The organism is Streptomyces sp. NPDC031418, assembly GCF_055581605.1.
Genome location: NZ_JBVIJC010000002.1, coordinates 29,750 through 197,167 on the forward strand (window position 1 = coordinate 29,750; position 167,418 = coordinate 197,167).

General features: G+C 72.2%; 158 protein-coding genes and 1 tRNA gene. 98 read left to right on the forward strand and 61 right to left on the reverse strand.

What is annotated here, in order from left to right:
- Positions 1-94 precede the first annotated feature (94 nt).
- From ACZ5CZ_RS02185 to ACZ5CZ_RS02205, 5 genes are read left to right on the forward strand one after another with little or no spacing between them, the layout of a single operon-like run.
- Positions 95-1,360 carry a segregation and condensation protein A gene (locus tag ACZ5CZ_RS02185; protein WP_468938429.1) on the forward strand — a complete coding sequence of 422 codons (1,266 nt, stop codon included), beginning with the start codon at positions 95-97 and terminating at the stop codon, positions 1,358-1,360.
- Positions 1,357-2,007, forward strand: a complete 651-nt coding sequence (gene scpB / locus ACZ5CZ_RS02190; protein ID WP_468938432.1) for an SMC-Scp complex subunit ScpB — start codon at positions 1,357-1,359, stop codon at positions 2,005-2,007. The genes ACZ5CZ_RS02185 and scpB overlap by 4 nt, the downstream gene beginning before the upstream one ends.
- Positions 2,007-3,128 carry a pseudouridine synthase gene (locus tag ACZ5CZ_RS02195; protein WP_385846511.1) on the forward strand — a complete coding sequence of 374 codons (1,122 nt, stop codon included), beginning with the start codon at positions 2,007-2,009 and terminating at the stop codon, positions 3,126-3,128. Before scpB ends, ACZ5CZ_RS02195 begins: the two co-directional genes overlap by 1 nt.
- A 54-nt stretch (positions 3,129-3,182) precedes the next feature.
- Complete coding sequence (locus ACZ5CZ_RS02200; protein ID WP_468938435.1) at positions 3,183-4,202, forward strand: ADP-ribosylglycohydrolase family protein; 1,020 nt, start codon at positions 3,183-3,185, stop codon at positions 4,200-4,202.
- A 4-nt stretch (positions 4,203-4,206) separates the two neighbouring features.
- Positions 4,207-4,956: a nucleotidyltransferase domain-containing protein gene (locus tag ACZ5CZ_RS02205; protein WP_385846513.1), complete on the forward strand. Its 750-nt coding sequence runs from the start codon at positions 4,207-4,209 to the stop codon at positions 4,954-4,956.
- Here the strand turns inward: ACZ5CZ_RS02205 and ACZ5CZ_RS02210 are convergent.
- On the reverse strand, positions 4,882-5,634 hold the full coding sequence (locus ACZ5CZ_RS02210) for a nucleotidyltransferase domain-containing protein (RefSeq protein WP_468938439.1): 753 nt from the start codon (positions 5,632-5,634) through the stop codon (positions 4,882-4,884). The genes ACZ5CZ_RS02205 and ACZ5CZ_RS02210 overlap by 75 nt on opposite strands.
- Before the next feature lie 22 nt (positions 5,635-5,656).
- Positions 5,657-6,076 (reverse strand): Rieske (2Fe-2S) protein, encoded by a 420-nt coding sequence (locus tag ACZ5CZ_RS02215; RefSeq protein WP_385846515.1) that lies wholly within the window; start codon positions 6,074-6,076, stop codon positions 5,657-5,659.
- Positions 6,077-6,222: 146 nt separating this feature from the next.
- Here ACZ5CZ_RS02215 and aroH point away from each other — a divergent pair, with 146 nt between their 5' ends.
- The 5 genes from aroH to der all read left to right on the forward strand — a co-directional run bounded on the left by aroH (position 6,223) and on the right by der (position 10,671).
- The gene (gene aroH / locus ACZ5CZ_RS02220; protein WP_385846517.1) at positions 6,223-6,585 is read left to right on the forward strand and encodes a chorismate mutase; all 363 of its coding nucleotides are present in this window, start codon (positions 6,223-6,225) and stop codon (positions 6,583-6,585) included.
- Positions 6,582-7,667, forward strand: a complete 1,086-nt coding sequence (locus ACZ5CZ_RS02225; RefSeq protein ID WP_385846518.1) for a prephenate dehydrogenase — start codon at positions 6,582-6,584, stop codon at positions 7,665-7,667. The genes aroH and ACZ5CZ_RS02225 overlap by 4 nt, the downstream gene beginning before the upstream one ends.
- A gap of 118 nt (positions 7,668-7,785) precedes the next feature.
- On the forward strand, positions 7,786-8,481 hold the full coding sequence (gene cmk, locus ACZ5CZ_RS02230) for a (d)CMP kinase (protein WP_385846519.1): 696 nt from the start codon (positions 7,786-7,788) through the stop codon (positions 8,479-8,481).
- Positions 8,439-9,122, forward strand: a complete 684-nt coding sequence (locus tag ACZ5CZ_RS02235; RefSeq protein ID WP_468938444.1) for a lysophospholipid acyltransferase family protein — start codon at positions 8,439-8,441, stop codon at positions 9,120-9,122. The genes cmk and ACZ5CZ_RS02235 overlap by 43 nt, the downstream gene beginning before the upstream one ends.
- Positions 9,123-9,195: 73 nt before the next feature.
- Positions 9,196-10,671: a ribosome biogenesis GTPase Der gene (gene der / locus ACZ5CZ_RS02240; RefSeq protein ID WP_385846522.1), complete on the forward strand. Its 1,476-nt coding sequence runs from the start codon at positions 9,196-9,198 to the stop codon at positions 10,669-10,671.
- Positions 10,672-10,731: 60 nt separating this feature from the next.
- On the opposite strand, the gene ACZ5CZ_RS02245 is transcribed toward der, so the two are convergent.
- Positions 10,732-11,139, reverse strand: a complete 408-nt coding sequence (locus tag ACZ5CZ_RS02245) for a hypothetical protein (protein WP_385846523.1) — start codon at positions 11,137-11,139, stop codon at positions 10,732-10,734.
- A gap of 55 nt (positions 11,140-11,194) precedes the next feature.
- The gene (locus ACZ5CZ_RS02250; RefSeq protein ID WP_385846524.1) at positions 11,195-11,977 is read right to left on the reverse strand and encodes a hypothetical protein; all 783 of its coding nucleotides are present in this window, start codon (positions 11,975-11,977) and stop codon (positions 11,195-11,197) included.
- 542 nt (positions 11,978-12,519) lie between these two features.
- Between ACZ5CZ_RS02250 and ACZ5CZ_RS02255 the strand changes: the two genes are divergently transcribed.
- Positions 12,520-13,215, forward strand: coding sequence for a LysM peptidoglycan-binding domain-containing protein (locus tag ACZ5CZ_RS02255; protein ID WP_385846526.1), 696 nt, complete (start codon positions 12,520-12,522; stop codon positions 13,213-13,215).
- 403 nt (positions 13,216-13,618) lie between these two features.
- The gene (locus ACZ5CZ_RS02260; protein ID WP_385846527.1) at positions 13,619-13,834 is read left to right on the forward strand and encodes an I78 family peptidase inhibitor; all 216 of its coding nucleotides are present in this window, start codon (positions 13,619-13,621) and stop codon (positions 13,832-13,834) included.
- A 92-nt stretch (positions 13,835-13,926) separates the two neighbouring features.
- On the opposite strand, the gene ACZ5CZ_RS02265 is transcribed toward ACZ5CZ_RS02260, so the two are convergent.
- Positions 13,927-14,952: a phosphatase PAP2 family protein gene (locus ACZ5CZ_RS02265; protein WP_385846529.1), complete on the reverse strand. Its 1,026-nt coding sequence runs from the start codon at positions 14,950-14,952 to the stop codon at positions 13,927-13,929.
- Between the two features lie 238 nt (positions 14,953-15,190).
- Complete coding sequence (locus tag ACZ5CZ_RS02270; RefSeq protein WP_468938451.1) at positions 15,191-16,375, reverse strand: glycosyltransferase family 39 protein; 1,185 nt, start codon at positions 16,373-16,375, stop codon at positions 15,191-15,193.
- A gap of 265 nt (positions 16,376-16,640) precedes the next feature.
- Here ACZ5CZ_RS02270 and ACZ5CZ_RS02275 point away from each other — a divergent pair, with 265 nt between their 5' ends.
- A complete protein-coding gene (locus ACZ5CZ_RS02275; RefSeq protein WP_385846532.1) occupies positions 16,641-18,287 on the forward strand; it encodes an MFS transporter in 1,647 nt (548 codons plus the stop codon).
- Positions 18,288-18,380: 93 nt separating this feature from the next.
- Positions 18,381-19,571 (forward strand): acyl-CoA dehydrogenase family protein, encoded by a 1,191-nt coding sequence (locus ACZ5CZ_RS02280; protein ID WP_468938453.1) that lies wholly within the window; start codon positions 18,381-18,383, stop codon positions 19,569-19,571.
- Between the two features lie 37 nt (positions 19,572-19,608).
- On the opposite strand, the gene ACZ5CZ_RS02285 is transcribed toward ACZ5CZ_RS02280, so the two are convergent.
- Complete coding sequence (locus tag ACZ5CZ_RS02285) at positions 19,609-20,052, reverse strand: cell division protein SepF (protein WP_385846534.1); 444 nt, start codon at positions 20,050-20,052, stop codon at positions 19,609-19,611.
- A gap of 266 nt (positions 20,053-20,318) precedes the next feature.
- Here ACZ5CZ_RS02285 and ACZ5CZ_RS02290 point away from each other — a divergent pair, with 266 nt between their 5' ends.
- A complete protein-coding gene (locus tag ACZ5CZ_RS02290; RefSeq protein ID WP_468938457.1) occupies positions 20,319-21,407 on the forward strand; it encodes a DUF5685 family protein in 1,089 nt (362 codons plus the stop codon).
- 29 nt (positions 21,408-21,436) lie between these two features.
- On the opposite strand, the gene ACZ5CZ_RS02295 is transcribed toward ACZ5CZ_RS02290, so the two are convergent.
- Complete coding sequence (locus ACZ5CZ_RS02295; protein ID WP_385846536.1) at positions 21,437-21,685, reverse strand: hypothetical protein; 249 nt, start codon at positions 21,683-21,685, stop codon at positions 21,437-21,439.
- Between ACZ5CZ_RS02295 and ACZ5CZ_RS02300 the strand changes: the two genes are divergently transcribed.
- Both ACZ5CZ_RS02300 and ACZ5CZ_RS02305 read left to right on the forward strand, forming a co-directional pair.
- Positions 21,686-22,363 (forward strand): teichoic acid biosynthesis protein C, encoded by a 678-nt coding sequence (locus ACZ5CZ_RS02300; RefSeq protein ID WP_468938460.1) that lies wholly within the window; start codon positions 21,686-21,688, stop codon positions 22,361-22,363.
- Positions 22,364-22,656: 293 nt separating this feature from the next.
- Positions 22,657-23,556: a S1 family peptidase gene (locus ACZ5CZ_RS02305; RefSeq protein ID WP_385846538.1), complete on the forward strand. Its 900-nt coding sequence runs from the start codon at positions 22,657-22,659 to the stop codon at positions 23,554-23,556.
- On the opposite strand, the gene ACZ5CZ_RS02310 is transcribed toward ACZ5CZ_RS02305, so the two are convergent.
- Positions 23,535-24,677 (reverse strand): ABC-2 transporter permease, encoded by a 1,143-nt coding sequence (locus ACZ5CZ_RS02310; RefSeq protein WP_468938463.1) that lies wholly within the window; start codon positions 24,675-24,677, stop codon positions 23,535-23,537. The genes ACZ5CZ_RS02305 and ACZ5CZ_RS02310 overlap by 22 nt on opposite strands.
- A 130-nt stretch (positions 24,678-24,807) precedes the next feature.
- On the opposite strand from ACZ5CZ_RS02310, the gene ACZ5CZ_RS02315 reads away from it, so the two are divergent.
- From ACZ5CZ_RS02315 to ACZ5CZ_RS02330, 4 genes are all read left to right on the forward strand, one after another.
- Positions 24,808-28,224, forward strand: a complete 3,417-nt coding sequence (locus tag ACZ5CZ_RS02315; protein WP_468938466.1) for a DNA polymerase III subunit alpha — start codon at positions 24,808-24,810, stop codon at positions 28,222-28,224.
- Positions 28,221-29,195, forward strand: coding sequence for a DNA polymerase Y family protein (locus ACZ5CZ_RS02320; protein WP_468938469.1), 975 nt, complete (start codon positions 28,221-28,223; stop codon positions 29,193-29,195). Before ACZ5CZ_RS02315 ends, ACZ5CZ_RS02320 begins: the two co-directional genes overlap by 4 nt.
- Positions 29,196-29,476: 281 nt before the next feature.
- Positions 29,477-30,337 (forward strand): esterase/lipase family protein, encoded by an 861-nt coding sequence (locus tag ACZ5CZ_RS02325; RefSeq protein WP_385846543.1) that lies wholly within the window; start codon positions 29,477-29,479, stop codon positions 30,335-30,337.
- Between the two features lie 153 nt (positions 30,338-30,490).
- The gene (locus tag ACZ5CZ_RS02330) at positions 30,491-30,949 is read left to right on the forward strand and encodes a GNAT family N-acetyltransferase (protein ID WP_385846545.1); all 459 of its coding nucleotides are present in this window, start codon (positions 30,491-30,493) and stop codon (positions 30,947-30,949) included.
- 21 nt (positions 30,950-30,970) lie between these two features.
- On the opposite strand, the gene ACZ5CZ_RS02335 is transcribed toward ACZ5CZ_RS02330, so the two are convergent.
- Positions 30,971-31,105: a hypothetical protein gene (locus ACZ5CZ_RS02335; RefSeq protein ID WP_385846546.1), complete on the reverse strand. Its 135-nt coding sequence runs from the start codon at positions 31,103-31,105 to the stop codon at positions 30,971-30,973.
- A 111-nt stretch (positions 31,106-31,216) separates the two neighbouring features.
- On the opposite strand from ACZ5CZ_RS02335, the gene ACZ5CZ_RS02340 reads away from it, so the two are divergent.
- Positions 31,217-31,837: a class I SAM-dependent methyltransferase gene (locus ACZ5CZ_RS02340; RefSeq protein ID WP_385846547.1), complete on the forward strand. Its 621-nt coding sequence runs from the start codon at positions 31,217-31,219 to the stop codon at positions 31,835-31,837.
- A 35-nt stretch (positions 31,838-31,872) separates the two neighbouring features.
- Here the strand turns inward: ACZ5CZ_RS02340 and ACZ5CZ_RS02345 are convergent, their stop codons facing one another.
- Positions 31,873-32,373 carry a ribonuclease FAU-1 family protein gene (locus tag ACZ5CZ_RS02345; protein WP_468938475.1) on the reverse strand — a complete coding sequence of 167 codons (501 nt, stop codon included), beginning with the start codon at positions 32,371-32,373 and terminating at the stop codon, positions 31,873-31,875.
- Positions 32,354-33,283, reverse strand: coding sequence for a GNAT family N-acetyltransferase (locus ACZ5CZ_RS02350; protein WP_468938478.1), 930 nt, complete (start codon positions 33,281-33,283; stop codon positions 32,354-32,356). Before ACZ5CZ_RS02350 ends, ACZ5CZ_RS02345 begins: the two co-directional genes overlap by 20 nt.
- A gap of 71 nt (positions 33,284-33,354) precedes the next feature.
- On the opposite strand from ACZ5CZ_RS02350, the gene ACZ5CZ_RS02355 reads away from it, so the two are divergent.
- Positions 33,355-33,723: a GntR family transcriptional regulator gene (locus ACZ5CZ_RS02355; protein ID WP_385846550.1), complete on the forward strand. Its 369-nt coding sequence runs from the start codon at positions 33,355-33,357 to the stop codon at positions 33,721-33,723.
- Positions 33,724-33,895: 172 nt separating this feature from the next.
- Here the strand turns inward: ACZ5CZ_RS02355 and ACZ5CZ_RS02360 are convergent, their stop codons facing one another.
- Positions 33,896-34,666: a DUF72 domain-containing protein gene (locus ACZ5CZ_RS02360; RefSeq protein ID WP_385846551.1), complete on the reverse strand. Its 771-nt coding sequence runs from the start codon at positions 34,664-34,666 to the stop codon at positions 33,896-33,898.
- A gap of 15 nt (positions 34,667-34,681) precedes the next feature.
- Positions 34,682-35,776, reverse strand: coding sequence for a DUF5925 domain-containing protein (locus ACZ5CZ_RS02365; protein WP_385846553.1), 1,095 nt, complete (start codon positions 35,774-35,776; stop codon positions 34,682-34,684).
- 117 nt (positions 35,777-35,893) lie between these two features.
- Between ACZ5CZ_RS02365 and ACZ5CZ_RS02370 the strand changes: the two genes are divergently transcribed.
- Entirely contained in the window at positions 35,894-37,264 is a 1,371-nt protein-coding gene (locus ACZ5CZ_RS02370; protein WP_468938483.1) for a xylan 1,4-beta-xylosidase, read from the forward strand.
- Positions 37,265-37,283: 19 nt separating this feature from the next.
- On the opposite strand, the gene ACZ5CZ_RS02375 is transcribed toward ACZ5CZ_RS02370, so the two are convergent.
- From ACZ5CZ_RS02375 to ACZ5CZ_RS02395, 5 genes are all read right to left on the reverse strand, one after another.
- Positions 37,284-40,883: a lipopolysaccharide biosynthesis protein gene (locus ACZ5CZ_RS02375; protein ID WP_468938486.1), complete on the reverse strand. Its 3,600-nt coding sequence runs from the start codon at positions 40,881-40,883 to the stop codon at positions 37,284-37,286.
- A complete protein-coding gene (locus ACZ5CZ_RS02380; RefSeq protein WP_468938489.1) occupies positions 40,876-41,676 on the reverse strand; it encodes a polysaccharide deacetylase family protein in 801 nt (266 codons plus the stop codon). Before ACZ5CZ_RS02380 ends, ACZ5CZ_RS02375 begins: the two co-directional genes overlap by 8 nt.
- Positions 41,673-42,761 (reverse strand): glycosyltransferase family 2 protein, encoded by a 1,089-nt coding sequence (locus tag ACZ5CZ_RS02385; protein WP_468938492.1) that lies wholly within the window; start codon positions 42,759-42,761, stop codon positions 41,673-41,675. The genes ACZ5CZ_RS02380 and ACZ5CZ_RS02385 overlap by 4 nt, the downstream gene beginning before the upstream one ends.
- Positions 42,758-43,579, reverse strand: coding sequence for a glycosyltransferase family 2 protein (locus tag ACZ5CZ_RS02390; protein WP_385846559.1), 822 nt, complete (start codon positions 43,577-43,579; stop codon positions 42,758-42,760). The genes ACZ5CZ_RS02385 and ACZ5CZ_RS02390 overlap by 4 nt, the downstream gene beginning before the upstream one ends.
- A 390-nt stretch (positions 43,580-43,969) precedes the next feature.
- Complete coding sequence (locus tag ACZ5CZ_RS02395; RefSeq protein ID WP_468938496.1) at positions 43,970-44,314, reverse strand: hypothetical protein; 345 nt, start codon at positions 44,312-44,314, stop codon at positions 43,970-43,972.
- 363 nt (positions 44,315-44,677) lie between these two features.
- On the opposite strand from ACZ5CZ_RS02395, the gene ACZ5CZ_RS02400 reads away from it, so the two are divergent.
- The 4 genes from ACZ5CZ_RS02400 to ACZ5CZ_RS02415 all read left to right on the forward strand — a co-directional run bounded on the left by ACZ5CZ_RS02400 (position 44,678) and on the right by ACZ5CZ_RS02415 (position 47,553).
- Positions 44,678-45,484: an SGNH/GDSL hydrolase family protein gene (locus ACZ5CZ_RS02400; RefSeq protein ID WP_385846562.1), complete on the forward strand. Its 807-nt coding sequence runs from the start codon at positions 44,678-44,680 to the stop codon at positions 45,482-45,484.
- Positions 45,485-45,712: 228 nt separating this feature from the next.
- Positions 45,713-46,306: a sigma-70 family RNA polymerase sigma factor gene (locus tag ACZ5CZ_RS02405; protein ID WP_385846563.1), complete on the forward strand. Its 594-nt coding sequence runs from the start codon at positions 45,713-45,715 to the stop codon at positions 46,304-46,306.
- A complete protein-coding gene (locus tag ACZ5CZ_RS02410) occupies positions 46,303-47,151 on the forward strand; it encodes an anti-sigma factor (RefSeq protein WP_385846565.1) in 849 nt (282 codons plus the stop codon). The genes ACZ5CZ_RS02405 and ACZ5CZ_RS02410 overlap by 4 nt, the downstream gene beginning before the upstream one ends.
- Before the next feature lie 126 nt (positions 47,152-47,277).
- On the forward strand, positions 47,278-47,553 hold the full coding sequence (locus ACZ5CZ_RS02415; RefSeq protein WP_385846566.1) for a hypothetical protein: 276 nt from the start codon (positions 47,278-47,280) through the stop codon (positions 47,551-47,553).
- Between the two features lie 22 nt (positions 47,554-47,575).
- Here the strand turns inward: ACZ5CZ_RS02415 and ACZ5CZ_RS02420 are convergent, their stop codons facing one another.
- From ACZ5CZ_RS02420 to ACZ5CZ_RS02430, 3 genes are read right to left on the reverse strand one after another with little or no spacing between them, the layout of a single operon-like run.
- Positions 47,576-48,772: a CaiB/BaiF CoA transferase family protein gene (locus ACZ5CZ_RS02420; protein ID WP_385846568.1), complete on the reverse strand. Its 1,197-nt coding sequence runs from the start codon at positions 48,770-48,772 to the stop codon at positions 47,576-47,578.
- Between the two features lie 58 nt (positions 48,773-48,830).
- A complete protein-coding gene (locus ACZ5CZ_RS02425; RefSeq protein ID WP_450784772.1) occupies positions 48,831-49,610 on the reverse strand; it encodes an ABC transporter permease in 780 nt (259 codons plus the stop codon).
- Entirely contained in the window at positions 49,607-50,563 is a 957-nt protein-coding gene (locus ACZ5CZ_RS02430; protein ID WP_385846571.1) for an ATP-binding cassette domain-containing protein, read from the reverse strand. Before ACZ5CZ_RS02430 ends, ACZ5CZ_RS02425 begins: the two co-directional genes overlap by 4 nt.
- Positions 50,564-50,626: 63 nt before the next feature.
- Between ACZ5CZ_RS02430 and ACZ5CZ_RS02435 the strand changes: the two genes are divergently transcribed.
- On the forward strand, positions 50,627-51,352 hold the full coding sequence (locus ACZ5CZ_RS02435) for a TetR/AcrR family transcriptional regulator C-terminal domain-containing protein (protein ID WP_468938503.1): 726 nt from the start codon (positions 50,627-50,629) through the stop codon (positions 51,350-51,352).
- A gap of 38 nt (positions 51,353-51,390) precedes the next feature.
- Here the strand turns inward: ACZ5CZ_RS02435 and ACZ5CZ_RS02440 are convergent, their stop codons facing one another.
- The 3 genes from ACZ5CZ_RS02440 to hmgA are packed head-to-tail and all read right to left on the reverse strand — an operon-like array spanning position 51,391 to position 54,698.
- Positions 51,391-52,530 carry a type ISP restriction/modification enzyme gene (locus ACZ5CZ_RS02440; protein WP_468938506.1) on the reverse strand — a complete coding sequence of 380 codons (1,140 nt, stop codon included), beginning with the start codon at positions 52,528-52,530 and terminating at the stop codon, positions 51,391-51,393.
- Between the two features lie 26 nt (positions 52,531-52,556).
- Positions 52,557-53,306 carry a GntR family transcriptional regulator gene (locus tag ACZ5CZ_RS02445; RefSeq protein ID WP_385846574.1) on the reverse strand — a complete coding sequence of 250 codons (750 nt, stop codon included), beginning with the start codon at positions 53,304-53,306 and terminating at the stop codon, positions 52,557-52,559.
- 39 nt (positions 53,307-53,345) lie between these two features.
- Positions 53,346-54,698: a homogentisate 1,2-dioxygenase gene (gene hmgA, locus ACZ5CZ_RS02450; protein ID WP_385846575.1), complete on the reverse strand. Its 1,353-nt coding sequence runs from the start codon at positions 54,696-54,698 to the stop codon at positions 53,346-53,348.
- A gap of 174 nt (positions 54,699-54,872) precedes the next feature.
- Between hmgA and ACZ5CZ_RS02455 the strand changes: the two genes are divergently transcribed.
- The 7 genes from ACZ5CZ_RS02455 (at position 54,873) to ACZ5CZ_RS02485 (ending at position 62,772) form a co-directional block, all read left to right on the forward strand.
- The gene (locus ACZ5CZ_RS02455) at positions 54,873-55,415 is read left to right on the forward strand and encodes a hypothetical protein (RefSeq protein ID WP_468938510.1); all 543 of its coding nucleotides are present in this window, start codon (positions 54,873-54,875) and stop codon (positions 55,413-55,415) included.
- A gap of 63 nt (positions 55,416-55,478) precedes the next feature.
- Positions 55,479-56,096, forward strand: coding sequence for a TetR/AcrR family transcriptional regulator (locus ACZ5CZ_RS02460; RefSeq protein WP_385846577.1), 618 nt, complete (start codon positions 55,479-55,481; stop codon positions 56,094-56,096).
- A gap of 203 nt (positions 56,097-56,299) precedes the next feature.
- Positions 56,300-58,531: a molybdopterin oxidoreductase family protein gene (locus ACZ5CZ_RS02465; protein ID WP_468938514.1), complete on the forward strand. Its 2,232-nt coding sequence runs from the start codon at positions 56,300-56,302 to the stop codon at positions 58,529-58,531.
- 162 nt (positions 58,532-58,693) lie between these two features.
- The gene (locus ACZ5CZ_RS02470) at positions 58,694-59,368 is read left to right on the forward strand and encodes a hypothetical protein (RefSeq protein ID WP_387056508.1); all 675 of its coding nucleotides are present in this window, start codon (positions 58,694-58,696) and stop codon (positions 59,366-59,368) included.
- Positions 59,355-60,065, forward strand: coding sequence for a class F sortase (locus ACZ5CZ_RS02475; RefSeq protein WP_385846579.1), 711 nt, complete (start codon positions 59,355-59,357; stop codon positions 60,063-60,065). Before ACZ5CZ_RS02470 ends, ACZ5CZ_RS02475 begins: the two co-directional genes overlap by 14 nt.
- A gap of 220 nt (positions 60,066-60,285) precedes the next feature.
- Positions 60,286-61,674 carry an aldehyde dehydrogenase family protein gene (locus tag ACZ5CZ_RS02480; RefSeq protein ID WP_385846580.1) on the forward strand — a complete coding sequence of 463 codons (1,389 nt, stop codon included), beginning with the start codon at positions 60,286-60,288 and terminating at the stop codon, positions 61,672-61,674.
- Between the two features lie 15 nt (positions 61,675-61,689).
- Complete coding sequence (locus tag ACZ5CZ_RS02485) at positions 61,690-62,772, forward strand: Zn-dependent alcohol dehydrogenase (RefSeq protein ID WP_468938519.1); 1,083 nt, start codon at positions 61,690-61,692, stop codon at positions 62,770-62,772.
- A gap of 14 nt (positions 62,773-62,786) precedes the next feature.
- On the opposite strand, the gene ACZ5CZ_RS02490 is transcribed toward ACZ5CZ_RS02485, so the two are convergent.
- The gene (locus ACZ5CZ_RS02490; RefSeq protein WP_385846582.1) at positions 62,787-63,434 is read right to left on the reverse strand and encodes a TetR/AcrR family transcriptional regulator; all 648 of its coding nucleotides are present in this window, start codon (positions 63,432-63,434) and stop codon (positions 62,787-62,789) included.
- Positions 63,435-63,529: 95 nt separating this feature from the next.
- On the opposite strand from ACZ5CZ_RS02490, the gene ACZ5CZ_RS02495 reads away from it, so the two are divergent.
- From ACZ5CZ_RS02495 to ACZ5CZ_RS02505, 3 genes are all read left to right on the forward strand, one after another.
- Positions 63,530-64,681: an acyl-CoA dehydrogenase family protein gene (locus ACZ5CZ_RS02495; protein ID WP_385846610.1), complete on the forward strand. Its 1,152-nt coding sequence runs from the start codon at positions 63,530-63,532 to the stop codon at positions 64,679-64,681.
- 61 nt (positions 64,682-64,742) lie between these two features.
- Entirely contained in the window at positions 64,743-65,030 is a 288-nt protein-coding gene (locus ACZ5CZ_RS02500; RefSeq protein ID WP_385846583.1) for a YiaA/YiaB family inner membrane protein, read from the forward strand.
- 94 nt (positions 65,031-65,124) lie between these two features.
- A complete protein-coding gene (locus ACZ5CZ_RS02505; RefSeq protein WP_385846584.1) occupies positions 65,125-65,748 on the forward strand; it encodes a TetR/AcrR family transcriptional regulator in 624 nt (207 codons plus the stop codon).
- A gap of 4 nt (positions 65,749-65,752) precedes the next feature.
- Here the strand turns inward: ACZ5CZ_RS02505 and ACZ5CZ_RS02510 are convergent, their stop codons facing one another.
- Positions 65,753-66,214: a MaoC family dehydratase gene (locus tag ACZ5CZ_RS02510; protein ID WP_385846585.1), complete on the reverse strand. Its 462-nt coding sequence runs from the start codon at positions 66,212-66,214 to the stop codon at positions 65,753-65,755.
- Between the two features lie 128 nt (positions 66,215-66,342).
- Here ACZ5CZ_RS02510 and soxR point away from each other — a divergent pair, with 128 nt between their 5' ends.
- Entirely contained in the window at positions 66,343-66,801 is a 459-nt protein-coding gene (gene soxR / locus ACZ5CZ_RS02515; RefSeq protein WP_385846586.1) for a redox-sensitive transcriptional activator SoxR, read from the forward strand.
- A 49-nt stretch (positions 66,802-66,850) separates the two neighbouring features.
- Here soxR and ACZ5CZ_RS02520 read toward each other — a convergent pair whose 3' ends face one another.
- Positions 66,851-67,918, reverse strand: a complete 1,068-nt coding sequence (locus ACZ5CZ_RS02520; protein WP_385846587.1) for an RNA ligase (ATP) — start codon at positions 67,916-67,918, stop codon at positions 66,851-66,853.
- Positions 67,919-68,103: 185 nt separating this feature from the next.
- A complete protein-coding gene (locus ACZ5CZ_RS02525) occupies positions 68,104-68,706 on the reverse strand; it encodes a hypothetical protein (protein WP_385846588.1) in 603 nt (200 codons plus the stop codon).
- 239 nt (positions 68,707-68,945) lie between these two features.
- Between ACZ5CZ_RS02525 and ACZ5CZ_RS02530 the strand changes: the two genes are divergently transcribed.
- The gene (locus tag ACZ5CZ_RS02530) at positions 68,946-71,735 is read left to right on the forward strand and encodes a penicillin acylase family protein (protein ID WP_468938527.1); all 2,790 of its coding nucleotides are present in this window, start codon (positions 68,946-68,948) and stop codon (positions 71,733-71,735) included.
- Between the two features lie 18 nt (positions 71,736-71,753).
- Here ACZ5CZ_RS02530 and ACZ5CZ_RS02535 read toward each other — a convergent pair whose 3' ends face one another.
- Both ACZ5CZ_RS02535 and ACZ5CZ_RS02540 read right to left on the reverse strand, forming a co-directional pair.
- A complete protein-coding gene (locus ACZ5CZ_RS02535) occupies positions 71,754-73,055 on the reverse strand; it encodes a serine-threonine protein kinase (protein WP_468938530.1) in 1,302 nt (433 codons plus the stop codon).
- A gap of 83 nt (positions 73,056-73,138) precedes the next feature.
- Positions 73,139-74,362, reverse strand: coding sequence for an exo-beta-N-acetylmuramidase NamZ family protein (locus ACZ5CZ_RS02540; RefSeq protein WP_468938533.1), 1,224 nt, complete (start codon positions 74,360-74,362; stop codon positions 73,139-73,141).
- A gap of 161 nt (positions 74,363-74,523) precedes the next feature.
- On the opposite strand from ACZ5CZ_RS02540, the gene ACZ5CZ_RS02545 reads away from it, so the two are divergent.
- From ACZ5CZ_RS02545 to ACZ5CZ_RS02555, 3 genes are read left to right on the forward strand one after another with little or no spacing between them, the layout of a single operon-like run.
- Positions 74,524-75,297: an SDR family oxidoreductase gene (locus tag ACZ5CZ_RS02545; RefSeq protein WP_385846592.1), complete on the forward strand. Its 774-nt coding sequence runs from the start codon at positions 74,524-74,526 to the stop codon at positions 75,295-75,297.
- Complete coding sequence (locus ACZ5CZ_RS02550) at positions 75,294-76,961, forward strand: class I adenylate-forming enzyme family protein (RefSeq protein WP_468938537.1); 1,668 nt, start codon at positions 75,294-75,296, stop codon at positions 76,959-76,961. The genes ACZ5CZ_RS02545 and ACZ5CZ_RS02550 overlap by 4 nt, the downstream gene beginning before the upstream one ends.
- A gap of 26 nt (positions 76,962-76,987) precedes the next feature.
- Positions 76,988-77,581 (forward strand): TetR/AcrR family transcriptional regulator, encoded by a 594-nt coding sequence (locus ACZ5CZ_RS02555; protein ID WP_385846594.1) that lies wholly within the window; start codon positions 76,988-76,990, stop codon positions 77,579-77,581.
- Positions 77,582-77,657: 76 nt separating this feature from the next.
- Here the strand turns inward: ACZ5CZ_RS02555 and ACZ5CZ_RS02560 are convergent, their stop codons facing one another.
- The 3 genes from ACZ5CZ_RS02560 to ACZ5CZ_RS02570 form a co-directional block, all read right to left on the reverse strand.
- Positions 77,658-78,872, reverse strand: a complete 1,215-nt coding sequence (locus ACZ5CZ_RS02560; protein ID WP_385846595.1) for an acyl-CoA dehydrogenase family protein — start codon at positions 78,870-78,872, stop codon at positions 77,658-77,660.
- Positions 78,873-78,878: 6 nt separating this feature from the next.
- Positions 78,879-79,901 carry a phosphotransferase family protein gene (locus ACZ5CZ_RS02565; RefSeq protein WP_468938541.1) on the reverse strand — a complete coding sequence of 341 codons (1,023 nt, stop codon included), beginning with the start codon at positions 79,899-79,901 and terminating at the stop codon, positions 78,879-78,881.
- A gap of 169 nt (positions 79,902-80,070) precedes the next feature.
- Complete coding sequence (locus ACZ5CZ_RS02570) at positions 80,071-80,370, reverse strand: hypothetical protein (RefSeq protein WP_468938544.1); 300 nt, start codon at positions 80,368-80,370, stop codon at positions 80,071-80,073.
- Between the two features lie 114 nt (positions 80,371-80,484).
- On the opposite strand from ACZ5CZ_RS02570, the gene ACZ5CZ_RS02575 reads away from it, so the two are divergent.
- Entirely contained in the window at positions 80,485-81,426 is a 942-nt protein-coding gene (locus tag ACZ5CZ_RS02575; protein WP_385846598.1) for an NADP-dependent oxidoreductase, read from the forward strand.
- Between the two features lie 18 nt (positions 81,427-81,444).
- On the opposite strand, the gene ACZ5CZ_RS02580 is transcribed toward ACZ5CZ_RS02575, so the two are convergent.
- Together ACZ5CZ_RS02580 and ACZ5CZ_RS02585 are read right to left on the reverse strand one after the other, a co-directional pair.
- Positions 81,445-81,960, reverse strand: coding sequence for an NUDIX domain-containing protein (locus ACZ5CZ_RS02580; protein ID WP_450784802.1), 516 nt, complete (start codon positions 81,958-81,960; stop codon positions 81,445-81,447).
- Between the two features lie 39 nt (positions 81,961-81,999).
- Positions 82,000-82,896 (reverse strand): DMT family transporter, encoded by an 897-nt coding sequence (locus ACZ5CZ_RS02585; RefSeq protein ID WP_385846600.1) that lies wholly within the window; start codon positions 82,894-82,896, stop codon positions 82,000-82,002.
- Between the two features lie 295 nt (positions 82,897-83,191).
- Between ACZ5CZ_RS02585 and ACZ5CZ_RS02590 the strand changes: the two genes are divergently transcribed.
- The 3 genes from ACZ5CZ_RS02590 (at position 83,192) to ACZ5CZ_RS02600 (ending at position 85,623) form a co-directional block, all read left to right on the forward strand.
- Positions 83,192-84,166 carry a hypothetical protein gene (locus ACZ5CZ_RS02590; RefSeq protein WP_468938548.1) on the forward strand — a complete coding sequence of 325 codons (975 nt, stop codon included), beginning with the start codon at positions 83,192-83,194 and terminating at the stop codon, positions 84,164-84,166.
- Positions 84,167-84,284: 118 nt separating this feature from the next.
- Positions 84,285-85,013: a molybdopterin-dependent oxidoreductase gene (locus ACZ5CZ_RS02595; RefSeq protein WP_385846602.1), complete on the forward strand. Its 729-nt coding sequence runs from the start codon at positions 84,285-84,287 to the stop codon at positions 85,011-85,013.
- Positions 84,997-85,623 (forward strand): cytochrome b/b6 domain-containing protein, encoded by a 627-nt coding sequence (locus ACZ5CZ_RS02600; protein ID WP_385846603.1) that lies wholly within the window; start codon positions 84,997-84,999, stop codon positions 85,621-85,623. The genes ACZ5CZ_RS02595 and ACZ5CZ_RS02600 overlap by 17 nt, the downstream gene beginning before the upstream one ends.
- 327 nt (positions 85,624-85,950) lie before the next feature.
- On the opposite strand, the gene ACZ5CZ_RS02605 is transcribed toward ACZ5CZ_RS02600, so the two are convergent.
- Both ACZ5CZ_RS02605 and ACZ5CZ_RS02610 read right to left on the reverse strand, forming a co-directional pair.
- Positions 85,951-87,348 (reverse strand): GntP family permease, encoded by a 1,398-nt coding sequence (locus ACZ5CZ_RS02605; protein ID WP_385844577.1) that lies wholly within the window; start codon positions 87,346-87,348, stop codon positions 85,951-85,953.
- A gap of 38 nt (positions 87,349-87,386) precedes the next feature.
- Complete coding sequence (locus tag ACZ5CZ_RS02610) at positions 87,387-87,905, reverse strand: gluconokinase (RefSeq protein WP_385844576.1); 519 nt, start codon at positions 87,903-87,905, stop codon at positions 87,387-87,389.
- Between the two features lie 140 nt (positions 87,906-88,045).
- Here ACZ5CZ_RS02610 and ACZ5CZ_RS02615 point away from each other — a divergent pair, with 140 nt between their 5' ends.
- On the forward strand, positions 88,046-88,747 hold the full coding sequence (locus ACZ5CZ_RS02615; protein WP_385844575.1) for a FadR/GntR family transcriptional regulator: 702 nt from the start codon (positions 88,046-88,048) through the stop codon (positions 88,745-88,747).
- A gap of 11 nt (positions 88,748-88,758) precedes the next feature.
- Here the strand turns inward: ACZ5CZ_RS02615 and ACZ5CZ_RS02620 are convergent, their stop codons facing one another.
- Positions 88,759-89,133, reverse strand: coding sequence for a YchJ family protein (locus ACZ5CZ_RS02620; protein ID WP_385844573.1), 375 nt, complete (start codon positions 89,131-89,133; stop codon positions 88,759-88,761).
- Positions 89,134-89,268: 135 nt separating this feature from the next.
- On the opposite strand from ACZ5CZ_RS02620, the gene ACZ5CZ_RS02625 reads away from it, so the two are divergent.
- Positions 89,269-89,580: a dsRBD fold-containing protein gene (locus tag ACZ5CZ_RS02625; RefSeq protein ID WP_385844572.1), complete on the forward strand. Its 312-nt coding sequence runs from the start codon at positions 89,269-89,271 to the stop codon at positions 89,578-89,580.
- Positions 89,581-89,605: 25 nt separating this feature from the next.
- Here ACZ5CZ_RS02625 and polX read toward each other — a convergent pair whose 3' ends face one another.
- Complete coding sequence (gene polX / locus ACZ5CZ_RS02630) at positions 89,606-91,330, reverse strand: DNA polymerase/3'-5' exonuclease PolX (protein WP_468938554.1); 1,725 nt, start codon at positions 91,328-91,330, stop codon at positions 89,606-89,608.
- Between the two features lie 67 nt (positions 91,331-91,397).
- Positions 91,398-91,485, reverse strand: a tRNA-Leu gene (locus ACZ5CZ_RS02635).
- Positions 91,486-91,699: 214 nt separating this feature from the next.
- On the opposite strand from ACZ5CZ_RS02635, the gene ACZ5CZ_RS02640 reads away from it, so the two are divergent.
- The 3 genes from ACZ5CZ_RS02640 (at position 91,700) to ACZ5CZ_RS02650 (ending at position 94,410) form a co-directional block, all read left to right on the forward strand.
- Positions 91,700-93,025 carry a M20/M25/M40 family metallo-hydrolase gene (locus tag ACZ5CZ_RS02640; RefSeq protein ID WP_468938556.1) on the forward strand — a complete coding sequence of 442 codons (1,326 nt, stop codon included), beginning with the start codon at positions 91,700-91,702 and terminating at the stop codon, positions 93,023-93,025.
- 149 nt (positions 93,026-93,174) lie between these two features.
- Positions 93,175-93,408, forward strand: coding sequence for a chaplin ChpH (gene chpH / locus ACZ5CZ_RS02645; RefSeq protein ID WP_158919457.1), 234 nt, complete (start codon positions 93,175-93,177; stop codon positions 93,406-93,408).
- Between the two features lie 132 nt (positions 93,409-93,540).
- Positions 93,541-94,410, forward strand: coding sequence for a chaplin (locus ACZ5CZ_RS02650; protein ID WP_468938560.1), 870 nt, complete (start codon positions 93,541-93,543; stop codon positions 94,408-94,410).
- 83 nt (positions 94,411-94,493) lie between these two features.
- Here the strand turns inward: ACZ5CZ_RS02650 and ACZ5CZ_RS02655 are convergent, their stop codons facing one another.
- Positions 94,494-94,682: a DUF5703 family protein gene (locus ACZ5CZ_RS02655; RefSeq protein WP_030053310.1), complete on the reverse strand. Its 189-nt coding sequence runs from the start codon at positions 94,680-94,682 to the stop codon at positions 94,494-94,496.
- 47 nt (positions 94,683-94,729) lie between these two features.
- On the opposite strand from ACZ5CZ_RS02655, the gene ACZ5CZ_RS02660 reads away from it, so the two are divergent.
- The gene (locus ACZ5CZ_RS02660) at positions 94,730-95,440 is read left to right on the forward strand and encodes a hypothetical protein (RefSeq protein ID WP_385844568.1); all 711 of its coding nucleotides are present in this window, start codon (positions 94,730-94,732) and stop codon (positions 95,438-95,440) included.
- Positions 95,441-95,497: 57 nt separating this feature from the next.
- On the opposite strand, the gene ACZ5CZ_RS02665 is transcribed toward ACZ5CZ_RS02660, so the two are convergent.
- Positions 95,498-97,822, reverse strand: coding sequence for a helix-hairpin-helix domain-containing protein (locus ACZ5CZ_RS02665; protein WP_468938562.1), 2,325 nt, complete (start codon positions 97,820-97,822; stop codon positions 95,498-95,500).
- The gene (locus ACZ5CZ_RS02670; protein ID WP_385844566.1) at positions 97,819-98,802 is read right to left on the reverse strand and encodes an aldo/keto reductase; all 984 of its coding nucleotides are present in this window, start codon (positions 98,800-98,802) and stop codon (positions 97,819-97,821) included. The genes ACZ5CZ_RS02665 and ACZ5CZ_RS02670 overlap by 4 nt, the downstream gene beginning before the upstream one ends.
- Positions 98,803-98,967: 165 nt before the next feature.
- Here ACZ5CZ_RS02670 and ACZ5CZ_RS02675 point away from each other — a divergent pair, with 165 nt between their 5' ends.
- On the forward strand, positions 98,968-100,023 hold the full coding sequence (locus ACZ5CZ_RS02675) for an LLM class F420-dependent oxidoreductase (RefSeq protein ID WP_385844565.1): 1,056 nt from the start codon (positions 98,968-98,970) through the stop codon (positions 100,021-100,023).
- A gap of 173 nt (positions 100,024-100,196) precedes the next feature.
- Positions 100,197-100,985, forward strand: a complete 789-nt coding sequence (locus ACZ5CZ_RS02680) for a ferritin-like domain-containing protein (protein WP_468938567.1) — start codon at positions 100,197-100,199, stop codon at positions 100,983-100,985.
- A 7-nt stretch (positions 100,986-100,992) separates the two neighbouring features.
- Here the strand turns inward: ACZ5CZ_RS02680 and corA are convergent, their stop codons facing one another.
- Entirely contained in the window at positions 100,993-101,988 is a 996-nt protein-coding gene (gene corA / locus ACZ5CZ_RS02685; RefSeq protein WP_385844563.1) for a magnesium/cobalt transporter CorA, read from the reverse strand.
- A 62-nt stretch (positions 101,989-102,050) separates the two neighbouring features.
- On the opposite strand from corA, the gene ACZ5CZ_RS02690 reads away from it, so the two are divergent.
- The 4 genes from ACZ5CZ_RS02690 (at position 102,051) to mshC (ending at position 105,537) form a co-directional block, all read left to right on the forward strand.
- Positions 102,051-102,737 (forward strand): histidine phosphatase family protein, encoded by a 687-nt coding sequence (locus ACZ5CZ_RS02690; protein ID WP_385844562.1) that lies wholly within the window; start codon positions 102,051-102,053, stop codon positions 102,735-102,737.
- A gap of 83 nt (positions 102,738-102,820) precedes the next feature.
- Positions 102,821-103,411, forward strand: a complete 591-nt coding sequence (locus tag ACZ5CZ_RS02695; RefSeq protein ID WP_385844561.1) for a DUF3090 domain-containing protein — start codon at positions 102,821-102,823, stop codon at positions 103,409-103,411.
- The gene (locus ACZ5CZ_RS02700; RefSeq protein WP_385844559.1) at positions 103,375-104,214 is read left to right on the forward strand and encodes an SCO1664 family protein; all 840 of its coding nucleotides are present in this window, start codon (positions 103,375-103,377) and stop codon (positions 104,212-104,214) included. The genes ACZ5CZ_RS02695 and ACZ5CZ_RS02700 overlap by 37 nt, the downstream gene beginning before the upstream one ends.
- 93 nt (positions 104,215-104,307) lie before the next feature.
- The gene (gene mshC, locus ACZ5CZ_RS02705) at positions 104,308-105,537 is read left to right on the forward strand and encodes a cysteine--1-D-myo-inosityl 2-amino-2-deoxy-alpha-D-glucopyranoside ligase (protein WP_468938572.1); all 1,230 of its coding nucleotides are present in this window, start codon (positions 104,308-104,310) and stop codon (positions 105,535-105,537) included.
- Positions 105,538-105,682: 145 nt separating this feature from the next.
- Here the strand turns inward: mshC and ACZ5CZ_RS02710 are convergent, their stop codons facing one another.
- The 5 genes from ACZ5CZ_RS02710 to ACZ5CZ_RS02730 all read right to left on the reverse strand — a co-directional run bounded on the left by ACZ5CZ_RS02710 (position 105,683) and on the right by ACZ5CZ_RS02730 (position 112,041).
- Positions 105,683-106,606, reverse strand: a complete 924-nt coding sequence (locus tag ACZ5CZ_RS02710) for a PAC2 family protein (RefSeq protein ID WP_385844557.1) — start codon at positions 106,604-106,606, stop codon at positions 105,683-105,685.
- A gap of 211 nt (positions 106,607-106,817) precedes the next feature.
- Complete coding sequence (locus tag ACZ5CZ_RS02715) at positions 106,818-108,431, reverse strand: glycerol-3-phosphate dehydrogenase/oxidase (RefSeq protein ID WP_385844555.1); 1,614 nt, start codon at positions 108,429-108,431, stop codon at positions 106,818-106,820.
- A gap of 47 nt (positions 108,432-108,478) precedes the next feature.
- A complete protein-coding gene (glpK, locus tag ACZ5CZ_RS02720) occupies positions 108,479-110,017 on the reverse strand; it encodes a glycerol kinase GlpK (RefSeq protein WP_385844553.1) in 1,539 nt (512 codons plus the stop codon).
- A gap of 117 nt (positions 110,018-110,134) precedes the next feature.
- Positions 110,135-110,929: an MIP/aquaporin family protein gene (locus ACZ5CZ_RS02725; protein ID WP_385844552.1), complete on the reverse strand. Its 795-nt coding sequence runs from the start codon at positions 110,927-110,929 to the stop codon at positions 110,135-110,137.
- 347 nt (positions 110,930-111,276) lie between these two features.
- Positions 111,277-112,041, reverse strand: coding sequence for an IclR family transcriptional regulator (locus ACZ5CZ_RS02730; protein ID WP_385844551.1), 765 nt, complete (start codon positions 112,039-112,041; stop codon positions 111,277-111,279).
- A gap of 279 nt (positions 112,042-112,320) precedes the next feature.
- On the opposite strand from ACZ5CZ_RS02730, the gene metH reads away from it, so the two are divergent.
- From metH to ACZ5CZ_RS02750, 4 genes are all read left to right on the forward strand, one after another.
- Positions 112,321-115,839 carry a methionine synthase gene (gene metH / locus ACZ5CZ_RS02735; RefSeq protein ID WP_468938578.1) on the forward strand — a complete coding sequence of 1,173 codons (3,519 nt, stop codon included), beginning with the start codon at positions 112,321-112,323 and terminating at the stop codon, positions 115,837-115,839.
- A 151-nt stretch (positions 115,840-115,990) separates the two neighbouring features.
- Entirely contained in the window at positions 115,991-116,695 is a 705-nt protein-coding gene (locus ACZ5CZ_RS02740) for an HAD family hydrolase (protein ID WP_468938581.1), read from the forward strand.
- Positions 116,696-117,026: 331 nt separating this feature from the next.
- Positions 117,027-118,631, forward strand: coding sequence for an ABC transporter substrate-binding protein (locus ACZ5CZ_RS02745; protein WP_385844548.1), 1,605 nt, complete (start codon positions 117,027-117,029; stop codon positions 118,629-118,631).
- 145 nt (positions 118,632-118,776) lie between these two features.
- The gene (locus ACZ5CZ_RS02750; protein ID WP_468938584.1) at positions 118,777-120,357 is read left to right on the forward strand and encodes an ABC transporter substrate-binding protein; all 1,581 of its coding nucleotides are present in this window, start codon (positions 118,777-118,779) and stop codon (positions 120,355-120,357) included.
- A 70-nt stretch (positions 120,358-120,427) separates the two neighbouring features.
- On the opposite strand, the gene ACZ5CZ_RS02755 is transcribed toward ACZ5CZ_RS02750, so the two are convergent.
- Both ACZ5CZ_RS02755 and ACZ5CZ_RS02760 read right to left on the reverse strand, forming a co-directional pair.
- On the reverse strand, positions 120,428-121,099 hold the full coding sequence (locus ACZ5CZ_RS02755) for a response regulator (protein ID WP_385844546.1): 672 nt from the start codon (positions 121,097-121,099) through the stop codon (positions 120,428-120,430).
- Between the two features lie 63 nt (positions 121,100-121,162).
- Entirely contained in the window at positions 121,163-122,107 is a 945-nt protein-coding gene (locus tag ACZ5CZ_RS02760) for a RecB family exonuclease (protein WP_468938587.1), read from the reverse strand.
- 177 nt (positions 122,108-122,284) lie between these two features.
- On the opposite strand from ACZ5CZ_RS02760, the gene ACZ5CZ_RS02765 reads away from it, so the two are divergent.
- The 3 genes from ACZ5CZ_RS02765 to ACZ5CZ_RS02775 all read left to right on the forward strand — a co-directional run bounded on the left by ACZ5CZ_RS02765 (position 122,285) and on the right by ACZ5CZ_RS02775 (position 125,596).
- Positions 122,285-123,760 (forward strand): site-2 protease family protein, encoded by a 1,476-nt coding sequence (locus tag ACZ5CZ_RS02765; protein ID WP_468938590.1) that lies wholly within the window; start codon positions 122,285-122,287, stop codon positions 123,758-123,760.
- Between the two features lie 74 nt (positions 123,761-123,834).
- Positions 123,835-124,737, forward strand: coding sequence for a tRNA (adenine-N1)-methyltransferase (locus tag ACZ5CZ_RS02770; protein ID WP_184971000.1), 903 nt, complete (start codon positions 123,835-123,837; stop codon positions 124,735-124,737).
- Positions 124,738-125,014: 277 nt separating this feature from the next.
- Positions 125,015-125,596, forward strand: a complete 582-nt coding sequence (locus tag ACZ5CZ_RS02775; RefSeq protein ID WP_385844543.1) for a hypothetical protein — start codon at positions 125,015-125,017, stop codon at positions 125,594-125,596.
- Positions 125,597-125,624: 28 nt separating this feature from the next.
- Here ACZ5CZ_RS02775 and ACZ5CZ_RS02780 read toward each other — a convergent pair whose 3' ends face one another.
- Positions 125,625-125,927, reverse strand: a complete 303-nt coding sequence (locus ACZ5CZ_RS02780; RefSeq protein ID WP_385844542.1) for a ferredoxin — start codon at positions 125,925-125,927, stop codon at positions 125,625-125,627.
- 511 nt (positions 125,928-126,438) lie between these two features.
- Here ACZ5CZ_RS02780 and arc point away from each other — a divergent pair.
- From arc to prcA, 6 genes are all read left to right on the forward strand, one after another.
- Positions 126,439-128,205: a proteasome ATPase gene (gene arc, locus ACZ5CZ_RS02785; protein ID WP_385844541.1), complete on the forward strand. Its 1,767-nt coding sequence runs from the start codon at positions 126,439-126,441 to the stop codon at positions 128,203-128,205.
- Between the two features lie 255 nt (positions 128,206-128,460).
- Complete coding sequence (gene dop / locus ACZ5CZ_RS02790) at positions 128,461-129,972, forward strand: depupylase/deamidase Dop (protein ID WP_385844540.1); 1,512 nt, start codon at positions 128,461-128,463, stop codon at positions 129,970-129,972.
- A 172-nt stretch (positions 129,973-130,144) separates the two neighbouring features.
- On the forward strand, positions 130,145-130,363 hold the full coding sequence (locus ACZ5CZ_RS02795; RefSeq protein WP_020939002.1) for a ubiquitin-like protein Pup: 219 nt from the start codon (positions 130,145-130,147) through the stop codon (positions 130,361-130,363).
- Positions 130,364-130,623: 260 nt separating this feature from the next.
- Positions 130,624-130,998: an endonuclease VII domain-containing protein gene (locus tag ACZ5CZ_RS02800; protein ID WP_468938937.1), complete on the forward strand. Its 375-nt coding sequence runs from the start codon at positions 130,624-130,626 to the stop codon at positions 130,996-130,998.
- A complete protein-coding gene (gene prcB, locus ACZ5CZ_RS02805) occupies positions 130,950-131,795 on the forward strand; it encodes a proteasome subunit beta (RefSeq protein ID WP_385844538.1) in 846 nt (281 codons plus the stop codon). The genes ACZ5CZ_RS02800 and prcB overlap by 49 nt, the downstream gene beginning before the upstream one ends.
- Positions 131,796-131,858: 63 nt before the next feature.
- Positions 131,859-132,605 (forward strand): proteasome subunit alpha, encoded by a 747-nt coding sequence (gene prcA / locus ACZ5CZ_RS02810; protein ID WP_385844537.1) that lies wholly within the window; start codon positions 131,859-131,861, stop codon positions 132,603-132,605.
- 72 nt (positions 132,606-132,677) lie between these two features.
- On the opposite strand, the gene ACZ5CZ_RS02815 is transcribed toward prcA, so the two are convergent.
- Entirely contained in the window at positions 132,678-133,694 is a 1,017-nt protein-coding gene (locus ACZ5CZ_RS02815) for a LacI family DNA-binding transcriptional regulator (RefSeq protein ID WP_468938596.1), read from the reverse strand.
- Between the two features lie 170 nt (positions 133,695-133,864).
- Between ACZ5CZ_RS02815 and ACZ5CZ_RS02820 the strand changes: the two genes are divergently transcribed.
- The 16 genes from ACZ5CZ_RS02820 to ACZ5CZ_RS02895 all read left to right on the forward strand — a co-directional run bounded on the left by ACZ5CZ_RS02820 (position 133,865) and on the right by ACZ5CZ_RS02895 (position 150,333).
- The gene (locus tag ACZ5CZ_RS02820) at positions 133,865-135,124 is read left to right on the forward strand and encodes an MFS transporter (RefSeq protein WP_385844535.1); all 1,260 of its coding nucleotides are present in this window, start codon (positions 133,865-133,867) and stop codon (positions 135,122-135,124) included.
- 9 nt (positions 135,125-135,133) lie between these two features.
- Positions 135,134-136,495: a Pup--protein ligase gene (gene pafA / locus ACZ5CZ_RS02825; protein ID WP_361250545.1), complete on the forward strand. Its 1,362-nt coding sequence runs from the start codon at positions 135,134-135,136 to the stop codon at positions 136,493-136,495.
- A gap of 109 nt (positions 136,496-136,604) precedes the next feature.
- On the forward strand, positions 136,605-137,606 hold the full coding sequence (locus ACZ5CZ_RS02830) for an FKBP-type peptidyl-prolyl cis-trans isomerase (RefSeq protein ID WP_385844534.1): 1,002 nt from the start codon (positions 136,605-136,607) through the stop codon (positions 137,604-137,606).
- Between the two features lie 86 nt (positions 137,607-137,692).
- Positions 137,693-138,064, forward strand: a complete 372-nt coding sequence (locus ACZ5CZ_RS02835) for an FKBP-type peptidyl-prolyl cis-trans isomerase (protein WP_385844533.1) — start codon at positions 137,693-137,695, stop codon at positions 138,062-138,064.
- 179 nt (positions 138,065-138,243) lie between these two features.
- The gene (locus ACZ5CZ_RS02840; RefSeq protein ID WP_385844532.1) at positions 138,244-139,197 is read left to right on the forward strand and encodes a helix-turn-helix transcriptional regulator; all 954 of its coding nucleotides are present in this window, start codon (positions 138,244-138,246) and stop codon (positions 139,195-139,197) included.
- Positions 139,198-139,213: 16 nt separating this feature from the next.
- The gene (locus tag ACZ5CZ_RS02845; protein WP_385844531.1) at positions 139,214-140,206 is read left to right on the forward strand and encodes a helix-turn-helix transcriptional regulator; all 993 of its coding nucleotides are present in this window, start codon (positions 139,214-139,216) and stop codon (positions 140,204-140,206) included.
- Between the two features lie 106 nt (positions 140,207-140,312).
- Complete coding sequence (locus tag ACZ5CZ_RS02850) at positions 140,313-140,606, forward strand: hypothetical protein (RefSeq protein ID WP_385844530.1); 294 nt, start codon at positions 140,313-140,315, stop codon at positions 140,604-140,606.
- 42 nt (positions 140,607-140,648) lie between these two features.
- The gene (locus ACZ5CZ_RS02855; protein ID WP_385844529.1) at positions 140,649-140,843 is read left to right on the forward strand and encodes a hypothetical protein; all 195 of its coding nucleotides are present in this window, start codon (positions 140,649-140,651) and stop codon (positions 140,841-140,843) included.
- Positions 140,844-141,077: 234 nt separating this feature from the next.
- A complete protein-coding gene (tatA, locus tag ACZ5CZ_RS02860; RefSeq protein ID WP_385844528.1) occupies positions 141,078-141,362 on the forward strand; it encodes a Sec-independent protein translocase subunit TatA in 285 nt (94 codons plus the stop codon).
- 47 nt (positions 141,363-141,409) lie between these two features.
- Positions 141,410-142,351: a twin-arginine translocase subunit TatC gene (gene tatC / locus ACZ5CZ_RS02865; protein WP_385844527.1), complete on the forward strand. Its 942-nt coding sequence runs from the start codon at positions 141,410-141,412 to the stop codon at positions 142,349-142,351.
- Positions 142,352-142,470: 119 nt separating this feature from the next.
- Positions 142,471-145,323 carry a DEAD/DEAH box helicase gene (locus ACZ5CZ_RS02870; RefSeq protein WP_468938602.1) on the forward strand — a complete coding sequence of 951 codons (2,853 nt, stop codon included), beginning with the start codon at positions 142,471-142,473 and terminating at the stop codon, positions 145,321-145,323.
- Between the two features lie 382 nt (positions 145,324-145,705).
- Positions 145,706-147,358, forward strand: coding sequence for an ATP-binding protein (locus ACZ5CZ_RS02875; protein ID WP_385844525.1), 1,653 nt, complete (start codon positions 145,706-145,708; stop codon positions 147,356-147,358).
- Positions 147,355-147,759: a roadblock/LC7 domain-containing protein gene (locus ACZ5CZ_RS02880; RefSeq protein WP_385844524.1), complete on the forward strand. Its 405-nt coding sequence runs from the start codon at positions 147,355-147,357 to the stop codon at positions 147,757-147,759. Before ACZ5CZ_RS02875 ends, ACZ5CZ_RS02880 begins: the two co-directional genes overlap by 4 nt.
- Entirely contained in the window at positions 147,756-148,166 is a 411-nt protein-coding gene (locus ACZ5CZ_RS02885; RefSeq protein ID WP_385844523.1) for a DUF742 domain-containing protein, read from the forward strand. The genes ACZ5CZ_RS02880 and ACZ5CZ_RS02885 overlap by 4 nt, the downstream gene beginning before the upstream one ends.
- On the forward strand, positions 148,147-148,767 hold the full coding sequence (locus tag ACZ5CZ_RS02890; RefSeq protein WP_385844522.1) for a GTP-binding protein: 621 nt from the start codon (positions 148,147-148,149) through the stop codon (positions 148,765-148,767). The genes ACZ5CZ_RS02885 and ACZ5CZ_RS02890 overlap by 20 nt, the downstream gene beginning before the upstream one ends.
- Positions 148,768-148,824: 57 nt before the next feature.
- A complete protein-coding gene (locus ACZ5CZ_RS02895) occupies positions 148,825-150,333 on the forward strand; it encodes a cytochrome P450 (RefSeq protein WP_468938606.1) in 1,509 nt (502 codons plus the stop codon).
- Positions 150,334-150,339: 6 nt separating this feature from the next.
- On the opposite strand, the gene ACZ5CZ_RS02900 is transcribed toward ACZ5CZ_RS02895, so the two are convergent.
- Entirely contained in the window at positions 150,340-151,275 is a 936-nt protein-coding gene (locus ACZ5CZ_RS02900; protein ID WP_468938609.1) for an RluA family pseudouridine synthase, read from the reverse strand.
- Between the two features lie 91 nt (positions 151,276-151,366).
- Between ACZ5CZ_RS02900 and ACZ5CZ_RS02905 the strand changes: the two genes are divergently transcribed.
- Both ACZ5CZ_RS02905 and ACZ5CZ_RS02910 read left to right on the forward strand, forming a co-directional pair.
- On the forward strand, positions 151,367-151,948 hold the full coding sequence (locus ACZ5CZ_RS02905) for a GNAT family N-acetyltransferase (protein ID WP_385844519.1): 582 nt from the start codon (positions 151,367-151,369) through the stop codon (positions 151,946-151,948).
- A gap of 48 nt (positions 151,949-151,996) precedes the next feature.
- Entirely contained in the window at positions 151,997-152,935 is a 939-nt protein-coding gene (locus ACZ5CZ_RS02910) for a 5'-nucleotidase (protein ID WP_385844518.1), read from the forward strand.
- Between the two features lie 13 nt (positions 152,936-152,948).
- On the opposite strand, the gene ACZ5CZ_RS02915 is transcribed toward ACZ5CZ_RS02910, so the two are convergent.
- Both ACZ5CZ_RS02915 and ACZ5CZ_RS02920 read right to left on the reverse strand, forming a co-directional pair.
- On the reverse strand, positions 152,949-153,794 hold the full coding sequence (locus tag ACZ5CZ_RS02915) for a siderophore-interacting protein (protein WP_468938613.1): 846 nt from the start codon (positions 153,792-153,794) through the stop codon (positions 152,949-152,951).
- A 112-nt stretch (positions 153,795-153,906) separates the two neighbouring features.
- Positions 153,907-154,827 (reverse strand): 5'-3' exonuclease, encoded by a 921-nt coding sequence (locus tag ACZ5CZ_RS02920; RefSeq protein WP_468938616.1) that lies wholly within the window; start codon positions 154,825-154,827, stop codon positions 153,907-153,909.
- 379 nt (positions 154,828-155,206) lie between these two features.
- Between ACZ5CZ_RS02920 and ACZ5CZ_RS02925 the strand changes: the two genes are divergently transcribed.
- Both ACZ5CZ_RS02925 and ACZ5CZ_RS02930 read left to right on the forward strand, forming a co-directional pair.
- A complete protein-coding gene (locus ACZ5CZ_RS02925; protein ID WP_385844515.1) occupies positions 155,207-155,779 on the forward strand; it encodes a helix-turn-helix domain-containing protein in 573 nt (190 codons plus the stop codon).
- Positions 155,780-155,803: 24 nt separating this feature from the next.
- On the forward strand, positions 155,804-156,532 hold the full coding sequence (locus ACZ5CZ_RS02930) for a helical backbone metal receptor (protein ID WP_468938940.1): 729 nt from the start codon (positions 155,804-155,806) through the stop codon (positions 156,530-156,532).
- On the opposite strand, the gene ACZ5CZ_RS02935 is transcribed toward ACZ5CZ_RS02930, so the two are convergent.
- Positions 156,444-157,601 carry a TDT family transporter gene (locus ACZ5CZ_RS02935; RefSeq protein ID WP_468938618.1) on the reverse strand — a complete coding sequence of 386 codons (1,158 nt, stop codon included), beginning with the start codon at positions 157,599-157,601 and terminating at the stop codon, positions 156,444-156,446. The genes ACZ5CZ_RS02930 and ACZ5CZ_RS02935 overlap by 89 nt on opposite strands.
- Before the next feature lie 70 nt (positions 157,602-157,671).
- On the opposite strand from ACZ5CZ_RS02935, the gene ACZ5CZ_RS02940 reads away from it, so the two are divergent.
- Positions 157,672-158,619 carry a LysR family transcriptional regulator gene (locus ACZ5CZ_RS02940; protein ID WP_385844513.1) on the forward strand — a complete coding sequence of 316 codons (948 nt, stop codon included), beginning with the start codon at positions 157,672-157,674 and terminating at the stop codon, positions 158,617-158,619.
- A gap of 316 nt (positions 158,620-158,935) precedes the next feature.
- Positions 158,936-159,889 (forward strand): aminoglycoside phosphotransferase family protein, encoded by a 954-nt coding sequence (locus tag ACZ5CZ_RS02945; protein ID WP_468938620.1) that lies wholly within the window; start codon positions 158,936-158,938, stop codon positions 159,887-159,889.
- Position 159,890: 1 nt separating this feature from the next.
- Here the strand turns inward: ACZ5CZ_RS02945 and ACZ5CZ_RS02950 are convergent, their stop codons facing one another.
- Complete coding sequence (locus ACZ5CZ_RS02950; protein WP_468938622.1) at positions 159,891-160,577, reverse strand: gamma-glutamyl-gamma-aminobutyrate hydrolase family protein; 687 nt, start codon at positions 160,575-160,577, stop codon at positions 159,891-159,893.
- A 52-nt stretch (positions 160,578-160,629) separates the two neighbouring features.
- Positions 160,630-161,391 carry a FadR/GntR family transcriptional regulator gene (locus ACZ5CZ_RS02955; protein WP_468938625.1) on the reverse strand — a complete coding sequence of 254 codons (762 nt, stop codon included), beginning with the start codon at positions 161,389-161,391 and terminating at the stop codon, positions 160,630-160,632.
- Positions 161,392-161,486: 95 nt separating this feature from the next.
- Here ACZ5CZ_RS02955 and ACZ5CZ_RS02960 point away from each other — a divergent pair, with 95 nt between their 5' ends.
- From ACZ5CZ_RS02960 to ACZ5CZ_RS02970, 3 genes are all read left to right on the forward strand, one after another.
- Positions 161,487-162,845 carry a glutamine synthetase family protein gene (locus ACZ5CZ_RS02960; protein WP_385844509.1) on the forward strand — a complete coding sequence of 453 codons (1,359 nt, stop codon included), beginning with the start codon at positions 161,487-161,489 and terminating at the stop codon, positions 162,843-162,845.
- 138 nt (positions 162,846-162,983) lie between these two features.
- On the forward strand, positions 162,984-164,357 hold the full coding sequence (locus ACZ5CZ_RS02965) for an aldehyde dehydrogenase family protein (RefSeq protein ID WP_468938627.1): 1,374 nt from the start codon (positions 162,984-162,986) through the stop codon (positions 164,355-164,357).
- The gene (locus ACZ5CZ_RS02970; RefSeq protein ID WP_385844507.1) at positions 164,354-165,136 is read left to right on the forward strand and encodes a 3-oxoacyl-ACP reductase; all 783 of its coding nucleotides are present in this window, start codon (positions 164,354-164,356) and stop codon (positions 165,134-165,136) included. The genes ACZ5CZ_RS02965 and ACZ5CZ_RS02970 overlap by 4 nt, the downstream gene beginning before the upstream one ends.
- Before the next feature lie 7 nt (positions 165,137-165,143).
- On the opposite strand, the gene ACZ5CZ_RS02975 is transcribed toward ACZ5CZ_RS02970, so the two are convergent.
- A complete protein-coding gene (locus tag ACZ5CZ_RS02975; RefSeq protein WP_385844506.1) occupies positions 165,144-166,346 on the reverse strand; it encodes an amino acid deaminase/aldolase in 1,203 nt (400 codons plus the stop codon).
- Positions 166,347-167,418: the final 1,072 nt, after the last annotated feature.

The following is a 167,418-nucleotide window of genomic DNA, read 5'->3' on the forward strand; positions in this document are numbered from 1 at the left end:
GGTTGTGCCCGGGTGGTCGACGGCGCCCGAAGAAGTGGTCGTGCCCGGAGTGCCGGTGGCGTCCGGTGAAGCTGTCGCGCCGGATTCCTCGCCCGTGTCCGGAGAACCCGCCGCGCCGGAGGGGTCGGCCGCGGCCGGAGAGCTGGTCCTGCCGGAGGAGCCGGTTGTGCCCGGGTGGTCGACGGCGCCCGAAGAAGTGGTCGTGCCCGGAGTGCCGGTGGCGTCCGGTGAAGCTGTCGCGCCGGATTCCTCGCCCGCGTCCGGAGAGCCCGCCGCGCTGGAGGGCTCGGCCGCGGCCGGAGAGCTGGTCCTGCCGGAGGAGCCGGTTGTGCCGGGGCGGTCGACGTCGCCCGAAGAAGCGGTCGTGCCCGGAGAGCCGCTCGTACCCGGAGTCCCGGCCGCGGCCGGAGGAGCCGCCGCGCGGGGGGAGTCGGGCGCATCCGGAGAGTCGGCCGCGGCCGGAGAAGCCGCCGCGTCCGAGGAGGCCCGGGACGGGGTTTTCAAGGTTCGGCTTGCCAACTTCGAGGGGCCTTTCGACCTGCTCCTCCAGTTGATCTCCAAGCACAAGCTGGACGTCACCGAGGTCGCCCTGTCCAAGGTCACCGACGAGTTCATGGCGCACATCCGGGCCATGGGGCCGGACTGGGACCTGGACCAGACGACCGAGTTCCTCGTGGTGGCGGCCACGCTGCTGGATCTGAAGGCGGCCCGGCTGCTGCCCGCCGCCGAGGTGGAGGACGAGGCCGACCTCGCCCTGCTGGAGGCCCGGGACCTGCTGTTCGCGCGGCTGTTGCAGTACCGCGCGTACAAACAGATCGCCGACATCTTCAACGCCCGCATCGAGGACGAGGCCCGGCGATACCCCCGTACCGTCGGTCTCGAACCCGAGCACGCCGAGCTGCTGCCCGAGGTGGTCATCAGCATCGGCCCCGAGGGCTTCGCGAAGCTCGCCGTCAAGGCGATGCAGCCCAGGCCCCGACCGCAGGTCTACGTCGACCACATCCACGCCCCGCTGGTCAGCGTGCAGGAGCAGGCCCAAATCGTGGTGGCCCGGCTGCGCGAGCTGGGCGAGGCGGGCTTCCGCGAGCTGATCGCGGACACCGAGGACACGCTGACGGTCGTGGCGCGGTTCCTCGCCCTGCTGGAGCTGTACCGGGAGAAGGCCGTGGCGCTGGAGCAGGAGGCCGCGCTCGGGGAGCTGACCGTGCGCTGGACGGGCGGGGACGGCGACACCGCCCCGATGGTCACCGACGAGTTCGACAGGCCGCCCAAGGAGCCCCAGGACGCTTCCGGCGGCCCGCGGGAGGCCACCGGCCCACGGGAGGTCGCCGGGGCCGCCGGGAAGGAGAGGAAGCCGTGAGCGAGACCACCGACGTCCCGGCCGGGCTGCGCGCGGTCGCCGGGCTGGACCTCAGGCCGGCCCTGGAAGCGGTCCTCATGGTCGTGGACGAACCCGCGACCGAGGAGCACCTGGCGCGGATCCTGGAGCGGCCGAGGCGCCAGGTCGCCGACGCGCTGCGGGAGCTGGCCGACGAGTACACCGCGCAGGGCCGCGGCTTCGAGCTGCGGTACGTCGCCGGAGGCTGGCGTTTCTACACGCGCGCGGAGTACGCCCCGGCCGTGGAGAAGCTGGTCCTGGACGGCCAGACCGCCCGGCTCACCCAGGCGGCGCTGGAGACCCTCGCGGTGGTCGCCTACCGCCAGCCGGTCAGCCGCAGCCGGGTCTCCGCCGTGCGCGGAGTCAACTGCGACGGTGTGATGCGCACCCTGCTCCAGCGCGGTCTGGTCGAGGAGGCGGGCGCGGAACCCGAAACAGGTGCGATCCTGTACAGGACGACGAACTACTTCCTGGAGCGGATGGGCCTGCGCGGCCTGGACGAGCTTCCGGAGCTCGCGCCCTTCCTCCCGGAGGCGGCGGCGATCGAGGCCGAGACACTGGAAGGGGTTCCGTCGTTCGATCCGGACGCTCCGGATTCCGAGGACGCAGACGACAAGACGGAACTTTGATGCGAAGCAGCAGCGGCAGGAACAGCAGCGGAAACAACGGCGGGAGCCGTGGTGGCAACAGCGGCGGCCGCGGCGGGAGCAGCGGTGGCCGCGGTAATTTCCGCGGCGCCGGTAACAACCGCGACGACAAGCAGGGCGGCCGGCCGAAGAAGCCCCGCCCGGAGGAGCGACGCTACGACGTGGGCCCCGGCGCCACCCAGGACGGCCCGAAGTCGGGGCGCGGCGCCTCGGCGCGCGGCGGCGCCAAGGGCGGCCCCAAGCAGGGCCAGGGCACGGGGCGCGGCCGTTCGGTCCCGGCGACCTCCCGTGAGTACGAGGCGCGCGCCGAGGAGCGCAACCGGGAGCGGTACGCGGGCAAGAAGGACGTCAAGCTGCCCAAGACCTTCCCGGGCGCCGAGCAGGAGGGCGAGCGGCTCCAGAAGGTCCTCGCGCGCGCGGGCTACGGCTCCCGGCGCGCCTGCGAGGAGCTGATCGACCAGGCCCGGGTCGAGATCAACGGCGAGATCGTGACCGAGCAGGGCCGCCGCGTCGACCCGGAGAAGGACGAGGTCAAGGTCGACGGGCTGACGGTCGCGACGCAGTCGTACCAGTTCTTCTCGCTGAACAAGCCCGCCGGTGTCGTCTCCACCATGGAGGACCCCGAGGGCCGGCAGTGCCTCGGTGACTACGTCACCAACCGGGAGACCCGGCTCTTCCACGTCGGCCGGCTGGACACCGAGACCGAGGGCGTCATCCTGCTCACCAACCACGGCGAGCTGGCGCACCGCCTCACGCACCCGAAGTACGGCGTGAAGAAGACCTACCTGGCGGCCATCGTCGGTCCGATCCCGCGGGACCTCGGCAAGCGTCTGAAGGACGGCATCCAGCTGGAGGACGGCTACGCGCGCGCGGACCACTTCCGGGTGGTCGAGCAGACCGGCAAGAACTACCTGGTCGAGGTGGTCCTGCACGAGGGCCGCAAGCACATCGTGCGCCGGATGCTGGCGGAGGCGGGCTTCCCCGTCGAGAAGCTGGTGCGCACCGCCTTCGGGCCGATCACCCTCGGCGACCAGAAGTCGGGCTGGCTGCGCCGGCTGTCCAACACCGAGGTCGGCATGCTGATGAAGGAAGTCGATCTCTAGAGCGGCTTGCGGTGGTTCACCATCCCCTTTATTGTCAGAGTGACGATAAAGGGGATGGTGAACCACGTGTCGAAACAAGCCGCAACCGGAGCACTGCTCGGCCTCGCCCTGGGGGACGCCCTCGGCTACCCGACCGAGTTCCGTGACGTGCCCTCGATCCTCGCCACCTGGGGGCCCTGGCGGCGGATGGAGCTGCCGGCCCGGGCCCTGGTCTCCGACGACACGCAGATGACCCTCGCCCTCGGGCGCGCGCTCACCACGGCCATGGAGCGGGGCTATCTCGCGCCGAAGCGGCTGGAGCGTCCGCTGCGCGAGGAGTTCCTGGACTGGTACCACTCGCCGGAGAACAACCGGGCCCCGGGCAACACCTGCCTCACGGCGTGCAGCCTCCTCAAGGAGGAGGGCCGCCCCTGGCAGGACGCCAGCCGGCTCGGCTCCAAGGGCTGCGGCGCCAACATGCGCGTCGCCCCCATCGGCCTCGCCCCCGGCCTCGACGCCCACCAGCGCTCGGGCGCCGCCCAGTTGCAGGCCGCGCTCACCCACGGCCACCCCACCGCGCTGGCCGCCTCCGACCTCACCGCGCACGCCGTCCACCTGCTCGCGCAGGGCACCGACCCGACCGGGCTCGTCGGACGCCTGCGCTCCTACGCGCTCGACCACCGCACCCACTACGACCACACCTGGCTCGGCGACCTGTGGACCCGCTCCCAGGACCCCACCCCCGAGCACTTCGCCGCGCGCGGCTGGGACGAGTGCCTGGCGATCCTCGACCGGCTCCAGCAGGCCGTGCGGACCGTCTCCCCGGAGACCGACCCGTGCCTGGCCACCGGCGAGGGCTGGATCGCCGAGGAGGCGCTCGCCACCGGACTGCTGTGCTTCCTGCTCTTCCCCGACGAGCCCGTCACCGCCCTGCGCCGGGCCGCCTGCACCGCCGGCGACTCCGACTCCATCGCCTGCCTCACCGGCGCCTTCGCGGGCGCCTGGCTGGGCGCGGACGCCTGGCCGGCCGACTGGACCGGGCGGATCGAACACCGGGGCGACCTGTTGACCATGGGAGCGCTCTGGGACGCTTGATCCCATGATCGACGACCTCGACATCGACCTTGCGCCCGTGGTCGCCGAACAGCCCGACCCGCTGCTGTTCGCGACCGTCTCCGGAGCCCATCTGTACGGCTTTCCCTCGCAGGACTCCGACGTGGACCTGCGCGGCGTCCATCTGCTGCCCGCCGCGGACCTGGTGGGGCTGCGCGAGCCGGAGGAGACCCGCTCCCGGGCCTGGGTGCGCTACGGCCACGAACTGGACCTCGTCACCCACGACCTGCGCAAGTTCGTACGGCTCATGCTCCGCCGCAACGGCTATGTGCTGGAGCAGCTGCTCTCGCCCCTCGTCGTCCACACCGGCGACGCCCACCGCGAGCTGGCCGCCCTGGCACCCGGCGTCCTCACCAGCCACCACGCCCACCACTACCGCGGCTTCGCGGTGACCCAGTGGCGGCTGTTCGAGAAGACCGGCGAACTCAAGCCGCTGCTCTACACGTTCCGGGTGCTGCTCACCGGTATCCACCTGATGCGCAGCGGCGAGATCCAGGCCCATCTGCCCACGCTCCTGGACGAGCTGGACGCTCCCGGCTATCTGCCCGAGCTGATAGCCGCCAAGCGGGAACGCGAGCACGGCACGGCCGTGGTCGACCGCGCGCGCGTGGAGGCGGACGTGGAGCGGCTGCACACCGTGCTCGACACCGCCCAGACCGCCTCAGCCCTGCCGGACGCGCCCACCGCCCACGACGCCCTGCACGACTTCGTGGTCCGCCTGCGCCTCGCGGGCTGACTCCCGGCGCACCCGGAACAGGAAGTCGGCCACGCGCGCGTGGTCCGGCTCCGCCGGCAGCGGGGTGCCGCGCAGGGCCTCCTCGGTCTCGGCCGCCAGCCGGGCCATCCGCCTCTCGACCTCCGCCCACGGCACCTCGCCCCGCTTCACCGCCAGCAGCGACTCGCGCCGGTCCCCGACATCGATCCGCAGCTCGCCGGTGCGCAGCAGATCCCGGGCGCTGAGCAGCAGGCGCAGCAGATGCATCGCGTGCTTCCAGCGCGGGGCGCCGGTCGTGCGCACGTCGGCGTCCAGCTTGCGGCGCTGGCCGAGGGCGTACCGGGTGAAGGTGTCGTGGGCCCGGCGGGACAGGAAGGCGCCGCGCAGCGCCAGCAGCTCCCGGCCGGTGGCGTCCACGTGCTCCACCAGCGGGGAGTGCAGGCACTCCAGGATGTTCGGGTTGCCGCGCAGCGCCAGCTCGCAGAACCGCTCCAGCTCCCAGGAGAACTGCTCCTCGCCCGGCCCCTCCACATGGGTCGGCGGCTTGTCGAACCGCCAGAACAGGGGAGTGGGGGCGAGGAACACGCCCCGCCGGTCGGTGTCGCTCGCCTCCGTCGCCAGGCCGAACGCCCGCGAGCCCATGACACAGGCGTAGATCGTGTGCTCCCGCACCAGGTCCTCGGGGTTCTCCGGCTGCATGCCCGGAGCGTACGCGGGCCCCTCACGCCAGGTGGATCGAATTTCCCTCCACCCTGATCGACTCCTTGGGGAGCGGCTCGGTCGCGGGCCCCTGGACCACCGAGCCGTCGGCGATGCGGTACTTGCTGCCGTGGCACGGGCACACGATCGTGCCGTTCGTGACCTGGGCCACCGTGCAGCCCATATGGGTGCAGACCGCCGAGAACGCCTTGAAGCGGCCCTTCGACGGCTGGGTGACCACCACCTTGCGGTCCTTGAAGATCTTGCCGCCGCCCTCCGGGATCTCGCTGGTCCGCGCCAGCGTCGGTCCGCTCTTCTGGCCGCCCGAGGCCGCGGGCGGCGCGGCGGACGAGTCGGTGTTCCCGCCGCATCCCGTGCAGCCCACCGCGAGCGCCGCCGCCCCTGTCGCCAGAACCGTGCGCCGTGTCGCACTCTGCGTCATGTCACCACTCCATACAGGCGTAACAAACCGGTCGAAAATGGACCTTCGTATCGTCTCAGCGGTCGGGCGGCGGACGCCCGGCCAGCGCGGGCTGACTACGCTGGACGGACCAAGAACCCATACGCATCGCAGCGAGGAGCAGCGCCGTGGCGGTACGAGCGGTCCGCGGGGCCGTCCAACTCGAGCGGGACGAGGCCGGACACATGGACGAGCAGGTCGGAGCCCTGCTCACCGCCATCCTGGAGCGGAACGGACTGACCGCCGACGACCTGATCAGCATCTGGTTCACGGCCACCCCCGACCTGCACAGCGACTTCCCGGCCGCCGCCGCCCGCAAGCTCGGCATCGTCGACGTCCCGCTGATCTGCGCCCAGGAACTCGACGTCCAGGGCGCCATGCCCCGCGTCGTCCGGGTCCTCGCCCACATCGAGTCGGACCGGCCCCGCGCCGACATCGCCCACGTCTACCTCGGCGCCGCGGCCGCCCTGCGCAAGGACATCGCCCAGTGAGAACCGCCCTCGTCATCGGAACCGGCCTGATCGGCACCTCCGCCGCCCTGGCCCTCGCCCAGCGCGGCGTCGTCGTCCATCTCGCCGACCACGACCCCGAGCAGGCCCGCACCGCGGCCGCGCTCGGCGCCGGCACCGACCAGGCCCCCGACGGCCCCGTCGACCTGGCGGTCGTCGCCGCCCCGCCCGCCCACGTCGCCCAGGTCCTCGCCGACGCCATGCGCCGGGGCGTCGCCCGCGGCTACCTCGACGTGGCCAGCGTCAAGGGCGGCCCGCGCCGGGAGCTGGAGGCGATGGGCCTCGACCTCACCGCCTACATCGGCACCCACCCCATGTCCGGCCGGGAGAAGTCCGGCCCGCTGGCCGCCACCGGCGACCTCTTCGAGGGCCGCCCCTGGGTGCTCACCCCGACCCGGGACACCGACACCGAGGTGCTGAACCTCGCCCTCGAACTGGTCTCGCACTGCCGGGCGGTACCGGTCGTCATGGACGCCGACGCCCACGACCGCGCGGTGGCGCTGGTCTCTCACATGCCCCACCTGGTCTCCAGCCTGGTCGCCGCCCGCCTGGAGCACGCCGAGGAGTCGGCCGTACGGCTGTGCGGGCAGGGCATCCGGGACGTGACCCGGATCGCCGCGTCCGACCCGCGCATGTGGATCGACATCCTCTCCGCCAACCCCGGCCCGGTCGCCGACCTGCTCGCCGACGTCGCCTCCGACCTGGACGAGACCGTCCAGGCGCTGCGCGCCCTGCAATCCTCCGACGAGGACAAGCGGCGCGTGGGCAGCACCGGCATCGAGGACGTGCTGCGCCGCGGGAACGCGGGCCAGGTCCGGGTACCCGGCAAGCACGGCAGCGCGCCGCGGGCGTACGAGACCGTCGTCGTGCTCATCGACGACCAGCCCGGCCAGCTGGCCCGCATCTTCGCGGACGCGGGACGGGCCGGCGTCAACATCGAGGACGTCCGCATCGAGCACGCCACCGGGCAGCAGGCCGGTCTGGTCCAGCTGTCGGTCGAGCCGGCGGCGGCCCAGGCGCTGGCCACCGCGCTGCGGGAGCGGGGCTGGGCGCTGCGGCAGTAGGCGGCCCGGGCCCGGGAGGCGGGCGTCCGTTCGGGTCACCCGGACCCAGTAACCTTGTGCGGGGCGCCCTCGCGTCCCGCACCCCGCCCACCACCCTTCACCAGGAAGGTGCCCACCCGTGGAAAACGGCGCCGCCCCGACCGCCAAGCCCGTGATCGTCGCCATCGACGGTCCCTCCGGCACGGGCAAGTCGAGCACGTCGAAGGCCGTGGCCGCGCAGCTCGGCCTGAGCTACCTGGACACCGGCGCCCAGTACCGGGCGATCACCTGGTGGATGGTGACCAACGGCATCGACCTGGAGGACCCGACCGCCATCGCGGCCGTCGCAGGCAAGCCGGAGATCGTCTCCGGCACCGACCCGGCCGCCCCGACCATCACGGTCGACGGCGTCGACGTGTCCGGCCCGATCCGCACCCAGGAGGTCACCTCCAAGGTGAGCGCGGTCAGCGCGGTGCCCGAGGTGCGCACCCGGATCACCGAGCTCCAGCGCTCCCTGGCCGCCTCCGCGGAGCACGGCATCGTGGTCGAGGGCCGCGACATCGGTACGACGGTGCTGCCCGACGCCGACCTCAAGATCTTCCTCACCGCCTCCGCGGAGGCCCGCGCCGCCCGCCGCAGCGGTGAGCTGAAGGGCGCCGACCTGCACGCCACCCGCGAGGCCCTGATCAAGCGGGACGCGGCCGACTCCAGCCGCAAGACCTCGCCGCTGGCCAAGGCCGACGACGCGGTCGAGGTGGACACCACCGAGCTCACCCTCGCCCAGGTCATCGAGTGCGTCGTCACCCTGGTCGAGGAGAAGCGGGCCGGGAAGTGAGCGTTCCGTCCGAGCGGGGCGCCGAGGTCGGGCGGCGCATCGGCGTCGGCCTGATGTACGGCCTGTGGAAGCCGCGGGTGTTCGGTGCCTGGAAGGTGCCGGCCACCGGCCCGTTGATCTTCGCGGTGAACCACTCCCACAACATCGACGGACCGATGGTCATGGGCGTGGCGCCCCGGCCCACGCACTTCCTGATCAAGAAGGAAGCCTTCGTCGGCCCGCTGGACCCCTTCCTGACCGGCATCGGCCAGCTGAAGGTGGACCGCGCCGCCGCCGACCGCACCGCGATCTCCCAGGCCCTGGGCGTGCTCCAGGCCGGGGGAGTGCTGGGCATCTTCCCGGAGGGCACCCGGGGCGAGGGCGACTTCGCCTCGCTGCGCGCCGGGCTCGCCTACTTCGCGGTGCGCGGCGGGGCGCCGATCGTGCCCGTCGCCGTCCTGGGAAGCTCCGAGCGGCGCGGACGGTTGATGAAGGGGCTGCCCCCGCTGCGCTCCCGCGTCGACGTCGTCTTCGGCGACCCCTTCGAGGCGGGCGACGGCAGCGGACGGCGCACCCGCAAGGCCCTGGACGAGGCGACCGAGCGCATCCAGAAGCAGCTCACCGGCCACCTGGAAAACGCCAGGCGCCTGACCGGGCGCTAGGCGACACTTGAGTAGTGGATCAGCTCCCCGGGCCGGTCCACCGATCACCACGAACGAACGAGGTACGGACTTCATGAACGACGACATCCAGCCCGAGGGCTCGCACGAGTACGAGCACGGGGCTCTCGGCGACGCCGAGTACGCGGAGTTCATGGAGCTCGCCGCGGAAGAGGGCTTCGACATCGAGGACGTCGAGGGCGCCATCGAGGCGGCGGGCCACGGTCCGCTGCCCGTGCTCGCCGTCGTCGGCCGCCCCAATGTCGGCAAGTCGACCCTGGTCAACCGGATGATCGGCCGCCGTGAGGCGGTGGTCGAGGACCGGCCGGGCGTCACCCGGGACCGTGTCACCTACGAGGCCGAGTGGGCCGGCCGCCGCTTCAAGGTGGTCGACACCGGCGGCTGGGAGCAGGACGTCCTCGGCATCGACGCCTCCGTCGCCGCCCAGGCCGAGTACGCCATCGAGGCGGCCGACGCGGTCGTCTTCGTGGTGGACGCCAAGGTCGGCGCCACCGACACCGACGAGGCGGTCGTACGGCTGCTGCGCAAGGCCGGCAAGCCGGTCGTGCTGTGCGCCAACAAGGTCGACGGCCCGAGCGGCGAGGCCGACGCCGCCTACCTGTGGAACCTGGGCCTCGGCGAGCCCCACCCGGTCTCGGCCCTGCACGGCCGCGGCACCGGCGACATGCTCGACGCCGTCCTGGAGGTGCTGCCGGACGCGCCCGAGCAGTCCTTCGGCACCGCGCTCGGCGGCCCGCGCCGTATCGCCCTCATCGGCCGCCCGAACGTCGGCAAGTCCTCCCTGCTCAACAAGGTGGCCGGCGAGGAGCGGGTCGTCGTCAACGAGCTGGCGGGCACCACCCGTGACCCGGTGGACGAGATCATCGAACTCGGCGGCAAGACCTGGAAGTTCGTGGACACCGCCGGTATCCGCAAGCGCGTCCACCTCCAGCAGGGCGCCGACTACTACGCCTCCCTGCGCACCGCCGCCGCCGTGGAGAAGGCCGAGGTCGCGGTCGTCCTGATCGACGCCTCCGAGAACATCTCCGTGCAGGACCAGCGGATCATCACCATGGCCGTCGAGGCGGGCCGCGCCCTGGTCATCGCCTACAACAAGTGGGACACCCTCGACGAGGAGCGCCGCTACTACCTGGAGCGGGAGATCGAGACCGAGCTGGGCCAGGTCACCTGGGCCCCGCGGGTGAACGTCTCGGCCCGCACCGGCCGCCACATGGAGAAGCTGGTCCCGGCGATCGAGACCGCCCTCGCCGGCTGGGAGACCCGCGTCCCCACCGGCCGCCTCAACGCCTTCCTCGGCGAGCTGGTCTCGGCCCACCCGCACCCGATCCGGGGCGGCAAGCAGCCGCGCATCCTGTTCGGCACCCAGGCCGGCACCAAGCCCCCGCGGTTCGTGCTCTTCGCCTCCGGCTTCATCGAGGCGGGCTACCGGCGCTTCATCGAGCGCCGGCTGCGCGAGGAGTTCGGCTTCGAGGGCACCCCGATCCACATCTCGGTGCGGGTGCGCGAGAAGCGCGGCCAGAAGAAGAAGTAGTCGCAAACGGCAGGAAGGGCGCCCCCTGGTCTCCAGGGGGCGCCCTTCGCCGTACCTCGGTCACACGCCCCGGCGCGGACCCGGCGGCAGCGCCGGGGCCGGGACGTAGTGCATCCCGGTGTCGTGCTGCTGTTGCCGTCCGACCGTGCCGACCCGCTGCCACTGCGACTGGGACTGCTGGCGGGCGCTGTAGGCCCCGGCGCTGTAGGCGCTGTACGAGCTGCTGAACGACCCCGCCCGGTGGCCGCCGTAGGAGCCCAGGGCGTCCGGGAGGGTCCCGAAGGCGCTGAACCTCAGCCCCTCCTCGCCGCTGCGGTCCCCCGGCAGCGTCCGGAAGGTCTTGACCCACTCCGCGTAGAGCGAGTCGTAGATCGGCGTGGCCGACGGCCCCCCGGAAGGCTCGTGAGCCATCCGGGCGGACGGGACGGAGGAGAAGGAGAGCCGGGGAGAAGTGTCGTATGCGTGCACGTATGTCCAAACGACAGCGCCCGGGAAGAGATACGGCTACCCGGGTGGGCGCGACTCAGGTGCCCGCGAGCGGCAGCGCCGCCGCCACCAGCTTCCCCTGCGCCGCCGCCTTGTCCAGAGCGGCCCGCAGCAGGTCCTCCCGCGGCTGCCGGCCGATCGCCCCGACCGGCGCCGCGAACATCAGCACCTGCTGGTGCTTGTTGGCGGCCGCCCGCCAGTTGTCGGCGACCTGGAGCGGCTGGTGCGCCTGCCACCAGGCGACCGGCTGGCCGCCGTTCTGGCCCGGTTGGAGGACGGCGTGCAGCTGGCCCACGGCCAGCAGCACCGACCAGCCGTGCAGCACCGGCGGCACGGTGGCCAGTTCGGTCACCGGCATGAAGCCCTGCTCGATGAGGAGCGGAAGGAAGTCGTCACCGGTCGCGCTGGAGCCGGGGCGCACGATGGCCGAGGTCGGCTCGACGACGAGCGCGGGGTGCAGCTCGCCCTCGATCAGCACCAGACCGCTGGTCACGCCGAGTACGGCCTGCTCGGGCACGGCCTTCTCGGGCTCGCTGTGGGTGGTGTCGCCGCCGATGGAGCGGACGGCGCCCTGGAGTTGCTCCTCGGTGACCTGGACGACCTGCGAGGGCAGGCAGCCGGCGTGGGCGAAGGCGAGGACGGCGGTCTCCTCGCCGACGAAGAGGACGGTGCTGGTGCGCTCCTGTTCGGAGTCGCCCGGGGTGCGACAGGACGTGCAGTCGTAACTGCCCGGGGCGTTCTCTCCGGCGAGCAGCCGGTCGGCTTCTTCGTCGCCGATCTCGGCGCGTACGGCGTCACTGACGTCGAGCATGCGCGGCACGGGTGGCTCCCTCGGGATGCGTGCTGGGTCGGCCGGGTGGCTCCCGGCCGATGAGCCCCGGGGTTCCGGGCTCATGAAGATGACAACGGGCGTCCTGTGGTGGGAGTCACGCTCGACACGGATCGGGTTCCCCTCAGCCCTCGCCGGTGATCGCTGTAGGTAAGAGTTTCGGCACACAGCGTCAACTCTTCGTGTCGTCAAGGAACTTGAACGGGTGAAGTGGGTCACAGGTGGCTTCGGCGCGTGGTCGACAAATCATAAAAAGAGGGGATGAAGTGGGTGGCCGAAAATCGCCGATACCCGCGGTAACGCCCAACTGGCCTGGACGGACGGGGTGTTGGTTGATGACAGCCGCTCAACCTCCCTACATTCCTCCGCCGTGTGCAACGAGCACCGCTCGGGTACGTCCGCCGGCCGGCACCAGGCAGAGCACGACCGCCAGGTACGGCCGCGGTGGACGGGGCGGGCGCGGCGAACCACGGTCATGCGTGGCAAGGCGCGCTCCGCCTGGGGGGAACCCGGGTTCGTGGAGAGGGAATTACATGTCCGAGTGTGCCGATACCACCCGTAGCACCGCCCGCGTCGAGGGCGCCCGCAAGGGCCGTACGACGGCCGCGCTCGCCGGAGCCGCGCTGCTGGCCCCGCTGGGGCTGCTGGCCGCGACCGGCAACGCCGCCGCGGCGGACAACGGGGTGTGGGACCGCATCGCCCAGTGCGAGAGCGGCGGCAACTGGCACATCAACACCGGCAACGGCTACTACGGCGGGCTCCAGTTCTCCGCCGGCACCTGGCGCGCGTACGGCGGCACCGCCTACGCCCCGACGGCCGACCAGGCCTCGAGAAGCGCGCAGATCGCCGTCGCCACCAGGGTCCAGCAGTCCCAGGGCTGGGGCGCCTGGCCGGTCTGCTCCGGCCGCGCCGGTGCCTCCGGCGCCGCCCCGGCGGCCGAGACCACCGGTTCCTCCGGTACGGCCACCACCCACCACTCGGCCCCGCGGCAGAGCGTGCCGACGAAGTCCCACGCCCAGGAACACACCTGGCGCGCGGCACCCGAACGCCCGTCCGGGCACATCAACCGCGGCGCGTCCCGCGGCGACTACACGGTCCGCGAGGGCGACACGCTGAGCGCCATCGCCGCCCGGCACGGCACCAGCTGGCAGCGTCTCTACGCCGCCAACAGGGCCGTCATCGGGGACGACCCGAACCTGATCGTGCCCGGCCAGCGCCTGGCCCTCTGACCGGCCGACGCGCCCCGCGCCCCGCGCCCTGCGCCCCGCCCGCACCGGCGGCGCGCGGGGCGCGTGCGCGTTCGGCGGCCGCCGCCCGTGTGCTCGATCCGTGAATTCCCTATGCGGTGTCAGCTCGCCCGGCAGAGGAGCGGATTGCGCGGGGAATCACGCCGCGGAGCCCGTCCGAACCATGCCCGTGCGGCTTTCCTCGGGCCAATTCGGGATGGCTCCGCGGCAGGCGTGAATTCGGCTGGATTGCGCCGGTGGGCGGTACGGAAACCCTCGTACGTGTGACGGAGTTCGGCGGAAACGCGTGTCGGCAAGCTGTGACACAAGTGTGACGGGTTTCTGATGCTCCTCTTACCCGCGGGCTCGGCTTCCGCCACCGCCGGTCGCGGCCTAGGTTGGCGGTATGGCATCGATTCCCACTCCGTCCGCGGAGCCCCAGGACAGTCCCGACGGGTACGTCGGCCTCGACGCCGGAGAGGCGGAGCGGCTCGCCCGGGAGCGGGGGTGGTCGACGGTGCGGGCGCTGGCGCCGGGCACGGTCATCACCCTGGAGTACCGGGTGGGGCGGCTGAACTTCGAGGTGCGGGAGGGGCTGGTGGTGCGGGCCTGGAAGGGCTGAGCGGGCTTCTCGCGCAGTTCCCCGCGCCCCTGGGGGGCGCGGGGTGCGGTGTGTGCGTACCGGACTGCGCTGCTGCGGCCGTCAGGCCGCCGTCACGGGCGGGCCGGCTGGGTGGTGCCGCGGGGGTGGCGGTCGGCGTGCGGCGGGCGGCGGCTGCCCACCGGGGTGACCGGGGTGCGCTCCGCACGGCTGGTGTGCGGGCCGGGGGCCAGATGCGCCAGGCCACGCGAGGCCCTGGTGGTGGAGACCGGCTCGCGGGCCGGCGCCGGCTGCTCGGCGGGGGTGGCGCGCGGCTTGACCACCACCGGGGTGACCGGGACGACCGGTTCGGGGGCGGGACGGCGGAGCCGGGCGCGGATCCGGTCGCGGATCTGGTCGCGCACGAAGAAGACGAACCGCTCCACCATGGAGATCAGCGGCTCCAGCCAGGGCAGCGCGAGCAGGATCAGCAGACCCGCGGCCCAGCCGAGGAGCACATCGCTCAGCCAGTGCGTACCGAGGTAGACGGTGGTGAGGCCGACGCCGAGCGCGGTGACCGCGGACAGTGCCGACAGCCAGCGGCGGGCGCGCGGGGTGGAGGCCAGATACGCCAGGATGCCCCAGGTCACCACCGCGTTGGCGGTGTGGCCGCTGGGGAATATATCGCCGCCCATGCCCATCTCGTTCGAGCCGATGACGGTCGCGTAGTGCGGACCGAGCCGCCCCATCCCGTACTTGGCGGCGCCGACCGTCATGTTCAGCAGCAGCAGCGAGGCGGCCAGGCTCAGCAGCGGGCGGAGCGTGTGCTGCCGCCAGGAGCGCCAGCCGAGCCAGGCCGCGACCATCACGGCGGTCGGGCCGCGCTGGCCGAGCACCACGTAGTAGTCGAGGAAGGCGTGGATCTGCGGCCACTGCTGGTACGGCCGGAAGAACATGACCTGCCAGTCGAGCCGGACCAGCCAGGAGGTGGTCACCACGGCCCAGATGATCGCCAGGTAGAACGCCAGGGTCGCCGAGAACAGCACGACCCGGTGCCGGCTCATCCTCGGCACATCGATGTGGGCCGGTCGTTCCGGCTCACGGTCGAGTCTGGCGAACACCCGGTCCAGACGCCGGGTGAGGTTTCGTTCGGTACGCACCCAATCGACGTTACAGCGAGTGAGCTGTGTTCCCGGACGAAACAGCGGCTTTGTGATGACGATGTGATGTGGGAAACCTCTCAAGGGTGCGGAGAATTCCCTGGATTCCGTAATCCGGTGAGCTGGTCGGCCGCAATTCCTTTGATCATGCCGGGTGTTGTTTATATCGCGCTTATGAATGCGTTAACCGGATCCTGGTGCGCAATTCTCCGCGGTGTCATCGGGCCCACAAAGTGGATCATGGTGGGCCGGAGCCGTTCAGCCAGAACGCCCCGTAGGCCGCCGTCGCCACCGCCAACCCCCCGATGACCAGGGCGGATCGGGAGGTGCGCAGCCGGGCGAGGGCCTCGGCGAGCGGCAGCAGCACCGGGAAGGCCGGCATCAGCAGCCGGGGCTTGGAGCCGAAGTAGCTCGACGCGCACAGGGCGAGGGCGAGCACCACACCCGTGTACACGAGCAGTGCGACGGGCTGCCGCCGGCGTACGCCGGTGAGGTACAGCCAGAGCAGCAGGGCCACGCCGATGATCAGACCGGCGCCGGCGAGCGCGGCCGGAAAGGACGTGAGCTTGGCGGCCAGGAAGCGGGCGAAGGCGTAACCGCCGTCGAAGCCGTTGCGCCAGCCGGCCTGGACGTCCAGATATCCGAGCGGTCCCTTGCCGGTGTGCTGTCCGACCCACAGCACATATCCGGCGGCCCCGAGCGGGGCGATCAGCATGCCGAGCGCCCGGCGCCATCGTGGGGCGTGGGCACCGTCGTACGCGCCCGGCGTGCGCTCCGCGCTTCGCTCGTGCACGAACGAGACGGCACCCGCCGCCCACACGGCCGCGACCACCGCCAGGCCAACCGGCCGGGTCAGCCCCGCCAGGGCCGCCAGCACACCAGCGCTCAGCCAGCGTCCGGTCAGCACCGCGTACAGCGCCCACGCCGCCAGCGCCGTGAACAGTGACTCGCTGTACGCCATCGACTGCACGATCCCGACCGGCAGCACCGCCCACAGCAGGACGGCGCAGACCCCCACCCGGGAGCCGTACACCCGCTCGGCGACCGCGAAGATCCCCGCCGCCGCGGCCAGCGACGCGAGCAGGCTGACGGTGAAGCCGGCGTCCGCGTACGACACCGGCGCCACCGCGTGCCCCAGCCGCTCCAGCCAGGGCAGCAGCGGGAAGAACGCCAGGTCGGAGTGGACGTCCCCGTTCGGCAGCCGCACCTGGTAGCCGTAGCCCAGCTGGGCGACCCGCACGTACCAGAGCGAGTCCCAGCGCGCGGTCAGCAGCGTGTACGCGCTCTTGCCGCGCGCGGCGCTCCAGACCGCCAGCACGAGCACCCCCAGGGCGCGGACCGCCGCATAGCCCAGGAGGGCGGGGAGGGCCCGGCGCGGCAGGGGGGCGCGGGGCGGGACCACGCGCGTTTCAAGATCGGTCACGGACTCGATTATCGACCGGGCCGGGGACCGGACCGGTCGCCGGGTCCTGGTCAAGAGGGGTGGGTATGGCGTACGCCACACGGGTTCCGTCGCGCGTGTGAGAGGTCCACCACGTGAACGCGCGGCGAACTCGCGTACGCTGACGAGTCACCCGCGAGGGTTCACGTGGGCCGGAGACACCGCACCGCTCCTCTCCGGCCGTACGGCAGGGAGTCCCCACCCCGCCGTCCGCCCCACGCGCGGGGAGCATCTGGGAGGTACGTACATGTCCGGGACGACCACGGCCGCCGTCCGGCGGCATCGTCGGGCGGCCGGGGCCGGTGCCAACCGCTGGGTCGTCCTCGTCGTCCTCTGTGTCAGCCTGCTGCTCGTCGCGCTGGACGCGACCGTGCTGCACGTGGCGGTCCCCGCCGTCAGCGAGGACCTCAGGCCCGGCGCCATAGAACTGCTCTGGATCGTCGACGTCTACCCGCTGGTCTGCGCCTCGCTGCTGATCCTCTTCGGCACTCTCGGCGACCGGGTCGGGCGCAGACGGATCCTGCTGCTCGGGTACGCCCTCTTCGGCGTCGCCTCCGCCGTGGCCGCGTTCGCGCCCTCGGCCGAGACCCTGATCCTGGCCCGCGCGCTGCTCGGCGTCGGCGGCGCGATGATCATGCCCGCGACCCTGTCCATCCTCCGCCAGGTCTTCCCCGACCGGCGCGAGCGCGCGCTCGCCATCGGCATCTGGAGCGCGGTGGCCGCCGTCGGCGCGGCCGTGGGCCCGCTGCTCGGCGGGTTCCTCGTCGAACACTTCTGGTGGGGCTCGGTCTTCCTGGTCAACATCCCGCTGATGCTGGTCAGCCTGCCGGTCGGCCGGATCCTGCTGCCCGAGTCCCGCGGTGACGGCGCCGGTCCCTGGGACGTGACCGGCGCGCTGATGGCGGCGGCCGGCCTCTTCGGTGTCGTCCTCGGCGTGAAGCGGCTGGGCGGCGGCGAGGCCGTGGCAGGCCCGTTCACCGTGCTGCCCCTGCTCGTCGGCGCGGCCCTCCTGGTGCTCTTCGTGCGCCGGCAGCGCCGGCTGCCGCACCCCCTGGTGGACCTGCGGATGTTCGGCCGGCCGGCGTTCAGCACCTCGGTGGGCTGCATCGTGCTGGCGATGCTCGCGCTGGTCGGCCTGGAGCTGATCGCCGCCCAGTATCTGCAACTGGTGCTCGGGCTGTCCCCGCTGCGGACGGGCCTCAGGCTGCTGCCGCTGACCGTCGCCGCGATGGCGGCCGGTCTCGCGGGGGCGCGGATGCTGCGCCGCTTCGGGCCGCGCCGGATGGTCAGCCTCGGCTTCTGTCTGACGGCCGCCGCGGTGCTGACCCTGACCGCGATGGGCGGCACCGACAACGCGCCGCTGCTGCTGTCCGCCTTCGTGCTGCTCGGCTTCGGCCTGGAGACCACGCTCTTCGGCGCCTACGAGTCGATGCTCAGCGAGTCCCCGGCCGACCAGGCCGGCGGCGCGGCGGCGGTCGGCGAGACGTCGTACCAGCTCGGCGCCGGTATCGGCATCGCGCTGCTGGGCAGCGTGATGAACGCGGCCTACGCACCCGGCCTGCGGTCGGTGCCCGGGGTGCCCCCGCACGCCTCGGCCGCGGCCGGGCACTCGCTCGGCGAGGCCTACGACATCGCCGGACGCCTCGGCGGGTCCACCGGGGCCGCGCTGCACCGGGCGGCCCGCGACTCCTTCGTGCACGGGCTGCATGTGACGCTGCTGGTGAGCGCGGGACTGCTGCTGCTCGGCGCGGTGCTCGCACTGCGGCTGCCGCGGGTCATGCAGTGCGCGGAACCGGAGCAGGAGCAGCCGGCCGTGGTGGAGCTGCCCGCGCCGCGGGACATGGCGCCCGCCCGGGTGGAGTCCTCCCGGGTGGAGTCCCGGGTCTCGGTCTGACGGCCGGTGTACTGGACGTGCGGGACACTGCACCGTAACGTCGGCGGCACAATGTAACTAGCGCTGCTAGTTTATCGTGCCGGAGGGTGCCCCATGTCCGCGTCCGCGAAGTTGCCCCCCTTCGATCCCGCCGACCCGCTCGGGATCGACGACCTCCTCGAACCGGAGGATCTGGCGATCCGGGACACGGTCCGCGACTGGGCGGCCGACCGGGTGCTGCCGTACGTCGCCGACTGGTACGAGCGGGGCGAGCTGCCCGTGATCCGGGACCTCGCCCGCGAACTCGGCTCCATCGGCGCCCTCGGCATGTCCCTCACCGGGTACGGCTGCGCGGGCGCCAGCGCTGTCCAGTACGGCCTCGCCTGCCTGGAGCTGGAGGCCGCCGACTCCGGCATCCGCTCCCTGGTCTCCGTCCAGGGCTCGCTCGCGATGTACGCGATCCACCGCTTCGGCAGCGAGGAGCAGAAGCAGCAGTGGCTGCCGCGCATGGCCGCCGGCGAGGTGATCGGCTGCTTCGGGCTGACCGAGCCCGACCACGGCTCCGACCCCGCCTCGATGCGCACCCATGCCAAGCGCGACGGCGACGACTGGGTGCTCAACGGGCGCAAGATGTGGATCACCAACGGATCGGTCGCCGGGGTGGCCGTCGTCTGGGCGCAGACCGAGGAGGGCATCCGCGGGTTCGTCGTACCGACCGACAGTCCGGGCTTCTCGGCGCCCGAGATCAAGCACAAGTGGTCCCTGCGCGCCTCCGTCACCAGTGAACTCGTCCTCGACGGCGTCCGGCTGCCCGGCACCGCCGTGCTCCCCGAGGTCACCGGTCTGCGCGGGCCGCTCAGCTGTCTGTCGCACGCCCGTTACGGCATCGTCTGGGGGGCGATGGGTGCCGCGCGCAGCTCCTTCGAGGCGGCCGTGGAGTACGCGAAGACCCGGGAGCAGTTCGGGCGGCCCATCGGCGGCTTCCAGCTCACCCAGGCCAAGCTCGCCGACATGGCGGTCGAACTGCACAAGGGGATCCTGCTCGCCCATCATCTGGGGCGGCGGATGGACGCCGGCCGCCTGCGTCCCGAGCAGGTCAGCTTCGGCAAGCTCAACAACGTCCGCGAGGCGATCGAGATCTGCCGTACCGCGCGGACCATCCTCGGTGCCAACGGGATCTCCCTCGAATACCCCGTGATGCGGCACGCGACCAATCTGGAGTCGGTGCTCACCTACGAGGGCACCGTCGAGATGCACCAGCTCGTGCTGGGCAAGGCGCTCACCGGGCTCGACGCCTTCCGGTGAGCCCCCGGGTGGGGCAGGGCCGGGATGCGGCCCTGCCTCAGCTCTGGTTGAAGAAGCCGTCGGAGCGGTGTGCCGAGGCCTCACCGCTGATGATCTCCGTGTCGGCCGGGGTCAGCAGGAACACCCGGTTCGACACCCGGTCGATGGAGCCGCGCAGGCCGAAGATGAGCCCCGCCGCGAAGTCCACGACCCGCTTGGCGTCGCCCGGCTCCATGTTGGTCAGGTTCATGATGACCGGGACCCCGTCCCGGAACAGCTCACCGATCGCCCGGGCGTCCCGGAAGCTGTCCGGGGTGACCGTCGCGATCCGGCGGCCCTTGTCCTCGGCCGTGTCCGTGGCCACCTTCACCCGGGGGTCCGTGACCCAGGCGTCCTGGGACCCGGACTCGGTGCCCTCGGAGTAGTCGTCGTCGTAGTAGCGCTCGTCATCGTTGTCGTCGACGAGGCCGAGCCACGCACTCGCCTTGCGTACCGATCCCATGGACGCCTCCTCTCACAGCGGTCTTTCTTGCTTTCCGCACCCCTATGGTCATCCATGATGCGGACGGCGCGCCAAGTGGATAGACGCCGCGCGGGGGGTTTGTGACGGTACTGGTGCACAGCGGATCCGTCGAGAGTCCTTGTGCCCCAAGGGGCGCGACCCATACGGCTGCTGACTGTGAGTGAAATATGATCGTCGACGGCGGACGGGTGATGCACGGTGCGTACGGGTGAACGTCAACATCGTGCCGGATACGGGGGATCGGTGTGTTCGGAATAGTCAGACCTTGCGCTCATCGGCTCGGTGAGCGCCTCAAGGCCGAGTGGATGGCGCACTTGTGCGGGCTCTGCCTCGCGCTGCGCCACGACCACGGACAGTTCGCGCGTGTCGCGACCAATTACGACGGGCTGCTCATATCGGTCCTGACGGAGGCTCAGGCCGGCCGCGCCGACGGCGCACGCCGTACGGCCGGACCGTGCGCGCTGCGCGGGATGCGGACCGCGTCCGTCGCACAGGGCGAGGGCGCGCGGCTCGCCGCCGCCGTGTCCCTGGTGCTCGCCGCGGCGAAGGTACGCGACCATGTCGCCGACCGGGACGGGCTGCTGGCCCGCCGGCCCATGGCCGCCGCCGCCCGCCGGGTCGCCGCGGGCTGGGGCCGGGCCGGCGCGCACAGCGGGGCGGCGGTCGGCTTCGACACCGGCGTCCTGGTCGAGGCCGTCGACCGGCAGCTCGGCATCGAGACCCTGGCCGGGCCCGGCACCCCGATCCTGACGGTCACCGAGCCGACCGAGACGGCGACGGCGGCCGCCTTCGCGCACACGGCGGTGCTCGCCGGACGGCCCGGCAACGCCGAGCCGCTCGCGGAGGTGGGGCGGCTCTTCGGGCGCCTCGCGCATCTGCTGGACGCCGTCGAGGACCAGCAGGCCGATGCCGCGTCGGGTGCCTGGAACCCGCTCACCGCCACCGGCACCTCCCGCGCCGAGGCCCGCCGGCTCGCCGACGACGCCCTGCACGGCATCCGGCTCGCGCTTGCGGAGGCCGAGTTCAGCGACGCCCGGCTCGCCCATCTGCTCCTCGCGCACGAGCTGCGGCGCTCGGTGGACCGGGCGTTCGGCCCCCCGGTCCACCAGCCCCCGAAGCCGCGTGGCTTCCTGCCCGGCTGCGGCATGTTCCTGGTGCTGTGCTGCACCTGCCAGATGTGCTGCGCCTCCGAGTACGAGGGCCCCTGGTCCCGGAAGAAGCGGGAAGGGTGCTGCCAGGACTGCGACTGCGACGGCTGTTCCGGCTGCGGCGGTGACTGCAACGGCTGCGGCTGCGACAGCTGCGACTGCTGCTGTCCCTGCGACGGTTGCTGAGCGGGGTCACGGTCTTTCGGTGCGCCGGGTCAGGCGGGGGTGGCGAGCGCCGGATCCGAATGGTGTGCCGCCTCCAGGAATCCGTCCTCGCCGAAGCTGAGCACGGTCTTCGAGGAGTTCATCCGCCACCAGACCTCACCCGCGGCGAACGGCTCGCACTGTTCCAGGGAAACACCCCTCTTCTCCGCGATAGCGGCGATCTCCCCGAGGGTGAGGTTCGGGGTGTTCGGCCCGAGGGCCGGGACGGAGATCTCCGGGCCGTACGGTTCCACGGCCATGTGCCACAGCGTTCCGTCGGCGTCGAGCCCTCCGGCAACAGCGCCTACCTGTACACCGAGACCGACTCCGTGCCCGACAGCCAGAGCACCGGCTACGGCACCACCATCGCCCGGTTCAAGTTCGCCAACGGCGCCGTCCTGCTGCCCACCTCACAGCAGGTCACCCGCTACACCCCGGTCCCCGGCTCCGACCACAACACCGTCGCCATCGACCCCTTCACCAGCCGCATCGCCCACCGCTACCGCGTGAACGGCACCACCTGGAAGTACAGCCTGTGCGACCTGGCGGGCTTCAAGGCCGGCACCTTCACCCCGCTGGCCACCCTCACCCAGCCCTCGGTCCTCACCGGCCCGACCTTCCAGGGCTACACCTCGATGGGCCAGTACCTCTACACCATCGACGGCACCGCCTACACCTACGACAGCAGCGGCAACCGCACCAGCAGCAGCAACACCTACGTCACCTCGATCGACTGGAACACCGGCGCCGTCTACGAACGGCGGCTGTCCAACGCCGGCGAAAGCCTCTTCTACCGCGAACCCGAAGGCCTCGCCATCCAGATCCCGGACACCGCCAACCCCTCCGCCGCCCGTCTCTTCCTCGGCTTCGGCTCCGAGGAAAGCACCAGCCAGACCGACAAGAAGGCCAGCTTCTACTACAAGGACCTCCTCGTCTGACCGGGCCGGGTATCCGGAGGGTCGACTTCCGGACATTCCCGGGAGGCGTCGGCGGCGGGAAGACACAGGGGAAATGAGCGGGAGCCGAGCTGATGTCAGGGGTGCCTGCGTAAAGGGGGTTTAAAGTCCAACGGCCGAAAGGCGCTCTTGTGCCTACCGGCCGTTCGGCCGAATACTCCCCCTCAGCGCTTGTCAGGGGCATGGGTGTTCGGAATCCGAGCCGGTTCCTGGCTGCGCCTCACGGGCCCCCGAACCCCACACGGGCCCCCGACTTCCCTTGGAGGGAACGAAAAGTGAGGATCAAGCGCACCACTCCCCGCGGTGGCACCGCAAGACGGACCCGGCTGGTCGCCGTGGCCACCGGTTTCCTGGCCGCCGCGGCGTTCGCCGCCCCCACCGCGAACGCAAGTGACGCCCACACGTTCAGCGCCACCCAGCTCACCAGGGCGAGCGACGCCGTCCGGCAGGCCGACGTACCCGGCACGGCATGGGCGGTGGACAGCACGACCCACCGTGTCGTCGTCACCGTCGACAGCACCGTCTCCCAGGCCGAGATCGCCAAGATCAAGCGGCAGGCGGGCGCCGGTGCCGACGCGCTCACCATCAAGCACACCCCGGGCACGTTCAACAAGCTGATCAGCGGCGGGGACGCCATCTACGGCGGACAGTACCGGTGCTCGCTCGGCTTCAACGTGCACAGCGGCAGCACCTACTACTTCCTCACCGCCGGGCACTGTGGCCAGGTGGCGTCCACCTGGTACTCCAACTCCGGTCACACCACGGTGCTGGGCACCAACGTCGACTACAGCTTCCCGGGCAACGACTTCGCGCTGGTGCGGTACACCAACAGCTCGATCTCGCACCCGAGTGCGGTGGGCAGCCAGTCCATCACCAGTGCGGCCACGCCCAGCGTGGGGCAGACCGTGTACCGGCGCGGGTCCACCACGGGCACGCACAGCGGGCGGGTCACCGCGCTGAACGCCACCGTCAACTACGGCAGCGGGGACGTCGTCTCCGGGCTGATCCAGACCACCGTCTGCGCCGAGGGCGGGGACAGCGGTGGTCCGCTGTACGCGGGTACGGTCGCCTATGGGCTGACCTCCGGCGGCAGCGGTGACTGCACCTCCGGTGGGACGACGTTCTTCCAGCCGGTCACCGAGGCGCTGAACTACTACGGGGTCACGCTTCCCTGATCGTGTGTTCCGGAGCCCCCGCTGTCGGTCCGACGTGCGGGGGCTCCGTCGTGTCGGCTGCTCGCCGGTGTTTCCGCCGGCCGCTGTGGGCGGACGCTCCCTGTCACGTCCCCTTCCCGCCGTGCGTGGACGACCGCTGCCAGGAGGGTCACCGCGACGCCGGCGACCGCCCATGCCGACAGCACCAGGAGTGCGTCGGCGAGCGCGTTGCCCCGGAAGTAGGCGATCGAGCGGGCCGCCCAGGTGCCCGCGCCCGGCGGCAGCGCCGGGCCGATCGCCTGCCAGAACGGGGGCAGCAGCGGCAGCGGGAAGGCGCCGCCCGCGCTCGGGTTGCCCAGGATGACGATCAGCAGGATCGCCAGCCCGATGCCGATGATGCCGAAGAGTCCCTGGAGGGCGAGGGTGGCCGCGCCCACCGCGAAGGTGATCAGCGCGCCCAGGCCCCACAGCGCGGCGGTGCCGCCCGGGAGGGCGCCCAGCACCGGGCCCACGATCAGCGCGCCGCCCAGGCCCCCGACCACCGCCACCAGGGCCATCGCGCCGAGTCTGATGAGCGCGCGGTGCGGGTTGGTGGGGCGGGCGCCGGTGCTGATCGCGAGGATCGAGGCGCACAGATAACCGCCCACGCACCAGCCGACCACCAGGTAGAAGGACGAGAGGCCGTTGAAGTCCGCGGGGGAGGCCGGGGCCACGTCCACGGTGCGCAGGCTTCGGCCCTGGGCGTGTTCCAGAGCGGTGGTGAGGGTCTTGAGGGAGGTGGCCAGGGCCGTGCCGCCGCCCGTCGCGACCAGCAGGGTGTCCGTGGTGCCCGTCGGGTCGACCAGCAGGGCGCCGTCGATGTCCCGGTTCAGGATCCGGTGGCGGGCCGTCGCCTCGTCCGGGAGGGCGCGGGGGTCCAGGGGGCTGCCGGGCAGCTGCTTCAGGCTCGCTGTCGTCCGGGCCGGCTGCGGGGACACCACGCCGAAGGGGATGTCCGTGGGCTTGGGGTGGTGCAGGGCGCCCACGTAGGAGGTGATGAAGAGCAGCTGGAGCGCGATCACCCCGATCACGAGCAGGGTGGCCCGCGGGGTCACGGCGTCCTTCAGTTCGGCCAGGAAGGCGGAGCGGGGCGGCTGTGTCATGTCCTCACGGTCCGGGCGGACGGGCGTTTGCGCAGGTGGGACGGGGCTGGACGGGTGTCGTACAGGTGTTCGGAAATGAGGGTATGGTGGGAGGGTGAACTGATGTTCGAGAGTGGTTCGGGAGGTGGGTGTGCCGGGCTTCGCGCATCTGCACACCGTCTCCGGGTTCTCCGTGCGGTACGGGGCGTCCCATCCGGAGCGGCTGGTCGAGCGTGCCTCGGAGCGGGGGATGGATGTGCTCGCGCTCACCGACCGGGACACGCTCGCCGGTGCGGTGCGCTTTGCCAAGGCCTGTGCCGGGAGCGGGGTGCGGCCGGTCTTCGGCGTCGATCTCGCGGTGGGGGAGCGTGCGGCCGTACGCCGGCGGGTGCCGGTGCGGGGCGGGGCCTTCGTCGACGAGTCGGCCCCCCGGGCGGCCTTTCTCGCCCGGGACGGCGCCCGTGGCTGGGCCGAGCTGTGCCGGCTCGTCACCGCGGCGCACGCACGGCCGGGCAGCCCGCTGCTGGGCTGGGAGGACCACCGCGGTGAGGGGCTCGTCGTGCTGCTCGGGCCCGGCTCCGACGTGGGCCGCGCCCTCGCGGCGGGGCGGCCCGACCGGGCGGCTGCGCTGCTGACGGCCTGGCGCGAGGTCTACGGGGACGCGGTGCGGCTGGAGGCCGTGTGGCACGGGCGTACCGGGACCGGGCCCGGCTCGCTCCGGCTCGCCGCCCGCACGGTCGGGCTCGCCGCCGAACAGGGGGTGCGGCCGGTGCTCGGCAACGCCGTGCGGTACGCGGATCGCGGGATGGGCGCGGTCGCCGATGTGCTGGATGCCGCGCGGCGGCTGGTGCCGGTCGATCCCCGGGGGGAACTGGATTCGGGCGAGGCCTGGCTGAAGGACGCGTCGGCGATGGCGGAGGTGGCCGAGCGGGTGGTCGAGGCGGCCGGGTACGGCAGGGGTGTCGCCCGGCGGCTGCTGGAGCAGACCCTGGCCACGGCCGAGGAGTGCCGGGTCGATCCCGGGGCGGACCTCGGGATCGGGGCCGTGCACTTCCCCGAGGCGCATCTGGTGGGGGCCGGCCGGCGCTCCGCCCAGCGGGCACTCGCCTCACGGGCGGTGGCGGGGATGGTGCGGCTCGGGTACGGCGGCCGGCGGGAGTACTGGGAGCGGATGCACCACGAGCTGGACATCATCGCCCACCACGGCTTCGCCTCCTACTTCCTGACGGTCGCTCAGGTGGTGGACGACGTACGGGAGATGGGGATCCGGGTGGCCGCCCGCGGCTCCGGGGCCGGCTCGCTCGTCAACCATCTGCTGGGCATCGCGCACGCCGATCCGGTGGCGCACGGGCTGCTGATGGAGCGCTTCCTGTCCAGGGAACGCGTGGTGCTGCCCGACATCGACATCGATGTGGAGTCCGCGCGGCGGCTCGAGGTGTACCGGGCGATCATCGGGCGGTTCGGCGAGGAGCGGGTCGCCACCGTCGCGATGCCGGAGACCTATCGGGTGCGGCACGCCATCCGGGACGTGGGAGCCGCGCTGTCCATGGACCCGGCCGAGATCGATCGCGTGGCCAAGTCCTTTCCGCACATCCGGGCCCGGGACGCGCGGGCCGCGCTGGCGGAACTGCCCGAGCTGAGGCGGCTGGCGGGGGAGAAGGGGCGGTTCGGGCGGCTGTGGGAACTGGTCGAGGCGCTGGACGCGCTGCCCCGCGGGGTCGCCATGCACCCGTGCGGGGTGCTGCTCTCCGACGGCTCGCTGCGGGCTCGTACGCCGGTGGTGCCGACCAGCGGTGAGGGCTTTCCGATGTCGCAGTTCGACAAGGAGGACGTGGAGGACCTCGGGCTGCTCAAGCTCGATGTGCTGGGTGTGCGGATGCAGTCGGCGATGGCGCACGCGGTCGCCGAGGTGGAGCGGGCGACGGGGGAGCGGGTCGACCTGGACGCGCTGCCGGAGGGGGACCCGGAGACCTACCGGCTGATCCGGTCCACCGAGACGCTCGGGTGCTTCCAGATCGAGTCGCCGGGGCAGCGGGACCTGGTGGGGCGGCTCCAGCCGAGCACCTTCCACGATCTTGTCGTGGACATCTCGCTGTTCCGGCCCGGGCCCGTCGCCGCGGACATGGTGCGGCCGTTCATCGAGGCGCGGCACGGGCGGGCACCGGTGCGCTATCCGCACCCGGACCTGGAGGAGGCGCTGCGCGGGACGTACGGCGTCGTCGTCTTCCACGAGCAGGTCATCGACATCGTCGCGGTGCTGACCGGATGCGGCCGGGGAGAGGCGGACCAGGTGCGGCGCGGGCTGTCCGATCCGCAGTCGCAGGCGCGGATCAAGGGGTGGTTCGCGCAGCGGGCGGCGGCCCGGGGGTACGACGCGGAGACCGTCCGGCGGACCTGGGAGATCGTGGAGGCCTTCGGGTCGTACGGCTTCTGCAAGGCGCACGCCGTCGCCTTCGCGGTGCCCACGTACCAGTCGGCCTGGCTGAAGGCCCATCATCCGGCCGCCTTCTACGCCGGGCTGCTCACCCATGACCCGGGGATGTATCCGAAGCGGCTGCTGCTGGCGGACGCACGGCGGCGCGGGGTGCCGATCCTGCCGCTGGATGTCAATGTCTCCGGGGTCGCCCACCGGATCGAACTGGTGTCCGAGGGAAAGGTGTGGGGGCTGCGGCTCGCCCTCTCCGACGTGCACGGCATCAGCGAGGCCGAGGCGAAGCGGATCGCGGAGGGACAGCCGTACTCCTCGCTGCTGGACTTCTGGGAGCGGGCGCGGCCCAGCCGGCCGCTGGCCCAACGGCTGGCGCAGGTGGGTGCGTTGGACGCCTTCGGTGCCAACCGGCGGGATCTGCAACTGCATCTGGCCGAGCTGCACCGGGGCGCCCGGGGCGGCGGCGGGGGACAGCTCCCGCTCGCCGGCGGACGCAGGACCGCGTCGGCGGGGCTGCCCGACCTGACGTCGGCGGAACGGCTCAGCGCCGAGCTGGGTGTGCTGTCCATGGACGCCTCGCGCAATCTGATGGACGACCACCAGGAGTTCCTGAAGGAGCTGGGCGTGGTGTCCGCGCGGCGGCTGCGAGAGGCCCGCAACGGCGAGACCGTGCTGGTCGCGGGCGCCAAGGCGGCCACCCAGACGCCGCCGATCCGGTCCGGCAAGCGGGTCGTCTTCTCCACGCTGGACGACGGCACGGGCCTGGTCGACCTGGCGTTCTTCGACGACTCGCACGACGCGTGCGCCTACACCGTCTTCCACTCGTGGCTGCTGCTGGTGCGGGGCGTGGTGCAGCGGCGCGGGCCGCGCAGCCTGAGCGTGGTGGGGTCCGCCGCCTGGAACCTCGCCGAGCTGGTCGAACTGCGCGCCGAGGGCGGCCTGGACGAGGTGGCGGCGCGGCTCGCGGAGCCCGTGGCGCGGGGGGCGGGCGAGGACCCGACCGGCGGGCGGCGGATCCAGCTGCCCACCGGATACGAGATGCATCCGTGGGCCGATCTGCGCCCCGCGGGACCGGAGGCCGCGCAAGGGCCTGCGGCGATACGGAAGTTGTGGCACCAGAGTCCGGGGAGTGCGGGATGACCATTCTCTGCGTACGTTTCCAGCTGCCGCCGATGTACGAGGCGGCCCTGCCCGGACTGCTCGGGCTGCTGGAGGAGTTCACCCCGGTCGTCGAGGCGCTGCCGCCGGACGGGGCGCTGGCCGATCTCCGGGGCGCCGAGCGGTACTTCGGGCGCAGCGCGGTGGAACTGGCCTCGGTGATCCGGGTGCGCGCGCTCGCACGGTACGGCGTCGACTGTGCGATCGGCGCCGGTCCGGGGCCGATGCTGGCCCGTGTGGCGCTGCGGGACGCCCGGCCCGGGGTGACCTGTGCCGTGCCCGGGGATCCGGCGGGCGCCGCGGAGTTCCTCGCCGGGCGGCCGGTCGCCGCGCTGCCCGGCGTCGGCGCGGCGACCGCCCGCACCCTCGCGGAGTACGGCCTGGACACCCTGGGCCTGGTGGCCGCCGCGCCGCCGTCCACGCTCCAGCGGCTGATCGGTGCGAAGGCGGCCCGCGAGCTGCGCGAGAAGGCGAGCGGCATCGACCGGGGGCGGGTCGTGCCGAACGCCGTCTCGCGCTCGCTGTCGGCCGAACGCACCTTCGGCATCGACGAGCTGGACTCCGGCCGGCACCGCCGTGCGCTGCTGTCGGCCGCCGAGGAACTCGGCGCCCGGCTGCGCGCGATGGAGCAGGTCTGCCGCACCCTGACCCTCACCGTGCGCTATGCCGACAGGTCCGCCACGCCGCGCAGCCGCACCTTGAAGGAGCCGACCGCGCACTCGGCGGCCCTGACCCGGGCGGCCTACGGCATGTACGAGGCGCTCGGTCTGCAACGCGCCCGGGTACGCGCCCTGACCCTGCGTGCCGAGGGGCTGACCCCCGCCGCCCAGGCCTCCCACCAGCTCACCTTCGACCCCGTGGACGAGAACGCCCGCCGTATCGAGGAGGTCGCGGACCGCGCCCGGGCCAGGTTCGGTCCGCGGGCGGTGATCCCGGGCACGCTGGCGGCCTGACGCGGCCGGCGCCCGACGGGGCCACGGTCACCGATATCGCCGTGGTGGGGCGGTTTGGTGTGAATTGCACCGTATAGTCCGATCCAGCCTGCCCGGTGATGCTCCGTCGGGGAGTGGCGGGGGTGCGGAATGGGCTGGTGGTTACCACTGGAAGTTTTTACTGGCGCGTAACTTCACATCTGCACTACTCGCCCGTAACTTGACGAGTGAACAGCATCCTCGTGATCCGGATCACAGGGTTAGGCCGTCGCACCTCCCTTGAGCCGCAAGGAGATCACACGATGCTGCCCTGGAAGCGAGTGCTCAGACCCCTGGCCGCGCTGCTGCTGACCGCAGCCGTCGCCGCCGTACCCGCTGCCGCCGCCCACGCCGACACGGCGCCGAGCACCGGCTGGAACGACTTCTCCTGCAAGCCCTCCGCGGACCACCCCCGGCCCGTGATCCTGGTCCACGGCACCCTCGGCAACTCCGTCGACAACTGGCTCTCCCTCGCCCCCTACCTGGAGCACCGCGGATACTGCGTCTACTCCGTGGACTACGGCCAACTCTCCGGCGTCCCCGTCTTCTACGGCCTCGGCCCCATCGACCAGTCGGCCGGCCAGCTGTCCGCCTATGTCGACAAGGTGCTCAGCGCGACCGGCGCCGCCAAGGCCGACCTGGTCGGGCACTCCCAGGGTGGCATGATGCCCCGCTACTACCTGAGGTTCCTCGGCGGAGCCGCCAAGGTCAACGCGCTCGTCGGCATCGCCCCCGACAACCACGGCGCCTCGCTGAGCGGACTCACCAACCTGCTGCCGTACTTCCCCGGAGCCACCGACCTGGTCAAGGCCACCACCCCCGGCCTCGCCGACCAGATCCCCGGCTCCGCCTTCCTCACCAAGCTCAACGCCGACGGCGACACCGTCCCCGGAGTCCACTACACGGTCATCGCCACCAAGTACGACGAGGTGGCCACCCCCTGGCAGAGCCAGTACCTGAGCGGCTCCGGCGTCCGCAACGTCCTGCTCCAGGACCTCTGCCCGCTCGACCTCTCCGAACACGTGGCCATCGGCCTGTTCGACCGGATCGCCTTCCACGAGGTGGCCAACGCGCTCGACCCCGCCCACGCCACCGCCACCAGCTGCGCGTCGGCCCTCAGCTGACCGTCGCCGGGGCCTGTCCGACCTGAGCCGCCGGACAGGCCCTGAGCAGTTCCAGGAAACCGTGAAATCCCCTGCTGGGGGCCGGTGGTGGAGATCTTTATGGTCCCCTTAAGGGAGTACTCAGACTGCGTTCAGGCGGATAGCCTGCACCGCATGATCACCACAGGGCCGGAGCACGTCCGGATCGCCGTCGCCGCCGATGTCCCGGCCGTGAAAGAGGTCACGGACCTGGCCTACCACCCCTACATCGCGCGCATCGGTGTGGTGCCGCAGCCCATGGAGGCGGACCACACCGCCGACGTCGCCGCGGGCAGGGTGTACGTCACCGGGGACCCCGTCGACGGACTGGTGGTGATCGACGCGTTCCCCGGCCATCTCTTCCTGGACAGCATCGCCGTCCGGCCGCAGGCCCACGGCACGGGCGTCGGACGGCGGCTGCTGCACTTCGTCGACGCACGCGCGCGTGAGCTGGGGCTCGGCGAGATCAGGCTGTATACGAACGCGATGATGTGGGAGAACCAGAAGATCTACCCGAAGTACGGGTACGAGGTCGTGGAACGCCGGGTCGACGGGCCCTACGACCGGATCCACTACCGCAAACTGCTGGGCTGAGACTCCGGCGGTCCGGCCGGGTCAGCCGTCGGGCCACCAGGTGCGCGCGATGTCCTTGCGGACCTCGGGACGTCCCGCAGGGCTCTCGTCCGCCTCCTCGCGGGCACGGCGGCGGTCCGTCCTCTTCAGGGGCTTCTGCACGGTCATACGGCGCATGGCTGCCTCCTTCAGTGTCTACCGTGTTCCGCGTTGTCACGGAGGTAGACGCTTTCGGCGAGAGTTCCTCATCGGTGCCGGGTTGTCAGTGGCGGGTGTCACTCTTGGCGCATGACGAACGCCAACGACAGCACGATCCGGCCGGACGCCGCGATCGACTGGGACGCCGAGGCCGCCGCCTTCGACGACGAGCCGGACCACGGCCTGCGCGACCCCGGTGTCCGCGCGGCCTGGGCGGCCCGGCTCCGCTCCTGGCTGCCCGGGCAGCCCGCCGACCTCCTCGACCTGGGCTGCGGCACCGGCAGTCTGTCGCTCCTCGCGCTCGGCCAGGGACACCGGGTGACGGCCGTCGACTCCTCCCCGGCGATGGTCGAGCGGGCCCGCGCCAAGCTCGCGGGGCACGGGGCGACGGTGCTGCGCGGAGACGCCGCGAGCCCGCCGGTGGCACAGCGGGCCCATGACGTCGTCCTCGTCCGGCATGTGCTGTGGACACTGCCCGACCCGGCGGCCGTCCTGCGGCACTGGCGCACCCTGCTGCGGCCGGGCGGCCGCTTCGTCCTGGTGGAGGGCGTGTGGGGCAGCGTGCACCCGGTCGGCATACCCGCCGCCCGGCTCACCGCCCTGCTGGCGCCGCTGGCGGCGGACGTGCGCGTGGAGCCGCTCTCCGGAGACCCGCTGCTGTGGGGGAAGGCCGTGCACGACGAGCGGTACGCGGTGGTGGCGCTGGTCTGAGCCGCCCCCGCCCCCGCCGGGACCGGCGGGGGCGGTCAGGCCAGCAACTGTCCGAAACCGTCCCGGCGGGCCAGCGCCTCCAGCTCCGCCAGGGCGGCCAGCGCGGCGGACGCCGCCTCCGGGTCGGTGTCCGCCAGACCGCTCTCGGCGAACTCGTCCTCGTCCAGGCGCCGTACGTCCCCGCCGTCGCCGGAGCGCCACAGGTCCAGGTCGAGGTCCTCGACCACCAGCTCCGCACCGGTGCGCACCGCGGGCCGGGTGATGTCGCAGTACCAGCCCTTCACCGCGCCGCCCGGGCCACGGACCTCCTTCACCGAATACCAGCGGTCCCGCCAGTAGTACTCGGTGAACACATCGCCCGGCTCGAAGCGCACGAAGCCGAAGTCGCGCACTCCGGAGCCCGCCCAGGGCGCTCGTACGGCGATCCGGTTGCCGTCGTCGCCGAGCAGCTCGGCCGGGTAACGGATCTTCGTACGGCCCGCCTTGACCAGTACGACCTCCAACCGCCCCGGCGCCTCAGCCGAGTTCGCGGACATAGCGCACCTCCGTGGCGCAGATCTCGTAGCCGAGCCGGCGGTTGATCGCGAGCATGGGGCCGTTGCCGGTGTCGTTCCCGGTGAGGGCGACCGTGTGCCCGGCGGCGCGGGCGCGGTGCAGGGCGGCCGTCTTGGCGAGCGTGGCCAGGCCGCGCCCCCGGTGGCGGCGGGCCGTGCCGGTCATCGCGGTCAGGTACCGGGTGCCGCCGTCGGTGTAGGCCACGCTGAAGGCGGCGGGGCGGCCGTCGGCCAGCACCACCGTGGTCAGCTCCCGGTCCAGCAGCGGGTGCCCCCAGGTCATGGTGAGCCAGGCCTGGTAGTCGCTGAACTCGGCGTCCACATCGCTCGGTTCGTCGGCCGTCGTCTCCCCGTCCAGCTCGAACAGCGGGCGCGGATCGGCCGCGAAGTCGGCCGCCGTGCGCAGCTCGACGCCGGACGGCAGAGCGGGCAGCGGCGGCAGCTCGGCCGCCGTCAGGTCCAGCCGGAGGAAGTGGGCGGAGCGGCCCGCGCGATAGCCGCGGCGCTCGGCGAAGGCCCGGTTGTCCGGCGCGTCCAGCAGCCACGCGAACAGCTTCGTCGCCCCGTGCGCGGCCAGGTGCTCCTCGGCCGCGCGCACCAGCAGCCCGCCCGCGCCGCGCCCGGTGCGCTCCGGGTGCACATAGATGTTGAGCAGCCCCTGCCCCGGTTCCGGGCTGTCGTACGCGAGGCTCACTTGCGCGGTGCCGATCACCTCGCCGTCCTCCTCCGCGACCAGCGACCGGTGCCGGGCCTCGGGCGGGGTGTGACTGAGGTGGTGCAGGATGGCGTCCGGGGTCCACAGGATGTACGGCAGTGCGAGATGCCGTACCCGGGCGAAAGTCTCGACGTCCGCGCGGTCGGCGGGGCGCAGGTCGCGCACGATCACTGTCATGAGCAGGCACCGTACGGGGCGGTGTGCGGTGGCTGCCTCCCATTTTCCGCGCGGTGCGCGACAATCGCCCCGTGAGCCTGAAGATCCGCATCGATGACAGCGCGCCGCCGTACGAGCAGGTGCGGGCGCAGATTTCCGAGCAGGCGCGGTCCGGGGCGCTGCCGGTGGGCTACCGGCTGCCCACCGTGCGGGGGCTGGCCGAGTCCCTGGGGCTCGCGGTGAACACGGTGGCCAAGGCGTACCGGGCACTGGAGGGCGACGGGGTGATCGAGACCCGGGGCCGGCACGGCACCTATGTGGCCGCCGCCGGCTCGGCCGCGGCCCGCGAGGCGTCCCTGGCCGCTCAGGCCTATGCCGACCGGGTACGGCGGCTGGGGCTGGCGGAGGAGGAGGCGTCGGCCGCGGTGCGGGACGCCCTGCGGGCGGCCTACGAGGAGTAGAGGCTTTTCGAAGCGGCCGAGCCGCGCGGAGCGGCACAGCGGAGTCGCCCAGGACGCGCGGTGCGGTGCAGCGGAGTCAGCCGGGCCGTACCGAGCGGTGCAGCGGAGTCACCCGGGCCGCGCGGTGCGGTGCAGCGGAGTCAGCCGGGCCGTACCGAGCGGCGTAGCGGAGTCACCCGTGCCGTACCGGTTCCGGGAAGCGGGTCACCGGCAGGCCCGCCCGCCGGGCCGCCCGGCCGAACACCACCGCGTCCTGCACCGCCGCCCCGCCCGGGTCGTTGTTGAAGTACGCGTACACGTCCGCCCCGTCCGGCCAGGTCGTGGCGATGCGGTCCACCCAGGTCTCCAGGGACCGGCGGCCGTAGCGCGGCCAGGGCCGGGCGCGCCCCTGGTGGAAGCGCACGTAGCCCCAGCCGGTGGTGCGCCACAGCGGGGTGACCGGACGGGCCAGGACATCCGCCCAGCACAGCGCCGCACCCCGCAGTTCGAGCACCTCGCGCACCTCGGCAGTCCACCACGACTCGTGGCGGGGCTCGACCGCGACCCGGGTGCCGGGCGGGAAGCAGGCCAGGCAGGTGTCCAGCAGCGCGGGGTCGGCGCGCAGCGTCGGCGGCAGCTGGAGCAGGACCGGGCCCAGCCGGTCACCGAGACCCGCCGCGTGGCTCATCAGCCGGTGCACCGGCTCCTCGGGCTCCTTCAGGCGCTTGATATGGGTCAGATAGCGGCTCGCCTTGACCGCGACCACGAAGTCCGCCGGGACCCGCTCCCGCCAGGTGGTGAAGGTGTCGTACGACGGCAGCCGGTAGAACGCGTTGTTGATCTCCACCGTCGCGAAGAGCCGGGTGTACTCCTCCAGCCACAGCCGCGCCGGGACCCCGGCCGGGTAGACGAGGTCCCGCCAGTCCTTGTACTGCCACCCCGACGTGCCCACGAACAGGGTCATACCCTCATGAAAGCACTACAGGTACAGGCCCGCGTCCGCGCCCTCCCGGGCCCCCGGCACCGAGGTCGGCGCCGAGCCCCGGCGCAGCGCGTACAACTCGGCGAGGGTGGCGCCGTCCCGGCCGACACCGGTCTCGGTGCCCAGCCAGTTCACCGCCTCGGGGCGGGTCAGCGGGCCCACCTCGATCCGGGCCAGACAGCGGCCGGGGCGGACCACCGCCGGGTGCAGCCGCTCCAGGTCCTCGTTGGTGGTGACCCCGACCAGGACGTTGCGGCCCTGGCCCAGCAGGCCGTCGGTGAGGTTCAGCAGCCGGGACAGGGCCTGGCCCGCCGTGTGCTTGGCCTCGCCGCGGATCAGCTCGTCGCAGTCCTCCAGCAGCAGCAGACGCCAGCGGCCCTTGCCGGCGCCGTCCTCCTCGCCGATCGCGATGTCCATCAGATAGCCGACGTCGGAGAAGAGCCGCTCCGGATCGAGGACGCAGTCGACCTGGCACCAGTCCCGCCAGGAGCGGGCGAGGGTGCGCAGCGCCGAGGTCTTGCCGGTGCCGGGCGGGCCGTGGAGCAGCAGCAGCCGGCCGGCGATGTCCTCCGGGGTCGTCTTCATCAGGCGGTCCATCGCCTCCGCCACCGGCGCCGTGTAGTTGGGTCGGATCTCCTCCCAGGTGCCCGCCGCGATCTGACGGGTGGTGCGGTACGGGCCGCGCCGCGGGGAGACGTACCAGAACCCCATCGTCACGTTCTCCGGCTGCGGCTCGGGCTCGTCGGCCGCGCCGTCCGTGGCCTGGTCCAGGACCCGCTTCGCCAGCTCGGCGCTGGTCGCGGTGACCGTGACGTCCGCGCCGCGGTTCCAGCGGGAGACCAGCAGGGTCCAGCCGTCGCCCTCGGCGAGGGTGGCGCTGCGGTCGTCGTCACGGGCGACCCGCAGCACCCGGGCGCCGTCCGGCAGCAGGGTCGCGCCGGAGCGTACGCGGTCGATGTTCGCGGCGTGCGAGTACGGCTGCTCGCCCGTCGCGAAGCGGCCGAGGAACAGCGCGTCGACGACGTCGGAGGGCGAGTCGGAGTCATCGACGGTGAGCCGGATCGGCAGCGCTTCGTGTGGGTTCGCAGACATGGGGCCATGATCTGTCACGGGTGTGCCGTACGCACGGCATTTCGCGCGGGTGCGCTGTTCTTCCGCTCTTCCCAAGACCCCCCCGAGCCGGCCGTTCCGCCTCTACTGTTGTCCCCGATGGGATGTCATGGGGGGAAATCGGATGCCCGGTGGCGGCGGCTCGCCACGGTGCTCGGCGCGGGTGCGGTCCTGCTGGCCCTGGTGGTGACCCTGGTGGGCACGCGCTCCGGCGGTTCCGGCAAGCCCGCGGCCGCGACGGCGCCGTCCGTCGGCTGGGGTTTCACCCACACCCAGTACAGCGCCGACGAGGGCGCGGCGGCGGCCACCGGCCGGGTGCGGCGGCTGCTCGGCGAGGGCGGCGGCCTGGCGCAGAACCAGCACATCATGGGTTGGGGTGCCGACAACCCCGAACCCGCCCCGGGACACTACGACTTCGGCGCGCTGGACCGGCGGATCGGCTTCGTCCGCGCCTCCGGCGGCACCCCGGTGATCACCCTGTGCTGCTCCCCGGACTGGATGAAGGGCGGGAAGGCCGCCGCCGGCACCACCGACTGGAGCCGGTCCGCCCTGGAGCGGGCCCCCGCCCCCGGCCACTACCAGGACTTCGCCGACCTCGCCGCCACGGTCGCCCGGCGCTACCCGGACGTCCGGCACTTCATCGTCTGGAACGAGTTCAAGGGCTTCTGGAACGACGCCGAGTCCCGCTGGGACTACGAGGGTTACACCCGGCTGTACAACCTCGTGTACCGCGCGCTGAAGAAGGTCGACCGGAACATCATGGTCGGCGGACCCTACCTGGTGATGGACAGCGTCCGCCCGGGCGACGAGAACGCCTCCACCGCGGTGCGGGGACCCTGGGGCGCCATGGACCGGCGGGTGCTGGACGCCTTCTCCTACTGGAACGCGCACAAGGCGGGCGCCGACTTCACGGTCGTCGACGGCTCCAGCTACACCCGCGACGACGCGCTGCTGCCCGACGAGTTCGCGGCGACCGACAAGCTGACGGCCGTCGGCGCGTGGGTACGGCGGCAGACCCACGGCCTGCCGCTGTGGTGGGCCGAGTACTACGTCGAGCCCGGCGACGGCGACGGCGACCGCACCGGCTGGACCGAGCCGCACCGGGTCGCGGTGCAGGCCACCGGGATGATCGCCATGGTCAAGGGCGGCGCGGACTCCGGCTTTTACTGGAACCCGGAGGAGCGCGGCGGCACCGGCTGCGCCGGCTGTCTGTGGACCCCGACCGACGGCTCCGCCGGGGGCCGGCCGCTGCCCCTGTACGACCTGGTCTCCCGGTTCGCCAAGGCGTTCCCGCCGGGCACCCGCTACACGCCCGTGTCCGTCGCCGCCGACGACATCCCCGATGTCCGCGTCCTCGCCGACGACAGGGCCGTCCTGGTGGTCAACACCCGGAACCGCACGATCAGCGCCCAGGTCGACGGCAGACGCGTCGACCTGGACGCCTACGAGGTGAAGTGGCTCGGCCGCTAGGCACAGCCGCCAGGCCACCTCACTTCAGCGTCACGAACCGCTGCACCAGCGAGGCCAGGACCACCGCCAGCAGCGGCAGCGAGAACCAGAACCCCGACTGGAGCAGCCGCAGCCGGCGCACGCCCGGCCGGAGCGCCACCCGGGCCAGCTCGCGGGCGGCCAGCAGCAGGACCAGCGCCACCGCGGCCAGCGCGCCGACCACCGACCAGGGCGTCCAGGTCACCAGCGGCCCGACCGGCCCGGGGTCCGGCTTCGGCATCGCCCCCGACGGCCGCTCGCGCAGCGCGTACACCGTGACGTCGGCGTCGGCGAAGACCTTCGTCAGCTCCCGCCGCCCGTCCAGGTTCCCCACCAGCCGCGGCTCCCAGGACGCCGGGTAGCCGGCGTCCAGCTCGAGATACGTCACCTGACTGCGGTTGATCATCAGATACGAGTTCGGACCCGCCTCCTTCAACGCCTTGACCAGGCCCGACACCAGCACCGGGTCGGCCGGGGCGAGCGTGGGCACATAGTCCACCCGCTCCATGTCCCGCGCGCCCCACGGCAGCGCCGGCGTCACGTCGTTGACGGTGTCCTGGGTCAGCCACAGCAGCCGTACCGTCGGCCGGTCGTGGGCGTACACCCAGTCCATCGCCGCGACCTCGCCGGGCCGGGTCCGCTCGAACGGCTCGTTGCCCCAGCGGGCCACCAGGAACCCGCCCATCAGCAGCAGCCCGGCGAGCAGCGCCGCCAGCGGGGCGAGGTTCCGCCGCCCCCCGGCGCGTTCCCCGGCGGTGTCACCGGCGCGCGGGAAGAGGGCGAGGGCGGCGAGCAGGGCCGCGCCGGGCACCGCGAACATGAAGACCCGCAGCGCCATCTCACCGCCGTACGACTGCATCCCGAAACCGAGGAACGGCACGAACGTCAGCACCAGCAGCGAGCGATCCCGGTACCGGTGCAGCCGGCGCCGCCACCAGCCCCAGCAGGCGCAGGCCAGCAGCGAGCCGGCCAGCAGCACCCGGGTGTACAGCACCAGCTTGTGGGTCGGACTCCCGCCCTGGATCCGGCCGGAGACGGAGGTGGAGACATTGCTGCCCACCCCGCCGACCCCGCCGAACAGGTCGTCGAAGTGCCCGGACCAGTACGGCTCGGCCATGAAGCCGACCCAGACCGCGACCAGCACCGCGAACAGCAGGGGCAACCCGCGCAGTTCGGACCGGCCGAGCAGGACGAGCGCCGCCAGCACGCCCAGCATCACGAACGGGGTGAGCTGGTGCGCCGGGACGGTCGCCGCGTACAGGGCGATCAGGACCAGCAGCAGCACGGCCCGCTGCCGGCGGTCGGCGGGCCGCACCTCGGCCTCGCCGGGCCGCGCCTTCGTCCAGATGACCCGCGGCGGGCGGAACCAGACCAGCAGGATCGCCACGAAGGCCAGATACAGGAGGTAGGTGAAGCCCTGCGGGGAGAAGTAGTCCTGCCCCACCCAGCCGCACAGCACGAAGATCCAGACACCGGTCCACTTCGCCCGCCAGCTCGCCCGCAGCGCACGGGTGAGCAGGAACATCGGGGCCAAGTAGGCGAGTTGCACGGCCGTCGGCCACCAGCGGATGACCTCGGTGAAGTCGGTGACCCCGCACGCCCGGCCGACGAACGCGGTCACCGCGAAGAAGCCCGGCCAGCTCCAGCGGGCGTCCAGGTCCGGTACGGCGGAGCCGGTGCGGTCGATGTAGTCGAGAAAGCCCAGGTGCTGCCAGGCCGTGGGGAACCGCGGCTCGGTCTCGATCACGGCGGGCAGCGCGTGCAGGGACACCACCGTGGCCAGCAGGGTGAGCAGCAGCAGCGCCCGGTGCTCGCGGCGCAGCCGGAGCAGCCCGGCGAACACGGTGATCAGCAGCGCGGCCCCGACCAGGGTCGGCAGCGGCAGCACCGAGACCAGACCGAGCCCGCCCATCCGGTCCAGGTCGGCCTCGCCGAGCCGCAGCGCGGGCACCCAGTACAGCAGCAGCGCGGCGATCAGCAGACAGCCGAGGACGACCCCGGAACGGGTGGGCAGCAGCCGGACGCGCGCCGACGGGCCCTGGGCGGTCTTCCGGGCCGGCTGCTCCAGCGGCAGCCGGGTGCCCGCGGGCGGGGTGCCGGGGCCCGGCCGGACGTCCGGGCGCCGTTCCTGATGGTCGAAGTCCACCTGGACGCCGAGCGCGACGGTGTCGGAGTCCAGCGCCCAGGCCGGTCCGGGCCGGCGGGCCGGAGCCGCCGCGGCCGCGACCTCGCGCGTCCCCAGATCGGCCAGGTCCCCGTCGGGTGCCGCCGTCTCCGGCACGCCGACGGGAGCCGACCGGACGGTCCGCCACAGCCTGGGCGCGGTGATCGCGACGATCACCGCGAGGCTGGACATCTCGGCGACGCCCGCGCCGGTCAGCCCCATCCGGGGCAGCAACAGCAGCGTCAGACCGAGCACCAGCGCACACAACAGGCCCTGCATCCAGGCCAGTCCGGCGGTACGGCTCTGCGCGCGCAGCACCGCGAAGCAGGTCTCCATGACCACCCGCAGCAGCGCGCCGACCGCGAACCAGCGCAGCAAGGGGGTGGCCGCCGCCGCGTAGCCCGGGCCGAACACGCCGAGGATCCAGGGCGCGCCGAGGAACAGCAGCGCCGAGATCGGCAGCATGATCCGGAACATCCGCTTCAGCGCGGCACGGGTGTCGGCGGCCAGCCGTGCCGGGTCGTGCGCGCCCTCGACGGTGAGCGAGGCACCCATGTTGATCGCGAGGAGGTTGGTGGTGCCGCCGATGGTGGTGGTGATGTAGAAGTAGGCGTTCTGCTCCGCGCTGACCTGCGAGGCGATGATCACCGGGACCAGGTAGACCACGGCCAGCGAGAACAGCGAGCCGGTGTAGTCCCCGGCCAGGAACCGCCCGATCTCCCGCGGCGTCGGCGGTCTCGCCCGCCCCTCGGTGGCCCTGACGTGCCGGGGCACCAGCCGGCGGAACACCAGCCAGCCGAGCGGCAGCACGGAGGTGGCGATGGCGGCGACCCAGGACACGAAGACACCGGCGGTCGGGATCGCCACGGCGAACGCGGCGAGCAGGCCCAGCTTCACCGCCGAGAACACGGTGTTGCCGACCGGCACCCAGGGCGCGCTGCGCAGCCCGGTCAGCACCCCGTCCTGGAGGGTGAGCACGTTCCAGGCGGCGACGGCCACGACGAAGCCGAGCCCGTTGAGGGTCCCGTGCAGGAAGCGGTACGACGGCCCCCAGGCGTCCAGGGTCAGCAGGAACACCCCGGCGGCCACCGCGACCACCAGTGAACTGCCCGCGTACGTCAGCACGACGAGCCGTCCGGTGCGCGCGCCGGAGACCGGGATGAAGCGGGCCAGCGCGCCGGTCAGGGTCACCGCGGTCAGCCCGGCGAGCAGCTTCATCGCGGCGATGGCGGCCGAGCCCTGCCCGACCGCCGACTCGGTGTAGTAGCGGGCCGCGGCCAGCCAGAAGCCCAGTCCGAGGACGGCGGAGATGCCGGTGTTGAGCATCAGCGCGTAGGCGTTGCGGAACAGCGGGCTGCCGCCCGGGGCCCGGCCCGCCTGCTCGGACGTCCTGGCGCAGGGCGCGTCGGTCTCGGTCGTGGTGGTCGTGTCAGACACGGGTACGGATGGCCTTCCGGCGGACCTGGCGGGCTCTGCGGACGAGGGCGTACCCCTGGGTGAGGGCACGGTCCCTGGCGAAGTCACGGGCGAGGGCGCGGCCGTGCAGCAGCCGCTCGAACTCCGCCGCGCCCGTGCTGCGGCGCACGGTGACCCGCCGCAGCGCGTACGGCCCCTGGCGGCGGTCGGCGAGGTCGTTGCCGACGGCGAGTGCCTGGTCGTACCCGGCCGCGCGCACCGCTCGGCGGACCCGGCGGCTGGAGTAGCCGTACGGGTAGGCGAACGACACCGGGCGGACGCCGAGTTCCTCGGTGACGATCTCGGTGCAGCGGGTCAGCTCGGTGCGCAGCGCGTCGTCGGGGAGCTGGTCGAGCTGCGGATGGGTGTGGCTGTGGCCGCCGATCTCGACCCCGGCGGCGGCCAGTTCGCGCACCTGCCGCCAGTCGAGCATGGTGTCGAGGCCGCCTCCGGTGTCGTACCCGCCGCGGAGCCAGCCGGTGGAGACGAACAGGGTGGCCGGGAAGCCGTGCTCGGCGAGCACGGGCAGGGCATGCCGGTGCACGCCCTCGTAGCCGTCGTCGAAGGTGATCAGCACCGGCCGGGCGGGCAGCGGGCGGCCGGACCGCCAGTGCGCGGCGAGATCGGCGGTGGTGACGGGGGTCAGCCCCACCTCGCCGATGACCGCCAGCTGCTCCGCGAACGCCTCCGGCGCGACCGACAGGGCCCGGGTGGCGGCGTTGGGCGCGATCGCGACCGAGTGGTACATGAGGATGGGTACGGGCGTGTCGCTCACGGCTGCCTCCCGGGTCCGGCGTCGGCATCCGCGGGATCGTCGAGGCCGCTCACGGGACCGGCGGCGGCGCTCGCCGGGCCGGGGTCACCGGGGATCGGCGGTGCCGTGAACGTCGTACCGCCGTGCCGGGCGCGCAGGGTGCCGAGGGCGTATCCGCCGGCGGCGCTCAGCACGCCCGTGACGATCGCGGCCGCGCGGCCCGCGCCGCCCGGGCGGCCGAGCAGGGCGTCCCGAAGTCCCCGGGCGATCCCGGCGGGCAGCACCCGGGTGGTGTAGCGGCGTTCGGACTCCAGGCCCTTGTCCGCGCCGACGCTCCTGGCCACCAGGGCCTTGGACAGGCCCTCGGCGTAGGTACGGGCGCGGAAGTAGCCGAAGCGCTCGCGGGGTGCGGGCACCCGGTGGTGGATGACCGCGCGGTCGTCGATGAGCAGGACGGCGTCGGGCCGGGCCCGGGTGAGGCGGATGCACAGCTCCGTCTCCTCGCAGCCCAGCGGGCGGCGGTCGCCGTCGCGGCCGATGCCGGTGGCGAAGCCGCCCGCCGCCGTGAAGGCCGTACGGCGGAAGGAGGCGTTGCCGCCGAGGACGTTGCGGACCCGCACCCGGCCCGGCGGCAGCCCCGTGTAGGTGCAGCCCACCACCCAGTCGAACTCCGCCGGGAACCAGGCGGGCCGCCGGCCGGACGCCCAGACCGGCTCGGTACGGCCGCCGACCGCCATCACGCGCGGGTCGGCGTACCCCTCGGCGAAGCGGCGCAGCCAGTCCCGTTCGGCGACGGCGTCGTCGTCCAGGAAGGCGATCACCTCGCCGCGGGAGGCGGCGATGCCGGTGTTGCGGCCGGCGGACAGCCCGCGCGGACCGGCGTTGGCCAGCACCCGGACGCCGTCCGTCTCCTTGTACTCGCGCTCCAGCCGGCCGTGCAGGGCCGGGTTGTGGTCCACCACCAGGAGCGTCTCCAGGGCCGGATACGACTGGGCGCGCACCGAGGCGACCGCCGCGAGGATGTCCTCCCAGCGGTCCTCGGTGTACACGCAGATCACGACGGAGACACCGGGGTCCCCGGGGCCGTCCCCCGGCTCGTCTCTCACGACAGCTCTCCCCGGACCGTGTCGAGCAGCGGGGAGGGGCGTTCCTGGCGGCGCAGTTCGCGCCGGTTGGAGCGTTCCCCGAGGATGACCCTGAGCACCCGTATCCCGTCCCGTACGGCACGCAGGTTGCTGGCGCCGTGGATGCGGAGGTACTCGTGGCTGGGGATCTCCTGCACCTTCAGTCCCGCCTTGACCACTCTGATGTTCATCAGCGTCTCGACCTCGAAGCCGGTGCAGTCGAGGTCGATCTTGTCGAGGCAGTGCCGCCAGAAGGCGTTGTAGCCGTAGCACAGGTCGGTGTAGCGGGCGCCGAACTTGCGGTTGACGATGGTGCACAGCGCCCAGTTGCCCAGCTTGCGGACGAAGGTCATGTCGTCCGTGCCGCCGCCGTTGGCGAACCGGGAGCCCTTGGCGAAGTCGGCGCCGGAGACCAGCGCGGAGACGTACGACACGATCTCGTTGCCGTCGGCCGAGCCGTCCGCGTCGACCATCACGATGATGTCGCCGGTGCAGGCCTCGAACCCGGTGATCAGGGCATCCCCCTTGCCCCGGCCCCGCTGTTCGACCACCCGGACCTCCGGCCACAGCGAACGCGCCACGTCCACGGTGTCGTCCGTGGAGTTGCCGTCGACCAGCACGACCTCGTGTATCCAGTGCGGCAGCGACTTGAAGACGTAGGGCAGGTTCTCCGCCTCGTTCATGGCGGGGATCACCACGCTCACCGGCGGAGTGATCGCCAGGTGCGAGGAGATGGGCCGGTAGTGGTCGGCGAACAGCGGATCCTGCCCTGAACCAGGCGGGCGCAGAACGGAACTCATGGGTTTTTCCCTCTCGTCCGGTGGACCGCCCGCCCCTGGGCGGCCCGGCTGTGTGTCCGGTTCGAAAGGGGGGTTCTCGTCATCGGCACGGGGAGCGGGTCTCCGTGCGCGTGGACGAGCTGGCAAAGCTGGCCGGACTGCCGGGAAAAGACGGCAGCCGGTCGCGCGGCACGGCTCGGTCACCGAAGCGGCCACCGAGCACGGCACCCCCCTACCGCGCCCCGCACCGACGAGCGCCGTGGCCCTGAGCCCTCCCCTGGAGCCGTTGCCGACGTGCCGGTGCGGGTGTGATGTACGACGGTATTGACGGTTGAAGTGGATAGGCAACCCCTGGGGGGATGCCTCACTTTTTTGTCGGTTTCTCTACTACATAACTTTGGCCCAGATTGCTCACGGTTGATGGCGTTTTCCGGAAAGTCGTCCCCGGCGCCGGGCCGTGCGCAGAACCGTGAGCAGGAGCAGCAGGCTCAGCACGGTCACCGCGGCCACTCCGCCCCGGACCGACCAGCGGTGCACGGCCAGCAGGCCCTGGGCAACCAGCATGTTCAGCGCGACGGAGCCCGCAAGCGCGCACAGCGTCCGGCCGAAGGGATCCAGCCCGCGCAAGCCCGCGGCGATCGCCGCGGCCGGCGCGCCGAGCAGGAAGAACAGCGTGCAGGGAGCACGCAGTGGTGAGTGGGTGTCGAGCAGTGCGAGCAGCGCGCCGGCCGCCCCCACGGCCGCCGCGACGCCCACGAGCAGCGACGGCAGGGCCCTCCCCGGCCCTGGCCGCACCCGCTCCGCGTCCCCCGGAGGGCTGTCCGATGAAGGTGTCTTGATCCCGAAGGTCTGCATGGGCGACTTTGCCCCCCGACGCGCCGGATGCCGGGCTTCAATGTGGCCCAGTCGCGCGGGACCGTCAAGGGCGTCCCGGGCCGCCGGCGGGGGCGCACGGAGTGACGGTGCATCAACCCCTATGGCATGCACATGCAATAGCTGAGCGGTGAACGTCTTGGGTCGATCCTGTTCAGAGCGCAACAGTTTTGGCATGGACACTTCCCGTCAACACGCGTAGTTGGTACGACGGTTGACGCAGAGATCCTGCTAAAGGGAGGTTCCATGAGACGTTCCCGACTTACCGGATTCGTGACCTCGCTCCTCCTCGCCGCCGGCCTCGGTCTCACCGGGGCCGCTTCCGCACAGGCCTCCTCGACGGCCGTGTCCGGCGGCTATGTGGCGCTCGGCGACTCCTACTCCTCCGGGGTGGGCTCGGGCAGCTACATCAGCTCCAGCGGCAGCTGCGACCGCAGCACCAAGGCGTACCCGTACCTGTGGAACGCCGCCCACAGCCCGTCCTCGTTCGCCTTCAACGCCTGCTCGGGCGCCACGACGGACGACGTGCTCGCCAACCAGCTCGGCTCGCTGAACTCCAGCACCTCACTGGTCTCCCTCACCGTCGGCGGCAACGACGCCGGGTTCTCCGACGTCATGACGACCTGTGTGCTCCAGTCCGACAGCTCCTGCCTGGCCAGGATCCAGACCGCCGAGAACTACGTCGACACCACGCTCCCCGGCAAGCTGGACACCGTCTACAACGCGATCAGCGCCAAGGCCCCCGCCGCCCGGGTGGTCGTCCTCAGCTACCCCCGCTTCTACCTGCTCGGACAGAGCTGCCTCGGCCTCTCCGAGACCAAGCGGTCCGCGATCAACGACGCGGCCGACTACATCGACGCCGCCATCCAGAAGCGCGCCCAGGCTCACAACTTCGTCTTCGCCGACGTGCGCTCCGCCTTCGCCAACCATGAGATCTGCTCCAGCGACTCCTGGCTGCACAGCGTCAACTGGCTCGACATCGGCGAGTCGTACCACCCCACCGCGCCCGGCCAGTCGGGCGGCTTCCTGCCGGTGTTCACGAACGCGGCCTGAGCCGGACACCCGGCGAAACCGCACCCCGCCCCACCTCGTTCGGGCTCGCCCGTCAGAGTGAAGTTCCCGGCGAGCCCACAGCAGACGCGGAGGCCCCGTCCGACGGGGTCTCCGCCGTTTCGCGTCCGCCGCAGCACGGATGCCGGGCCCGGAAAATCTTCCCGGCCCGCCGGCCCGCGTTTTCGGCCCGCCGATCCGTACCACCGTGGGGAGGTGTGTGCGGTGCGGATGCGCGGTACGCGAGGAAGACCCGGCTGCGGCCGCGGGGAGCGGGCCCGCGAGGCCGCCGACGAGCTGCTGCTGCTCGTGGCGGGCGGCGACCAGCGGGCCTTCGAGGAGCTGTACGGACTGGTGTCCGGCCCGGTCTACGGACTGGTACGACGCGTGGTGCGGGACCCCGCCCAGTCCGAGGAGGTGGTCCAGGAGGCGCTGCTCGAACTGTGGCGCTCCGCCGCCCGGTTCGACCCCCGGCGGGGCAGCGCCCTCTCCTGGATCCTCACCCTCGCCCACCGCCGGGCCGTCGACCGGGTGCGCAGCGCCCGCGCGGCCGGCGAGCGCGAGCAGCGGGAGGCGCTGCGCGCCGGGGAGGTGGCGTTCGACCAGGTCACCGAGGAGGTGGAGGCCGGCCTCGAGCGCGAGTGGGTGCGCCGGTGCCTGCGCCGGCTCACCGAGCTGCAACGCCAGTCCGTGACCCTCGCCTACTACGACGGCTACACCTACCGCGAGGTGGCGGAGCGCCTCTCGCTGCCGCTCGGCACGGTCAAGACCCGGATGCGGGACGGCCTCACCCGGCTGCGCGAGTGCCTGGGAGGTGCCGCATGAGCCTCTTCGGCAGGCGCCTGCGCGGCGAGGACCCGCACTCCCTCGCCGCGCCCTACGCCCTCGACGCCCTCGCACCCGGCGAACGGCGCCGCTTCGAGAAGCACCTGCGGGACTGCGACCGCTGCGCCGCCGAGGTGCGCGTTCTGGCCGAGGACGCGGTGCGCCTGGCCTGGTCCACGGCGACCCCCGCGCCCGCCGCCCTGCGCGACCGGGTGCTGGCCGCGGTCCGCGCCACCCCGCAGGAGCCCCCGGCCCCGCGCGCGTACGGCGGACGGCCGCCGGTGCCGGAGCCGGAGCCGGGCACGCGCCGGCTGCCGCCGTACGTCTGGGACGGCCGGCCGTCGCCGGGGCGCGGCCGTCCCCCGCGCGGGCGCCCCCTCCTGGTGCCGTTCGCGACGGTCACCGCCGCCGCTGCCCTGGTCGTCGCCTCCCTCTTCGCCGTCCAGGCGGACCGCACCCGGGACCGGCTCGACGCCGGGCAGGCCCGGGCACGTGAGATCGCCCACGTTCTGGCCGCTCCCGACGTGCGCGCCTCGCGCAGCACGGACGCCCGCGGCCGCGGTATCGGAGTGATCGCTTCCGTATCGCGCCGGGAGGCCGTCGTCACCCTCAGCGGATACGGCGCCCCGCCCGGCGGACGCGTTCACCAGCTCTGGCTCATGCGCCCCCGCGTGCAACCGCGCTCCCTGGGGCTCTTCGCGGGCGACACGCCCTTGGTCGCGAGCGGTCTCGGCCCCGGCTCCATGTCACTCGCCGTAACCATCGAGCCTGACGGGGGATCAGCTCGGCCCACCGGGCAGCCGATTGTCCAACTCGGCCTGAAATCGGTTGGATTCGGAGAGTAGTCAAAGAGGGATGGTCAACCTCCTTACAGGGAAGGTGAATCCTGTGGGCGCGATACCCGCGTGCCCGCCTGGGGCGATAGGGTTACCCTGCCCGGGCCGGGTGGACTCGTACGGGTGGGGAGTGACATGGAACAGATAACAGTGCGCAGCAGGGCCAGGGTCCCTGCGATCACCTGCGGGAGCAGCGCGACCAGTTCGCGCCTGGACCGCCATCTGTCGGTGCTGGCGGGTCCCGCCATACCGCAGCGGGAGACGGTCGAGGCGACCTCGCTGATGCGTGAGCTGACGGCGCGTGACACCGTCCGCCGCAGCAGCGACCGGGGGGCGCGGATCGGCCGCGTCTCGCTCTTCGCGCCGCTGCGCCGGCTGCGCCGTTCGCTGTTCGGCGGCCACCGGCACTGAGCCCCTTCCGGGGTGCCCGGGCTCAGGCCGCCACACCGTCCCGGCGCAACGCTGCGATCTCGTCGTCCGTCATCCCCACGGCACGCAGCAGCGCCCCGGTGTGCTGCCCGAGTGCGGGCACATCCCCCATCCGTGCCTCGTCCCCGCCCGGCAGCGTGATGGGAGGCAGCAGCGCCTTCAGCGGCCCGACCGGCGAACCCACCGCACGCCACCGCTCCCGGGCCGCCAGCTGCGGATGGTCCGCCAGCTCGTGCACGTCCCGCAGCCGCGCACAGGCGATGCCCGCCTTCTCCAGCCGGGCCAGCGCCTCCTTTGTGTCCAGCACCCCCAGCGCACCGGCGACCAGCGCGTCGGTCCGCTCCCGGTGCGCCACCCGCGCCGCGTTCGTCGCGAACGCCGGATCCGTGCCCAGCTCCGCCCGGCCGATGACCTGTTCGGCCAGCCGCCGCCACTCCCGGTCGTTCTGCACCGAGAGCAGCACCCGCCCGCCGTCGGCCGTCGCATAGGCGTCGTACGGCGCGATCACGGAATGCGCCAGCCCGGTGCGGGCCGGCGGCTCACCGCCGTGCATCGCGTGGTGCAGCGGATGCCCCAGCCACTCGGCCAGCGCCTCCAGCATGGACACCTCCACCGGCCCGCCCCGCCCGGTCGTCCCGCGCCGCACGAGCGCCGCCAGCACCCCCGAGAAGGCGTACATGGCGGCCGCGATGTCCGCCGCCGGGATCCCGGCCTTCACCGGCTGCTCCGGCGTCCCGGTCACCGACACCAGCCCCGCCTCGCACTGCACGAGCATGTCGTACGCCCGCTTGTCCGCGTACGGCCCCGCGGAGCCGTAGCCGGAGATGTCCACCGCGATCAGCCGCGGGTGCGCGGCGCACAGTGTGGCCGCGTCGAGACCGAGCCGGGCCGCCGCGCCGTGCGCGAGGTTCTGCACGAACACGTCCGCGTCCGCGATCAGCCGCCGTACGACGTCGAGACCGCGCGGGTCCTTGAGGTCCAGCGCTATCGACTCCTTGCCGCGGTTGCACCACACGAAGTGCGAGGCGAGACCGCGGGCCGCCGTGTCGTAGCCGCGCGCGAAGTCGCCGCCGTCGACGCGCTCCACCTTGACGACCCGGGCCCCCAGGTCGGCGAGCTGCCGGGTCGCGAAGGGCGCGGACACGGCCTGTTCGACGGCGACGACGGTGATGCCCTCCAGGGGCAGCGGAAGCTGGTCCATGGGGAGGATGATCCCCCCTGACCGGCGACTCTGTCAGTAGCCGGGGACCGGCCGCGGCTCACTCACCGCGCGCGTGGCGGCGTACGGCGAGCGGCAGGAACAGCGCGGTCAGCGCGAGGCTCCAGGCGAGTGCCCCGGCGACCGGATGGGCCACCGGCCAGGCGGCCCCGTGCGGTACCGGCGCGTTGCCGAAGAGGTCCCGCAGGGCGGTGGTCACCGCGCTGATGGGGTTCCACTCGGCGAGGGTGCGCAGCCAGCCGGGCAGGTGGGCCGTCGGGATGTAGGCGTTCGACAGCAGCGGCAGCACGAAGGACGAGGCGCCGAGCTGCCCTGCGGCCTCCTCGCTGCGGCTGAGCAGCCCCAGGAAGATCCCGGCGCAGGTGCAGGCGAACCGGAAGAGCAGCAGCAGCCCCACCGCGCCGGCCGCGTCGAGGGCCGTTCCCTCGATCCGCCAGCCGACCGCGAGGGCGACGAGCAGCAGCGGCACCGTGCCGAGCGTGGTGACGACGAGGTCGGCCACCGCCTGCCCGAGCGGTACGGCGGCCCGGCTCACCGGCAGGGTGCGCAGCCGGTCCGTCACCCCGCGGTGGGTGTCCGCGGCGGCCTGGAACATGCCGGTCATCAGCCCGCCGGCCGCCGTCGCCACCAGCAGCCCGGGCACCAGGAAGGAACGGTACTCGCGGCCGGGCATCGCCAGTGCGCTGCCGAACACGTACCCGAAGAAGAGCAGCATGTTGACGGGCATCAGCTGGGTCAGGACGGCCAGGCCCGGGCTGTTGCGGACCCGGCGCAGCTGCCGGCCCGTCATCGCCAGACCGTCGTGCACCAGGGCGCTCACGCTGCGGCCTCCTCGGGGTGCGCGGCCGTGCCGGTGAGCCGCAGGAACACGTCGTCGAGCGCGGGCGGCCGGATGCTCGCGTCCAGCAACGGCACGTGGGCGGCGTCGAGTTCGCGCACCAGGCGGGGCAGGGTCAGGGTCGGGTCGGTGGTGAGCGCGCCGACGGTGCCGCGTGCCCGGTCCAGGACGGGTTCCCGGCCGGTGAGCCGGTCGAGCACCGCCGCCGCCCGCGGCAGCGCCTCGGCGTCCGCGACCACGGCCTCGGCGTACGAGCCGATGAGCGCCTTGAGTTCGGCGGGGGAGCCGGTCTGCGTGACCCGGCCGCGGTCCATCAGGGCGATGTCGTCGGCCAGTTGGTCCGCTTCCTCCAGGTACTGCGTGGTCAGCAGCACGGTGGTGCCGTCGGCCTTCAGATCCCGCACCGCCTGCCAGATGCGGGCGCGGCCGGCCGGGTCGAGGCCGGTGGTCGGCTCGTCGAGGAAGAGGACCGCCGGGCGCCGGACCAGGCTCGCGGCCAGGTCCAGCCGGCGGCGCATCCCGCCGGACCAGGTGGCCGTCCTCCGGTCGGCGGCCTCGGTCAGCCCGAAGCGCTCCAGCAGCTCGTCGGCCCGGGCGGCCGGGCCGCGCACCCGGTGCAGCCGGGCGAACAGCCGCAGGTTCTCCCGGCCGGTGAGGTCCCCGTCGACCGAGGCGTACTGCCCCGTGACCGCGATCCGGCCCCGCACGGCGGCGGCCTCGCGGACCAGGTCGTGCCCGGCGACGCGGGCCGAGCCGGCGTCCGGTCGCAGCAGCGTGGTGAGCAGCCGGACCGCGGTCGTCTTCCCGGCGCCGTTCGGCCCGAGCAGTCCGCAGACCGTGCCCTCGGCCACGGCCAGATCCAGCCCGCGCAGGGCGTCTACGGCGCCGAAGCGCTTCTCCAGACCCTCACTGAGTACAGCGTACGTAGTAGCCATGGCTCGACCATAGCGCACTACGTACGCCGTACGTAACTAGGATGGTGTCCGAGGTGATGACCAATGGCAGTCCGAGGGGCCGTCCCCGAGGTGATCTGGGCGCGCCCCGAGCGCACGGGCCGGGGCCCTAAACCGGCGTACACCCGGGACGACATCGCGGCCGCGGCGGTCCGGATCGCCGACGCGAGCGGGCTCGATGCGGTGTCCATGCGGCATGTCGCGGCCGAGCTGGGCTGCGGCACCATGTCGCTGTACAACTACGTCCCCCGCAAGGAGGACCTGTACGAGCTCATGGTGGACGCGGTCAGCGCCGAGCACGAGCCGTGGGAGCCGAGCGGTGACTGGCGGGCCGACCTGCTCCGGGTGGCCCACGAGACCCGCGCGCTGCTGCACCGGCACCCGTGGATGCCGCGCCTGATGTCACCGGTCTACGGCTTCAGCCCGAACGCCCTGCGCTATCTGGAGCACTGCCTGGCCTGCCTGGACCCGCTCGAAGCGGCCTACGGCACGAAGCTGGAACTCATCGCCATGCTGAACGGCGTCGTGACGACCTACGTCCGCAACGAACTCGACACCGCCGAGCGGGTACGCGCCCTGCCCTGGTCGGAGGCCGAGGAGAACGCGGCGCGCGGCGCCTGGCTGGCCACGCAGATCGCCTCCGGCGCGTATCCGAGGATGGCGGCGGCCTTCGCGGCGGACCCGGGCCCGATCGACCTGGAAGCGGTCTTCCACCGAGCGCTGGAGCGCGTCCTGGACGGCTTCGAGGCGGGCCGGGGAGACGGCTGTTGAGCCTCGGGCAGGGCAGTCGGTGAGAGCCGGAACTGCCGTCAGAGGAGGGCGAATTGGCCCTCTGGGCCTTCTTCCTGGTGGTCCAGGACGGAGGCGGGGCGGCGGGACCAGGGCGGCGCAGGCAGGATTCCCGCGTGGCGCAGATCGGTCGCGGTGATCGCGGAGGTCACCTCCAACCCGGCCCGCAGCGGGCGGAGTTCGGCCAGCAGGGACAGGACGGTGATCAGCTCCAGCAGCTCCGACGTCCAGGCCTGCGGCCAGCCGGCCGGGCCGATCGCGGCGAGCGTGCCGGGCTCGGCCGGGGCCGTACGGGCCGCGAACCACGCCTCCAGCACCCGGACTCCGGCCACCTCGTGGTCCCAGGCCTCCGGCGGCACCGGGGAGATACGGCCCTCGTCGAGGTGGAGGGTCTCCTCCTCGGGGTCGTAGCGCAGGGTGCGCGGGCGGGGCGGCAGGGGCGCGCGGACGTAGGGGCGGCGGCCGCCGGGGAGTCTCGGGCGTTCGCCGTGCCGGCGCAGCAGCCACAGCATCCGGTGCCCCACCTCGGTGCCCGCCCGCCACACCCCGGGCTCGTCGGTGAGCGGAACGGTGAGGTCCGGGCGGATCACCGCCATGATCCAGGCCAGCACGTCCGCCGGCGCGGGATCGCCCGGCAGCCGCTCCAGCAGACCCGGCGGCAGATTCGGCTCGGCGCCGCCGGGGCGGCGGTACAGCGGGCGGATGCGGCCGGTGCGCAGGGTGGGCAGCAGCGAGGTGGCGAGGAGGGGCGGCTCGGCGCCGGTCTCGACCGTGAACACCTGCTGCTCGTCGGCCACCCGCCACAGCTCCGGGCGGGCCGTGTCGATCAGCCGGTGGTCCGGGATCAGCCACTGCTCGTCGAAGGGGGCGGCCAGCACCCGGACCGGCTCGGGGCAGGGGCCCGTGGCGCGGGCGAGCCGCCCGGTGCCGCCGGTCCGGCCGGGCAACTGGCCCACCGCCGTGCCCAGGCCCCGGGCGCGCGTCGGCTCGAACAGCGCCTCGCGGTCCGTCCCCTCCGCCTTCATCAGGGCGTCCCAGCGGGCCCGCAGGGACGCCGGGTCGGGCGCCGTCGGCCAGGCGCGGCCCGGCCGCAGCGGTGCGACGGACCACGGCATGAGGTCCGCCAGCAGCGGAGCGTCGTCGTGCGTCACGCAGGGCATGGTACGACCTGGACCGGCGCCCCGGATCAGGTCGCGTCCAGGGTGACGGTGAACGCGAACCGGTCCCCCCGGTACTGGATGACCGCCACGTCCAGCACCTGCCCCGCGGTGTCGTACGTCACCCCGGTGTAGTGCAGGATCGGGCTGAGCAGCGGCACCTGGAGCAGCCGCGCGGTCTCCGGGTCGGCGAGCCGCGCCTCGACGGTGTCCGTGATCCGGCTGATGTCCGCCTTGACGACGTCCCGGAGCACCTTGGTCATCGGCCAGCGGACCAGGTCGTCCAGGTCGATGCGCGCGGCCAGTTCGGGGCGTACGTGGTTGACGGCGTGGTTGGTCGGCTCCCCGGTCTTCTCGTCGCTGCGCAGCCGGTGGTACGTCGTCACCTCCGCCACCCCGGGAAAGTACTCGGCGAGCCCCGCCGGCACGGGCGCGGGCCCGTGGCTCAGCAGTTCCGTCGTCATGCCGGACTGCTGGGCCACGATCGCGTCCACCGAGCCGAGCAGCCGCACCGGCGCGCCGCGCCGGGCGTCCGGCTCGATGAACGTGCCGCGCCGGCGGTGCCTGCTGATCAGCCCCTCGTCCTCCAGCTCCTTCAGCGCCTGCCGCATGGTCAGCACGCTGACGCCGTAGTGCTCAGCCAGCTGCTCCTCGGTGGGCAGCCGCAGCGGGTCCTCGGGCGAACGGCCGAGTATCGAGGCGCGCAGCGACTGCGACACCTGATACCAGAGCGGCAGCTTGCGGTTCAGGACGATCGAGTCCGGTGCGAAGGAGGTCACTCGGCTATCCGTACCTGTCGGGACCGGTTCAGTGCAATGTCACCGCACGGGGCGGAAGTGCCGCTCCAGGCCCTGCCACACGTCGTCGTAGCGCTGCTGGAGGTGGCCGGCGCGGGCCGCGTGCGGGGCGAGCGTCACCGGCCAGCGGGTCTCGAACATGAAGGCCAGCCCGTTGTCGACCTTCTGCGGCGTCAGCTCGGCCGCGCTCGCCCGGTCGAAGGTCTCCCGGTCCGGGCCGTGCGCCGACATCATGTTGTGCAGCGAGCCGCCGCCGGGCACGAAACCCTCCGCCTTGGCGTCGTACGCCCCCTCGATCAGGCCCATGTACTCGCTCATCACGTTCCGGTGGAAGTACGGCGGCCGGAAGGTGTCCTCGCCCACCAGCCAGCGCGGCGCGAACACCACGAAGTCCACGCCGGCCAGGCCCGGGGTGTCCGTGGGGGAGGTGAGGACCGTGAAGATCGACGGGTCCGGGTGGTCGTAGGAGATGGTGCCGATCACATTGAAACGGCGCAGGTCGTAGATGTACGGCACATGGGTGCCGTGCCAGGCGACCACGTCGAGCGGCGAATGGTCGTAGGTGGCCGTCCAGAGGTTGCCGCAGAACTTGTTCACCACCTCCACCGGGCCGTCCTCCTCCTCGTACGCCGCGACCGGTGCGCAGAAGTCCCGGGGGTTGGCGAGGCCGTTGGCGCCGATCGGGCCCAGGTCGGGGAGCTGGAACGGTGCGCCATAGTTCTCGCACACATAGCCCCGGGCGGTGTCGTCCAGGAGCTCCACACGGAAGCGCACCCCACGGGGGATCAGCGCCACATAGGACGGCTCCACACAGAGCCGCCCGAACTCCGTGTGCAGCAGCAGCCCGCCCCGCTCCGGCACGATCAGCAGCTCCCCGTCGGAGTCCGAGAAGACCCGCTCCATCGAGGAGTTGGCGTGGTAGAGGTGCACGGCCATGCCGGTGCGCTGGGTCGCGTCGCCGTTGCCGCCGAGCGTCCAGAGGCCGGCCAGGAAGTCGGTGCCCGCCGGCGGCTCCGGCAGCGGGTTCCAGCGCAGCCGGTTGGGGTCGGGCACGGTCTCGGTGAAGGGGGCCGTGCGGATCGCGCCGTTGTCGGTGCGGGTGAACGCGGGGTGCGCGGCCGACGGGCGGATGCGGTACAGCCACGAGCGCCGGTTGTGCGCCCGCGGCTCGGTGAACGCCGAGCCGCTCAGCTGCTCCGCGTACAGCCCGAGCGGTGCGCGCTGCGGCGAGTTGCGGCCCTCGGGCAGTGCGCCCGGCACCGCCTCCGAGGAGTGTTCGTTGCCGAACCCGGTCAGATACGACAGTGCCGCCGCGGTCTTCCGCGCTCCCCCACGCTCGAACACGCTCCCGTGGGAGGTACCCCCATCGCTCATGATCGCTCCCTCGCGCTCTGATTCCTATGCAATACCGTAGGAATCAGTGGCGGTGCGCGCAAGAGGGCCTCGGAGATCCGCTTCCCCAGGGGTTCCCGCGTACGTCCTGCGGGGGAGGTGAACCAGACCTGAGGGGGATCCGGATGCGCGGAGCGCTGTTCTAGGCTTCCGGACATGTCGTGGACGCGTAAATTCGGGGCCGCGCTGACGGTGTGCGTCCTGCTGCCGCTCGGCGCGGCGGGCTGTGACGACGGCGCGCCCCGGCCGGGTACGTCCGCGCCGTCGCCCGTGGGCCAGGTGCTGACCGGCACCGACGGGACCGGCCGGCACCTGCGCCAGGTCGCCGCGCAGAGCGCACCCGAGGTCGGGGTCGAGGTCACCCCGGACCCCGCCGGCGGCTGGGACGTCCGGCTGTCCTTCCACCGCTTCCGCTGCTCCGCGCCGGACGCGCGGCCGACCGCGGTGCCCGGACGCGGACGGGTCCGCCTCCTGGTCGACGGCCACCAGGTCGCCCGGCTGCGCGCCCCGCGTTACCACCTGCCCCAGCGGCTCGTCCCGCACGGCACCCACCATGTCACCGCCAGGCTGTACGCCGACGACGGCACCGTGTGGGCCGTACAGGGCAGGCCGGTGCAGAGCACGGCGGACATCACGGTGTCGGACGCGCAGAGCCGGGCCCCCTCGCCGGCCGCCGCGACCCCGCGAACCGGGGGATGAGCACACCGGCACTCCTGCCCGTACCAGGGGGCGAGCTTCACCCGGCCCCGGCGGAAAGGCATCATGAAGTCCGTGCCCCACGCGACCTCGCTCCGCCGCGCGCCCGTCCAGCGGCGCAGCGCAGAACGGCTGACCAGGATCCTCGACGCGTGCGCCGAACTCCTCGACGAGGTCGGTTACGACGCACTGAGCACCCGGGCGGTCGCCCTGCGCGCCGGTGTGCCCATCGGCTCGGTCTACCGGTTCTTCGGCAACAAACGACAGATGGCCGACGCCCTCGCCCAGCGCAACCTGGAGCGGTACACCGAACGTGTCACCGCGCGGCTGAAGGAGACCGCCCGGGGGGACTGGCGGGCCGCGATGGACGCCGTCCTCGACGAGTACCTGGCCATGAAGCGCACCGCGCCCGGCTTCTCCCTGGTCGACTTCGGCAACCAGATCCCGGTCGGCGTCCGCCAGGCCGAGCCCAACACCCGGGTCGCCGACCGGCTCACCGATCTGCTGGCCCGCTACCTCGGCCGGACCCCGGACACGGAGCTGCGCCGGGTCTTCCTGGTGGCCGTGGAGAGCGCGGACACCCTCGTCCAACTGGCCTTCCGGACGGACCCGGAGGGGGACGAGGCGATCATCGCCGAGACCCGCGAGCTGCTGCGGGCGTATCTCGCGCGCGTCCTCGACTGACGCCGGGGAGGGGCCGGCCGCCGCGGGCTTCCGCACGGCTGGCCGCCACCCCCTCCCGCCCATGCCTACCGGTCGGTATGCTCGCCTCCGAGCCGCTCCACGCTCACCCCGCACCGCCCCCGAGCCATTCCGCGCTCGTTCCGCACCGCCCCGAGCCGCTCCGCGCTCGCCCGGCACCGCCGCCGATCCGACGGGAGGACCCCGTGTCCCGCACCGCCCTGCGAATCTGTCCCCTGTGCGAGGCCACCTGCGGGCTGACCCTCACCATCGAGGGCACCCGCGTCACCGGCGCCCGCGGTGACCGCGAGGACGTCTTCAGCAAGGGGTTCATCTGCCCCAAGGGCGCCTCCTTCGGCGCCGTCGACGGCGACCCCGACCGGCTGCGCACCCCGCTCGTCCGGGTGGCGGGCGAACTGCGCGAGGCCACATGGGAAGAGGCCTTCGACGCGGTGGCCGCGGGGCTGCGCCCGGTCGTGGAGCGGTACGGCGCCGACTCCGTCGGAGTGGTCCTCGGCAACCCCAACGTGCACACCATGGCCGGTGCCCTCTACCCGCAGGTCCTCCTCGGCGCCCTGCGCACCCGCAGCGTGTTCACCGCCTCGACGCTCGACCAGATGCCCAAGCACGTCTCCAGCGGCCTGCTGTTCGGCGACGCCAACGCCATCCCGGTGCCGGACCTGGACCACACCGACCATCTGCTGCTCATCGGCGCCAACCCCCTGGAGTCCAACGGCAGTCTGTGCACCGCGCCGGACTTCCCGGGCCGGCTCAAGGCGCTGCGGGCCCGCGGCGGCCGGCTCACCGTGGTGGACCCGCGCCGTACCCGGACCGCCCGGCTCGCCGACCGGCACCTCGCCATCCGCCCCGGCACCGACGCCCTGCTGCTGGCCGCCATGGCGGTCACGCTGTTCGAGGAGGGCCTGGTCGACCTCGGGGACCTCGCGCCGCACGTCCAGGGCCTGGCGGAACTCCGGGACGCGCTGGCCGAGTTCACCCCGGAGGCGGTGGCCGCCGCCTGCGACATCGACGCCCCCGTCATCCGCACCCTGGCCCGCGAACTCGCCGCCGCCCCGACCGCCGCCGTCTACGCCCGGATCGGCAGCTGCACCGTCCCGCACGGCACCCTGGCGAGCTGGCTGGTCGACGTCCTCAACATCCTCACCGGCAATCTGGACCGGCCCGGCGGTGCCCTCTTCCCGCAGGCCGCCACCGACAAGACCCCCCGCCCGGCCGGACCCGGCCGCGGCTTCGCCCTCGGCCGCTGGCACTCCCGCGTCCGGCAACTGCCCGAGGCGAAGGGTGAGTTGCCGCTGTCCGCGCTCGCCGAGGAGATCGACACCCAGGCCGCGGAGGGCGAGCCGGTGCACGCCCTGATCGTGGTCGGCGCCAACCCGGTGCTGTCCGCACCGGACGGCGACCGCCTCGACAAGGCGCTGGACTCCCTGGACTTCATGGTCAGCGTCGACCCGTACCTGAACGAGACCTCCCGCCACGCCGACGTGGTGCTGCCCCCGCCCCCGCCCGCGCAGAGCCCGCACCACGACTTCGCCTTCAACACCCTCGCCGTCCGCAACCAGGTCCGCTACACCCGCCCCGCCGTCCCGCTGGAGCCCGGCCGCATGGCCGAGACCGAGATCCTCGCCCGGCTGGTGCTCGCGGCGAGCGGCATGCACGGCGCCGACCCGGCCGCCGTGGACGCGATGGTCATCGCCCAGACCCTGGGCAAGGCCGTGACCGAGGCCCACTCGCCGGTGCACGGCCGCGACCCCGAGGAGCTGGCCGCCCGGCTCACCGGCGACAACGGCCCCGAGCGGCGGCTGGACATGATGCTGCGCCTCGGCCCGTACGGCGACGGCTTCGGCGCCCGCCCCGACGGGCTGACCCTGGAGAAGCTGCTCGCCCACCCGCACGGCATCGACCTCGGCCCGCTGCGCCCGCGCCTGCCCCAGCCGCTCCGGACCCGCAGCGGCGCGGTGGAGCTGCTGCCCGGGCCGATCGCCGCCGACCTGCCCCGGCTCCGGCAGGCGATGCACGAGCGCCCCGCGGGACTGGTCCTCGTCGGCCGCCGCCATCTGCGCTCCAACAACAGCTGGATGCACAACGTGCCCGCCCTCACCGGCGGCTCCAACCGCTGCACCCTGCACCTGCACCCGGCGGACGCCGCCCGGCTGGGCGTGCGGGACGGGGCGGACGTACGGGTCCGGGGGGCCGGGGGAGAGGTGGTGGTCCCCGCCGAGGTCACCGAGGACATCCGGCCCGGTGTGGTCAGCCTGCCGCACGGCTGGGGCCACGACCGCCCCGGCACCCGGCTCGGCCATGCCGCGGGAACCCCCGGCGTCAACGTCAACCAGCTCCTCGACGGCAGCCTGCTCGACCCGCTCTCGGGCAACGCCGTGCTGAACGGAGTACCCGTCGACCTCCTGCCGTCGCCGTGACCCGAGGGCCGGCGCGCCGGGGGGAGCGGGGCGGAGGATTGCGCCGCCCGGGCGATCTCTGACGGCGCGCCGGGCGTCGGTTCCGGCTGTCGTGGTGTCCATCAAGCAGAGTCCAGGCGAAAGAGCGATTTGTATGAAAATCGTCTGACTCGGAGGACATTCATGCCCACCCTGACATCCCCACGCAGTTTCGGCTCCCGCGCGGGTGCCTCCGTCGTCCTCACCGCCCTCGCCGCGGCCGGTGCGTCGTGGCTGGCGGCACCGACCGCGGCGGCCCAGGGGGAGAACGGCGACATCAGGATCCATCGCGTGGGTGTGCCCTACGGCGTCTCGAAGGACGACCCGACGGTCTGCAAGTTCTACCTGGACGCCGTCAACTTCGACGTGCTGCCCACCATCGCCTACACCATCACGCCCGAGCCCCCGCTGCCCACCGCGGCCACCGTCGCCGGCACCATCCAGCTCGCCGGGGGCGCCGGACACACCGACCCGCTCGGACTGGCCGACGGCCAGTACAAGATCACCTGGGTGGTGGCCGGTGCGCCCAAGGAGAAGGTCTTCCATGTGAACTGCCGTGACGACCGGCACGACGCCGGTGCCCACGGCCCCGGCGGGCAGATCTCGGACGACCGCCACGACGACTCGGCCTGGGGGCAGGGGCAGGGGCAGGGCGACCACAACGGCCCCAAGGGCGGAGTGCACGCGGGCGGCGGCGGTCTCATCGACACGGCGGCCGCCTACTCGCCGGTGGCCGCGGCGGCGGCCGTGGGGCTGGTCGCGGTCGGCGGCGCGGTGTACATCCGGCTGATCCGCCGGCGGCCTCATGGCGCCGCGTAGGCGTCGACGCAGGCCCTGGTACCGGACCCGCGCCTACCGCCTCACCAGGACGGCCCTGCTGGTGACCGTCCTGGTGACGGTGGCCGGCCGGTGCGGCTCGGACCACCAGCCCGCCGGAGCCGGCGGGCCGGGCGGCCCGGCCGGGGCGGCGGCCGCCGCCCCGGGTTCCTCCCGCGCCGACGGGCGGGGCGCGAGCCGGGAGGAGTCCGGCGCGCACCCCACCCCGCCGCCCCGCCCACTGCCCCGGTCCCGGCCCACGTCCTTCCGCATCCCCTCGCTCGGGATCGACGCCCCGGTCACGGCCGTACGGCTGGACAAGGACCGGCAGCTGGAGACGCCGCCGGTCGACAGGCCCAAGCTGGTCGGCTGGTACCAGGGCGGCCCCACGCCGGGCGAGTCCGGCACCGCGATCGCCGTCGGCCACCGCGACACCAGGACCGGCCCCGCCGTGTTCGCCGCCCTCGCCCAGATCAAGCCGGGCAAGCTCATCGAGGTCAAGCGGGCGGACGGCCGCAGCGCCGTCTACACCGTGGACCGGGTGAAGGTGTTCGACAAGGCCGGATTCCCCGACCGGGAGGTCTACGGCCCGGTCCGCCGCCCGGAACTGCGGGTGCTCACCTGCGGCGGCCTCTTCAGCCGGCGCACCGGCTACACCAGCAACGTGGTGGTCTTCGCCCACCTGACCGCCACCCGATAGCCGAGCCCGCTCCTCCCTGTCCCCGGAAACGGCCGGGGCGACCGTACGCCCCGGCCGCCCCGGCCGTTTCCCGTCGCGCCCCGCGCTCTCCCGGACCACCGCCCGCCCGCCCGTGCTGTGATGATGTCCCGGTACGACTGGCTCGGGCGGCCCTGGCGCACGAAAACTAACGCCGCTAGTTTGTGTGCCGGACGACGCAGACCCGCCGGGAGGAAGCAGTATGAAGGCACATGACGGCCTGTACATCGACGGCGACTGGCGCGCCGCCGAGGGCCGGGACGCGATCGAGGTCGTGAACCCGGCCGACGAGCAGGTCATCGCCCGCGTCCCCGCCGGGAACGCGCTGGACGTGGACACCGCCGTGCGCGCGGCCCGCGCCGCCCTGCCCGGCTGGGCGGCCACCCCGCCCGCCGAGCGCGCCGCTCGCCTGGCCGCGCTCCGGGACGTCCTGGCGGCCCGCGAGGAGGAGATCGCCGAGACCGTCACCGCCGAACTCGGCTCCCCGCCGGCGTTCTCCCAGGCCGTGCACGCCGCCGTGCCCGTCGCGGTGGCCGGCTCCTACGCCGAGCTGGCCGCCACCCACTCCTTCGAGGAGAAGGTCGGCAACTCCACCGTCCTGCACGAGCCGATCGGCGTGGTCGGCGCGATCACCCCATGGAACTACCCGCTCCACCAGATCGTCGCCAAGGCCGCCCCGGCGCTCGCCGCGGGCTGCACGGTCGTCCTCAAGCCCGCCGAGAACACCCCGCTCACCGCCCAGCTGTTCGCCGAGGCGGTGCACGCGGCGGGGGTGCCGGCCGGTGTGTTCAACCTGGTCACCGGGTTCGGCCCGGTCGCCGGGCAGGCCCTCGTCGAGCACCCGGACGTGGACCTGGTCTCCTTCACCGGCTCCACCGCGGTCGGCCGGCGGATCGGCGCCGTGGCCGGGGCCGCCGTGAAGAAGGTCGCCCTCGAACTCGGCGGCAAGTCCGCCAATGTCATCCTGCCGAGCGCCGACCTCGCCAGAGCGGTGAACGTCGGCGTCGCCAACGTCATGTCCAACTCCGGCCAGACGTGCAGCGCCTGGACCCGCATGCTGGTCCACCGCGACCAGTACGAGGAGGCCGTCGAGCTGGCCCGGACCGCCGCCGCCAAGTACGGCGACCGCATCGGCCCCGTGGTCAGCGCCGAGCAGCAGGCGCGGGTGCGCGGCTACATCGAGAAGGGCATCGCCGAGGGCGCCCGCCTGGTCGCCGGCGGACCCGAAAACCCGCGCGAGAAGGGCTACTTCGTCAGCCCCACCGTCTTCGCCGACGTGACGCCCCAGATGACCATCGCCCAGGAGGAGATCTTCGGCCCGGTCCTGAGCATCCTGCGCTACGAGGACGAGGAGGACGCCCTGCGCCTCGCCAACGGCACGGTGTACGGCCTCGCCGGCGCCGTCTGGGCCGGTGAGGAGAGTGAGGCGGTGGCCTTCGCCCGCCGTATGGACACCGGCCAGGTCGACATCAACGGCGGCCGGTTCAACCCCCTCGCCCCCTTCGGCGGCTACAAGCAGTCCGGCGTCGGCCGGGAACTCGGCACGCACGGACTCGCCGAGTACCTCCAGACCAAGTCCCTCCAGTTCTAAGGAAGTCCGACAGTCATGGCCGTACGAGCCGCCGTCCTGCCCGCCATCGGCGCCCCGCTGGAGATCACCGGCATCGAGCTGCCCGACCCGGGCCCCGGACAGGTCCGGGTCCGGCTCGCCGCCGCGGGCGTCTGCCACTCCGACCTGTCCCTGTCCAACGGCACCATGCGGGTGCCGGTCCCCGCGGTCCTCGGCCACGAGGGCGCGGGCACGGTCGTCGCGGTGGGCGAGGGCGTCACCCATGTCGCCGAAGGCGCCCCCGTCGTCCTCAACTGGGCTCCCTCCTGCGGCAGGTGCCACGCCTGCGGCCTCGGTGAGGTCTGGCTGTGCGCCAACGCCCTGAACGGCGCCGCCGACGTCTACGCCCGCACCGCCGACGGCACCGAACTCCACCCCGGCCTCAACGTGGCCGCGTTCGCCGAGGAGACGGTCGTCCCCGCCTCCTGCGTGCTGCCCCTTCCGGAAGGCGTGCCCCTGGTGGACGCCGCCCTCCTGGGCTGTGCGGTCCTCACCGGCTACGGCGCCGTCCACCACTCGGCGCGCGTCCGCCGGGGCGAGACCGTCGCGGTCTTCGGCGTCGGGGGAGTGGGCCTCGCGACGCTCCAGTCGGCCCGGATCGCGGGCGCGTCCCGGATCATCGCGGTCGACGTCTCCGCCGAGAAGGAGGAACTCGCCCGCGCCGCCGGGGCCACGGACTACGTGGTGGCCTCCGACACCACCCCGCGCGAGATCCGCGCCCTCACGGACAAGCAGGGCGCCGACGTCTCCGTGGAGTGCGTGGGGCGGGCGGTCTCCATCCGCGCGGCCTGGGAGTCCACCCGCCGGGGCGGCCGTACCACGGTCGTCGGCATCGGCGGCAAGGACGAGCAGGTCACCTTCAACGCGCTGGAGATCTTCCACTGGGGCCGCACCCTGTCCGGCTGCGTCTACGGCAACACCGACCCGGCCCGCGACCTGCCCGTGCTCGCCGAGCACGTCCGGGAGGGCCGGCTGGACCTGTCCGCACTAATCACCGAGCGGATCGGCCTGGAGGGCATCCCGGCCGCCTTCGACACCATGCTCGCGGGCAAGGGGGGCCGGGCGCTGGTGGTGTTCTGAGGCCGCTTCCCGGCCTACTGCCGAGCCTCCTGGCCCGCCTGCTCGTACTGGAGGGCCAGCCCGTCCAGCAGTGCCGTGAGCCCCGTCTCGAAGGCCCGCTCGTCGATCTTCTCCTGCTGCTCGGCCAGGAGGTGGGCCTGCCCGAGGTGGGGGTAGTCGGCCGGGTCGTACGCGCTCGCGTCGTCCACGAAGCCGCCGGCGAACGAGCCCAGCGCCGAGCCCATGATGAAGTACCGCATCAGTGCCCCGATGGACGTGGCCTGGGCCGGCGGCCAGCCCGCGTCGACCATCGCGCCGTACGCGGCGTCGGCGACCCGCAGCGCGGCCGGCCGGCGACCGGGGCCGCGCGCGAGCACGGGCACGATGTTCGGATGGTCGCGCAGGGCCGCCCGGTAGGAGACGGCCCAGTCGTGCAGCGCGGTGCGCCAGTCCCGGCCGTCCTCGAACATCGACAGATCGACCTGCGCGCTCACCGAGTCGGCGACCGCCTCCAGGATCTCGTCCTTGGTGCGGAAGTGGTTGTAGAGCGAGGGCCCGCTCACCCCCAGCTCGGCGGCGAGCCGACGGGTGGACACGGCCGCCAGACCCTCCCGGTCCACGAGGTCCCGGGCCGTCTCGACGATCCGGTCGGTGCTGAGGAGGGGCTTGCGCGGTCGGGCCATGGCGCACATAGTAGGGCTGCGACTGGAAACTAGCAGTGCTAATTTAAATGTGCAGCTTTCAAGTGCAGCTTTCGAGATGTGGGGTGATCGCCGTGGTGAGTCTTCGCCTGAGCGAGGAGCAGTCCGCCGTCCGGCAGCTCGCCCGGGACTTCGTGCAGCGCGAGATCGCCCCGCACGTGGTCGCCTGGGACCGGGCCGAGGAGGTGGACCGGGCCGTCGTCAAGAAGCTCGGCGAGGTCGGCTTCCTCGGGCTGACGATCGACGAGGAGTACGGCGGCTCCGGCGGCGACCACCTCGCCTACTGCCTGGTCACCGAGGAGCTGGGCCGCGGCGACTCCTCCGTGCGCGGCATCGTGTCCGTCTCCCTCGGCCTGGTCGCCAAGACGATCGCCGCCTGGGGGAACGAGGAGCAGAAGCGGCGCTGGCTGCCCGGGCTGACCGCGGGCGAGTACGTCGGCTGCTTCGGCCTCACCGAACCCGGCACCGGTTCCGACGCGGGCAGCCTCACCACCCGCGCCGTACGCGACGGCGACGACTACGTCATCAACGGCGCCAAGATGTTCATCACCAACGGCACCTGGGCCGATGTCGTGCTGCTCTTCGCCCGCTCCACCGACGCCCCCGGCCACAAGGGCGTGACCGCCTTCCTGGTGCCCGCCGACACCCCCGGCCTGAGCCGCCGCACCATCCACGGCAAGCTCGGGCTGCGCGGCCAGGCCACCGCCGAACTCGTCCTCCAGGACGTGCGGGTGCCCGCCTCCGCGATCCTCGGCGAGGAGGGCAAGGGCTTCTCCGTCGCCATGTCCGCGCTGGCCAAGGGCCGGATGTCGGTGGCCGCCGGCTGTGTCGGCATCGCCCAGGCCGCCCTGGACGCGGCCGTCTCCTACGCCGGTGAGCGCGAGCAGTTCGGCAAGTCCATCGCCCACCATCAGCTGGTGCAGGAGCTGATCAGCGACATCGCCGTCGACGTGGACGCGGCGCGGCTGCTGACCTGGCGGGTCGCCGATCTCGTCGACCGGGGCGAGCCGTTCGCCGTCGAGTCCTCCAAGGCCAAGCTGTTCGCCTCCGAGGCCGCCGTGCGCGCGGCCAACAACGCCCTCCAGGTCTTCGGCGGCTATGGCTACATCGACGAGTACCCGGCCGGCAAACTCCTGCGCGACGCCCGCGTGATGACCCTCTACGAGGGCACCAGCCAGATCCAGAAGCTGCTCATCGGCCGCGCGCTGACCGGCGTCTCGGCCTTCTGAGTACGCACCTGAGTACGCCGGCGGATGTGCCGGGCGGCCCGCTCGCCCGATCCTGCCTGGCATGAGTGACACACCGGTCAAGCAGCAGAGCACGGCCGCCTTCTACGGCCAGGCCGTCGCGTCCTTCGCCATCGCCCTGGCGGCCACCGCCGCCGGCATCGTCCGGCTGCACGCCGACGCCTGGGTCCGCGCCTTCCTCGGCATCGCCGTGCTGTACCTCGTCACCTCCGCCTTCACCCTCGCCAAGGTGGTGCGGGACCGGCAGGAGGCCGGACAGCTCGTCAGCCGCGTCGACCAGGCCCGCCTGGAGAAGCTGCTCGCCGAGCACGACCCCTTCGAGAAGCTCTGAACGCCGCGCGACCCGTTCCGAGCGGCAGATCTAAGCGCTCGCTCACCTTCGGCGGTATGGTGGTGTTCCTGTCACCGAGAGGGGCGAGCGAGCGATGAGTACGGCGGAGGAGACGACCGGCGGCGAAGTGGAGCCGTGGGAAGAGGTCACCCCGGACGCGGCCCGGCGGCTGCTCGTCGCCGCCGTCGAGGCCTTCGCCGAGCGCGGCTACCACGCCACGACGACCCGCGACATCGCGGGCCGCGCCGGCATGAGCCCGGCCGCGCTCTACATCCACTACAAGACCAAGGAAGAGCTGCTCCACCGGATCAGCCGGATCGGCCACGACAAGGCCCTGGACATCCTGCGTACGGCGGCCCGCCGCGACGGCAGCGCCACGGAGCGGCTGGCCGACGCCGTCAGCTCCTTCGTCCGCTGGCACGCGGGCCGGCGGACCACCGCGCGGGTGGTGCAGTACGAACTCGACGCGCTCGGCCCCGAGGCGCGCGCCGAGATCGTCGCCCTGCGCCGGCAGGTGGACGCCGAGGTGCGCGGGATCATCGAGGACGGGGTGGCCGCGGGCGAGTTCGACGTCCGGGACGTCAAGGGCACCACGCTCGCCGTGCTGTCGCTCTGCATCGACGTGGCCCGCTGGTTCGACGTGAACGGCCCGCGCACCCCGGAGGAGGTCGGCGCGCTCTACGCCGACCTCGTGCTCCGGATGGTGGGCGCCGCGTAGGCGCTCAGAGGTAGTACCGGGACACCGACTCCGCGACGCACACCGGCTTGTCGCCGCCCTCGCGCTCCACGGTGAAGGCGAGCGTCACCTGCACACCGCCGGGGACGTCCTCGACGCCGGTGATCTTCCCGGTGGCGCGCAGCCGGGAGCCGACCGGGACGGGGGAGGGGAAGCGGACCTTGTTCGTGCCGTAGTTCACGCCCATCTTCACGCCCTCGACCTGGATGAGCTGCGGCCCGAAGAGGGGGAGCAGGGACAGGGTGAGGTAGCCGTGCGCGATGGTGGTCTTGAAGGGACCCGTGGCGGCCTTCTCCGGGTCCACATGGATCCACTGGTGGTCCCCGGTGGCCTCGGCGAACAGGTCGATCCGCTTCTGGTCCACCTCCACCCAGTCGGTGTGGCCCAGCTGCTCGCCCACGGCGGCCTTCAGCTCGTCGGGGGAGGTGAAGGTCCTCGGTTCTGCCATGTTCCCGGCCTCTCGCTCGCGCTCTCTCGCGGTGTCTAAGCAACTGCTTAGCATGGTCGGGTGGGCGGGCGATGTCAACGGATGGCGGACCCGGCGGCCGTGTCGGCCGGGTGAGTAATCTCTGAGGAGTGCCCCAGATTCCCGAGAAGATCCATGAGCTGACCGTCGGCCAGTTGTCCGCACGCAGCGGAGCCGCGGTGTCCGCCCTGCACTTCTACGAGGCCAAGGGCCTGATCAGCAGCCGCCGCACCTCGGGCAACCAGCGCCGCTACACCCGTGACACCCTCCGCCGGGTCGCCTTCATCCGCGCCGCCCAGCGGGTCGGCATCCCGCTGGCCACGATCCGCGAGGCACTGGCGGAACTGCCGGAGGAGCGGACCCCGACCCGGGACGACTGGGCCCGGCTGTCCGAGAAGTGGCGCTCGGAACTGGACGAACGGATCAGGCAGCTGAACCGTTTGCGCGACCACCTCACCGACTGCATCGGCTGCGGCTGCCTGTCGCTGGACACCTGTGTCCTCTCCAACCCCGACGACGCCTTCGGCGACCGCCTGACGGGCTCCCGCCTGATGGCGGAGGGCCGCTAGCCGCCGGGACGGAGGGCGGACCCGCTGAGCGGATCCGCCCCCGGCACGCTCACTCGTACTCCGTGCCGCCCTTCCGGGTCAGATACGCCGGGCTCACCGCCTTGGCTATCGCCCGGCCCCCGGTCACCTCGCTGTACCGCTCCACCGCGGGCCGTATCACCACGCCCTCGCGCACATGCAGCCCCCGCCCGGACACCGTCTCCCGGCCGCCGGCGAACTCCAGCACCCGCTCGATGTCGTACGGCCCCTCGTACAGCCGGGGCACCAGTGGCAGCTCGCCCGTCAGCAGCGCGGCCGCATCCAGCCAGCGCACCACGCCGTCGATCTCCGCCGAGACGTCGAACACCGCGTACCCCAGCGTGTCCCGGCGGCCGTCCGCGCCGTAGGTCAGATCCTGCACCCCCGCGCCGTACACCTCCCCGAAGATGCCGACCCGGCGCGCCCCCAGCCGCTCGGCGAGCCGGGCGGCCGCCTCGGCGACCCCGTGCGCGTGCACCGCCCGCCAGTACAGGTTCCGCGGATCCTCCTTCAGCGCCAGCGACTTGGCGCCGAAGCCCTTGGAGGACACATAGGTCCGGCCGTGATCGGCGACATACGTCAGCAGGCAGGCCGACCCGTGCAGCTTCTCCGTCAGGACGACCGGCTCGCCCGCGGCGAAGATGTCCGGGTACCGCTGGATGTTCTCGATGTCGACCCAGGGCAGCAGCTCGGCCGCCGGCTCCACCTCGCCGTTCATGGTGGGCGGGATCGGCGGCACCCACTTGGTGATGCCCAGCAGCTCCGCGAAGTCCGTGCCGTCCGCCGCCGCCCGCGCCAGGTCCACGTCCGCCAGCGCCTTCGGCCGGCACACGATGCCCTGGGACAGCTCGCCGCGCAGCCGTACCGCCTTGACCCGGTTGGCCGCGGACCCGGCCAGCCGGCCGGTCAGCCCCAGCTCCTCGATCAGCCCGGGCGGCAGCACGGCCTGCTCGGGGATGTAGACGGCGGCCTCGCCGGTGCGATAGGCGCCCTTGGCGACGACGGCCCGGTACAGGCCCACCTGGGCCAACTCCAGCGCGTCGGCGTCGGGATGCGGGTGGACGGTCAGCACTTCGGCGGTGACCCGCAGCGTGGACATGGGACTCCCCGTGTTCATCGGTTCGGTGACATCGGGTCCACTGTCCGCACGGGAATCGGGTGGAGCGAGCGGATTTGCGGCTGGTAGCCTCGCCCCTTCGCAGCGGAGGGTGCGGCATCCCCCTGCGCACCCCACGCCCCCCTGTGCCCCTCAATGTCCCCCGTGCCCCCGTTACCGCCCGGCCCTCAGGCCGACATCAGCAGCTGTCCCCGCCGGGCGACGGACAGCACCTGCGGGGTGAGGACGGGCCGCGGCACCAGGATGCCGCAGTCCGTGCAGACCGGACCGGACGACGGCTCGTGGTCCAGGCCGTACCGCCACAGCAGGCGCTCCCCGCCGCACACCGGGCAGCAGGAGCCCGGTTCCCGGTTCAGCGCGGCGATGAGCCTGCGCAGCACCTCGGCCAGCGGCTCGTCCGGATGGACCCGGGGGTCGTCGCACCAGGCGACTCCGAACCCGCCCCAGGTGAGGCGGTGCCAGTCGTCCACACTGCCCGGCCGGCGCAGTCCGTCGTGCTTCTCCTTCCTGCGGCGCTCGGTGAACTCGGTCTCGTAGGCGAGCCAGACGGACCGCGCCTCCTCCAGCTCCTCCAGCGCGGCCACGAGCCGCGCCGGGTCGGGGGAGCGGTCCTCGGGGCCGAACCCCGCCCGGGAGCAGAGGTGGTCCCAGGTCGCCCGATGCCCGTAAGGGGCGAACTTCTCCAGGCACTTGCGCAGTGAGTACCGCCGTAGTGCCAGATCACAGTCCGGATCGCGTACCTGTCTTGCCAGACTCCGGAAACCGGCCATCGCCCTGCACCTCCGTCACACCTGCACCTTGTACTTCGGTCACTTCGGCGTCGTCGCACGGACTTCGCAGATGTCGCCGAATAGACGTATCGACAGGCGATTCGGCTCCATCTCTTCTCGAGTTCTCCTCGCGCTGCTCCCTGTTTCTCCCTGCGGACTCCGAAAAGTGACGCATGTTCATCTTCAAACTCGGGGATACCGGCGGTAACGTTCGCGCACCCCCGTCGCTAGGAGCTGCCATGCCACGGCGAACCCCACGCACCGCCCTGCACAGACTGAGAACGTCCCGCCGACTCCCCGGGTTCCTGAAGACCGCGTCGGTATGCGTCCTCGTCGCCGCACTTCTTTCTCCGCTCGGCCAGACGGCGGCGACCGCCGCCACCGCGACCGCCTCGAACGACTACTGCGGCGGCCAGTGTTCGGACATCCTGCCGCCCGGCGAGAACGGCAACGCGACCCTCGCGCAGATCCTGCTCAACCAGGCCTTCGGCACCCAGCCTGCCCACGCGGAGGACCAGCTCGGGCCGTACGCCGGGCTGGCCACCGGCTACCCGGGCGTGACCGACTCGACCATCAACACCTTCTTCAACGACGCCTCCTTCGGCGTCCCCTCCGACCAGGTCGCCTCCACCGAGAAGCCGGCCGGACGCTCCGACGTCACCATCGTCCGCGACAAGAAGGCCGGTGTGCCGCACATCACGGGCACCACCCGCTACGGCACCGAGTTCGGCGCCGGCTACGCGGCGGCCGAGGACCGGCTCTGGCTGATGGACGTCTTCCGGCACGTCGGCCGCGGCCAGCTGACCTCGTTCGCGGGCGGCGCGGCCGCCAACCAGGGCCTGGAGCAGCAGTTCTACCGCAACGCGCCCTACACCGAGGCCGACCTCCAGGCGCAGATCGACAACGCGGTGGCGAAGAGCGGCGCCCGCGGCCAGCAGGCCCTCGCCGACGTCAAGGCCTACCTCGACGGCATCAACGCCTATATCGACGCCTCCGACAGCGGCCGCTACTTCCCCGGCGAGTACGTCCTGACCGGTCACAAGGACGCGATCACCAACGCCGGCACCATCGACCACTTCAAGGTCACCGACCTGGTGGCGCTGGCGTCGGTGATCGGGTCCCTCTTCGGCTCCGGCGGGGGCGGCGAGGTCAACAACGCGCTCTCGCTGGCCGCCGCGCAGGCCAAGTACGGCGTCGAGGAGGGCACCAGGGTCTGGGAGTCCTTCCGCGAGCGCAACGACCCCGAGGCCGTCCTCACCGTCCACGACGGCCGGAGCTTCCCGTACGCCGCCAAGCCGGCCGCACCCAAGGGCGAGGCCCTGCCCGACGCCGGCTCGGTGACCCAGGAACCGCTCGTCTACGACCGCACCGGCAGCGCCGCCACCGCCGGCGCCACCAGAGCCTCCGCCACCGCCGCGCGGACCGCGCTCGGCTCGGCCAGGCGCGGCATGTCCAACGCCCTGGTGGTGAGCGGCAAGTACACCGCCAGCGGGCATCCGATCGCCGTCTTCGGGCCGCAGACCGGCTACTTCGCCCCGCAGCTGCTGATGCTCCAGGAGATCCAGGGCCCCGGCCTCAGCGCCCGGGGCGCCTCCTTCGCCGGCCTCAGCATGTACGTCGAGCTGGGCCGCGGCCAGGACTACTCCTGGAGCGCGACCACCTCCGGCCAGGACATCATCGACACCTACGCCGTCGAGCTGTGCCAGGACGACTACCACTACCTGTACCACGGCACCTGCACCGCGATGGACAAGGTCGAGCAGAAGAACGCCTGGTCACCGACGACGGCCGACTCCACGCCCGCGGGCTCGTACACCATGCGGGTGTGGCGGACGAAGTACGGGCCGGTGGAGTACCGGGCGACCGTCGGCGGCAAGAAGGTCGCCTACACCACCCTGCGCTCCTCCTATCTGCACGAGGCCGACTCGATCATCGGCTTCCAGATGCTGAACGACCCCGACTTCGTCAAGAGCCCGCAGGACTTCCAGAGCGCGGCCCAGCACATCAACTACACCTTCAACTGGTTCTACGCCGACTCACAGCACACCGCGTACTACAACAGCGGTGACAACCCGGTGCGGGCCGACGGCGTCGACGCCGAGTTCCCGGTCTGGGCGCAGCCGGCGTACGAGTGGCGGAACTGGGACCCGGCCGGCAACACCGCCGACTACACCCCGGCCTCCGCCCACCCCAACTCCGTCGACCAGGACTACTACATCTCCTGGAACAACAAGCAGGCCAAGGACTACACGACCGCGCCCTGGGGAGACGGCTCCGTGCACCGCGGCAACCTGCTGGAGGACCGGGTGAAGAAGCTGGTCGCGGCCGGCGGGGTGACCCGCGCCAAGCTGGTGCAGGCCATGGCCGGCGCCGCCGTCACCGACCTGCGGGCCGAGGACGTCCTGCCCAGGCTGCTCAAGGTGATCGGCACCTCGGCGGTGACCGACCCCACGGCCGCCGACGCGGTGAAGAAGCTCCAGGCCTGGGTCAGCGCGGGCGCCAGGCGCACCGAGACCTCCGCCGGCTCCAAGACGTACGCGGACGCCGACGCGATCCGGATCCTGGACGCCTGGTGGCCGCTGCTGGTCAAGGCCGAGTTCGAACCCGGTCTCGGCAGCGACCTCTACACGGCCGTCACCGACAACCTGCCCGTCGACGAGGCCCCGTCCGCCGGGCACGGCCCGACCGGCTCGCACGCCGGAAGCTCCTTCCAGTACGGCTGGTGGAGCTATGTCGACAAGGACATCCGGGCGGTGCTGGGCGAGAGCGTCCAGGGCGGGCTCGCCGAGAAGTACTGCGGCGGCGGCGACCTCGGCTCCTGCCGGGACGTCCTGCTGAGCACGCTCAAGCAGGCGGCCGGTCTGACCGCCGCCCAGGTCTACCCGGGCGACGACCAGTGCTCCGCCGGCGACCAGTGGTGCGCCGACTCGATCGTCCAGCGCACCCTGGGCGGCATCAAACACGGCAAGATCAGCTGGCAGAACCGGCCGACCTTCCAGCAGGTCGTGGAGTACACCTCGCACCGGTGAGGCGTACCGGGCGGCGGGTCAGGTGATCCGGCCCGCCGCCAGGACCAGCCGCGCCAGTTCGGGGTGCACGATGTCGCTGTGCGCCCCGGACGGCGCGCCGCCGTTGCGGACCACGGCCGCCGCGTCCACGTTCACGCACCCCGACGCGGGCAGCGGCCCGCGCAGCGCCGCCGCGAGGTCCAGCCGGACGGTGCCCGGCACCGCCTGCACCCCGTCGTGGCCCATCGCACCCCACTCGGGGCCGAGCACCGCCGCGATGTCGGCGCCCAGCACGGAGCGGTCGTCCCCGGACAGCCGGGAGGCCAGCGGGTAGAAGGTGCCGAGCGCCGCGTCGAAGTGCGAGTGGCAGCACACCAGCGGACCGTCGATCCGGCTCTGCCGGTCCTTCAGCGCCCCGGCCGCGTCCGGGTCGTGCGGCAGCCGGGCCGCGAACGCGTAGTGCGAGAAGGCCCCTTGGAGCAGCGTCACGGACTTCACCGTGCGCACCCCGGCGGGCAGCCCGCGCAGCGCGAACGACACCAGCCGCCCGCCGAAGCTGTGCCCGGCGAGATGCACCCGCACCCCCGGGGCCGCACCGGCCAACCGCCCGATCAGCGGCCCGAGTCCGTGCTCGCCGACCGTTCCGGCGCGCCCCTTCATCGTGTAGTACGTCATCTGCCGCAGCAGTTCCTTGGCGCCCTCCCACGGGTCGGGCAGGCTGAACTCTTCCCGTGGACCAGTCGAGCCGACCGATCTGAGCGCCTCGGCGAACTGAGCGCACACCGCCGCCGGGTCCTCGGTGAACAGGGCCGGTTCCCCCGCCTCGTCCGTGTCGGCCGCGCCGGGCCGCCCGGTCCCGTCCGCCAGCAGCCGTGCCAGCCGCCCGAACTCGCGCAACCCGGCCTCGCCGTCCGGCCGTTCGTCGAGCATCCGGGCCAGCTGGTCGACCACGCTCGCCCGGCCCGGAAAGGTCTCCAGCAGCGCTCGCCGGGTGTCCTTGTCCAGTGCCGGGCCGGGCGCGGCGGCCGCCTCCACGGCCGCCACGGTTCTCGGGAAGTCGGGGATCGGCTCGTCGCTGAACCGCATCGACGGCCAGATCACCCCCACGTACCCGATCCGCGCCCCGGGCGCGAGCCCCGGGACCGGGGCGAAGAAGCGGCGGTACAGCGCGGTCGCGCCGGAACGGTCGTTGTTCCAGCCGTGCGCGAAGACGATCAGGTCACGGACGCCGCGCTCCGTGACCTGCGCCAGCAGCCGATCGCGTTCGGGAGGGTCCACGTCCCCGTCCGCGTCGAAGGTCAGCTCCCAGTAGGGAGTCACGCTCATCCCAGGATCCGCCATGCCAGGCTCCCTCGTCCCCCCTGAAACGATGCGTTGCGGACGCATCGTCCTGCGCGGGGGCGAAGTTGGCCATACCCGGCGCCTCACCTGTAGAGGAGATATTCCTTTCGAACCCGCCGGAAGGCGGCCAACTCGTCCTGCCAGGCGCCGGTCACCTCGTCGGTGCCGGCCCCCGCGTCGATCATCGTGCGCACCCGGTCGGAGCCGGTGAGCCGGTCGATCCAGTGGTCCGGCCGCCAGGCGAAGCCGTCCCACACCTTCCGCGCGGTCACCAGCAGCCCGATCCCGGTGCGCACGGGGTCGTAGCCGGCCCGGTCGGTCACATGGATCTGCACCCCGCCGACGGTCTTCCCCTGGAACTTGGAGAACGCGGGCACGAAGTACGCCTCCCGGAACCGCACCCCGGGCAGGTCCAGGGCGTTCGCGGCGGCGGCCCAGCGGCCGTCGAGCCCCTCGGCGCCGAGCAGCTCGAAGGGCCGGGTGGTGCCCCGCCCCTCGGACAGACTGGTGCCCTCGAACAGACAGGTGCCCGAGTACACGAGCGCCGTGTCCGGGGTCGGCATATTGGGGCTCGGCGGCACCCAGGGCAGCCCGCAGGCGTCGTAGAACTCCTCGCGCCGCCAGCCCGTCATCGTCACGGTCTCCAGCGCGACCGGCGTCCCCAGGAACTCCCCGTCGAACAGCCGGGCCAGCTCGGCGACGGTCATCCCGTGCGCCTGCGCGATCGGCTGCCGGCCGACGAAACTGGCGAACTCCCGGTGCAGCACCGGCCCCTCGGCCGTACGCCCGGTCACCGGGTTGGGGCGGTCCAGGACCACGAAGCGCTTGCCCGCCAGCGCGGCCGCCTCCATGCAGTCGTACAGCGTCCAGATGTACGTGTAGAAGCGGGCGCCGACGTCCTGGATGTCGAAGACGACGGTGTCCACACCGGCGGCGGTGAAGATGTCGGCGAGCGCCTGACCGCTCTTGAGATACGTGTCGTAGACCGGCAGGCCGGTCGCCGGGTCGGTGGAGCGGCCCTCGGAGCCGCCCGCCTGCGCGGTGCCCCGGAATCCGTGTTCGGGGCCGAACACCGCGGTCAGCCGGACCCGGGGGTCCTGGTGCATCACGTCGACGATGTGGGTGGTGTCCCTGGTGACGCCGGTGGGGTTGGTGACGACGCCCACGCGCTGCCCGTTCAGCAGCGCGTAGCCGTCGGCCGCGAGCCGTTCGAAGCCGGTCCGCGGCGTTGCCCGGTGTCCGGGGGCCGGGACGGCCGCGAGTCCGGCCGATGCGAGGAGGTTCCTGCGGGACAGGGGGAGCGGCATGGGTGGTCTCCGTCGGGTGCAGGGTGTGGGTCGCCCCTGTGAGGTTGGTGCGGCGACCCTTCCTTTTACACATACCGACTGGTTAGTCTGTCGCTCGCTGAGCCGAGTCGCGTCGTGTCGAAGTCGTCGCAGGCGTGTCGCAGTCGTGTCGAAGGAGACCGATGGTGGAAGCCGTGCAGGATGCCGGAGTGGTCGTCACCGGGGCGGGCGGAGGGATCGGGGCCGCGTTGGCCCGGCGGTTCGCCGCCGCGGGGGCCAGAGTCGTGGTCAACGACCTGGACGCCGGGAAGGCCGAGGCGGTCGCCGAGGAGATCGGCGGGATCGCCCTGCCGGGGGACGCCTCCACGATCGTGGCCGCCGCCCGCGACGCGCTCGGCGGCACGGTGGACGTCTACTGCGCCAACGCCGGTGTCGCCTTCGAGGACGGCGGCGACGGCGGGCCGCTGGACGAGAAGACCTGGGCGCTGTCCTGGGACGTCAACGTCATGGCGCATGTGCGGGCCGCCCATGAGCTGCTGCCGGACTGGCTGGAGCGGGGGCGGGGCCGGTTCGTGGCCACCGTCTCGGCCGCCGGGCTGCTCACCATGATCGGCGCTCCCTCGTACAGCGTCACCAAGCACGGCGCCTACGCCTTCGCCGAGTGGCTGTCGCTGACGTACCGGCACCGGGGCCTGAAGGTGCACGCGATCTGTCCGCAGGGCGTCCGGACCGACATGCTGGTCGCGACCGGCAGCGCCGGAGAGCTGGTGCTCCAGCCGAACGCGATCGAGCCGGAGGCCGTCGCGGACGCCCTGTTCCAGGGCATCGAGGAGGACCGCTTCCTGATCCTTCCGCACCCCGAGGTGGCCGGCTACTACCAGGGCCGGGCCGCCGACCCGGACCGCTGGCTGCGCGGGATGAACCGCGTCCAGCGCAGCTGGGAGGAGGGCCGATGACCACCTCCGGATACGCGGCCCGGCCCTGGCTCGCCCTGCTCACCGAGGCCCAGCGGGCGCCGGTCGACCCCGCCGACTCACTGGTGCACGCCCTGCGCGCCGCAGTCGCCGAGGCCCCCGACCGCACCTTCCTGGCCTACTTCGACGCCCGGCTGAGCTACCGCGAGGTGGACGAGCTGAGCGACGGCGTCGCGGCCCACCTCGCCGCGCGCGGGCTGGAGCGCGGCGACCGGGTGGCCGTCCTGCTCCAGAACTCCCCGCACTTCGTGCTCGCCGTACTGGGCGCCTGGAAGGCCGGGGCCACCGTCGTCCCGGTCAACCCCATGTACAAGGCGGGCGAGGTCGGCCATGTCCTCGCCGACGGCGAGGTGGCCGCGCTGATCTGCTCCGACCGGGCCTGGGAGTCCTACCTCAGGGACACGGCCGCGCAGTCGCCGGTGCGGATCGTGCTCACCGCGTGCGAACGCGACTTCCAGACCCGCGACGACACCCGCGTGCTGGCCTTCGAGCGGCTGCCCCAGGCGGCCGACGCCGACGACCTGGTCGCGGTGGCCCGGCAGGGCGGCCGGGCGCCCGAGGGCCGGGACCCGCGCCCGGGCGACATCGCCCTGATCAGCTACACCTCGGGCACCAGCGGCACCCCCAAGGGCGCCACCAACACGCACGCCAACATCATGCACAACGCCGAGCGCCAGCGCACCGGCCTGGGGCTGCCCGAGGCACCCGTCTACTACGCCCTCGCCCCCCTCTTCCACATCACCGGCATGGTCTGCCAGTTCGGCGCCTGCCTGGCCGGTGCGGGCACCCTGGTGCTCACCTACCGGTTCGAGCCCGGGGTCGTCCTGGAGGCGTTCGCCGAGCACCGCCCGCACTACACCGTCGGCCCGTCCACGGCGTACATGGCGCTGGCCGCCCACCCGGACGTCACCCGCGAGCACTTCGCCTCCTTCGTCAACATCTCCTCCGGCGGCGCCCCGGTGCCACCGGCCCTGGTGGAGGCGTTCCGGGAGCGGTTCGGGCCGTACATCCGCGTCGGCTACGGCCTCACCGAGTGCACCGCCCCCTGCGCCGCGGTGCCGCCCGGCCTGGAGGCGCCCGTCGACCCCGTCTCCGGGACGCTGTCGGTGGGCCTGCCGGGCGCGGACACCGTCGTACGGATCCTGGACGAGTCGGGCGCGGAGGTGCCCTTCGGCGAGCAGGGCGAGATCGTCGTCCGCGGACCGCAGGTGGTGCCCGGCTACTGGCGGCGCCCGGACGCCACCGCCGAGACCTTCCCGGACGGCGAGCTGCGCACCGGCGACATCGGGTTCATGGACGCCCAGGGCTGGCTGTACGTCGTCGACCGCAAGAAGGACATGATCAACGCGTCCGGCTTCAAGGTGTGGCCCCGCGAGGTCGAGGACGTCCTGTACACCCATCCGGCGGTGCGCGAGGCGGCCGTCGTCGGCGTCCCCGACGGCTACCGCGGCGAGACCGTCAAGGCCTATATCAGCCTGCGCCCGGGCGCGGAGGCGGACCCCGATGAACTCGCGGTGTACTGCAAGGAGAGACTGGCCGCCTACAAATATCCGCGTCAGGTGGAGATCCTGGCCGACCTGCCCAAGACGGCGAGTGGCAAGATCCTCCGTCGGGAACTGCGTTCCCGGACGCCGAAGACCCGATGACCCGAACGGAAAGGCAGGTGGCGGCAGTGCCCAGGACGACGGACGGAGACGGGGTTCCCGTCCCGCAGCGGCTCCTCGCCGCCGCCACCCGGCTCTTCGCCGAGCAGGGCTACGACCGCACCTCCGTGCAGGAGATCGTGGAGGCGGCCGGCGTCACCAAGGGGGCGCTGTACCACTACTTCGGCTCCAAGGACGACCTGCTGCACGAGGTTTACGCGCGTGTGCTGCGCGTCCAGCAGGAGCGGCTGGACCATTTCGCCCGGATGGACGCGCCGGTGGAGAAGCGGCTCCGGGACGCGGCGGCGGACGTGGTCGTCACCACGATCGACAACCTCGACGACGCGATGATCTTCTTCCGCTCCATGCACCATCTGAGCCCGGAGAAGAACAAGCAGGTCCGGGCCGAGCGCCGGCGCTATCACGAACGCTTCCGGGCGCTGATCGAGGAGGGCCAGAAGGAGGGCGTCTTCTCCACCGCGACCCCGGCCGACCTGGTCGTGGACTACCACTTCGGCTCGGTCCACCACCTGTCGACCTGGTACCGCCCGGGCGGCCCGCTCACCCCGCAGCAGGTCGCCGACCACCTCGCCGACCTGCTGCTGCGGGCCCTGCGCCCGTAGGGCGTCCGAGAAAGGCCCTGCCCGGACACGGCTGAGGGGCGGTCCCGCCGGCGGGACCGCCCCTCACGCACATCCGCTACAGGTACTTCTTCAGCTCGCGCCGGGCCAGCGACCGCTGGTGCACCTCGTCCGGGCCGTCGGCCAGCATCAGGGTGCGGGCGCTCGCGTACAGCTCGGCCAGCGGGAAGTCCTGGCTCACCCCGCCGGCGCCGTGCAGCTGGATCGCCCGGTCCAGGATGCCGACCACCGCACGCGGCGTGGCGATCTTGATGGCCTGGATCTCGGTGTGGGCGCCCTTGTTGCCGACGGTGTCCATCAGCCAGGCCGTCTTCAGCACCAGCAGCCGCAGCTGCTCCACCGTGACCCGGGCGTCGGCGATCCAGTTCTGCACCACGCCCTGCTGGGCCAGCGCCTTGCCGAACGCGGTACGGGACACCGCCCGCCGGCACATCAGCTCGATGGCCCGTTCCGCCATGCCGATCAGCCGCATGCAGTGGTGGATCCGGCCGGGACCGAGCCGGGCCTGGGCGATGGCGAAGCCGCCGCCCTCCTCGCCGACCAGGTTGGTGACGGGCACGCGCGCGTGGTCGAAGACCACCTCGGCGTGGCCGCCGTGCCAGTGGTCCTCGTACCCGAACACCTGCATGGCGCGCTTGACGGTGACACCGGGCGTGTCGCGCGGGACCAGGACCATGGACTGCTGGCGCCGGATGTCCGCGCCGTCCGGGTCGGTCTTGCCCATCACGATGAAGACCTTGCAGTCCGGGTTCATCGCCCCGGAGATGTACCACTTGCGGCCGGTGATGACGTACTCGTCGCCGTCCCGCTCGATCAGGGTGGTGATGTTGGTGGCGTCCGAGGAGGCCACCTCCGGCTCGGTCATCGCGAACGCCGAGCGGATCTCGCCCGCGAGCAGCGGCTCCAGCCACTGCTTCTTCTGCTCGTCGTTGCCGAACTGGGCCAGCACCTCCATGTTCCCGGTGTCCGGCGCCGCGCAGTTCGTCGCGGTGGGCGCCAGCTGCGGGCAGCGGCCGGTGATCTCGGCGAGCGGCGCGTACTGGAGGTTGGTCAGCCCGGCGCCGTGCTCGGCGTCCGGCAGGAAGAGGTTCCACAGGCCCTGCCGGCGCGCCTCCGCCTTCAGCTCCTCGACCACCGCGGGGGTGTCCCAGGGGGAGGCGAGCGCGGCCCGCTGCTCCTCGGCGACCGCCTCGGCGGGGTAGACGTACTCGTCCATGAAGGCCAGGAGCCTGGCGCGGAGTTCCTCGGTCGTGGCGTCGAACGCGAAGTCCATGGCAGGTCAGCCTTCCTGAAGGGTGGTCAGTCCGTGGTCGATGAAGACGGGTACGAGGTCGCCGATCCGGTCGAAGCCGCGCCCGACCGTCTGGCCCAGCGTGTACCGGTAGTGGATGCCCTCCAGGATCACGGCGAGCTTGAACCAGGCGAACGCCTCGTACCAGGCGACGGCCGAGACGTCCCGCCCCGAGCGCGCCGCGTACCGCTCGATCAGCTCCTCGGGGGACGGGTGCCCCGGGGCCTCGGCGGTCGTGGACACCGGAGAGTCGGCCATGCCGAGCGGACGGCTGTACATCACCAGCAGGCCCAGGTCGGTGAGCGGATCGCCGAGCGTGGACATCTCCCAGTCGAGGATCGCCCTGATCCGGTCGTCGTCGCCGATGAGGACGTTGTCGAGCCGGTAGTCGCCGTGCACGACCGCGGGCGCGGGGGAGGCGGGCAGCCGGCGGCCCAGGGTCGAGTGCAGCTCGTCGATGCCCGGCAGGTCGCGGTTGCGGGAGGCGTCCAGCTGCTTGCCCCAGCGGCGCAGCTGCCGGTCCAGGAACCCCTCCGGACGGCCGAAGTCGGCGAGGCCCACCTCGCCGGGGTCCACCGCGTGCAGCTCCACCAGGGTGTCCACCAGGGACAGCACCGCGTTCCGGGTGCGCTCCGCGCCCAGCGGGGCGAGCTGCTGCGCGGTGCGGTACGGGGTGCCCTCGACGAACTCCATGATGTAGAAGGGCGCGCCGAGCACGTCCTCGTCCTCGCACAGCAGCACCGGCCGCGGCACCGGAACCGTCGTCGGGTGCAGCGCGCTGATCACCCGGTGCTCGCGCTTCATGTCGTGCGCGGTGGCCAGCACATGGCCGAGCGGCGGCCGCCGTACGACCCAGCGCGAGGTGCCGTCCGAGAGGGCGTAGGTGAGGTTCGACCGTCCGCCCTCGATCAGCCGTCCGCTCAGCGGGCCGTCCACCAGACCGGGGCGTTCGCGGTCGAGCAGGGCGCGCAGCCGGTCCAGGTCGAGTCCGGGCGGGTGGTCGGCGCTCATACATCACTCCTACGAACGGGTGAACAGGACGCCCTTCATGATGCCGACCGGTCGGTATGCCGTCCAGTGCGTGGCGCGTCCCGGAAGCGAAAGTGATCGGCGCCACCTTATGCCGACGGCTCCCCGGCGCGCTGCCCGGGGAGCCGTCCGGCCCCTGCCCCTGGTGGGCTCAGTGGTCGTCCCAGTGGCTCTCGTGCTCCGCGTGCCGGTGCCCGTCGTGCAGGTAGTCGACGTGGTCGCCGTGGCGCACAGCGGTGTGCCCGCAGTCCGCGCCGTGCGCGTGGGCGTGTCCCTCGTGCGGGGAGTGCCCGGCCGGTTCGCACTCGTCCCAGTGGCCCTCGTGCTCCCGGTGCAGATGACCGTCGTGCGCATAGTCGAGGTGGTCGCCGTGCGGCACGCCCTCGTGCCCGCACTCCGGGCCGTGCCGGTGCGTCCCGTGGTCGGTGTGTTCCTGGTGAAGCGCGGTCATGGCGCCCGCCTTACGGGGTACGGGGGTGTGGCGACGGACAGGCTACGCGCGCGAACGGCGTATATCGGTACATACCGGTTGCGTGGCGTACGAGTACCCCGGAGGGTCGAAGGCATGAAGGCCATCAGCTACAGCCGCTACGGCGGCCTCGATGTACTGGAGTACGGCGAGGTGCGCGACCCGAAGGTCGGCCCCGACCAGGTACTCGTCAAGGTGCGCGCGGCGGCCGTCAACCCCGTCGACTGGAAGTGCCGTGAGGGCTACCTCGACGCGGCGCTGGACGCCGTCTTCCCGGTCATCCCCGGCTGGGACGTCAGCGGCGTCGTCGTCCAGCCCGGCGCCGCCGTCACCGAGTTCGCCGTCGGCGACGAGGTGATCGGCTACGTCCGGGAGGACTTCCTCTCCCGGGGCACGTTCGCCGAGTACGTCGCCGCGCCCGTGCGCACCCTGGCCCGCAAGCCCCGCAACCTCACCTACGAGGAGGCCGCCGGCCTTCCGCTGGCCGGGCTCACCGCCTACCAGGTGCTGGTCAAGGCGCTCCAGGTGCAGCGCGGTGAGACCGTCCTGGTGCACGCGGCGGCCGGCGGCGTCGGCTCCCTGGCCGTGCAGCTCGCCGCCCACTTCGGCGCCCGCGTCATCGGCACGGCCAGCGAACGCAATCACGACTACGTCCGCGGCCTCGGCGGCGAGCCGGTGGCCTACGGCGACGGACTGACCGAGCGGGTGCGCGAGCTGGCCCCGGACGGGGTGGACGCGGTCTTCGACACTGTCGGCGGCGACGCCCTGAAGGCCTCCGCCGAGCTGCTCGCCCCCGAGGGCCGGATCGCCTCGATCGCCGACGCCGAGGTGGTGGGCTACGGCGGCCGCTACTGCTTCGTCCGCCCGGACGCCGAGGACCTGACCCGCCTCACCGAGCTGGCGGAACAGGGCGTCGTGAGCGTGCATGTGCAGGAGACCTTCCCGCTGGAGCGCACGGCCGACGCCCACCGCGTCAACCAGGAGGGCCGCACCCGGGGCAAGATCGTGGTGACGGTCGACTGGGACGACGAGGCCTGACACCGGCCCCCCGGCGCCTCACCGGCCCGCCCGGAACTCCTTCAGCCGCTCGTACGCCGCCAGCCCGTCCGGCACCCACTCCCAGCTGCCGAGCCGCCGCTCCACCTCCTCCTCGGGCAGGAAGTCGTGCCACTGCACCTCCTCCACCTGGGGGTGGACCGGCAGCTCGCAGCGCACCTCGTACACCGCCGACCACCAGCTCTGCCCGGCGCCGTCGTCGTACAGGAACTTGAAGAGGTACTCCGGCCGGGGCAGCCCGGTGACCCCCAGCTCCTCCTCGGCCTCCCGCAGCGCCGCCTCGTCGTAGGACTCGCCCGCGCCCACGACCCCGCCGACGAACATGTCGTACATCGAGGGAAAGACCAGCTTGGTCGCGGTGCGCCGGTGCACGAAGAGCCGGCCGGCGGCGTCCCGGGCCTGGACGAACACACAGCGGTGCCGCAGCCCGCGGGCGTAGACCTCGCCGCGCGGGTACTGGCCGACGACCCGGTCGTGCTCGTCGACGGTGTCGAGGATCTCGTCAGCAGGATTCATACCGGTATCCAACCAGCCCGGCACCCGGGCAAAGGCTCCTCAGCGGCGCTGGAGGTCCCGGGCCGGCGGTTCCGCCTGCGGTGCGCCACAGGGCATCGCCGGGTGCAGGCCGAGCAGGACGATGCCCGCGACGATCGCCGCGAGCCCGGCCGCCTCCCAGGCCAGCGCCCCGGTACCGGTGCGCAGCCGGTCGCCGAGGAAGCCGACCCCGCACAGGATCCCGGCGAGCGGCTCGGCCGCGGTGAGCGCGGGCAGCGACATGCGCAGCGGTGCTGTCTCGAAGGCGCTCTGCACCAGGATCAGCCCGGTGACCCCGCAGGCCAGTACCCCGTACGGCTGCCAGCCGGTGAGCAGCTCGGCGAAGCCGCCCGCGGCGAAGCGGGTGCCGCTCACCCGGGTCAGCGCGTCCTGCACGCCGTACAGCAGCCCGGCGGCGGTGGCCAGCAGCACCGGACCCCAGCTCATCCGGGACCGTTTGGCGTACGTCGTGAGCAGCAGGGCCGCCCCCACCATGGCGCCGATGATCAGCCAGTGGCGCAGCGGATCGGTGACGGCGCTGCCGGAGCGCGGCTCGCCCGCCAGGATGAACGCGCTCACCCCGCCCGCGAGCAGCGCCAGCCCGGCCCAGCCCTGACGGCCCAGCGGCTGTCCGGTCTGCCGGCGGGAGAGCGCGAGCGCGAACAGCAGATTGGTCGCGAGCAGCGGTTCGACCAGGGAGATCTCACCCTCGCCGAGGGCGACCGCGCCGAGCACCATGCCGGCCACCATCAGCGCCAGCCCGCCCAGCCAGCGCGGCACCCGCACCAGGTCGAGCAGCAGCCGGAAGGAGAGGAAGTCGCTGAGCGGGGCCTGCTGTGCGGCGTTCTGCTGGAGGACGAAACCGAAGCCGAGGCAGCAGGCCGCGCTCACGGCGAGAAGGAGAACCAGAACGGACACGCTGCGTACCTCGATCATCCGGCCGGACCACGGACGCGTCGTGGCCGACTGTAGCGCTCCGCGGCCGCATTGCCCCGGAGAGTACCCGGAACCGGGCAGTTCACCCGGTCGTCCGGCCATCGTGCGTGCCTCCGGAGCGGGGCGCCATGGCGCACGCCACACAGGTAGACCAAGTGCCGCCCAAGGCCCGATAGTTGAAGCCAATATCAGTCCGGTTCCGCTTGACGCAAACCTTGGCTGAGGGTTTGCTGTGCGTGATCGGTCGATGGCAGCCCGAACAACAGGAAGTCCCGCGGTGCCTCCACTCCCGCCCCTGCTCGGCGCCGGCCGGGCCCCCACGGACCCGCCCGGCGACCCCGCGCCGGACCCCTCCGGCGCCTACGACGGCGCCCTCGACGACGCCGAACTCCGCTCCGCCCGCGCCGCGTTGGCCCAGGGCCGCCCCCAGGCCGCCCGCTCCCTGCTGCGCCGCACCGGCGACGACTGGGACCGCCGCGGCCACCGCCTCACCGTGCTCGCCGGGGAGCCGTACGCCGCCGCCTGGGCCCGGGACTGGCTGCACGGCGAGCCCGGCTCCGCCGACGCCGCCACCCTGCTCGCCCTCGCCCTCGTCCACCGCGCCCTGCACGGCAAGGAGGACCCCGACCAGGCCCGCGCGGCCTGCGCCACGGCCGCCGCGCTCGCCCCCGCCGACCCCACCCCCTGGCTCGGCCGGCTGCTGCTCGCCCGCACCCTCGGCCCGGAGCGCGAGACGCTCGCCGTCTTCGCCGAGCTGCACCGCCGCCACCCCGAGCACCACCACGGCCACCATCTGCTCCTCGCCCGGCTCGCCGAACATCCGGCAGGCGGCCGCGACGAGTCCCACGAGGTGTACGACCTCGCCGAGCTGGCCGCCGCCCAGGCCCCCGCCGACTCCCCGCTGGCCCTGCTGCCGGTCGTCGCCTACGCCGAGCGCTACCGGGTCCTCGCCGCGGCCGGCCTGGCCCCGGCCGACCCCGCCGCCTCCGGCCACTGGTCCGGCCCGCGCGCCCGGCGCATCCTGCGCGCCTGCTTCGACTGGTGGCTGGAGTGGGAGCACGACGAACACCCCCGCCGCCACATCGACCTCAACCACCTCGCCTTCGCCCTCGACTGCGCCGGCCGCGCCGCCGAGGCCGCGGCCCTCTTCCGGCGCATCGGCCGGCACGCCACCCCGGAACCCTGGGCCTACGCGCACCGCGACCCCCGGGCCGCCTTCCACACCGCCCGCGCCCGCGCGCTCGGGCAGTGAACCGCTCGGGCGGTGAACGCCGGACCGCTGCGGGCCGTACCCAGGAAGTGATGACGGAAGTCTGACGGCCCACCCGATCCCCTGGCCCCCGTACGGCCCCGAGTGCTCGAATGAGAACGTGAACGCTGAACAGCCCGAGGAGCCCGGCGGCAGCCCCGTCGGCCGCCGCGTCTTCCTCGGCACCCTCGGTCTGGGCGCCCTCGGCGTGCTCGCCGCGCCCACGCTCCAACGCGGCCTGGAAGGATTCCTCGGCAGTGTCGCCGGACAGGACCCCACCGGCCTGACCGGACTGCTGCCCAACGGCGGCGGCTTCCGCTACTACTCCGTCGCCGCCTCCGTGCCGCACCGGAGCGCCACCGACTACCGCCTCACCATCGACGGCCTGGTCGACCGCCCGCGCAGCTACACCCTGGCCGAGCTGCGCGCCCTGCCGCAGACCCGGCTGGTCAAGGACGTGCAGTGCGTCACCGGCTGGCGGGTGCCCGGCACCCCCTTCGAGGGCGTCCGCCTCTCCCACCTGCTGGACGCGGCCGGAGTCCGCTCCTCCGCGAAGGCGCTGCGCTTCACCTGCTTCGACGGCACCTACACCGAGAGCCTCACCCTCGACCAGGCCCGCCGCCCGGACATCCTGGTCGCGCTGCGCATGCAGGACAAGGACATCGGCCACGACCACGGCGGCCCCGTCCGGCTCTACGTCGCCCCCATGTACTTCTACAAGTCGGCCAAGTGGCTCTCCGGGATCACGGTCACCGACCGGGTCGAACCCGGCTACTGGGAACACCTCGGCTACGACGTCGACGCCTGGGTCGGCCGCTCGAACGGACGGACCGATGAGCCTACGAGCTGAGACCCCGGCCCCGCCGAGCGCCCGGATCCGCCGCTTCGGCCACGCCCAGCGCTGGGTGCACCGCGCGACCGCCGCGCTGATGGGCGTCTGCGTGCTGACCGCGGCCGTCCTCTACATCCCGCAGCTGGCGATCCTGGTGGGCCGCCGGGAACTCGTCGTACGCATCCACGAGTGCGCGGGCCTCGCCCTGCCGGTCCCGGTCCTGCTCGGCCTGGCCTCCCGTGCCTTCCGTGCCGACCTGCGCCTGCTCAACCGCTTCGGCCCGCACGACCGGGTGTGGCTGCGCGCCGCCCTGGTCCGCGACCGGCGCCACAGCTCACGCCCGGCCGGCAAGTTCAACGCCGGGCAGAAGATCTACGCGTCCTGGATCGCCGGTGCCGCCCTGGTCATGCTCGGCACCGGCCTGATGATGTGGTTCACCCATCTCGCGCCGCTGGTGTGGCGCACCGCGGCCACCTTCGTCCACGACTGGCTGGCCCTGACCATCGGCGTGGTCCTCGCGGGCCACATCGGCATGGCCCTGGGCGATCCGGAGGCGCGCAGGGGCCTGCGCACGGGCACGGTGAGCCGGTCCTGGGCCAAGCGGGAACACCCGCTCTGGCGCCCGTGACCGGCCCCTCCTGTCGTACCGCTGCTAGGGCCTCTCTTTCGGATCTTGCCGGCGTCGCGGGCCCTGGCACGCACATCTGCGGCGTTGTCGTCCCTCGCCGACTCCCCCACGCTCGGCTTCGCTCGCGCGGGGGGACCCCCATCGCTCCGCGTCGACTCGGTCCTCCGCCTTGCATCTGCACGCTCCCCCAAGCTCTCGACTCCTCCCCCACTCTCGGCTCCGCTCGAGCGGGGGGACCCCCATGAGCAGGGGGCACCCCCATGACCCCGCTCGGGTCGGCCGAGAAGGCACGGCCAGCCGAAGCCGACCTGATCCGAAAGAGAGGCCCTAGATGACCAGGGACAGCAGCAGGACCAGACCGCCGCCGACGACCGAGATGATCGTCTCCATCACCGACCAGGTCTTGACGGTCTGCCCGACGCTCAGCCCGAAGTACTCCTTCACCAGCCAGAAGCCGGCGTCGTTGACATGGCTGAAGAAGAGCGAGCCGGCGCCGATGGCCAGGACCAGCAGGGCGGAGTGGGTCGTCGACATGTCCGCGGCGAGCGGGGCCACGAGACCCGCGGCCGAGACGGTCGCCACCGTCGCCGAACCGGTCGCCAGCCGGATCGCCACCGCGATCAGCCAGGCCAGCAGCAGCGCCGGGATCGACCAGTCCTTGGAGATGTCCAGGATCATCTGGCCGACGCCGCAGTCGATGAGCGTCTGCTTGAAGCCGCCGCCCGCGCCGACGATCAGCAGGATGCCGGCGATGGGCATCAGGCCCTTCTCCACCGTCTGCTGAAGCCGGTCCCGGGTGAAGCCGGCGGGCCGGCCCAGCGTGAAGAAGCCGACGAGCACGGCGGCGAGCAGCGCGATCAGCGGGGAGCCGATCACGTCGAAGACGCGCTGGGTCGAGTTCGCGGGGTCGTCGTAGACGATGTCCACCAGCGCCTTGGCCAGCATCAGCACCACCGGCAGCAGCACGGTGGCCAGCGTGGCACCGAAGCCGGGACGGCGCTCCAGCTCCTCCGAGGCGCGCTGCGGCAGCATGCGGTCCGGGGCCGGGACGTCCACCCAGCGGGCGGCGACACGGGAGAACAGCGGACCGGCGATGATCACGGTCGGTATCGCGACCAGGATGCCGAGCGCCAGCGTGACACCCAGGTTGGCCTTGACCGCGTCGATCGCGACCAGCGGGCCGGGGTGCGGCGGGATCAGGCCGTGCATCACGGACAGACCGGCCAGCGCCGGGATGCCGATGCGCATCAGGGAGTAGTTGCCGCGCTTGGCGACCATCAGCACCACCGGGATCAGCAGCACGATGCCGACCTCGAAGAACAGCGGCAGACCGATCACGGACGCGATCAGCACCATCGCCCAGGGCATCGCACGGCCCCCGGCCCTGGCGAGGATCGTGTCCACGATCTGGTCCGCACCACCGGAGTCGGCGAGCAGCCTGCCCAGGATCGCCCCGAGCGCGATCAGGACGCCGACGCCGGCCACGGTGGCGCCGAGCCCGGTGGTGAAGCTGGTGATGGCCTTGTCGAGCGGTGCTCCGGCGACCGCTCCGAGCGTCAGCGACCCGATGGTCAGCGCCAGGAAGGCATGAAGCTTGAACTTGGTGATGAGCAGGACGATCACGGCGATGCCCACCAGCACGGCGATGCCCAGCTGGGCGTGTCCGGCGGAGGTGATGGGCGCAGGTGCGTCCGCTGCCAGCATCTCGACGCTGAGTCTGGTCACGGGGGTTCCTTGCGGTTACGGGGGACGGTGATGAGGTGTTACTCGGATGCGAGGGCGAGCGAGTCCAGCGCCCGCACGGCGCGCTCGGTGATCTCCTCGGGGCTGCCGCTGACGTCCACGGCGACACCCGCCTCGTCCGGCTCCAGCGGCTGGAGCGTGGCGAACTGGGAGTCCAGCAGCGCGGTCGGCATGAAGTGGCCCTGCCGCGCGCCCATCCGGTCCTCGATCAGCTTCCGGTCGCCCGTGAGGTGCACGAACACGATCCCGGGAGCCACGGCCCTGAGCCGGTCGCGGTACGACCGCTTCAGCGCCGAGCTGCTCACCACCCCGCCGAGCCCGGCCCGCCCCTCGGCCCAGTGACCGATGGCGTCGAGCCACGGCCACCGGTCGGAGTCGTCGAGCGGGACGCCGGCCGACATCTTGTCGATGTTGGCCGCCGGGTGGAAGTCGTCGCCCTCGGCGTACGGGACGCCCAGCCGCGCGGCGAGCAGGGGACCGATCGTGGTCTTGCCCGTCCCCGCGACGCCCATCACGACGACGACCTGGGGGGTACGCATGACTGCCTCGCTGTCTTCCTCGACATCCGACGCCACTTCGGCGTCGCCACACTGAAACCCATTAGGTACGACGAATTCAAGAGACTGTGATGAATAAGTCTGACTTTTTGGCTCTGTGATCCAGGCCGTACGCTGAGTGCATGAGCACACCGGGCCGGGGGCTGCACGGCCATGTACTGGACACCCTCGGCCCCGCGATCACGGCGGGGGAGTACCCGCCGGGCAGCGTGCTGCGCACCGACGAGCTCGCGCAGAAGTTCGAGGTCTCGCGCTCGGTGATGCGCGAGGCCGTCCGGGTGCTGGAATCCATGCACCTGGTCGAGTCCCGCCGCCGGGTGGGCGTCACGGTCCGCCCCAAGTGCGAGTGGAACGTCTACGACCCGCAGGTCATCCGCTGGCGGCTGGCCGGCGCCGACCGCCCGCACCAGCTGCGCTCACTGACCGTGCTGCGCTCCGCGGTCGAACCGGTGGCAGCGGCCCTCACCGCGAGAAACGCCACGGCCGAGCAGTGCGCCGAACTCACCGAGTGCGCGCTCGGCATGGTCGCCAACTCCCGGGGCCACCGCCTGGAGGAGTACCTCGTCCACGACATGGCCTTCCACCGCGTCATCCTCAACGCCTCGGGCAACGAGATGTTCGCCCGCCTCGGCGACGTGGTCGCGGAAGTGCTGGCCGGCCGCACCCATCACGAGGTCATGTTCGAGGACCCCGACCCGGCCGCCGTCACCCTGCACGTCCAGGTGGCCGAGGCGGTCCGCGCGGGCGACGCGGCCCGCGCCGAGCAACTGACCCGCGAGATCACCGTGGGCGCCCTCCACGAACTGGACATCCTGGCGCCCTAGGAGGGGCGGGGCTACTCCAGGAAGTCCCCGTCGACGTACACCCACGCGCCGTCCACCCGCTCGAAGCGGCTCCGCTCGTGCAGCGAGCCGCCCCGGTAGGAGGCGCGGAAGGTCACCGTGCCCGTGCTGTGGAACGCGGAACCGTCGCTCGTGTCCAGGATCTCCAGCCCCGTCCACCTCATCCGCGGATCCAGCTCCAGCCCCTCGGGCCGGGTCCGCGGATGCCAGGTGCGCAGCAGATACCCCGCGTCCCCCTGCACGAACGCGCTGTACCGCGACCGCATCAGCAGCTCCGCGGTCGGCGCCTGCGCGGAGCCCGTGTGGAAGCGGCCGCAGCAGGCGGCGTACGGCTGGGGCAGTCCACAGGGGCAGGAGCGCGAGGTCATGGCCCCCATTCTGCCCGCACCCACGGCCCGCCCCGCGCCCCGTCCGGATTTCACCGACAAGGAGGCATCCGCGCCCGGCGAGGTGCACAGTGGGAGAGGAAGTGCGCCGCGCAGCACAGTGAGGAGAGACGGACGATGACCGGACCCCTCCACCACCGGCCTCCGGCCGTCAAGGAATGGCGGCTCAACCTGTACCTGTCCGAGCACGACCCGGACACCACCGCCCGGATCATCCTGGACACCGGGGACAACGTCATGGAGAGCCACGCGGAGGCCCGCCGCAACCCCTACGACCCGGACGTCCCCGAGATCGGCGACGAACTCGCCGCCGGACGCGCCCTGATCGCCATGGGCCGCCGGCTGCTGCGCGCCGCCGACGGCGACATGAAGGCCGTCGGAGCCACCGACACCGAGGCGCCCGGGCCGCTCTGGATGCAGCGGGAGTGAGACGCGCGGAGGGGCGGTCCGGGAATCAGCTGCCCGCCTTTCGTAGAAAGCGGCGCAGCCGGGTCAGCGGCCAGGTGTTGATCACATCGTCCCCGGTGAGCCAGCCCCGCTGGGCCGTGCCCACCCCGTACCGCAGCTGCGCCAGGTGCGGCACGGAGTGGGCATCGCTGTTCACCGCGAACTTCACGCCGTACCCCCGCGCCCGCAGGATGTCCTCGTCGCACAGGTCCAGCCGGTCCGGCTGGGCGTTGACCTCCAGCGCCGTGCCGGTCCGCGCGCACGCCGCGAACACCTGGTCCCAATCCGCGTCCACCCCCGGCCGCCTGCCGATCAGCCGGGTGGTGGGGTGCCCGATGACATGGACGTACGGGTTCTCGCACGCCCGCACCAGCCGCCGGGTCATCGCCGCGCGGTCCAGGTCGAAGTGCGAGTGCAGCGAGGCCACGCACAGATCGAAACCGGCCAGGAACTCCTGCGGCCAGTCCACCTCGCCGTCCGGCCCGATGTTCAGCTCCGTGCCGTGCAGCAGCCGCATCCGGCGGTGCCTGCCGTCCAGCTCCCGCACCCGCTCCCGCTGCGCGAGGACCTTCTCCTCGGTCATGCGCTGCATGTACAGGTTCGGCGCGTGGTCGGTGACCGCGTAGTAGGCGTAACGGCGTTCGGCGGCCGCCGCCACCATCTCCTCCAGCGGCGCCAGACCGTCCGTCAGATCGGTGTGCGTGTGCAGGTCGCCGCGGATGTCCCGCTCGGTCACCAGCTCCGGCAGCTCCCCGCGCAGGGCCGCCTCGATCTCCCCGCGGTCCTCCCGCAGCACCGGCGGGATCCACGGCAACCCGAGCCGGGCGTACACCTCCTCCTCGGTCCGGGAGGCCAGCGACTCTCCGCTCTCCGCGTCGAACAGCCCGTACTCGGACAGCTTCAGCCCCATGTGCACGGCGATGGTGCGCGTACGGATGTTGTGCGCCTTGGAGCCGGTGAAGTACTGCATCCCGGCGCCCCAGGACTCCGGCGGCAGCACCCGCAGATCGACCTGGAGCCCCTTGGTGGTGCGGATCGACGTCTTCTTCGAGCCCCGCGCGATGACCTCCGCGGTGGCGGGCAGCTCGCACAGCGCCGCCATGAACGGCTCGGACCTCTTCGCCGCGACGATGACGTCCAGATCCCCGACGGTCTCCCGCATCCGGCGCAGCGAGCCGGCGTAGGCGCACCGCGTGCACCCGGAGACCCGGGACAGCGCGGCGACGATCTCCTCCGCGGTGTCCAGGGCCGGCGGCAGCGGCACCCGGGCGCCCGCCTGCCGAAGCAGCTCGATGCCGTGCCGGATGTTCTCCTGCGTCTTCTCGCCGAACCCCTTCAGATCGGCCAGCGCGTCCGCCTCGATCGCCGCGGCCAGCTCGTTCACCGACGAGATGTGCAGATCCTCGTACAGCCGCAGCGCCTTCTTCGGACCCAGCGTCGGGATCGTGATCAGCTCCCGCACCCCGGCGGGGATCTTCGCCCGGCGCTCCTCGACCACCGCCATCTTCCCGGTGCGCAGGTACTCGGCCACCTTGTCGGCGATCGACCGGCCCACGTTCGGGATCTCTCTGAGGCCGTCCTCGTCCAGCGCGGAGATGTCGGCCGGATACCCGCCGATGGCACGCGCCGCCTTCTCGTAGGCGCGCGCCTTGAAGGCGTCGCCTCCCGTGATCGCCACGAGGTCGGCGTACTCCCGCAGAAGCGCCTCGACCTCGTCGTTGGGCCGGGCCACCCCTCAAGTCTAGGAAGCCCGGCCCACCGGGGCATGCAAAAGGCCCCCGCCGAAGCAGGGGCCTTGCTGGTGTCCGAGGGGGGACTTGAACCCCCACGCCCGATAAAGGGCACTAGCACCTCAAGCTAGCGCGTCTGCCATTCCGCCACCCGGACAAGGTGTCTGTCGTGCGAGTTCCTCCCTCTCGGCGGGTTTCCCTCGCGGCGACGAAGAGAACATTACCAGGCTTCCGGGGGTGCCTGATCACCCCCGGTCCCGGGGCCGTGCAGCGTGAACGGCATGTGACGGGCCGGTCCCCGTCTTGGGCCGGTGCCGGTGCCGGAGAGAGGATGAGGGGGACCCACCAGCAGTGACAGCGGGAGGAAGCACGTGAGCGACACGGACACGGCCAGGGGCGTCACCGGTGAGGACGAGGTCGTGGACCTCTGCCGCGAGCTGATCCGGTTCGACACCAGCAACTACGGCGACCACTCCGGGCCCGGCGAGCGCAAGGCGGCCGAGTGGGTCGCCGAGAAGCTCGCCGAGGTCGGGCTGGAGCCGGAGATCTTCGAGTCCCACCCGGGCCGCGCCTCGACGGTGGCCCGCATCGAGGGCGAGGACCCGTCCCGGCCCGCGCTGCTGATCCACGGCCATCTGGACGTCGTACCGGCCAACGCCGCCGACTGGACCCACCACCCGTTCTCCGGCGAGGTCGCGGACGGGTGCGTGTGGGGGCGCGGCGCCGTCGACATGAAGGACATGGACGCCATGACCCTCGCGGTCGTGCGCGACCGGCTGCGCAGCGGCCGTCGTCCCCCGCGGGACATCGTGGTCGCCTTCCTCGCCGACGAGGAGGCCGGCGGCACCTACGGCGCCCGCCACCTCGTGGACCACCACCCCGAGCTGTTCGAGGGCGTCACCGAGGCGATCAGCGAGGTCGGCGGCTTCTCCTTCACCGTGAACGAGCAGCGCCGGCTCTATCTGATCCAGACGGCCGAGAAGGGCATGCACTGGATGAAGCTGACCGTGGCCGGCACCGCCGGGCACGGTTCGATGATCCACCGGGACAACGCCATCACCGAGCTGTCCGAGGCCGTCGCCCGGGTCGGCCGGCACCGGTTCCCGGTGCGCGTGACCAAGACCACCCGGGCCTTCCTGGACGAGCTGGGCGACGCGCTCGGCACCGAGCTGGACCCGGAGGACATGGAGTCCACCCTGGCCCGGCTCGGCGGTATCGCCAAGCTGATCGGCGCGACCCTGAGCAACACCGCCAACCCGACCCAGCTGAAGGCCGGTTACAAGGTCAACGTGATCCCGGGCGAGGCCACCGCGCACATCGACGGCCGCTTCCTGCCCGGCTACGAGGAGGAGTTCCTCGGCGACCTCGACCGGCTGCTCGGCCCGCGGGTGCGCCGCGAGGACGTGCACGCCGACAAGGCGGTGGAGACCGACTTCGACGGACCGCTGGTGGCCGCGATGCAGTCCGCGCTGCTGGCCGAGGACCCCACCGCCAAGGCGATCCCGTACATGCTCTCCGGCGGCACCGACGCCAAGTCCTTCGACGACCTCGGCATCCGCGGCTTCGGGTTCGCCCCGCTCAAGCTGCCCCCGGAGCTGGACTTCGCCGGCATGTTCCACGGCGTGGACGAGCGGGTGCCGGTGGACGGCCTCCAGTTCGGCGTGCGGGTGCTGGACCGCTTCATCGACGCTTCGTGAGGCTCTGCCCTGGAGTAATCGGCCGCGCGTACGACACCGACTGAGAAGAGTGAATCCGACCATAAGCTCGTAGCTCCATTACTCCCTCCTCGTTACAGGTGATGCGAACCCCGCACCTTGGGATCGCATTTGCCAACGAGGAGGAAGTAATGATCAAGAAGGTCGTCGCTGCTGCGGCTGCCACCGGTGGGCTGGTTCTCGCGGGCGCGGGCCTGGCCGTCGCCGACTCGGGTGCCCAGGGGGCCGCCGTGCACTCCCCGGGTGTCGTCTCCGGCAATGTCGTCCAGGTGCCCGTCCACGTCCCGGTGAACGTGTGCGGCAACACGATCAACGTGATCGGGCTCCTGAACCCCGCCTTCGGCAACACCTGCATCAACAAGTGACGCCGGCTCCCTGAGGGGGCCGCTGTCCCCAAGGGCGTCTTTTGCGAGCCGTCGGCCCCGGAGCGCGCGCCATGCGCTCCGGGGCCGACCGGCCTTTTCTCACAGAACATCGAAGGCAGGGGGGAACTCAGCATGCGACAGGGCACCCGCAAGGGTCTGATGACCATGGCCGCCGCGACCGGTGTGATCGCCGCCGCGAGCGGCTACGCCCACGCCGACTCGGCGGCGGCCGGCTCCGCCACCGGATCGCCCGGCGTCTTGTCCGGCAACACGGTGCAGGCGCCGGTGCACGCGCCGGTGAACGTCTGCGGCAACACCGTGAACGTCGTCGGACTGCTCAACCCGGCGGTGGGCAACAGCTGCGCCAACCACGGCCAGGACACCTCGGGGGGATACGGCGACTCGGGCGGCCACACCGGCTCCGGCGGCTCGCACGCGGGCGGCCACACCGGCGGCTCCCCGGGCGTCGGCTCCGGCAACACCGTGCAGGTACCGATCGACGTCCCGGTGAACGTGTGCGGCAACAGCGCCAGCGTCATCGGCGTCGGGAACGCCACCACGGGCAACGACTGCGCCAACGGCGGCGGCCACCAGGCCCAGCCCCCGGGTGGCGGCAACGGCCCCGGCAACCCGCCGGGCCAGCCCGGTCACCCGGGGCAGCCGGGACATCCGGGTCAGCCCGGTCACCCCGGTCACCCCGGTCAGCCGGGACATCCGGGTCACCCCGGGAAGCCGGGTCAGCCCGGGAAGCCGGGTCAGCCGGGGCACCCCGGCACGCCCCACCAGCCCGGCGGACCGGGGACCCCGCCCGCCCAGGGCGGACACACCCCGCACGGCTCCAGCCAGGTCAGGGAGCAGGGCGGCGGCTCCGCGCAGTCGCTGACCGACGGCCAGCTCGCCCACACGGGCAGCGACCTGCCGCTGGGACTGGCGCTGCCGGCCGGCGCGGGCGCGCTGCTCGCGGGCGCGGTGCTCTACCGCAAGGCGCGGGCGGGCGTGTAGCACGGCGGACCGCACGGCGGTGAACGGAGCGGGCCCCGCCATGCCGGCGGGGCCCGCTCCGTCCGTTCTTCAGCTGTTCCGCCTCACCAGGTGGCACGCACCTGGCGGATGATCCGCCGACGCAACCGCACCTTGCGGCTGCCGTCGCGCAGCAGGCTCAGTCGGTCCAACTCCCAGTGTCCGTACTCGGCATGGTCCGTCAGCAGACGCGTGGCGTCCTTGCGGGACACCCCGCGAGGTACGTACACGTCGACAAATTCGTATTCCGGCATCGCATCTATTGTGCGGGCTGGTGCCCGGTACGGATAGCGTCTGCACTATGTCTGATGCTGCGCAGCCCACCGTTGCCGAGGTACGCGCCGCCGCCGAGGCGGTCAAGACCGCGCTGGACCGTCATCTCGCGGCGGTCGAACGCAGGTCCGGGGACGACGACCCGGCCGTCTCCGAGGCGTTCAACCAGCTGGCCGCGGCCGCCGAGGCGTACGACGAGCTGCTCTACGACCGCTATGACGAGGTCACGCCCTTCGAGATCCCCGGCACGGAGGACACACTGCCGCCGTACGCGGGCCCCGAGGAGCCGAACGCGATCAGCGTGCTCATCCGCCGCGACTACACCGTGGCGGAACCCCAGCGGCTGATCGCGCAGGCCCAGCGGGTCGAGGCGGTGGAGTACGAGGATCTCGGCGGCGGGGAGGGCGATGCCTCCGGGAGCCTTCCCGGGGCGCTCGGTGTCCTCTTCGGCGAGTTCGAACCGGACGAGATCGCCTCCCGGCACAAGGAGTTCGGCCTCGAGGAGGGCGACTCCACGCTCTGGGTCACCGCCGCGGAGGAGGCTCCGGAGGCCGGGGAGTGGCTGGAGTCGCCGTTCGAGCACATCGACGCGCAGGCGGTGGTGTGCCGGTTCGACGTCAGCGCGGTCTTCGACGAGGAGGACGCCGAGCCCGAGGAGGACGACGACCTCGAGTTCGACGAGGACGACGAGGACGGGGCGGACGAGGAGGATCTGGAGCCGCTGGACGCCGAGAAGTGAGCCGCTGCCGGCGGTGCCGCAGGGCGTGAGGCCGCCGCGGCACCGCCGGCCGTCCGCTCAGCCGACCGGGTGCTGCCCGAGCAGCGGCTGGAGCAGGGTCCGCAGCCGGGTCGTCCGCGGCTTGGCCGGCACCTCGGCCACCGCCTTCGGCAGCGCCTGCTCCACCCCGTGGACCACGGACAGATGCCGCTCCGCGCGGCCGAACGCCGTGTACACCCAGGGTCTGCTGAGCGTCTGGGCCGCGTCGCCGGGCAGCACCACGACCGCCGCCGGCCAGCGGGTACCGACCGCCTGATGCGCGGTCAGCGCCCAGCCGTGCCGTACGGCACCCTCCACCCGCTCGCGGGGTACGACCACCTCGGCACCCGCGCACGACAGGTGCAGCCCCCCGGCGTCGGCCCGCACCACCACGCCCGGCACGGTACGGCCGGGGGCGGGGGAGTAGGCGATCCGGTCCCCGGGGTCGAAGCCGCCGAAGCGGCCCGGGCCGGGGTTGAGGCGTTCCTTCAGCGCCGAGTTGAGGGCGCGGGTGCCCGCGGCACCTCCGTGCCCCGGGGTGATCACCACGCTCTGGTCGGCCGGAATGCCGAGCGCGCGCGGCACCGAGTCCGCCACCAGCTGCACGGTGCGGTGCACGGCCTCGCCCGCGTCCCGCACCGGGACGATGACGATCTCCTTGCCCGGCGCCGCGACCTGGTTCAGCTCGCCGACGCCGACGCCGGAGACCAGCTCGCCCAGCGGACCGGGGTCGGGCACCCGGGAGGCGAGCTGCGGGCAGGCGCCGGCCGCCAGCAGGTCGGCGAAGACCCGGCCGGGCCCCGCCGACCACAGCACCGCGGGGTCGCCGCTGAGCACCAGCCGGGCCCCGTCCGGCAACGACTCCACCAGCATCGCCGCGCTCTCCACGTCGAGCTGCGGCGCGTCCAGTACGACCAGCAGATCCAGCTCCAGGGCGCCGTCCGCGTCCCGGCCGGGCCCCTCGGCGCCGGACAGCAGACCGGCGACCGTCCCGACGGGCTGCTCCGCCGGCTCCCCGCCCAGCAGCGCGGCGAACCGGTGCCGCCCGCCCGGCGTGTGGCAGACGGCGAAGACCCGCAGGCCCGCGTCCCGGGCGGCGCCGAGCAGCGCGGCCGGTTCGGCGCGGGCCGCCTCCGCGCCGGTGTGCAGCACCAAGCCGTGCCCGGCGACCGCGCGCACCAGCTCGGCCGCGCCGCCGGAGACCCCGGCCGCGGCCGCCTCCCAGGCCTGTCCGGCCTCCGGGGAGAGGGAGTTGACCAGCCGGGCCAGGCCGTCGGCGAGGCTCTCCTCGGCGAGCGCGTACCGCTCCAGGCCGACGAGGACCCGGACCGGCCGCTCCGCCTCCTCGTCCTCCTCGTCCTCCTCGTCCTCCTCGGCTTTCCGCGGGGCCTGGGCGCCGGGCTCCTCCAGGGCGTCCTGGAAGGCCAGCGCCTCGCCCTCGGCGAGCGCGTCCTGCACGGCCGCGTCCGGGTCCGGCACGCCCTGCCGGCCCAGCGCCGCGGTGAGCGCGGGCAGGTCCAGCGCGGTGTGCCCGGTCAGGGCCGCCTGCTCCAGCAGCCAGACGGTCACCGCGCGGCCGCGCCGCTCGTCGTCCGGGCCGCACGCGGCGCCGAGCAGCGCCCGGGCGAAGCCGTCGGCTTGCTCGGGCCGCACCCCGCCGACCCGGAGCAGCTGCCAGGGGTCCTGTCGGAGCACGCCCTCGGCGCCCTCGCCGAGGGCCGCGGCCACCTGCGGGGCGAGGGTGTCGGGCGCGCCGCCCTCGGCCAGCACCCGGCGGACGGCGTCGACGGTCCGCGCGGCGGGGGCGACGGGCGCAAGGGCGGCGGGGGCGGGGGTGGGCTGGGGACGGCGCACGGGTTCGGGGGCCGGGCGGCGCGGCGCCGGTGCGGGCTCCTCCGCGAACACCGTGGCCGTCGGCTTCTCGCCGCTCTCCACCGCGCGGACCGCGGCGAGCAGGTCGGCCGCCTTGCCGCTGAGCTTGGTGCCGCTCTCGATCCGGGCCGTCTTCTCGGCCTTGCGCCGCTCGATCCGCTCCCGCTCCAGGCGCTGGGCGGCCAGCTCGGCCTGCGCCTCGGACACCTCGGGAGCCGCTGCCCCCGCGCCCTCGGCCGCTTCGGCGTGTTCGGGGGTCTCCGTGCCCTCGCCCTCGGCTTGTTCGGGGGTCTCCGTGCCCTCGCCCTCGGCTTGTTCGGGGGTCTCCGTGCCCTCGCCCTCGGCTTGTTCGGAGGTCTCCGTGCCCTCGTCCCCGGTCTGCTCGGAGGTGTGCTCGGAGCCTTGCGAGGGCGCCGACGCCTCGTCCGCGCCCTCCGGGATGTCCGGCGTCCCCGGCCCGGCTTCCTCCGTGGTCTCCGGCTCCGTGCTCACAGCGTGCTCCAGTCGTGATCGGGATAGCGGTGCACGGGCGCCGACACATCGTCCAGCGCCCGGCAGATCTCCTCAGGAAGACTAAGGGCCTCCACTGACAGTGCCGCCGTGAGCTGCTGCGCGTTGCGCGCACCCACGATCGGCGCCGCCACCCCGGGCCGGTCCCGGACCCAGGCGAGGGCGACCTGGAGGGGGGTGACGGCGAGTCCGTCGGCGGCCGTCGTCACCGCGTCCACGATGCGGGTCGCCGTGTCGTCCAGATACGGCTCCACGAACGGCGCCAGATGCTCGGAGGCACCGCGCGAGTCCGGGGGAGTGGTGTGCCGGTACTTGCCGGTGAGCACGCCCCGGCCCAGTGGCGAGGACGGCAGCAGACCGACCCCGAGGTCGAGCGCGGCGGGCAGCACCTCGCGCTCCACCCCGCGCTGGAGCAGCGAGTACTCCAGCTGGGTGCTGGCCAGCCGGGTCCGCGAGCCCGGCGCCGCGAGCTGCCAGGTGGCTGCCTTGGCCAGCTGCCAGCCGCAGAAGTTGGAGACCCCGGCGTACCGGGCGCGGCCGCTGCTCACCGCTATGTCGAGGGCCTGGAGCGTCTCCTCCAGGGGGGTGTCGGGGTCGTAGGCATGGATGTGCCACACGTCGACGTGGTCCGTGCCCAGCCGGGCCAGGGAGGCGTCGAGGGCGGCGAGCAGATGGCCGCGGGAGCCGTCGAAGCGGCGGTCGGGGTCGGGGACGCTGCCCGCCTTGGTGGAGATGACCAGGTCCCGGCGCGGCACCAGCCCGTCCATGAGCCGTCCGAGCAGATACTCCGCCTCTCCGTCGCCGTAGACGTCCGCGGTGTCGACGAGGGTGCCGCCCGCTTCCCAGAACGCCTTCAGCATGTCCGCGGCGTCATGCTCGTCGGTGTCCCGGCCCCAGGTGAGGGTGCCGAGGCCGATCCGGGACACGCGCAGGCCGGTACGGCCGAGATGCCTCTGCTCCATGCGGGCGAGATTACTGGCCAGAACCGGTGCGGTGGGTTGCCTGTGGACAACCGCCACCCCGGTCCCACGCCGCCCGCGGAATCGCCCCGCGGCCCTGCCGCACCCGGCCCCCCGCACGCTAAGGTCTCCGCCAAGGACGTTACTGACGGGTAAGAGGAGTCGCTGATGCAGCTCGGGCTCAACCTCGGCTACTGGGGTGCCGGAATGGACGCAGACAACCTGGCCGTGGCCCAGGAGGCCGAGCGGCTCGGCTACTCCGTGTGCTGGGCCGCGGAGGCCTACGGCTCCGACGCCGCCACCGTGCTCAGCTGGGTCGCCGCCCGGACCGAGCGCATCGACGTCGGCTCGGCGATCTTCCAGATCCCGGCCCGGCAGCCCGCCATGACCGCGATGACGGCGGCGACGCTGGACTCCCTCTCCGGCGGCCGCTTCCGCCTCGGCCTCGGCGTCTCCGGCCCGCAGGTCTCCGAGGGCTGGTACGGCGTCAAGTTCGACAAGCCGCTCGCCCGCACCCGTGAGTACGTCGAGATCGTCCGCCGGGCCATGACCCGCGAGCGGCTGACCTACGAGGGCGAGCACTGGACCCTGCCGCTGCCCGGCGGTCCGGGCAAGCCGATCAAGCTGACCGTGCACCCGCAGCGCGAGCACATCCCGCTGTACATCGCCGCGATCGGCCCGAAGAACCTGGAGCAGACCGGCGAGATCGCCGACGGCGCGCTGCTGATCTTCCCGGCCGCCGAGCACCTCGAGGAGACCACGCTGAAGTACCTGCGCGCGGGCCGCGAGAAGGCCGGCCGGACCCTCGACGGGTTCGACGTGGCCCCGACCCTGCCGCTCGCGGTCGGCGACGACAAGGACCTGGCCCGGCTCGCGGACACCTTCCGGCCGTACACCGCGCTGTACGTCGGCGGCATGGGCAGCGCCAAGCAGAACTTCTACAACCAGCTCGCGCAGCGCATGGGATATGTGCAGGAGGCCGCCGAGATCCAGCAGAGGTACCTGGCCGGCGACAAGCAGGGCGCCGCCGCCGCGGTGCCGCAGGACCTCATCGACAAGACCACACTGCTGGGCTCCGTCGACCGCATCGCCGACCGGATGAAGGCCTACGCGGCCGCCGGTGTGACCACCCTCAACCTCGCCCCGGCGGGCTTCGCGCTGGAGGAGCGGATCGCCTCCCTGCGCGCCGGCAGCGAGGCCCTGGAGCGCGCCGGGCTCGGCTGAGCGCCGGGAGATTCCAGCGGCCGTGGTGGGGGCTCGGGGGGTCTTCCCCGCCACGGCCGTCACGGAGAACAACGCGCCGCGCGCCACGCGGTTACGACCCCCGGGTCATTCTTTCGGCCGAGTGGTCCCGCACCCCTGTTGCGCGTCCACTTCGACCGCATTTGACTGGCGCCATGCTGTCGGCCAAGAGTCTGTTCCAGGAGATCCTCGACCACGACGAGTCCTTCCGGCTCTTCTGCTCCATCGCCGCCGGCGGGGAGTCCCAGGGGGGCTGGGAGAACGGCCGGATCGCCGCCCTGGCCCCGCGGAGCGCCCGCGCCCTCGCCCCGAAGATCGCCCGCCACGGCGCCGACGAGGACAAGCACGGCCGGATCTTCCGCGCCCTGCTGACCAAGCGCGGCCTCACCCCCGTCGCGGTGCCGCCGGAGACCGACTACACCATGCTCCTGGAACGGCACGGCATCGGCCTCGCGCACGAGCGGCTCAAGCGCGACGCCCCCCTCACCGACCGCGATCTCATCGTGTATCTCGCCCACAGCCGGGTCACCGAACAGCGCGCCTCCGAGCAGATGCAACTGCTCCTGCGGCACTTCGCCGACCACCCCGAGATCGGCCGGGCCGTCCGCATGATCTCGTCCGACGAGGACAACCACCTCGCCTACACCCACGAGGAACTGCTCCGGTTCGCCGCGGCCGGACACGGCCGGCTGATCCAGCGCACCCTGCGCGAGTGCGCCCTCGCCGAGATCCGCGTCTACCGGGACGTCAGCCTCGCCGTCATGGGCCACATGGGCCGCGTCCTGGGCTGGCCGAAGGCCAAGTCGGCGCTGCTCGCGGCCGGCATCCACGCCGTCTACGCCTACGAGCGCCTGGCCGGCTGGCACCGCATGGTCGGCCTGCGGATACCCGAGCGCCGGAACGCGCTCGGCGGCCCGGCCGCCCCCGCCCACGAGTTCGCCTGACCCCCGCTCACAGCCACCCGCGCCGCTTGAACAGCCGGTGCAGCAGCACCTCCAGCCCGGCCATCAGCAGGATCACCGCCGGATACGACCACACCCAGTGCAGCTCGGGCATGTGGTCGAAGTTCATGCCGTAGATGCCCGCGATCATCGTGGGCACCGCGGCCATCGCCGCCCACGCGGAGATCTTCCGCATGTCGTCGTTCTGCCGCACGCTCATCTGCGCCAGATGCGCCGACAGGATGTCCGACACCAGCCGGTCCAGGCCCTCCACGGACTCGTTCACCCGCGCGAGATGGTCGCCGACGTCCCGGAAGAACGGCCGCGCCTTGTCGTCCACGAACGGCACCCCGCCGCCCGCCGGACCGGTGGCGGCCAGCCGGGTCAGCGGCAGCGCGAGCGGCACGGTGGCCCGGCGGAACTCCAGGACCTGCCGCTTGAAGGCGTAGATCCGCGACGCCGTGTGCCGCGAGCCGCCGCCCTCCGGCCGGAACACCTCCTCCTCCAGCTCCTCCAGGTCCGTCTGGAGCTCCGTCGCCACCTCCAGATAGCGGTCGACGGTCGCGTCGGCGATCGCGTAGAGCACCGCCGTGGGGCCCTTGTCGAGCATCTCCGGCTCCTCCTCCAGCCGGCGCCGCACGGCGGCCAGCGGCGAGCCCTCGCCGTGCCGGACGGTCACCGCGAAACCGTCCCCGATGAAGATCATCACTTCGCCGGCCGAGACGGTGTCGCCCTCCGGCTCGTACACGACCGGCTTCAGCACCATGAAGAGCGAGTCGTCGTACACCTCCAGCTTGGGCCGCTGGTGCGCCTTGAGCGCGTCCTCGACGGCCAGCGGGTGCAGCCCGAACTCCCTGGTGACCAGGTCGAACTCCCGCTCCGAGGGCTCGTACAGCCCGATCCACACGAAGCCGCCCGCCGCCCGCGCCTCGGCGAGCGCGTCGGACAGGTCCTCCGGTCCCTCACTGCGATGCCCGTGCCGGTAAACGGCGCAGTCCACGATCACGGAGCGCATTCTCCTCTCGCCCGGCCATCGGCGCACCGGCTGATACGCCTACGCTGTTCCGCATGCCCACGCTGATCCTCGTAAGGCACGGACGTTCCACCGCCAACACCTCGGGGGTGCTCGCCGGCTGGACCCCCGGCGTCGCCCTGGACGAACGAGGCGCCGCACAGGCCGCCGCACTTCCGGGACGGCTCGCCGCGCTGCCGATCTCCGAGGTCGTCACCAGCCCGCTGCAACGCTGCCAGGAGACGGTGCGGCCGCTGCTTCAGGCCCGCCCCGGGCTGCGGGTCCACACCGAGGAGCGGATCGGGGAGTGCCACTACGGCGACTGGTCCGGCCGCAAGCTGGCCGAGCTGAAGGACGAGCCGCTGATGGAGGTCGTCCAGGCCCATCCGTCGGCCGCGGCCTTCCCGGGCGGCGAGTCCATGCGGGCCATGCAGACCCGCGCCGCCGAAGCCGTACGCGAGTGGAACGCGCGCGTGGAGCGCGAGCACGGCGCCGACGCCGTCTACCTCATGTGCTCCCACGGCGACATCATCAAGTCCCTCGTCGCCGACGCCCTCGGACTCCATCTCGACCTCTTCCAGCGCATCTCCGTCGAGCCGTGTTCCGTCACCGCGATCCGCTACACCCGGCTGCGTCCCTTCCTGGTCCGCCTCGGCGACACCGGGGACTTCGCTTCGCTCGCCCCCCGCGAGGAACACGGGGAGTCGGACGCACCGGTCGGGGGCGGTGCGGGCGCACCGTGATCGTCGGCCGCAGTAGGGTGAAGCGATCCACCCCTGCGGTTCCGCCCCGCGAACGAACCCCTCGAACTCAATGGAGACAGGACGTGTCCCGTCAGGTGTTCCTCTACGATCCGCCGGACCGCTTCGTGGCCGGCACGGTCGGACTGCCCGGACGCCGTACGTTCTTCCTCCAGGCCACCGCGGGTCCCCGGGTGACCAGTGTGGTCCTGGAGAAGACCCAGGTCGCCGCGCTCGCCGAGCGCATGGACGAACTGCTCGACGAGGTCGTACGGCGCACCGGCGGCAACGCCGCCGTGCCCGCCGTGGCCCCCGCCGAGATCACCGACACCGCCCCGCTGGACACCCCCATCGAGGAGGAGTTCCGCGTCGGCACCATGGCCCTGGCCTGGGACGGCGAGGAACAGCGCATGATCGTCGAGGCGCAGGCCCTGGTGGAGCTGGACGCCGACACCGAGGAGGACCTCGCCGAGGCCGAGGAGCGACTCCTCCAGGACGAGGAGAACGGACCCCCGATGCTGCGGGTCCGGCTGACCGGCGCGCAGGCCAGGGCCTTCGCCAAGCGCGCCCTCGACGTCGTCAACGCCGGGCGGCCGCCGTGCCCGCTGTGCAGCCTCCCGCTCGACCCGGAAGGACACGTATGTCCGCGCCAGAACGGATACCGCCGCGGAGCATGACCCCCCTCGGCACGGCGGCCCACGCGGCCGCCGTCGAGCTGCTCACGCACGGTGAGCTGACCGTGCGCGGCCGCATCCGCGAGGCGTCCAACGCGGCGCTGTTCTGCACGGTGGCGCACGACGGCCGGGAGGCTTCCTGCGTCTACAAGCCGGTGGCCGGGGAACGCCCGCTGTGGGACTTCCCCGACGGCACCCTGGCGGGCCGCGAGGTCGCCGCCTACGAGGTCTCCGAGGCCACCGGCTGGGGGCTGGTCCCGCCGACCGTGCTGCGCGAGGGCCCGTACGGCGAGGGCATGTGCCAGCTGTGGATCGACGTGCACGCCGACGCGGAGCTCCTCGCCCTGGTCGACGGCGAGGAACCGGAGCCCGGCTGGAAGGCGATCGGCCTCGCCGACGTCGGCGAGGGCCGCACCGCCCTGCTGGTGCACGCCGACGACGAGCGGCTGCGCCGGCTCGCCGTGCTCGACGCCGTGATCAACAACGCCGACCGCAAGGGCGGCCATCTGCTGCCCACCGCCGACGGCCGGCTCTACGGCATCGACCACGGCGTCACCTTCAACGTCGAGAACAAGCTGCGTACGCTGCTGTGGGGCTGGGCCGGTGAGCAGCTCACGGCGGAGGCCGTCGGCGTGCTCCGCGGCCTCCGGGACGGCCTCGCCGGGCAGCTGGGCGAGCGGCTGGCCGCGCTGATCACGGCCGCCGAGATCGACGCCACGCGCGCGCGTGTCGAGCAGCTGCTCACCTCGGGTCTGCACCCCGAACCCAGCGGGGAGTGGCCCGCCATCCCCTGGCCCCCGGTGTAAGCACATCCCGCCGCCAAGTACAAGAACGCACATCCGGCCATCGGGCGTGATCTCGTTCGTCCTTGCCGCTCATGGCCGGTTAGGCTCATGTACATGCATGCCTGGCCCGCTTCCGAGGTCCCCGCCCTGCCTGGTCAGGGCCGCGACCTGAGGATCCACGACACCGCGACCGGCGGTCTGGTCACCCTCGACCCCGGTCCCGTCGCCCGTCTCTACGTCTGCGGCATCACCCCGTACGACGCAACCCACCTGGGACACGCGGCGACCTACAACGCGTTCGACCTCGTTCAGCGCGTGTGGCTCGACACCAAGCGGCAGGTCCACTACGTCCAGAACGTCACCGACGTCGACGACCCGCTGCTGGAGCGGGCCGAACGGGACGGCATCGACTGGGTCGCCCTCGCCGAGAAGGAGACGGCCCTCTTCCGCGAGGACATGACCGCCCTGCGGATGCTCCCGCCCCAGCAGTACATAGGCGCCGTCGAGGCGATACCCGGCATCGTCCCGCTGGTGGAGCGGCTGCGCGACCTCGGCGCGGCCTACGAGCTGGACGGCGACATCTACTTCTCGGTCGAGTCCGACCCCCACTTCGGCCAGGTCTCGAACCTCGACGCGGCCGCGATGCGGCTGCTGTCCGCCGAGCGCGGCGGCGACCCGGACCGCCCGGGCAAGAAGAACCCGCTGGACCCGATGCTGTGGATGGCGGCCCGCGAGGGCGAGCCCAGCTGGGACGGCCGCACCCTCGGCCCGGGTCGCCCCGGCTGGCACATCGAGTGCGTGGCCATCGCCCTCGACCACCTCGGCATGGGCTTCGACATCCAGGGCGGCGGCTCCGACCTCGCCTTCCCGCACCACGAGATGGGCGCCTCCCACGCCCAGGTGCTCACCGGCGAGTTCCCCATGGCCAAGGCGTACGTCCACGCCGGCATGGTCGCCCTGCACGGCGAGAAGATGTCCAAGTCCAAGGGCAACCTGGTCTTCGTCTCCCAGCTCCGCCGGGACGGCGTCGACCCCGCCGTCATCCGCCTCGCCCTGCTCTCCCACCACTACCGCGCCGACTGGGAGTGGACCGACCAGGTGCTCCAGGACGCGCTGGACCGCCTCGGCCGCTGGCGCTCGGCCGTCTCCCGCCCCGACGGCCCGTCCGCCGACGCGCTGGTCGAGGAGATCCGCGAGGCCCTCTCGAACGACCTGGACGCCCCCACCGCGCTCGCCGCGGTGGACCGCTGGGCCGCCCGCCAGGAGGCGGAGGGCGGCACGGACACCGGCGCACCGGGCGTCGTGACCCGAGCGGTCGACGCCCTGCTCGGAGTGGCCCTGTAAGGCACCCCGCAAGGGGCGCGGGGAACTGCGCGACGAGCCCGAGCGGACCCACACCCGCACCACGGCCCGTCGCGCCGCCCCATGGCGCATCGGCAACAGAAAGAAGGGGCGGCTCCCCACAAGGGAGCCGCCCCTTCGCCGTACCTCAGTCCTCCGGACCGTCCTCGTCGTCCTCCCTGGACCCGCCGCCCCCCGCCGGAGGCCGCTGCTTGCCGCCCGGCGGCGGATTCACATCCCGCCGCCGCAGATACCGCTCGAACTCGCGGGCGATCGCCTCACCCGACGCCTCCGGCAGCTCCGCGGTGTCCCGGGCCTCCTCCAGCGTCTGGACGTACTCGGCGACCTCGCTGTCCTCGGCGGCCAGCTGGTCCACACCGACCTGCCAGGCCCGCGCGTCCTCCGGCAGCTCCCCCTGCGGGACACGCAGGTCCAGCAGGTCCTCCAGCCGGTTGAGCAGCGCCAGCGTGGCCTTCGGGTTGGGCGGCTGCGAGACGTAGTGCGGCACGGCCGCCCACAGCGACACCGCCGGGACACCCGCGTGCGTGCACGCCTCCTGAAGGACGCCGACGATGCCCGTCGGCCCCTCGTACTTGGTCTCCTCCAGATCCATCCGGCGGGCCAGGTCCGGGTCGGACGTGACCCCGCTGACCGGCACCGGACGCGTGTGCGGGGTGTCGCCGAGCAGCGCGCCCAGGATGACCACCAGCTCCACACCCAGCTCGTGTGCGAAGCCCAGCAGCTCGTTGCAGAACGAACGCCAGCGCATCGACGGCTCGATACCGCGCACCAGCACCAGGTCGCGCGGCTTCGCACCGCCGACCCGGACCACCGACAGCCGCGTCGTCGGCCACGTGATCTTGCGCACGCCACCGTCCATGAACACCGTGGGGCGGTTCACCTGGAAGTCGTAGTAGTCCTCGGCGTCCAGCGCCGCGAACACCTCGCCCTTGAACTCGCGTTCCAGATGCGCGACCGCCGTGGAGGCGGCGTCGCCGGCATCGTTCCAGCCCTCGAACGCGGCCACCATGACTGGGTCGATCAGCTCGGGAACCCCCTCCAGCTCGATCACCCAGTGCCTCCTTCCGACGTGCCCTCGCTTGACTCACCAACCTTACGGCGTCCAGCGGGGGCGCCCGCAGCCCCCTTGCACGGGGGAGTGAACGGATCACTGCCCCGATCGCCGCCTTCGGACACCCCTTCCGCACCGGGCGTCCGGGCAGGCCGAAGGGGCTGCCCCACCGGTCACCGCCGATGTGGAACAGCCCCTGGGCCGCGCCCGGTTACTTCTTGTCGAGCAGGTCCTGCACCTTGCCGCGGACCTCGTCCGTGGCAAGGCCCCGGATGGTCAGCGTGGTCCGGCGGCGCAGCACGTCGTCCGCCGTCTCGGCCCACTCGTGGTCACGGGCCCAGACGACCTGCGCCCAGATCTCCGGGGCGTCCGGGTGGACGCGCTCGGCCAGTTCCGGGTTGTCGTTCGCCAGCCGGGCGATGTCGAAGGCCAGCGAGCCGTAGTGGGTCGCCAGGTGCTTCGCGGTGTCCGCCGCCATCCGCGGGCCCGGCGCCGGGTGGTCCACCAGCAGCCGGTGCGCGACCGCGCGCGGGTTGGCGACGCCGGGCAGCGGCAGCTTCTTCGGCAGCGAGGAGATCGGCTCGAAGTCGTCGCCGAGCGGGTGGCCCGGCAGCGCCTCCAGCTTCTGCATGATCGTACGGCCGATGTGGCGGAAGGTGGTCCACTTGCCGCCCGCGACGGACAGCATGCCGCCCTTGCCCTCGGTCACCACGGTCTCCCGCTTGGCCTTGGCGGTGTCGCCGGGGCCGCCCGGCAGCACCCGCAGACCGGCGAACGCGTAGGTGATCAGATCGCGCTGGAGCTGCTGGTCGCGCACGGAGAACGCGGCCTCGTCCAGGATCTGGGCTATGTCCTTGTCGTTGACCGCGACATCCGCCGGGTCGCCCTCGTACTCCTCGTCGGTCGTGCCGAGCAGCAGCATGTCCTCCCAGGGGAGGGCGAAGGTGATCCGGTACTTGTCGATCGGGGTGGCGAGCGCGGCCTTCCACGGCGAGGTCCGCTTCAGCACCAGGTGCGCGCCCTTGGACAGGCGGATGGACGGCGCCGCGTTCGGGTCCTCCATCTTCCGCAGGTGGTCGACCCACGGTCCGGTCGCGTTCAGCACCAGACGGGCGTTGACGCCGAACTCCTCGCCGGACAGGCGGTCCTTCAGGTCCGCGCCCGTCACCCGGCCCTTGGTGAAGCGCAGACCGGTGACCGCGGCGTGGTTGAGCACGACCGCGCCCGCGTCGACGGCCGCACGGACCGTCATCAGCGCCATCCGCGCGTCGTTCATCTGGTCGTCGCCGTACACGGCCACGGCCTTCAGGTTCTCGGTGCGCAGCTCCGGCACGTCCTGCGCCGCCTTGGCGGGGGAGAGCAGGTGGCCCACGCCGTCACCGAACGCGGAGAGCGCGGAGTAGGCGAAGACGCCCGCGCCGAGCTTCGCCGCGCCGTGCGGCCCGCCCTTGTACACGGGGAGGTAGAAGGTGAGCGGGTTCGCCAGGTGGGGGGCCACCTGGCGGGAGACCGCACGGCGCTCGAAGTGGTTCTCCGCCACCAGCTTCACCGCGCCGGTCTGCAAGTAGCGCAGTCCGCCGTGGAGCAGCTTGGAGGAGGCGGAGGAGGTGGCACCGGCGAAGTCGCCGGCGTCGACCAGCGCCACCCTGAGCCCGGACTGCGCGGCGTGCCAGGCGGTGGAGATGCCCAGGATGCCGCCGCCGATCACAAGAAGGTCGTACGACGCCTTGGAGAGCTGCTCCCTGGTCTCGGCGCGGCTCGGGTTGGAGCCGGAGGCCGGGTGCGTCCCCAGGGCAGGCAGGGTCAGGGTGGACTGACTGGTCATGTCGGGTACTTACTCCTCGTCAGAGCTGACTGAGCAGGGGGAACCGCTCAGCTCTCGTCCTCGATCCAGCCCATGGTCCGCTCGACGGCCTTGAGCCAGTTCTTGTACTCACGGTCGCGGGTCTCCGCGTCCATGCGGGGGGTCCACTCGGCGGCCCGGCGCCAGTTGGCGCGCAGCTCGTCGGTGCTGGACCAGAAGCCGACGGCCAGGCCGGCGGCGTAGGCGGCGCCGAGGCAGGTGGTCTCCGCGACCATCGGGCGCACCACGGGCGCGTCCAGGACGTCGGAGAGCGTCTGCATCAGCAGGTTGTTGGCGGTCATGCCACCGTCGACCTTGAGGGTCACCAGCTCGTCGCCGGAGTCCTTCACCATCGCGTCGGCGATCTCCCGGGTCTGCCAGGCGGTGGCCTCAAGGACGGCGCGCGCGAGGTGCGCCTTGGTGACGTACCGGGTCAGACCGGCGATCACACCGCGGGCGTCGGAGCGCCAGTGCGGGGCGAACAGGCCGGAGAAGGCCGGCACGAAGTAGGCACCGCCGTTGTCCTCGACCGAGAGCGCGAGCGTCTCGATCTCGGCGGCGGTGGAGATCAGGCCCATCTGGTCGCGCATCCACTGCACCAGCGAGCCGGTGACGGCGATCGAGCCCTCCAGGGCGTACACCGTCGGCTGGTCGCCGATCTTGTAGCCGACCGTGGTCAGCAGACCGGCGTAGGAGTTGATGATCTTGTCACCGGTGTTCATCACCATGAAGGTGCCGGTGCCGTAGGTGGACTTGGTCTCACCCTCGGAGAAACAGCACTGGCCGAACAGGGCCGCCTGCTGGTCACCGAGCGCGGAGGCCACCGGGATGCCGCCGAGCAGCTCGCCGAGGCTGCCGCCGGTGATCTCGCCGTAGACCTCGGCGGAGGAGCGGATCTCGGGCAGGATCTGGAGCGGCACGCCGATGGACTCGGCGATCTTCTCGTCCCACTGCATCGTGTGCAGGTTCATCAGAAGGGTGCGGGAGGCGTTGGTGACGTCGGTGACGTGCTTGCCGCCGTTGACACCACCGGTCAGGTTCCAGATGACCCAGGTGTCCATGGTGCCGAAGAGGATGTCGCCGGCCTCGGCGCGCTCGCGCAGGCCCTCGACGTTGTCGAGCAGCCAGCGGGCCTTGGGGCCGGAGAAGTACGAGGCCAGCGGCAGGCCCGTCTCCCGGCGGAAGCGGTCCTGGCCGACGTTGCGGCCCAGCTCCCGGCAGAGGGCGTCGGTGCGGGTGTCCTGCCAGACAAGGGCGTTGTAGACGGGCTCACCGGTGTTCTTGTCCCACAGCACGGTGGTCTCGCGCTGGTTGGTGATGCCGATGGCCTTGATGTCGTCGCGGGTGATGCCGGCCTTGGCGACCGCTCCGGCGACGACCTCCTGGACGTTGGTCCAGATCTCGTTGGCGTCGTGCTCGACCCAGCCCGGCTTCGGGAAGATCTGCTCGTGCTCCTTCTGGTCGACGGCGACGATACGGCCGTCCCGGTCGAAGACGATGCAGCGGCTGGAGGTGGTGCCCTGGTCGATCGCGGCGATGAACGGGCCTGCGGTGTGAGCGTCGGTCACTGTGTGCTCCTGGAAGATCCGTGGGTGTGGGGCTGTGCGTACGGCGCGTGCTTCGCGGCTCGTGCCGGGCGGCGGGGGCGCTGCCCGGACCGAGCTTCTCGAGCGGACGTGCGCTTCCTAAGCGAAGGCGACGTTGTAGATCCCTGCGGCGATCGCCGCGCCGATCAGCGGGCCGACCACCGGGATCCAGGCGTAGCTCCAGTCGGAGCCGCCCTTGTTGGGCAGCGGGAGCAGGGCGTGCACGATGCGCGGACCCAGGTCACGGGCCGGGTTGATGGCGTAGCCCGTGGGACCGCCGAGAGACAGACCGATCGAGACCACGACGAACGAGGTGATCAGGCCGCCCAGCACCCCCAGGCCGTCGCCCTTGGCGTTCAGGCCCTGCGTGAGCACCGCCAGGACCAGCACGATCGTGCCGATGATCTCCGTGGTGAGGTTCTGCACCGCGTTCCGGATCTCCGGACCGGTGGAGAAGACGCCGAGGACCGGGCCGGCACCCGACTCCTGGGCCTCCACGGCCTTGGCCGTGGTGTCCTGCGCGCCCGGACCGCCGACGATCTCCTTGTCGGTCAGGTGGGCGTGGAACTGGCCGTAGTAGGCGAGCCACACCAGGGCCGCGCCGATCATCGCGCCGAGCAACTGGCCGGCGAAGTAGACCGGGACGTGGCTCCAGTCGCTGTTCTTGATGGCGAGCGCCACCGTGACGGCCGGATTGAGGTGGGCGCCGGACAGCGGTCCGGAGATGTACACGGCCGTCATGACGGCGAAGCCCCACCCGAAGGCGATGGCGAGCCAACCGGCGTTACGGGCCTTGGAGGCCTTCAGCGTGACAGCGGCACAGACGCCGCCGCCGAGCAGGATGAGTATGGCGGTACCGATGGTCTCGCCGATGAAGATGTCGGAGCTGGACACCCGCGACTCCTTTGTCCTTCGTCCAGGGAAGCCGAACCCCGGGTCCCTCCGGGGGTTCTGGCGCCCTCGGGGGTGAGAGCGATGCCGGCCCTTGGCGTTGTCACACTCTAGCGCGTATTGCCGGTAGGTGTTCGACAATGCCGACCGATGGACGGGAGTCTTGCTTCGGCCTTACGCATGCGTCAAGGGTTCTGTTATCGAAAACAGGATCGTTATTGATCGCTGTCGCCTATCGCTCTTCGCTCACTGACGTACGCCGTCGCCCGATATGTCCACTTCAGGGTAGGGCGAGAACCGGAACGCCGCCCGGCGTCCCGGTGAATCCCCAGGTCAGCGCCCGCAGGCGCTCAGAAACGTCCGGCGCCCAGATCCCTGGAGACCGCGCGGGCGCAGTCCCGCACCGCCGCGATCAGCTCCGGACGCACCTCGCCGTCGCGGCACAGCCGCTCCACGGCACCGGTGATCCCCACCGCGCCCACGGGCATCCGCCGCCGGTTGTGGATGGGGGCGGCGACGGACGCCACCCCCTCCCAGGTCTCCTCCACGTCGGCCGCGTACCCACGCGCGCGTGTCATGTCGAGGAGGTGCTCGAACTCCCCGGGATCGCACACCGTGCGGTCCGTGAAGGCCTTCCGCTCGGTGTCCAGCGCCTCGCTGTGCGCCACCGGGTCGTACGCCGACAGCACCTTGCCCAGCGCCGTGGAGTGCAGCGGCTGCATGGCCCCGATCTCCAGCACCTGCCGGCTGTCGTCCGGCCGGAAGACGTGGTGCACGATCAGTACGCCCTGCTGGTGCAGCACGCCCAGATAGACGCTCTCACCGCTGGAGCGGGCCAGGTCGTCGGCCCACACCAGGGCGCGCGCCCGCAGCTCGTGCACATCCAGATAGGTGGTGCCGAGGCGCAGCAGCTCCGCGCCCAGCTGGTAGCGCCCGGAGGCGTCGTCCTGCTCCACGAAGCCCTCCTGCTGGAGGGTGCGCAGAATGCCGTGGGCGGTGCCCTTGGCGAGGCCCAGCGACGAGGCGATGTCCGACAGGCCGAGCCGTCGCTCGCCGCCCGCGAGCAGCCGCAGCATCGCGGCCGCCCGTTCGAGCGACTGGATGTTCCGTGCCATCGCCGTCCTGCCTCCGTCCCCTTCGACTGCCACCGATGCCTTCGCAACACCGTTCGGCAATGTCGAACACTACCGGTCCATGCCGACCTCCCGCTAATGGTCGGACGGCACTTGTTACACGACAGGTGGCCCGGACGTGACGTCCGGGCCACCGCGTCCGTCTGCTGGACGCCTCTGCCCATCCAAGCCCACTCCCGGTTACGCTGACGCCGTGCGGCCATCCCGCCCTGCCGGGGAAACCGCATAGCCGACAGCCGTCGCACCCCAGGGAGCCCCTACATGGCCTCGTTGCCGACGTCCCCTTCCGCCGACAGCCGGACCCGCGTGTCCGCGCTCCGAGAGGCGCTCGCCACCCGTGTGGTGGTCGCCGACGGAGCCATGGGCACGATGCTCCAGGCCCAGGAGCCCACGCTGGAGGACTTCCAGCAGCTCGAGGGCTGCAACGAGATCCTCAACATCACCCGCCCGGACATCGTCCGCTCGGTCCACGAGGCGTACCTCTCCGTGGGCGTGGACTGCGTGGAGACCAACACCTTCGGCGCCAACCACGCGGCCATGGCGGAGTACGACATCGCCGACCGCGTGCACGAGCTGTCCGAGGCCGGTGCCCGCATCGCCCGCGAGACCGCCGACGCGTTCACCTCGCGCGACGGCCGCCAGCGCTGGGTGCTGGGTTCCGTCGGCCCGGGCACCAAGCTGCCCACCCTCGGCCACATCGGCTACACCACCATCCGCGACGGCTTCCAGGCCAACGCCGAGGGCCTGCTGGCCGGCGGCGCGGACGCGCTGATCGTGGAGACCACCCAGGACCTGTTGCAGACCAAGGCCTCGGTACTGGGCGCCCGGCGGGCCATGGAGCGGCTGGGCGTGCAGGTGCCGCTGCTGGTGTCCATGGCCTTCGAGACCACCGGCACGATGCTGCTGGGCTCGGAGATCGGTGCCGCGCTCACCGCGCTGGAGCCGCTGGGCATCGACATGATCGGCCTGAACTGCTCCACCGGCCCGGCGGAGATGAGCGAGCACCTGCGCTATCTGACCCGGCACTCCCGGATCCCGCTGCTGTGCATGCCGAACGCGGGTCTGCCGGTGCTGACCAAGCAGGGCGCGCACTTCCCGCTGGGACCGGAGGGCCTGGCGGACGCGCAGGAGACCTTCGTCCGCGACTACGGCCTCTCGCTCATCGGCGGCTGCTGCGGCACCACCCCCGAGCACCTGCGCCAGGTCGTCGAGCGCGTCCGTGACCTCACGCCCACCGAGCGCCACCCGCAGCCCGAGCCCGGCGCCGCCTCCCTCTACCAGGCGGTGCCGTTCCGCCAGGACACCTCCTACCTGGCCATCGGCGAGCGCACCAACGCCAACGGCTCCAAGAAGTTCCGCGAGGCCATGCTGGAAGGCCGCTGGGACGACTGTGTGGAGATCGCCCGCGAGCAGATCCGCGAGGGCGCCCACATGCTCGACCTGTGCGTGGACTACGTCGGCCGGGACGGCGTCGCCGACATGGAGGAACTGGCCGGCCGCTTCGCCACCGCCTCCACCCTGCCGATCGTCCTGGACTCCACCGAGGTCGACGTGATCCGCGCCGGGCTGGAGAAGCTCGGCGGCCGCGCGGTCATCAACTCCGTCAACTACGAGGACGGCGACGGCCCGGACTCCCGCTTCGCCAAGGTCACCCGGCTCGCCCAGGAGCACGGCGCCGCGCTCATCGCGCTGACCATCGACGAGGAGGGCCAGGCCCGCACCCCGGAGAAGAAGGTCGAGATCGCCGAGCGGCTGATCGAGGACCTCACCACCAACTGGGGCATCCACGAGTCGGACATCCTCATCGACACCCTGACCTTCACCATCTGCACCGGTCAGGAGGAGTCCCGCAAGGACGGCGTCGCCACCATCGAGGCGATCCGGGAGCTGAAGCGCCGCCACCCGGACGTGCAGACCACGCTGGGCCTGTCGAACATCTCCTTCGGCCTGAACCCGGCCGCCCGCATCCTGCTCAACTCCGTCTTCCTCGACGAGTGCGTCAAGGCGGGCCTGGACTCGGCGATCGTGCACGCGTCCAAGATCCTGCCGATCGCCCGCTTCTCCGAGGAGGAGGTGCGCACGGCGCTGGACCTGATCTACGACCGCCGCGCCGAGGGCTACGACCCCCTCCAGAAGCTGATGCAGCTCTTCGAGGGCGCGACCGCGAAGTCGCTGAAGGCGAGCAAGGCCGAGGAGCTGGCCGCCCTCCCGCTGGAGGAGCGGCTCAAGCGCCGCATCATCGACGGCGAGCGCAACGGCCTGGAGGCCGACCTCGCCGAGGCCCTCCAGGAGCGGCCCGCCCTCGACATCGTCAACGAGACGCTGCTCGACGGCATGAAGGTGGTCGGCGAGCTGTTCGGCTCCGGCCAGATGCAGCTGCCCTTCGTGTTGCAGTCCGCCGAGGTCATGAAGGCCGCCGTCGCCTACCTCGAACCTCACATGGAGAAGTCGGACGCGGCGGGCAAGGGCACGATCGTGCTCGCCACCGTGCGCGGGGACGTCCACGACATCGGCAAGAACCTGGTCGACATCATCCTGTCCAACAACGGCTACAACGTGGTCAACCTGGGCATCAAGCAGCCGGTCTCGGCGATCCTGGAAGCGGCCGAGGACCACCAGGCCGACGTGATCGGCATGTCCGGGCTGCTGGTGAAATCCACGGTGATCATGAAGGAGAACCTGGAGGAGCTGAACCAGCGGGGCCTGGCCGCACGCTTCCCGGTCATCCTCGGCGGCGCCGCCCTCACCCGCGCCTACGTCGAGCAGGACCTGCACGAGATCTACCAGGGCGAGGTCCGCTACGCCCGGGACGCCTTCGAGGGCCTGCGCCTGATGGACGCCCTCATCGGCGTCAAGCGAGGCGTGCCCGGCGCGAAGCTCCCCGAACTCAAGCAGCGCCGGGTCCGCCCGGCGGCCGCCGCCCAGGTCGTCGAGGAGCGGCCGGAGGAGGGACACGTCCGCTCCGACGTGGCCACCGACAACCCGATCCCCGAGCCGCCCTTCTGGGGCACCCGGGTGATCAAGGGCATCCAGCTCCGGGAGTACGCGAGCTGGCTGGACGAGGGCGCCCTGTTCAAGGGCCAGTGGGGGCTGAAGCAGGCCCGCACCGGCGAGGGAGCGACGTACGAGGAACTGGTCGAGACCGAGGGCCGCCCCCGGCTGCGCGGACTGCTGGACCGGTTGCAGAGCGAGAACCTGCTGGAGGCGGCCGTCGTCTACGGCTACTTCCCCTGCGTCTCCAAGGACGACGACCTGATCATCCTGGACGAGCAGGGCAACGAGCGCACGCGCTTCACCTTCCCGCGCCAGCGCCGTGGCCGCCGCCTCTGCCTGGCCGACTTCTTCCGCCCGGAGGAGTCCGGCGAGACCGACGTCGTCGGCCTCCAGGTCGTCACCGTCGGCTCGCGCATCGGCGAGGAGACCGCCAAGCTCTTCGCCGCGAACGCCTACCGCGACTACCTCGAACTGCACGGCCTGTCCGTGCAGTTGGCCGAGGCGCTCGCCGAGTACTGGCACGCCCGCGTCCGCTCCGAACTCGGCTTCGCCGGCGAGGACCCGGCCGACATCGAGGACATGTTCGCCCTGAAGTACCGGGGCGCCCGCTTCTCCCTCGGCTACGGCGCCTGCCCCGACCTGGAGGACCGCGCCAAGATCGCCGACCTGCTCCAGCCCGAGCGGATCGGCGTCCACCTCAGCGAGGAGTTCCAGCTCCACCCCGAACAGTCCACGGACGCCATCGTGATCCACCACCCGGAGGCCAAGTACTTCAACGCCCGCTGATGTTTTCCACGCCTTCGCCGGGGGTACACCGAAGCCCCCGACCATAAAACAAGGCGTTTCACCAGCAACAGACGTACACTGGTCGATCCACCGCAGGCCGGTTCCCGCACGGGAACCGGCCTGATCGTCCCTACGCAGGAGGTGCGCCCGGATGACCACCACGGTCCCCGCGCTCGGAACCAGTACGGGCGAAGGCTCGGCCCTGCAAGCCGTGCTCCTCGACATGGACGGCACGCTGGTGGACACCGAGGGCTTCTGGTGGGACGTGGAGGCCGAGGTCTTCGCCGCCCTCGGCCACACCCTGGACGAGTCCTGGCGGCACATCGTGGTCGGCGGGCCGATGACCCGCAGCGCCGGCTTCCTCATCGAGGCCACCGGCGCCGACATCACCCTCGCCGAACTCACCGTGCTGCTCAACGACGGCTTCGAGGACCGCATCGACCGCGGCCTGCCGCTGATGCCCGGCGCCGCCCGGCTGCTCGCCGAACTCCACGAGCACAGCATGCCCACCGCCCTGGTCTCCGCCTCCCACCGGCGGATCATCGACCGCGTGCTGGCCGTGCTGGGCCCGCAGCACTTCGCGCTGTCCGTCGCCGGCGACGAGGTCTCCCGCACCAAGCCCTTCCCCGACCCGTACCTGCTCGCCGCCGCGCAACTCGGCGCCGACCCGGTGCGCTGCGCCGTGGTGGAGGACACCGCGACCGGCGTCGCCGCCGCCGAGGCCGCAGGCTGCCATGTGGTCGCCGTACCCTCCATCGCCCCCATCGCCCCGGCCGAACGCCGTACCGTGGTCGGCTCGCTGGAAGAGGTCAGCCTGACGTTCCTGCGCGGCCTGATGCCCCAGACGGCCCACTGACTCACCGGACAGTTGCAGGCGTGATGTTCCTCACTCGGGCGGCTCTCGACAACGTTGCCCGAGTGTGCCGACCGGCCCGGATCTTGCGGAATCACCGGTTCCTTGTGTCCTGATTGATGGGACGCTGCACTAATCCTGCCGCTGTCGGGTTTTCTGTGCGTCCACATCCGGTTCCCCTGCGTGATGACAGGTCAACTCGGCACGCTGTGAACCCTCCTGCGGGCGCGGACTAATCTCGTCGCGAGAACATCGCCGCAACCCCCCGTGATCCCGCCGCACCACCCCGCCCGCCGGATCCACGGGAACCGAACAGTCCTGGAGAAAGTCCCGCATGAACCGCAAGACTCTGGTGCTGCCGGCAGTAGCCGGCCTGCTCACCCCGGTTCTCGCCGCGTGCGGCGGAACCGACAGCGGGAGCAAGAGCGGCGACGCCATCGTCGTCGGCACCACGGACCGGTTCACGGCCACGACCGACGCCCCGGCGCCCCTCGACCCGGCCTACTCCTACGACGTCGGTGCCTGGAACATCCTGCGCCAGACGGTGCAGACCCTGATGACCCAGCCCCGAGGCGAGGGCGAGCCGGTCCCGGACGCCGCCGAGAGCTGCGGCTTCACCGACAGCGGCAGCGAGCGCTACGCCTGCAAGCTGCGCGACGGCCTGAAGTTCGCCAACGGCGACGCGGTGACCGCCCAGGACGTCAAGTACTCCATCGACCGCGTGCTGCGGCTGAACTCCAGCAGCGGTGTCGCCTCCCTGCTGAACACCATCGACACCGTCGAGACGCAGGGCGACCGCGAGGTCATCTTCCACCTCAAGACGGCCGACGCCACCTTCCCGTACAAGCTGTCCACTCCGGTCGCGGGCATCATCGACCCGAAGGACTACGAGAAGAACAAGCTGCGCGCCGGTTTCCAGCTCGACGGCTCCGGCCCCTACACCTTCCAGGCCGACGTCAAGGGCGACACGATCGTCAGCGCCACCTTCACCAAGAACCCCGGCTACAAGGGCGCGGTGAAGGTGAACAACGACAAGGTCGTCCTGCGCTCCTTCGACAGCGCCGAGGCCATGGGCGCCGCCATCGACAAGGGCGACATCGACGTGATGACCCGCACCATGTCGCCCGCCCAGATCCAGAAGCTGGACGCCGGCACCGACAGCAAGGTCGACCTCGTCGACATGCCGGGCCTGGAAATCCGCTACCTGGCCTTCAACACCGACGCCCCGAGCGTGAAGTCCAAGGCCGTCCGCCAGGCCATGGCCCAGGTCATCAACCGCGGCGAGCTGGTCTCCAAGGTCTACGGCACCCAGGCCGAGCCGCTGTACTCGCTGGTGCCCGCCACCGTCACCGGCCACTCCAACTCGTTCTTCAACAAGTACGGCAACCCCAGCGTCGCCAAGGCCAAGGACCTGCTCGTCAAGGGCGGCATCACCACCCCGGTGAAGCTGACGCTGCACTACACCACCGACCACTACGGCTCGGCCACCAAGCAGGAGTTCGAGATCCTGCAGAAGCAGCTCAACGACAGCGGCCTGTTCGACGTCTCCCTCCAGGGCCACGCCTGGTCCGCCTTCCGCCCCGCGGAGCAGAAGGGCCAGTTCGACGTCTACGGCATGGGCTGGTTCCCCGACTTCCCGGACGCCGACAACTTCCTGGCGCCCTTCCTCGACAAGGGCAACACCCTCAACTCGCCGTACTCCAACCCCACCATCCAGCGCACGCTGATCCCGGAGTCCCGCCGCGAGTCCGACCGGCTCAGCGCCGCCAAGAGCCTGACCGCCATCCAGGACATCGTCGCCGAGGACGTCCCGATCCTGCCGCTGTGGCAGGGCAAGCAGTACGTCGCCGCACGGGACGACATCACGGGCACCTCCTACGCCCTCAACTCCACCTCGACGCTCCAGCTGTGGGAGCTCGGCCGCGGTGTGAGCGGCTGACGGCTCTCCCGGGGGCCGTACCGCGGGGGTCGCGACCGGACCCGGCCAGCGGCCCCCGTCGCCCGGGGGCCAGGGACGGCTGCCCCGGGGCCCGGGGCCGGGAACGCGGCCTCGGGGTGACCGACCGACGACAAGGCACACTCAAGTGAATATGCGCAACCAGTGGCCGGTCCTGCCCCTCGTGGCGGGACTGGCCTCCGGCCTGCTGACCGGCTGCGGCACGGGGACCGCCGACTCCGGGGGGACCGGCTCGTCCGTGGTGGTGGGGATGTCCGACGACATCCTCGCCACGGACCCGGCATCCGGCTACGACCCCGGCTCCTGGCTGTTGTTCGACAACGTCTTCCAGTCGCTGCTCAGCTTCCCCAAGGGCGCGACCGAGCCGCAGCCCGAACTCGCCCGGCAGTGCACCTTCACCGACAGCCGGGCCATGGTCTACCAGTGCCGGCTGAACAACGGCCTGAAGTTCAGCAACGGCGACCCCCTCACCTCGCGGGACGTGAAGTTCTCCTTCGACCGCATGCGGAAGATCAACGACCCCGCGGGGCCCGCGATCATGTTCCCGACGCTCGGCCGGATCGACACCCCCGACGCCACGACGGTCGTCTTCCGCCTGAAGGTCCCCGACGCCACCTTCCCCAGCAAGATCGCCTCCGGCGCCGGCTCCGTCGTGGACCACCGCCAGTACCACGCGAACGGCCTGCGCACCGACCACCAGGCCGTCGGCTCCGGCCCCTACAAGCTGGACTCCTTCGACGGCGACAAAGCCGTCTTCTCGGTCAACGACAACTACCGGGGCACCGCCAAGCCCAGGAACTCCGGCGTCACCGTGAAGTTCTTCCACGGCGACCGCGCAGCCCTGAAGAAGGCCCTCCTCGCCGGCGACATCGACATCGCCTACCGAGGCCTGACCGCCTCCGACATCGCCGGCATCGAGAAGCAGGACGGCAGCAAGGGCGTCAACGCCGTCGAGGGCACCAGCGCCGAGGTCCAGCACCTGGTCTTCAACATGAAGGACCCCGTCGCCGGCAAACTCGGCGTCCGCAAGGCCATCGCCCACCTGCTGGACCGCGACGCCCTCATCAAGAACGTCTACCAGGGCACCGCCACCCCGCTGTACTCGATCATCCCGGCCGGTATCGCCGGGCACAACACGGCCTTCTTCGACACCTACGGCGCCCGCCCCTCCAAGGCCAAGGCCGCCGCCGCACTGCGCGCCGCCGGCATCACCGGCAAGGTCAAGCTCACCCTGTGGTCCACGCCGTCCCGCTACGGCCCCGCCACCGACGAGGAGTTGACGGCCATCGCCGGCCAGCTCAACGCCAGCGGTCTGTTCGCCGCCGACGTCAAGTCCGTCGCCTTCGACCAGTACGAGAAGGACATCGCCGCCGGCAAGTACGGCGTGTACGTGAAGGGCTGGGTGCCGGACTACCCCGACGCCGACAACTTCACGGCCCCCTTCTTCGGCAAGGGCAACGTGCTCGACAACAACTACAGCAACCGCACCATCACCGGCACCCTCATCCCGGACACCGCCGCACAGAGCGACCGCGGCGCCACCGACAAGGACTTCGGCCGGCTCCAGGACATCGTCGCCGACGAACTGCCCGTCCTGCCCGTCTGGCAGGCCAAGCAGTACGCGGTCACCCGCGACGGCGTCTACGGCCTCGAGTACTGCCTCGACGCCTCGACCGTCTTCCGGTTCTGGGAACTCAGCAAGAGCTGACCCCCCCGACACCACAAGGGCGCCCCTCACCACACGGGAGGGGCGCCCTCGGTGTGAATCAGCCCGCGGCCTACTGCGCGCCGGGGCGCACCAGCCCGCTCTCGTACGCGTACACCGCCGCCTGCACCCGGTCCCGGAGCCCCAGCTTGGTGAGCACATGCCCCACATGCGTCTTCACCGTCGTCTCACTGACGAACAGATCCGCGGCGATCTCCGCGTTGGACAGCCCCCGCGCCACCAGCTTCAGCACCTCCACCTCACGGTCGGTGAGCGTGTGCAGGGTGTCCGGCAACGGCTCCTCACCGGACGGCAGATGCGTGGCGTACTTGTCCAGCAGCCGGCGCGTGATGCTCGGCGCCAGCAGCGCCTCACCGGCCGCGACCACCCGGATCGCCTGCACCAGCTCATGGGCCGGCGCGTCCTTCAGCAGAAAGCCGCTGGCCCCCGCGCGCAACGCCTCCACCACATACTCGTCCAGGTCGAACGTGGTCAGCACCAGCACCTTCGCCGGACCGTCCCGTCCCGGCCCGGTGATCTGCCGGGTCGCCTCCACCCCGTCCATCCGCGGCATACGGATGTCCATCAGCACGACGTCCGGCTGCAAGGCCCGTACCTGGTCGAGGGCCTGAAGACCGTCACCGGCCTCGCCCACGACCGCGAGGTCCTGCTCGGCCTCCAGGATCATCCGGAAACCGGTACGCAGCAGGGGCTGGTCGTCGACCAGCAGGACACGGATGGCCACAGGACACTCCTTCGCTCGTCCGGCCCCATTCTGCCTTGCACCCCGCTCCCGGAACCGGCCGCCCTACTCCGCCGCCCGCACCGGCAGCGGATAGGGCGGGGGAGTGCCGCCGAACTCCGGACAGTGCGCCCGGTGATCGCACCAGCCGCACAGCTTCGTCGGCCGCGCCCGCCACTCGCCGGTCTCCGTCGCCTGCCGGATCGCCTCCCACAGCGCCAGCAGCTTGCGCTCCACCCGCTCCAGATCGGCCAGCACCGGGTCGTACGTCAGCACGTCCCCGCTGCCCAGATACACCAGCTGCAACCGCCGCGGCACGACCCGCTTCAGCCGCCACACCACCAGCGCGTAGAACTTCATCTGGAACAGCGCGCCCTCGGCATACTCCGGCCGGGGCGCCTTGCCCGTCTTGTAGTCGACGATCCGCACCTCACCGGTCGGCGCGACGTCCACCCGGTCGATGATCCCGCGCAGCCGCAGCCCCGACTCCAGCTCCGCCTCCACGAACAGCTCCCGCTCGGCGGGCTCCAGCCGGGTCGGATCCTCCAGCGTGAACCAGCGCTCCACCAGCTGCTCCGCCTCGCCGAGCCAGCCGGCCAGCCGCTCGCCCTCGGGATCGTCGGCGAACAGCTCGGTCACCTCGGGCCGGCTCTCCCGCAGCCGGTCCCACTGGCCCGGGATCAGCGACTTGGCCCGCGGCGCGGTCCGCTCCCCGGCCGGCGCGTCGAACAACCGCTCGAGCACCGCGTGCACCAGCGTGCCGCGGGTCGCCGCCGCGCTCGGCTTCTCCGGCAGCCGGTCGATCACCCGGAACCGGTACAGCAGCGGACACTGCATGAAGTCACTCGCCCGGGACGGAGACAAGGAGGTCGGCGCCACGGCCACCCGCTCCCCGCCGCCCGCCGACGGTTCCGCTCCGGTTTCCCCCGGCTCCGCCCCGCCCGCGCCGGCCGGACCCGACGGGCCGACGCCGCCCGGCAGGGCTCCCGCGTCCTCGATGCTGCTGTCCATGCCCACGACCATACGGCCCGCCACTGACAGTGACCCAGCCGCCGCCCGCGCCGGGGTCGCGATCACACGGTGAACACGAGGGGTGCCGGGGCGGAACGTGCCACCACGGCCGCATACCATCGACCGGAGACCCTTCCGGCCGGCAGGTACGGAAGACGCTTCGAACGAGGGGACACCGTGGACGTGAGCGGCGGAAGCGGACAGCCGCGGTCCGGCAACGACGAGCCGGCCGAGCACCCCACCGGCCCTGCGACCCCGGCGCCCCACCCCGACCCCGCACCGGACCCGGAAGGAACCCGGCAGCCGGACAGCGCCCCCGGCGCCGAACCCGAGGACACGGCAGCCACCGGGCAGCCCACCGAGGACGCGCACGACCCGGGCGACGACAAGACCCACCGGGACACCCCCGGCCCCCACCCGCACCCCGACCCCGACGCCCCCCGCTCGCTCGCCCACTCCGGCATCGCCAAGGGCGAACCGCCACAGCCGCGCGCCAAGGAACCCGGCGGCGGCATCCTCATGGGACGGCCCTTCGGCGTCCCCGTGTACGTCGCACCGAGCTGGTTCCTCGTCGCCGCCCTGATCACCTGGGTCTTCGGCGGCCAGCTCGACCGCGTCCTGCCCGAGCTCGGCGCCGCCCGCTACCTCGTCTCCCTGTTCTTCGCGGTCGCCTTCTACGCCTCCGTCCTGGTCCACGAGCTGGCCCACACCGTCGCCGCGATCCGCTTCAAACTCCCCGTCCGCCGCATCCAGCTCCAGTTCTTCGGCGGCGTCTCCGAGATCGAGAAGGAGGCCGAGACCCCCGGCCGCGAGTTCGTCCTCGCCTTCGTCGGCCCCCTGCTCTCCCTCGTCCTCGCGGGCCTCTTCTACCTCGCCATGAAGCCCGTCGAACCCCGCTCCGTCCCCGGCATACTGCTCGCCGGCCTGATGATCTCCAACCTCATCGTGGCCGCCTTCAACCTCCTGCCCGGCCTGCCCCTCGACGGCGGCCGCATGCTCCGCGCCGTCGTCTGGAAGATCACCGGCAAGCCGATGAGCGGCACCGTCGCCGCCGCCTGGGTCGGCCGCGCCCTCGCCGTCTCCGTCCTCATCGGGCTGCCCCTGCTCAACCAGTCCGGCGCCCTCGGCGGCAGCAGCACCGACACGGGCGGCATGGACACCGTCACCGACGCCCTGCTCGCCGCGATCCTCGCCGCGATCATCTGGACCGGCGCCGGCAACAGCCTGCGCATGGCCCGGCTGCGCGAACACCTCCCCGAACTCCGCGCCCGCGCCCTCACCCGACGCGCCGTACCCGTCGAGACCGACACCCCCCTCTCCGAAGCCCTGCGCCGCGCCAACGCCGCCGGCGCCCGCGCCCTCGTCGTCGTCGACGCCCACGGCCACCCCCTCGCCCTGGTCCGCGAGTCCGCCATCGTCGCCGTACCCGAACACCGCCGCCCCTGGGTCGCCGTCAGCGGCCTCGCCCAGGACCTCACCGAGGGCATGCGGGTCTCCGCCGAGCTGGCCGGCGAAGACCTCCTCGACACCCTGCGCGCTACCCCCGCCACCGAGTACCTCGTCGTCGAGGACAACGGCGAGATCTACGGCGTCCTGTCCGCCGCCGACGTCGAACGCGCCTTCGTACGCGCCATGGCCCGCCCCGGCTCCTGACCACCCCCCGAGCCCGCCCCCCGGGCCCCCGCCACATGGTCGGCGGCCCCCGGAAAGGCCGGTAGTCTGGTCACATGTCCGAACCGACCGGTGCCGCCCGCAGGCGCGGGCCCTTCAAGGTCGGGGACCAGGTACAGCTGACCGACCCCAAGGGCCGCCACTACACGTTCACGCTCGAAGCCGGGAAGAACTTCCACACCCACAAGGGCTCCTTCCCGCACGACGAACTGATCGGTGCTCCCGAGGGCAGCGTTGTCCGCACCACCGGCAACGTGGCCTACCTCGCGCTGCGCCCCCTGCTCCCCGACTACGTCCTCTCCATGCCCCGCGGGGCAGCCGTCGTCTACCCCAAGGACGCGGGGCAGATCCTCGCCTTCGCCGACATCTTCCCCGGCGCCCGCGTCGTGGAGGCCGGCGTCGGCTCCGGCTCGCTCAGCAGCTTCCTGCTGCGCGCCATCGGCGACCAGGGCATGCTGCACTCCTACGAGCGCCGCGAGGACTTCGCCGAGATCGCCCAGGCGAACGTGGAGCGCTACTTCGGCGGCCCCCACCCCGCCTGGCAGCTCACCGTCGGCGACCTCCAGGACAACCTGTCCGACACCGACGTCGACCGCGTCATCCTCGACATGCTCGCCCCCTGGGAATGCCTGGAGGCCGTCTCCAAGGCCCTCGTCCCCGGCGGCATCCTGTGCTGCTACGTGGCCACCACCACGCAGCTCGCCCGGACCGTGGAGTCCATCCGCGAGATCGGCTGCTTCAACGAGCCGACCGCCTGGGAGACCATGATCCGCAACTGGCACATCGAGGGCCTCGCCGTCCGCCCCGACCACCGCATGATCGGCCACACCGGCTTCCTGCTCACCGCCCGCCGCCTCGCCGACGGCGTCGAGCCGCCCATGCGCCGCCGCCGCCCCGCCAAGGGCGCCTACGGCGAGGACTACGCCGGACCCAACGCCGACGGCGGCGCCGGCCGCTGACCGGCCCCGCCGGGCACCACACCGCCGCACGGCACACCACACGCCGTACCGGCACACACAGAGCACAACCCAAGGGCGCCGTGCCCGAGTTCCCACCGCACCACGGGAACCCGGGCACGGCGCCCGCACGTTGACACCACACCAGGACCGGCACCCCCACGCGCGCGGGCCGCACTCCCGCCGGCCGAAATCCCGGACCCCGCCGTTCCCCCGCACTGTGACGTGTGGCACCATGCTGGCCACCCCACCGGCACAGCCCTCACAGGAGACACTCCTCGTGCAGCAATCCGCCGTTCCGGAGCTCGCCCACACCCAGACCCGACCCATCCACTGGGTCGCCACCGCCACCGCAGTAGCCGGCGTGGTGGCCCTCTCCTCCGTCCTGCAACCCGGATCGGCCACGGCCGCCCAACGCATCCCCGCCACCGGCACCAAGCCCGCCCCCGCGGCCGCCGCACCTCCCGCCACCACCGGCGTGGCCTTCCCGCTGAACTGCGGACCCGTCAAAGCGCTCGTCGCCAAGAAGGCCAGCGGAGACCTCGACGGCGACGGCAGACCCGAAACCGTCGCCGTCGTGCACTGCGACTCCGCCATGGGCACCCCGCCCGACGGGGTCTACGTCCTCACCCGCCCCGCCGACGGCGGCACCCCACGCGTCGTCGCCACCCTCGTCGACCCCAAGGACCGGCTCACCGTCACCGACTTCACGCTGCACGCGCGCACCGTCGGCGCCACCCTGCTCGGCTACTCCTCGGACGACGTGCCCAATTGCTGCCCCGACCTGAAGACCCCGGCCAGCTGGCAGTGGAACGGCAACGCCTTCATCCGCTCCACCCCGGCCGCGGCCCACTCCGTCTGACCCCGGCCGAACCCGCCCCGGGCCCGGCTCACTCCGCGTCGGGCCCGTACACCTCGACGCTGTCCGAAACCCGACGCACATGGATGCACTCCCCGGGACACTCCCGGGCCGAGTCCACCACGTCCGCCAGCAGCGGCAGCGGCACCGGCACCGTCGCCCCCGGAGCCTGGAGCAGCTCCTCGTCCGCGCCCTTCACATACGCCAGCCCGTCGATGTCCAGCTCGAACACCTCAGGCGCGTACTGGGCACAGATCCCGTCGCCGGTACACAGGTCCTGGTCGATCCAGACCTCCAGCGCCTCGCCGCCCGGGGCCTCCTGCTGCACGCTCATCTCTCCTGCCGTCGATACGCCGCGCGGCCCGGACACCCCGAGGGCCAGCCAGGTCCGCACCAGCGGCTGTTGAACACCCTCCGACCCTACCCCCGCCCGCGAACCGGCCACCGCCCCCCACCGCCGGGTTTCCCCGCCACCCCACCCGGGTACGAGCGCCCGACCGAAACACGGCGCCCCACCCACCCCGGCCACCCCGCGAGCCGGAACTCACCGTGACAGCGCCCACTCGAACCATCGCTCTGCGTGATGATCGTACGAGCGCCCTCCAGGCTGCCCGCAGACACCCCTCAGCGGACAACTCCGGCCAACCGCGAAGGGTTTTGACCACGCCATGCATGGAACAGACTGCTTTCCCCCGACGTTGAGTGGGTATCCCCTCCGTGCGAGGGAGAGCGCAACGGGTGACCGACGACACACCTTGACAGTCTTTGTGATCTAGGGGTTTCAATCGACACCCACCCAGGTAGGGTCTGGAAGCGTCCAGCTCCCCTTGGAGGAGGTGAGGACCGTGGCAGCCCACGACGACGACATGAACCGCGGCATCCGCCCGGGACGCGGGTCCGACGACCCGGCCGGGCAGATTGCCTACCTTGAGCAGGAGATCGCCGTCCTGCGCCGCAAGCTCGCCGACTCTCCGCGACACACGAGGATTCTCGAAGAGCGGATCGTCGAGCTGCAGACCAACCTGGCCGGCGTGTCCGCCCAGAACGAACGCCTGGCCAACACCCTCCGCGAGGCCCGCGACCAGATCGTGGCCCTCAAGGAAGAAGTCGACCGGCTCGCCCAGCCGCCGGCCGGCTTCGGAGTCTTCCTCGCGGCGAACGAGGACGGCACCGCCGACATCTTCACCGGCGGCCGCAAACTCCGGGTGAACGTCAGCCCAAGCGTCGAACTCGACGACCTGCGCCGCGGCCAGGAAGTCATGCTCAACGAAGCGCTCAACGTGGTCGAGGCCATGGAATTCGAGCGCGTCGGCGACATCGTCACCCTCAAGGAGATCCTCGAGGACGGCGAACGAGCCCTCGTGCTCGGGCACACCGACGAGGAGCGGGTGGTACGGCTCGCCGAGCCGCTGCTGGACGTCACCATCCGCCCCGGCGACGCCCTCCTGCTCGAACCCCGCTCGGGATACGTCTACGAGGTCGTCCCCAAGAGCGAGGTCGAGGAACTCGTCCTCGAAGAGGTCCCCGACATCGGGTACGAAGCCATCGGCGGCCTCGGCAACCAGATCGAGGCCATCCGCGACGCGGTCGAGCTGCCGTACCTCTACCCCGACCTGTTCAAGGAGCACGAGCTGCGCCCGCCCAAGGGCGTCCTGCTCTACGGCCCCCCCGGCTGCGGCAAGACGCTCATCGCCAAGGCCGTCGCCAACTCGCTCGCCAAGAAGGTCGCCGAAGTCACCGGCCAGGCAGCCGGCAAGAGCTTCTTCCTGAACATCAAGGGTCCGGAGCTGCTCAACAAGTACGTCGGCGAGACCGAGCGGCAGATCCGCCTCGTCTTCCAGCGTGCCCGCGAGAAGGCCAGCGAGGGCACCCCCGTCATCGTCTTCTTCGACGAGATGGAGTCCCTCTTCCGCACCCGCGGCTCCGGCGTCAGCTCCGACGTCGAGAACACCATCGTCCCCCAGCTCCTCGCCGAGATCGACGGCGTCGAGGGCCTCCAGAACGTGGTCGTCATCGGCGCCTCCAACCGCGAGGACATGATCGACCCCGCCATCCTGCGCCCCGGCCGCCTCGACGTGAAGATCAAGATCGAGCGCCCGGACGCCGAAGCCGCCAAGGACATCTTCGGCAAGTACCTCACCGAGCGCCTCCCCCTGCACGGTGACGACCTCACCGAACACGGCGGAGACAAGAGCGCCACGGTCCAGGCCATGATCCAGACCGCGGTCGAGCACATGTACGCCGAGTCCGAGGAGAACCGCTTCCTGGAGGTCACCTACGCCAACGGTGACAAGGAGGTCCTCTACTTCAAGGACTTCAACTCCGGCGCCATGATCGAGAACATCGTCGGCCGCGCCAAGAAGATGGCGATCAAGGACTTCCTCGAGAAGAACCAGAAGGGCCTCCGCGTCTCCCACCTCCTCCAGGCCTGCGTGGACGAGTTCAAGGAGAACGAGGACCTGCCCAACACGACCAACCCCGACGACTGGGCCCGCATCTCCGGAAAGAAGGGCGAACGGATCGTCTACATCCGCACCCTCATCACCGGCAAGCAGGGCGCGGACACCGGACGCTCCATCGACACGGTGGCCAACACCGGGCAGTACCTGTAACCACAGGGCGGCTGCGGGTGCCCACACCGGGTACCCGCAGCCGACTGCTTTCCAGGCCACGATCAGGCCACGACGGGGCCACGACCGCAGCAGGCAATTGACGCAAATGATCTCCCCACCAGCGCAAAGGCGTTCTAGGCTCGTTCCTACCGCCGAGTCGCGCAGTGCGGGGACGGGCACCGCACACGCGCCGCAGTACCAGCGGTACGCAAGCGACGCCCACGACCGAGGGTGCCGCCGGGCAAGGAGGGCCGCATGACCGTACGGCGAGTAATGGGCATCGAGACGGAGTACGGGATCTCCGTCCCCGGCCACCCGAACGCCAATGCCATGCTCACCTCGTCCCAGATCGTCAACGCCTACGCGGCGGCGATGCACCGGGCCCGCCGGGCCCGCTGGGACTTCGAGGAGGAGAACCCGCTACGCGACGCGCGAGGCTTCGACCTCGCCCGCGAGGCCGCCGACGCCAGCCAGCTCACCGACGAGGACATCGGCCTCGCCAACGTCATCCTCACCAACGGCGCACGCCTCTACGTCGACCACGCCCACCCCGAATACAGCGCCCCCGAGGTCACCAACCCCCGCGACGCCGTCCTCTGGGACAAGGCCGGCGAACGAATCATGGCCGAGGCCGCCGAACGAGCCGCCCAGCTCCCCGGCGCCCAGCCCATCCACCTCTACAAGAACAACACCGACAACAAGGGCGCCTCCTACGGCACGCACGAGAACTACCTGATGAAGCGGGAGACCCCCTTCTCGGACATCGTGCGCCACCTCACGCCCTTCTTCGTCTCCCGCCAGGTCTTCGCCGGCGCCGGCCGCGTCGGCATCGGCCAGGACGGACACGAACACGGCTTCCAGCTGAGCCAGCGCGCGGACTACTTCGAGGTCGAGGTCGGCCTCGAGACCACGCTCAAGCGCCCCATCATCAACACCCGCGACGAACCCCACGCGGACGCCGAGAAGTACCGCCGCCTCCATGTGATCATCGGCGACGCCAACCTCTCGGAGATCTCCACCTACCTCAAGCTGGGCACGACCGCCCTGGTCCTGTCCATGATCGAGGACGCCTTCATCGCCGTCGACCTCGCCGTCGACCAGCCCGTCCGCACCCTCCACCAGGTCTCCCACGACCCGTCCCTCAAGCGTCTGGTCACCCTCCGCAGCGGCCGCACACTCACCGCGGTCCAGTTGCAGATGGAGTACTACGAGCTGGCCCGCAAGTACGTCGAGGAACGCTACGGCGCCGACGCCGACGACCAGACCAAGGACGTCCTCAGCCGCTGGGAGGACACCCTCACCCGGCTCGAGAACGACCCCATGAGCCTGGCCGGCGAACTCGACTGGGTCGCCAAGCGCGAACTCATGGAGGGCTACCGCCGCCGCGACGGCCTCGACTGGGACGCCGCCCGGCTCCACCTCGTCGACCTCCAGTACGCCGACGTACGCGCCGAGAAGGGCCTCTACAACCGCCTCGCCGCCCGCGGCCGCATGAAGCGGCTCCTGGACGAGTCCGAGGTCGACCGCGCCCGCACGCAGCCCCCGGAGGACACCCGCGCCTACTTCCGCGGCCGCTGCCTCGAGCAGTACGCCGACGACGTGGCGGCGGCAAGCTGGGACTCGGTCATCTTCGACCTTCCCGGGCGGGACTCGCTCCAGCGTGTCCCAACCCTGGAACCGCTACGCGGAACGCGAAATCACGTCAAGGAACTGCTGGACCGCTGCCGCACCGCGGAAGACCTGGTCAGGGTCCTGTCAGGCGGCTGAGCGGGCCAGCGGGTACCCGGTGGGCCCCGGGCGGGCAGGGTGGAAACCCGGCCCGCCAGGGAATCATCGCAGTGGCCCCCGTACGTTGCAGAAACTGCGGGGCCGATGTCGGACCCGGCTTGTAGGGTCTGATCATCACCGATCGGCAGGCTAACTGAGCGGGGTGAGGGTTATGGCAACCAAGGACACCGGCGGCGGTCAGCAGAAGGCCACGCGCTCGACCGAGGAGGTCGAGGAGCAGGCGCAGGACGCGCAGGCCTCGGAGGACCTGAAGGAACGGCACGAGAAGCTGTCGGACGACGTGGACTCGGTGCTGGACGAAATCGATGATGTGCTCGAGGAGAACGCCGAGGATTTCGTGAGGTCCTTCGTTCAGAAGGGTGGCGAGTGATTTCACCTTTGGTTCAAAGGTGAAGTCGGGGGATTCTCGGGGTGAGTCAAGCGTCAGCTTCGAGGCGCTGCTCGCGGTGCAAGCAGCAACTGCCGCGTTCGGCGTTCGCAAGCAACAGGTCCACGTCCGATGGCCTCCAGGCGTATTGCCGGGAGTGTGCTGCCACGTACTACCGGCAGCGTCAGGAGGCCAAGGGCAAGAAGGTCCGGGAGAAGGTACCTGTCCCGCAGGGGCACAAGCGCTGCCCGCAGTGCGAAGTGGTGAAGCCATTGTGCGAATGGGAGCGCAACAAGTCCTCCTCGGACGGTTGGGCGAGCTACTGCCGTGCGTGCCGGGCGGAGCGGAACAGGGTCAGCTACTTCAAGCGCAAGTACGGTCTCACTGAAGCCGAGCGCGACCTGCTGGTCGCCTCCCAAGGCGGCGTCTGCTGCATATGTTTGTCGTCCGTGCCCGAGCATGTGGATCACTGCCATGAGACGGGTAGGGTCCGTGGCGTACTGTGCTTCAGCTGCAACGCCGCGCTGGGGCAGTTCAAGGATCGGCCCGATGCAATAAGGCGGGCTGCTGCCTATGTGGAAGGAATCGCGTGGAAGCCAACACTCGTAGCACCGGGCGTCTACCAGCTGCCTTCCTGACGCCTGGGTCCTCGTCCTTCATGGACTTCCTCTCCGAGCACCAGCCCGAGCTGCTGCCCGGCAACCGTCAGCTGCCCCCCACCCAGGGGGTGATCGAGGCGCCGCACGGGACGACCATCGTGGCCGTCACGTTCCCCGGTGGCGTGGTGCTGGCCGGTGACCGCCGGGCCACGATGGGCAATGTGATCGCTCAGCGGGACATCGAGAAGGTGTTCCCGGCGGACGAGTACTCGGCCGTCGGTATCGCCGGCACCGCCGGTCTGGCCGTGGAGATGGTCAAGCTCTTCCAGCTGGAGCTGGAGCACTTCGAGAAGGTCGAGGGTGCTCAGCTGTCGCTGGAGGGCAAGGCGAACCGGCTGTCGACGATGATCCGGTCCAACCTGGGCATGGCCATGCAGGGGCTGGCCGTGGTCCCGCTCTTCGCGGGCTATGACCTGGACCGGGAGAGGGGGCGCATCTTCTCGTACGACGTGACGGGCGGCCGGAGCGAGGAGCACCACTTCGCGGCGACCGGTTCCGGCTCGATCTTCGCGCGTGGTGCGATGAAGAAGCTGTTCCGTGACGACCTGACCGAGGAGCAGGCCACCACGCTGGTGGTGCAGGCGCTCTACGACGCGGCAGACGACGACTCGGCGACCGGTGGTCCCGATGTCGCCCGCCGGATCTATCCGATCATCACGGTGATCACCGAGGACGGCTACCGCCGGCTCACCGAGGACGAGTCCTCCGAGCTCTCCCGTGCGGTGCTGCAGCGGCGCCTGGAGGAGCCCGACGGCCCGAAGGCGGCGCTGCTCTGAGGCGTGTGCCCGGTTTCTTTTCAAGGTGATCCAGTGACCATGACAGAAAGGGACGGATAACCGGTGTCGACGCCGTTCTATGTCTCACCCCAGCAGGCCATGGCGGACCGTGCGGAGTACGCCCGGAAGGGCATCGCCCGGGGTCGCAGCCTGGTGGTCATGCAGTATGCCGACGGCATTGTGTTCGTCGGTGAGAACCCGTCCCGTGCGCTGCACAAGTTCAGCGAGATCTACGACCGGATCGGTTTCGCGGCCGCCGGTAAGTACAACGAGTACGAGAACCTGCGTATCGGTGGTGTCCGCTACGCGGATCTGCGCGGTTACACCTATGACCGTGATGACGTGACCGCGCGTGGTCTGGCGAATGTGTACGCGCAGACGCTGGGCACGATCTTCTCTTCGGCGGCGGAGAAGCCGTACGAGGTGGAGCTGGTCGTGGCGGAGGTGGGGGAGACCCCGGAGGGGGATCAGATCTACCGGCTGCCGCATGACGGGTCGATCGTGGACGAGCACGGTTCGGTCGCGGTGGGTGGCAATGCCGAGCAGATCAGCGGTTTCCTGGACCAGCGCCATCAGGACGGGATGAGCCTGGCGGAGGCGTTGAAGCTGGCCGTGCAGGCGCTGTCGCGGGACACCAACGGCACCGAGCGGGAGATTCCGGCGGAGCGTCTGGAGGTCGCGGTGCTGGATCGTACGCGGCCGCAGAAGCGCAAGTTCAAGCGGATCGTGGGGCGTCAGCTGTCGCGTCTGCTGGCGGCGGACGGCGCCGCCACGGAGGCGGAGAGCGCGGAGGAGCCGGAGGGCGAGTAGTCCTTCGTCGCTGTGTGTGTCGGGGTGCCCCGGTCGGTTGTCCGGCCGGGGCTTCCTGCTGCCCGGGGGTGGTCAGGGGGTCGGTGGGGGCGCTGTGGAGCCGCGGACGACGAGTTCGACGGGGATGTCGCCGCTGTGGGGTTCGCGGCCGTCCAGGACGGCCAGGAGGGCGTGCATGCCGCGTTCGCCGAAGAGCTCGGCGTCGAGGCGGACGGTGGTGAGTTCGGGGTCCATGGCGGTGGCGAGGGCGAGGTCGTCGAGGCCGGTGACGGAGATGTCGTCGGGGATGCGCAGGCCGAGGCGGCGCAGGGCCTTGTAGGCGCCGGCGGCGAGTTTGTCGTCGTCGCAGACGACGGCGGTGGGGCGGGGGCCGGGGGTGCGCAGGGCCGTCTCGGTGGCGGCGCGGGCGTCTTCGATGGAGATGGGGGCGCGGGCGGTGCTGAGGTGGGTGCCGGGTACGGCGGCCAGCTGGGCGGCGAGTTCCCTGGCGCGCATCTCGAAGGTCCAGGAGGGGACGTCGGCGGCGAGGTGGAGGACGCGGCGGTGGCCGAGGCCGAGGAGGTGGGCGGCGACCAGGCGGATGCCGTCGGCGATGTCGAGGTTGACGGTGGCGGCGCCGAGGCTGCCGTGGGGGTCGCTGTCGAGCATGACGAGGGGGAGCTGGTCGCCGCGGATGGCGGTGAGGGCGTCGGCGGCCATGGAGGAGGCGATGACGCCGTCGAGGGCGGCCTGTGCGGAGGCGAAGGGGTCGCGGGCGGGGCCGATGCCTTCGGGCGAGGGGTAGAGGACGACGCCGAAGCCGTTCTCGGCCGCGACGCGTGCGGCTCCGGTGTAGACGCCGCCGTAGAACTCGGTGGTGAGGGCGGGGACGACGAGGAGCACGGTGCGGGTGTGGCCGAGGCGGAGGTTGCGGGCGGCGAGGTTGGGGCGGTAGCCGAGGTCGTGGGCGGCTTCGCGGACGCGCTGGGCGGTGGTCTCGGAGACGCGGCCGCGCCATTTGTCGCCGAGGACGAGCGAGACGGCCGCCTGGGAGACGCCGGCGGCCTGGGCGACGTCCCGGCTGGTCGGGCGCGTGCTGCTGCGTGCCACCGTGGGCCTGCTCCTCTGTGTGGGCGGGGTCGTGTGCGGTGCGGGTCGGGTTCCGCCGTGTGGACGGGTGAACTGCGCACATGGTACGTATGAGAGGGGACGTTATACGTAACACTTCGGTGTGCTCCGGGTCGACGCGGTGCACCGGGCGGGCCGGCGGAGGGCAGGACATGGCCACGGGATATCTGGAGATACTCCGGGCGCGGCACGCGCTCCGGCTGCTGACCGGCACCCTGGTGGGCCGGCTGCCGAACGCGACCGCGGCGATCGCCCTGGTGCTGTTCGTCCGCGCGGAGGGCGGTACCTACAGCCTGGCGGGTGCTCTGGCGGCCGTGTACGGGGTCGCCAACGCGGTCGGTCAGCCGGTGCTGGGGCGGCTGGTGGACGTGTACGGGCAGCCGCGGGTGCAGTTGCCGGCGGCGGTGCTGTCGGCGCTGGCGATGGCGGTGTTCGCCTTCAGCGGCACCGGTCCGCTGCCGCTCGCGTATGCGGCGGTCGCCCTGTCGGGGCTGTTCGCCCCGCCGCTGGAGGGTGGTCTGCGGGCGCTGTGGCCGTCCGTGGTGCGCGGTGAGGAGCAGGTGCACGCGGCGTACGCGATGGACGCGGTCGCGCAGGAGATCATGTACACGGTGGGGCCGCTGCTGGTGACGGTGTGCGTGTCGCTGTGGGACGAGCGGGTGGCGCTGCTGGTGCTGAACCTGCTGGGTGTGCTGGGCGCGCTGTCGGTGGTGGTGTCGCGGCCTTCGCGCGCGTGGCGGTCGGCGCCGCGGGAGGCGCACTGGCTGGGTGCGCTGCGTTCGCCGGGTCTGCTGGTGCTGCTCGCGGCGTTCCTGTTCGTGGGCATCGCGCTGGGCTCGATCACGGTCGCCTCGGTGTCGTACGCGGACGGGCACGGTGGTGACGCGGTGTACGGCTGGCTGATGGCGGGACTGGGGCTCGGCGCGCTGGCCGGGGGGACGGTCTACGGTGCCCGGCGGTGGGCGGGGGCGCCGGAGCGGCGACTGCGGGTGCTGGTGGCGCTTCTGGCGGTGTGTTACCTGCCGTTGATGCTGCGGCCGCAGGCGCCGGCCATGGTGGTGCTGAGTGTGGTGTCGGGGGTGTTCCTGGCGCCGTGCATCGCGTGCGCGTTCATCATCGTGGACCGGCATGCGCCGCGGGGTACGGTCACCGAGGCGTTCTCGTGGCTCGTGACGACGTTCACGGTGGGTGCGTCGGTGGGAACGGGCCTGGCCGGGCCGGTGGTCCAGGCCGGTGGCACGCTGTGGGGTTTCGCGCTGCCGGGGGCCTCGGGGGCGGTGTCGTTGCTGGTGCTGCTCACCACCGGAGGGGTCCTCGCAGCTCCCGCGCGGGGCGGGGTCGTTGCGGCTTCATCGGAAAATGATCCAAATCGTGCTGTCGAACCCCGTTTCAGCTCGGGGGATCGGGCGTAATGTTCCCTCATGGACCGCCGCATTTTCGGGCTGGAGAACGAGTACGGCGTCACGTGCACGTTCAGGGGACAGCGCCGCCTGTCTCCTGACGAGGTGGCGCGGTACCTCTTCCGCCGTGTCGTGTCATGGGGCCGCAGCAGTAATGTCTTTCTGCGAAACGGCGCCCGGCTCTATCTCGACGTGGGCTCACATCCGGAATACGCGACACCCGAATGTGACAACGTGATCGAACTGGTCACCCACGACAAGGCCGGCGAGCGCATTCTCGAAGGACTCCTGGTGGACGCGGAACGACGCCTGCACGAGGAGGGAATCGCGGGCGACGTCTACCTCTTCAAGAACAACACCGACTCGGCGGGCAACTCGTACGGCTGCCATGAGAACTACCTGGTGGCGCGGCACGGGGAGTTCTCGAGGCTCGCGGACATCCTCATCCCGTTCCTGGTCACGCGGCAGCTGCTGTGCGGGGCGGGGAAGGTGTTGCAGACCCCGCGCGGGGCGGTGTACTGCGTGAGTCAGCGCGCGGAGCACATCTGGGAGGGTGTCTCGTCGGCCACGACGCGTTCGCGGCCGATCATCAACACGCGCGACGAACCGCACGCGGACGCCGAGCGGTACCGGCGGCTGCACGTCATCGTCGGTGACTCGAACATGTCCGAGACGACGATGCTGCTGAAGGTCGGTGCGACCGATCTGGTGCTGCGCATGATCGAGGCGGGCACGGTGATGCGCGATCTCACCCTGGAGAACCCGATCCGGGCGATCCGCGAGGTGAGTCACGACATCACGGGCCGCCGCAAGGTGCGGCTGGCCAGCGGGCGGGAGGCGTCGGCGCTGGAGGTGCAGCGCGAGTACTTCGACAAGGCCGTGGACTTCTGCGACCGGCGCGGTATCCGCACGGGTACGGTCGCCCAGGTGCTGGAGCTGTGGGGCCGTACGCTCGACGCGATCGAGACCGAGGAACTGGACCGGATCGCCACCGAGATCGACTGGGTCATGAAGTACAAGCTCATCGAGCGGTACCGGGCGAAGCACAACATGACCATGTCGCATCCGCGGGTGGCGCAGATAGACCTCGCCTACCACGACATCCACCGCCGTCGTGGTCTGTACTACCTGCTGGAGAAGAAGGGCCAAGCGGCCCGGGTCTGCAACGACTTGAAGATCTTCGAGGGCAAGTCGGTTCCGCCGCAGACCACTCGGGCCCGGCTGCGGGGCGACTTCATCCGCCGGGCGCAGGAGCAGCGCCGGGACTTCACGGTCGACTGGGTGCACCTGAAGCTGAATGACCAGGCGCAGCGCACGGTGTTGTGCAAGGACCCGTTCCGTTCGGTGGACGACCGGGTGGAGAAGCTGATCGCCGGAATGTAGTGCGCGGGAACGCCACACGGGCGCCGTACGTTTCCCGTACGGCGCCCTTCTCACGCCGTAGAGTTGCGCGCACGCCATCCGCAAGATCGACCGATTACGAGGCTGTTCCGTGCGCCGACGTTCACTTCTTCTCGCCGCCGTACCCGCAGGACTGGTGACGCTCGCCGGTTGTGGTGACGGCAAGTCCGGCTCCGGCAAGACCGGTGCCTCGCCGGCGGCCTCGGTGTCCGCCGCGCCGCCGCCCAAGATCGTGGAGGGGCCGCTGCCGGCCGTCACCGCGGGGACGAAGTTCGGGGAGAAGCCGACGGTCGCCAAGGGGCCGGGGGAGCCGTCGAAGAACCTGGCGGTGAAGACGCTCATCGCGGGCAATGGCCGTCCGGCCGTGGAGAACGACTTCATCAAGGCCCACTATCTCGGTCAGATCTGGGACACCGGCAAGGTCTTCGACAACTCCTACGACCGCAAGCGCCCGCTGGTCATGCAGCTCGCGCAGGGCAGCATCATCGACGGCTGGCGGTATGCGCTCACCGGCAAGAAGGTGGGCAGCCGGGTCGAGATCGCCGTCCCGCCGGCCTTGGGGTACGGCTCGGCCGGGCAGCCGCAGGCCGGTATCAAGGGCACCGACACGCTGGTCTTCGTCATCGATCTGATGGAGGTCTACGACTCCAAGAGCTCCGCGCACGGCGACCCGGTCCCGCAGACCGACGCGTCGCTGCCGAAGGTGGCGACCAACACCGACGGCACCGTGCCGAAGGTGACCATCCCGAAGACCGACCCGCCGAAGAAGCTGGTCTCGGAGTATGTGCTGGAGGGCGACGGCGAGGAGCTGAAGGCCGACCAGACCATCCTGTGCCAGTTCCAGGGCCTGGTGTGGGAGTCCGGCAAGACGTTCCAGCGGACGTACGGTTCCGGGCGGCTCAGCCAGTTCTCGCTGGAGCAGATCGGGCAGGTGATCAAGGGGCTGTCGCAGGGCCTGACCGGCAAGAAGGTGGGCAGCCGGGTGCTGATCGTGGTGCCGCCGGAGCTGGGTTACAGCACGCTTCCGCAGGGCGGTGTCATCAAGAAGGACTCCACGCTCGTGTACACGGTGGACATCCTGGCGGCGATGTAGCCGGCCCGGGCCGGTGGCCGACGAAAGAGGCGCGGGGATGAAAGACTGTCCGTGTTTGATGTCGTACACACGCAGGAGCTTTTGACGTGAACATCGAGAAGCCCGAGGTCGACTTCCCCGAGGGTGCGCCTCCGGCGGATCTTGAGATCAAGGACATCTGGGAGGGCGACGGCGAGGTGGCCCAGGCGGGTCAGACCGTCACCGTCCACTACGTGGGTGTGGCCTTCAGCACGGGCGAGGAGTTCGACGCCAGCTGGAACCGTGAGACGCCGTTCCGCTTCCCGCTGGGTGCGGGCCGTGTCATCCAGGGCTGGGACCTGGGTGTGCAGGGCATGAAGGTCGGTGGCCGGCGCCGGCTGACCATCCCCGCCCACCTCGCCTACGGCGACCAGAGCCCGACCCCGGCGATCAAGCCGGGCGAGACCCTGATCTTCGTGGTGGACCTCCTCGCGGTCTGATCCACCGGTGATCCGCGTCTGATCCGGTGCGGTCCGTGCCTGCTGTGCCGGCCGGTCCGACCGGATCCGATCACCTGGGGCCCATGCCTGTCCGGGCATGGGCCCTCGGCTTTTGTGACCGCGCCACGGAGCGGTACGGTCATCGTTCGTAAGCACCATAGGGAAGGCGAAGGGCGTCGATGGCCATTGCCAAGGCCGAGCGGCTGATGAACCTCGCGCTGTGCCTGCTCGGAACACGGCGGCCGCTCAGCAAGCGTGAGCTGCGCGAGTCGGTCGAGGCCTACATCGAGGCGGGCTCGGACGACTCCTTCAACCGGATGTTCGAGCGGGACAAGGACGACCTGCGCGAGCTGGGCCTGGTCATCGCGACCGTGGAGAACATCGAGGGCGAGGTCGGCTATCTCGCCCGCCGCGACAGCAACCGGCTGCCCCCGATCACCCTGGACGCCGAGGAGGCCGCCGCGCTCGGCCTGGCCGCGAAGGTCTGGCAGCAGGCCCGGCTGGCCGGCGCGGCCAGCGGTGCCCTGCAGAAGCTGCGGGCCGCGGGCCTGCCCGAGGACGTCGACCCGTACGAGGCCCATGGCGCGCTGGAGCCGCGCATCCCGGTGCACGAGGCCGCCTTCGAACCGCTGATGCTGGCCTGCCGGGACCGCCGTCCGGTCGTCTTCGACTACCGCAAGGCGTCCGCCGCGCACCCCGAGACCCGGACCGTGGAGCCCTGGGCGCTGGAGTGCTGGCGCGGCCACTGGTACCTGGCCGGCTTCGACCGGGACCGGGGCGCCGAGCGGGTGTTCCGGCTGTCCCGGATCACCGGCCGGGTCCGCTCCCGCGGTACGCCGTTCACCGCGCCCGTGCCGGACGTGGTCACCGTGCGGGAGACGGTGGCGAGCTGGGCGGGCGAGATCGCCGACCGCTCCGCGCTGATCCGGCTGCGCTCGGGCGCCGGTTACCCCCTTCGGGCGAAGGCCACCAAGGTGCGGGAACTCGGCGACGGCTGGGACGAGTTGGAGATTCCGTACGGGCACGGCCTGGACGCCTGGCTGGTCGAGTTCGGGCCGGACGTGGTGGTCCTGGAGCCGGCCGAGCTGCGTGCGGACGTGGTGGACCGGCTGCGCGCCGTGGCCAAGGACTGAGTGGGGGAGCGGCACAGTGGCAGGCAAACCGGTCAGGCCCGTGAACGCCATCGACCAGACCCGGCGGATGCTCTCCCTGGTGACCTATCTGCGCGAGCGCCCCGGCGCCCGGATCGCGGACGTCGCCCGGGCCTTCGGCATCACCGAGGACGAGCTGGTCGCCGACCTGGATCTGCTGCCCATGTGCGGCACCAGCTTCCGCGGCGGCGATCTGCTGGACATCGACACCGACGGCGAGCGCATCTGGTGGCACAATCCGGCCGCGCTCGGCGAGGAGGCCGCCGAGCCGCTGCGGCTCGCCGCGGACGAGGCGACCGCGCTGCTGGTGGCCGCCCGCGCGGTGGCCACCCTGCCGGGCCTGCGGGAGAGCGACCGGCAGGCGCTGCTGCGCGCGACCGCCAAGGTGGAGACCGCGGCCGGGGAGGCCGCGGGCGCCAGCTCCCGGCTGTCGGTCACCTTCGAGTCCGAGGGCGGGGTCTTCGCCGACGTGGACCGCGCGATCTCCGAGCGGCGCCGGCTGTGGATCCGCTACTACTCGCCCGCGCGGGACGAGGTCAGCGAGCGGGAGATCGACCCCATCCGCCTGGTCAGCGTCGGCCACACCTATGTGGAGGCCTGGTGCCGCCGCTCGGAGGCCCGGCGCACCTTCCGGCTCGACCGGGTCGCCGAGATCAGAATCCTGGACGAGCCGTCCGCGCCGCCCGAGATAGAGCTGCGCGACCTGTCCGAGGGGCTGGTGCAGCCGGCCGCCGAGGATCCCGAGGTGGTGATCGAGGTGGGGCCGGGCGGCCGCTGGGTCGCCGAGTACTACCCGCACGACAGCGCGGACGAACTGCCCGACGGCGGGCTGCGGATCACTCTGCGCACCCCCGATCCGGCCTCGCTGCGCCGGCTGGCGCTGCGGCTCGGCCGGGACGGCCGGATCGTCTCCCCGCCGGAGCTGGCCGAGAGCGCCCGGACGGCGGCCGCGCAGGCGCTGGCGGCGTACGACACGGCGCCGGCGGAGTGAGCGGCCGGCACCCGGAAGGCGGCCGGCCCCGGCGGCCGGGTGGCGGCGCGCCGCGGCGTCTTCCAGCGGTGTGCCGGGCGAACGACCAGGAGAAGGAGCGAGTGCGGTGAGCGAGTCTCCGGTGACCGGTGCGAGCGAGATGACGGTGGCGGCGGCCTTCGCCGGGATGCGGCGGGTGGCGCCCGTGGTGTTCCGGGCCGGCTGCCCGGACTGCCGCGGCCGCTTCGAGCTGTCCGCGAGCGCGCTGCGGCTCGCCATCGGCGCCAGCAGCCGGACCACGTTCTACTCCTTCACCTGCCCCGAGTGCGGTGCCGCCGTGCGCAAACCGGCCGGGGAGCGCATCGTCGAGCTGCTCACCGGCGGCGGGGTGCGGACCCTGCGGCTGCACTCCACGGTGTAGGCGGCTGCGGCTCCCGGGGCGGGACGGTCTAGTCTCGACGTCATGTTCTGGCCGATGTTCGCGGTAGCCATGGGTTTTCTGGGTCTGGCCGTGCTGGGGGTGCTCGCCGTCCGGGTCTTCCTGGAGGCGCGGCGCCTCGGGCAGCAGGTCGCCGACTCCGCGCGCCGTATCAACAGGGCGGCCGAGGAGCTGGAGCGGGCCACCGTGAGCGCGGCCCGGACCGTGGACGCGCTGTGAGCGTGATGTCATGCGTTTTGGGTCACTTCGCCCTGTCACCTTGACCGTCCGGCCAGGTACGCTGCTGGTCGCGGCCCGGAGTACGAGGCGCGGTCCGCGGAAGCGGGCGTACGCACAGGGATTGTCCACCGTTCATCCCTGCGCGTTACGATCGCTGCCAGCACGATGGTCAGACACTTGTCCGACCCGTCGGACATGCCCCGCCGCCCCGCCTCACTGAGAAGGTGAAGACTTATGTTTCGTGGCGCACTTGAGCCGTGGCACCTGGTGCTGCTGATTCTCGTGATCGTCCTCGTGTTCGGTTCCAAGAAGCTTCCGGACATGGCGCGCTCCCTCGGCAAGTCCGCGCGCATCCTCAAGAGCGAGGCGAAGGCCATGAAGGAGGAGGGCAAGCAGCCCACCACCTCTGCGCAGTCCACCGAGGAGCAGACCCCGGCTCAGCGCACGATCCAGGCGGCGCCCGGCGACGTGACCAGCTCCCGCCCGGTCAACGAGCCGACCGACACCACCCAGCGCTGACGCGAGGACCGGGGCGTCCGGTCCGCTGCACGAGATGAGGACGTGGGTTGCTCAAGCCTGCCCGCAAGAAGGAGAGGGACCCCGAGGGGCGGATGCCGCTCGCGGATCACTTGCGTGAGCTGCGCAACCGGCTCGCCAAGGGTGTCCTGGCGATCCTGGTCGTCACCGTGGTGGCGGCTTTCTTCTACAAGGACATCATCGACGTCATCACCAGGCCGGTGCTGGACTCGATCGGATGCTCGCAGACCTTCGGCGAGCTGGCCAAGTCCAAGGACGCCCACTGTGCGCACATCACGGTCAGCGGCCTGCTGGCGCCGTTCACCCTGGCCCTGAAGGTCGCGCTGACGGCCGGCATCGTGCTGGCGGCGCCGGTGTGGCTGTACCAGCTGTGGGCGTTCGTCGCGCCCGGTCTGCACCGGCACGAGAAGAAGTACGCCTACGCGTTCGTCGGGATGGGCTTCCCGCTCTTCCTCGGCGGCGGCTACCTCGCCTACCACGTGCTGCCCACCACGGCGAAGGTCATGATCGACCTGACGCCCAGTGGCGCGGAGAACCTGCTGCCGTTGGACGACCTGCTCGACCTGGTCACGCGCATGGTCGTCGTCTTCGGTCTCGCCTTCGAGATGCCGCTGCTCCTGGTCATGCTCAACCTCACCGGCGTGCTGTCCGGGCGGCGCATGCTCGGCTGGTGGCGCGGCATGGTCGTCGGCATCGCCGCCTTCGCGGCCGTGGCCACGCCCAGCCCCGACCCGGGCACGATGCTGGCGCTGGCGGCGCCGATCTGGGCGCTGTTCTTCATCGCCGCTTTCGTCTCGGTGCTCAACGACCGGCGCCGGGCGCGCCGCGAGGCCCAGGGACCCGCCGACGACGAGGCCTCCGAGCTGGACCTCACGCCCGAGGAGATCGGCGAGGTGGAGGCCGTGTCCGCGTCCGCCGCCCCCGAGCGCCCCGGCCTCGACCGGGTCAACGGCTACGACGACGTGACGTGATCTGACCGTCACCCGCAGCAGCTGCGACGCCCCCGCCCCGGTGACCACCGGGCCGGGGGCGTCCGCTCTTGTGCGCACCGCCTGCCGTCCCGAGGGCCGATGAGCGCACGTTCCGCATAATGATCGTCCTGTTGTCAGTGGGGCCCGGTACGCTCGAAAGCACGATGACAGAGGACCTCTCACCGGCCGAGCGGTACGCGGCGGCCCGCAAGCGGGCAGCCGAGCAGGCCACCGCGCTCGCACCCTTCCGCGAGATGTACGACTTCGGCCTCGACCCCTTCCAGATCGAGGCCTGCCAGGCACTCGAAGCGGGAAAGGGCGTGCTGGTGGCCGCCCCCACCGGCTCGGGCAAGACGATCGTGGGCGAGTTCGCCGTCCACCTCGCCCTGCGCCAGGGCAAGAAGTGCTTCTACACGACACCCATCAAGGCGCTGTCGAACCAGAAGTACGCCGACCTGTGCCGCCGCTACGGCGCCGACAAGGTCGGCCTGCTCACCGGCGACAACAGTGTCAACTCCGGCGCCCCGGTGGTCGTGATGACCACCGAGGTGCTGCGGAACATGCTCTATGCCGGCTCGCAGACCCTCCTCGGCCTCGGCTATGTGGTCATGGACGAGGTGCACTACCTCTCCGACCGCTTCCGTGGCGCCGTCTGGGAGGAAGTGATCATTCACCTGCCCGAGTCGGTCACCCTGGTCTCGCTCTCCGCGACCGTGTCCAACGCCGAGGAGTTCGGTGACTGGCTGGACACCGTCCGCGGCGACACCGAGGTGATCGTCTCCGAGCACCGGCCCGTGCCGCTGTTCCAGCACGTCCTCGCCGGACGCCGGATGTACGACCTGTTCGAGGAGGGCGAGGGCCACAAGAAGGCCGTCAACCCCGATCTGGCCCGGCTGGCCCGCATGGAGGCCACCAGACCGTCGTACCAGGACCGGCGGCGCGGCCGTGCGATGCGCGAGGCCGACCGGGAGCGGGAGCGCAGACAGCGCTCGCGGGTGTGGACGCCGGGCCGCCCGGAGGTCATCGAGCGCCTGGACGCCGAGGGCCTGCTCCCGGCGATCACCTTCATCTTCAGCCGTGCCGCCTGCGAGGCGGCCGTCCAGCAGTGCCTGTACGCGGGTCTCCGGCTCAACGACGAGGAGGCGCGGGAAATGGTGCGCGCCCTGGTCGAGGAGCGCACCGCCTCGATCCCGCCGGAGGACCTGCACGTCCTCGGCTACTACGAGTGGCTGGAGGGCCTGGAGCGGGGCATCGCCGCGCACCACGCGGGCATGCTGCCGACCTTCAAGGAAGTCGTGGAGGAGCTGTTCGTGCGCGGCCTGGTGAAGGCCGTGTTCGCGACCGAGACCCTCGCGCTCGGCATCAACATGCCCGCCCGCTCGGTGGTGCTGGAGAAGCTCGTCAAGTGGAACGGCGAGCAGCACGCCGACATCACCCCCGGCGAGTACACCCAGCTGACCGGCCGGGCCGGCCGCCGCGGCATCGACGTCGAGGGCCATGCGGTGGTGCTCTGGCAGCGGGGGATGAGCCCGGAGCACCTCGCCGGTCTCGCGGGCACCCGCACCTACCCGCTGCGCTCCAGCTTCAAGCCGTCGTACAACATGGCGGTCAACCTGGTCGAGCAGTTCGGCCGGCACCGCTCGCGCGAGCTGCTGGAGACCTCCTTCGCGCAGTTCCAGGCCGACAAGTCGGTGGTCGGGATCTCCCGGCAGGTGCAGCGCAACGAGGAGGGCCTGGCCGGCTACAAGGCCTCGATGACCTGCCACCTCGGCGACTTCGAGGAGTACGCGCGGCTGCGCCGCGAACTGAAGGACCGGGAGACCGAGCTGGCCCGGCAGGGCGCCGACCAGCGCCGCGCGGAGGCCGCGGTGGCGCTGGAGAAGCTCAAGCCGGGGGACGTCATCCACGTGCCCACCGGCAAGTACGCGGGGCTCGCCCTGGTGCTGGACCCCGGTCTGCCGGCCGGCCGCTCAAACGGCCACCGCGGCTTCGACCACCACGACGGGCCGCGCCCGCTGGTGCTGACGGCCGAGCGGCAGGTCAAGCGGCTGGCGTCGATGGACTTCCCGGTGCCGGTCGAGCCGCTGGACCGGATGCGGATCCCGAAGTCCTTCAACCCGCGCTCCCCGCAGTCCCGCCGGGACCTGGCCTCCGCGCTGCGCACCAAGGCCGGGCACATCCCGCCGGAGCGGGCCCGCAAGCGGCGCTCGCAGGCGGCCGACGACCGGGAGATCGCACGGCTGCGCACGGCGATCCGGGCCCACCCCTGCCACGGCTGCAACGACCGCGAGGACCACGCCCGTTGGGCCGAGCGCTACCACCGGCTGCTGCGCGACACCTCGCAGCTGGAGCGCCGTATCGAGGGCCGCACGAACACCATCGCCCGGACCTTCGACCGGATCGTGGCCCTGCTGACCGAGCTGGACTATCTGCGCGGTGACGAGGTCACCGAGCACGGCAAGCGGCTCGCCCGGCTCTACGGCGAACTCGACCTGCTGGCCAGCGAATGCCTGCGCGAGCGGGTCTGGGAGGGCCTCGGCCCCGCCGAACTCGCCGCCTGCGTCTCGGCGCTGGTGTACGAGGCCCGGGTCGGCGACGACGCGATGGCGCCCAAGCTGCCCTCCGGCAACGCGAAGGCCGCGCTCGGCGAGATGGTCCGCATCTGGGGCCGGCTGGACGCGCTGGAGGAGGAGTTCCGGATCAACCAGACGGAAGGGGTCGGCCAGCGCGAGCCCGATCTCGGCTTCGCCTGGGCCGCCTATATGTGGGCGTCCGGCAAGGGCCTCGACGAGGTGCTGCGCGAGGCCGAGATGCCCGCGGGCGACTTCGTGCGCTGGTGCAAGCAGGTGATCGACATCCTCGGGCAGATCTCCGCCGCGGCGCCGGTCGAGGGGGCGACCGTGGCCAAGGCCGCGCGCAAGGCCGTCGACCAGTTGCTGCGGGGTGTGGTCGCCTACTCGTCCGTGGGGTAGCCACCGGCTGCCGTGCCCGGCGATTCATGCGATCGGGTTGTTTGTCCAGGGCGCTGAACTGCTCGTCTTAGCGGGTGGTTCGGCGCCCTTTTCACTCTCTTCGGGGAGTCGCTTTCGCACACCCGTACACCGTCACCGAACGTGTGCGAATGACGTCTCAGCGTGTAAATGCAGCTGAGCGTACTCCTGGTGCAGGGGCGATTTCAGGTGCTTGCCGAATATGACACGGCGATGATCCGGTCGGACTAAGCTCGCCCGCGGCGCACCGAGTTGAGGCAATTCGTGCGCTTGTTCCCAAATATCCGTTGGATCCTGACAGTTCCATGAACCTTCCCCTCACACGCACGTCCGACACCCAGCCGATTCGTCTCAGAAGGCACCCATGGTGAGTGTTCAGAAGCCTCCCGGCCGCCGCGAACGTCCCTACGCGCGCGTGCTGTTGCCCCCGGCCATAGTGATGGCCGCCGCGACCGGGGCCGCCGCGGTGCTGGCGCCGGCCGCGGGACGGCTCGCCGTCCTGCTGTGCGGGGCGCTGGCCGTGCTGCTGCTCCTTGCCACCGCGGGCGAGGCCGCCCGCCGCGGGCGCAGGCTGCGCGAGGTACAGGCCGAACACGCCCGGCACACGGCGTACCTGGAGAACCGGATCGCCGCACACGACGAGCTGATCGAGAAGTTCGCCACCGACATCCTGCCCCTCGGCCTGCTCCGGCTGCGCAAGGGAGAGCAGCTGCGGGAGGTGCTGATCAACGTCTACGACTGCGATCCCGAGCTGCGCGCGCTGCCCGAGTCCTACCGCGAGCTGTTCCGTATCGCGCTGAAGGGCGCCGACGACGAGATCTCGATGCGCGACGCCACCGAGCGCTCCTTCGTCAGCATCGCCCGCCGCGTCCAGGCCATCGTCCACCAGCAGGCCAAGGAACTCCGGGAGATGGAGGAGGACCACGGCCGCAACCCCGAGGTCTTCGACGACCTGCTGCGCATCGACCACGGCACCTCGCTGATCGGCCGTCTCGCCGACACCATCGGCGTCCTCGGCGGCGGCCGGCCCGGCCGTCAGTGGCCCCTGCCGGTCTCCCTGTACAGCACCCTGCGCGGCGCGATGTCCCGCATCCTGGAGTACCGCCGCATCAAGCTGAACTCCATCGTCACCATCAACATCAAGGGCACCGCGGTCGAGCCGGTCATCCACGCCGCCGCCGAGCTGATGGACAACGCGACGCGCTACTCGCCGCCCGCGACCGAGGTCCATGTCACCGCCGTCGAGGTGCAGACCGGCATCGCCATCGAGATCGAGGACGCGGGCGTCAGCCTCAGCGAGGAGTCCCGGGCCCGCATCGAGCAGATGATCGAGGACGCCAAGAACGGCGAGGACGCCCACAACCTGGGCGAGAACCCGCGCCTCGGCCTCGCCGTCGTCGGCCGGCTCTGCAAGCAGTTCAACATGGAGGTCTCGCTGCGCGCCTCCGCCTACGGCGGCGTCCGCGCGATCCTCATCGTGCCGCGCGTGATGACGACCACCGAACCCGGCGTGGGGGCCGCGCACGGCATCGGCGCCACCGGCATCCCGATGAAGGAACTCGGCGCGGTCGAGGGCCCCAAGCGCCCGCCGAAGCGCCGCCGCCCCACCAGCCCCAAGATTCCCGCGGGGATCTCCATGGAGGACGACGTCCCCGAGGTCACCGAGTGGACGGCGAACGGACTGCCGCAGCGCCGCAGCCGGGTGAAGACCCCGCTGGCCCAGCGGCTCGCCGAGCAGGCCGCCATCGAGCAGGCCGAGCGCGAGGGCAGGCCGACCATCTGGTCCCAGACCAGGACGGAACCCGAGCCGGAGATCGACCCCGAGCGCAAGAAGCTCATGGAGCGCCCCCCGGGCATGTGGATGGAGGACTTCTGGAACGGCCTGCGCAAGGGCATGCCCGAGGACGCCACCGCCGCCGAACTGACCGACTTCACGCTCAATCCCACCAAGTACCTGCACCTGATCGATGATTCGGCCGACCCCACCGAGGCCGACGACGAGGGGAACCTCAAGTGATCCAGCAGCGAGGCAACTTCGACTGGATGCTCAAGCAGCTGAACGACGGAGTCCCGGGCATCGAGATGATCGTGGTCCTGTCCGCGGACGGACTGCGCATCGCCCGGTACGGCGGCGACCCCGACGCCGCCGACCGGGTGGCCGCCGCCTGCGCGGGCGTGCAGAGCCTGGCCGGCGCCATCATCCAGGAGATCCCCGGCGCGGGCGACATGAAGGTCGTCGTCATCGAGATCGAAGGCGGCTACTTCTACCTCATGAACGCCGGCCCCAACGCCTATCTCGCCGTCCTGGCCGACGTGACCTGCGAACCGGGCCGGATGAGCGCCATGATGCGCGACCTCGTCGTCCGGATCGGCGCCCATCTCACCAGTCCGCCCCGGCGGAACGGGCAGACCGTATGACTCCTCCCCGACGCAAACGGCGCCAGCCGAAGCCGCCGCCCCCGCTGCCCTCCCCGGCCCAGCCGGCGGACGGCCAGGCCCCGCCCAGGAACCCCGAACGGCTCTACACCGTCGCCGAGGCCGACGGTCTGCGGGCCGAACTCGACCTCGTGACCCTGATCGTGGCCCGCTCCCCGGTGACGCCCGCCGCCACCCCCGAGCAGGCGGCCGTGCTCCGGCTGTGCACGGCCCCGCTGTCCGTGGCCGAACTCTCGGCCTACCTCAATCTGCCGTTCAGCGCGATGACCGTCCTGATCACCGAGATGATCACGGCCGAACTGGTGCAGGCACGCGCCCCGATCGTCCGCCAGGCGGTCCCCGACCGTTCACTTCTCGAAGCGGTGATGCATGGACTTCAAAAGCTCTGACACGATCCCCGGCCCACGCACCGAGGACCATCTGCCGCACACGGCCCAGGCCGCGGTGAAGATCGTGATCGTGGGCGGCTTCGGCGTCGGCAAGACCACCATGGTCGGTTCCGTCAGCGAGATCAGACCGCTGACCACCGAGGAGACCATGACCCAGGCCGGGATCGGCGTCGACGACAACTACGGCTCCGACTCCAAGACGGCCACCACCGTGGCCATGGACTTCGGCCGCATCAGCATCACCGACAAACTGGTCCTCTACCTCTTCGGCACCCCCGGCCAGGAACGCTTCTGGTTCCTGTGGAACGGCCTGTTCGAAGGGGCGCTCGGCGCGGTCGTCCTGGTCGACACCCGGCGACTGGAGGTCAGCTTCGACGTCATGGGCCGGCTCGAGGAGCGCGGCGTGCCCTTCGTCGTCGCCGTCAACTCCTTCCCGGACGCTCCCCGTTACCCCCTCGAGGAGCTGCGCACCGCGCTGGACCTGACCCCGGACATCCCGATCGTCGACTGCGATGTGCGGCGCCGCGCCTCCAGCAAGGACGTCCTGCTGACCCTGATGCGCTTCCTGCACTCGCTGGCCCTCTCCCGCGCCCTCATCTGACCCGTCCGGCGGCCGACCGACCGCCACACCCCCTTCCTTCCGTTCCGGAGCGACACCGTGACGTCTGAATCCCCCTCCCTGACCGGCACAGACCCCACCTCCGGCCCTCCGCCGGGCTGCCCGGCACACGGGCTCGGCCCCGGGGGAGTGCCACGGCTCTACGGCCCCGAAGCGACGGACCTCGGCGACCTCTACGAGCGGCTGCGCGAGCAGCACGGCGCCGTGGCCCCCGTCCTGCTCCACGACGACGTGCCCATGTGGGTGGTGCTCGGCCACGCCGAGAACATGCAGATGGTGCGCAGCCCCTCGCAGTACACCCGGGACAGCCGGATCTGGAGCCCGCTGCTCGACGGCACCGTCAAGCCCGACCACCCGCTGATGCCGCACATCGCCTGGCAGCCCATCTGCTCGCACGCCGAGGGCGACGAGCACCAGCGGCTGCGCGGGGCGGTCACCGCGGCCATGGCCACCATCGACCACCGCAGCGTCCGCCGCTACATCGGCCGCGCCACCCAGGCCCTGGTGAACAGCTTCTGCGAGCGCGGCCGGGCCGACCTGGTCTCCCAGTTCTCCGAGCACCTGCCGATGGCCGTGATGTGCCAGATCCTCGGCATGCCCGAGGAGTACAACGACCGGATGGTGCAGGCCGCCCGGGACGCCCTGAAGGGCACGGCCACCGCCATCCAGAGCCATGCCTACGTCATGGACGCGCTCAGCCGGCTCACCACCCGGCGGCGCGCCCGGCCCGAGGACGACTTCACCAGTCACCTCGTCACCCACCGGGCCGGGCTCAGCGACGACGAGGTCCGCGAACATCTGCGCGTCGTCCTCTTCGCGGCCTACGAGGCCACCGCCAACCTCCTCGCCAACGCGCTGCGCATGGTCCTGACCGAGCCCGGCTTCCGCGCCCAGCTCAACGGCGGCCAGATGACCGTGCCGGAGGCGATCGAGCAGTCCCTGTGGGACGAGCCGCCGTTCAGCACGGTCTTCGCCTACTACGCCAAGCAGGACACCGAGCTGGGCGGTCAGCGCATCCGCAAGGGCGACGGGCTGCTCTTCGCCCCCGCGCCGGGCAACCTCGACCCGCGCATCCGCCCGGACCTGTCCGCCAGCATGCAGGGCAACCGCTCCCACCTCGCCTTCGGCGGCGGCCCGCACGAGTGCCCCGGCCAGGACATCGGCCGTGCCATCGCCGACGTCGGCGTCGACGCGCTGCTGACCCGGCTGCCGGACATCCAGCTTGACTGCGCCGAGGAGGAGCTGCACTGGCGGTCCTCGATCGCCTCCCGGCACCTGGTGGCGCTGCCGGTGCGCTTCGAACCCAAGCCGCAGCAGGACGTCGATCTCGCGCCGCGCACCATGGCGGTCCCGGCCCAGCGCGCCACCTGGCAGGTCGGCACCCTGCGCACCGACCCCGCCCCGGCCGCCGAGCCGCAGGCGGAGACCCCCCGCCCCGCCAGGCCGTCCCCGGCCCTGGCCCCGCCGCCGGCCGCCCCCGCGGTGCCGGAACCGGCCCGCCCCCGGGGGCTGTGGCGACGGCTGCTGCACTGGTGGCGCGGCGAGTGACCGGGGTCAGACCCCCGGGGCCGGCCAGGCGTCGAGCGTGCGCGAGCTGACGAACGCATGCTCCACCCCGGTGACCGGATCGGTGAACTCCAGCCGCCGCGCGAGCAGTTGCAGCGGCCTTCGGAAGTCGCCGGCCGGCACCGGGGCGGTCACCTCCGGGTACAGCGGGTCACCGAGGATGGGCACCCCGAGCGCGTTCAGATGCACCCGCAGCTGATGGGTCTGCCCGGTGTGCGGGACGAGCCGGTAGCGGGCGAGGTCGCCGTGGTGCCCGGCCAGCTCCACCCGGGTCACCGCGTTCGGCTCGCCCGGCACCTCCTGGGCGGCCTGCACCCCGCGCTCCTTCACGATCCTGCTGCGCACGGTCCGGGGCAGCTCCAGCGCGGGGTCGTACGGCGCGATCGCCTCGTACTCCTTGCGGACCGCCCGGTCCCGGAACAGCGTCTGGTAGGCGCCGCGCTCCTCCGGCCGTACGGTGAACAGCACCAGGCCGGCCGTCAGCCGGTCCAGGCGGTGCGCCGCCGTCAGGGTGGGGATGCCGAGGTCCCGCCGCAGCCGCGCCAGTGCCGTCTCGGCGACATGGGTGCCGCGCGGGGTGGTGGCCAGGAAGTGCGGCTTGTCGGCCACGACGATGTGCGCGTCCCGGTACACCACCTCCACCGGGAACGGCACCGGCACCTCGGCGGGCAGCTCACGGTGGAACCACACGAACATGCCCGGTCGGTAGGGCGCGTCCGGTGCCACCGGCCGCCCGTCGGCCCCGACGACCAGCCCCTCGTCGAACATGCCCTCGACCACTCCGGGTCCGGCGCCGGTGAGCCGCGCCACCAGATGCTCCCGTACGGTGGCCCACGGCCCGGCGGCGGGCAGTCGGACCCGTACCGGATCGACCCCGGAGCGCTGGGGGAGCGGGGCGGGCGGGGGCGGTGTACGGCGTCTCATCGGATCCAGGGGTAGGGCGGCTCGTCGGGCTCCAGGGTACGAGGCGAAAACCGGGTGAACCGGCGGCCGTGCGGTCGGCAGGATGGGGATCATGCCTTTGCTGACTGTTCCCGTCGTGCCCCCCGGAACCCTCGCCGCCGCCCCGCAGCCCGTCCTGCCCGGCGGGGACGGCCTGTTGCTGCGCCCCTGGCGGGCCGGTGACGCGCCCGCCGTCCACCGCGCCTTCCAGGATCCGCTGATGCACCAGTGGCACATCAAGGCCTGTGACTCCGAGCAGGAGGCGGCCGGCTGGATCGCCGAGTGGCAGCAGTCCTGGGCGGGGGAGGACCAGGCCCAGTGGGCCGTCGTCGCCGAGGACACGGACGAGCTGCTGGGCCGGGTCGCGCTGCGGGAGATCCGGTGTGCCGACGGTGTCGCCGAGGTCGCGTACTGGACGACGGCGGCCGCGCGCGGCCGGGGTGTCGCGGCCCGGGCCACCACCGCGCTGTCCCGCTGGGCGTTCGAGGAGGTCGGTCTGCACCGGCTGGAACTGATGCACGCGCGCGCCAACGAGGCGTCCTGCCGGGTCGCCGCCAAGGCCGGTTTCGCCCTGGAGGGCACCAAGCGCAGCGCGCTGCTGCACCCCGACGGCTGGCACGACATCCACCTGCACGCGCGGCTCCGGGACGACTGAGCCGCCGGGGCGGGTGTGCGGTGCTCCGTCGGTGTGAAGATGGAGGGCATGCCGGCCTACGATCTTGCGAACCGACTCGTCGTCGGTGTCGCCTCCAGCGCCCTGTTCGACCTGCGGGAGTCGGACGCCGTCTTCCGGGAGCAGGGCGAGGAGGCCTACCGGGCCTACCAGGAGGAGCACGTCGACGACACGCTCCGGCCCGGGGTCGCCTTCGCGTTCATCCGCAGGCTGCTGTCGCTGAACGACCTCGGCGAGCCGGGGGACCCGCTGGTCGAGGTGATCATCCTCTCCCGCAACGACCCGGACACGGGCCTGCGGGTGATGCGGTCCATCCAGGCCCACGAACTGCCCATCACCCGGGCCGTGTTCATGCAGGGGCGGTCGCCGTATGTGTTCATGACCGCGCTCAACATGTCCCTGTTCCTGTCCGCGAACGGCAGCGACGTGCGCGAGGCCGTCGCCGCCGGACTGCCGGCCGGGCATGTGCTGGGGGAGTCGTACGCCGACGACCCCGCCGACCCGGAGCTGCGGATCGCCTTCGACTTCGACGGGGTGCTCGCCGGTGACACCGCGGAGCAGGTGTACCAGTCCGCCGGGCTGGAGGAGTTCCGCGCGCACGAGGCCCGTAACGTGGCGACCCCGCACGATCCCGGGCCGCTGCGCGACTTCCTCGCCGGGGTGAACCGGATACAGCGCCGGGAGGAGGAGCGGCGGATGGCCGACCCGGACTACGCGATCCGGGTCCATGTCTCCATCGTGACCGCGCGCAACGCGCCGGCGCACGAGCGCGCGGTGAACAGCCTCAAGCAGTGGGGCGTGACCGCCAACGGGGCCTTCTTCCTGGGCGGCATCGAGAAGGGTGCGGTCATGAAGGTGCTGCGACCGCACATCTTCTTCGACGACCAGGTGACCCACCTGGAGAGCACGTCCCGGACCACGCCCAGCGTGCACATCCCCTTCGGCAAGCTGAACCAGACGGCGCGGTGAGGGCGAAGCGCCGCTACGCGGCCGTCGCGCCGCCCTCCTGTTCGGCCTCGACGCGGGCGTTCCACTCGCGCTTGGAGGCCTGCCAGCCGTCCTCGTTGTGGCCGAGGCGCCAGTAACCGGAGATCGACAGGTCCTCGCGCGGGATCTGCCGCTCGACGCGCAGCAGCCGGCGCAGCTCCTTCACGAAGCCGGCCTCGCCGTGCACGAACACATGCGGCCGGCCGGCCGGGAAGTCCAGCTCCCGTACGGCCGTGAGCAGCGCCTCGCCCACCGGGCGGTCCCCGCGGTGCAGCCAGACGATCTCCACATCGGTGTCGATCTTCTGCTCCTCCTCGGGACCGGAGACCTCGACGAAGGCGTGGGCGCGGGCGTCGTCGGGCAGTGTCTCCAGGGCGCGGGCGATGGCGGGCAGCGCGCTCTCGTCTCCGGCGAGCAGATGCCAGTCGGCCTGAGGGTCGGGGCGGTAGGCGCCGCCGGGGCCCATGAAGCGCACCGTCTCGCCGGGCCGGACCCGGGTGGCCCAGGGTCCGGCCAGGCCCTCGTCGCCGTGGACGACGAAGTCCAGGGTCAGCTCGCGCTGTTTGGGATCCCAGGCGCGCACGGTGTAGGTCCGGGTCACCGGCCACTGCTCGCGCGGGAACTCCGCCCGGATCCGCTCCAGGTCGAAGGGTTCGGGGTAGCTCACGCCGGCCGGCCCGAACAGCAGCTTGACGTAGTGGTCGGTGCAGGTGTCCGCGGCGAAGCCGGTCAGGCCGTCGCCGCCCAGCACCACGCGCTGCATATGAGGGGTGAGGCGCTCGGTGCGCACCACCTGGGCGGTATAGGGCTTGCGCGGCTTCCGTTCGGGACGCTCTGCCATCACGGCCTCCTGCAATTGGTTAGGTTTACCTAAGTTAGCACTCGGCGTGGAGTTGACGCCCCTTCCCGGAGATCTCGGTGACAAGCTTTTTGCCGGAACATTCCGGTCGCGGTCAGCCGGCGAGTGTGGTGAGCAGCCGTTGCAGGGAGCCGCCGAGACCCCAGTGCCGCGCCAGTTCCTCGAGGGCCGCGGGATCGCGCGGGGTGCTCGGCAGGGCGGTGGTGACCTCCGGCAGCGGTACGTCCTCGGCCACCCGCACCACCTTCGGGGCGACCGCCACATACGGCCGGGCCTCGGTGAGCCGTCTGCGCTGCGACGGGGTGAGCTTCGCCCGCGGGTCCTCGACCGCCGCCATGATCCCGGCCAGATCGCCGAACTCGGCGAGCAGCTTGGCGGCCGTCTTCTCCCCGATGCCGGCCACGCCCGGCAGTCCGTCGCTCGGGTCGCCGCGCAGCAGTGCCAGGTCCGCGTACCCCCGCCCGTCGACCCCATACTTCTCGCGCAGCACCGCCTCGTCGGTGAGCTGGAGGGTGCCCACGCCCTTGAGCGGGTACAGCACGCGCACCTCGCGCTTGTCGTCCACCAGTTGGTACAGGTCCCGGTCGCCGGTGACGATGTCGACCGGGCCGGTGGCCCGCGCGGTGAAGGTGCCGATCACGTCGTCCGCCTCGTAGTCCGCGACGCCGACCCGGGCGATGCCGATCGCGTCCAGCACGGCCTCGATGACGGGCACCTGCGGGGCGAGGGTGTCCGGCACCTCCTCCGCGTCCGGGGCGTCCGGGTGCTCCTCGGCGACCCGGTGCGCCTTGTACGTCGGGATGAGGTCCACCCGCCACTGCGGCCGCCAGTCGGCGTCCATGCAGGCCACCAGGTGCTCCGGCCGGTGGTCCTTGACCAGTCGGTCGATGAAGTCCAGCAGCCCGCGCACGGCGTTCACCGGCGTGCCGTCCGGGGCCTTCACGGAGTCCGGGACGCCGAAGTAGGCGCGGAAGTAGAGCGAGGCGGTGTCGAGGAGCATGAGTCGTCCGGTCACGCTCGCATCATGCCGCACGGCACTGACAGTCACGGGCACGGCGGCGGCCCGCGCGGGAGGGGTCTCGGGGTGCTCCGCGGTGTCCACGGTAGGAATCCGGCCAATCACCATGGGTGAGGATCGTTGGCCCAGGCGGCGGCGCACGGCCCGGGTGGTCGGCGCGGGTACCCCCGGAAAGCCCGGTGCCGGGCGGGTTCGCGGCCCGCTGATGCTGGCGTGAACCGTGATGGTGCGGGATCGTGGGCATGTCAGTGATGCGACAGGTGCGTGAAACGGTTTGCCGAACATGCGTAGGGTGCAGAGAAGCCATCAGTGAAACGGCGTGCCCAGGGTGGGCACGCGGACAGCGGCACGCCGAGTGAGGGAGGGAGTCGGAGCGATGGGCGACCACAAAGAGCAGCAGCCCGTGCGCGTGGGCGCGGCCGTGCGGCGCCGCCGCCGTGCGCTGGAGCTGACGCTCGCCGCCGTGGCCGAGCGCACCGGCTTGTCGGTGCCCTTCCTCAGCCAGGTCGAGAACGACCGGGCCCGGCCCAGCCGCACCTCCCTGGAGAAGCTGGCCGACGCCCTGCGCACCACGGCCGTCGAACTCCTCGCCGCCGCCGACCCCGCGGCCAGCGTGGACGTCGTACGCGCCGAGCCGGTCGCCGAGGACGACTTCGCGCCCCGCACCCGCTCCCTGGTCCGCGGCCACCACCAGCTGCACGCCTCCGAGATCACCGGCGACCACGACGCCGGCCGCGAGTTCCAGCACCGCAACGACGAGTTGATGTACGTCGCCGACGGCGCGGTGGAGATCGAGGCGGAGGGCCGCGCCTACCGCCTGGGCCGCGGCGACACCCTCTATCTGACCGGCGGGGTCCGCCACCGCTGGCGGGCCACGGTGCCGGACACCCGGATCGTCGTGGTGGCGGTCGCCGAGCACATCGAGGCCGTCCAGGACCGGTCGCGGTAGGTGGCGCACGTGACGTCCGGCGGGATGCGGTGGCCCAGGATCGTCTCCCTCGTCCCCTCTCTCACGGAGGCGGTGGCCGCGACCCTGCCGGGCGCGCTGGCCGGCGCCACGGACTGGTGCGTCCGTCCGGGCGATCTGGACGTGGTCCGCATCGGCGGCACCAAGAACCCGGACCTCGACCGCATCCGCGCGCTGGCCCCCGACCTGGTGGTCGCCAACGAGGAGGAGAACCGTGCACCCGACCTCGAGGCCCTGCGCGCGGCGGGCCTGGAAGTGCTGGTCACTCGGGTGCGCACAGTGCCGCAGGCGTTCGCCGAGCTGGAGCGGATGCTGACCGCGTGCGGCGCACCGGGCCGGCCGCGCTGGCTGGACGAGGCGGAGGCCGTCTGGGCGGACCTGCCGGAGCCGGCCGAGCGCAGGACGGCGGTCGTCCCCGTCTGGCGTCGCCCCTGGATGGTGCTCGGCCGGGACACCTTCGCCGGTGACGTCCTGGCCCGGCTGGGCGTGGACCACCACTACGCGGCCCATCCCGAGCGCTACCCGCGCGTCCCCCTGGCCGAGCTGTGCGCGGCGGCCCCCGATCTGGTCGTCCTGCCCGACGAGCCCTACCGCTTCACCCCCGAGGACGGCCCCGAGGCCTTCCCGGGCCTGCCCTGCGCCCTGGTCAGCGGACGGCACCTGACCTGGTACGGGCCGTCACTGGCCGAGGCGCCGCGGGTGCTGGCCGGTCCACTGCGAGCAGCGCGCCGCTGAGCAGGCCGCGCACGGTCCCGCAGGCGGCCGCGAGCCAGGCCGCGACGAGCATGCCGTACAGCACCACGGTGAGGACGCCGTACGCGGCGAGCCCGGTGTGCCGGGCCAGCGCCGCCGCGCCGGTGACGCAGGTGCCGAGTGGGAAGGTGAACGCCCACCAGGTCATCGCGAACCCCATGCCCCGCCGCCGGGCCCGCACGACATGCGCGGTCGAGAGCGCCAGCCACAGCAGCGCGAACCCCATCACCGGCACCCCGTACAGCACGGCGAACACCGAGAGGCCACGCGCGTACGGCGCCGGTACGACCCCGGCGGCGGTGTCCGCGATCAGGCCGGCCGCGGTGGTGGACTGCCCGAGCGGGCCCAGCACCAGGAACAGGGTCGGGGTGAGCGCGAGCGGCAGCGGGCCGGAGGCCAGGACCCGGGTGAAGATCATCGGCAGTGTCAGCAGGACGGCGAACAGGCTCAGCCCGACCATGGCGAGGCAGGCCAGCAGCAGCGTCTGGCGGGACTGGCCGGGCGGCAGATGCGGCACGAGCAGCGGGCCGAGCGACCCGGCCACCAGCGGCGCGACCAGCGGCAGCAACCACACCGGACTGGCCTGTCCGGGCTCGACGCGGTGGCGTACGGCCATCAGGTACGGCACGGCGACGGCCGCCGCCAGCCCGATGGCCGTACCGGCGGTGTACAGCACGGCGTCCAGCGCGACCGCGTCCGTCGTGCCGATCCAGCCCCGGCCGACCGTCATGGCTCCGCCGCCCACCGCCAGCATGGCCATGGACAGACAGCCGTAGAAGGGCGCCATGGCCGGGTCGAGGAGATGGGCGCGGGCCTGGTCGCGGTGGTGCCGCCAGTGCAGTGCGCGGGCGCCGAGCAGGGTCACCAGCAGGAGCAGGCTCAGCGCCCAGACGGCCGCGAGGACCCCGCGCAGCCCCGGCACCTGCCCCGGCAGCGCGGTACCGGCCGAGCCGACGACGGCGGTGCCCATGACACAGGCGTACCAGTTGGGGCCGAGCCGGCGGATCCGGGGCAGGCGGGGGACGGTGGTGGGCGGGGCTGCGGTGACCATGTCACGAGCCTCTCCTGCCGGGTGGCGGCTGACCAGGGAGTTCCCCTCTATGAGGGCATAAGCTGGTTTTATGAGTGAGGTACGGGGACGGGGACCGGGCGCGGAACAGGGCGGCCGGGAGAGTACGGGGTCGCTCGCGCACCGGGTGCCGGACCTCGCCGCACTGGAACTGCTGCTGGCCGTGGCGCGGCTGGGCAGTCTCGGCGCGGCGGCACGGGAGCTGGGCATCACCCAGCCCGCCGCCAGCAGCCGGATCCGCTCCATGGAGCGGCAGCTGGGCGTGGCCCTGGTCGACCGTTCGCCGCGCGGTTCCCGGCTCACGGACGCGGGGGCGCTGGTGACGGACTGGGCGGGCCGGGTGGTGGAGGCGGCGGCCGCCTTCGACGCGGGGGCCCGGGCGCTGCGCGACCGGCGGGACTCGCGGCTGCGGGTCGCCGCCAGCATGACCATCGCCGAGTATCTGCTGCCCGGCTGGCTGCTCGCGCTGCACGCCGAGCGCCCCGACACCGCCGTGTCGCTGCTCGCGGGCAACTCCGCGAAGGTCGCGGAGCTGCTGCTGGCCGGGGAGGCGGACCTCGGCTTCGTGGAGGGGCTGACCGTGCCGAGCGGGCTGGACTCCACGGTGATCGCCCACGACCGGCTGATCGTCGTCACCGCCCCGGGGCACCCCTGGGCCCGGCGCCGGCGGCCGCTGACGGCGCGCGAGCTGGCCGAGACCCCGCTCATCCTGCGCGAGCGGGGCTCGGGCACCCGGCAGGTCCTGGACGCGGCGCTCGGGGGGCCGGCCCGGCCGCTGATCGAGCTGTCCTCGACCACGGCGGTGAAGGCGTCGGCGGTCAGCGGGGCGGGGCCGTCGGTGCTCAGCGAGCTGGTGGTGAAGGAGGAGCTGGCGATGCGCCGGCTGGTCAGCATCCCGGTGGAGGGGGTCGCGCTGCGACGTGACCTGCGGGCGGTCTGGCCGACGGGCCACCGCCCCGCCGGCCCGGCACGGGAGCTGTTGTCGCTGACGCGGGGATGAGGGGCGCTGGGGTGGGTGCGGGCCGGGTGGGTTTCACTCACCCGCGCTGGCGGGGTGCCTCCCCCAAGCTCTCGGCTTCGCTCGAGCAGGGGGACCCCCATCGCCCACCCGTGCCCCCCAGCGGCACGACTGCCCGCAGCTAGTGCGGCTGCGGCTGCGGCACGAGCGTGGTGCGGGCGGCTGCAACTCCCCAGGGGCGCGGGGAACTGCGCGACCGGCCCACCAGCACCCGCACCCGGAAGATCACCGCGACTCTCCCGGCGCGCCCCCGAAAATCCCTGGTCAGCCGATCAGCCGGCCCGGCACCATAAGCCGCATGACCACCACCGCCCCGCCCGCCGCAGGCGTCCGCGCCCCCTGGGAAGACCTCCCCAAAGCCGTGCAGGACGCCGTGGGCACCCTGCTCGGGGCGCCCGTCGTCCACGCCGAGACCCAGCGTGGCGGCTTCTCGCCCGGCGTCGCCGCCCGGCTCCGCACCGCCGCCGGAGGCACCGGCTTCGTCAAGGCGGTGAGCGCCGAGGTCAACCCGCACAGCCCCGCCCTGCACCGCCTGGAGGCCCGGAACGCCGCCGCGCTCCCGGCCACCGTGCCCGCGCCCCGGCTGCTCGGCACCTACGACGACGGCACCTGGGTGGCGCTGGTCTTCGAGGAGGTCGCCGGACGCCAGCCGCACGTGCCCTGGCGGCCGGAGGAACTGGACCGCGTGCTGGACGCCGTGGCCGTGCTCGGCCGCAGCGGCACGCCGTGCCCGATCGACGTCCCGCCCGTCGCGGATGAGCTGGCCGACACCTTCAACGGCTGGCGCCGGCTGCTGGACGGCGAGGCCGGTGACGTCCGCGGCCCGCTCGGCGACTGGGTCGCCGACCACCTGGCCGACCTCGCCGCGCTGGAGACCGGGTGGGCCGAGGGCGCCTCCGGGGACACCCTCGCCCACGCCGACCTGCGCGCGGACAACGTGCTGCTCACGGCCGACGGCGGTGTCGTCTTCGTGGACTGGCCGCACGCCCTGCGCGCCGCACCCTGGTTCGATCTGCTCGTCCTGCTGCCGTGCGTGCGGGCGCAGGGCGGACCGGACCCGGACGAGGTGTTCACCGCGCATCCGCTGGGCCGGGACGCGGACCGCGACGCCGTGACCGCCGCCCTGGCCGGGCTCACCGGCTACTTCCTGAGCAGCGCGCTGAAGCCGGCCCCGCCCGGCCTGCCCACTCTGCGCCCCTTCCAGCGCGCCCAGGGCGAGGCGGCCCTGGCCTGGCTGCGCGGGCGGCTCTGACTCAGGACGCGGCGGCGATCAGCGCCCGCATCACCCGCAGGTCCTCGCCCATCTCCGGATGCCACTGCACCCCGAGCGCCCAGCCCCGCCCGGCGGGCAGCTCGATCGCCTCGACCGTGCCGTCCGCAGCATGGGCCGAGGGGACCAGGCCCTCGCCGAGCCGGGCCACGGCCTGGTGGTGATAGGTCGGCACGGCCGTCTCCTCGGGGACGGCGGCGGCGTACCGGGTGCCCGGCACCGGCTTCACCGGGTGGCTGCCGAACGCGCCGACCACCTCGGCGTGTCCGTCCAGGTGTTGCACGAGCGTGCCGCCGAGCGCGACGTTCAGCAGCTGCATGCCCCGGCAGATCCCCAGCACCGGGGTGCCCGCGGCCAGCGCGGCCTCGATCAGGGCCAGCTCCCAGGCGTCGCGGGCGGGGGCGGGCGGGCCGGTGCGGGGGTCGCGCTCGGCGCCGTACCGGGACGGGTCCACGTCCGGCCCGCCCGCGATCACCAGCCCGTCGAGCCGGGCCACGGCCGCCGGGGCCCGCTCCGGCTCGTCCGGCGGCAGCAGCGCGGCCAGCCCCCCGGCCCGCTGCACCAGCCGGTGGTAGCCGGCCGGCAGCAGCGCCGCCTCCAGCTCCCACACGCCCCAGCGGGCCCCCGCCTCCAGATAGGTGCTCACACCGATCAACGGCCGTCCGGTCACGCCGCCCTCCCAGTCATCCAAAGGTGCACACCCATACCTTTGCAGAGCGGGCTTACGCGAGGAAGCCCCGCAGCAGGGCCGCCGTACCCGCGCAGTGCTCGCGCATCATCTCCCGCGCGCCGTCCGCGTCCCCGTCCAGCACCGCCTCCACCAGCGCGGTGTGCTGCCGCTGCGAGTGCTCCAGGTTGCGCACCAGCAGCGGGATGCAGTCCAGCAGGTCGTTCACCGAGGCCCGGACCGCCGCGTACTGCGCCGTCAGGGACGGCGAGCCGCACAGTTCGGCGAGGGTGAGGTGCAGCAGGGTGTCCGCCCGCCGGTAGTCCCCGAGCGGCGCCTCGTGCGTCCGGTCCAGCGCCTCGCGGAGCCGGTCCGCCTGCTCCGCGGTCAGCCCGTGCGCCGCGCACAGCCCGGCCGCGCCGACCTCCAGCACCTCGCGGAAGCGCAGCACGTCCTCGATGTCGACCACGGCGATCCGGCGGCGCAGCTCGTCCTCGCCGCCCGCGTCCGGGCGCGGCAGCACGAACGTGCCGCCGTACCGCCCGCGCCGCGCCTCGACCAGGCCCTGGTCGTGCAGGACCTTCAGCACCTCGCGCAGCGTCACCCGGCTGATCCCGAGCCGCTCCGCCAGCTCCCGCTCGGCCGGCAGCCGCTCGCCGCCCGGCACCAGCCCGAGCCGCACCACCTGGAGTATCTGCTCCAGCGCCTCCTCGAAGCCGTTGCCCGCCCGCACCGGCCGCAGCACCGGAGCGAGCCGGTCGCCGCCGCCCGGTGCGCGCCCGTCCCGCGCATCCTGTGCGTCCGTCTCCCACGACATCCGCCGCACCCCCTTCCCAAGCAATGGTTCTGAGCAATACCTTATGGCTCCCGGCCCGGCCGAAGAAGCGCGAAGGCGCCCAAGGAGGCTCTCCCGTGGCAGACCGCACACCCCCGCTCAGCGTCGAGGAACTGCACGCCCTTGTCGCGGGCGGTGAGATCGACACTGTCGTCCTGGCCTTCCCCGATATGCAAGGGCGCCTCCAGGGCAAGCGGTTCGCCGCCCGCTTCTTCCTCGACGAGGTCCTGCACCACGGCACCGAGGGCTGCAACTACCTGCTCGCCGTCGACACCGAGATGAACACCGTCGACGGGTACGCGATGTCCTCCTGGGACCGCGGCTACGGCGACTTCGCCATGCACCCCGACCTGACCACCCTGCGCCGCATCCCCTGGCACCCCGGCACCGCCCTGCTCCTCGCCGACCTCGCCTGGAACGACGGCTCCCCGGTCGGCGCCGCGCCCCGCCAGATCCTGCGCCGCCAGCTCGACCGCCTCGCCGAGCTGGGCTACACCGCCCAGGTCGGCACCGAGCTGGAGTTCATCGTCTTCAAGGACAGCTACGAACAGGCCTGGGACGCCGGGTATCGCGGCCTCACCCCGGCCAACCAGTACAACATCGACTACTCCATCCTCGGCACCGGCCGCATCGAACCGCTGCTGCGCCGGCTGCGCAACGACATGGCCGGCGCCGGCCTCACCGTCGAGTCCGCCAAGGGCGAGTGCAACCCCGGCCAGCACGAGATCGCCTTCCGCTACGACGAGGCCCTCGTCACCTGCGACCAGCACGCCCTGTACAAGACCGGCGCGAAGGAGATCGCCGCCCAGGAGGGCGTGTCGATCACCTTCATGGCCAAGTACAACGAGCGTGAGGGCAACTCCTGCCACATCCATCTCTCGCTCACCGACGCCGACGGTGCCAACGTGATGGCCGGGCCCGACGGGATGAGCGACGTCATGCGGCACTTCCTCGCCGGACAGCTCGCCGCGCTGCGGGACTTCTCGCTCCTCTACGCCCCCAACATCAACTCCTACAAGCGGTTCCAGCCCGGCTCCTTCGCGCCCACCGCCGTCGCCTGGGGCCACGACAACCGCACCTGCGCGCTGCGCGTGGTCGGCCACGGGCGCTCCCTGCGCTTCGAGAACCGCCTCCCCGGCGGGGACGTCAACCCCTACCTCGCCGTCGCCGGACTGGTCGCCGCTGGCCTGTACGGCATCGAGCAGCGGCTCGAACTCCCCGAGCCCTGCCCCGGCAACGCCTACGCCGCCGACTTCGCCCACGTCCCGACGACCCTGCGCGAGGCCGCCGAACTCTGGGAGACCAGCCCGATCGCCAAGGCCGCCTTCGGCGACGAGGTCGTGGCCCACTACCGCAACATGGCCCGCGTCGAGCTGGAGGCCTTCGACGCCGCGGTCACCGACTGGGAGCTGCGCCGCTCCTTCGAACGCCTGTGAGCGCCGCTCCCGCCGACGCCCGTGAAACGCCGACGCTCGTGAAGAGCGCCCACCCGTGAAACGCCGACGCCCGTGAAAAGCGCCCACCCGTGAAACGCCCACGCCCGTGAAAAGCGCACGCCCGTGAAAGGTCCCCCCGTGTCCGACCCGCACGAGCTGACAGTCCTCAACCCCGCCACCGAAGAGGTCGTCGCCACCGTCCCCGCCGCCACCGCCGAGGACGTCCACACCGCCGTCGTACGGGCCGCCCGCGCCCAGACCCGGTGGGCCGCGCTGCCGGCCGCCGACCGGGCCCGGCTGCTGCGCCGCTTCGCGGACGCCGTCGACACCCACCTCGAAGAACTCGCCCAGCTGGAGGTCCGCGAGGCCGGCCACACCGTCGGCAACGCCCGCTGGGAGGCCGGCAACGCCCGCGACCTGCTCCTCTACGCGGCCGGTGGCGCCGAACGCCTCCTCGGCAGGCAGATCCCGGCCCCCGGCGGCTGGAACGTCACCTTCCAGGAACCCCTCGGCGTCATCGGGGTCATCGCTCCCTGGAACTTCCCCATGCCCATCGCCGCCTGGGGCTCCTTCCCGGCGCTCGCCGCCGGCAACGCGGTCGTCCTGAAACCCGCCGAGACCACCCCGCTCACCGCGCTCCGCCTCGCCGAACTCGCCCTGGCCGCAGGCCTGCCCGAGCACCTCTTCCAGGTGCTGCCGGGGTACGGCCACACCGCCGGACGCGCCCTGGTGGACCATCCCGACATCGCCAAGGTCGTGTTCACCGGCTCCACCCGCACCGGCCGCGAGGTCATGGAGCGCTGCGCGGCACTCGTCAAGCCGGTCACCCTCGAACTCGGCGGCAAGAGCCCCAACATCGTCTTCGCCGACGCCGACCTCAAGGCCGCCCTCGACCCCTTCTCCTTCCTGGACAACTCCGGCCAGGACTGCTGCGCCCGCACCCGCGTCCTGGTCCAGGAGGCCGTACTGGAGGAGGCCCGCGACTTCCTCGCCGACGCGCTGGCCGCCGTGGTGGTCGGCGACCCGGCCGACGAACACACCCAGATGGGCCCGCTGATCTCCCGTCAGCAGCTCGACCGGGTACGGTCCTACGTCCCCGACGACGCCCCCGCCCTGCGCGGCAGCGCCCCCGACGGACCCGGCTTCTGGTTCCCGCCGACCGTGCTCACCGGAGAGCGGCACGACAGCCCGGCGGCGCACGAGGAGATCTTCGGCCCCGTCGCCGTCCTGCTCCCCTTCACCGACGAGGAGGACGCGATCCGCCTCGCCAACGACACCCCCTACGGGCTGTCCGGCTCGATCTGGACCCGGGACGTCGGCCGCGCGCTGCGCGTGTCCCAGTCCGTCCGCGCGGGCAATCTGTCCGTGAACTCCCACTCCAGCGTCCGCTACTGGACCCCGTTCGGCGGCTACAAGCAGTCCGGTCTCGGCCGTGAGCTGGGCCCCGACGCCCTGACCGCCTTCACCGAAACCAAGAACGTCTTCATCAGCACGGAGGGCCCCGCACAGTGACCGCAGAAACTGTTTGCCGCCGCCTGGTCGGCCGTACCGCCGTCGTCACCGGAGCCGGCAGCGGCATCGGCCTCGCCACCGCCCGCCGCCTCGCCTCCGAGGGCGCCCATGTCGTCTGCGCGGACGTCGACGAGGCCCGCGGCAAGGCCGTGGCCGACGAGGTCGGCGGGCTCTTCGTGAAGACCGACGTCACCGACCCCGAGCAGGTCGAGGCGCTGTTCCGGACGGCGTACGACACCTACGGCAGCGTCGACGTCGCCTTCAACAACGCCGGGATCTCCCCGCCCGACGACGACTCCATCCTGGAGACCGGCCTGGAGGCCTGGAAGCGCGTCCAGGAGGTCAACCTCACCTCCGTCTACCTGTGCTGCAAGGCCGCCATCCCCTACATGCGCCGCCAGGGCAAGGGCTCCATCATCAACACCGCGTCCTTCGTGGCACGGATGGGCGCGGCCACCTCGCAGATCTCGTACACCGCGTCCAAGGGCGGCGTCCTCGCCATGTCCCGGGAACTCGGCGTGCAGTTCGCCCGGGAGGGCATCCGGGTCAACGCGCTGTGCCCGGGCCCGGTCAACACCCCGCTGCTCCAGGAGCTGTTCGCGAAGGACCCGGAGCGGGCCGCCCGCCGTCTCGTGCACATCCCGGTCGGCCGGTTCGCCGAGGCGGAGGAGATCGCCGCCGCCGTCGCCTTCCTGGCCAGCGACGACTCCTCCTTCGTCAACGCCACCGACTTCCTGGTGGACGGCGGTATCGCGGGCGCGTACGTCACGCCGCTGTAGGGGCCGGTCAGAGGAAGGTGCGCCCCTCGCCCCGGTAGGTGGGCACGGTCGCCGTGACCGTGTCCCCCGCCACCAGGTGCAGCGCCTCGAACCGCTCGCACAGCTCGCCCGCCTTGGCGTGCCGGAACCACACCTTGTCGCCGATCAGCAGATCGTCGGCGGGCGAGCCGAGCAGCGGGGTCTGCACCTCGCCCGGGCCCTCCTGCGGGTCGTACGCCAGTCCCTCCGGCAGATACGGCACCGGCAGCCGGTCCCGGCCGGCGGCGCCGGAGGCCGGATAGCCGCCGCCGAGCACGGTGACCACCCCGACGCCCGGCCGGCGCACCACCGGCTGCGCGAACAGGGCGGCCGGACGGCCGCTGAACGACGTGTAGTTGTCGAACAGCCGCGGCACATACAGCCCCGAGCCCGCCGCGATCTCCGTCACGGCGTCCTCGGCGGCCGTGTGCTGCACACTGCCCGTGCCACCGCCGTTCACGAACTCCAGGTCCGGTACGACGGCGCGCACCGCGCGCACCACCGCGGCCCGCCGCTCGGCCAGCTCCCGCCGGGCCGCGGCCTGCATCAGCCGGACGGCCCGGGACCTGAGGGGCCGCCCCGCCACCGCGTCCCCGACCCCGGCGATATGCCCCTCGTACGCCATGATCCCCACCAGCCGGAACCCCGGCCGGCGGGCCACCGACCGGGCCAGCTCGGCGAGTTGGCCGGGGGAGTGCAGCGGAGAGCGCCGCGCGCCGACCCGTATCCGGCCGCCGAGCAGCTTCAGCGAGGTGTCCAACTCCAGGCAGACCCGCACCACTTCACGGCCGCCGTCCCGTGCGGCCTCGATGAGGTCCAGCTGGGCCACGTCGTCCACCATCACGGTGACGGCACGGGCGAGCTTGGGATCGGCGGCCAGTTCGGCGAATCCGGTGCGGTCGGCGGACGGGTAGGCCAGCAGGATGTCGTCGAACCCGGACCGGGCCAGCCACAGCGACTCGGCGAGCGTGAACGACATGATCCCCTGGAAGCCGTCCCTTTCCAGGACGCGCTCCAGCAGGGCCCGGCAGCGTACGGACTTGCTGGCGACCCGGATCGGCTTCCCGGCGGCACGGCGCACGAGATCGGCCGCGTTGGCGTCGAAGGCGTCCAGGTCCACGATCGCGAGAGGGGCGTCGAGATGGGCGGTGGCCCGGTCGTAACGGGCCCGGTCGGCGGCGCGCGCAGTCATGACGGAAGCCTGCCAGAGAGGATTACCGCAGGGTAGGGGGACGTTCCGGGCAGATGCCCCGGTGCCGTGGACCGGGTTCCTTCCCGGGCCCCGGCAACCCGTAGAGTGACGCGCACGTACGACGGAACGCCCCGGAGCACCATCTGAACCGGGATGCCGGTCCGGCCGTACGGGTATGCGTGCCCGGGAGGAGTCTGCGCGCCGGGCGCGGCCGAGGAGCAGTGACGGCCCGCGTACGAGAGACGGCCCGGGCACGAGGAAGCGGGGGGTGCATGAGCACGGAAGCGCGCCACGCCCCCGTACCGCCGCGCCCCTCGACCCCGCCGCCCGTCCCCGCCGCCCCACCCCGCCCCACCACCCCACCCCGGGTGGACGACGACCCCGACGAGCCCTCGGTCTTCACCCCCCGCACCCTGCGCACCCCCTCCGAACGCCGCACCGACCGGCCGGCGCCGGGCCGCCGGGTGCCGCCCTTCGGCGCGGACCGCTCCGCGGACACCGCCGGTCACCCGAGCAGTCCGCGGCCCGCGGTTCCCGCGACGGCCGAGCCGGCGAGCCCGCCTCCCCCGCCCGCCTCGGCCCGCTTCCCGGACACCCCGCCCCGCACCGGCCGCCCGGCACGCCGGGACACCACCGGTCAGGCGGGCGGCCGGCCGGCTTCCGCGGCTGCGCCTGGGGGTGTGGGTGGTGGCCGGTCGGCGTCCGGCGCTTCGACCGGCGGCCGGTCGGCTTCCGCGGCTGCGTCCGGCGGTCCGGGCGGTGGACCGTCGGCGTCTGGCGCTGCGCCTGCGGCTCCGGCCGGCGGAGGGCAGGCCCCCGCAGGCGCCTCGGGCGCCGGTGGTCGATCGGTGCCCGCCGCTGCCCCCGGCACTCCGGCCACCGGCCACCGCGCTTCTGCGGCCGCCCCCGGCGCTTCGACCGGCGGCCGGTCGGCTTCCGCGGCTGCGTCCGGCGGTCCGGGCGAGGGACAGCCGGCGTCCGGGGCTGCCCCCGGCACTTCGGCAAGCCGCCACCCGGCCTCTGCTGCGGTGGTCCCCGGTGCCTCGGCGAGCCGACACCCGGCCTCTGCTTC

Coding starts and splice junctions, on each gene's coding strand:
- ACZ5CZ_RS02195 (WP_385846511.1), top strand. CDS start 2,007: ATGCGAAGCAGCAGCGGCAGGAACAGCAGCGGAAACAACGGCGGGAGC.
- ACZ5CZ_RS02200 (WP_468938435.1), top strand. CDS start 3,183: ATGGTGAACCACGTGTCGAAACAAGCCGCAACCGGAGCACTGCTCGGC.
- ACZ5CZ_RS02205 (WP_385846513.1), top strand. CDS start 4,207: ATGATCGACGACCTCGACATCGACCTTGCGCCCGTGGTCGCCGAACAG.
- ACZ5CZ_RS02210 (WP_468938439.1), bottom strand. CDS start 5,634: ATGCAGCCGGAGAACCCCGAGGACCTGGTGCGGGAGCACACGATCTAC.
- ACZ5CZ_RS02215 (WP_385846515.1), bottom strand. CDS start 6,076: ATGACGCAGAGTGCGACACGGCGCACGGTTCTGGCGACAGGGGCGGCG.
- der (WP_385846522.1), top strand. CDS start 9,196: ATGAACGACGACATCCAGCCCGAGGGCTCGCACGAGTACGAGCACGGG.
- ACZ5CZ_RS02255 (WP_385846526.1), top strand. CDS start 12,520: ATGTCCGAGTGTGCCGATACCACCCGTAGCACCGCCCGCGTCGAGGGC.
- ACZ5CZ_RS02260 (WP_385846527.1), top strand. CDS start 13,619: ATGGCATCGATTCCCACTCCGTCCGCGGAGCCCCAGGACAGTCCCGAC.
- ACZ5CZ_RS02275 (WP_385846532.1), top strand. CDS start 16,641: ATGTCCGGGACGACCACGGCCGCCGTCCGGCGGCATCGTCGGGCGGCC.
- ACZ5CZ_RS02280 (WP_468938453.1), top strand. CDS start 18,381: ATGTCCGCGTCCGCGAAGTTGCCCCCCTTCGATCCCGCCGACCCGCTC.
- ACZ5CZ_RS02285 (WP_385846534.1), bottom strand. CDS start 20,052: ATGGGATCGGTACGCAAGGCGAGTGCGTGGCTCGGCCTCGTCGACGAC.
- ACZ5CZ_RS02295 (WP_385846536.1), bottom strand. CDS start 21,685: ATGGCCGTGGAACCGTACGGCCCGGAGATCTCCGTCCCGGCCCTCGGG.
- ACZ5CZ_RS02310 (WP_468938463.1), bottom strand. CDS start 24,677: ATGACACAGCCGCCCCGCTCCGCCTTCCTGGCCGAACTGAAGGACGCC.
- ACZ5CZ_RS02320 (WP_468938469.1), top strand. CDS start 28,221: ATGACCATTCTCTGCGTACGTTTCCAGCTGCCGCCGATGTACGAGGCG.
- ACZ5CZ_RS02325 (WP_385846543.1), top strand. CDS start 29,477: ATGCTGCCCTGGAAGCGAGTGCTCAGACCCCTGGCCGCGCTGCTGCTG.
- ACZ5CZ_RS02330 (WP_385846545.1), top strand. CDS start 30,491: ATGATCACCACAGGGCCGGAGCACGTCCGGATCGCCGTCGCCGCCGAT.
- ACZ5CZ_RS02335 (WP_385846546.1), bottom strand. CDS start 31,105: ATGCGCCGTATGACCGTGCAGAAGCCCCTGAAGAGGACGGACCGCCGC.
- ACZ5CZ_RS02340 (WP_385846547.1), top strand. CDS start 31,217: ATGACGAACGCCAACGACAGCACGATCCGGCCGGACGCCGCGATCGAC.
- ACZ5CZ_RS02345 (WP_468938475.1), bottom strand. CDS start 32,373: ATGTCCGCGAACTCGGCTGAGGCGCCGGGGCGGTTGGAGGTCGTACTG.
- ACZ5CZ_RS02350 (WP_468938478.1), bottom strand. CDS start 33,283: ATGACAGTGATCGTGCGCGACCTGCGCCCCGCCGACCGCGCGGACGTC.
- ACZ5CZ_RS02360 (WP_385846551.1), bottom strand. CDS start 34,666: ATGACCCTGTTCGTGGGCACGTCGGGGTGGCAGTACAAGGACTGGCGG.
- ACZ5CZ_RS02365 (WP_385846553.1), bottom strand. CDS start 35,776: ATGTCTGCGAACCCACACGAAGCGCTGCCGATCCGGCTCACCGTCGAT.
- ACZ5CZ_RS02370 (WP_468938483.1), top strand. CDS start 35,894: ATGGGATGTCATGGGGGGAAATCGGATGCCCGGTGGCGGCGGCTCGCC.
- ACZ5CZ_RS02390 (WP_385846559.1), bottom strand. CDS start 43,579: ATGAGTTCCGTTCTGCGCCCGCCTGGTTCAGGGCAGGATCCGCTGTTC.
- ACZ5CZ_RS02400 (WP_385846562.1), top strand. CDS start 44,678: ATGAGACGTTCCCGACTTACCGGATTCGTGACCTCGCTCCTCCTCGCC.
- ACZ5CZ_RS02405 (WP_385846563.1), top strand. CDS start 45,713: ATGCGCGGTACGCGAGGAAGACCCGGCTGCGGCCGCGGGGAGCGGGCC.
- ACZ5CZ_RS02410 (WP_385846565.1), top strand. CDS start 46,303: ATGAGCCTCTTCGGCAGGCGCCTGCGCGGCGAGGACCCGCACTCCCTC.
- ACZ5CZ_RS02415 (WP_385846566.1), top strand. CDS start 47,278: ATGGAACAGATAACAGTGCGCAGCAGGGCCAGGGTCCCTGCGATCACC.
- ACZ5CZ_RS02420 (WP_385846568.1), bottom strand. CDS start 48,772: ATGGACCAGCTTCCGCTGCCCCTGGAGGGCATCACCGTCGTCGCCGTC.
- ACZ5CZ_RS02430 (WP_385846571.1), bottom strand. CDS start 50,563: ATGGCTACTACGTACGCTGTACTCAGTGAGGGTCTGGAGAAGCGCTTC.
- ACZ5CZ_RS02435 (WP_468938503.1), top strand. CDS start 50,627: ATGGCAGTCCGAGGGGCCGTCCCCGAGGTGATCTGGGCGCGCCCCGAG.
- ACZ5CZ_RS02440 (WP_468938506.1), bottom strand. CDS start 52,530: ATGCCCTGCGTGACGCACGACGACGCTCCGCTGCTGGCGGACCTCATG.
- hmgA (WP_385846575.1), bottom strand. CDS start 54,698: ATGAGCGATGGGGGTACCTCCCACGGGAGCGTGTTCGAGCGTGGGGGA.
- ACZ5CZ_RS02455 (WP_468938510.1), top strand. CDS start 54,873: ATGTCGTGGACGCGTAAATTCGGGGCCGCGCTGACGGTGTGCGTCCTG.
- ACZ5CZ_RS02460 (WP_385846577.1), top strand. CDS start 55,479: ATGAAGTCCGTGCCCCACGCGACCTCGCTCCGCCGCGCGCCCGTCCAG.
- ACZ5CZ_RS02470 (WP_387056508.1), top strand. CDS start 58,694: ATGCCCACCCTGACATCCCCACGCAGTTTCGGCTCCCGCGCGGGTGCC.
- ACZ5CZ_RS02475 (WP_385846579.1), top strand. CDS start 59,355: ATGGCGCCGCGTAGGCGTCGACGCAGGCCCTGGTACCGGACCCGCGCC.
- ACZ5CZ_RS02480 (WP_385846580.1), top strand. CDS start 60,286: ATGAAGGCACATGACGGCCTGTACATCGACGGCGACTGGCGCGCCGCC.
- ACZ5CZ_RS02485 (WP_468938519.1), top strand. CDS start 61,690: ATGGCCGTACGAGCCGCCGTCCTGCCCGCCATCGGCGCCCCGCTGGAG.
- ACZ5CZ_RS02490 (WP_385846582.1), bottom strand. CDS start 63,434: ATGGCCCGACCGCGCAAGCCCCTCCTCAGCACCGACCGGATCGTCGAG.
- ACZ5CZ_RS02500 (WP_385846583.1), top strand. CDS start 64,743: ATGAGTGACACACCGGTCAAGCAGCAGAGCACGGCCGCCTTCTACGGC.
- ACZ5CZ_RS02505 (WP_385846584.1), top strand. CDS start 65,125: ATGAGTACGGCGGAGGAGACGACCGGCGGCGAAGTGGAGCCGTGGGAA.
- ACZ5CZ_RS02510 (WP_385846585.1), bottom strand. CDS start 66,214: ATGGCAGAACCGAGGACCTTCACCTCCCCCGACGAGCTGAAGGCCGCC.
- ACZ5CZ_RS02520 (WP_385846587.1), bottom strand. CDS start 67,918: ATGTCCACGCTGCGGGTCACCGCCGAAGTGCTGACCGTCCACCCGCAT.
- ACZ5CZ_RS02525 (WP_385846588.1), bottom strand. CDS start 68,706: ATGGCCGGTTTCCGGAGTCTGGCAAGACAGGTACGCGATCCGGACTGT.
- ACZ5CZ_RS02530 (WP_468938527.1), top strand. CDS start 68,946: ATGCCACGGCGAACCCCACGCACCGCCCTGCACAGACTGAGAACGTCC.
- ACZ5CZ_RS02535 (WP_468938530.1), bottom strand. CDS start 73,055: ATGGCGGATCCTGGGATGAGCGTGACTCCCTACTGGGAGCTGACCTTC.
- ACZ5CZ_RS02540 (WP_468938533.1), bottom strand. CDS start 74,362: ATGCCGCTCCCCCTGTCCCGCAGGAACCTCCTCGCATCGGCCGGACTC.
- ACZ5CZ_RS02545 (WP_385846592.1), top strand. CDS start 74,524: ATGGTGGAAGCCGTGCAGGATGCCGGAGTGGTCGTCACCGGGGCGGGC.
- ACZ5CZ_RS02550 (WP_468938537.1), top strand. CDS start 75,294: ATGACCACCTCCGGATACGCGGCCCGGCCCTGGCTCGCCCTGCTCACC.
- ACZ5CZ_RS02560 (WP_385846595.1), bottom strand. CDS start 78,872: ATGGACTTCGCGTTCGACGCCACGACCGAGGAACTCCGCGCCAGGCTC.
- ACZ5CZ_RS02565 (WP_468938541.1), bottom strand. CDS start 79,901: ATGAGCGCCGACCACCCGCCCGGACTCGACCTGGACCGGCTGCGCGCC.
- ACZ5CZ_RS02570 (WP_468938544.1), bottom strand. CDS start 80,370: ATGACCGCGCTTCACCAGGAACACACCGACCACGGGACGCACCGGCAC.
- ACZ5CZ_RS02575 (WP_385846598.1), top strand. CDS start 80,485: ATGAAGGCCATCAGCTACAGCCGCTACGGCGGCCTCGATGTACTGGAG.
- ACZ5CZ_RS02580 (WP_450784802.1), bottom strand. CDS start 81,960: ATGAATCCTGCTGACGAGATCCTCGACACCGTCGACGAGCACGACCGG.
- ACZ5CZ_RS02600 (WP_385846603.1), top strand. CDS start 84,997: ATGAGCCTACGAGCTGAGACCCCGGCCCCGCCGAGCGCCCGGATCCGC.
- ACZ5CZ_RS02610 (WP_385844576.1), bottom strand. CDS start 87,905: ATGCGTACCCCCCAGGTCGTCGTCGTGATGGGCGTCGCGGGGACGGGC.
- ACZ5CZ_RS02615 (WP_385844575.1), top strand. CDS start 88,046: ATGAGCACACCGGGCCGGGGGCTGCACGGCCATGTACTGGACACCCTC.
- ACZ5CZ_RS02620 (WP_385844573.1), bottom strand. CDS start 89,133: ATGACCTCGCGCTCCTGCCCCTGTGGACTGCCCCAGCCGTACGCCGCC.
- ACZ5CZ_RS02625 (WP_385844572.1), top strand. CDS start 89,269: ATGACCGGACCCCTCCACCACCGGCCTCCGGCCGTCAAGGAATGGCGG.
- chpH (WP_158919457.1), top strand. CDS start 93,175: ATGATCAAGAAGGTCGTCGCTGCTGCGGCTGCCACCGGTGGGCTGGTT.
- ACZ5CZ_RS02650 (WP_468938560.1), top strand. CDS start 93,541: ATGCGACAGGGCACCCGCAAGGGTCTGATGACCATGGCCGCCGCGACC.
- ACZ5CZ_RS02655 (WP_030053310.1), bottom strand. CDS start 94,682: ATGCCGGAATACGAATTTGTCGACGTGTACGTACCTCGCGGGGTGTCC.
- ACZ5CZ_RS02660 (WP_385844568.1), top strand. CDS start 94,730: ATGTCTGATGCTGCGCAGCCCACCGTTGCCGAGGTACGCGCCGCCGCC.
- ACZ5CZ_RS02670 (WP_385844566.1), bottom strand. CDS start 98,802: ATGGAGCAGAGGCATCTCGGCCGTACCGGCCTGCGCGTGTCCCGGATC.
- ACZ5CZ_RS02675 (WP_385844565.1), top strand. CDS start 98,968: ATGCAGCTCGGGCTCAACCTCGGCTACTGGGGTGCCGGAATGGACGCA.
- ACZ5CZ_RS02680 (WP_468938567.1), top strand. CDS start 100,197: ATGCTGTCGGCCAAGAGTCTGTTCCAGGAGATCCTCGACCACGACGAG.
- ACZ5CZ_RS02690 (WP_385844562.1), top strand. CDS start 102,051: ATGCCCACGCTGATCCTCGTAAGGCACGGACGTTCCACCGCCAACACC.
- ACZ5CZ_RS02700 (WP_385844559.1), top strand. CDS start 103,375: ATGTCCGCGCCAGAACGGATACCGCCGCGGAGCATGACCCCCCTCGGC.
- mshC (WP_468938572.1), top strand. CDS start 104,308: ATGCATGCCTGGCCCGCTTCCGAGGTCCCCGCCCTGCCTGGTCAGGGC.
- ACZ5CZ_RS02715 (WP_385844555.1), bottom strand. CDS start 108,431: ATGACCAGTCAGTCCACCCTGACCCTGCCTGCCCTGGGGACGCACCCG.
- ACZ5CZ_RS02730 (WP_385844551.1), bottom strand. CDS start 112,041: ATGGCACGGAACATCCAGTCGCTCGAACGGGCGGCCGCGATGCTGCGG.
- metH (WP_468938578.1), top strand. CDS start 112,321: ATGGCCTCGTTGCCGACGTCCCCTTCCGCCGACAGCCGGACCCGCGTG.
- ACZ5CZ_RS02740 (WP_468938581.1), top strand. CDS start 115,991: ATGACCACCACGGTCCCCGCGCTCGGAACCAGTACGGGCGAAGGCTCG.
- ACZ5CZ_RS02745 (WP_385844548.1), top strand. CDS start 117,027: ATGAACCGCAAGACTCTGGTGCTGCCGGCAGTAGCCGGCCTGCTCACC.
- ACZ5CZ_RS02760 (WP_468938587.1), bottom strand. CDS start 122,107: ATGGACAGCAGCATCGAGGACGCGGGAGCCCTGCCGGGCGGCGTCGGC.
- ACZ5CZ_RS02770 (WP_184971000.1), top strand. CDS start 123,835: ATGTCCGAACCGACCGGTGCCGCCCGCAGGCGCGGGCCCTTCAAGGTC.
- ACZ5CZ_RS02780 (WP_385844542.1), bottom strand. CDS start 125,927: ATGAGCGTGCAGCAGGAGGCCCCGGGCGGCGAGGCGCTGGAGGTCTGG.
- dop (WP_385844540.1), top strand. CDS start 128,461: ATGACCGTACGGCGAGTAATGGGCATCGAGACGGAGTACGGGATCTCC.
- ACZ5CZ_RS02795 (WP_020939002.1), top strand. CDS start 130,145: ATGGCAACCAAGGACACCGGCGGCGGTCAGCAGAAGGCCACGCGCTCG.
- ACZ5CZ_RS02820 (WP_385844535.1), top strand. CDS start 133,865: ATGGCCACGGGATATCTGGAGATACTCCGGGCGCGGCACGCGCTCCGG.
- pafA (WP_361250545.1), top strand. CDS start 135,134: ATGGACCGCCGCATTTTCGGGCTGGAGAACGAGTACGGCGTCACGTGC.
- ACZ5CZ_RS02840 (WP_385844532.1), top strand. CDS start 138,244: ATGGCCATTGCCAAGGCCGAGCGGCTGATGAACCTCGCGCTGTGCCTG.
- ACZ5CZ_RS02855 (WP_385844529.1), top strand. CDS start 140,649: ATGTTCTGGCCGATGTTCGCGGTAGCCATGGGTTTTCTGGGTCTGGCC.
- tatA (WP_385844528.1), top strand. CDS start 141,078: ATGTTTCGTGGCGCACTTGAGCCGTGGCACCTGGTGCTGCTGATTCTC.
- ACZ5CZ_RS02870 (WP_468938602.1), top strand. CDS start 142,471: ATGATCGTCCTGTTGTCAGTGGGGCCCGGTACGCTCGAAAGCACGATG.
- ACZ5CZ_RS02875 (WP_385844525.1), top strand. CDS start 145,706: ATGGTGAGTGTTCAGAAGCCTCCCGGCCGCCGCGAACGTCCCTACGCG.
- ACZ5CZ_RS02885 (WP_385844523.1), top strand. CDS start 147,756: ATGACTCCTCCCCGACGCAAACGGCGCCAGCCGAAGCCGCCGCCCCCG.
- ACZ5CZ_RS02890 (WP_385844522.1), top strand. CDS start 148,147: ATGGACTTCAAAAGCTCTGACACGATCCCCGGCCCACGCACCGAGGAC.
- ACZ5CZ_RS02900 (WP_468938609.1), bottom strand. CDS start 151,275: ATGAGACGCCGTACACCGCCCCCGCCCGCCCCGCTCCCCCAGCGCTCC.
- ACZ5CZ_RS02905 (WP_385844519.1), top strand. CDS start 151,367: ATGCCTTTGCTGACTGTTCCCGTCGTGCCCCCCGGAACCCTCGCCGCC.
- ACZ5CZ_RS02910 (WP_385844518.1), top strand. CDS start 151,997: ATGCCGGCCTACGATCTTGCGAACCGACTCGTCGTCGGTGTCGCCTCC.
- ACZ5CZ_RS02915 (WP_468938613.1), bottom strand. CDS start 153,794: ATGGCAGAGCGTCCCGAACGGAAGCCGCGCAAGCCCTATACCGCCCAG.
- ACZ5CZ_RS02925 (WP_385844515.1), top strand. CDS start 155,207: ATGGGCGACCACAAAGAGCAGCAGCCCGTGCGCGTGGGCGCGGCCGTG.
- ACZ5CZ_RS02930 (WP_468938940.1), top strand. CDS start 155,804: ATGCGGTGGCCCAGGATCGTCTCCCTCGTCCCCTCTCTCACGGAGGCG.
- ACZ5CZ_RS02935 (WP_468938618.1), bottom strand. CDS start 157,601: ATGGTCACCGCAGCCCCGCCCACCACCGTCCCCCGCCTGCCCCGGATC.
- ACZ5CZ_RS02940 (WP_385844513.1), top strand. CDS start 157,672: ATGAGTGAGGTACGGGGACGGGGACCGGGCGCGGAACAGGGCGGCCGG.
- ACZ5CZ_RS02945 (WP_468938620.1), top strand. CDS start 158,936: ATGACCACCACCGCCCCGCCCGCCGCAGGCGTCCGCGCCCCCTGGGAA.
- ACZ5CZ_RS02955 (WP_468938625.1), bottom strand. CDS start 161,391: ATGTCGTGGGAGACGGACGCACAGGATGCGCGGGACGGGCGCGCACCG.
- ACZ5CZ_RS02975 (WP_385844506.1), bottom strand. CDS start 166,346: ATGACTGCGCGCGCCGCCGACCGGGCCCGTTACGACCGGGCCACCGCC.